Consider the following 218,366-nt stretch of genomic DNA (forward strand, 5'->3'; position numbering starts at 1 on the left):
GCGTTTCGGTCGTCGGCGATCTGATCTCGCATGCGAGCAGGGTAGTGAAGATCACAGTGATGTCCCTGTGATTCTCGATAGCATGACTGTTATTGAGGGGGCTTGCATGGGCCAAGTTCTCGTTCTCAACGCCTCCTACGAGCCACTGAACATCACGACTTGGCGGAGAGCCATGGTGATGTTGATGAAAGGTAAAGCGGAAGGACTGGAGCATGACCAAAACAAGTTGATCCGACAAGGCACGCATCTTCCGACCGTGATCCGTCTTGTTCAGTTCGTCAGGGTGCCTTTTCGCCAGCTCCCCCTAACGCGTCGCAACGTATTTCAGCGGGATAATCATTGCTGTCAGTACTGTGGCTCGCGCACTGAACAGCTCTCCATCGATCACGTCATGCCCCGCAGTCGGGGTGGCGGCGACAGTTGGGACAACATCACGACTGCTTGCTTGAGCTGCAATGTACGGAAGGGAAGCCGTACGCCTGAGGAGGCTGGGATGCCCTTAAATCGTGTGCCACGGCGTCCGCACAGCAGTCTCAGTTTTGAGGCTGTACGCCAGATCGATTCTGGTCGCTATTTGGAATGGGCCAAGTATGTGATCGGCGCTTAGTCGACCTCTGTCAATCAGCCTGCTCGCTGAGATCGGCCAGTTTGCCTCGTTGTTCTTCAGCGATACAGGCATCGATGACATCATCCATTTGCCCCTCCAGAACGGGATCAAGGCTGAAGTTGCGGCCGAGGCGGTGATCTGTCATCCGGTTGTCTTTGGCGTTGTAGGTGCGGATTTTTTCGCTGCGATCCCCCGTGCCTACTTGGGCTCGTCGAGCTGATCGTTCGCTTGCATTCGCCTCAGCGAGTTGGCGCTCATAGAGCTTGGCGCGGAGAATTTCAAGGGCGCGTTCGCGGTTTTGCATTTGCGAGCGCTCTTGGGTGCAAAACACCCTGATCCCGGTTGGTTTGTGCATGAGGTCAACCGCCGTCTCGACTTTGTTGACGTTCTGGCCACCGGCACCGCCCGACCTGGCGGTGCTGATGTCCAGGTCGCGGGGGTCGATCTGCACTTCAACCGGATCAGCCTCTGGCATCACGGCCACCGTGGCCGTTGAAGTGTGAACGCGCCCTTGGGATTCTGTAGAGGGCACCCGTTGCACCCGATGGACTCCAGCTTCAAATTTCAGCTCGCTGAAGACGGCATCCCCTTTGACCGAAAGAATCAATTCTTTGTAGCCACCTAAATCAGCTTCGCTAGCACTGACCGGTTTCACATCCCATCCCCGTCGGCTGCTGAAGCGTTCATACATTCGCGCTAAGTCTCCAGCCCAAAGACAGGCTTCATCCCCCCCGGCACCAGCTCTGATTTCCAGCATCACGCTGCGTTCGTCTCTGGGGTCTTTTGGCAACAAAGCCAAGGTGATCCTTTGAATCAGATCGGCATGGTGGCGATCGAGTTCTTCAAGTTCCTGTTGGGCTAACTCCTCCATGGCGGCATCGCCACGGCTTTCTTTGAGCAGATTTTTGGCTTGCACCTGCTCTGCTTCTACTTTTTGAAGGCTGGCGTAATCGAGGACCAGAGGTTCAAGGCGTGATCGCTCTCGGGCAATTTTTTCCAGGCGCTGTGGATCAGCTGCCACATCTGGATCTGCTAACTGTTGCTCCAAATTGTGGAAGCTGCTGCTGGCCGCTTCCAGGCGACTGATCAGAGTAGTTGTGTCCATCCCCTCAGGGAGCAGTAATTAAAAAACCTCCAAGCGCAGACAAAATCCGCGAGAGGAGGTTTGGGCTCCCGGATTCCGGGAGCTTATGGGCGCTTCAATCAATCAGGACTCTTTGGAGGTCTCGTCTTTCGCTGCCTTCGTGTCAGACGAGGCAGTGTCAACACTTCCCATGCCGTACTTACGCATGAAACGATCTACGCGACCTTCGGTGTCGAGGATCTTCTGCGTGCCAGTGAAGAAGGGATGGTTCCCACTCCAGACATCGACATTGATTTCAGGCTGAGTGGAGCCAGTGGTCATCACAACTTCGCCGTTGCAAATGACCTTCGCGTCCGGATACCAGGTTGGGTGAATGTCAGGTTTAGGCATGGCTCACAGAAAAGTGGGTGATGAGGTGAAAATCAGCGCTTGGAGAACTGAGGCGCTTTACGTGCCTTCTTGAGTCCGTATTTGCGACGTTCCTTTGCACGGGGATCTCTGCTGAGATGACCTTCGGTTTTGAGTGGCTTGCGGTTATCAACAGAAAGTTCGCAGAGCGCGCGAGCAGCACCTTGCTTGATCGCATCAGCTTGACCGGTGAGGCCACCACCACGCACGTTGACGAGGACGTCATATTCGGTGCTGAGCCCCAGAGTCTGTAGAGGCGCTTTTACCGCAGCTAAGTAGGCAGGGTTGTAATTCAGATAGTTATCGCCAGGACGTCCATTAATGGTGATCGTGCCATTGCCGGGAACTAAGCGAACACGAGCAACCGAGGTCTTACGGCGACCTGTGCCCCAATAAACGACAGTGTTGTTTGAGCTACTCATTGTGCGGAAGCGGCAGGGTCAAGCTGGAGGGTCGTGGGTTGCTGTGCGGCATGGGGATGCTCGGTGCCCTTATAAACCTTAAGTTTGCGGAACAACTGCCGGCCCAAGGCATTGTGAGGAAGCATCCCTTTGATGGCTTTCTCAACGATGCGTTCTGGGAGACGTTCCTGGAGATGCTCGAAGGTTTCAACCTTCATGCCACCTGGACGCCCTGAGTGACGGCGATACAGCTTCTGCTGAGGCTTCTTGCCTGAAACTCGGATCTTGTCGGCGTTCACCACAATCACAAAATCGCCAGTGTCGAGATGTGGAGTGAAGCTGGCTTTGTTTTTTCCACGAAGCACGGAAGCCACTTCGGTCGCTAAGCGACCGAGGGTTTGATTCTCTGCGTCTACCAGGTACCACTGGCGGTCGATCGAATCAATGGAGGGAACGGAGGTCTTGTTCATCGCGCCGGCATGCCGGTTCTCGTATACCCCGTCGCAAGCGGCGGAGCTGGTCAGGGAGCATCAGACCACCTTGGTGATCTGATCAAAAGCTCAAAGATCGAGTTTACCTTGTCACTGGTCTTGGCTTTTGATTCCTAAACCAGGGAGCGGGCTCACTCAGACAATGGGCTTATTGGTGTTGCGGCCAAGGCGGTGGATCCGGAGGGGGATCACACGTCGCCAAAGCAAACCGCGGTTGGCAATCGTACCAGCCACCTTTGCTGAATAGATCCTCCGGGTATCCTGCTCTGAGAAGGCAAAGCCCATGGGGTGGGGCGGCCTCTCTCACCTCATCTCGACGACGTTCTTGCCAGCGTTGTTCAAATCTTTGCGGGGTGAGGCGATGTTCTCCGACAGCAATGAGCTGCCCTATCAAGAGCCGAACCATTCCATACAAAAAGCCACTGGCTTGAATCTCTACGCTTAAGAGATCTCCATCACGTTCGATATTGACATCTTGGATCGTTGTTCTGGAGTGGGAGCGGCGACTGCCTGCGCGTTGAAAGGCCGCGAAATCATGTTCTCCCATTAATGCTGAGAGGGCTTGCGCCATCGCTTGTTCATCGAGTCGCTTGTGGTACCGATGCCAACTCCAGGGAGCCAGAAATAAATTGGGACGGCGGCCGTTGTAAATCGTGTATCGGTATCGCCGATAGCTTGCTGAATAGCAGGCATGCCAGCTCAGGGGACGTTCGATCGCTTCTCTTACGCGAATGCTTGCAGGAAGGCGCCCGTTGAGCGCTGGTGCCCATCGACTTGCCGGTATCGGCCCGCTGCAGTCAAAGTGCACGACTTGTCCTGACGCATGCACTCCAGAATCTGTTCTCCCAGCGGCGATTGCCTTGATGGGTCGGTGTGGATCGAGGGCCGCAATGGCCTTTTCCAGCACTGCTTGCACGCTCTGACCACGCCCCTGAGTCTGGCGCTGCCAACCACAAAAAAAAGATCCCTCGTACTGCAAGCTGATCGCAATTCTCTGAAGAATTGGGCGTTCAGCCTCAGACGAGGGATTTTGAACCACAGGCAACAAGGATGAATCTGTGCCGATTGGATGAATCAGACCAGTTCGATGATGGCCATCTCAGCATTGTCACCACGACGGGGAACCGTACGGGTAATGCGGGTGTATCCGCCGTTGCGATCTCCGTAGCGCGTTGGGGCCTTGTCAAAGAGGGCGTGGACCAGCTGCTTGTCGTAGACGTAGCCCAACACTCGGCGTCTAGAGGCGAGACTGCCGTTCTTGGCCAACGTGATCATCCGTTCGGCTTCATCACGCAGAGCTTTGGCTCGCGCTTTTGTTGTTGTCACCCTGCCTTCGCGGATGAGCTGTGTTGTGAGTCCGCGAAGCAACGCCTTGCGTTGGTCAGCCGGGCGGCCCAGCAATGGAACACGACATTGGTGGCGCATGGTTCTAAGAGAAGACTGAAGGACGTAAGGATCAGACGCTGGTGCGACTTTGGGGGATCGAAATGCCGATGCGCTCGAGAGCTTCGATCACTTCATCAGCTGACTTCGAGCCAAAGTTCTTGATCTCGAGAAGATCTTCGTAACTGAAACCCATCAGGTCAGAGACTGAATTCACCTGTGCGCGCTTAAGACAGTTGTAAGCCCGAACAGAAAGATTAAGCTCTTCGAGTGGAATTTGAGCTTCAGCAGAAGGCTCAGGTTCGATGCCTGGCTCTTCCACCATGGTCACGGTGGCTAAGGGCTGGAATAGCTCAATGAGCTGATTGGCAGCCTGTGCAATCGCGTCATCCGGGGTCATAGACCCATCGGTCACAACCTCCATGCGGAGTCGTTCGCGAGCTGATCCACCCTCCGCAACTGCTGTTTCATCCGTCGTGAAATTCACGCGGTGAACAGGCATAAACACTGCATCGATCTGCAGCAGATCAATGGCACTCGTGTCTTCGTTGTGGCGATCAACGGGGCGATAACCAACGCCGCGTTCAACATGGACTTCAAGCTCGAGGCTGTGACCCTCGCTAACAGTGGCAATCGGACGCTCACCATCCACCACTTGGACCTGTGATGAGAACTGGAGATCCTTGGCTTTGACCGTTGCAGGCCCAGAGACGATCAGACGACCGATTTCCAGCTCGTCTGTACGGCTGGTAACAGTGAGCTGCTTGCAGTTGAGAAGAATGTCAAGCACGTCTTCGCGCACACCTGGAATGGTGGCGTACTCGTGATTAACTCCAGCAATGCGGACAGCAGTGACGGCTGTTCCCTCGAGGTTGCCCATGAGCATCCTTCGGAGGGAATTCCCGAGAGTGGTTGCTTGACCACGCTCCAAGGGACCGATGAGAAAGACACCGGTCTGGGAGCGATCATCTGTGATCTGATGCTCGATACGATCGATCTGGTATTGCAACACGGGCTGAAGCGGAGAGAGTGAGGTGGGCCTGGACTAATTCGCTGAGATCTTCAGACACGACGCCGCTTAGAGCGGCGGCAACCGTTGTGGGGTAAGGGAGTGACGTCGCGGATCAAAGTGATCTCTAGGCCAGCAACTTGAAGAGCGCGAATGGCTGTTTCCCGTCCTGAGCCTGGACCACGAACAAGAACTTCAATTTGGCGCATGCCTTGCTCGAGAGCGCGGCGAGCGGCAGCTTCTGCAGCGGTTTGAGCAGCAAAAGGTGTGCCCTTACGAGCCCCTTTAAACCCACTGGCTCCAGCTGATGACCAGGAGATGACTTCTCCGGTGGTGTCGGTAATGGACACGATCGTGTTGTTGAACGTGCTTTGGATGTGGGCAACTCCGTTGGGGACGTTGCGTTTGGCCTTCTTGGGGCCTGATTTCTTTGCTGGCTTGGCCATGGGCTAGAGCCTGAGGGGGGTAGGGCTGTAATGAATGAAGAGTGAGACCGATGGAATCGGGCAGGCTTATTTCTTCTTGCCGGCCACGGTCTTCCTGGCGCCACGGCGGGTGCGGGCGTTGGTGCGGGTGCGTTGACCGCGCACAGGAAGGCTCATCCGATGACGACGCCCACGCAGGCAACCAATGTCTTGCAGACGCTTAAGGGCCATGCCCTCTTGCCGCCGCAGATCTCCCTCGATCGTGAAGGACTCAGTGGCGTTGCGCAATTTCTGGACATCGTTGTCCTCGAGATCCTTCACACGGATATCAGGGTTGACTCCGGCTTTGGTGAGGATGGTCTTGGCCCGAGTTGAGCCGATTCCGTAGATGTAAGTAAGTGCGACTTCGATCCGCTTGTCGCGGGGAATGTCAACACCAGCAATCCTTGCCACTGAGCAAATAATCGAGGGGGGACAGTTGCCGCCAATAGGGCGGCGAATGATGCGGTCAGAGTGTGGAGCCGGGGATCATCCCTGGCGCTGCTTGTGCTTAGGGTTTGGGCAGATCACCATGACCCGGCCGTGGCGACGAATCACCCGGCACTTTTCACACATTTTCTTGACCGAGGCGCGCACCTTCATGGGGTGTGGCTCTCCAAAATTCCAAACAGCGAATTTACCACAGCGAGCTAAGCCAGAACAGCTTCAATGCGCTCGGTAATGGCTTCGATGCTGCCATGGGCTTCCACCGATTGCAGCAGACCGCGCTGCCGGTAATGCTCAATCAAGGGCTCTGTTTTGTCTGCATAGACCACCAGCCGATTTCGGATCACGGCTTCGTTATCGTCTTCACGCCCTCTGGATAGCAAGCGTTCGATGAGGACGGCGTCATCCAGCTCAAGAAGCACCACGGCTTCGATGGGTTGGTTGAGCTCCTGCAGCAGTGGATCGAGAGCCTCAGCCTGGGCAACATTCCGGGGGAATCCATCCAATAGCCACCCTTGGCCATTCAGGGCTCCGAGCTGCGCTTTTACGATGGCCAGCACGAGTGAATCACTGACCAGCTCTCCACGATTCATCACGCTTTCGGCTTCTTTGCCAAGGTCGCTTCCAGCAGAGACTTCAGCGCGTAAGAGGTCCCCTGTGGAGAGGTGACGTAAGCCATGACGATCACATAACAGTGCCGCTTGGGTCCCCTTACCAGCACCGGGTGGGCCTAAAAAAAGCAGTCGTTGTTTCATGGAAATTGGGTTGACTGGTTGTCGTGCCTTATTGGCGAACAAGTCCTTCGTAGCGCTGGGAAATCACGTAGGTCTGAACTTGTTTGGCGGTGTCGATCGCGACACCCACCAGGATCAGGAGTGAGGTGGCTCCTAGCCCTTGGAAGGTTGTCACTCCTGTGGCTCTCTCAACGGCTGAGGGGATAATGGCCACAGCTCCAAGGAACAGTCCGCCAAGAAGAGTCAATCTATTTTTGACTCCCTCCAGATAGGCGGCTGTTGCACTACCGGGTCGGACTCCTGGTATGGCCACTCCGCCTCGTTTCAGGTTGGTGGCCATGTCACTCGGGTTGAGGGAAAGCGATGAATAGAAATAGGCGAACCCCAAAATGAGGGAGAAAAATAAAATTGCGTAAGGCCATGGATTGGCTGCACTCGGATTCAAGGCACTCGCCGCTCGAATCAGGATTGGGTTATTCGTGACGTTCGCGATTGTGATCGGCAAAAAGATCAGGGCTGACGCGAAAATGATCGGCATCACTCCACCAGCATTGAGCTTTAGGGGGAGATAGCTCTGACGACTTGGTAGGAGCGCTGTCCCTCCGACCTGGCGCTTGGCGCTGACAATTGGTAGGCGTCTCGCACCCTCCTGAACAAAGATGATTCCAACAATGGTGATCAGGAAAACCAAGACCAGGACAATGATGCCAACGACATCTCCACGGTCTCCTGTCTGAGCCTTCTCAATCGTTGAACCCAGAGCCTTTGGAAGTGTGGCCACGATATTCAAAAAGATCACAAGGGATGCCCCCTGTCCGATGCCTCGCTCTGTGATGACTTCGCTGAGCCACATCACAATCATCGATCCAGTCACCAAGGCCAGCGCCGTTTGGACGACAAAGACGACGTCGCTCAATCCATCAACGGCATATTGGCGGAGAATCATCGCAAAAATGACGCTTTGCACCGTTCCCCATCCGAGCGCCACATAGCGGGTGATTTGGGCGAGTTTTCGACGACCTGCTTCCCCTTCGTTTTTCTGTAAGTCCTCGAGCTGGGGGAGCGACGCTGTGAGCAATTGAATGATGATTGAGGCGTTAATGAAAGGCAGGATGCCCAGTGCAAAAACGCCCAGAGTGGAGATTCCGCCCCCGGTAAAAATGTCAAGGAACCCAATCAGTGTTCCGCCCTGCTCAATAAATTGCTCAAAAGCGACGCGATCGATCCCAGGCATGGGGATATAGATCCCCAGCCGGACCAACATGAGCAGCCCCAACGTTGTGAGAACCCGGCCGCGCAGCTCAGGGTTCTGCACCAACTGGGTAATCACTTCAGTGGCACTGGGGTTACGTCCCCGACTGACAAGCATGGAGAAGGAAGAAAAGAATGGGGCTGATGCAGCAAAGCCGTCCCCGGACCGGAATCCAGTGGGACGGCTCAGACCTTAGATCTGCACGGAACAGATCGTATTGGTGAGATCAGTCGAGAACCTCACAGGTCCCACCGGCGGCTTCGATTTTGGCGCGAGCAGAGGCAGTAAAGGCAGCAGCCTGAACGGTGAGCTTTGCTTTCAGTTCACCGTTGCCAAGAATCTTGAGGGGACTCTTAGGGCTGGTGATAATGCCATCTTTGACAAGAGAGTCGAGATTGACGGTACTACCGGCCTTGATCTCGTTCAGTGCACTCACGTTGAGAACGGTGAATGACTTCGGATTGACCAGGGTGAAGTGCTTGAGCTTTGGCACCCGGCGATACAGGGGCATCTGACCGCCCTCAAATCCAGGACGGGTGGGACGGCCTGAGCGAGACTTTTGCCCGCGCATGCCGAAACCGCAGCTAGCACCTTGACCTGCTGCAATGCCACGCCCCTTACGCAATTTGCGCCGACGAGCACCTTTGTTGGGTTTAAGAGAGTCGAGTCTGAGAGTCATGGGGGAAATCAGGAGTAGATCTGCTCGAGGGAGATCCCCCGTTCCTTGGCTGTCTCCTTGTGAGTGCGGAGCAGTTGTAGGGCCACCATGGCAGCCCGAGCGTTATTAAGAGGAGTTTTGCTTCCCAGGCGTTTCGCCAAGACATTTTTAATGCCTGCGAGCTCGAGCACCGTACGAATGGATCCACCGGCAATTACACCGGTACCAGGAGCGGCTGGACGGATGAGAACACTCGCTGCGCCGTCACGACCATTCGACAGAGTCGGGATCGAGTTGTGGCGGGTTAGAGGGACTTTTACCAGGTGCTTTTTGCCATCAGCGACGCCCTTGCGTACGGCACCGATGACATCGCCGGCCTTGCCGACACCAACGCCGACCTGACCGCGCTCATTGCCGACAACAACGATGGCGCGAAAGCTCATCTTTTTGCCGCCTTTGACGGTTTTGGAGACCCTACGGATCTGTACAACGCGCTCCTGCCATTCGGAATCACGTTCTTGGCCGCGGCGACGGTCGCCACGACCTCCGCGACGGTCACCGCGGCCGCCACCGCGGCGTTGCTCCTGTTGTTGGCCTTGACCTTCAGCTGCTGCCGGAACGTCAGAAGCCGATGGCACGTCGTTGGAGGTGGTCTGGTTGTTGGGTTCGGTCGTCATAGTGAGAGCAGGATCAGAACTGAAGGCCCGCTTCCCGGGCGGCATCGGCAAGAGCTTTCACTCGGCCGTGGTACAGGTTGCCGCCTCGATCGAAGACAACTTGTTGAATGCCTTTGGCAATGGCACGTTTGGCCACTAAGTCGCCAACGGCAACGGACGCATCACAGCTGCAGCCATTCGCTTTGAGGCTGGATCGCAGGTCTTTGTCGAGGGTGGAAGCAGAACACAGAGTGTTCTGAGCTTCGTCGTCGATCAACTGAGCGTAGATGTGACTGTTGGAGCGAAACACGGCCAGTCTGGGACGATCGGCAGTGCCACTGAGATGGCGACGCAGACGCCTGTGGCGTTTCTGGGTCTGCTGTTTGCGGGAGAGGGTCGACATGGTTGGTAAAGCTGAAGGGTGTCTGGCAGGGAATTACTTCTTGCCCGACTTGCCTGCCTTACGCAGGATGCGCTCGCCCGCATACTTAATTCCTTTGCCTTTGTAGGGCTCGGGAGGACGGATGGCGCGGATCTTGGCGGCTTCATTGCCAACCAATTCCTTGTCGGTGCCTGAGACGGTGACGTTGGTGTTGTTCTCGACCGTGAAAGTGATGCCTTCAGGGGGCACCACCTCCACTGGATGGCTGTAGCCAGCACTTACGACGAGGGTTTTGCCTTTGACCTGGGCTCGAGAGCCCACGCCAACGATCTCCAGCTTTTTGGAGTAGCCCTGACTCACTCCAATCACCATATTGGCGACGAGAGTTCTGCATAGGCCGTGACGTTCACGGGAACTGCGTTTTGTACTGGTGGGTTCGACCACGATGGAGTTATCCACCTGGTTGACACTCACACCAATAGGAAGGGTGCGTTTGAGCTCACCCTTGGGTCCCTTCACAGTGACGGCAAGACCGTTGAGTGTGACATTCACCTTGTCGGGAATGGGGACTGGGTTTTTACCAATACGTGACATGGTTCAGGTTCCGGGTCAATAGACGTAGCAGAGCACTTCGCCGCCCACGCCTTGCTTGCGGGCGTCGCGGTCGCTCATCACACCCTTAGAAGTGGAGATGATGGCTACCCCTAGTCCTCCGAGGACCTTGGGCAGGCCGCGCGTGTTTTTGTAAATGCGCAGGCCAGGCTTGCTGACCCGTTGCATGGAGCGAATGGTGGGTTGGCGGTGTTTGCCGCTGTACTTGAGTCCCAGCACTAATTCGGTGCTGACACCCTCGCCTTGCTCGCTGATTTCAGCGATAAAGCCCTCTTGTTGCAGCACTTTGGCAATGCTGCGGGACATGCGAGAGGCTGGAACTTTTGTGGACTCGTGACGTTTTTCACTCGCATTGCGGATGCGAGTGAGCATGTCGGAAATTGGGTCGTGATTAGCCATAGTGGTTTCCGAGGGGGGCTCAGTTGCTGCGGAATGGCATTCCCATCTCGCGGAGGAGGGCCCGGCCCTCTTCATCCGTGCGGGCTGACGTCACAATTGTGATGTCCATGCCTCTGATGGCGTCGATCTTGTCGAAAGAGATCTCTGGGAAGATGATTTGCTCCCTAACTCCCACTGTGTAATTCCCACGGCCATCGAAACTTTTCGGGCTGACGCCTCGAAAATCGCGAATGCGGGGCAGCGCCAAGTTGATGAAGCGTTCTAAAAACGCATACATGCGATCACCCCGGAGGGTGACGGCACATCCAATCGGCATTCCCTGGCGGATTTTGAAAGCTGCAATCGCTTTCTTGGCTCTGGTGATAACAACTTTTTGGCCAGTGATTTGGGCCAATTCGTTCACCGAAGCCTCGAGGGACTTTGCATTGGTGGCTGCTTCGCCGAGTCCGCGATTAACGGTGACTTTCAGCACCTTGGGAACTTCATGAATGTTGGAGAGACTCAAATCTTTCAGCAATTTTGGCTGAATGGTCTCCCGATAGCGCTGTTTTAGTGACATGGCTGGGGGAAAGGACTTCTGGGCTTGGTCAGAAGAGCAATTGAGGTGATCAGTCGATCACTTCGCCTGTTTTCTTAAGGCGGCGCTTTTTGCTGCCGTCTTTTTCGGTAATCAGTTCAATACGACTGGCAACCTTTTTGGCGGTGGAATAGAACATCACGTTGGAAGCATGCAGTGATGCTTCTTCAGTGACAATTCGTCCAGTTTCACCTTCCTGTGTGGGCTTGACGTGACGAGTTCTCATATTGAGTCCCTCCACGATCACTCGGTTTTCGTTAGGCAAGGTGCGCAGGACTTCTCCTGTTTTGCCTTTGTCTTTACCTGCAATCACCTGAACGGTGTCACCTTTACGAAGACGCATCTTGATGCGCTCAGCTGGGGCAGATTTGGATGTTGCGGTAGCCATTTCAGATCACCTCCGGAGCGAGGGACACGATTTTGGTGAAACTGCGTTCACGCAATTCACGGGCAACAGGTCCAAAGACCCGAGTGCCTTTGGGATTTTTGTCGTCGTTGATGATCACGGCTGCGTTGTCATCAAAACGAATGGAGTTCCCAGTATCTCGACGCATGGTGGCTTTGGTTCGAACCACAACGGCCTTGACGATGTCCGACTTTTTGACCCCCATGTTTGGCATCGCATCTTTGACGGTGGCAACGATCACGTCACCAACGTGTGCATAGCGGCGATTGGTGCCGAGAACACGAATGCATTGGATGCGTTTGGCGCCACTGTTGTCAGCAACAGTGAGGAATGTTTCCTGCTGAATCATTTAGACACCTCCTCAGCTTTGGGGCTTTGACTGAGGACTTCAGCAATCGCCCAGCGCTTGTGGCGGCTGAGTGGACGCGTTTCGGTAATCCGGACACGGTCACCAACACAGCAAGCGTTGTCTTCGTCGTGGGCTTTGTAGCGGGTGGTGCGGCTGACCGTCTTTTGATAGATGGGGTGGGGGAAGCGGTTCTCCACCGCCACAACCACCGTTTTGTCCATCTTGTCGCTGACGACGGTGCCGACCCTTTCTTTGAGTGCCATGGAAGGTTCTCCTTAAGGATCAGGAAGCAGCGGAGCGCTTGCGCTCCGATTGCACCGTCAGCAACTGAGCCAGTTTGAGACGGCTCTCCTTGAAGCGGTGCGTGTTGCCCAGCTGGCGGGTGGCCTGCTGGAATCTGAGTTCGAACAATTCGCGGCGGAGGCCGTCGATTTGATCAGTGATATCTGCGTCAGACAATTGGCGCAGATCTGTAGCAGTAGGACGTGCCATGGTCAGGACTCCACGGTTGAAGAGGCAGCAGCATTAGTGCCGGCTGGCTGTTCCTGTTCATCGAGAGTGATGAACTTGGTTTTTAGCGGGAGCTTGTATTGCGCAAGGCGCATTGCTTCCTTCGCAATCGCAGGGGTGATTTCATCACCGCCCATTTCGAACAGAATCCTGCCGGGCTTGATCACAGCAACCCAGAATTCTGGGTTGCCCTTACCTGAACCCATTCGGGTTTCGGCGGGGCGCATGGTGACGGGCTTGTCAGGAAAAATTCGAATCCAGATTTTTCCGCCACGTTTGACGTAGCGGGTCATGGCACGGCGGCTGGCTTCGATTTGACGCGAAGTGATCCAGCCGCATTCTTGGGCTTGCAACGCAAACTGACCAAAGGCAATGGTGTTGCCTCTAGTGGCGACGCCGCGCATGCGACCTCGCTGTTGTTTGCGGAATTTGACTCTTTTGGGACTCAGCATGATTTAGGCCTCCGGTTCAACCCTCGTTTGAGCGGTCTTCGAACTGTTGGGGCCTCCGACCGGCCCGACGGCGGGGATTCGCTCCCACCGGGATCTGCTGCTGGGAGTCGTCGCTCAAAACCTCTCCCTTGAAGACCCAAACCTTGATGCCCAGAACGCCATAGGTCGTGCTGGCCACTTTGGTGGCGTAATCAATTTCGGCGCGAAGGGTGTGCAAGGGCACACGTCCTTCACGAGTCCATTCAGTACGTGCGATTTCAGCACCATTCAGGCGTCCGCTGACTTGGATTTTCAGGCCAAGGACGCCGGCGCGTTGAGCGCGCTGTACGGCCATGCGGATGGTGCGGCGGAATGCCACGCGTTTCTCGAGTTGCTGAGCGATGTACTCAGCCAGAAGGAATGCGTCAGCATCCACACGCTCCACTTCAACCACGTTGATCCGGACCTGACGGCTCGAATCACCAACGGTTTTTTGGATGCCGCTGCGAAGATCTTCAATTCCGCTGCCTTGACGACCAACCAGCACACCGGGGCGCGCTGTTTTGAGCTCAACCTCAAGTTGATCAGCTTTGCGGGCGATCAGCACATCGCTGATGCCGGCTGAGCCGTACTTCTTGTGGATGAACTTGCGAATTCGATCGTCCTCTTGCAGGAGGGCGGGATAACTTTTGCTGGATGCGTACCAGCGTGACCGGTGCTCCTGGGTGATCCCCAGGCGTAAGCCGGTTGGATGGATTTTGTGTCCCATTCAGACGGTGTGCTCGGGGGGTCAGGAGTCGGTCTGAGCTGCCACAGCAATGCTGATGTGGCAGGTCTGTTTTTTGATCGCGAAGGCGCGACCTTGAGCGCGGGGCCGGTACCGCTTCATGGATGGACCCATGTCAGCGCTGGCCTGGGAAATGACCAAGGTTGCTGGGTCAAGTCCAAGGTTGTGCTCGGCATTGGCTACGGCGGAGCGAAGCACTTTCGTGATCGGACCGGTTGAGCGGTAGGGCATGAACTCGAGCATGATCAGCGCGTCGCGGTAGGTGCGGCCACGGATTTGATCGAGTACACGACGCACCTTGGAAACGGAGCCGCGAATGAAGCGGCCGTGCGCTTGGGCAGTGGTTGCCGTTGGGGATGACGTTGTCATGGTCTCAGCGGCCTCCTTTCTTGTCTTTGATGTGGCCCTTAAAGGTGCGTGTGGGTGCGAATTCACCCAATTTGTGCCCCACCATTTGCTCAGTCACGAAGACTGGTACGTGGGTTCTGCCGTTGTGAACGGCAATGGTATGGCCGATCATCATCGGCAAAATTGTGGAGGCCCTGGACCACGTCTTGATGACTGACTTGTCGTCAGCCGCGTTTTGCTTTTCAACCTTGCGAAGAAGGCTGTCAGCAATAAATGGGCCTTTTTTGAGAGAACGTCCCATGGCGGATTAAGCGAACTGCAAAGCGGTGAGTGACATCAGGAATCGCGTCCGCCACGGCTCCGCTTGGACGTCTTGCGACGTTTCCGGAGGACGAACTTGTTGCTGGGCTTGTTCCGCTTGCGGGTTTTGAGGCCCAAAGCGGGTTTGCCCCAAGGGGTGACAGGTCCCGAGCGCCCAATGGGTGCACGGCCTTCACCACCACCATGAGGGTGATCGCAAGGGTTCATCACGCTGCCTCGGACCTGAGGACGACGCCCCAGCCAACGGCGGCGACCAGCTTTGCCCAAGCTGGTGTTGCGAATTTCAGCGTTGCCCACTTCGCCAAGAGTGGCGAAGCACTCACGCCTCACGAGGCGCACCTCAGTGGAGGGGAGTTTGAGGGCGACGTAATCGCCCTCTTTGGCCATGACCTGAGCACTTGCTCCTGCGGTTCGAACCATCTGACCACCGCGTCCGGCATAAAGCTCAACGCAATGAACGCTTGAACCGAGTGGGATGGCTGAGAGCGGCATGGCATTGCCGATCTCGATCGGCACCTCAGTGCCTGACACCACTGTTTGGCCGATGCTGATCCCAGCCGGAGCAAGGATGTAACGCTTTTCGCCATCAGCGTAAAAAAGCAGGGCCAACCGCGCATTGCGGTGTGGGTCGTAGTGGATCGCAGCCACCTTGGCGGTGACGCCATGCTTGTTGCGACGGAAGTCGACCAAGCGGTATTGGCGCTTATGACCACCTCCGCGATGACGGCAGGTGATCACACCACGATTGTTGCGTCCTTTGCGGCGGTGTTTCGACACCACCAAGGAGCGTTCCGGCTTGCGGCCGGTGACTTCACTGAAGTCTGTGACTACCCGGGTTCTGGTACCGGGGGTGTAGGGGCGGAAAGTACGAATTGCCATGACGATTCAGCCCCCTCAGGACTCAGGGAAGAGTTGGATGGAGTTGCCCTCGGCCAGGCGCACCACTGCTTTCTTCACTTGAGCGCGCTTACCGGCAAAACGGCCGATGCGACGACTCCTGCGTGGAGGATTCATGGTGCTAATGCCCGTGACCTTGACATCGAAGAGCTGTTCGACTGCAGCCTTGATGTCGGGCTTGGCGGCTCGATGGTCCACCTCAAACGTGTACTGGTTTTGTTCCAGAGCACGGGTGGCCTTTTCAGTGATCAGCGGGCGGCGGATCACATCGGCCAGACGTCCGGTGAAGCGCTCAGTCATCGCCGTAGACCTCCTGAATCTTTGCGAGTGCGTCCTCGCCCACAACCAGCTTGTTGGCGTGGAGCAGATCGAAGACGTTGAGTTGGTCGGCTGCGATCAACTTCACGGTTTCCAAGTTCCGAATAGAGCGGCGCACCGCTTCGGAGGGATTGGTGAGGATGATCAAAACCTTGCTCGTGGCGGAAACGTCAAGTCTCCCCAGAGCATCGATGATCTCTTTGGTCTTCGGAGTCGTCAGAGTGGTTGCGAAATCCTTCACCACCACTAAATCCTCAATACGCGCCATCAGCGCAGTACGAAGGGCTGAACGACGTTCCTTGCGGTTCATCGCAAGGTTGTAGGACCTGGGCTTGGGTCCAAAAATGATGCCGCCACCTGGACGCAGTGGAGTGCGGACGGAACCCTGACGCGCGCGGCCCGTACCTTTTTGCTTATAAGGCTTGCGTCCACCACCTCTCACCTCTGATCGAGTGAGGGTGCTTGCGGTGCCTTGACGGCTGTGGGCCTGCTGACGCAGCACTGCGCGATGCATCAGATCAAGGGCACTGGTTTCTTTCGCAACCTTTAAGTCAAGGCTTGCGTTGCCAGCTTCTTTCCCTTGCCAATCGCGAACGATGCAATTAGCCATCACTTACCTCCTTTAGCGGGCTTGGCGCCCACCCGGTTTGCGGGACGGATGTTCAGCAGTGAACCAGGTTTGCCCGGAACAGAACCTTTCACCACGAGAAGGTTGCGATCGCTGTCAATTTTCAGGATCGTCAAACCACGGGTTGTGATTTTTTTGCCGCCGTAGCGACCGGACATCCGTTTGCCTGGATAAATCCTGCCTGGCGTAGTGCCGGCACCGATTGAACCGGGTTGGCGATGATTTTTGGAGCCGTGCGTCATTGGCCCACGACTGAAACCATGGCGCTTTTGCAGACCAGCAAAGCCACGACCCATGGTGTCGCCACTGACGTCTACTTTCTGACCAGCCGCGAAGTCACCGACGGTGACGGCGCCACCTAACTGAATCCCATCGAGGTCGTCGACGCGATATTCACAGAGGTGACGAACGAGGTCCTCGCCAGATTTGGCGAGATGACCTTTCGCTGGTTTGTTGATCAGCTTTTCGCGAATCTCGCCAAAACCGATCTGTACGGCTTGGTAGCCGTCAGTTTCTGAACTTTTGAGCTGGGTGATGCGGCAAGGACCCGCTTCGATCAATGTGACCGGAACGGCTTTGCCTTGCTCGTCGAAGAATTGGGACATGCCCAACTTCTTCCCAAGAATGCCGATAGACATGGAGGTAAGAACGCCAGCGTGAACAACCGCTTATTCACTAAAGGAATGAAGAGGCCTGAGAGGGCGCTGATCGTATTAACGCAGTCATGACCGTCATCGTCTCGCTCGTGGCGAAGAAGAAGGCGGGTTGGAGCTAGCGAGCGAATCAGCTGGCTGAGACTTTCCGTGCAAAGGATTGCTCGGTGAGTTTCTCGGCAGTCACACCAACGAATTGATGAGACGGCGCTGGCCTGGGGATTCGGCGCATACGCCGAACCTGCTCTGCGATCTGGAGGCCCGGCTAGCGGACGGGCACAGTTCAACAGTGCAAACAAAGACACTACAGCATTGCGATCAAGTCCCTAACTGACGACGTTTAACTGCCAGAATCTCGTTATTCGATCCAATTTCATGCCGCTGCTGCTGTCTGGTCGTGGTTTCCGCCGTGAGCTGGAGTCGGCAGGTTGTATGGCAGTTTTTGCGCCCCTCGAGGGTGGTGCTGAAACGCGTTTGTTACGCCGATTGCGTGGTGCTGGCTACCGCACACAGCTTTCGTCTGCGCGCGGTTTGGGCGATCCAGAGGTGTTTTTGTTTCAAAAACATGGGATCCGCCCCCCCCATCTTGGACATCAAAGTGTTGGCCGTGGTGCCGCTGTGGGCGAGGTCCAGGAGGTGATGCCACTGCTCGGTGAGTTGATGTTGGGGGCTAAGCCTGTTGTCCTATGGCTTCTTGAAGGTCAGGTGTTATCCCGCTCCGAGTTGTCGGCACTGTGTGATCTTTGTCGCCGAGAGCCCCGTTTAAAAGTGGTTGTGGAAATGGGTGGCGCTCGAAGCCTTCGCTGGCAACCCATGAAGAAGCTTTTGAGCAACTGAATCTCACTGTGAAGGCTGCTCCTCAGAGAGCGGATGCCGGAGAGCAGGCTCTGGCGAACGGATCCTGGGTCAAGTTGATTTGTGGCGCCAGTAATCAAGACTTGGCGACCATCGGCGATCTTTGTGCGCTCTTTGCGGTTGCAGGAGTTCATTGCGTGGATGTGGCAGCTGATCTTGCTGTTGTGCGTGCTGCCCGCGAAGGACTCGATTGGGCCTGGGAGCGCATAGGGCGCCGCCCTTGGTTGATGGTGAGTGTGAGTGATGGACATGATGCCCATTTCCGTAAGGCAGTTTTCGATCCAGGCCTTTGCCCTCCCGATTGTTCGCGGCCTTGTGAGCGGGTCTGTCCAGCCGATGCCATCCGTGCCTCTGTGGGCGTTGATGAACAGCTTTGCTACGGGTGCGGTCGCTGTTGGCCTGCCTGCCCGCCCCAACTGATCCAATCCTTGGATCGTCGGGTGGGCCTGAATGATTTGGCTTCCCTGCTTCACGACTTACGTCCCGATGCTTTGGAAATACACACGGCCCCCGGTCGCCTGAATGCTTTTCAGGCCACTCTTGAACAGGTTCGTCTTGCCGATGTTCCCCTTCGGCGGCTGTCCGTGAGTTGTGGCCTTGAAGGCCATCAGGTCACGGTGGAGTCGCTTTCCAAGGAACTGTGGCAGCGCCATCAGGCCTTGCGTGCGTTTCAACAACGCCCGCTTTGGCAGCTTGATGGTCGGCCCATGAGTGGAGATCTTGGCGTTGGAACTGCCCGGGCAGCAGTTGGTCTGTGGGAGCGGCTCCATCGCTTGGCACCGCCCGGTCCATTGCAGTTGGCCGGTGGAACCAACACAGCAACACTTGGTTTGCTCTTCCAAGACGGCAGGGCGATGGGACCTGCTGGTGTTGCTTTTGGTGGGGTGGCCAGGACGCTCGTTCAACCCTTTTTTCAAGCGGCGCAAGACCGGGGATGTCGTTTGCGCGACTGGCCGGATGGCTGGGCTCAGTCACTTCGAGCTGCTCGCACGTTGATTGCGCCTTGGTTGCGTCGTAGCTGATCGGACACCGACCCAGTGTTCCTCTTGCTATGAATGTTTGCGGTCCGACTGCTGGCCGAGTGAGCCATGACGACCGAGCGCATTACCGACGACTTAAACCGACTCGTCTCTTTGCTTCCTGCAGAGCTCCAAGCCTCGTTGGCCTCAACGAAGTCAAGAGATCAACTTCTCGAGGTTGTGCTCGACCTTGGACGTGTCCCTGAAGCTCGTTATTCCGGTTGGTCCACCGCTCTCGGAAGCACCAGCGTGACCCATGCTGATCTGCAGGCCATGGTGGAACGTCTGGGCCAGTTTGGTTCCGACAACAGGGCGGGCATTGAGCGAACCTTGCATCGCATCAGTGCCATTCGTAATCGTCGAGGTGAGGTCGTGGGTCTGACCTGCCGAGTAGGGCGTGCTGTTTTTGGGACGGTGGCGATGGTGCGCGATCTTCTCGATAGTGGCGAATCGTTGCTGCTGATGGGCCGGCCCGGTGTCGGTAAAACCACGGCGTTACGCGAGATCGCTCGCGTTCTTGCTGATGACCTGGGAAAGCGGGTCGTTGTGATTGATACCAGCAATGAAATTGCGGGGGATGGTGATATTCCCCATCCCGCCATTGGTCGAGCGCGGCGCATGCAGGTGGCTCGGCCAGAGCTTCAGCATCAAGTGATGATTGAGGCAGTGGAAAACCATATGCCCGAGGTGATCGTTATTGACGAAATCGGCACCGAATTAGAAGCGCGTGCAGCCCGCACGATTGCTGAACGGGGGGTGACCTTGGTGGCGACAGCGCACGGAAATGCCCTGTCCAACCTCATTAAAAATCCAACCTTGTGCGACCTCATTGGTGGCATTGAATCCGTCACCCTTGGCGACGATGAGGCTCGCCGTCGACGCAGCCAGAAAACGGTGCTCGAACGGGCGGCTGAACCCACTTTTTCAATGGCCGTGGAGATGCACAGCCGCAGTCGCTGGGCTGTGTATCGAGAGGTGGGACGGGCGGTTGATGCATTGCTACGCGGCCAAGTGCCCAGTCCTGAAGAGCGGAAGATGGCTGCAGATGGACGCGTTCTTCGGGTTGAACCCCAGTTGTCTCCCTCGCTCCTAAGGCGCCCATCCGTGGCGCCGGTTCCGTTACCAAACCCCCTTGAGCCCACTTCATTGCAACCCGCAGCAATGGGTTCTGCGCAGTTAGAGCTGAAGCCGTCTCAGGCGCCTTCCAAGATGTTTCAGGTTCTTTGTTGTGGTCTGAGCGAGCAACGTCTTGATGAAGCGGTTCGACGTCATGACTGGTCTGTTCAGGCGGTGGATGATCTCGTGCAGGCCGATGTGGTGTTGAGCGTTCGCCAAGGACTCGGTCGTCAACCTGAACTCCGTCGTCAAGCGAGAGAAGCTGGCGTGCCGATTTTGGTGATTAAATCCGACACTCTTCCGCAAGTGGAGAGGGCATTGGAGCGTTTGTTGATGCGCCGAGATAGTGATTTGCCCCATCGAGACTCAGCGGACTCTGGTGATGGTGATCAGTCCGACGCCTCTGCCGCTCTGGAGGAATGCCGTCTGGCCATCGAGCAGGTGGTGGTTCCGCAAGGCCGTCCCGTGGAGCTTCTTCCTCGCACCGAAGACGTGCGCCAAATGCAAGCAGACCTTGTGACTCGCTACCGCCTTCGCAGCGATGTGTATGGCACGAGTGGCCAGCGGCGATTGAGAGTGTTTCCACCCTGAATCAGGGATTCGTTGTGAGAGGTGGATTGACGAAGGTCACTATGTTGTGGGTAACTATGTATGCGCTAGCAGGGATCACCAGTTTGGTGGTGCTGAGCTGGAGTCAATGGGCCGTCGCCAAGCGGTAAGGCAGCGGGTTTTGGTCTCGCCATTCCTAGGTTCGAATCCTAGCGGCCCAGTTTTTCCGGATTCCCGGTGTCGTTGCAACCCCTCCTCGTTTTCGATTTCGACGGGGTGATCCTCGACGGGATGGATGAATACTGGTCGAGTTCTCGAGCAGCTTGTCGATCCCTGCTTCAGGGGGTGTTATTGCCGGAGCAAACACCGACCAGTTTTCGTCACTTGCGCCCCTGGGTGCATCACGGCTGGGAGATGGTTCTGATCGCTGCATTGCTTCAAGAGTCAGACGGACCCTTGCAGCGTCTTGGTGTTGATGCTTTCGCCGCTGACTATGACCAACAGCTTCGAGCTGGTCTCGATCGGTTTGGATGGCACTCGTCGCAGCTACAAGACTCCCTTGAGCGGGTTCGTCGTCAGGCCGTGTCTGACGATCGTGCTGGCTGGGTGGCATTGCATCGGCCATTTGATGGGGTGCCTGAGCGTTTGTCGCGCTTGGAGGACGAGGGTGTGGCTTGGTCTGTGCTCACAACAAAAGGGCGTGATTTCACGGCTGAGTTGCTTGAGGCTTTTCAGCTTCGCCCCATGCGTCTTGATGGCAGAGAGTCCGGCCCAAAGCCTGAGGTCTTACTTCGCTTGTGCCGCGAATGGGCGCTGAAGGGTTTTGTGGAAGATCGTCGGGCGACTCTTGAAGCTGTGTTGGAGACACCTGGGCTTGAAGGGCTGAAGTGCTTTTTGGCCGATTGGGGTTATCTGCGTCCAGCGGACCGAGAGGGTTTGCCGGATGGACTTGATTTGCTCTCGACCAGCAAATTTGCATCCCCCTTGGCGATCTGGCTCTGATTCGATAACGTACATGTGTACTAGATGAGACAAGTGGCGCCGGCCGGGGCACTGGATGATCTGTCCAGTGTTGATTCGACTTCAGTTTGCGGAGCTCCCGCCGGCTGTATCGGCGACCTGCGGCACCTGTTTGCTCCTTAACTGTTCATTGCTATGCCAGCCGACGTGAAAGCCGCTCAATCCTCTGCAGGAGATTCCCGTCCGGGCGAGAGGGACAAGGCCTTAGACCTTGTGCTCGGTCAAATCGAGCGAAATTTTGGAAAGGGCTCGATCATGCGTTTGGGGGATGCCTCCCGAATGCGGGTGGAAACCATCTCTACGGGGGCCCTCACTCTTGATCTCGCCCTTGGCGGCGGGTATCCCAAGGGGCGAGTGGTTGAGGTCTACGGGCCTGAGAGTTCAGGTAAGACCACGCTCACCCTTCATGCCATCGCTGAGGTCCAAAAGCGTGGAGGAGTGGCGGCATTCGTTGATGCTGAGCATGCCCTTGATCCTGTTTATGCGGCCTCTCTCGGCGTCGATATCGAGAATCTGCTGGTCTCCCAGCCGGATACGGGTGAGATGGCGCTTGAGATCGTCGATCAGCTGGTTCGTTCTGCTGCGGTCGACATTGTGGTGGTCGACTCTGTTGCTGCGCTGACGCCAAGAGCGGAGATTGAGGGAGAGATGGGGGATTTGGCTGTTGGAGCCCAAGCTCGCTTGATGAGCCAGGCGATGCGCAAGATCACTGGCAACATTGGTAAGTCCGGTTGCACGGTGATTTTCCTGAACCAGCTTCGACTGAAGATCGGAGTGACCTATGGCAATCCGGAGACCACAACTGGCGGCAATGCGCTCAAGTTCTACGCCTCGGTACGGCTTGATATTCGTCGGATCCAAACCCTCAAGCGTGGCACTGAGGAGTACGGCATTAGGGCGAAGGTGAAAGTGGCGAAAAATAAGGTGGCACCTCCGTTTCGCATTGCTGAGTTCGACATTTTGTTTGGGCGTGGGATCAGCACACTCGGCTGTGTTCTCGACTTGGCCGAGGAAACCGGTGTGGTGACGCGCAAAGGGGCCTGGTACAGCTATGAGGGCGACAACATTGGCCAAGGCCGTGACAACACCATCGGTTGGCTCGAGCAAAACCCTGAGGCCAAGGACGCCATCGAAGTGCTGGTGCGTCAAAAGTTGACCGAAGGATCGGAGGTGACGTCGAATTCGATGCGCCCTTTGGCTGCTGCAGCCCGCTCAGCTGCTGCCAAGCCTTCGGCTAAAACTGCTGACACAGTTAAAAAGTCAGTCGCTGATGGAGCCGCTTAGCGGCTCGCAATTTCAGGGGTGCTGCCCGTTGCGGAGCGCTCCTGTATGGAGCTGGCGATTCGTTGAAGTTCTTGAATAGCTTCTGCACCCTCAAATTTCACGAGTTCTCGTCCATTGCGGGATTCGACCCAACTGATCCCGAAGTCGGACACTAGAAAACGCACGAGATGTTGATCGCCGAGTTCGGCTACGAACGATGCGGTGTTGCCGTCGCGGCCATCTCCCTCATCGCAGCTATAGCAGGTGGCAACGATCTCTTGTTTTTGCAGGCTTGAGGCAAGGGCATGAAGGCTCATGACCAAGTCTTGGACGACGGAGCGGTACTGATCGGCAAGGCGTGAAAACATCACGGACGCCCGGAAAACCTTTAGGGATCCTAAAGGTTTTGGCCTGTCCCAGGTCGAGCGGTTTGTTGATGTCCCTCTTTTGGCCTGATGGTTAAGGCGTGTCGGCCAGCGTCCACCAGCCGGCCGCGGGGCCAATGAAGCGCACCACGATCCAAAACACCACCAAGGCTCCGATGCCGATCCAGGCTCCACGGGTTGTTAAAGCAACGAATTGCTGGGATTGACTTCTGGTTAATGGCAGCCAAGCAACGATTCGCTCGCTGTCCTTTGGGTCTGGTTTGCGTTGCTTGGGGGGCAGTCCCTGGCTGTTGCGGCGTCGAGCTTCTCCCATCGAGGCAGACTGATTGGCTTCCATCAAGACTAGGGACGGTGTCAGTCCGGCAACAGTCGCTGGAGTGGAGACCAGGGCTCGAGGGCGCGTAGGACCTGCTTGCCCCAGCTTCGTCCGCGCACCCTTCCATCCAAAATGGCGAGCCGTCCGCCGCTCTGCCGTAGGGGAACGACCGCTGGCACCAGCTTCGCTAGAGCTTCCGGCAGAAGCAGATCGCGGAACCAATCTTTCCCCAGCTTTTTCAGCGACTCCACTCGAGCCGCGGTGAGCGGATCTTCCAAGCTGGACACAGGAAGTAAGGCGACGATGAGCTGATCTAGGGCCGGTAGCTGGTTCTGATGCTCCATCCACCACGACCAACTACAGCAGATCACTCCGTTGACTTCTGGAGCTGTGTCTTGATGAATCACCCTGCTACCAAATTCTCCGGCGAGTTCGGTGGTGAGTTTTTGCCTTAGCCCTCGATCGTCCAGCAACACAAGGGTCAGTCCACGACGGCCAAGAATCAGGCGTCGACATTGATCAAGCAGATGCTCCGCATAGATCGCTGTATTCGGCAAGGGTTGTCGCCTGGGTGCAAACAAGCGCAGCGGCTCCGTACGGATTCGATCGTGGAGCTGGATGTCAACCTTGGCCCCTGACTGCGTCGACCGTTCACCGGTGCGCCTGTTCCGCTCCAGGGATACGCCATCCGTTTGGAGAAGAATCCAGGGGTGTTGCTCCAGCAGACAATGAAGCTGTTGGAGTGGTTCCAAGGGTTGAAGAGTCCAGGTCCATTGCAGCAGGTTTTGGTCGAGGTGCGCCCAGCTGGCCCATTGCGAACTCTGAAGGGTTAGCAATTCAGCCCAGGGCTCAGGTGCCGGACCAAGCAGACCGATTAAGTCGCGCAGGCTCACCAACGCGCTGCTTGGCATTGGGAGGTCGTAAGTGGATCGGCTTGAGGCGGCGAACAATTGGCGGCTGAGGCGTTCGTGCAGATCGAGGAGAGCAGGACCTGCTGTTGGGTAGGCCTGACGCAACCGATCCCAATCCTGGGTTTCGATGCTGAGTTCCATCGCTTGACGCAGATGGTGCGCCAACGATTCCGCTTCGGGAATAATCAACTGATGCGAACGTTTGAAGCCGCGGCGGCGGTGAACGTTGACCAGTTCTGCGGGAGAGAGCAACCACAGTTGCGAGCCGGGAGGAGTAGTGCTGCCGCTCCAACAGGCAAGCCTTAACCCCCCTTGGCGAAGGCGAGGCAGTTCGACTTGAAGGAAGCGTTGCCGTTGGCGTTCATCAAGCACCAGCACGCAGTCTTGGGATTGCAGGCAAAGAGGAACAAGCAAGCCCAGCCACCAGCGATCCCGCTCTCCTGCAGATAATCGGATTCGGGTGCGGTCTTGTCTGCGCAAGCTGCGACCGATCAGGCGGCTGAGCGTTAGATGGTGCTCCCATGGCATCTCCTCGAGATGGAGAAGCTGCTTGAGTTGCTGATGGGCTTGGACTTCCAACATCAGAGGAGCCTAAGCAGGTCTCTGAACTGGTTTGGTTCAGGCGGATCGATCGATCAACATGGGCGAATGAGCGAAATCGATCCGATGGATCAGGGGCAAGGGCCGCAGCCGTGGTCGATCGATCGTGTTGGCGTGGTGGGCATGGGGTTGATCGGCGGTTCGATCGCTCTTGACCTCACCCAGCAAGGGGTTGAGGTGCATGGCCTGGTTCACCGTGAAGTCACCGCCCAAAGAGCCCGTAGTAGAGGGCTTGCTTCATTGATCAGTACGGATCCCAGCTGTCTTCAAGATTGTGATCTGGTCATCCTTGCCCTCCCATTGGAGTCATTGCTGACGCCAGCAGAGAGCCTGCTGAAGGCCCTTCCTGAGCAGGCGGTGGTCACTGACGTGGGCTCGGTTAAGGCAGAGGTTCTGGCGGTTTGGCGCGATCTTCATCCGCGTTTTGTGGGGAGTCATCCCATGGCGGGAACGGCTCAGGCAGGGGTTGATGCCGGCCTGACGGGACTTTTTCGTGACCGTCCCTGGGTGTCGACACCTGAGTCGACGACGGATTCTTCAGCGCTTGAAGTGATTCATCAACTGGCCGTGCGTCTCGGGAGCCATTGGCTGACAGCTGATGCGGCCCGTCATGATCAGGCTGTGGCGCTGATCTCCCATCTGCCCGTCATCGTCAGTGCTGCCCTGTTGCGAGCGGTAGGGGAAGAGCGTGATCCTGCCGTGCTCGATCTCGCGAGGACTTTGGCATCGAGTGGCTTTGCCGACACCAGCCGTGTGGGGGGCGGCAACCCGGCTCTCGGGACTGCAATGGCGTCACGCAACACGCAAGCGGTGCTCCGCTCATTAGCAGCGTATCGCTGGAGTTTGGAGCAGCTCGAGGAAGCGATTCTTGAGGGGCATTGGGCTCAGCTTGAGCAAGAGCTGGAAAAAACGCAGTTGCTACGACCCCAGTTCCTGTCGGATTAGCTGGGTGCTTCAACTGTGCAGCTGAAGGGTTTGGCCGCGTTGCGCTAGCAACTGTCTGCAGGCCATGAGGGCAGACAGAGTGACGCCAGCTGTTCCCTCACCTGGATGAATGGAATCTCCACAGAGCCAGAGCCCAGGCATGGGCGTGCGGCTCGCCAGCCCAAAGGGGCCGAAACGACTGGGAGATTGCCCCAAACCGCCGACAATGCCATTGGGCCGTCCGGTCCAGCGGAGAAAGCCCCGTGGTGTTGCTAACTCCTGATGTCGCCAGGTGTGGTCAGACAAGCTCAAGGCGGCTTCTACTTCCTTGCGAATTTTGGCTTGACAGGCTTTCTTTTTGCTTTGGTACTCGGGTTCTGAGCCTGAGAACCAACCCTTAGGGGTTGTAAACACACTGGCAATCACTGTGGCTTGCCCTTTCGGCGCCCTGCCATCTCCCTCACGGCTGATCGAGATAAACACTGAGCCAGGATCGCTTGCATCCCGTTGGCAATGGCCTGGACAATCGTCCGGTAGAGAGTCCCTGTCGATGGCGCCATAGAACACCAGGGCCCCACTGGGAGCCTCGAGCTCCCTGAGATGTTGGCGATAGGGCGCCGGCATGGGGTTCTGGTCAGCGCTGCCTTCAGGAGCCATGAGTTCAGGGAGGCACTGAGGAGGGAGCGAGCAGATGACATCGTCAGCTCGAAAGATCTGCTCCTTTCGGCCTGGTCCTTCAACGCGCAGTTGCCAGCCCGAACCATCGGAGTTGTGTTGCAGCTGCTGCACGCGGTGACCAAGAAGCAGGCTTCCTCCATCGCGCTTCAACCCAGACGCCAGCAGTTCACTCAGCACCTGCATCGATCCATGAAGATGCCAGAGGCCAAGAGGGGCTTGGGTCATTTGCAACACCGTCGCTCCATAAAGCGCTGCGGTTTGATCGGCGGGTTGTTGGGAGTAGAGCCTGAGCTGTAGATCGAGAAAGCGACGCAGGCGTTGATCACTGCCGCAGCCAGTCAGGGTTAAAAGGTCTGTGACTGTGCAGAGACTTAGAGGGGCGCTGAGCAGATTTCCTGGATTGATCGCAGCAAGCGTTTGCTGGAAATCCCAGCCATTGCGAATCGGTAAAACAGGGTCGGAAGCCGCAAATCGCCAATTGCTTCGGTGCAGAAAACTGCAGAGCTGCCAGAACCTTTCGCTGCCTGGAAATTGCTGTTGTCGTTCCTGCTGCCAGCGCAGGGGGGCGTGCCAAAGGCGCACTGGGGTGGTTCCATCGGCCAGGTCGACCACGCAGCCTGGATCAAGCAGCTCGGCCTCAGGTAAGGGCAGATCTAGATGTTGAAAGATGCGGGCGTGGCTGCCACCAGGCTCGAGGCCTGCCACTTGGGTGGCTCCGACATCAAAGGTGTAATCACCGCGACGGAAGGTCCCTGCACAACCACCCGGCTGAGAATGCGCCTCTAAAAGAGTGACTGAAACACCGTCGCGTGCCAGCAGGGCCGCTGCAGTGAGTCCAGCGATGCCCCCGCCGACCACGATTACGTCGTCGCGTTTTTGCATCGAGTCATGCTGACAGCTGAGTGAGGAGGATCGTGAATGCGAACGCAACTGCTTGAGGCGTTGCAGAACGATTGGGGTCCGCTGCAGGGCTGCCAGTGCAAGACCCTCGAGCCTGTTGGTAGTGCCTCGACTTGGCGTGCTGACTTGTCAGATGGGAGATCGTTATTTCTCAAGCTGGCATCGCCAGCCATGCTCAATGCTGAAGCCCGGGGGCTCCGCTCCTTACAGCAATGGGCTGACTCCACGCTTCTGTTGATCCCGGATCCGCTTGGGATTGTCCCGGTGGGAGAGCTTGCTGCTTTGATCTTGCCTTGGCTGGAGTCTGGGCGAGGGGATCAATACGACCTTGGTCGAGGCTTGGCCCTCCTTCATCGAAGGTCTGCGGACGCAGGGATCGATCGATTTGGTTGGGATGAAGAAGGATTTATCGGCTTAGGTCCGCAACCAGCTGGGTGGTTGACGTCTTGGGGTCACGCTTTTGTGACCTTGCGGCTCACCCCCCAACTTCAGCTGGCATCAACATGGGGCGTGGCTCTGGATCAACTCGAACCTTTGCTTGCTGCAACACAGGTTTGGTTGGATCAACATGAGCCCCATCCCTGTCTCGTTCATGGTGACCTGTGGGGAGGAAATGCCTCAGTGCTCGCAGATGGACGGGGAGTTTTGATTGATCCAGCCTGTTGGTGGGCTGACCGGGAGGTTGACTTGGCGATGACTCGCTTGTTTGGAGGATTCAGCGCCCGATTTTACGAGGGCTATCAACTGGAATGGCCCTTAAACCCTAGTTATAACGAGCGAATTGAGGTCTATAACCTCTATCACTTGCTGAATCATGCCAACATTTTTGGTGGTGCCTATAAACAACAATGCCTCACGGCATTGAATGCCATGAGGTCATTGTTGTTGTGACTGAGAGAGACAATGAAGCAGGCTTCAGCCGAGGTATTCACTGCGCATGGTTTGAACGCGATTCATTAATGCGGTTCTCTTTTCACTTGTGGTCAGATTTTCCCAGCTCCATTGGCCAACCACGACAACGCCGAGCAGCTCAAGTAGTCCTGGCACGACAGGAAGAAGAGCAATGGTATCGAGAATGCCCTTAATCAGAATTTGGGCAACGATGACCGCTGCAAAAATTCCAACGACTTTGCCGATAAGACTGGCTTTGCTCCAGTCCATCTTGCCTAAGGTCTCGTTGACTTTCCCGAGAATCTCGCTGTAGAACTCAGAGAAGTTAGTGGTTTCTGCGCTGTTGGATGGTTCGCTGAATGCCATGAGGTCAATGGTGTTGTGACTGAGAGAGGAAATGAAGCAGGCTTTAGCCGAGGTATTCACTACGCATGGTCTGAACGCGATTGACTAATGCGGTTCTCTTTTCACTTGTGGTCAGATTTTTCCAGCTCCATTGGCCAACCACTACAACGCCGAGCAGCTCAAGCAGTCCTGGTACGACAGGAAGAAGATTGATGGTGTCGAGAATGCCCTTAATCAGAATTTGAGCAACGATGACCGCTGCAAAAATTCCAACGACTTTGCCGATACGACCGGCTTTGCTCCAGTCCACCTTGTCTAGGGTCTCGTTGACTTTCCCGAGAATCTCGCTGTAGCGCTCAGAAAAGTTAGCGGTCTCTGCGCTGGTGGATGGTTCGCTGGTGTCAGCGGTCCAAGTTGAATCACTCGTCGGGGTGGTGGACTCCTCGCTCATGTAACTAATGCCTAAGGCAGATTTTGGCTGAGAGTATCGGTCTTTCTTCACAAGCGCCATCCCAGTTGCTCATTGGTGCGGAATGTCTGATGGTTCTCCGTCATGATCTTCTGGCGCAAGCACCTGCGGAAGGCTGTGCCTTGTTGCTCGGGCAACGCCATGACGCTCCCGATTCAGCTTCAGACGAATGGCGCGTGCAGTTGATCTGGCCTTGCCGAAACATGGTGGAGCAGCAAAACCATGATCGTTTTGAGCTGGATCCTCGCGAGCAAATTGCTGCGCAACGGTGGGCCCGCTCGCGCTCATTCAAAGTACTTGGCAGTGCCCATTCCCATCCAACAGCTTCCCTTGTTCCCAGTCGCAGAGATCGTCTCTGGGCTGTGAGTTCTGGACTGATGCTGATCATGGGAAATAACCATGAGGTAGCGGCTTGGTGGCTGGAGGTGGAGGCTCCCCGTTGCGCTCTCGCCGAGGTGCATCCACTGTCAATTCAGGTCATGGGTGAGACTCCTCTGAAGTCCTTCCCAGGAGAACTGGGGATTCGCCATGACGGAAGCGGGGGGTACTCCTCAGCTCAGTGGAGAGGAAAAGACCAGATATGCCCGCCACATCACGCTCCCAGAGGTGGGCGTTGAGGGACAGCAGCGTTTAAAAGCTGCCTCCGTGTTGTGTATTGGTGCAGGTGGGCTTGGGTCTCCACTTCTTCTTTATTTGGCGGCCGCTGGGGTTGGTCGCATTGGGGTTGTGGATGACGACATTGTTGAGCCCTCCAACCTGCAACGTCAGGTGATCCATGGCACTGGAACGGTGGGGCAGACCAAAACGTCATCAGCGCGCTCTCGAATTGAAGACCTCAATCCTTTGTGTCGGGTAGAGGACCATTGCGTTCGCTTGTCCGCGAACAATGCACTTGAGCTCTTTGCTGCGTATGACGTGGTGGTTGATGGAACGGATAATTTCGCCAGTCGGTATTTGATTAACGACGCCTGTGTCTTGACCAAGCGACCATTTGTTTATGGCTCAGTCCAGCGCTTTGAAGGACAGGTGAGTGTGTTCAATCTCGGGAGTCAGTCACCGGATTATCGAGACCTGGTGCCAGAGCCGCCGCCGCAAGGACTTGTGCCCTCCTGCGCTGACGGTGGAGTGATGGGCGTGATGCCTGGCTTGATTGGCCTGATTCAGGCCGCTGAGGTCATCAAGCTGATTGCTGGGATTGGAACTCCTCTGGATGGTCGGTTGCTGTTAGTGGATGGCTTATCGATGCGTTTTCGAGAGCTCACGTTGAAACGAAGGCCCAGTCGCGCCCCAATCGAAAAGCTGATTGACTACCAAGCGTTCTGCACGGCCGGATGCTCGATCTCCGGGGGGAATTCAAAGGTGATGACAAGTATTTCTGTGGTGGAGCTCAAGGCACTGCTTGATCAGGACCATGCTTTGGCTTTGATCGATGTCCGAAATCCAGCAGAAGCAGAGGTTGCTGTGATTGCTGGCTCTGAATTGATCCCCTTGGCCACTCTGGAGAGTGAGGAGGTGATCGAGCGAATCAAGGCCATCGCAGCGAGCAAAACGGTTTATGTGCACTGCAAACTTGGAGGACGTTCGGCCAAGGCCGTGGAACTTCTCGCAACCCACGGCATTGATGCAGTCAACGTGCAAGGTGGGATTGATGCCTGGTCAGAGCAGATTGACCCCTCCGTTCCGCGTTACTGAGCCCAACGATTAGTAGTCAACACCGCGCTTGAGATCAACGCCCTGCTCGGCGTAGTGCTTGTGGCACACCATCTCTGAATGGACGCTCGCAAGGTCGAAATAGGCTGGTTGATGTTTGCACCGGCCGGTAATGATCACCTCCGTCTCTGTTGGCTTACGGAGCAAGGCCTGAACGATGGGCTCCACCGGAAGAAGTTCGAGATCCACGGTGGGATTCAACTCATCGAGGATTACGGTTTTGTAGAGGCCACTCGCGATTGCAGCTCGCGCAATTTCCCAGGCTCGCTCTGCTTCCACGTAGTCGATGGGTTGTTGCTGTCCACGCCACACGATGGCATCACGTCCTGAGCGAAGGTGATCGACCAAGTGGGGATAACTTTCACGCAAGGCTGCGATCGCTGCGTCTTCGGTGTACCCACTGCCTCCTTTGAGCCATTGGAGGATCAGAACGCGATGGCTCTTGTCTTGGCTAATTCCTCTGCCGATCGCTTGAAGAGCTTTCCCGAGGGCACTGGTGGATTTCCCTTTCCCTTCACCGGTGTAAATCTCGATGCCGCCTGGCGTTAGAAACGACAGCGCGGCGTTGTTATCGACCTCCGGGCGTCGGTGAGCGCGCATCTCAGAATGAAGATCTGCGATCTCCACTAATGGGCGTGGAGCTCCTCGCCCGGTGACGATGATTTCCATGCCTTCAGGGCGGCTCTTCAGGGACCGGATCACGTCTTCGGTTTCTAGTAAGCCGAGATCCAGCACTGGATTGAGTTCATCGAGAACGACAACGGAATACAAAGCACTCGCAATGGCTCCTTTGGCGATATCCCAGCCCCGTTGAGCTTCCTGTCGGTCGAAGCGTTTCACCTCATCCACACTGAAATAGTCTCCCCTTCCTGTTCGAACCTGATCAATCAAGTGGGGGAAACCCTGCTGCAGCGCTTCGATCGCGGCATCTTCGTCGTACGCCCGTCCCGGACCTTTGAGGAATCGAAGCAACAGAACTCGGGTGCGTCTTTGCTCGCAGATCCCAAGCCCGATGGTGCGCAGTACAACACCTAGGGCTGCTTGGCTTTTGCCCTTGCCCTCTCCGTCATAAACATGAAGCTGACCAAGGCTGCGCTCGCGGCTGTCTGCAGCGGTGACGATTCCTACGCCGCGGTTGCTGCGTGCACGGTTGGTTTGTGATGTACCGGATGAGACTGCATCCATTGGCAGCAAAAGGATGAGTCTTCTTACGCTGGGAGCATACAGAGATTTGAAGCGAAGGCAGTGACCAACGTGATGTTCCGACAGCTCGAATCTTTGTCAGAGCTGGAACATGACGTCTTGGAGCGTTTGCGTGATTCCTTGGCGTCTCAGCAGCACGTGTGTGTGGCCTATTCGGGAGGTGTCGACAGCAGCCTCGTCGCAGCGATTGCTCATGAACAGCTTGGTGAGCAGGCCTTAGCGATTACGGGCGTTTCGCCCTCCCTAGCGCCCCATCTCCTCTTGGAAGCGCGCCAGCAGGCGGACTGGCTTGGGATGCGACATCAGGAGGTGTCTACCCTTGAGCTTGAGGATCCTGATTACTCCAGTAATCCTCGGGATCGTTGCTATGCCTGCAAGCGAGAGCTGCATCGCCATCTCGCTCCGATTGCTGCTGAAGCCAATGGCGCCCTTGTCCTTGATGGGGTTAATCAGGATGATCTTGGAGATCATCGCCCTGGGATTGCGGCAGCGAAGGAAGCTGGTGTTCGCTCTCCTCTAGCTGAACTTGGCATCACGAAGGCGACCGTTCGCCGTTTGTCTTGGGCGCTGGGTTTCCCTTGGTGGGATAAGCCTGCGCAGCCTTGCCTTGCCTCCCGCTTCCCCTACGGAGAATCAATCAGTCGTGAACGTCTACAGCGGGTTGGACAGGCAGAGGCCTGGTTGATTCAGCAGGGATTCGATCAGGTTCGGGTGCGTAGCCAAGGACTGGCCGCTCGGGTGGAGGTTCCAGAGGAGCGAATGACCGATCTTTTGCAGCCCTCGCTGCGGCGAGAGCTGGTGAAAACCCTTCTCAGTTTTGGTTTCACCTCGGTGAGTGTGGATGTGGAGGGCCTGGTGAGCGGCAAGCTCAATCGCGTGTAGTCGATCGATCAGTCGTTCACTTCGTTACGACTGTGGCGCTGGTTGCTCACTCTGAATAGTTTTTATCAAGACGAATACTGTTTTGTGGCACTGCATCAATCCCGTCATCATCTCCGTGACAGTGAGGAGCAGGCGATGGTTGATGCCATGCTCACCCCTCTGCCAAAGCATCATTTTCCTGGAGCAGGGCGCGAAGGGAATTCCACAGTGCAACTTTTGAAAGAGGAGTTGCTTCTTGATGGCAATAGTAAGCAGAACTTAGCCACGTTTTGTCAGACCTATCAAGCACAAAGTGCGATGGAGTTGATGACCATTGGGGTGGACAAGAATCTGATCGATAAAGATGAATATCCTCAGACGGCTGAGCTTGAGAGTCGTTGCGTCTCGATGATGGCCGACTTGTGGAATGCGCCTGGCGCCGCAGTTGGATGCTCCACGATTGGCAGCAGTGAAGCAGCCATGCTTGGCGGGATGGCCGCCAAATGGCGTTGGCGCAAACGTCGCGAGGCTGCAGGCTTGCCAACAGATAAGCCCAATATGGTGTGTGGAAGTGTGCAGATCTGCTGGAAGAAGTTTGCGCGTTATTGGGATATTGAAATGCGTGAATTAGAGATGCTTGCTGGTGAACTGTGCATCAGCCCTGAGCGCGTTCTTGAGGCTGTGGATGAGAACACGATTTTTGTTGTACCCACGCTTGGTGTGACCTATCACGGCCTCTATGAGGACATTGAGTCGATTAGCAAGGCGTTGGACGATCTTCAGGCACGTACGGGTCTTGATGTACCGATTCACGTGGATGCGGCAAGTGGTGGCTTTTTGGCTCCGTTCTGCGCACCGGATCTCCCCCTTTGGGATTTTCGCTTGGAACGCGTGAAATCCATTAATGCTTCAGGTCATAAGTTTGGGTTGGCGCCCCTTGGTGTTGGCTGGGTTCTCTGGCGCAGCAAGGAAGATCTGCCTGAAGAGCTTGTCTTTCATGTGACGTATCTGGGTGGGGACATGCCGACATTCCAGATCAATTTTTCAAGACCCGCTGGTCAGGTGATTGCTCAATATCACGAATTTGTGCGTTTAGGTCGAGAGGGCTATCGAATGCTGCACATGGCCAGTCATGCCAATGCGCAGTATTTCGCGGAACAATTAAAGGAGATTGATCTTTTCAGAATCATTCATGACGGTGCCCCAGACCAGGGTATTCCGACTGTGGTTTGGACTCTGGATGACAATCCGAAGCATGGGTTCAACTTGTATGACTTCGCTGATCGCTTGCGAATGCGGGGATGGCAGGTGCCTGCCTATCCCTTCACGGGCGAACTTGAATCAACCGCATTCCAGAGGATTTTGGTGAAGCGAGATTTCACTCGCGATATGGCAGACCTGCTGCTGGAAGACATTAGGCAAGCCATTCAACATTTCCAAAAACATCCGATTACGAGCAATCTTGCCGCCGCAGAGGGGGCTTCTTACAACCACCTCTGAACTCAGGTCAGGCACTTAGGCAGCGATCGGGATGGCCGGCATTCGCTCGGTAGTTCCTAGCGCTGCCGGTGTTTCCCGTAGGAAGCTGCGCAGTGCATGACGACCAGCCGATAGTTCTTCGGACAGCACTTCACAGGCTTTCTCCGGCATCGTGTGGTCTCCACAGGTGAAAACATCCACGGCTGCATATCCGTTTTCAGGCCAGGTGTGGATCGAGATGTGGGATTCAGCCAGAAGAGCCAGACCCGTGACCCCTTGGGGTTCGAAGCGGTGTGTGATCAGGTTGAGCAGAGTTGCACCAGCACGTTGGGCTGCTGTCGTGATGGTGTCTCTCAGAAAAGTTTCGTCGTCGAGCTTTGAGGGATCGCAGTCATAGAGCTCGAGAATGCAGTGTTTGCCAACCATGTCGGTTGCACTGGTGTCGGTTGCACCGCTTTGGGTCGCGCAGCTGTTCGCAGCAACAGAGCTGATGTTTGTCGTGCGCTCTGTAGTCGCCCATCCCGGGTTGGGGTGCAGGCTGGACAAGGACTGCTCCATCAAGATTCTTGATGCAAATGGCCCGCGACCCTACCGCGCCTCGGACTGTGATCTCAAGTTGTCGGCATTGAGAATCTGCGACTGCTCAAGCCAGCCACCCTCAAATGCGTCGAGATGCGTTGCACTGACTAGGCATTGATGGTTTTCTCCAACGGCCTCTAAGAGGGCCAGTTGCCGGGTGGGATCTAGTTCAGCCAAGACATCATCGAGCAGAAGAAGGGGCGGCTCGCCGCAGAGTTCATCGACCAGTTGTAATTCCGCCATTTTTAAGGCCAGGACCAGGGTGCGTTGTTGGCCAGCTGAGCCGAAGCGTCTTGCGGCTGTTCCATTAATCCGCATTTCGATTTCATCGCGATGAGGACCAACCCGGCAGCTCCCTAAACGCTCTTCTTCGCTGCGCTGTTCTCTGAGCTGTTGCTCAATCGCAAGTCGCCAGGCTTCCTCTTGCTCTTCTCCGATCAGTGCACTGCCGGGGGTGTAACAAAGCTGGAGATGTTCACGTCCCTCGCTCAACCTGTCTTGCCACACCGCTGCTAAGGGCTCTAATCGTGCAAGGGCTCTGAGACGCCTGCGATGAATGCGTGTGCTCACCAAAGCCATTTGGGTGTCAAAGCTTTCGAGGAGCGCCTGAGGTTCCATCCCGGAGGACAGACCTCCCCGACGCCAGAATTGTGCGCGTTGTCTCAGCAAGCGCCCGTAGCGACTGATGAGATCGGCGTAAACAGGCTCCAGTTGAAGGACGACACGATCGAGCCACTGGCGGCGCAGGGCTGGTTCGCCTCTCACGAGATGCAGGTCGAGAGCGCTAAAACCCACGCATCTCAGGGGACCAATTAAGTCCAGTTGTCGTTGGAGTGGTTTCCCATTGCGCTTGGCTTGGCGTCCGCCTCGGCGACGCAGTTCAAGCTCAAGGATCTGCTGGTCTGCGCACGTTGCCTTCAACAGTGCACGGCTGGCGTCCCAGTGGATAAGGTCCCCATCCTGGCTGGAGCGATGTGAGCGCAGGCTTCCGAGGAGCTCCACCGATTCCAGCAGGTTTGACTTGCCCACACCGTTGCTACCGATCACGAGAAGGCGTGGTGCTTCAATCTCCAGCTGCAGGTTGCTGTGGTTGCGAAAGCCCTGCATTTGAAGCTGGAGAAGCCGAATTGGTCCTAATGCGTCGTGTCGCTAAGGTACTTGGATCGGCTGGTTTTGCCGATCAATACCGGCAGCTGTTGCGGCAGCCGCAGGGGCATGTAGCTCAGTTGGATAGAGCATCAGATTCCGGTTCTGAGGGTCGGGGGTTCGAGTCCCTCCATGCTCGTCAAAGATCAGGCTCCAGCCTTCATCGGAGCCTCAAGCCCATGGCGCGAATCCCTCCAGGGTCAAGAATAAAACCTTGTTTTTTTAATCCCTGAAGCGCAATTGCGGGTGCGGAGATTGAAATGCTGCACCCTGGTAATTCTTTTTTCAAGCGTGCAAGCGAGTGATGCAGCAAGGCGTTCAATAGCAAGTCCTGATCGTCACCAGGACAGGCGGCGAGGTTCCAGAGATTGGCATTCAGTGCCAGGTCGCTTGTCGCTCGAATAAAACCAACAAGAGCTTGATCGCGCTCGTCGATGATGCTGAGCTGCCAGAGGCTGCGACTGAGAGCCAAGGACCAACGCTCCAGGGGATGGGCGGGTTCACCGCAGGAGATCAGCAGAGCATTAATCGCCTCACCGCTGGGATCGGGGGCGGTTTGTAGCCGGTAATGGGCAGGCAGTCGTGGTGCCGCGGCCTGCTGTCGGAATGGAAGCGGTGACACTCAGCCTGTATTGCGCATGCCTGCAGCAATTCCGTTAATGGTTAGAAGTGCACCGCGCAGAAGCTCGCTACGGCTGTAAGTGCGTCCATCTACATCGCTGCTGGGCGATTCACTCATGGGTGGTTGCCGGTTTTGATCTCTCAGTCGCCTCAACAGAGCGACTTGAAGAAAACCAAGCGGAACGATCGTGCGATTGCGTAGATCAACCGAGAGCTGCAGGGCTGGATCGGCATCTAGGAGTCTCTCCTGGCCTGTGATGGCCAAGACAAGCCCCTTGGTTCGGGCGTATTCCTCAGCCACCGTCGCGTAAATCTTCTCAAATGCCTCGTGGTGTTCAGCACTGCCCAAACTGGTCACGTAATGACGCGCCAGGTCGAGATCCACTTTGGAGAGGGTCATCTCCACTTTGGAGATCAGCATGCGGAAGAAAGGCCAGCGCTGATGCAAGATGCGCAACAACGTGAGTTGGTCTGGATCCGCCTCCAGCTCTTCACTTAGAGCCGAACCAACCCCAAACCAGCTGGGGAGTAAAAAGCGGCTCTGAGTCCAGCCGAACACCCAGGGAATGGCCCTCAGGCTGGAGAGGTCTCGAGTCCCTGTTTTCCTTCGTGCGGGGCGACTGGAAATCTGCAGTTTGCTGATTTCTTCGATGGGAGTGACCTGTTGGAAAAAGGCCACAAGATCAGGGTTGTCGTGCACCAAGGCTCGGTAATGGCGGCGTGAGCTCTTGGCGACCCGGGACATCAATTCATTCCAGCTGGGTGTCGCATCGAGTTGGTTGGTCACCAGGCTGTTTTGGACAACTGCGGTGGTCACTGTTTCCAGGTTGTACAAAGCCAGCTCAGGCAAGCTGTACTTCGAGGCCAGAACTTCGCCTTGCTCCGTAATTTTGATGCGTCCCTGCAGGGTGCCACTGGGCTGAGCCAAGATCGCTTGATAGGCCGGACCACCACCACGTCCGACAGAGCCACCACGCCCGTGAAAGAGACGCAGGGCAATGCCCTGACGAGAAGCCAAATCTTGCAAGGCAATTTGGGCTTGATGGATCTCCCAGTTGCTGGAGAGAAATCCTGAATCCTTATTGCTATCGGAGTACCCGAGCATGAGCTCTTGCAGCAGTAGCCCCTGGGTGCCGACCTGAGGCAGTAAATCTCGATAGAGCGGGGTCTCGAACAGTTGCTCCATCACCTCAGGCGCCCTTTGGAGGTCCTCTACGGTCTCGAATAGTGGGACGACAAGGAGGTCGGCATGGCGAGCCGAAGGATCCACCAATCCCGCTTCTTTTGCGAGTAGAAGCACCTCGAGTAGATCCGAGACGCTGTGACTCATCGAGATCACGTAGGTCCCGCAAATACGGCTGCCGAATTCATCCTGCAAACGGTGCAGCATCCGGAACACGTCTACCGTTTCCGCTGTGGCCGCAGACCAGCTCACAGCGGGAGGAATCAAAGGACGACGCGTTTGCAATTCCTCCATCAACCAGGCCACACGCTCGGCCTCGTCCATCTCTCCGTAGGCTCGATCTGGATTGATGTAGCGGCTTAGTTCGTCAAGTGCATCACTGTGTCGCGTGCTTTCTTGGCGGATGTCGAGACCTGCCAGTGAAAACCCGAAGATGTGCACCTGGGTGAGCAGGGTGTCGAGAGGTTCACAGCTCAGATCAGTGTTGACCAAACTGGTTCGGATTAGTTCAAGTTCGCTGCGGAACTCAGCGATCGAGCCGTAGTGGAGCGCATCACCTGGTGCGTTGCCTGGTGCACAGGACGGCAATCCTTCAGGAGGGGTTCGCCAGCCCGCATCTGCTAGTTGCTGGTTGCGCAACTGGGTGAGACGTAGGCGCTCAAGCACAAAGCTGAGCTTGAGGCGATAGGGCTCAAGCCGGTATCGGGTCGCGCGCTCCTCGTAGACATCTGGGAAGCGCAGGCGGTCCATTTCCAACGATTCGAGCAGTGGAGCACTCACCTGGCTCCATTGCATGGAAATGCTGAGTTGATTGCGAAGGTGTTGAACGGCACTGACGTACCGGTCGAGCATTAATTGGCGCTGATAACAGGCTGTACGCCAGGTGATCTCAGTGGTGACTGACGGGTTCCCATCCCTGTCGGATCCCACCCATGATCCAAATGTGCAAAACGATGAAGAGGGAACCTTGACGTCTGGATAGCTCGCAGCAAGGGAAGCGACGATCCTGCGCCGCAGCTGCGGCATGGCATTGAACAGAACCTGCTGGAAATAATGGAGGGCGTAGTCCACTTCATCCAGAACTGATGGCTTGAACTGATGGAGCTCATCGGTTCTCCACCAAAGTCGGATCTCTTCTTCAAGCTGAAGTCGCACGCTGTCAGTAGCCCCTGAGGGTGTCATTGGCTGCGTCTCAAGTTGCTGCAGGAGACTGGCAACGCGCCGCTGTTTATGGCGCACGGTATGTCGCACGATCTCCGTGGGGTGTGCCGTGAAGACCAAACGGATATCAAGTTCTTGGAGCAAAGACTCCAGCTGTGCTGGGGGAACGTTGAGACGTCTCAGGCGCTCAAATAATTCTCTAAACGTTGCCGGTTCGGTCTGGGTCGCCAGAGGCGGAGCAAATGGATCCACTTGCTCTGCTTGGTCCTGTGATCGATTAATACTCTCGAGATACGTGTCCTCTTCGATGCGTTGTTCCAGGATGTTGACAAGCTGGAAATACAACGAGAATGCTCTTGCTGCAGCGATGGCCTCGGCAAGATCCATCTCCTTGATGAGATCAATCAGTGCATCGGTTCCAGCGGGATGCTCGCCAGGAAGGACCGGATCACTGAGCTGCTTCATGAGCAGGAGTCTCTCGGCCTGCTCCGGTGGACATTCGCTGCGCAGAACGGTTTGCCAAAGGTCTTCAACAAGAGCAAGGCGTTGTTGCAGGAGCTGTCCATCGCCGGCTTCATTGCCATCAGCCCTGGGCTGTGTGCTCTCAGGAATCAGGGCTGAGGACGAAGGCATCGATGGGAAACCGCTATCAGATGGAGTCATGATCATCCCAAAGCATCAGCCAGGGATCTGTCGATCAGCTGTTCTTCCTGTTCCATCGCAAGAATTCCAGTGCGGAATTCATCTTCAAGGCTGCGTCCGCTCTCGATCCCTTTGAGCCAACGCATGGCTTGATTCCCTTCCGCAAGAACGGATTCGAGAGGGAGCAGGCAGGACGCCATTTCAAGCTCATGCGCTACGGGCATCACGGCATTGATCAGGTCCCTCAGCCAGTCGCGACATAAACGTTGGCGACCATCACGCCAATCCAGCAACTGCGCATCGAGGCTATGCCTAGCCGCAGCGGTGTCGTTGTTATCACTGAGCACCATGAGCTGATCCGCGCTCAGGTCACTTGCCTTGAAGGGGTCGAGTTGATCGGGCTTCCGCAGCAACATCAGCACTCGCAGTTCCATCAGGGCTGTTATCGCCAGCAGCAGATCTGGATTGGTGACTAAATCGCAGATTCGTAGCTCGAGCCGATTGAGGTCAAAGGGCCGTTTTGGACCATTGGGACGGACTGATGTCCAGAGATGGCGCACGTTGTGCATGCGCCCTTCCATCAGTTGAGTGTCAGTCCATTCCACGAAATGCTCTAGATCGCGAAACAGGGGAACGTGTTTGGGAGTGAGGGGGAATTGCAGCCAACGTTGTGAATGGACGCCAGTGATCTGGCCGTTGAGAAAGGGTGAACTGGCGCTCAGAGCCAGCAGAAGGGCGGCTTCACAACGCACAAGCCGAAGAGCTGCAAATAAATCGGCCGGTTCACTGATCCCCAGGTTGATATGAATGCTGGCCGTGACGACAGTGGTGCCGTAGGTGGCTTCGATGAGGTCGTGATAAGGGTCATTTGGATTGGATCGTTCAAATCGCGTGGCATCTCCCAACGTGAGAGTGCTGCCTGGGAGCAAGGTGAGATCTCGTTCTTCAAGCCATGTCCGTAGGCGCCGGCGCGGGGCCAGAAGGGCCTCTTTGAGTTTTCCGTAATCGGATTCAGGCTCTGTGATGTATTCCAGATTGCGGTGATCGGGTTCAACGCAAAATTCAGTCAGATCCTGCTTGACCAGCTCTGCTACACCAACATTTTCACCGGTTCTCCGACCGGTGAACAGCTCCACTTCAAACCCTTTGAGTCTGAGCTTTTGGATCATGTCCCTGAATCCTCAAGGCAAGCGAGAGCTGTGAGCATGGCGCGGGCCTTGTTCAGGGTTTCTTGATACTCAGACGCGGGGTCGGAATCGGCGACGACGCCAGCGCCGGCCTGTACTTGAATCTTCCATCCCCCTTCAGGGTGAGGACGGACCACCATCGTTCGAATTGTAATAGCCGTGTTGAGAGCGCCGGCTAGATCTACAGAACCGTAGACGCCAGAGTAAGGCCCTCGAGCATCGGGTTCGAGCTGATGAATGAGCTGCATGGCCCTGATTTTTGGTGCGCCGCTCACTGTTCCTGCCGGGAACGAGGCCATCAGTAAATCCCAGATGTCTCGACCTTGGGCCAATCGTCCTTCAACTTGGCTCACGATGTGCATGACATGGGAGTAGCGCTCGATCACCATCAGCTCCTTGACATCCACCGTGCCCGCAGTGCAAACCCTGCCTAAGTCATTGCGGCCAAGGTCAACCAACATCACGTGCTCAGCCCGTTCTTTGGGATCAGCAAGCAGATCGACTTCAAAATTTCGATCTTCTAACTCATTGCGCCCGCGAGGGCGTGTGCCGGCGATGGGTCTCAGGCTGGCACGAATACCCCCCTGGTCTGGTTCTGCTTTGACCATGACTTCAGGGCTTGAACCAATCAGGTACCAATCTCCGAAATCAAAGAAGGCCATGTAGGGAGATGGATTGACCATCCTCAAGCTTCGGTAGACCTCTAAGGGGGGATGAGAAACGCGTGTTTCCAGTCGTTGGCTGATGACGAGCTGGAAGGCATCTCCTGCGGCGATGTGTTCTTGGGCCGTGGCAACGGCTTGTTGATAGTTCTCAGGAGATCGATTGCTTTCAGTTTCTGGTGTGGGCCTTGCCGCAGGTTTCCAGCCCAGAGGACGGACCTGCGGCAGAGGCGAAGCCATGCGGTTCTCAAGCATCTGGATGCGACCCATGGCACCATCCCAGGCTTGATCTGCGGTCTTGGCCGCGGCCCTGGTGCTGCTCAAATCCCCGTAAGCGACTGCAGTGATCAGACGCTTCACTTGATCGATGATCAAGATGCTGTCCATCAACATCCAAACGCCGTCAGGTGGGGCGTTTTCGTCGGCTTGATGGACGGGAACGCTGGGTTCGATCCAACGGATGAGCTCATATCCCCACATCCCATACAACTGCCCTAGGGGTGGAAGCCCTGGGAGAGAGACGGGCTTATAGGCATTCGTGCATTCACGAAGAACCTCGAGTGGATTGCCTTGAAAGCTCTCTTCGTAGCCATCTCTCCAGCGGCGCGTCAGAACGTCCCCTCTGGCTGAGAGCGTCCACAAAGGATCACAGGCAATCACACTCCAGCGTCCAAGGTTCTCGCCACCTTCGACGGATTCGAGTAAGACCCCAGGCGGGTGGCCCTCACCGACCTTCAACCAGGTGGTGAGAGGGGTTTCTAGATCAGCGGGCCAGCTATGGGCTACGGGGATAAACGTTGCACCGCAGCGAGCTGCTTCAAAAAAGGCGGAGCGGTCGGGGCTGAGCATGAGGAGATTGTTGCAGCCGACCGCTGGGCATCATGGCCGAACGTTGGTCAGGAGTCGTAGGTGTTGCGACCGCTGAACTTGATATTGGCAGGATTGCCGTTCGCTCCGATACTTCTTGGGTTGTGTCCAACAATCGGACGTCCCTCGTTGACTTTCTCGGGGAAGACGCCATCCGCTGGATGCAGGAACTCGGTGTCGCCACCAGGGAAGATCCGATAGATCTTGAAGTCCTCGATCCGAGGCTTGAATTTGGTGCGGAGTTGGGTGCCCAAAGCCAAGCACTGTTCCTTACGTGCGAAATACATGATGTTTTCGCCAGAAGACATCATGGCGGCTCCACCTGTGGGGAGCTCGAAGGCTTGCTCGCTCGTGCTGGTCCAGGTGATCGCGTACTTCTCTTCAGTTTCCGCGGAGTTGAGCAGGCCGCCGGTGCTGCCGATGTACTGGGGAAGCTGACCGGTTAAGGCGGATGCTGTCATAGCTGACCTCGAAATTCGGCATGCCGTGATGTCCAGAAAATTAGCATTGGGCATCGGGCCTGATCGCCGTTCTGGCCTGGAATCTTCACACCCGTCAACAATGCGGGGCCAAAGGGAAAAACACGGTTAAACCCCGATCCCGTCGCTGGGTGAGCCGGCCACCCAGTCGGGCGAGTAAGCGCCGCGTCGCGGTCTGACTGAGCTGCAAACTTCCCGTGTCTGGATTCCAGCTCAGCACGGGACCAAGCTGGGCGATTGGTTCTGGACTGGCGAGCCCCTCTCCACGTTCTGCAGGATTTTGGCCGTGAAGTTGCAACTTGAGACGAGCTCCCGCGGGTTGAAGGGTGAGAACGAGCTGGCTTCCGCTGGGAAGACCTCGACTGCAGCGATCCACCAAGCCTCCCAGCATTGGTTCCAGGCGACTTGGATCGCTAAGAACGGATGGAAGATTGCTGGCGATTGCAAGGCTCAGTTCAATGCCCCGCCGCTGGAGCTGCTGTTCCCAGGAGGGCGTCAACAGGCCGATCATGCTGCCTAGATCAGTCTGAGCCAGAACAGAGGGACTTTCTGGCTGGCGCTGTAGTTCTGCCGCCTGAAAGATCAGGCCGAACCGGTCAATTTGTTCGCTGCATTCGGTGTCGATCATTTCAAGGCGCTTGATGGCGGTCTTGGGCAAGTCATTGCGCCGGAGCAAAGATCGGATCAGGGTGCGAATCGTTGAGAGAGGTGTGCGCACTTCATGGGCGATTGCCTCAAGCAAGGACAACTCTTCATCGGCCTTGCTCGCCGCCAATCCCTGTTCAATCGTCGTTTGTGGCTGCTGATGGCTCTGGGCGGGAGCTGATGTCGACGCCTGCAACGTCACGGTGGGTGCCATGCTCGCAAGTCTTACGGCCAGGCTTGGCCAAAACGTTTGCCCCAGGGCACTGCTGCTTTCCAGCGGGCCAAGCGCCTCGAGGGCTTGATGAAGAGCCAGGGCTTGATCGGGGGCATCCAGTTTCAGCCTCTGTTCAATGAGGCCAAGCACGCTGCCAAGGGTTTCAGGCTCACTGCGCATGAGCAGCTGACGTTGGCTTGGGCCTCCATGAAGGGCTAGGGCGATTTGCACTTTGGCCGTGATGACAACCAAGAGCGGGTCATGGCTGTCGTCTTCGTGGAGCGGTAGACGTCTGAAGGTCGATGCTTTCAACGACTGGGTTGCTCCTCCTTGGCTCTGGCGAGCTCTTAAGAGGTCTGGAGGGAGGAGGCTTGTGCTGGGTGATGTCAGCGCTCCGAGTGCCTGAGGTGCCCAGACCCACCCCTGCAGGCTGTTCAGAAGTTGGGGTGCATAGAGGGCCGGTAGGGGGGCCGCAAGCCACACTCCAGCTGGTGTTTCTTCGTTCAGTAGGAGCGTTTCCTGAAGCGTTTCCAACGCAGCCCACCACATGCGCCGAGCCGTCGAGTCATCGGAGCCTCCCGAGCTCACTCCCTGCGCCATCTGTTGGTGAATGGTTTGGAGCAACATCACTGGCTCATCGGTTTAGGGCCCGTTTGGAGCGCCTCGATACCGAAAGACATAGCCCCAGAGCTATGAAATTCACGACCATTGCACTTCGGCCGTAACTCATAAATGGAAGGGGAATACCCGTGACAGGACCCAGGCCAATGGTCATGAAGATGTTCACGACAACTTGAAACATCAGCATGGTGGCGACGCCAATCACCACGAGCGATTCGAAGTCAGAACGGCTTTGCCCAGCCACCTGAAGCAGGCGACCCATCAAGAGTGCAAATCCGATAACAACCAACATCGTGCCTAAGAATCCTGTTTCTTCTCCGAGAGCACTGAAGATGAAGTCTGTGTGCTGCTCAGGAATAAAGCGCAATTTCGTGAGTTGCCCTTGTAGGAGCCCCATCCCGAACAATCCTCCCGAGCCAATTCCAACGGTGCTTTGCAGCAGGTGGTAGCCGCCTCCCAGGGGATCTTTCGCTGGGTCGAGAAACAGCACGAGGCGATCACGTTGATAGTCCTGCAAGCCGTGCATCCACATCCATGGGGTGATGAGGGCCGCAGCAGATTGCACGATCATCACGAGTGCAAGTGCCACCCGTTTCCATGGCAACGATCGGTAGGAAATGATCATGGTTAACGGGATCCAGGCAGCCAGTCCCCAGGGGAACAGTCCAGCGAGCAAGGCCGTAGCCAAGGGTGAGAGCAGCAGCACGAGCCACTCAATCGGCATGCCAGACCAATAGAGCATCGTGAGCAGCAGCGCTCCAAAGACGAGCGATGTTCCGAGGTCGGGCTGGATAAACACCAGCAACCAAGGAATCGAGATGATCCCCAGTGGACGCAGCAGATCGACGGGCCTTTCGACAGGGTGCCGATCGAGTACCGCAGCCAGCAACAGAATGGCCGACAATTTTGCGAACTCCGACGGTTGCACGTGCACCCCGCCGATGCTGATCCAGCGTTGAGCGCCCAGAGCAGTGGTGCCGATCAGGCGAACGGCGACCAGGCTGATCACAGTGATGGCATAGATCGGAATCAGCAGTGGTTTTAGCCGCAGCAATGGCAGCCTCGCTGTTACGAGAGCGATCACAACGCCGACAGCGGCCGTGATCCAGTGGTGATACCAATCGGCGTAATCAGCTTGGCGCTGGGTGCTTGCGATTAAGAGACCCGCCACCATCACCATGGCGAGGGGGACACCCCACAACACCGGTTCCTTGAGTTGCCAGCCTTTGCGTCGCCGGTTGAGGGTGAACAGGCTGTGTTCACGACTCATCGGGCCAATTTTCATGCTCAGCTGATCGCTTGAAGGCTGTTGCCAACTGTCTCAGCCAACTCTTTGAAGGCTTGAGCACTGGCGGAGTCGGGATGGCTGATGCTGATGGGCTGGCCTTGATCGCCGCCCTCCTGCACTGACATTTCCATCGGAATCTGGGCCAAGAGAGGAACGTCGAAGGCGTCTGCCAAGGTCTTCCCTCCTCCCGATCCAAACAAGGCATAGCTCCTGTCGGGCTGATCTGGTGGGATGAAGGCACTCATGTTCTCGACGACGCCAAGAACCGGAACCCCCATCTGAAGGAACATGGCCAAGCCACGCCTGGCATCTTGTAAAGCCACCTTTTGTGGTGTGGTCACGATCACCACTCCGGCCATCGGCACGGCCTGGGCCAGGGACAGTTGGGCATCGCCAGTTCCGGGAGGAAGATCCACGATCAGGACATCGCGCTCGGTCCAGTCCACTTGGTAGAGAAATTGTCGAATAATCCCGTTCAGCATTGGTCCGCGCCAGATCACGGGTTGGTTTTCTTCGATCAATAACCCCATCGAGACCACGGCGACCCCGCAGCTTTCCAGTGGGATCATTCGCTGATCTTCACCAGAGCCACTGACCTCAGGGCTTTGATCGGCAACACCAAACATGATCGGGGCGTTGGGCCCGTAGATATCGGCATCGAGCAAGCCAACACGAAGTCCCTGTTTTGCTAGTGAGCAAGCAAGATTGACCGCCACTGTGCTTTTGCCGACCCCTCCTTTTCCACTGCTAACGGCAATCACCTGTTTGACACCAGGGATGGGCTGGCGTTCGGCTGGTTGGCCATGGCCGGCTTGACCAATGCCACCTTGAGACGGTGGGGTGCCAACTTCAATTTGAACGTCCTGAATGGCTTCAAGGGCTAGCAGGCGTTCCCGTGCTTCAGCGACGATGCGGTCCCGTTGACCTTGGGCAAAGCCAGGGAGATTGAGGCGGAGCACTGCCCGGGGTGGATCAATGCGTACGCGATCGAGCCAACCGAGATCCACAACAGACCGATTGCTGCCTGAATCCACAATCCCTTTCAGCAACTCAGCTGCCTGTTCTGCTGTGGCCATGCAACTGTTGCTTTGGTGTGGATCCTAGGGGCGCTGCCCATGACAGTCCTTCACACATGCTTGTCGGGACCTCTGTCAGGCTGAAAGGGTCGATTGATCGTTGATCGCCAGTTCATGGTTCGCTCCCTACTCAAGCGCCTCAAGGGCAAGATCTTGCTCTCCTCGGATGCCACGGGCGAGCGACCGCCGTCCGATTCCCGCACGCGAGCCCGCGCGCTGGTGCAAGGCCTCCAAAATGAAATTTGCGCTGGTCTGGAGCAACTGGATGGCAGCGCTCAATTCCAAGAAGAAAGTTGGGATCGTCCGGAAGGTGGTGGTGGGCGCTCGAGGGTGATGACCGAGGGACGGGTGTTTGAGCAGGGAGGGGTGAATTTTTCCGAGGTTCACGGCAAAGAATTGCCACCATCGATCCTCAAGCAGCGACCTGACGCGAAAGGTCATCCCTGGTTCGCAACGGGAACGTCGATGGTCTTGCATCCGCGCAATCCCTTCATCCCGACCGTTCATTTGAACTATCGCTACTTCGAGGCGGGCCCTGTTTGGTGGTTTGGAGGTGGTGCTGATCTCACGCCTTTTTATCCGTTTCTTGAGGACGCCCGACACTTCCATCGCGAGCACAAGCGGGCCTGTGATTCCATCGATCCCAAGCTTTACACCGTGTTTAAACCTTGGTGCGACGAATATTTTTTCCTGAAGCATCGCAAGGAGACAAGAGGCATCGGAGGGATTTTTTACGACTACCAAGATGGGAGTGGTCGCCTGTATCGGGGGCAGGATCCTGACGGACCTGCGGCGCGTCAAGCCGCTGAGATCGGCTCACTCCGCCTTGGCTGGGATCAGCTGCACGATCTCGCTCGCGCTTGTGGACAAGCCTTCTTGCCTGCCTATATACCGATTGTGGAGAAGCGCAATCCGCTTCCCTATGGAGAGAGAGAGCGTCAATTCCAGCTCTACCGACGTGGCCGCTATGTGGAATTCAATTTGGTCTGGGATCGGGGCACGATTTTTGGACTGCAGACCAATGGACGTACCGAATCGATCTTGATGTCTCTTCCGCCGATGGCACGTTGGCAGTACGGCTATCGAGCCCCAGAAGGATCCCGAGAAGAATTGCTGACAGATCTCTTTACCTGTCCGCAGGATTGGTTTGGGGATCCGACCCTTGAGGACCGTTGTCGCCCCCATCAGGCGATCGATTGACGCCCTGCTCCAAAGCATCCACAACGCGCAGCGCCAAACAATCGATCGTTTGGCGTTGGGTGTTGGGATTGCGGAGCTTCTGCTCGAGCGGTGGTTCCAGCATTCCAATTTCGAGAATGCCGATTCCCCGTCGGGGCCCGCCTAATCCACCTCGGAACAGTCTCGGGAAGCGCCCAAAGGCCTTTCCCAGACTTTCGTCAATCGTGTTGAGAGGTCTATTGATGGCTGGGATTAAGCCTGAGCCGAATCCATAGGGGCTATAGGCATCGAAATGAATTTCGAGGATGTATTCGCCTTTGGCTGAGCGCATCCTCGCTTGCGACCAGTTGGTCTTGGGGTGGTTGTCATTGCGGATCGTGAGAGCTGGTGGGTTGTAGGCGCTGATATTGAGAGATCGAGCTTTCCCAAGGCGAACGACCGCCTTTTGAACCTTCAAATTCCAGTACAGCTCGTCGCGCATTCGTGCATCCATCGGCGCTTGCTTTTTCACGCCAACGGCAAACCCAGGGGTGCCTGCACTGTCCATCCCTTGGGAGTCGGCATGACCTGCCATGACCACGATGGGAGAGTCTTTCGCCATAGGGGTGGTTCCCACCCAGCGGCCAGGCTTACGGGTCCTGGCTCCCAGTAATGGGTCAGGGTTGGCTGGAGCTGGGCAGACCGGTTGTTTAGGGAGAGTGCTGTCCGACTTTCCAGCGGCACTGGCTTGAATCGAGAGGCTGTGCTCTTTGGCCTGAGTGAGAACTAGGGCGACCATGGACAGCAGGGTGACGCTGATCGGGATGGTGCCCCGTTTGCGTTGCATCCAGGCCGGAATGAGAGGCATGGGTTTCAGTTTCAGATGGGGGAGGAGAGCAAGGAGCCATCGCTGGCAAGTTCAAGCGGTTCTCCTAGGGCAAGCTCAAGGGCGATCAATTCATCGCGGTGCGCCCGAAGCCTGAGGGTGCTCCCCTCTTGGGGTGCTGGTTCGATCAAACGGATTTGGATCCCCTCCTGACGGGCAGCCCGTTGGCTGTAAACCCATCCGGCGAGAGGTCCTAGGAGGACGATCGAGACCGGCCACCATCCAAGCGATGGGTTGAGCTCACGCAGCACAAGTCCAAGGCAACCTGCTCCAACCCCGCCGAGAAGAGAAAGCAGCACTGCTAAGGGGTTGCTAGAGGCCACACGCCCCCGATATTCGAGCAAACAGCGCTCTGCATCGCCGCCATCGCGAATCCAACCGCGACTCTCGAGCCACGTGCAGAGCCCTTCCATGACTTCGAGCGCTGGTTTAGGGGAGTGCACCTCCACCACTGTGGTGCGATCTTTGCTGGCAGCCCGTAGAAAAAAAACGAGTCCGATCGCCAACAGCAGAGTCAGCAACAATGTGGATGTCTGTGTGGTTGGCATCCGCCGCGTTTGGTTTTTTAGTCCACCTGTTCTAGGTGGTCACGGTTTCATGTTCGAGGAGCCAGCGATGCCATGGTTCCATCAACCGCTCAGCCTCGGCTCTGGCTTCTTCATGAAGATGGAGCATTCGGCGAGGACGGCCGCGGCTCGGGCAACGCTTGCTATAGCAATCGAGCAGTTCTTGCTGATTCAGGAAATCAACGGCTTGGTGCAGAACGGTTTCAGAGACGCGCAACTGAGGATGTTCCCGTTGAAGTCTCTGAAGCAGTCCAGAGGGGTAGCTGTCGTGTTGGAGCAGGCAGTCCACGATCCAGCACACCGCAAGTTCGAGATCTAAGAACAGTGGCGGTGGTTGCTGAAAATAATGCTCGATATCGGCCAGGCAGTTTTGAGTGGCGGTGCGACGGTGGAGCATAAAGCCGATCGATCTCAGATTGGTCTAGCTCGGTCTCGGTTTGATTTTCAAGCTGCGAATAGGAAAACATTCCGGGTGCGGACAAGCGGTCAAAGTGGAGAGCTGCGTCCAACCTCTCTGTTGCCATGACTGACATTTCCGCACAGCCTCGAGCGTTTGCTGTTTTTGATGGCGATCTTGATGCGGACTGGGCGGAGCGCTACAGCCATGCCACCGCTCTCGCTGTGGATACGGAAGCCATGGGCTTGATTCATGGACGGGATCGTCTCTGCCTGGTTCAAATTTGTGATGGTGAAGACCAGGTGTCCTGCGTTCGTATTGCGCTGGGGCAAACCGAGGCTCCACGCCTTAAAGAGTTGATGGAGCGGGCTTCCATTGAAAAAGTGTTTCATTTCGCCCGCTTTGATGTTGCGGCACTGGCCACCGGGCTGGGGATCAGGGTGAACCCCATTTTCTGCACGAAGGTGGGGAGCCGATTGGCGCGCACCTACAGCCCTCGACATGGACTCAAGGAGGTGGTGATGGAGTTGGTGGGTGTAGAGCTGGATAAACAGGCCCAAAGCAGTGATTGGGGGCGTGTGGATGAACTCAGCGAGACACAGCTCGCCTATGCGGCCAACGATGCCCGCTATCTATTACCCGCTAGAGACCGACTGAAGGAGATGTTGCAGCGTGAGGGGCGTTGGGACCTTGCCGAGCGTTGCTTTGCGTGCATTCCGGTGATGTCCGATCTCGATCGCTTCCGCTTCAACCAAACGTTTGAACATTGATGGCCTCAACGCTCTCGAGTTCTGTTGACCTGGACCTCAATCCTCCACCATGAATTTCTGATCCAGGGGCTCTGCTTCCAGTAAGTGGTCGAGGACTTGTCCCTGATCGTGCTCGCCCTTGGCTCGTTCGTTTTGTGCATCCGCTAGCAGGGTTGTGGCCACCTCTTTGCGTGACGTCAAATCTTTCGCGCCAATTTTGTTGGCGGCGAGTTCAACTCTGCGGCGTGCTGATGACTGGCTGATGCCCAGTTCTGTGGCCAGTTCCGCGCAGAGCCTGAGGTAGTCATGGTCCTGAATCGCGGGCATGGCTGAAGGACGATTGCCTTTCAGTATCCGTGGCCGAGCGGCAGTTGGATCAGAATGCGCTTAGCGATGGCTTCGCTACCGCCGGCAGGGCCCATGCGTTGGCGCCCTCTTCGACCCATTTGCAATCTCAGAGACGGATCCTCGAGAAGCTGTTTCAGGCGTGTGTTGAGCTCATGGCTGGATGGACATGGACGCACTGCTCCGCCGAGCAAGCGACTTTGGCGTTTTGCGAATCCTTGGGTGAACTGAGGCCCTTTCCCAGGAAGTGAGAGAGCGGGAATACCCAGGCCTACAAGTTGCTCGGTGGCTGTTCCTGCCGTTGCCACGCCCACTTCAGCCCATGGAGCCCAGTGTTCAAGCTGACCAGGTCCCAAGAGGACAAGGACATGTCCCTTGAGCCAGCAGGCTCCTGCCTGCAAGGCCTCACTCGGTGGCGGACTGGATCGAAACCCCTGGCGCTTGAGTTCTGCACCAAGGGCTGGAAGGCCTGGAGTGCTGCCAAGCGCGACCAGCACGGCAATTGGTCGGTCGCTGGGCAACGGTGTCAAACCAAGCAGCAAACGGCTGAAGTTCCGTTCTGCTTCAGGTATTCGGCTTCCGCATAGCAAGAGGATGCGCCTGCACCGACTCAGACTTGCAGGCGCGGTTGCGTTGCTCAGTCCATCCATCATCGGATTGCCAGGGGCTTCGGCACGGACCCCATGTCGTCGTAGCCCTCGAGCCGTTAAACGGTCACGGGTGACCACCAAATGGCAGCGTTTGTGGCGCATGAGCAGCCACTCCCATGGATCCCATTCGCTTCCCTTGAGGGCGTGATACTTGTCGCTGAGGTCGCGTCCAGGGCCGCTACGCCACGTGTAATCGCTTTTCGGGGTGCCGACGAAGCCGAAGGGCCGTCCCGAGCCCCAAGCCATCAACAGCGGGAGCAGGTCTCCCACCGCAAGGACAGCATCGACCTGAAACCGTTGCTTGCGCAGGCATCGCCATTGCTGCCAAGTCAGCAGGGGTAGCCCGGCGATGACATCCGCTAGGAGGCCCCGCAGACTTTGATTGCTAAAGCCGCCGCTTGGCAGCGGCGCGGAGGGTCCGATTTGTTGAACCCAGCCTTGTTCCGTGGCGGTCCTGAAGCTTCCCCCTTTCCCAACGAGCGGCAACACCTTCAGCGTTAGTTGCGGACGTTGGTTTCGAAGCGCCTCGATGATCTTCAAGGCGATGAGGTCTTCCCCGTGACCATTGCTGATGAGCAGCAAGGAACCAGAACCCTCGCTGATACGATCCGCTAGTGGAGTTAACGCTCCCTCAACGGCGGCATGGCCAAGTGGTAAGGCAGAGGATTGCAAATCCTTTATCCCCAGTTCGAATCTGGGTGCCGCCTTTGATCTCAACAGGCTCGAAAGAGCTTTTTTGATTGCTTTGCGTCTCCCCACGCTACGCAAAATCCTCAAATTCTTTGCTCAGAGTGTGTCTCATTTGAGATGAGTCGTGGTCTTGTTGTTGAAGGGCTTTTAAGGAGCTTGCGCTTGCTCTCCCCTTGAGGCATCTTCCCAGATCTCCGTTATCTGAGGGTTTTGATCATGCGATTGGTTTGTGTCTGAGAGAAGCCTGCGATTGAGGTCAGGAATGAGCGTTGCGTCTTGGAGGGCCGTTCTTCTGAATGTCCCGCTCAAGGTCAAGGGAGGTCAAGGGTGAAGTAAAAAAGCCCCAGGAGAGTTCGATCTCCTGGGGCCTGAGTGGTTCTCATGCGACTACGCCGTTCTACGTGAGCTCCTGGGTATTTGTGCTTACGGGATGCCGTCGGTTGAGGTTCGGTTGTCCATGGCCGCTTCTTTTCGCGCGCAGTGCGTCTGCGCTTGGGTGGCGATGAAGGGATTTTGGCATCAAGATAAATGCACTTTGATGGGTAGATTGGGTGAAAAATATTAGAAATAAGCTTCTTGTTTTGCTTGGGGAAGACCAAAGTGGTCGAAAAAGTACGTTTGTTGTTAAGGCTATTGGGGCTTTGATTGTCCTGTCAATTCTTTTGGCGATTCTTGCTACGGAGCCAGTGATTCGTGGGCCTCATCTTGATCTTTTGGCGAAACTAGATCTGGTTGTGGCGATCTTGTTCCTGGCAGAATATCTTTCTCGTTTATGGATTGCGCCCTTAAGGGTTGGAGCTCGTAAAGGAGTGCGAGGTGCTTTGGACTTCGCGATCACCCCCATGGCGATTCTTGATCTTGTTGCAATTGCGCCAACGATTCTTGGTTTTATTACTCCTGAGCTTTACCTCCTTCGAATTATTCGTCTTGCGCGAATTGGAAGAGTAGGCCGGTCTAAGCGTTTTCAGAAAAGCGTGAGGCATTTCAATCGTGCCATTACTTCGAAGAAGGAGGAGCTGCAAATTTCCGCAATTTATTCGGCTGTTGTTATTAGTATTAGCAGTGCTTTGATGTATTTAGTTGAAGGAGGTGTTCAGTCTGAGCAGTTTGGCTCCATTCCTAGATGTCTTTGGTGGGCGGTGATTACCGTCACAACTGTTGGCTACGGAGATGTGTCTCCGGAGACTGCGGCGGGAAAGATTGTTGCTGCTATGACAGCATTGTTTGGGATTGCTGTGATCGCTATTCCTATCGGGATTATTTCTTCTGGTTTTACTGATTCTCTTAGTTTAGAGAAAGCAGGCTTAGGCTCAAAGAATAGTTAATCTTTGGCTGTATTTTGGATAAGGATTCTCGATTGAGGCGTCTTCGGGAGGGCGCAATTGGATTGCTTGATGATGCAGGTTGTCGTTGTTTAATGCAGTCAAATAAATGAGTTTTTAAGTTTAGAGATAGGCCTCGGCTTTGTAAATCTCACCATTGAAGTGCAAAGCGCTGCAGCGTAGAACTCGGTTTTTCAAGCTACATTCTCCCTTTTTAGCGGCCCAAGCCTTGGGTAAGCCCATTGCAATTCCATTGGAGTTGAAGGATGCCTCGGCCACGCTTGAGACCGTGCTTTGCCAGGAAGCGGCGTCTAAGCGACAGGCTCCAGTGCTGCATTTCAGAGGCGATTCTCCTTGCTTTGTGAAGGTTACAAAGGTGAGTTGTCTACGGGAATTTTTGCTGGTTCCATGACCAATGAAACGCACGGCTGCGACGGATGGACTCCGCCCTTTCAGCTGCAAGGTGATGCAGGCAACGCTGTCTTGCGTGCTGTCGATGAAGGAACACCTCTTTGTATCGGTTTCGTAGCGGCCAATCTTGAGATTCGGATCGGCAGCCCCTTTCGTCTGAAAGATGAGCATGCTGCTCAGCAGGACCAAGCTGCTTAATCGCAGATAGGGAGAGCAATCCATGATCCGTTTAGTAATCGTTATCGGCTACGCAGATGCCCATGCACCGGATGCCGTTGGAGGCCGTACGACGGCAGTGGGGGCATAGGACCTTTTCGCTTTGGCCAGATGTCATGCCATCCCCTGCTCCATTGGACTCATCCACGGATCGTTTGCTCGTGCTGATGATGGATTCTGCGTTCGATGCCATGGCGAGCGCTGCTTTACGGCGATCATGGCGTGCAGAGTGAAAGGCCGGCGTGACGGGAATCGGATTTGGGACTTGGGCCTGGGGTAACCAACTGCTGTGGGGTTACCAGCCGGAGCGAGATGATCCCGATCTTGCGGCCACCCTAAGTGCAGCTGTTCAAGGCGGACTCTCTCTTGTGGATACCGCCGATTCCTACGGCACGGGGCGTCTCAATGGGCGTAGCGAGCTGTTGCTGGGTCAGTTTCTCCGCGCCATGGAGCCGGCTCAGTCCCAACAGCTCAAGGTGGCAACCAAGCTCGCTCCATTCCCTTGGCGGTTGGGGCGCGCTGGCTTTAAGCGTGCATTCGATGCCAGTAAACAGCGTTTGGGAGGGCATCTGGATCGCATCCAATTGCATTGGAGCACTGCTCGGTATGCCCCTTGGCAAGAATTGCCTTTGCTCGATGGGCTCGGTGACCTGGTCGAGCAAGGCTTGGTGCCAGAACTTGGCTTGTCCAATGTGGGACCGAAGCGTCTTCGCTTCCTTCATGGACATCTTTTGACCAGAGGAATCCGCCTTCAGAGCGTTCAAGTTCAGCTCTCTCTGCTCGCACCTGAACCGGTCCTCAATGGCCAGTTGGCGCAAGTGTGCCAGGAGCTCGGTGTTGAGTTGTTGGCCTACAGCCCCTTGGCCCTTGGAGTTTTGGCGATTCCTCCGGGACTGCAGGGCACCAGCTCAACGATGCTGCGTTCACGGTTGTTTCAGCGTTTGCTGCCAGCCAGTGAGGACTTGCGCTCAGTGATGGTTGAGATCGCAATCCAACGAAGTGCCTCGATGGCACAAGTTGCTTTGAATTGGTGCCGGGCCCATGGAGCTTGCCCGATTCCTGGACTCAGGCGCCCAATCCAAGCCCATGATGCGGCCAAGGCTTTGCGTTGGTCACTAAGTGCTACCGAAAGGCAAGCGTTGGATCAACTTAGTCAACGAACATCGGCGCGCATGCCCGCTAATCCATTTCAGAGTGCTTGATCAGCAGGATCGGGGTCTGGACTCACTACCACAGGCAAGGATGATGATTTGCCTTGAAATGGAATGACCTTGACCGGGGATGGATTGGAACTTTCTTCTTGAACCTTGGATTGTTCGCAGGCATTCAAAGCTTCTTGAAGCAGGGAATCGAACGTGGCCCCTGGTAAACGATGCCTGGCGATTTCGAGAAATGTTCTTGGTAGGGACTCTCCCGCTGCACTCAGGACTGCTGGGTTCTCACGGCGCTGCTGTTGCTCGTCCTCAATCGCACGAAGAAAGCGATGGGTCACATCCCGCTTGGTACAAGCTTTGATTAAAGTGTCACGATCGGCAATCGGCTGATCAGCAATCTCTTCAAGTTCAACAATCCTGCGCTCGAGGCTTTCAAGAACTTCGGTAGCTTCTTTTGTGATGTTTGCGAGTTGACCGTCCGATAGGAACGGCATATCTGCAACAAAAACTTTCCCGTGATCTTTGAGGGCTAAAAACGTAGGCCTGGGACCTTGGCGATGAGCTGAACCACGGTCATAATTTCCGCCTAGAGGACGACGTGGAGGCGTAGGACCAGCAGAAGATCGTCTACGAGTCGTTCTTTGAATTCTATCGAAAGCCATTTCTAGTTAAAGATTTAACGCTCTACTTGCGGCGAATGCCGAAGTGCCATACCAACACTAACGATTAAAACCCTAAAAAGGTTTCAGAGTCCAGCCAGTTTCAGGAGCTGACGCAATCCATGGAATAGGGAGCAGATCTCATGCTGGGAGTCCTAAGACAGACCCTTTCCCCACGTCGCCTGATGACTCCTCGATGCGTCCGATAGTCCAGGCCTGAATTCCCTCCGATTCGCATGCTTTCTCAGCGATTGATACCCCGTCTTCAGGGACGATCAGGCAGTAGCCAATCCCGAGATTAAACGTATGCCAGAGGTCCCGTTCTGGGATGTCGCCGTGGGACTGAAGCCAGTCATAGACAGCCGGGCGTGTCCAGCTGGAGGGGTCCACGATTGCTTGTAGGCCCTCTGGAAGGCAGCGAGGCAGGTTTTCAGGTAGCCCTCCTCCGGTGATGTGAGCCATTCCATGGGTGGGTGTACCTGCGTCGAGCACGGCTTTCACAAGGCGCCCATAGAGATGTGTGGGGGTGAGCAAGGACTCGATCAAAGGTTGATTGTCGGGGCCGAAGGTGGTTTCAGCATTGGCTCCAGCTTCTGTGAGCACCCTGCGCACCAGGCTGAAGCCATTGCTGTGAATGCCGCTGCTGGCAATGCCCAGAATGCGATCGTTCGCGCGGATTTGTCGACCGTCGATGAGTTGCTCCTCCTCGACAACGGCCACGCAGAAGCCGGCTAAGTCGTAACGCCCTGGTGGATAGAACCCGGGCATTTCAGCGGTTTCGCCACCCAATAGGGCGCATCCACTCATGCGACAGCCCTCGGCAATGCCCTCCACCACGGTGGCCATGGCCTCAGGGCTCAAGGCTCCCGTGGCCATGTAGTCGAGGAAAAAGAGAGGTTCAGCGCCACTGGTGATCACATCGTTGACACACATGGCCACGAGGTCGATCCCCACGTTGTGATGACCGCCATGGTCTTGAGCGAGTTCAAGCTTGGTGCCAACGCCATCGGTCCCTGATACCAATAGAGGTTTGTTCAGGCCTGCCGGAAGGCGCATCAGGCCGCCAAAGCCACCGAGTCCGCCCACGACCTCTGGTCGGTGTGTTGCTTCTACGCTCTTGCGGATTCTGTTGACGAAGGCGCGCCCCGCCTCCACATCGACCCCAGCGGTTTTGTAGTCCATTCAAGAATGCTTCAGTTCACTAATCCTCCTCTTTCGCGGCACGTGGTGTGCCTGGCATGGGACCGTCCAATGCTCTCATGAGTTTGGCTTGTTGGTGGGATCAGGTTTCCTGATGCGCTGTCCCTTCGATGGCCTCGCTTAGCCCTGTGCCGGTATGACATCTCAGGGTTGTGTCGTTGATCTCGGCCAAAGGAGCTGTCCAAAAGTGCCTCAACAAGATTGAAAAAGGTTTTTAGCTTGATGAAACCTTGAAACGAGAGATCATTCGGAGGAGACAACCAAGTCCGCTTTTCGGACATTGCTGGCTGTCTCGAGGCTGAATGATCGATTTGTATGCACCGATCTTTCCCTTTTGCGACTTGTGCCACCGGGCTTTTTGCTACGGGTTTTGCATTGTTTCCAGTTTTGGCGCGTGACGTAGCCACCACTGAGTTCTACGACCCTTTTGAGCCCTTGGCTCCCAAGACTGAACAGGCGGCTGCGCCAAAAGCTCCTGTGGTTGTTCCGCCCCCTGTCGTGGCTGAGCCAAAACCTGCAAAGACGTTGGTTGTCTCCACTTCAACGGGAGAAGCAAGTTGGTACGGACCTGGTTTTTTTGGCAATCGCACGGCCAATGGAGAGGTGTTTAGGCCTGGAACCATGACGGCAGCACACCGAACGTTGCCCTTCGGAACCAAGGTGAAAGTGACGAATCTCAGAAACGGTAAGGAAACGATTGTTCGTATCAACGACAGAGGACCATTCAGTGGCCATCGAGTGATTGATATTGCTCACGGTGCAGCTCATCACCTTGGATTGGTGTCCAGTGGAATTGCACAAGTTCGCCTCGAGGTGCTGCGCTGAGCATTCAGGTTCTTCGTTCTCTGCACGACCTTCAACGCTGGCGACACTCATCTGATGCCAGTGTGCATTTTGTTCCAACGATGGGTGGCCTCCATCACGGCCACGCAAGTTTGATCTCAGCCGCCTCCTGCCCTCAGTCAGGTGAGGCTGAGACGTTGGTCAGCGTGTTCGTCAATCCGCTGCAGTTTGGTCCGGATGAGGATTTTGCTCGCTATCCGCGCACCTTTGACGATGACTGTGAATTAGCAGAGTTGTCTGGAGCCTCTGCGATCTGGTGTCCGGACGAGTCGCAGATTTACCCCGGTGGCTCGGTTGAATCTTGGCGGATCCAGGCGCCGAAATCGTTGCAGTCGACATTGTGCGGATCCATGAGGCCGGGGCACTTTGATGGTGTGGTCACGGTGGTCTGCCGTCTTTTGGCGCTAGCCAAACCGCATCAATTGTTTCTGGGTGAAAAGGATTGGCAGCAACTCACCATTCTTCGCCGAATGGTGTTGGACCTTGGCTTGGCCGTCCGGGTACGCAGTGTTCCCACCGTGAGGGATGGTGATGGGCTGGCCAGCAGTTCACGAAACCGCTACCTCAATGCTCAGGAGAGGCAACAAGGGGTTCTGTTTGCCCAGGTTTTAAGCGATGCGAGGTCTGCTTGCTTGCATGGCGGTACAGCCTTGAATCCTGTTGAGGTGCGGCGTCGGCTGGAAGAGGTTGGCCTCAGTGTGGAGTACGTCGACGTTGTTGATCCCTGGTTGCTGCAGCCTTCCAAGTCCAATCAGTCATCACTTACCTTGCTCGCAGCTGCTGTTCGCTGTGGCAGCACCCGCCTGATTGACCATGCTTTTTTAATGACGCGTTCTCCCCTTGTTGCGATCGACGGTCCCGCTGGTGCTGGCAAAAGCACGGTGACCAGAGCCTTTGCTGAGCGGCTCGGGCTTGTGTATCTCGATACGGGAGCGATGTATCGGGCCGTGACGTGGTTGGTTCTGGAACAGGGGTTTGATCCTGCTGATTCTGAGGCTGTGGAAGGGGTGTTGAGCGATCTTGAGGTGCAGCTTGATCCCTTGCAGCAAGGTGTCCAAGCGGTGCGTGTGAATGGCCATGAGGTCACCGACGCGATTCGTGATCCGCGGGTGACGGCATCCGTATCTGCGGTCGCGGCCCATGGTTGCGTCCGTGCTGCCATGACGGCCCAGCAGCAGCGAATGGGCGAGGCGGGCGGTCTCGTCGCTGAGGGCCGTGATATTGGAACCGCTGTGTTCCCGGATGCAGAGCTCAAAGTGTTCCTGACGGCGACTCCGAAAGAGAGAGCCCGACGCCGTGCTCTCGATTTAGAAGCAAGAGGACACGAAGTGCCAGCTCTCCCCGAGCTGGAAGCACAGATTGTGGAACGCGATCGGCTTGATAGCACCCGTGAGGTGGCGCCTCTGCTTCAGGCGGATGATGCAATTGAGCTGATCAGTGATGGGATGAGCATCGACCAGGTGATTGATGCGCTTGAGGATCTGTTCCGGCGTCGCGTCGGCGAAGAGGTTTGGCCAACACCCTCTTCCCGCTAGCGCTTAGTACCTGAAGCCAAGAGGTCCTCAATCAGTCCTTCACAGGCATCTTCGAGAAGATCGAGTACATGCTCGAAGCCCTGATCCCCTCCGTAGTAGGGATCTGGAACTTCAAGCGTGTCCGCGCGACGCGCATGGCTGAGCATCAGGCGAATCTTTGCCGTACTACGGGGGCCCAATTCGTTGGCCATGCTGCTCACGTTGCGCAGGTTGTCCTGATCCATAACGAGGATGTAATCAAAACTCTCTAAATCGCCGAGTTCGATTTGGCGTGCTCGACTGGGTAGATGAATTCCGCGCCGTCTGGCGGCTGCTTGCATGCGCCGATCGGCTGGATTGCCCACGTGCCAGCCCCCTGTACCCGCGGAATCAACAAGGAACTGGTCCGTGAGTTGTCGTTGCTCGATGAGGTGAAGAAACACACCCTCTGCGGCGGGTGACCGGCAGATGTTGCCGAGACAGACAAACAACAACTTTGTCGTCATGAGGAAGCTAGGCGTTGTAAAGCCAGCTTGGCGCGTAAGCGAATCACCTTGATGGACTCAGAATCAGAGCTGAGTTGTTTTAAAGCCAAGATGCAATGATTTTTGTTGTTGGGATTATATCTACGCAAGTGCAGTTCAATCCCGAAGATGACGGCATAGCGCACAACCCACTCATCGTCTTTGATTGCGGCGAGCAGGGCTAATAGACATCGCTCTAGCTTTGAACGGTCCTCAGGGTAAATGAGATTTAGCTCTGCCAGCCCACGTGCGGCAGAGCGCCGCACACTCGGTGCAATATCTGTTGCTAAAGCGTGTTCAAGTAAGTCGAGACTTCTGGGGTCGCGAATCGAGGCAAGGGCTCGTACAACCCAGGCGCGAGAACCGTAATTCTTTTCATCAAGGCTGACTAAGAGTGAGGGCACAGCCTGACTGCCAAGTTCGATTAATCCACTTGTTGCAACTGATGCGACTGCTGGATTATTAAAACCTAGGCCCTCAATCAATATCGGAATGGCTTCAATCGTTCGAAGATCACATAGATTTTTGGTGGCTCGAATTAATTCAGGTGTTGTTTTGGCCGCTTGAAAATCAGCGATGGCTACCTCTAGTGGGGATAGGTTATTCACAACAGTGCGTCCATTGCATCAAGAACGGTTGTATCGTCGCTTTTTTCTGCAAGGCCACGTAAAGCTACGAGTTTGAGGCTATTTTCAACCGTTGCCGCCTTAATGGCAGGCAGAGCAGGCATCCAACCTGTTGCACCTAGATCCAGGAGAGCACCCCTACGAATCAGTGGATCATCATGCTGCAAAAGCTCAATTAAGGGAGGTGCCCATGCCTGCTCACCGGTGAGTAAAAGCAATGCTCGCAAAGCTGAAGCCCGTATGAGCGGACGAGAATGTTTGGTGAAAGGCTTGATTATGGTGATCACACTGCTTGACGCCACCCCAATCGATCCCAATGCCTCTAGTACAGATTCATAAGGCTCTTTGAGCTTGGCAGATCCTGATTGTGCTTGTTCTAACTCGTCTGGGGCTCCAGATAACAGCTCACAGAGATCTTGAACAGCAGCTTTTGCTTGAATCATTCCCAAACTTCTTGCTGACTCTTCACGGACTGAGTAGTCGTTGTTTTTCAGGAGGCTCCTGAGGTCTTCTTCTGCGCTTCTTGCCTGAAGGATTCCTAGAGCTCTGATTGCATTCAGTGCAACAGCGCGACGTTCATCATGAATAGGATTGTCATGGAGAGGAGCTAACGCTGCCAGTAACAGAGGTAATGATTCCGGATGACGGCTGCGCATCCTCCCGAGCCACCATGCTGCGTAATATTGATCAGAAAAGTCTTCTGTTTGGCGTAGATTCTCAATCACCTGCTCTTCTGTAAGAGGCGGCTGGGAGTTTTCAGCTGAAGGATTCTGCATTTTATAACCACGTTTCAGGTATGTTTTCGGCCCAGTGGCTGATGCGCTGAAAGTGGAATTTACCAGCAATCGATCCCCAGCATCGGTCATGTGTTTGGGGGTCATGTCCACGATCCAACGTGCTTAGTTCATCACCTTGGAGGTGAAAGCTGCTCACTAAATAGGTCTCTTTCCCGTCGCGACGAACGATGCAACGACATCCAGGTTCGAGTTCACCATGAAATCCATCGTCTAATTGACGTACTTGATAATGGCAATGATCGAGAAGAATGAGGTCTTCTTCTCGGATCTTTTCTCTGCAATCCTGATCAAATGTGGCGCTTGAAAAGCGGTCTGGCTCTTTAAATGTATGGTTCCATAGTTTGATGATTCCGGACGTCAATTCTTCGGCACGAATCACTCTAAGCCTGTAGGGATGCTTTGGATCGACTGCGTAGGTTTGTTCGAGAAGGATTGAGCCGGGTTGCAGATGCTCAATTGGCTTGTACCGTAAAAAAATATGTGCAAATAGCGGGGGGTTTTCAAATGCCTGTTTCTGGTTGCTGTATTCACCACAAAGATTTTGAAGAAAATGTCCAATCGTTGCTGTCATTGAGGCAGTTTTCTCCTTGTGACATTGAAAAAGCCCCCATTTTAAGGGGGCTTGGATGCGTTGACTAAACTGAGCCTTATTAGTGGATCAGGTCAGTGCATTAATTGCATAGTTGATGTAGCTATTTGCTTCGGTCGCAGCATCGCCGGATAGGCCATGGTTGCTCTGAATATGCTTAAGAGCTTCGACGTACCATGAAGGGGAAAGCTCAAACGTGCGGTTGATCTCGTCAAGACCAGCGATGAGGTAGTCATCCATGGGGCCTGTGCCACCAGCGACCAAGCAATAAGTAATCATTCTCAAGTAATAGCCGATATCACGAGAGCACTTTGCTTTGCCTTCAGAGGTGGCCGAGTAGTTCGGGCCTTCCATCTGTGTGGTGTAGGGGAACTTGGTATAAACAGCCTGGGTGGCACTGCTAACCAGAGAATCAGCCTTTGCTGTGAGACCTTTGGCAGCTTCTAGGCTGGCTTTGGCACGATTGAAGCGACCAGAAGCAGCCTGGACTTCAGTGTTGCTCAGGAAACGACCTTGTGAGTCGGCGGCTGCAACCGCTTCGGTAAGAGGGGTTTTCATTGGGAGAGGGAGAGATTAATGGACGTTGATTGAATGCGCCTGATCAGGCAACGGATGCAGCAGCACGATCAAAATAAGTGCCAATCTCACTGCTCAGGGAAGCGCAATCTCCATTGGAAATCCCAGCACGGTCATTGACGATGGACAGTGCAGCGTCCTTCATCAAGTTCACGCCAGCGGCAACCGAAGTGCCTGGTGTGCCTAAGGCGAGATAGGTCTCGCGAAGTCCATTCAAGCAACGATCTTCAAGGACAGATGCGTCACCAGTGAATGCTGAATAGGTGACATAACGGAGGATGATCTCCATGTCACGAAGGCAAGCTGCCATGCGACGGGAGGTATAAGCGTTTCCTCCGGGAGAGATCAGAGCAGGTTGTTGTGCGAAAAGCTCGCGAGCAGCAGATGCAACGATTGTGGAGGCGTTATTGGAAATCCGGCTGACGGCATCCAGTCGCTTGTTGCTGCCGGAAACCATGGCAGCCAGAGCATCAATTTCACTGGTACTGATGAACTGTCCCCTGGCGTCAGCCTGGGCGACAACCTTGGTGAAGGCGTCGAACATTTTTTACTCCTGCTTGCAATGACTGGTGAGGTGTCGAAGCACCTGAAAGCTCATCCTAGGGAAGACCTTTCGGGTTCCCGATAATTCTCGCCAAAGGTTGAGGGCTCCCCTGAAAGCGGTTCATAATGTGTAACCCCTGATCGGTTTTGGCGATTATTCAGGCTGGCAATCGACAAAAAATGGTTGCTTATAGATCAAAAAGCACAGTGTGGATGTATGCCTCGGTCCATTCGCTGCCATGAAAGCGAGTCAACATTCCGCGCGCAGGGTCTTTTTCGGCTCGATAATCTGTGTATTTTCTTTGCCCTTGTAGAAGGACCTCGCTGCGCTCATCGGTCACGCGCTCGGCTGAGGCAGCTAGTTCGAGGTAGAGGTCTAAATAATCATTGAACGCAGGTCGGACGATGGATTGAATCAACTCGTCGCCTTCCTCTCCAAGGGGCAGTCGAGTCCACAGGAATCCAGGGGAGAAAAAGGGCTGCGCCTCCTCTGGAATTGGCCCTCCATAAGGCAGTTGATCTCGCCAACGCTCAAAAATGGGAATGAGTCGATCCCAAACATGAGTGGTGTGGACCTCGTCTGTTTTGATGGCGGGTTGAAGGTCTAGTGCAAGCAAATGTCCTGCGGGGAGCGTTACCAAATCACCGCCAAAAAAAGGTAAGTCATAGGTGGACTTTGGATTGATCACAAAATTCAAAACAGATGCTGCTGATCCAGCACTGACGCAGGCAGCTCTGACTTGTCTGAATTTCTCTGTTTTGCAAGCCCAGGTTGCTGTCGTGACAGGAATTGATTTTGATTTTGATCCAGTTTGATCTTCGCGTTGTAAAAAACGATCGGGAACTGGGTATGGTTCAACATTTAAGCCTTCTAGGCGCTTGATGGCATCTTCAAGAAAGGGTTGCCATGACCATCCTTCGATGTTGACAGGGTCTGTGCTTTTGAATCTTTGATTTGTCATTTGTGAGAGGAGGAGGCGGGGAATAAAAACTCATGGAGGAACCGATTTGACCAGTCTTTCCCGAAATGGCTTGTAAAGAGTCCGTGTGCTGGATCCCGTTCGGCGCTGTAAATATCGTATTTGTCCTGCAGGTTCTTAACTTCTTCTGGAGGAATAGTTGAGGGAATGCTTTTGGCATTGTCATGTAAATCCCAGTATGCTTTTAAGAATGCACTAAAAGCCTTTGGTAGGGATAAATCAGCTTGTTCCGCACCTCCGCGACAGAACAGTAACCATGAAGAAAAATACTGATTTGGATCAAATGAACGCATCGTTTCCTCACTATTGAGATCTGGAAAGCGTTGATTCAGTTCCTTGAGACCAGAAAAATAGCGATCAAGATAGTCTTTGTCTTGGACCAAGGGCTGGAAATCGAGTACGGCAACAAGCTTCTGACGGGCCCCGAACCAGAGGAGATCAACTCCCATTAAGGGGTGATCATAGTTGTAATCAGGATATGCAACAGAATTGAAAACTTGCAGGCTGTCGCCTGCATCAAGTCGAGTGACCCTCCAGCGCCGAAAGCCAGGAACATCCCAAAGCCAGCTCTGAATGACACTGGATGATTTTGAAGATCTGCATTCTTCTAGACCTTCCGGTAAAGGAAGGGGAGATCCACCTCTCTTGGTGATATCTGAATGAAGCTCATTGAGAAATGAATCAAACATTGTTTAAATGTCCTTACAAAGGATTGGTCTGAGCGAATGTTTTGGCTTGGTTGGCAATCTGCTCAATATCGGCTTTGCTTGGGCATCGAAATTCCGTGCAGTAGGTGGTCATTGCAGCACCATTTAAAAACTGTACTGAACTCACTCGCATTCTGATTTGATCGTTGACGAACCAGCAGCGTTCTATTCCAAAATTTGTATCATATCTCGTTTTGATTGTGAGGACTCCGTCAGGAGTGAATTCGTAGGTGCTAAGAGCAGGCTTTTTCTCTACGTAACCAACATCTCTTAAAAGATATCCTTGGTCAGGATGCTCCGGCTTTGGTACATCGATCACAATCGCCGCGTAGTCGTCGTTGCGTTTTTCGGCCAGAAGGTTGCTTTCCCACCAAAATCTTGCTCCGCCATTGGCTTCTGAAGCTTCTATCCCAAAGACTTTGCAAACTTTTTCTACTGCTTCGTCAGATGCATTGAAGGGTTCAATCACTAGATTCGAGTCGGCCGCTTCATCGTCTTGGCTATCAAGATGGTGAACAACGCGTCTGATAAGCCAGAGTCCGCGGCTGGTCTCGAAAAAGTCCTCCATTGTGACTGGAGGATTGTCCATCACAGTCATGCTTGACTCTCTTGCGTATCCCGTTGAGCTTTTAATTGGGTGAGAATTGCATCAATTCGAGTGAGTTCAGGATGTTCTTTGATTGTTGCATCGATTTTCTTCTGGGATAAACGAAGCTTTTTGCCAAGGCCCACAACATCATCGTAAAGTCGTTCTCTATATGCAGTCAATTCTGTAATTGTTTCGATCAGCTCTTCAAGTGAAGGTGCCTGACTTGTTTGTTCCGTCATGTCGACCTGTGATTTGCAGCAAACACGCCTTGCAACCATACCTCCTGGAATCAATCGACCAATGTTGGATCCATGGTTTGTGAGTCCGTCCTGGTGTCGGCGTGAGTTTGTCTAAACAGATGGTCCAGAGCGGTTTGCCACGTTTGTCTTCTCGATCAAAAACCATCAAAGTGACGAACTCTTGCGTGATCAGCCGATACTCGGTCTCTCATCAGCAATTTACGCTTAGGTTTGATCAGTGCTTCACCTGAAAAGGCTAGTCCTGGAAACGGATTCCTCTCTTGAGGGGAATCTTCAGGCTTAGCCCTAACGGGAATCCAGAAGCCTCTTCCCTCCAAATTTGTCTGGCCCACATGCTCGACGCATTCTCACGTTCGGTCGTCAGTGCCGACGCCAAAACTGCTCCCGTTGGTGGTAGTGACCTCGCAGGTCTCCGCTCCTATGTTCGTGACGGCAATAAGCGTCTCGATGCTGTCAACGCCATCACCTCAAACGCCTCCTGCATCGTTTCAGATGCTGTGACAGGCATGATTTGTGAAAACACAGGTCTGATCCAGGCAGGTGGCAATTGCTACCCCAACCGTCGTATGGCAGCTTGCCTTCGCGACGGAGAGATCGTTCTTCGCTACATCAGCTATGCCCTTTTGGCTGGCGATGCATCCGTGCTTGATGATCGTTGCTTGAACGGACTCAAGGAAACCTACATTGCGCTGGGTGTTCCTACTCAGTCTGCAGGTCGCGCCGTTGCCATCATGAAGGCTTCCGCCACTGCTCACATCGGAGAAACCAACACTCCTGGTTTGGGTGGTAAGCGTTTCCGTAAAATGGAAACTACACAGGGTGACTGTGCCGCTCTGGTTGCAGAAGCAGGTGCTTATTTCGATCGCGTCATCGGCGCTATTTCCTGATCTGGAATAAAGACTTACTTTCTCCGCTCTCAGACACTATTCATCTTTAGGAATCCCCAATGAAGTCCGTCGTGACAACCGTCGTGACCGCTGCAGATGCAGCAGGTCGCTTCCTTTCTCAAAACGATCTTGAAGCCGTCCAGGGCAATATTCAGCGAGCTGCAGCTCGCCTTGAAGCTGCTGAAAAGCTAGCTGCTGGCCTAGACAAGGTGACTCGTGAAGCAGGTGATGCTTGCTTTAATAAGTATTCCTATCTCAAGCAGCCCGGTGAGGCAGGCGATAGCCAAGTGAAGGTTGACAAGTGCTACCGAGATCTTGGTCACTATCTGCGCCTGATCAACTATTGCTTGGTTGTGGGCGGCACTGGTCCTTTGGACGAGTGGGGTATTGCCGGAGCACGTGAGGTTTATCGCAGCCTTTCACTCCCTACTGGCCCATACGTCGAGGCTCTGACTTATACCCGCGACCGTGCTTGCGCCCCTCGCGATATGAGCCCTCAAGCTCTTAACGAGTTCAAGAGCTATCTTGATTATGTTATCAATGCTCTCTCTTGATAGCAAGATAACGATTCATTTTTAAGTTCATAAAGGATGGGGTTCACTACCCATCCTTTTTTATTGTTAAAAACTTAATCTGTTTGCCGGAGTTTTTGAATGGCAAGTTTGAGGACGTTGACTACAATTCTATCTTTTTCTTGAAGTTCAAGTTCCTCAAGTTTAGGTAGAGCCTCTTTTGCATTCAATTTCATTAGAGAGAGGACTGAGTTTTTTCGAACCCAACTATCTGGATCATCTAAATTAGAGATGAGCAGGAGTTTAGCCCAATCAGTATCCTCCATTGCTCCAAGTAATGTTGCAACTTCAGCACGGATCTCTGAATCATCATCGTTCGAAGCATTAGATAATAAGTCTTTGTTTTCATCGGCATTCAGTGTGTCAATTCTGCTTGTAAGGGCAGCAATCGCAGCTTTTCTAATTGTGCTGTTGCCTGAGCTTAAAGCGTTTCTTAAAGTCTTTGACCCACGATCGCCTATGAAAGCCAACGCCCAGTTTGCCAATCCTATCTGCATTTCTGTTGTCTCTGGATGTGACAACAGATTGAGGATAGGAGTTACAGCCTCTTCTCCTATGGCTGCCATTGCCCCCATTGCTGAACCTTGAACGACAGAGTCTTGATCATTGAGGAATGCAGATACAAGATCAGGCAGACTATTGGGATCCTCAATTAACGTCAGTGTCTTTGCTGCTGCCCTACGCACGGTTACTTGGTCGCTAGACAGCATGGCATTACAAAGAGCAGGAACAGCTGCTTGTCCAACGGAACCAAGACTATCTGCAAACCGTAGGCGAAGAAGTCCCCGAGGATCGCCGAGGCCCGCTATCATTTTATCGATAGATTTTTGATCTGAATCGAGAGGTATACCACTACTACGCTGTTCTTTTAAGTGCGCTGATAGCACCAAGGCCTCCTCTTCGCTTAATGTATTGACTTGTTGGGTCTGCGATGAATTCTTAATTTGATTGCTATCAGACATTGCAGGATACCTCACCCATCAGCACTTAAAATCATCCTCTCACTAGACCTTTACTGACTATAGTTGCTAATCATGCAATTTTTTGTTCTCTCCCATAACTTACAGATTCATTCAGAGTCCGTACCTTCTTTTACTCCTTCGGAACTCGCAGAAGGTCTCAGCCTTCATTCTGATCACATCAATACCAATGCTTTGAACCACCCTCATTGGATGGTTCTTGTTGAGTCTGATCTCTCACACCAAGAGTTAGCACGAGAAGTCGTTAATGCATGGAAAAAATTTCGGAACTCACTTGGCCATTCGATGAATCATTCCTTCATTGCTCTAGGCGGTAGAAAGGATTCTGAGGCTACGCCAGGTTCGCCGTTACAAGAAGGTTATTGGGGGGTTGACGTTGTTGAATGTGCCAACCCAGATTCTTTCCTAAAGAGCATCAATTGGGATGCTCTTAAAGCAAGTCGACCTGTAGATGGTGTTTTTGAGGTAAGAGATTAAATCTTTTCAGTAAGATTTAGTCTTTTTTCTTTCCTCTGCGATTGAACAATTTCTTCTCTTTTTTGGATGAGGTTTTTTCTTCATTCTTTGCCTGGCCTGCATTCTTTGGCTTCTGATTGTTAGGCATAGTCGCGATTTCGTCGCCGTCGATATTAGTAACAGCTGTAACCGTAATGCCTGACTGACGCATTGCTTGAATACCTTGACTCAGTCGGTTAAATGGAATTTGAATGCTTGTTGATGTTGTTGGCCTAGACCGCCCATAGGCAATTGTTTTGACGAGAAATGAACTGCCTGAAAAGGGTCCCATCGATTCAATCTTGACTGCTCCAAGAATATGATCTAACTATCATTGTGCAAGTCTTTTGAATATATAACTTTTTGATAAAAGGGGATTGGTAAAGCTTTATGAAGCAGTGCTAGCATTACTCTATTGTCTAAGTTCTTGTTTTGCATAATTCCGCAAGATTTGACAACATCCATCCCGGTCTGACCTGTGAGCATGCACGTCATTTGCTGATGAAGTCTGCAACTGAGCAAGATTCAGAAAGTGATTTTTACACAGCAGCAGCTCACTTAATTAATTGTCCTGGGATTGAAACCGAACAAACGTTGATTGAATTTTTGCAATATCGCGAATCTTCTTGCCAATCAATTAAAATTACTAAACGCAAGATCGTTGAAGTTTTAGCGCGTCTGGGATGTATTGATGCGGTTCCTGCGATCGGTAAGTGCCTATGGTCTGATGATGTCTATTTAGTTGAAAATAGTGTTTGGGCATTGCAAATTTTACAATGCCAAGATCAGATATTCATTGATCAAATGATTGATATTCTTCGAGTAGATACCACTAATCAGAGGATTAGCATACAGTGTCTGGCTACTTTGAATATTTCTAGAAGTGTAGATGTTATTCGTCCTTTCCAGGAAAGCTCTGTTCCTGGAATTAAAGGTGCTGCAATTTCCGCTATCGCGAAGCTAACTCGTAACTTCACAAGAGTTCCTGAGATATCTTTGAATTTATTATTGCCGAATCAAATGGATAGGCATTTTGCCATACAGGATTTGATTGATGTGGATGCCATAGACCAGCTTAATGAAATTTTTGCGGCTCCCGTTTCACCTGTTTTTAAAATGCGCGCTGTTCGTGAAATGTACGGTGAGAATTCAGCGAGTGTTGTTGATTTAAATTTGCTTTCATCGCTTGACTCTCTTTTTTCTTGTGATTTATCTGCAATCAATTGTGTCCACGAATATGACGAGTCGCCCTCTAGTGAGTTTCTGGTTCGGGATTTATATAATACTGACTTTAGCCGATGTTATTTAGCGCTTAAGTATTTGTCGTCTCGCTCGGCTTCTGAGATATTCCCGATGTTGAAGGAATCATGGGTTGAAGAGGCTCATAATGATTATGGAGCTCATTACTGCTTTATTTGTCTGTTTGGCTCTATTTTTGATTGGTCTGCGGAGTCTAAGCGTTGGATTTTCGAGGTGCTGCTTTCGTCGATTTCTAATTTGAGGCCACAATTTCAGAAGAGTAGAGCTGCGTCAATCTTAGCCCTTGCTAAGCTTAATCCTTCAATGCTTTGTGAGCTCATCCCAGAGATATTATCTTCTCGTGATTCCATGCCTTGGGATATGCGTTATTCATTGATTCAATCTATAGACAACTACGCAGAATTAGAAATTGCATTGAAAAACAAAATGATTTTTCAACTTTCTGATAATGATATCGATCAATTTGTTCAGGCTAGAGCTCGCATGGCGTTAGCTTCATAACCCATCACCTTTTATCAAGGACAGGTCATTGCTATAGCCTCCTGCTAAAGTCGGAGACAATTAACTTCTTTGATTGTGTCTTCAATAATATCTCTTGATGATCTGTTCCTGGACTTGTCTCATCCGAATCCCAATATTAGAATGGATGCATGTGTATCAATGTCTGAAAACTACTTTGATGAGGCATTGCCTCGTCTTCTTGCCCTGTTAAATGATCCTGACCCTACGATTTATCGAACGGCAGTTAAGGGTTTGGGTGTTTTTGGTCACGGGGTTTTGTTTCCTCTTCTTGATCTTTATGATAAGACCGATAATGGTACGGTTAAGGCATGCTGTATCAAAGCTTTTGTTCAAGTTGCTGTGAATTTTCCCGATGCTGTTTTTCCAGAGCAGGCCATTCAAGCATTAAAGTTGGCACTGGATGATATCAATCCTGTTGTGTCTCAATCTGCTTTGATGACTCTCGGATATTTCTCAAAGCAGGAGCACGAGAAAGAGCGTGTGATCCCTATTTTAATTCAAGTTTGCAACAGTACGAATATTGCCCATGTCCAATCTGCTGTGATGTCTCTTGCTGAGATCGACTCTACTGAGGTAGATCAGTGTTTCGAGAGGATGATCAATCATGATTCAACAGATGTGTTGATTAAGGAAATTCTTGAGGCAAGTATGTCTCGCCGCCAAAGCCTTTTTGGCAATTAATTTTTTATTTTAGTGCTTCATTAGTTGATTCCTCGCGACGATCATTACGCCTTTAACTTGCTCGTCAGATTCTTGACGAATTGCTCGATCGAGAAAGTCAATTGAAATAACTGCTTCCATTTTCATCAGCGAGAGTGCAGCATTTTTTCGAACCTGATCGTTTTTGTCTTTTAATAATTCGTGGAGTTGATGAGCTCCTTCTTCTTGATCCATTGATTTGCCTACAATGATTGCGGCTTCTGCACGCACTTCACTGTCTTGATCTTTTAATGCATTCAATATTAATGCTTGTACGTCTTTGTTTTCACTTTTTTGAGCTTGTTCGGCCAACGCATTTAGAGCCGCTATTCTTATCTCCGGATTTTTAGAGCTTATCGCTGAATTAAAGCCCATCGGACCTTTGGAGCCTATAAATCCTAATGCAAGATTGATTAACCCTATCTGAAAAGCTGTGCAGTTTGATTCAGTTAAAATTCTCAGCAATGGTTCAATTGCTGGTTCTCCGATTGTGGCCATTGCCCCGGCTGATGAACCTTGAACGACAGGATCTTCGTCGCTCTCAAATGCCTCAATTAGGTTTGGCAATGCTTTTTTGTTCCCAATAATATTTAGTGTTTTAGCTGAGGCTCTTCTAATGACGACGTTAGAGCTGTTTTTTAATGCCTCGCATAATATTGGAATGGCATCTTCACCAATTGAACCGAGGCTTTTTGCAAATGTTAATCTTAACTCTCCTCTGTTGTCTCCTAATCCAGCCACCATTTTGTTGATGGACTCGAGGTCTGAATTTGGCAGCTCTCCATGGCTCAATTTTTGTTTTAAGGCCGTTGCTAGTTCCAGTGCTTCTTCCTGCGTCAGAGTCTCGATTTTGATGTCTTCTTGTTGAGAATTTATTCCTGTCATTTCTAAGCGAGTACTTCACCATTGAATCTAGCCGATCGCTTGTGTGTTTCCTGATCTGATTCAATCTTTGATTAATGCCCTCCACTTAAGACGAACACTGCTCATAAAAAAGCCCCCATCATGGATGAGGGCTCATGCTATGGAATCCGAAACTTAGAATCTAGAAGAAGATTCCAAATGGACGGAATGGCACATAATCACTCATCGCTGGTACATTATGACCTGTGTACTGTTGCTGAGGCAGTTTGACAGGTATTTGGGTGACAGATACATAGGAGAAAGGCTGAGGCTTTGTGCTTTCTCTTGATGCACTGGCCAAAGCATTAACGGTTTTGCTTTGTCTGCCCTGTGCGTTATCGCTGATTGCTACTTTCATCCCTCCAAGATCCCTCATCAAATTGAAGGATCGGGTGTTCATACCTGCATATGAATCTTTTGTGCGGTCGTAAGGAACGATGTCTGCACCAAAGACTTCTGTGTATTCTGCAGAGTCAGTCAGAGTATCGATCAGTGCATCAAAGCCCTCTTCTGCCTGCAGTTTGATATGGTTTTGAACTTCTTGCTGGTTGAGTGGTGCCCGTCCTAGCAAATGTTTGAAGTTAAGCTCAATACCGCGTTGGGCGCCTACAGCATGGAAGAAGTTGTCCTTGTAGAAGTCAGACTTAGCAAGGCCATTTACGAAATCACGTACTGTGATTTCACCATTCATCAGACGTACTTCCAGTGAAGTTTCGCGCTGGTTATCAGTCGGGGGAAGATTTCCTAATACTTGACGGTAGGCGGCAACAATGACCCTCTCAAGGGCCGCACTACTGTCTGGAGAATACCGATCAAAAGTAACTGCGAAAGGACACTCTGAGAGCAGCCTTGGACCAATGCCGATACCCATTGCGGCACAGTGCTGGCGCTTGTATTCAGCAATGGCACCTGCAACTGTGCGGGGAACAGTGTTTTTACCAGCTTTGCTTTTTGTGGAGAAAGCAGCGGGACCTGTTCTGGTCGCCGAGGTGAGGGCTTGCAGGCTTGTTTCTGCTCCGAGCATGATGAAGATGGGGGGAGTGGTGGTTTGAATGCGCCTCTACATCTCAGGGCAAGAAATCAATTATGCCTTGAAATTGTATGGCGTAATATTGCCCAATGATGATTCGTCAACGAGTTAATCTAGCTTTTGGCAGAATAACGCAACGGCAACATCTTTCCTGATTTCCTATTCCTTAGGACGACTTTGCTATGGCAAAAGTAAATTCCTGAAAAAAAAGGGTGGGCATTGCCCACCCCGTTGTTCCATGCGGAATAAATCAGTTCCTGAGAAGTGATATCAACCCAGGGAGTTGATCACGTAGTCAAGAAGGGTGTTGTAAGCAGTGAGAGCTTGAGCGCTCATGTCGCGAGGTGAGCAACCGTCGTTGCGCATGTTGGAGAAGCCTGCAACATAGGTACCAGCGTCGATGCTGAGAGCCTTGTAAACTTCCTTCTGGCCGTTGATGGCGAGTTCGTCAAGAGGACCAGTGCCACCTGTAACCAGGCAGTAGTTGATCAGACGAAGGTAGTGAACGAAGTCACGCTTGCACTTCTCTTTGCCTTCAGTTGCACACTGGCGAGGCTGGCGGCCAGTAGCACCGTTTGGATACTGTGCGTACACAGCGTCAACAGCGCGCTGAGCAATTGCGTCGTAGTTAGCAGAAAGCTTTTCAGCAGCTTCAAGACGAGCAGCTGCACGTTGGATAGAACCCTGAACGGATTCCATGTCTGATGCTGAGGGGAAGCGTGAAGCGCTGTCGGCTGCGCCGACAACGGTGGTGATAACAGACTTCATGAGTTGGAAGTGAGTGGTGTTTGACGATTAAATGAGATCAGATTCAGCTGATTGCGCTGATCACTGCATCGAAGTAGCTACCTGCTTCACCAGCGAGGCTGGAGCAGTCACCCTGAGTTACAGCTGCCTTCTTAGGCTGGCTGTTGGTGTTGGTGATCAATGCTGCGGAGGCGGCCTTCATGATGGCCACTGCGCGTGCAGCAGATCCGGTAGGAACGCCAAGTGCGGCGTAGGTTTCGCGAAGTCCGTTAAGGCAACGATCCTGCAGTACAGATGCGTCGCCTGCCAGAAGGGCGTAGCTCACATAACGGAGAACGATTTCGCCATCACGGAGGCAAGCTGCCATTTTGCGGTTGGTGTACACACCACCATTAGGTGCAGTCAAGCCGGTGTTTTCACAGCAAATGCCAGCAACGGCGTCAGAGACGATGCAAGCAGCATTTGATGAGAGGGCGTTAACAGCGTCAAGGCGCTTGTTGCCGTCTGCAATGAATGACTTGAGAGAGGCAAGCTCGCCTCCGCCAATGAAGGCGCCGCTTGAATCGGCCGAGACGGCCTTCCTGGAGAATGCGTCGAGCATGAGGAGTTGGGAAGAGTTTTTTGGGGGGATGCGTATCCGCCAAAAGGACATTACTTCTCTTTTTTTGTCTCCTCCTCCTCCGGGCTACGTCAGGACAAAAAAGTTTGCAATCACCAATCCGAATAAAATATAAAGGTCAGCGTGCGCACCGACAGAGCCTTTCGTGGACAGACTTTTGAGCGCTTCGAGAAACATCATGAAAAATTATGAAGCACTTGCAGGCAGCTCCATCTCAGTGGCACCCACTGTGAGCTTGTGCTGATTTCCTTGAGGAGATCGAGCTGGTCGGTTAGATCCAGTTTCAGGCAGCCCCATGCTGCGGCAACTCTTGACTTTGCATACTGAGGAAGGGTCTCTGCCAGTGATGTTTTGATCAGCTCCTCTCTTTCATGGATGCAGGCAAGACCAATTAATGAAGTGAGCAGATAGTTTGCTCCGTAATCACTCCATAAACGTGCGCGAATGCCGTCAATGATTTCGATTTGTTGACTTTTGGGCATTTTTAGGAGGCTTAGTGCTGCTCCGTATTGTTTTCCCTCGTCTCGGTGTTGCAGGTTGTTCTCAATCTCTATTGGGTCTTGTTGACTCAACCACTCGTCGCGCATGGCAAGACTTCTAGGATCATCTTGAAGAAGTGTGGTGATTGTGTTGATGTGTTCTTCCGGTACCTCTGCTTTCTTTGTTGGATCAACGAGTTGAAAAGCACTCTTGGCTCGTAACGGCATTGATACAGCGCTCCTGATCAGATATTGCAACATGTTGATATCACCAGAATCTCCAAGGTCGATGACAGCAGAGCGGCGACGGCCTGCTTGAAGATCATGGAGTTGTGGAATCAGTGGTTTTAGTTGATCAAGATCGCCCTCGACACGAGCACAAAAAGCCCTTGCTGCTCCTGAAATCAATGGGTTTTCATCATGGATTAGCGTTTGAATGAATGATGTACCACTCTTAAGTCCTAGTCTGGTATGAGCCTGAATCACTGCTCTTTTTTGTGGATCACTCCCTTTCAAGGCTTTGAGCAGTGATTCACATTGACTGTCTGTAAGAGGAGCAGATATTTGTGTAATTGAATCGGCAGCATTGATCACGGACGGCTCATCATCAAATTCCAAAGCCTTAAACAGGCAATCTAAAGCTTGTGCATTTTTTCTCCGTCCCAATGCCTCGATCGCCTTCCGCCTTGTGATTCTGTTAAAGAGGTCCTCTGGATCCAGATCGACAGCGCTGATCAGCCCCTGCAATGACTCGTCACTTGAGCATGCTGCGAGTCGTGTTGCTGCCATATATTTATCAACAGGATTCGGCAGATCTCTTGGGTCCGATAAGAGGATTTTTAGAGATGACTCTTCTGACAGTCCCTCGAATAAGACATCGAATCGCTCTGCCATAATTCTTTTAATTCGTCGTGACTTCATTTAAGCGTCTTAAATCTACCACTTTGTATTGGGATGAGATCAATTGAGTCGGTTTGTGCCCCTTTCATTTTCAACCGCACCAATTTTGTAATTGCATCCCCCACTCACTGCATTGGTGTAGTATTGATCTGATTGATTCCGTTTAGAATGTCGGTCTCTGTTGAAGACGAAAAAGCGTTGCCCCGCTTTGTTGAGATGATTACTCAAAATATTGAACTACAGAATCGACTTAATTCTGTAACCGATATTAACTCACTTCGGAACTTGATTCAGTCAGTAGAGCCGTTACTGACTGGTGCGGCCTTGATTCCATTGGAACAAGCCACCAGACCACCTAAGATTTTGGTTGACTCTGGTCATACAAGCCAAAAAATCCCTTGGCGCCTTCTTCGCTGCACTGGAGGTCCTTTAGTTCTGCAGCTTATCTGTACGAACTCAAACTTTGCAATTTGGATTGAATCTTGTTAAATTCATCTTCCAGCCAAATCATCCAACAGTTTATTTACTCTGTAGTTCAAAGTCATGAGATTGCTACTGGACTAAAGACGCTTACCTCGCACGAACAAATTATTGATTATGCATATTCGAAGGGGTTCTCTTTTTCAAAGGCAGATTGGGATGAATTTGTTCGTTTGGATTCTGAGTGTTTGAGTTCTAAGGAAAAGCAATCATCTCAATTTTATGATATCAACCATTGGAGTTGGGCTTTTCGTCAGGTTTCATCTTGGAGAGCTATGCTGATGGAAGGAGCCGATCAGGTTTCTTCTTAAAATCTATAACTGCAGTTCACATCCATGAGTACCCCCCTTTCTGATTCCCAGAAGGATCAAATTCTTGAAGATTTTATTCGTCTTGCGCAGAGTGATAGTCAATTAAAAGAGGAGATTAAGTCGTCCCGAAATCAAGATGAAATTATTGCATTAGCTCAACAAAAGGGTTACCACTTTGATTCATTGACGTTGCTTCGTAAATGGAGTGAGCATACTGATTTCTCTCAACCAACGTGGATGGGTTGGTTTTCAGATTGATTCTATTACCTATGAATTTATTTCTGAATACCTTGTTTGCTTAGATCCTTTTTTTGCCCAATAAGTTACTAACTCTTCACCTCCAGGTCTTGGTACTGAAGCAATTGCTCGCAATATCTTAAACGATCGATTTGGTCCCATTGGCCAATTGCCTACAGCTTTGACTGCCCTTACACGACCTCCCAATGATTCCATAATCACTTCAAATTTTTCCAATTGTGTTTGATCAACAGTTTCAAAAATAAAATCCCCTCCCTCGCAAATCAAATGCTGAGACCGGATCCATGATTTAATTTGGGATTTACTATCTTTCATTGCTGATGTTTTTGTGCATCCAATCATTGGCAATAACTTCCCCAATATCTTTTATCTTTTTGAAGATTAATTGTCCGTGTTCAGATCCCCAAATTTGTTTATTGGTTTCTGGATCGTATCCGCGGTCTCTGCTTACCCAACTGTCTTCTGTGACTTCCACTTCACTAACTAAATATGTGAGTTGTCCATCTCTTGGGACCATGCATTTATTTCCGGGTTCTACTGAGCCTATATAGTGCCCATTCTTTTTGGTTTTGAAATGCATTGCACAACCACATCTTGATTTTAAGCTGTCTTTTTTCAAGGATTGAAGAAGTTCAGGATTTCTACCTGCTCCAGCTAATCTTTCTGGATTGGCAAATCCAAAGTTTTCCATGATAAACATATCTGATTCTTTTTTATGGGTGATTAATCTATGGATGCCTTGTCTATATGGTGACCATGGTGCGTAGTCATAGTGTTGTTCTGAATAAAATCCTGGTCCGTTGAAGATCGTCCAGGGCAAGGGTCTGAAGATGATATTAATGCGAGCAAAATCTTTGGGATTTTCTTGAGATTGGTCGAAATTATCGTATATGCCTGCAATTGTTTTGGCAAATTTGACTATAGATTCCATAGAAATGTTTGACTTTATGATTTGATTAATCGACGAACTTCAGATGAGAAGGACGTCTGTAGTATTCCGGAACCTTCTGACGTCTTAAGAACTGAGGATCGACAGCGTACGTTCTCGCTTACAAACCAAATTCTCTCTTCAGCAATTGATTGATCATATTTAGTTTTCAGGACAAACGTGCCATCATCTAGAAAATTATATTCTGATCTTGCTGCTATAGATTCTGCGTAACCAACACTTCTTAGCAGTGTTCCGGATTGTTCATTGTTTGGTATCGGCACGATAATACATTGGCCATTCGCCACATCATTAGGGTCTTCAGGCTCCCAGTCACTTTCAGCAGACCATTTCATCAAAAAAGGTGACTTAATATCAGACACACTTAAGTCACCTTCTTGTTTGAGTATTGCTTGCAAATCAGAATCTGTAGTGCTGATTTTTTCTACTGATATTTCACTTAGAACGTCTTCAAATTGCTGAAAGGCTAAAGAATGGGCCGAGCGCATCGACCTCCATTCACCCTCAGTTTGAGCAACAAACTGCTCAATATCCATATTAGTTAGCGAATGTATTTGGTTGTTCTTGATGTAGAGATGGACGTGTGTTCTGCATCATGTTGACAACTGAGTCAATCATCATGGACATTGCCATATGATTTTTCTCAACTGATCTCTCGAAATCTGTTTGTTCAGGTTTAATTTTTTGTGAATTTGGGCGGGTGATTGGCATGAGATTTGATTAATTTGGTTGATTATGGTTTGAATTATTCCTTTTGAGTAATTATGGCCTAGCCAGAAGAGTACTAGGCCATAACAACGATAAGCTTTAAGCCTTTGTAATACTAAGGATCTTGCCGCCTTGGGAGAGGATGCTTTTGATTGTTGAAGACATTGATGTCTGGTTAACAACTGACTTTTGAGCTACACGACGATTGGCTCCAACCTGCTTACGTGAACTCCAGCTTATGGTTAATGCGCCACCATTTCCAACTCCTTTCCTCTGACTGATATCAGGAATTGAACCTGTTGTGAGGCTCTGCAAAAGTGTTGAAGCTTTTTGGGCTCCATCGTATCCTGCATATCCAACTTCAAAGGCGTTGGTTCTGGTGTAATTGATTGTGCTTCCACCTTGCATCGTATTTGATCCACGACTATAAGGAACTTGATCGATCCCAAATGCAGTCAAATACTCTTCACTGTACGTGTAGCTTGCAATCTCGTTTTCGTAGCCTTCTTCGCTTAGGAGTTTTACATGCTCCATAATTTCACTTTGGTCGTGGGGTGCACGCCCTAGAAGATGCTTAAAATTCAGCTCAACAAATTTATAGGGACTATTGGTCTCAAGGAAGAGTTTTTTGTAGGTGTCTGACTGGGCCAGAGCTGTTACAAACCCCTGGACCGTTAAGTCTCCATTAATAAATAAAGCCTCCAATGATTTGTTGACGTCCAACTCCATCAAATGTCGATTGCCGAACACTTGCCTATAGATTCTTTTGATCACATCATTTGAGTGATCAAGATCAATATTTGCTTGGGTGGCAAGAGTGAGTGGTTGTGACATTGTTTTTTTGGAGATGGCTAATAATAATTTAGAGCCCTCAGTATTGAAGGCTCTGCTTATTGAAGGTTAATCTATTCTTACATTACTTCGGTAATTGATAGGATCTTGCCGCCACGTGAATGGATGTACTTCATTTGGCTTGACATGTCTTTCCCAGATACTAAATAAGTGTTGCCTGCCGTGCGCTGTCTACTGCGGGCAGCTTGAGCTGAGACAACGATTCTGAATCTCTTCTTGGTTGGATCTGCTGCGCCTGATTGTGTACCAGTGCGGTTGATTCGAGTGGTGGTCGAACTCCAACCACCTGGAACTGTATCAGTAGCAACAGAAGTAACGAGTGAAGAACCTGTCTGAACGGTGTCACTCGCTGCATATCCTTCAGCTAATTTCAGGTGACGATTAAAGGCAACCTGAGACCTTCCATTTTCCGAAAGAATACGAGCAAATGGTACGGTATCTTCGCCGAAGGTTGTTTGATATTCAACGCTGTCTACATAGCTACAAATCTCTGCTTCATAACCACTTTCAGCAAGGATTTTTGTATGCTCGCTGATCTCAGCTTGTGATTTTGGTGCCCTTCCTAAGAAGTGCTTAAAGTTTAATTCGATGAAGCGATAAGGAGCATTTGTTTCAAAGAAACGACGCTTGTATTCTGCAGATAACCCAAGCGCGCGTACAAATTCACGAGTACTCAGATAACCATCGATGTACTTGCTTTCAGCTGTGATTGCTCTTTCAAATTCCATCAGGTGTGGGTTGCCCATTACCTGTTTGTAGGAAGCTCTAATTAAGGCATTGAGCTGATCAGTTGAGTCACCAGGGCAGCGCTGGTATGTTTCTTGTTCCCGCTGACCAAGTCCAAAAAATACGTAGCTGTCACCACGCATTGGTGCGCCATCTTTACCACTTGTGACTCCAGGTGCTCTACTTGCAAAGCGACCTGCTGCATAGCTTGGAGTTGGTTTGACTCCGATGGATTCTGATGGCACATTGATTCTTGGTGCCAGGCCGCTTGCATAACTACTGATGAGGTTGCTACTTCCACCTCGGGCGCTATCACTACCCGCAAAGCTTTTTTGAATTGCTGCGAGTAAGGGGAAGGCAGAGGTTGCTAAATCTGCTGGTGATGACCAGGCCCTTGCATAAGGAACCACATCACTTCCGAACACTTCGAGATATTCGGCAGAATCAACAATGCTGTCGATGACAGCTTCTTGTCCATGTTCAGCTTGGAGTGCAATTTTCGCTGAAACCTCGGCCTGTGAATGTGGTGCTCTTCCAAGCAGGTGTTTGATATTTAAATCAATCCCTCTTTGGGGCCCAACAGCTGTGAAAAATCTTTGTTTGTAGAAACTTGACTTTGCAAGTCCACGAACAAAGTCACGAACTGTGAGTTCTCCATTACGGAGTTGGGCTTCGAGTTCTTTACAACGCTCGAAGTCCATGACATGTGCGTTGCCAAATACTTGGCGATATGCAGCGGCAATTACATCATCAAGCGAAGCGTTATCGTCTGGGCTATAGCATTCTGATGTGACTCTGTGGGGACAATCTGCATGGCTTCTTGGACCTACGCCAATTGCCATCTGATCACAGGAATTCTTGAGGAATTCCCCTATCGTTAATGCTGCTTTTTGGTTTGATGCTCCCTTCTTTTGAAAGCTGACGGGGTTATGCCACTTGGTCTCTGCGCCGAATCCGGATGATGTTTTGTTGGTTGACATGTTCAATTTCTTGGTTTGATGAGGTTGTTTGTTGATTTAAATGTTTTGGCCTTAGGTGACTGGTGTAATGCTTGAGATTTTACCTCCTTCTCTATGTATTCTTATAAACTGCTCAGATAACTTGTCGAAGGGCACGTAGAAAACACGATTTGATTTCGTGTACCGCGATATTCTTCGTACGTTGTTAGCGCTATATCCAGTCACTTCAACGCGATAGGTTGTTCCTTCTTGCCCTGCTCCAACACCAAGGCGTGTCGGTGCATCTTGAAGATTTTTGGCTCTTCGGAAGCTCCAGCCTTTTGCTTCATTCGAAGATGGCGGAACCACAGGAAGAGGCAAGTTTTGGTAAGCAGCTCCTCCGAGCTTGCTTGTAATTCCTGAAAGATCTCCCTTCAAGCTGCTACTGCTATTACCGCGAAGGAGTTGGAAACTCCATGTGAATTCTTGCAGTGTTGTACAACTGTCTGTTTTCCATCCCCTTTGAAAGGGCACGACCCATTCGCCATAGGTATTTTGATAGTCATCCGAATCTAAATAGCTATCGATATCGGCCTCATAGCCAAGACTGTCAAGGCGTTCCGCATGCCCTCGCATCTCTTCGAAATCAACTGGGGCTCTTCCCAAGAGATGACGGAAGGCCAGCTCGATATAGCGATAACGGGGGCACGATTCGAAAAATCGGCTTCGGTACAGATCGCTCTTGGCAATGCGACGGATCAGCTCACGAACGCTGATTTCGCCAAGTTTGAATTGCGACTCTGCGATCAATTGGCGCTCGCTCTCCATGACATAGGCATTGCCAAGCACCTGCTTGTAGATTGCGCTGATCAAAGCTTCCTTTTGGACGTCGTCGTCGCCTGGAAGCAGTTCGAGCGGAGCTTCACTCTCTGCGGAGAAACGCTCGACCCCTAGGAGCGAGGCAGGACCAAAGGGCATGAATTGCTCTCTCGTTTATCTCAGAACAATCTCTTCGAAATCCTCTGCCAGCGGACATCTTCTTTATAAAGCTCAATCAAGTGTTCCGTTTTGTTGCGTGAAACGACGAAATGATCCATCGCGGCGTCGAGCGCCGCCCATGGACCCGCTTTAATGTTAAGTTATGCCTCCAAAGACAAGGATTCGAGGCTTGCTCTTGTAGTGCTACGCGTGAGTGGATTCCAATGATCCAATTCGATGGCAGGCCTCTCAAGCAAGGTTTGAATATAAGGATCCATTCCTTTGCACATAGAGAAATCGCTACCTTGGATCGATTCCAACGTGTCTAGATTGGCTTCAGTGAGATCAGCACCTCTTAGGTCTGCCATCTTTAGTTCGCTTGTGCCAAATCGAGTTCCTCTGCACATGGCACCTCGTAAAATGGCATGTCGCAAATCTGCTCCTGCTAACGAAATATTGTCCAGTAATGCACCGCTTAAATCTGCACCGCTTAGATAAGCACCCATTAATGAGGCTTTGCGTAGATCGATTCCCCTCAAATCTGCATTGTTTAAAAAGGCTCCATTGAGTTGTGCTCCTGGGCCGATTGCCCCACTTGTTCGGATGTTGAATCCATCTGGTAGCGCAGTTTTGCTGTCGTATTTAGCAAGCCTCATGTCGGTGTTTTCCAATAGGCAACACGTTAAATTTGCGCCTCTTAAATCAGTTCTACAAAGATTTGCATTTTTTAAATCCAAAGTTCCAATATCTCGATTTCGCCAATCTGCACCTCTGGCATCGACTGGATACTCATTAATTTGATCGGGAGACGCCATTTCAGGCGGACTCCAATTTTCTATGTTTAAAAACATTTTATTAGCTTCGTACCATGGAGACGCCAATCGATAGTATCACCCGTGTAATTTCAAAGCCACCAATTGCAAATAGGATCAACCATGTCTTAATGAGCCATTCAGGTGGCTTGCCTACTAGTGATTTCATTGTGCTACTCACTCCACCTGTGGTGAATGTTTTATTCACGAATTCTCTTGCAATCAGCGAATTTTTCCATTCTTCACCATAACGAGGGAACCTTTGATAGATAGGCATGTCTCCCGTGGATCGCCCCGGTATCAATCTACCGCGCTGTGCTGGAGCCCCATCATATCCAAAGTTGGTCATGTATTCATCACTTTCTAGGATTTGATCCACAAAATATGTGAATCCTTTTTCTGCAATGACGATAGACCACGCTAACCTTTCAGACTCACCACTCACTGAGCGGCCTAGTACTCTACCTACAATTTGATCGACCATTCTGTAATTTGAGCTGCATTGATAATATCCCTGTTGAAATCTCTCTGAGAGCAGAAGTCCTCTCACGAAGTCGCGCATCGTGATGTACCCACTTCTTAATTGAGATTCGAGATATATATCCCTGTCGCAACTCATCGCATGGAAAAAGATTTGCTTGTATGTTTGTTCAATCAGGCTGTCCATATCTCTACGTGTTGACACTGAAGCGCCAGATACTTCACCTGTTACCTGATATTTTACGGAATCACTATTGCCAGCAAGGTTATTGACTCGACTGTTCTGGCTCTTCAGAGAATAGGTGCGAACAGGAATAGCCATGGAGTCTTGTTTCTGCCAGGTAGAGTTGGCAAACTTTAAGCGTTGAGGCTGTTGTCTTTATTTTTTGTTGCCAAAACTTAAAGTATCTAGGTTGCCTTTGTTAGGCCAAATATTATCATTTTGTACAATAGCAACTTTAATATGATGACCAAATCTTACTCGAGCTCTGTCTTTTTTGTGTTATCGGCTTCAAGCTTGTTGTGTTGCTATTTTAAAGGACGTTGTTGATCGTCATGCCAAGAAAAAATGGCAATTAGGTTTCCCTGCATTGCCATAATTTGCTATTGAATTGGTTTGTTTATGGTATAATGTTTACCCTTTATCCATGCCTTCTAAACTGAGTCTTATCTTTTTGCTGTTTGTGGCATAAACATTCTTTGGAATGCTCCTGATGATGGATCTCTAACGGCTTTCGAGTAAGTAAATCCTGAGACATCGAAACCACCTGTGGAGGTACTTAGATTTCTAGCATTGGCTAAAGACATCACAAGTTGACTTCTGCTTCCGGTTATTTTGTCTGAACTTGCGTTTCCTGTGCTGACTGAGCACATATTCACAAATGTGGAACAGTAAAAACCTGCTTCAGATGTCCATGCCCGATCGTAGGGAACTGTGTCTGAACCAAACACTTCAAGATATTCACCGGAAGAGGTTAATTTATTAATAAATGCATCATACCCCTGCTCGGCAATGAAACTAATAGATCCACCGATTTCACTTTGATTGATGGGTGGCCTGCCCAGTAAATGCTTGAAATTATGCTCAACACCTTTGATTGGTGATACTTTATGGTAATAGTTTTGTTTGTAGAAGTCGGACTTAGCTAGTCCATTTACAAAATCCCGTGTCGTGATTCTTCCATCCCTGAGTTGAGACTCTAGCTCATCACAACGTTGGTTATCAGTTGGTTTCGCATTGCCAAACACCTGTTTATATGCAGTGCTAATTGCTGTGTCTAATGCATTATTTCCAGTAGCTGCATATTCTTCAGCTGTCACTCCAAATGGACATTCCCCATGATGTCTTGGCCCAATACCAATGCCCATCGCCTTGCACTGGTTCTCTTTGAATTGTTCGACTGTTACTGCGGCTTTCGCTTTCGCCTTCTGATTCGTTGTTGTATATGAAGTACGCGCTTTATTGGTAAAATCACGTGTTGGTTTGATGGCGACCATAGCTCTTTTGATCAAATCTTGATTCGGTCGATACTAGTTCTTCTTCCCCTTTTTTTTGTTGTTTTTCCAGTTTCCGCAACAAAAATTTTAGGGCCCACCCTTCCTGTGTAGATCTGTGTTTATTTGCAGATGATATCTGTCTTCTTTCATTCCATTGGTTTTCTTTTGTTAGTCACTTTTGATTTGAGTGCCTTTTGCAACTGTTTTATTGCATTGCTTCCATTTTTTCGACTAGATGATTAAAGCAGCCATCAAGCAGTGAGAGGTCTTTTTGAGGATGATTAATTGTATAAGTTCTACTGCATTGTAATTGTAATTCTTTGAGGCAGATTACTAATGCATTGATCGGTACTTCTAGAATTGAATAGAGTTCTTCAACGACCTTTAGTCCTTGTTTGTCCGTAATGTTTGTATCTCCTGCAGCCGTTCCGTAGATGCTGATTCTGGCAAAGTGAAAGCAATCTCTCCAGCATGCCTCTGCTCTTTCTTTGGGATACAGTGATCCGCCTGGTTCTGTAATGTTAGGTATCCTTTTGAGGAGAATTCTTTTTGCTTCGTCAATTAATGCTGGTAACTTTGCTTGCAGCTCTTCCAGCTTATTCGCGTCGCTATGCGATCTGTTGCAGAGGACTTTTAATTCTTTAGCACTCAATAACCTTTTTTCTTGGTTTGCTGAAATTAGTATTTTCTGATGCTCTTCTGGTAGAAGAATATTTTTATGTAATCCGAAAAATTCTGCTTTTGCTGCAAGTTCTTTTGTTTTTTGAGTTTGATTGTGATTCACTCTTGACTATTCTCTTGCTTGTTAGTGTCCATGATTGGTGAAGCTGTTAGCCAGCCATGCCGTTCTAAATAAAACGCCCAGGTGATTTCTGATCCCAGTCCGGGACAGTGTTTGCTGGCTGCCTCTGCAATCTCATTGGGTATATCAAGAGATTCCAGTAGGTTTACAATGTCAATTGTTTTATCGATCTTGGTTGATCGTATTGCTGCTCCTACGATCCAGGTTAATTTTGTCTCAGATAATTCTACTTGGTTGCTTTCACATGCCAGAAGAACGTTTCCAGGATTAGAGATGTTCTTTAGTGTTTCTCCCCATAGTTTTATGTCCTCAGGTTTTAAATTTAGCCGAAAAATCCCGTTTCCGATATTGAAGTGAACTTCTTTTTCCTCAGAGCTATCCCTTAGCAGGGTTGACAGTGTCTGCTGGGCTGTGTTCTGCATTTTTAGGTTCTCCTCTCCCTTACGGCTTTCTGTACTTATTCATGTATTTTCTTCGTCGTCACCGGTTGATTACCGATAATTGCGGATTTCATCATCAATCTTTATAAATCCTCAACTTTTCAGGTTTGTCACTCCTTAGCGTGTTTGTTTGAATTTTTGCTCTTTCCCTTATCGTTAAGGTCTAAAGCAGGCTGTTCCGACTTTTGCCTTTTGCTGTTTCTGCAGCAGATTTTTTGTTTTCTGTTGACTTATGAACATGAGTCAACAGTCAATTGCATGATCGATCATTTTTGACATTTCTAATATTGGCACCTCTTTGGAGTCCTTTGGCGGGCTCCTCAATCCTTTCCATGACTGGCAGTTGTGCCTTCTTGTTGGGTTGAGCGTACAGCTGGTCAGGTTCTTTGCGTGAATTCTCGGTTCAGCATCGGATACCTTGTGATGTGTCTTCTTTTTGTATCTGTTTTGTTCTTGGCTTTTGGTTTTTAGCATTTCTACTCATTCCCCAACTCTATCCCCTGCCAAGGTGCAGATTACAGTGGACATTTTCACTGCAATCGATATCATCAGCTTTCGATTAGCACGGAGATCTCTCCCATGGCCATTTCTAGTCATGACATGATTCCCCAATTGAGTGGTCAACTTCACATGATCAGTGAGATTGCTGAATCTTTGACCCTCAGATTACTTGCGCTAGAAGAACGACATAACGAACTCTCCTCCCGTTTGGAGTCTGTTGAGCCAGATCAGGCCGAGGATTCTGATAGCTGCTTATTGCTCGCTGATAGCAGCGATCGTCTCGTACAACTACGCGGTTTGTTGAATGAGCGATCTGAAGACGAGGCACCTGTCGAGACACCTAGTCTTGGGCTTGTGAGCGATTCACATGACAATTTAGACACTGCTCAGGATGAATCCGAGGATTTTGATTTTGAGCAAACGGAGTACGTCAATGATTCACAGGAATCACCCTTAGAAACGTTGGATCTAGGACTCGATCAGAGCGACGAATTGCTTTCAGCCTGATGGGTTCGATCCATCCAGGTTGAGCAATCGAACTCTGAAGATGGCGATTTGACGAGCTTGTTCAGGTTCTGATTGCAAAAATGGATGTTCATCCATTTTTGCAATCACTGCATCGATTCGCTGTTCAATGGGTAGCTCTGCAAATTGCGCTGCTTTTGCTGATTGCTTCCATGTTCGGTCGAACACCATCGCAAATCCGTCGGGATTATTAAAGGTTCGATCATCATCGATAGGTACGCGAATCATTGGCTTTTGGTTTTAGATTTCAGAATCTAGTTTTGATCTGGGGCCATTCGACAATTGGCCACTTTAAGCATTCAAATTGGTCGATCAGTGTTGCCTTAAAGGGCTTTGAAGGCATTTTTGCCGATTTTGATTCAATGTGCCAAGTCTAAACGGCATGCTATCTGGGCGACCCAGCGCACCCTTCTTGGTCCCTTAGAACTCTATTCTCTAGCATCACCAAAGGCCTCGAGCACCCATATCTGGCCCCTTTTGAAGGAGCAGATGTCTGGTCATTCAGTGGACTGGCTTTTATCAGTCGTGTTGACGTATGAAGTTGTCGAAAAACCGTTTGTACCCCCCTGAATAGTCAGTCATGGAAAGAATTTCTGAGACGTTTTACTTGTTTGCTAAGCAATTCATGGTTGGGAAACCCATTTCTTAGGCTTTGATTCTTCCGAATTCGAGCTATTTCAATGTGTATGTGTCAGGATTTGATTGATTTCAAGAATTTATGGTCTCGTCTTCATCGTTTCATGTAAGCATTGGCGTACTGATCAATAAGACTGGCGTTGTAACGTCTGGAGGATAAGACCTCCGTTATTCGATGTGCCATGGCTCTAGATGTTGCGGAATATTGTTGTCCGAGTGGTTTCAGCTTTTTTCCTTTCTCTCTCAGTGTGGTGAGTTTGCCTGCTCGATATTGCTCTTCAGCTAGATCGATAACGTCTCCATGACTATTTTCAAGCCACCAGTGGTAATCATCAGTTTCTTCATGTTTGCGCGAACCTCTGACGCAGTCAAACTCTTTCCAGAAAAAGCGATGCAGCGTATGCATGGTGAACAAGTGCCATCCTCTCGTCTGATCAGGTGATCTAGGGAGAGATCCTTTCGAAATTTTCTCTTGTTTTTCTGTCGGGATTGCCACTTCAAGCTCTCTTTCGATCTCAAGAGTGGAATGCAACCATTTTTTCCCTTTCGGCCTCTGCTCTTGAAGCATGCCTATTGGATTGATAAAGAGATCTAGGAAGCACTGGGAAATCGTCAGGATATTTTGAACTGTTGAAGGGATTGAGAGGTCTCCATCACAGAATTGACCTGATGGAAAAATCCCATCCGTGTGTGGCTTTAAGACCCTCTTGCCATCGACACATAAATGCCCGGATCGACTAGAAAGAATAAAACCCATATGGGCAATGCAGACTTTTCCTGGACGATTCAATTAGTTTACTTTACCGCGGCATGAAGGACTCCTTCGGCTTTTAAGTACATCTTTATCTTTTATTCGTTGATCTAACATCACCAGCCTGTCCACGAAGGCCTGGATGCACTGCCAGCTTGAGTCGGCTCAGCAATGTTCACCTTGATCTCTTCTCTATGCACGTCCAGGATCTGGATTCAATCGAAATCTGATGGGCTTCATCCATTGTTGGAATTCTTTTCGGGTTCGGTGGTGTGATTCCATTTTTTGATGTTTCTGAGTTTTTTCAGCCAAATACCAGCACCATTTGTGCTCTCAATTGTGCCGTTGTGGGCTTTTCTTTGTCACATGCTGGGGGTCTTGTGGAACCATTGAATTCATAACCATTGCAAGAATATACAGTGCATTCTCACGGTGCTTCTGTTTTGTATTGTTGTACATTGAGACAGCGTTCTTGATGTGACTGAAGAACACTTTGCTCCCCTATTCCGTTGATAAGACTTGTTCTTTGTTTCGTCCGAGATCGGTGTAGAAAGCTCGTTATGACGTAATCCGTTGCTCATTCGACGATTGTGCCTGCTTGATTGCTTGCTGGATTGTTGAATTCACAGCCAAAGTTGTTTCTCGAATATTTCTTGACTCTGAGCCGCTTACGTTTTTGCTCATAAGCGGAAGATAGTCAGGCTGTTTGCTTCTGTAACGGTGTCTGCAATTCATGCACCGAGTGGCTGGCGGTTTTGCCGCTTAGGCAAGATGGCTGTTTCAGCGTTCGCTTTATGACATACGAGCAAGAGGTCATCATTAAGTGCGCCATCAAGGGCACCCTTGGTGGTCTTGACAGGAAAATGACGTCTGAGGAGCTTGATGAGCTGCTCAATGGGTCACAGGATTGGAGGAAGCACTTAGTGATTGAGGAGATCACCGAGGTGGCCACCATTCATGCGGGCCGTCGTCGTCCGGAAATTGAGGATTGATGAAGGCTCTGCCCAAGTGCAGATCAATCTCATGCAGCCAACTGTTCAAGCTTCGAGGTGATCAATCAGCAAGCTGTGGATCACAGCGTTGCTGTGTTGATCAAATGCAGTGAATGCCAGGACCCAGATTTGAACTGGGGACACGGCGATTTTCAGTCGCCTGCTCTACCAACTGAGCTATCCCGGCACGTCGTTTTCACGACACCGGAATCTTAAATCACGGGGTGCGTCCTAGGCAGATCAATCCGCTGACCTCCCACCCTGCGTTCTTTAACGTTTTTATGGCTTCTTGAGCCGTGGCCCCAGTGGTGAGGATGTCATCGACAATCCAAGTGGGTGTTGCAGAAACGCGCCTGGAGCGCTGATCTGGATGGATCGCGAAGGCTGCTTTCATATTGACCAGCCGCTGACGGCGACTGAGGTGGTGTTGGCCCACGGTGGGCCGACACCGTTTCAGTAGCGACTTGGTGGTGCGTCCAAGGCTCCGGCAGATCAATGCCGGTAGCGGATTGGCTCGCTTGTCCGCTTTCCAACTGGGGATTGGAACCAAGAGAGCCTTGGTCGGAAGGGTTTGCTGCAGAGCGAAGGTCAGCGCCTTCAACGCTGAAAAGTCGTGATTGTGCCTTAGCCGTAGGATTTCTCGGCGAATCTCTCCTTGATACCAACCAGCTGCGTGGAAGTGAACAGGGGTGATGCCCTGCAGTCCCAATGTCATGAGCCCCAGCTTTCGCCTGCACTCGCTGCAGGGTTGATCAGCGTTTTGATGGGTTGGGATCACCCTCTTGCAAATCGGGCAAGAAGGCACAACGAAGAGATCCTGCAGGCAATCGTGGAGTGCGGTTAGCAAGGCGACAGAACGACTGCCTTCAGGATTCCCCTTTGCTGCCGTTAGAGGGCATCGCTCTCAGCATCGCTACCATGGTGCGGTGGGCGTCCTCACTGTCAGTGAGTGTGTGATCAAACGGGATCCTGAGGGGTTTCCCATCGACTTCAAGGCTCATGGCATCAGTGCCTACGGCTGTCATGGTGGCAATGTTGGCAGCACTGACTCCTCCGTAATGGAGGGCGAACTGAAGCACTGCATCGCCATGGTCGTCATTCATGTGACGACAGATGCGTTCGCTAACAGCGGGGGTAAGCGGATCAGCGGTCATGGTTGGAAGGGGCGGAGGTGAGGGTGGTGAAGTGGCTTAGCTAAAGCGTTGCCAGAGCAGGATGGCGAGCCGAAACCCGCTGAATCCCACATATCCGGCAAGCACGATGAACAGGCCAATGGCAAGGCCATCTCGAAGTCGGTTGGGCAAGGGTTCGGTGATGCTCGTTTAATTCTCCCTTAGATGAATCGTCTTGTCTGGTGCTTTCACAGCCTGTAGAGCTAAACGAGCGACGCCTGCAGCTGGAGGTGTGTTGCAACTGCGGATTGGAACGCAGAGTTGGCGCTCGCGCAGACGACGCCATTGAGGATTGCGCGCTCCGCCTCCAAGGGTCACGATCTTTTTCGGAGGATCAGCACCAAGGCTTGTGAGGAGTTGCCATCCCGCTTGTTCGATGGTCGTTAAACCCTCTAAGAGGCCGTGTAGATAAAGGGAATCGCTCACAGGCCGGGGCGTGAGGATGGGTTCAAGGTTGGGGTCATCAACGGGAAACCGCTCTCCGCATCTGGGAAGTGGGCGCAGCTGTAAGCCGCTGATTTGATCAGGATCGATTTGACGGCTTAGTTCAGCGAGGTCGATATCAGGAAAGAGTTGTTTCAGCACTGCAGCTCCAGCATTGGAGGCTCCTCCGCATAACCAACGCCCCCCCACGCGATGGTTGGAGGTCCCTGGCCATGGAGCGAGGGGCTGATCGGTGAATCGTTTCAGCACCAAGGTGCTTCCCAGCACTGTGATGCCCTCGTCGTCTTCTGCATCAGCGGTGAGAACGGCCGCGTTGGAATCGGTTGTCCCGGCTACAACGAGTAGATCTTCTGGCAGGTCTAGATCTTTGGCCCGTTGCGGCGAAACGGGGCCAAACACTGAGCCACTGGCGCGAATCTCTGGAAGTGCCTCCCACCAGGGTTGCCTGATAAAGCTGTCGGGCCACGATTGTTTGTTCAGGTCCCATCCCAGTCGAAGGTTGTTGCCTTCCTCCCCATAGCTCCAATCGTCAAGAAGCCAGCCGCTGATCCAGTCGGCTTGATGGCGAAGCAGGAGAGGGGCTTGGTGTTGTTCGACTAGGTGCAGCGCCCTCGCAAGGCTTCCGCTAGCGCTGGAAGCTGGTCCACCCTGTGGACTTAAGTCTCGGAGCTGATCCAGGACATTGGGGCATGCCAATGAATAGGGCAAGGCCTCAGCAAGGGGGAGGCCCTGTTGATCGCAGGCCAGCAGCGTTCCTGAGGTGCCATCCGCTGCGATGGCTTTGAGGCGATGGCGATAGTCAGGTTTGAGGCGTCCGATCAATGCGCAACATCGGTCGCGCCAGTCGAAGGGGTTGACCAGGCCGATCTGATAAGGCGCGCTTTCGGTCTGGAGTAGGGCACAGTTGCTATCGATGACAGCAATGCGGACACCGCTGGTGCCTAGGTCAATGCCGAGCACCAGCGGATCTTGGCTCATGTGTTGCGCTTAGAGGCTGCTTCCGGTTTGGATGCGGTTCGCTTCTGCCTGCTTCAGGGCTGCAGCTTTGTCATTGACGTCTTCCCAGGGCAAGTTCAGATCTGGACGGCCAAAGTGCCCGTAGGCAGCTGTATCGCGGTAGAAGCGCCCACCGTTGAGGGAAGGCATTTCCCGCAGCTTGAACTGCTCGATGATGGCGCCAGGACGGAGGTCGAAGTGCTCTTGCACGAGGTCGGTGAGCTCCGCATTGGACACCTTGCCTGTACCGAATGACTCCACAAGGATGGACACCGGTTTGGCGACTCCGATGGCATAGCTCAGTTGAACTTCTGCACGATTCGCAAGGCCTGAAGCGACGAGTGCTTTCGCCACATAGCGCGCGGCGTAGGCAGCGGAGCGATCCACCTTGGTGGGATCTTTGCCGGAGAAAGCACCACCACCATGACGGGCATAGCCGCCATAGGTATCGACGATGATCTTCCGACCCGTGAGACCGGCATCACCCTGTGGACCGCCGACCACGAATTTGCCCGTGGGGTTGACCAGATAGCGGCAATTGGCGCTATCGGGTTTGAGGGGTAGGTCTGCTGTCGCTGGCAGCACAACGTGGGTCCAAAGGTCCTCACTGATGCGATTGCGAACCTCCTGTTCATCGGTTAAGCCAGTCACCTCGGCGGTGTGTTGGGTTGAGATCAGGATGGTGTCGATCTCAACTGGCTTGTCGTTTTCATAGACAACGCTCACCTGGGTCTTGCCGTCAGGGAGCAGGTAATCGAGTGTTCCGTTATGGCGGACTTCGGCCAGGCGCCTAGCAAGCCTGTGGGCAAGGCTGATGGGCAAAGGCATCAGCTCAGGCGTTTCATTGCAGGCGTAGCCAAACATGATGCCTTGATCACCGGCTCCGACCTTGTCGAGGGGATCGCCAGCGTGATCATCGGCTTCATCAACGCCCTGGGCAATATCAGGGGATTGTTGGTCAAGGGCAACGAGTACGGCACAGCTGGTGGCGTCAAAGCCACCGGCTCGCGCGCCGCTATAGCCGATATCTCGGATCACATCGCGTACGAGATGGATGAAATCCACCTGGGCTTTGGAGGTGACTTCACCTGTGATCATGCACAAACCGGTATTCACAACCGTTTCGCAGGCCACCCGGCTCGTGCTGTCTTGAGCTAGTAGAGCATCCAACACCGCATCACTGACTTGATCGCAGATTTTGTCGGGATGGCCTTCCGTGACGGATTCGGAAGTGAAAACGTATCGACTCATAAGTGTTTAGGGCGTGGAGGGATTTTACGGGTTGCCCCTAATCAGCTTGTTCAACCCTTAGCTCTTGCCAGTGATGGATCAAATATTGATGGGATGTCAGGTCGGGGGTTCGATGCCATCCCGCTACGTACCCAAGTGCATAACCAATGCCTGCGCGGCGTGCCATCAGCAGATCTGAGTCTGCATCCCCGATCAGTGCGCATTGCGATGGATTCAAATTCAGCTGTCTGCACAGACCATGCACGGCGCCGGGGTCTGGTTTGCACGGGGTGTCATCAGCGCTCCAGATTCCGGTGATCAAGTGGCTCAAGCCATGGTCTTGAAGAAACTGTTCGATTCCATGCTGGGTGTCATTGCTGATCACGGCACAGATCACACCGGCGCGATGTAGCTCGTTAAGCAATTCCTTTGAGTGGGGCAAAGGGGGCCTGGGGCTCAGGCTTGCTTTTGTGGAGTGTTGTTTGTGGATACGGTCCACGGTGTCAAAGATCTCTTCTGCAAGCACGAGTGCTTGAGGCCAGCTCAGATCAAATAAACAGAAAATGGTTGCCGTGCTCAACAGATTGTGTTGACGGGAAGCGACGGCCAACGGTCCATCTGGAATCAAGCCGGAGTCGCAGCGGCCCATCGCGCGCTTAAGCAACCCCTTCAGTTGGGCTTGCACGTCGGTTGATGCGCCACGGGATGCAAAAACGCGAATAATTTCCTCAATCCTGGCGTCGGCCAGCTCAATGAGATGGGGTTCGCTATGGGAAAGGGTGCCGTCCTTGTCGAACAGCACCCCATGGATTAAGCCAAGTGAATGGTTTCTAAGAGATAAATGAGCCATGGGCTCATGCCGCTCAGACCATCATCGAGCTCAACGGCTCTTCTCCTTCTTCCGCTTGCTCAAGAAGCATCTGCTTGTAGCGAGCAGCCATTTCCTCAGCCTTGTCAAAGACCTTTTGAGGGTCTGTGAGCATGTCACCGGGTTCTGGCTCCAGAGCCTTGGTAGACAGTGAGATCCGACCGCGCTCAGCATCGAGATCGATGATCATCACCTTCATTTGATCATTCACGTTCAGAACGGAATGGGGTGTTTCGATGTGCTCGTGACTGATTTCGGAAATGTGAAGCAAACCGCTCACCCCACCGATGTCGATAAACGCGCCGTAAGGCTTGATGCCACGAACGGTTCCGATCACCACTTCGCCGACCTCAAGGCGATTCATCTTGCGCTCGACCAAGGCGCGGCGATGGCTGAGAACCAGGCGATTGCGCTCTTCGTCGACTTCAAGGAATTTGAGAGGCAAGAAGTCTGCAACCAGCTCTTCTTTCGGTTTGCGCGTGCTGATGTGGGATCCAGGGATAAAGCCGCGAAGGCCTTCCACCCGAACGAGCGCACCACCACGGTTGGTGGCGAACACTTCTGAATAAATGGTGGCGTCTTCTTTTTGCAGCTGCCGAACCCGTTCCCAGGCACGCTGATACTCGATCCGGCGAACCGAGAGAGAGAGTTGGCCGTCTTCGTTTTCTTCACTCATGATGAAGAATTCCCGAATCTCACCGGGTTGCAACACGTCGCTGAGACCTTCCACCCTGTTGATGGAGACCTCTTGGAGTGGCATGAAAGCGGCGGTTTTGGCGCCGATATCAATCATCGCCCCCTTTGTCTCCAGAGCGAACACTGTGCCGTTAACAATGTCGCCTGGCTTGAAGTTGTAGTCGTACTTGCTAAGCAGTGAGGCGAAATCGTCAATCGTGAAGCCTGCCCCATCCAAATCCTTAGGGTTGGCACGACTGCTGGGATCATCCGCGGTAGGAATGTCTTCCGGGATACTGAGATCTTCGTCCGTTCCGAAATCGGCTTGGTCCGCTGTGGCTTCGACGGCAGTGCTCTCGTCGATGGGAGTGGTGGTGTTCACAGCGAGATCCTGAGCCGGATCGGTTGGGGTAACAGTCATGGATGGGTGGCGGTCTGCCCGAGGACAGTGCGATAAAAATTGACCCTGCGCCCGCCGACAAAGGATCAGTAATTTTTAATTTTACAGAACAGCCTTGCTTTTTAGACGAGTGCGGCGAGTTCAGCTTTGTCTGCGTTCATCCCTTCAAGCGTGGAGACGAAATCGCTGACGCTTCGGAAGTGTCGATACACCGAGGCAAAACGCACGTAGGCGACTTCGCTGAGCCCCTTGAGATGACTTAGAACCAATTCACCAATCTCTGAACTGGTGATCTCACGGCTACTGCTTTGCTGAAGACTGAGTTCGAGATTGTCAACGATCTCTTCGAGCTTGCTGGGCGTTAACTCAGTTTTTTCGCAGGCTCGGCTTAGGCCGTGAAGCAGTTTGCTGCGGTTAAAAATCTCACGATGACCATTGCGTTTGATCACGGTGATTGGAACCATCTCTACCCGCTCGTACGTTGTGAATCGGAATTCACAATTCAGGCATTCACGACGCCTGCGCACACTTCTTCCACCCTCGGCAGCTCTCGACTCGAGAACCCGGCTATCTGTGTTTTGGCAGGAGGGGCACTGCATGCCCTAATCAATGCAATTTGAATAGTTCATATTGTATAGAACATGTGGAACCTTGAAAAGTGTTGAAGAAATAAAAATCTGATCTGAGCAATAAAAAACCCCGCTTTTAGCGGGGTTAGATCTCCTGGATGGACTACTTACCGATCTTCGGTGGATCGCGAAATGCGATTGCGAAGAACAAGGTGGCAATCGCCAGGCCGAGGATGAGGATGTAAGCGAAGCTTTCCATCGAGAGTCTCCTTGAGAGCGATCAGCTGAGGGGTGTGGATCCCGTGGGAGGAACATATCCCTCGGGTAGGCGACGGGTGGATTTGTCGCCGAGTTTTTGGAAGAGGCCGAATTCAACCTGTTCGCCAAGATCTGGATCGATTCCTGCGAACACGTCACGGTAGAGGGTGCGAGCACCGTGCCAGATGTGACCGAAGAAGAAGAGCAGGGCGAAAGTGGCGTGCCCGAAAGTGAACCAGCCACGAGGTGAACTGCGGAACGTTCCGTCCGAGTTATAGGTTTCGCGATCGAATTCAAAACCTTCACCGAGTTGGGCCTTACGGGCCAGACGTTTCACGTCAGCAGGATCAGTGAAGACCTTGCCATCGAGAGAACCGCCATAAACGGTTGCTGTAACACCCTTCTGTTCGAAGGAATACTTGGCTTCGGCACGACGGAACGGAATGTCAGCGCGAACGATGCCATCGCTGTCTTCAAGAACAACTGGGAAGTTCTCGAAGAAGTTGGGAAGACGACGGACTTGAAGTTCACGTCCTTCTTTGTCGGTGAAGACAGGGTGACCAATCCATCCGGTGGCCAGACCGTCTCCATTCACCATTGGACCAACCCGGAACAGACCACCTTTGGCAGGACTGTTGCCGACATAGTCATAGAAGGCCAGTTTTTCAGGTATCGCAGCGTAGGCCTCGTCCATGGAGGCTCCTTCGTCAAGGGCCGTTTGAACGCGGCGATTGATTTCTGTCTTGAAGTAACTCTGATCCCACTGATATCGAGTAGGGCCAAACAGTTCGACAGGAGTGGCGGCGGCGCCGTACCACATGGTTCCAGCCACGATGAATGCAGCGAAGAACACCGCAGCGATGGCGCTCGCAAGCACAGTCTCAATGTTGCCCATCCGTAAGGCCTTATAGAGGCGCTCCGGCGGTCGAGTTGTGATGTGGAAGATACCGGCAATGATGCCCACGATGCCTGCGGCAATGTGGTGGGCCACAATCCCGCCTGGATTAAACGGGTTGAAGCCTTCTGGTCCCCACGACGGTTGTACCGCTTCTAAATGGCCTGTTAATGAATATGGATCAGAGATCCACATGCCAGGTCCGAAGACACCTGTGAGGTGAAAGGCACCAAATCCAAAGCAACCAAGTCCCGCGAGGAGAAGGTGGATGCCGAAAATTTTGGGAAGGTCAAGAGCTGGCTCTCCCGTACGGGGGTCTTGCCAAATCTCAAGATCCCAATAGGTCCAGTGCCAAATCGCAGCGAGCATCAAGAGACCGCTGAAGACGATATGAGCGGCTGCAACGCCTTCGAAACTCCAGAAGCCAGGATCGACTCCCGTTTCTCCGGTGATACTCCAACCTCCCCAGCTTCCGGTAACGCCAAGTCGCGACATGAAGGGCATGACAAACATGCCCTGGCGCCACATGGGGTTCAGGACTGGATCCGATGGATCAAAAATTGCGAGTTCGTAGAGGGCCATCGAGCCGGCCCAGCCGGCGACGAGGGCAGTGTGCATGAGGTGCACGGCCAAGAGTCGGCCGGGGTCGTTAATGACGACGGTGTGCACCCGATACCAGGGCAATCCCATGGGTCAGGTTCAGGTGGAACGGAGCTGCTGATGCAGACAGACCAAGCGATCGTAGGGGGTTCGCTCAATTGAGTGGGGTGTGTTGTCGCGAGCTGCAATGTCTTGTGTTGGGCCTAATTGACATCTTTCCCCTGCAGTCCTGTCAGTGCTTCCGTCCCTTGTCAGACGCATTTAGGTCTGGCTGAGGGGGTTACAAAACGCAACCTTGGGGCGCAAAGTGGGCGTTTATTGCTGGAGCGCTCCATGCCAGTCATTCGTTTTCTGCGTGAAGGACGTGATGTGGAGTGTTATCCAGGTGAAAATCTTCGCGAGGTCGCTCTGCGCGAAAACATCGAGCTTTACGGCTTGAAGGGTCAGCTCGGGAATTGTGGTGGATGCGGTCAGTGCATCACCTGTTTCGTCGATGTTGTGGGATCCGATGCCGACGCGCCCTTGACGGCCAGAACCGGTGTTGAAGACAACAAGCTCAGGCGACGTCCTGAGTCCTGGAGATTGGCTTGTCAGGCGCTGGTCGAGCAATCCGTGATCGTGCTGACACGCCCGCAAGTTCGACTGGCTGAACTCGATAAGAAAAAAGCTGCTGCTCTCGCGGAAGCCCTGCCAGCAGGGCCAACTGCATGGCCGGTTGTCGAGGGCGCTGACGACGCTGAAGAAGGGGCTGAACAGGAGACTGCTGCCGATTCGGCTGCTACGCCCAGTGACGAGGGGTGAGCTGAAGTTCATCGTGGCTGCCGAACGATGATACGTTCGGCCTTGCACCATTAATCCCCCATGGAAACCAACGATCTCGGCTTCGTTGCCAGCCTCATGTTCGTCCTGGTTCCGACGGTGTTTCTGATCGTCTTGTTCATCCAGACCAACAGCCGACAAGGTTCCTCATGATCAGCTGTTGGTTCGAGACTGGTCCGCTTCAGTTCTTTTCTGGCTCGCGGACCAGAAGAACCGGAGCAGGCGCGTGGACTCGGATGTAATCGCTGATCGAACCGCCAAGGAGCTTGTCTAGATCCACGAGGCCTCTGGCTACAAGGGGCCGCCTGTCTTGTGATGCGATCACGACGAGGTCGGCACCAATGTCTTCGGCTGCTTGGCAGACCCCTCGGCCGATGTCCGGATTCGCCATATGCATTGGTTTGAGTTCAACGCCCAGGCTGCGAGCGCGTTGAACCGCGGCAGCAAGCAATCCATCGGCTTTGTTGTCTCCGCCCCGGGAGGCCGATAGGTCTTGCCTCGCAATGTGAACTCCGGTGAGCTGTCCGCCTGGGATGTCGCGAACCATTTCACAGGCAATCCGAAGAGCATCGTCGCCAACTCCAGTTCCGTCAATCGTCACCATGAGGCGATTCACGTGGCGGACGTAGAGGTCGTCACGGACCAGCAACATGGGGCGTGTTGAAAGTTGGAACACGTATTGGCTGGTGCTGTTGGACAGGATCGACTGCAGGCGACCAAGGCCTCTTGATCCCATCACGATTAAGTCGGCATTGAGTTCTTCAGCCACCTTCAGAACGGTTTGCTTGGCATCCCCTTGGCGGATGATCGAATTCACTTCATTGGGGTCAAGCCCTAATTGGCTCACAGCTTTTGCAAGCAGGCTCCCAGCGGTTGTCCAATGATCTTCTGCGTTGACCTTGCCTTGCTCGGAGACGACGTGGAGCAGGTTGATGCGAGCAGTCCTGAATCCTGGAAGGTCCCGCAGCATCCTCACCATTTCTCCGACATGCCCTTTGCCGGAATCAGCAATCAGAAGATTTTTGAACACGATGAAGAGTTAGGTCTGCGTCAGCCTATGGCTGATGCACCAGACCGTGCTGATGGTGATTGAGAGCGTTACGCGTCTTCCTTGGCAATTACACAAGCGTGTGCTGCCACAGCACACAGATCATGGCGGTGTGATGTGGCACGGCGCCTATGTCGGTTGGTTGGAAGAGGCCCGTGTGGAAGCACTTGCGGCTGTGGGGCTTCCCTACCGATTGATGGCGCTTGAAGGGTTGGAGATGCCAGTGGTGCGCTTGGAGATGTCTTACAGGCGGGCCCTATTGCATGGTGATCAGGTTGTGCTTGAAAGTCATGCGCTTGCGCCTGAGGGCCCTCGCTGGCGTTGGCAGACGCGCCTGTTGGGGGCCGATGGTGATTGCGCTTTCGAGGCGCATGTGGAGTTGGTGTTGGTCCGTCTCGGCGGTGGACGACGCCAGGTTTTGCGCCGACCGCCGCCATCCGTTGCCACAGCGCTAGAGCGATTGACCCAGGGGCCAGGCCAATGACGTGGTAGTACTAATGTTCTTGCGGCGGGTTGTTGGGAGAGCGTGGCTGGTGGTGGTTATGGATCTCGTGCCCCGGACTGGGTGTTGCCAGGATTAGGGCGCTGAGGGCTGTTGCTAAAGCCCATCAGGCGACCTTGGCCGATCTGTGGTCATGGCCTCTTGTGCGTTTGCAAAAAGCGCTTTGCTGGCCCGACTCCTTGATGGCACGTGTCGAGTCTTATCGGCTGACCCAAGGGGCTCTCCCCAGCCTTTTGGTTCCAGACAATGCTCTGTTCCCCCTGGATTTGGACTGGCCGATCGCATTCGACTCGTTGCAGCGCCCTCCTCTTGCTGTGCACTGGTCGGGGCAGAAGCATTGCTGGCCTCTCTTATCAGCTCAAAAGGCTGTCGCTGTGGTGGGAACGCGCCGACCATCAGATCATGGCTGTCGGATGGCGCATGCTCTTGGTCAGTGCCTCGCCCGTGCTGGTTGGCCCGTGGTGAGTGGTCTTGCCGAAGGAATTGATGCCACCTCTCATCATGGGTGTCTTGCAGCGGGTGGACTTCCAGTTGGTGTGTTGGGTACGCCGTTGGATCGTGTGTATCCGCCTGAGCATGAGGCCCTGCAGGCTCAAGTCGAATCTGCTGGCTTGTTGTTGAGCGAATGTCCTCGCGGAGCGCGGGTGCAGAGATCCAATTTTGCTTTACGCAATCGTCTTCTCGTCAGTGTGTCTTGTGCCCTAGTGGTGGTTGAGTGCCCTGAGACAAGCGGCTCACTGCTATCAGCCCAGATTGCTCACACTCTGGATTGTCCTGTTTGGGTGGTTCCAGGGGATGCGCTGCGTTGGTCTTGTCAGGGCAGCAACGGTTTGTTGCAGAAGGGGGCAACACCCTTGCTATCGCCTGAATCCTTGGTTGAGGCCCTAGGTCCGGGACCGCTTGCGGCCGCGAGGACTGCGTCGATCACATTGGACCGATCCCCGTCTTCAGTTGATCGGAATCCCTTGCTTCTGCGTGGCGTTGATGAAGGGCTCACCCTTGAGCAGCTCTCTGCAGCACTCAGCTGCAATCCCAATCAATTGGCGCATGAGTTGTTGCAGCTCGAGCTCGCGGGTGTTGTCGAGCCCAAGCCTGGACTGCGTTGGCGGTCCGTTTAACCTTCTTCAATGGGCGTTATCCGCTGCAAGGGAACAGATCTACTGATGTGGAGGCGTGAGCTGATTCGTCAGGGTGGACGCCCTGTCGATTTGGATTGGCTGCTTTCGATGGCCGCAGATTGCTCGTGGAGTGATCTTCAAAAGCTACGAATTTGCCCAGATGTTGAGATCGAGCTGAGTTCCTCCTTGCAACAGCTCACCGATCTTTGGGTTCAACATCGCGATCAGCACATTCCTCTTCAGCACTTGGTTGGCATGTGTCCATGGCGAGATCTTGAGCTGGAGGTGTCGTCGGCTGCCTTGATTCCCCGCCAAGAAACTGAGCTGCTCATCGACTTCGCTTTGCAGTGTTTGCCGGAGGATGCGCGCGTTGGGGAAGGCGTCTGGGCCGACTTGGGAACAGGCTCGGGAGCTTTGGCCGCGGCTCTTGCCCGTGTTTTCCCTCGCTGGCAGGGCCATGCTGTGGACTCCAGTGACAGTGCGCTTGCTCTTGCTAAACGCAATCTGATTGCCCTAGCTGGAGAAAGTGGTTGGCAACTCCATCTCGGCAGCTGGTGGGAACCGCTCAAACCATGGTGGGGGCAGTTGGACCTGGTGCTCAGCAATCCGCCTTACATCCCAACGGCTGTGATGGATGAACTTGCGCCAGTTGTTAAAGACCATGAGCCTCATTTGGCTCTTTGTGGTGGTGAGGATGGACTCGACTGTTGCAGGCAGATCATCCGAGATGCAAGCAGAGCACTAGCTCCAGGCGGATGGATCCTCCTGGAGCATCACCATGACCAGAGTGCGATGGTGCTGAAGTTGCTCAGTGATGCAGGTCTTGAACGGCCAGAAGCCCGTGATGACCTTCAGGGCATCCCTCGCTTTGCTCTTGCGCAGCGGTCTTGCGAACCTGTCGTTTACGACCGACCAGCAGAGGGATGAATGATGACGATCAATCCCCTCAATCTGTTCGATCGCGATGGCATCGAAGCGCATTTGCGTGCTGGCGGCGCAGCCTTACTGCCAACAGACACCCTCCCGGCATTGGCTTCGATGCCAGAGCATGCGGCTCAAATTTGGAGATTGAAAAAACGGCCACAGGACAAGCCGTTGATCCTGATGGGTGCTGACGTTGATGCGTTGTTGTGTCATGTCTCCCCCGCTGCCCGAGCCGATGCCATTGCACTTGCGCAACTGCACTGGCCAGGGGCCCTCACCCTGGTCTTGCCAGCCTTTGGTCCCTGCGCAGAGACTCTCAACCCTGGATGCGCAACCCTTGGTTTGCGCATCCCAGCTTGTAAGCCCATGTTGGATCTTCTGCGTTGCAGCGGTCCGCTTGCCACGACCAGTGCCAATTTTTCGGGAGAGCCAGCCAGTCGAACCGAAACGGAGGCGGCTGACGCATTTCCAGACTTGCCGTTGCTGGCACCAATCCCTTGGCCAGCCCCTTCCTGTCAAGCGAGCTCGGTGATTGCTTGGCGAGGACCTCAAGACTGGCATTGCCTGCGCAGAGGCGCTGTGATGCCAGTAGGTGTGGTGAGCCTTCCCGAATGCTCTGGTTAATCGCTGCGTTGATTTTGCTCCAAACGGCCATGCACTGGCTGTATGAACCGGTGGTCCAACTGCTCACGCCATTGGTTGGTTTCAACCTGCTCCCATGGATGATTGTCTTCGTTGGGATCTGGATCTTTACAGGTCGTTCAATCCGATGACCCACCGTGCAGAAGAAGAGCTGATCGTGCCCTTACAGATCGTGTCTGAAGCCGGCTAACGGATTTGAACCGATGACCTTCGCTTTACAAAAGCGCTGCTCTACCACTGAGCTAAGCCGGCATTGTTGGGAGTTTAACGCTGCGCGTTCTTGTGGACTCTTCATGGGTTCTGAGCCACCACATTGAAAGCTCAAGTCTCGAACGGCAACCACTTTTATCGAGAGCGTTGCTGATGTGACTTTCCACAGTGCGGATGCTGACCACCAGTCTCGAAGCGATGGCCCGATTGCTAAGCCCCTCAAGGAGGAGTTGGACCACGGTGGTTTCTGCGGGGGTGAAGCCTTTCTCAGTCATAACGTCTGAAGATGCTTCTAGAACCATTCCCCGTTAATCAGATTTGGGAGGAGCTGAAGCAATAGGTCGACGAAACGGCAAGTTGGCAACTAGGGCCGTTACACGATCCTCGGTTTCCAGGCTCACATCCCCTTCCTCTAGGTCGATGTCGACGTATTTAGCCACCACTTCAAAAATTTCACGACGCATTTGGTCGAGAAGCTCAGGGCTTAGGTCGCTGCGGTCGTGGGCCAGAACAAGTTGAAGCCTGTCTCTGGCAGTACTGGCACTTGCTGGTTGACGCCCAAGCAATTTGTCGACAAGGTCACGGAGAGTCATCAGCTCAGAAGATCTTCGTTTGCATCAAGCGGCGCACTGTGGCCCGTAGGCCCGAACGCTCCTTGGAAGGATCCAGCAATGGAATGTCTTCGCCTTGAAGACGGCCAGCAATATTGCCGTAGGCCTTGGCTGCTGGTGATTTTGTTCCATTCAAGGTGAGAGGTTCGCCCCGATTAGTGCTCACGATCACCTGCTCATCTTCCAGCACTAGTCCGAGCAAGGGGAGGGCCAAGATGTCGGTGACGTCATCCACAGCGAGCATCTCTTGATTGGCCATCATTTTCGGCCTGACTCGGTTGAGGACGAGCTGGACTGGTGTCACCCCGTGGGTGTTGAGCAATCCGATCACGCGATCTGCATCTCGTACTGCCGACACTTCAGGCGTGGTGATCACAATGGCTTCCCGGGCAGCTGCAACGGCGTTTTTGAAGCCGTCTTCAATGCCTGCGGGGCAGTCGATCAACACGTAATCAAATCGTTTTTCCAGCATGGAGGCAATGGCCTGCATGTCTTCCGGTTTGAGCCACTCGAGCATTCGAGGGTTGCCAGCCGGTAGCAACGCCAGATTGGGGACTTGCTTGTGCTTTACGAGGGCCTGGTCCAAGCGACAGGTCTCGGCTAAAACCTCCTGTGCTGTGTAGACAATGCGATTCTCGAGTCCAAGCAACAGATCAAGGTTGCGCAAACCGAAGTCAGCATCCAGAACTACAGTGCTGGACCCAAGCTGGGCAAGGGCAATCCCCAAGTTGGCCGTCAGGGTGGTCTTCCCAACGCCCCCCTTGCCGGAGCAGATCAAGATCGTTCGCGAATTTGACGTCACGTTGTCGCGGTTGATGTGGCTAGGTTAAGTGTTAGTGCCCTTGTTTGTTCGAATCAGCTGAAAGCTTCTGCATCAGTAAGTCACTGCGGGGATCAGCAGGTTCGATTGCAATCTCTCCATCCACAATCCGCGCTTCCTCCGCTAGTCCAGGTTGAGGTTTTTCCTCTGGTCCTCTAGCGACTAGATCTGCGATTCGTAGCTGAAGCGGTCGGAGCTGTAATGCCGTAATGCGGGCGTTTAAATCACCCTGAACCCCCGCGTGGGCGCATCCACGGAGGCGTCCCCAGATCAGGACGTTCCCTCCTGCACTGATTTGAGCGCCTGGATTGACATCGCCAATGAGCAAAACGTGATGGCGTGCTTTGAGATGGTCACCCGATCGCAGGGTCGCTCGATGGATTAACAGGGCTGGAGCCTGCTGGTCTTCGCGACTTTCAGGATGTGGATCAGCGAGCTGCGGCGACATGAGCTGAGCTGGAATGCCAAGCGCATTGGCGCTGACCACAGTGTGTGGATTGCAGCTTTTGATCGACAGCAATCGACATTGACGGTCCTCAAGTTGAGCTTGCAAGGCAGAGAGCACTCGGCAATTCAGCAACCACTCCCCGCTATCCAATTCAAGATCCTTGCCCTCAAGACCATTGAGTTGGTCCGCCAAGGTGTCCTGCCAAGGGATGTGCCGGTTGGTGGGCAAAACCAGGCGATGGCATGCAGCTTGAGAGGTCTCTTGGGTCAAAGCCACCGACGTGATCAAGGGTGGAGGCTGACGTTAGAGGTGCGCCAGGTATTGGCCCACCTTTCGTTTCAGTTCCTGACTGATCTGTTTTGGATAGATCAGCCAGCTGGTGCTGGCCGGTTTGCTCAGGCTTCTAACGAGTTCTGAGCATTGCTCAAGCGCTTGAAGTTGCTGGCCATTCCAAAGTCTTAGGCCCCCGCGATAGGGGTGATAACCATGCAATTGTTGATGCCGTAGTCCGCAGCACAAACTCGGATCTAAACCTTCCGCTTCAGCTAATCCCCTGGCTAGGGCCAAGCATTCGAGCTGTTTCTCTTTTGAAAGACTGTCTACATCGAGGGCTTTCAGGAGTCGTCGGTTGAGAAACCGATCACACAGCTCAGCGAGTGGGCGAGGAGCTTCCTCTCGCCAGCGCAACAAGTGATAGCCAGTTCGCAGGTCATCGTTAGCAAGGTAGGACTCCAGGTCGAGCTCATGGGCAGACCAAAGCCAGCGCTGCATCGTTGAATCTGTCCAGACATCATCGGGACCAAGCTCACGGGCTAGACGGATCATTTGTTCCAGCAGCCAATTGCAGACCACATTGAGGCGGTGGTTGTAAACACTGCGGTACATCAGGTTTCGCACCACGAGGTAGTGCTCGACGGCCATTAGACCCTTGGGATGAATCGCGAGTTCCCCATCTGGCGCCAGGGTGAGTGCAGCCAGGATTCTCTCTAAATCAAGCTGGCCATAGCTCGTCCCTGTGCTGTAGCTATCGCGCAGCAAGTAATCGAGTCTGTCGCAGTCGAGTTGGCTGCTCACAAGGTCCTTAATCACCCTGCGTTCTGTGCTGCCGTGCTCTAGAAGTGCGGCCACGGCCTCTGAGCTTCCCGGTTGGAATCGTTCGAGTGGCTCCTGGATCGCCGGGTGCTCTCGAACAATGCGTGCGGACCAATGTTCATGGTGGGTGCCAAACATTTCCTCGCCGGTGTGGCTCAGGGGCGCATGACCCAAGTCATGGAGCAGGGCTGCTGCATAAAGCACGCCACGATGACGTTCCAGCGATGGATCCATGGCCAACAAGCCCTGAAAGGCCTGTCGTGCGATGTGGAACACGCCAAGAGAGTGGGTGAACCGGCTCGATTCAGCGCCGTGGAAGGTTAAAAATGCAGGCCCGAGCTGGCGAATGCGCCGCAGCCTTTGAAAGGGAGCTGCGTCAACGAGCTCGAGCACCAGCGCTTCTGCTGGGTCGTCTGTATTGAGCGCGATGCCGCCATGAAGAGGGTCGTGATAAGTGCGGCTACTCATGCCGTTGCTGCGATCTCCTCTTCATGGCTGAGCTCAGTTGTTGGGGGAGATTCCGCAGTCTGTCGATCGATGATGGCTTCCAACACTCGTGCGGCATCCGTCAGCCAGCGGTCTCCTTCTCCACCGGGATTCAGCGGCTCGGGCTGATCTAGCAAGCGATCTGGGGTAATTCCTTGCCCCTGAATGTCACGTCCGCTTGGGGTGACATAGCCGGCCACAGTGACGGCCAAACCACTGCCATCGCTCAGATTGGTGAGGGTCTGAATGAGTCCTTTGCCGAAGGTTTCACTGCCGAGTAGGAGTGATCGATCATTGTCCTGAAGAGCCCCCGCGAGGATCTCGCTGGCACTCGCGGTGCCAGCGTTGACCAAGGTCACCATCGGACCGTCGTACAACGTGATTGGGTTCGATTGGATGGGATCAGCAATTCCATCTCGATTGCGTGTTTCCACAATTGGCTCTTGGTCTAGGAAGGCGTCAGCAACAGCGAGTCCGCCGCTGACGAGCCCTCCAGAGTTGTTCCGAAGGTCAAGTACGACCCCTTCCACCCCTTTGTCGGTCAGTTCTTGCAAGGCTTCTTGCACTTGCTTTGGTACGCCTTCGCTGAATTGTGTGATTCGAAGATGGCCAAGGGTATGGGTGTCACTGCGAAGACGGCGTGTTCGCACTGGGCGCAGGTCAACATTGCGTCGTTCCAGTGTGAGTTCTTCCGTCTCTCCATGAGGGGGTTGCACAGTCAGCAAAACCTGTGTTCCTACATCCCCTCGCAAGCGTGCCGCTGTGGTTTCAAGTCCAAGCAGAGCGGTTGATTCTCCGTTCACTGCCAGCAGCGCCGCGCCGCTGACCACGCCAGCGTCAGCGGCGGGTGACCCCTCGAGTGCCGCGATCACAACGACTGAATCTTCATCGTTGTGATGGCCAAGTTGAAGCCCTACTCCACTCAGGCTTCCCGAGTTGCTGGATTTCATGACGGAGTAATCGTCAGGTCTCAACAGACGTGTGTAGGGATCATCGAGGGGCTCAAGCATGGCTTCGATGGCGCTGTAGGCCTGCTCGCTGGTTTCGATCTTCTGCTCGAGAGCCTTCTGACGCAGACGCTTCCAGTGAATTCGGTCGAAAGTCGAGGGGTCGACATAGCTCTGATTCACGAGGCGCCAGGTTTCAACCACCAACTGCTGGGCATCGTTGAGAGCCAGAGCAGGCGCTGGAATTAAGAGGCTGCAAAGCAAAAGGGAGGCCAAGCCAGAGGCCAGCTGCCGCAGGCCTTTTCTCATGTAATTAACAATCGGCAACATCAGCTTCATTCTGTCGCGTCGGCTGGAGCGTCATCGGTAGACTCTCGCAATCCAAACCGACCTTTGCATGGCGAACTCCTCACCTGTCTACGACTGGTTCCAGGAACGTCTTGAAATTCAGGACATCGCTGATGATTTCAGCACCAAGTACGTTCCGCCCCACGTCAATATTTTCTATTGCCTGGGCGGCATCACGCTTGTTTGCTTCCTGATTCAGTTCGCGACCGGGTTCGCGATGACCTTCTATTACAAGCCAACTGTGGCTGAGGCTTACAGCTCAGTTCAGTACCTGATGACCGACGTGAGCTTTGGCTGGCTCATTCGCTCCGTTCATCGATGGAGTGCCTCAATGATGGTGCTCATGCTGATTCTGCATGTCTTCCGTGTTTACCTCACAGGTGGCTTCAAGCGTCCCCGTGAACTCACCTGGGTAACCGGTGTGACCATGGCTGTGATCACGGTTTCCTTCGGAGTGACCGGCTACTCACTCCCTTGGGATCAAGTTGGTTACTGGGCCGTCAAGATCGTTTCGGGAGTCCCCGCTGCCATCCCGGTGGTTGGTGACTTCATGGTTGAGCTGTTGCGCGGTGGAGAAAGTGTTGGCCAGTCCACACTCACTCGCTTCTACAGCCTTCACACATTCGTGATGCCTTGGTTGCTTGCAGTCTTCATGCTCATGCACTTCTTGATGATCCGTAAGCAGGGCATTTCTGGTCCTTTGTGATCCATTTCAGTTGCTTTACGCACTGATTCAAGTTTCGGACTTTCCCATTTACCGTTCGTTCATTACTGCTTCGCACCATGCATATTCTCAAGAAGCCTGATCTCACCGACCCCAAGCTGCGGGCGAAGCTCGCTAAAGGCATGGGTCACAACTACTACGGTGAGCCTGCATGGCCCAATGATCTTCTCTACATCTTCCCTGTCGTTATCCTTGGCACCATTGCGTGCATCGTTGGTCTCTCTGTATTAGATCCAGCCATGCTGGGTGACAAAGCTGATCCGTTTGCCACACCGCTTGAAATCCTCCCTGAGTGGTATCTCTATCCGGTGTTCCAGATCCTTAGGGTTGTTCCTAACAAGCTTCTCGGTATTGCATTGCAAACCTTGGTTCCTCTTGGTTTGATGCTCATTCCATTCATTGAGAGCTTTAACAAGTTCCAGAACCCATTCCGCCGTCCTATCGCGATGGCAGTGTTCCTGTTCGGTACAGCTACCACCATCTATTTGGGAATCGGTGCTGCGATGCCTATCGACAAGTCACTAACCCTCGGTTTGTTCTAAACCAACCACTCTCAGACAAAACCCCTAGCCCATGGCTGGGGGTTTTATTTTGTGCTGTTTTTTTGAGCTGTTGTTTTATGAGCTCGGTCCGTCAAGGTCGAGCATGTCCACATCATCAGGCTTCACCCGAAGGAAGTGATGGAGCAGTAGAAATCCAACGATGGTCCAGGTTTGATAAGTGCGTGATTGCTGGCCCATCCAAGTGCCTGTGGGCCCATCGAAATATTCAGCCCATTGTTGTCTTGGCAGTTGGTTGAGCTGGCTCCAGTAACAATCTTCAAGCATCGCCTTCATCTGCCCCATCAGGAGGATGTCTGCATTGGGGTGACGGCGTTCATGGAGAAGAATCGAAGCTCCGAAATACCAAAGAAGGCTCGGCCAATGGCCACCATTGTGGTAACTCCACGGCCAGTTCTTAGGGTCGGATCCGGTCTTGTTTTGCCACTCCAGCGTTTCCATGGGTGGGTGGCAAATCCGCATTGGCATCTGTGCCATCAGATGATTGCGGTTGTGAAGCGTGAGCCGAAACAGTGCACGCTGTTGCGGTGCTGTGAGAAGTCCGAAAAGACAGCCCAGGGAATTGCCAAGACTGTAAAAGCGGAAATCGGGTCGGCCGGTACGGATGTTGCCGATCAAATAGCCACCGCGGTTCTCAAGCCAATCCTGCAGCCAATCAGGGATCACTTGTGGCTGCACGTTGAATTCGTTTTGGTGCTGATTGTCGCCGTATTGCTCCGTGGGCCTTCGTCTTAAAACTTGCATCGTTTTACTGGTCACCCAGTAGTGCTTCAGCAAAAATTTGCGGAGATCATGAATCCACTGGCGTGTGAGCACCAAACGTTGATCGAGCAGGCGACTGTTTTGATTCCGTAGGCCGAGCTCCATGAGCTGGGAGCAGCAACGAAGGGAGGCATAGAGGAGCACTTCGACTTCAAGGGGTGCACCCCATACGTCCATGGGGCGATCGATCATGAACGCACAATCCGGAACAAACAGCACCGGTGTGCCCTCAAACGTGGGGTGAAGAACGAGGTCCAACAACAGTTGGACCCCTCGCTGGACGCCTGGGGTGGATCCAAATTGTTCGTCCCCACTGGCTTTGACGTACATCCAGCAGAGGATTGGCCACCAGAGACTGGCGTCGACAGATGTGATCCGTCCGATTGAACGTTGGCCGTAATCGGCAATGAGCTCTCCGTTCTCCTCAACAAAACTTGTTGGGAATACACCACGGGTCTGATAGGTCGTGCTCTGCAGGTCGAGGCAGATCTGGAGAAACTGCTTGACGACTTTGAACCTTTTTTGCGTCAACAGGTAGACCATCACTGGCACGTTGTCGCGCAGGAAGATCTCCCCGTAATTGAGGGCCTCGTCATCACGAGGGTGTTGGAGAGCAGCAACGCTTCCTGCCAGGCTGCCAGCAATAGGAATCAGCGTGCGTTCGAAATGCTCTTTGGCCTTTTGAACGACCTGATCTTCTTTGGAGCTGGGACGGACCCTCTGGTTCTGTTGGCTGAAGCGTTCGGCCATGGTGCTTTTGCGACCATTGCTCAAAACTTAGTGATGGACTTTGCTCTGGCCAGTGGAAGCAAGTCTGGAGATGCTCTCAACCCCGAAAGGTTGCAATGAGGGTGCGCGGTGGGTTATGTTTTTGGACTGCGCGGGGGAGTCACACTCCGAGGCGCAGCCGAGGGACGCAAAGAGCGAAAGCTTGAAGTGTTCAGCGGGTGCTTACGAGGTTGGGGGAGAGATCCCACGATGTTGTAAGTTTCACAGGCGGTCGCGAGACCGCAGGCCGACCGTTTCTGAAAGGGAACGCAAAGCCAGAACCTGGACAATTGAAAAGTTTAGGAACTGACGCTTTTATCGCGTTTAGTTTGAGTTAAAGCCGCGAGGTTTTAATGGGAACTAAATGATATTGCGATAAAGGTGTGAGGTCCCGTCAACAACATTTTAGTTGCAGAGAAGCATTGTGCTTACAACTTGAAGGTTTTCACGAACCGTTGAGTTGTCGGTGTGCGCAATGTGGAGCAACGACCGGATCTGAGATCCTGGAAAGTCAAACGAGGAAGAGATTCTAAATTTGCACTCTTGTGAATCCTTCTGTCAGAGGAAGGGGGCGACAACTGCAACCAGTACGCCAGTGCTGAGATTGTGGGTGAAGCAAGTCAATCTGAGGTGAGAACCAAAAGGGATTGATCTACAACGGAGAGTTTGATCCTGGCTCAGGATGAACGCTGGCGGCGTGCTTAACACATGCAAGTCGAACGAACCTTCGGGTTAGTGGCGGACGGGTGAGTAACGCGTGGGAATCTGCCCTCAGGAGGGGGATAACGGTTGGAAACGGCCGCTAATACCCCATATGCCGAGAGGTGAAATGAATTTCGCCTGAGGATGAGCCCGCGTCTGATTAGCTAGTTGGTGAGGTAAGAGCTCACCAAGGCATCGATCAGTAGCTGGTCTGAGAGGATGATCAGCCACACTGGGACTGAGACACGGCCCAGACTCCTACGGGAGGCAGCAGTGGGGAATTTTCCGCAATGGGCGAAAGCCTGACGGAGCAACGCCGCGTGAGGGATGAAGGCCTCTGGGCTGTAAACCTCTTTTATCAAGGAAGAAGATCTGACGGTACTTGATGAATAAGCCACGGCTAATTCCGTGCCAGCAGCCGCGGTAATACGGGAGTGGCAAGCGTTATCCGGAATTATTGGGCGTAAAGCGTCCGCAGGCGGCCCTACAAGTCTGCTGTTAAAAAGTGGAGCTTAACTCCATCATGGCAGTGGAAACTGTTGGGCTTGAGTGTGGTAGGGGCAGAGGGAATTCCCGGTGTAGCGGTGAAATGCGTAGATATCGGGAAGAACACCAGTGGCGAAGGCGCTCTGCTGGGCCATCACTGACGCTCATGGACGAAAGCCAGGGGAGCGAAAGGGATTAGATACCCCTGTAGTCCTGGCCGTAAACGATGAACACTAGGTGTCGGGGGAATCGACCCCTCCGGTGTCGTAGCCAACGCGTTAAGTGTTCCGCCTGGGGAGTACGCACGCAAGTGTGAAACTCAAAGGAATTGACGGGGGCCCGCACAAGCGGTGGAGTATGTGGTTTAATTCGATGCAACGCGAAGAACCTTACCAGGGTTTGACATCCTGCGAATCTCTTGGAAACTTGAGAGTGCCTTCGGGAGCGCAGTGACAGGTGGTGCATGGCTGTCGTCAGCTCGTGTCGTGAGATGTTGGGTTAAGTCCCGCAACGAGCGCAACCCACGTCTTTAGTTGCCAGCATTTAGTTGGGCACTCTAGAGAGACCGCCGGTGATAAACCGGAGGAAGGTGTGGATGACGTCAAGTCATCATGCCCCTTACATCCTGGGCTACACACGTACTACAATGCTACGGACAAAGGGCAGCAAGTTCGCGAGGACAAGCAAATCCCATAAACCGTGGCTCAGTTCAGATCGTAGGCTGCAACTCGCCTACGTGAAGGAGGAATCGCTAGTAATCGCAGGTCAGCATACTGCGGTGAATACGTTCCCGGGCCTTGTACACACCGCCCGTCACACCATGGAAGTTGGCCACGCCCGAAGCCGTTACTCCAACCCTTGTGGAGGAGGACGTCGAAGGTGGGGCTGATGACTGGGGTGAAGTCGTAACAAGGTAGCCGTACCGGAAGGTGCGGCTGGATCACCTCCTAACAGGGAGACAAACAACGATTTTGATGTCTGAGTTCTTTATTCTTAGGCCAAAATCCTGTCACCTTAGGTCGATCGGTACCTCAACTTTGAAGCTAAGAGTTCCAGCAATGGATGACTGCTTAGTGGAGATTTTTAGTTCCTAAACTTTGTCTAGTTCACAACCCATTAGGGATGAGACTCCTGGGCCATTAGCTCAGGTGGTTAGAGCGCACCCCTGATAAGGGTGAGGTCCCTGGTTCAAGTCCAGGATGGCCCATTCGGTGTAGGGGGTTTAGCTCAGTTGGTAGAGCGCCTGCTTTGCAAGCAGGATGTCAGGAGTTCGAGTCTCCTAACCTCCACTGACTGCAATGAATCCCCATCTCCAAAACCTGGAGTATGAACTCGTATGGATTGTGATTTAGATGTGTCCGCTAGATGATCCTAGCTTCTTGTCATTTTAGGCATGGACATTGTTCCATGATTTGATTGATAGGATGCTGGGCTCGATGCAATGGATTGAGAGATCAATGCATTGTTTTGATGTCTGGCCGAACCTTGACAACTGCATAGTAAGTCTGGAAAGAATAAAGCATCTCATAGATGCATCATTCTTGAGTGTTGATTCACTTTAGGATGATGTTAATTCTAAGAGCAAGAGCCGAGACTCCAGCATGTTCTTTCAAATGTGTCGAGCATTTGAGAGTTTGATTTTAATTTCTACTTGTGGAAATTAGAAGAATCTGTTTCAACGACAGCAAGCGTGTTGGAGATACATTGGTCAAGCTACAAAGGGCTCACGGCGGATACCTTGGCACACAGAGGCGATGAAGGACGTGGTTACCTGCGATAAGTCTCGGGGAGCTGGAAACACGCTTTGATCCGGGAATTTCCGAATGGGGCAACCCCTAGAACGGCCAGCTGAATCTATAGGCTGGCGCGAGCCAACCCAGCGAACTGAAACATCTTAGTAGCTGGAGGAAAGGAAAGTAAAAACGACTCCCTAAGTAGCGGCGAGCGAACGGGGAAGAGCCTAAACCAATGGTTTCGACCATTGGGGTTGTGGGACAGCAATGTGGATCAGGAATGTTAGTGGAAGTGTTTGAAAGACACGCCACAGAGGGTGAAAGCCCCGTACACGAAAACTGAACTGACCTAGCTGTATCCCGAGTAGCACGGAGCACGTGGAATTCCGTGTGAATCAGCGAGGACCACCTCGTAAGGCTAAGTACTCCTGTGTGACCGATAGCGAAACAGTACCGCGAGGGAAAGGTGAAAAGAACCCCGGGAGGGGAGTGAAATAGAACATGAAACCGTGAGCCTACAAGCAATGGGAGCCCTACTTATAGGGTGACCGTGTGCCTGTTGAAGAATGAGCCGGCGACTTATAGGCACTGGCGGGTTAAACCGGAAATGGTGGAGCCATAGCGAAAGCGAGTCTGAATAGGGCGTTTGTCAGTGTTTATAGACCCGAACCCGGGTGATCTAACCATGGCCAGGATGAAGCTTGGGTGATACCAAGTGGAGGTCCGAACCGACTGATGTTGAAAAATCAGCGGATGAGCTGTGGTTAGGGGTGAAATGCCAATCGAACCCGGAGCTAGCTGGTTCTCCCCGAAATACGTTGAGGCGTAGCGTCTCGTGCTCCAGCAGGGGGGTAAAGCCACCATTTCGGTGCGGGCTGCGAGAGCGGTACCAAATCGAGATGAACTCTGAATACCCTGTGTGTAGCGAGGCAGTCAGACTGTGGGGGATAAGCTCCATGGTCGAGAGGGAAACAGCCCAGACCGCCAGCTAAGGTCCCCAAATCAACACTAAGTGATAAAGGAGGTGGGATTGCCCAGACAACCAGGAGGTTTGCCTAGAAGCAGCCATCCTCAAAGGAGTGCGTAATAGCTCACTGGTCGAGCGATCCTGCGCCGAAAATGAATGGGGCTAAGTGTTGTACCGAAGCTGCGGATTTATGGTAGGGGAGCGTTCTATGTGGGGCGAAGCGTTAGCGTGAGCGGGCGTGGACTGCATAGAAGTGAGAATGTCGGCTTGAGTAGCGAAAACATGGGTGAGAATCCCATGCACCGAAACCCTAAGGGTTCCTCCGGCAGGCTCGTCCGCGGAGGGTTAGTCTGGACCTAAGGCGAGGCCGAAAGGCGTAGTCGATGGATAACAGGTCAACATTCCTGTACCGGTTATGTTTTGGGAAGAGGGACGGAGAAGGCTAGCCAAGCCAGATGTTGGTTACTGGTTCAAGCGTTCGAGGCGTTGAGGATCGGCGAAAACGATCCGAGCTGAGGCGTGAGTACGAGCTGCTACGGCAGCGAAGTTGGTGATGTCATGCTTCCAAGAAAAGCTCTATACCCGTTAAGGCATAACTGCCAGTACCCGAAACCGACACAGGTGGGGTGGTAGAGAATACCGAGGTGCGCGAGGTAACTCTCTCTAAGGAACTCGGCAAAATGGCCCCGTAACTTCGGGAGAAGGGGTGCCACAGCAATGTGGTCGCAGTGAAGAGGCCCTGGCGACTGTTTACCAAAAACACAGGTCTCCGCTAAGTCGCAAGACGATGTATGGGGGCTGACGCCTGCCCAGTGCCGGAAGGTTAAGGAAGCCGGTCAGCGTAAGCGAAGCTGGCGACTGAAGCCCCGGTGAACGGCGGCCGTAACTATAACGGTCCTAAGGTAGCGAAATTCCTTGTCGGGTAAGTTCCGACCCGCACGAAAGGCGTAACGATCAGGGCGCTGTCTCGGAGAGAGGCTCGGCGAAATAGAATTGTCTGTGAAGATGCGGACTACATACACCCGGACAGAAAGACCCTATGAAGCTTTACTGTAGCTTGGTATTGTGCCCGGGCTCTGAATGCGCAGGATAGGTGGGAGACGTTGATCTAGTGCTCGTGGGTGCTAGGGAGTCAATGGTGAGATACCACTCTTTCAGAGCTAGGGTTCTAACGTTCACCCGTTATCCGGGGAGCGGACAGTATCAGGTGGGCAGTTTGACTGGGGCGGTCGCCTCCTAAAAGGTAACGGAGGCGCGCAAAGGTTTCCTCAGGCTGGTTGGAAATCAGCCGACGAGTGCAAAAGCAGAAGGAAGCTTGACTGTGAGACCTACAAGTCGAACAGGGACGAAAGTCGGCTTTAGTGATCCGACGGTTCTGAGTGGAAGGGCCGTCGCTCAACGGATAAAAGTTACTCTAGGGATAACAGGCTGATCTCCCCCAAGAGTTCACATCGACGGGGAGGTTTGGCACCTCGATGTCGGCTCATCGCAACCTGGGGCTGAAGTCGGTCCCAAGGGTTGGGCTGTTCGCCCATTAAAGCGGTACGCGAGCTGGGTTCAGAACGTCGTGAGACAGTTCGGTCCATATCCGGTGTATGCGTAGGAATATTGAGAGGATTTCTCCCTAGTACGAGAGGACCGGGAGGAACACACCTCTGGTGTACCAGTTATCGTGCCAACGGTAAACGCTGGGTAGCCATGTGTGGAGTGGATAACCGCTGAAAGCATCTAAGTGGGAAGCCCACCTCAAGATGAGTATTCCCATGGGGTAACCCAGTAAGGTCACGGGAAGAACACCCGTTGATAGGCTCTACGTCGAAGTTCAGTAATGGATGCAGCGGAGGAGTACTAATAGACCGAGGGCTTGACCAACACTTGGTTCTTGCCTTGAAACAACTTTATTGAATCCAGATTGCATCATCAAGACGAAAGTTGAGGTGATGACGCTATGCAGTTCTCAGGGATCAAACCTTGGGAATTTTCTATCCTGGTGTCCATAGCGCTGTGGAACCACTCCGATCCATCTCGAACTCGGTTGTGAAACGCAGCAGCGGCGACGATATTTGGGGGGTAGCCCCCTGAGAAAATAGCTCGATGCCAGGTAAAAACATTCCAAACGAAGAAAGCCATCCCTTGAAGGGGTGGCTTTTTTTGTGTCTTTTTTCGCGTTACTTTGTCAATTGCCTCAATACCTTCTCCTTCCTTTAAGTCAGGCCATTGTTTTTAATCGCTGCTCTCTGATCGCTGATTGGTTTTTCTTCTAATGAATCCGTAGAGCTGAGATGTGCTGACACCTACAATCACGCCCACGGCAAGGTTGTGTGGATGAGTCAGCATCGTCGCTAAAAATGTAGCGATCATTAGAAGAGTGTCGATCTTAGGTAATCTCCCTATCATCCTCAAACTGTCAGAGTCTGCAGTTGCAACTGCGATCGAAATCATGACTGCGGCGACTGCGGCTAAGGGGATTAATCCAAGAATTGATCTTGCGAAAATTAAAATGCTAAGTATAAATAGTCCCGTCGATAAGGTTGAAAGTCTTGATTTCGCCCCGTTCTTTACGTTCATAACCGATTCGCCTACGAGTGCACATCCAGCCATTCCGCCAAACAATGATGTAATGATATTTGCGATTCCTTGCCCGATGCCTTCCGATTTTTTATCCGCCGTTGTTTCTGTGAGTGTATCGATGTAATCGACCGTGAGAAAGGTTTCTAACAGGCCTACGAGCGAAATTGCAATTGCAATTGGCACTGTTGTCCATAGAAGATCAAGGCCAGCAATGTTCTGGGCTCCATTGATGAGGAATGGCATTTCCGGTAAGTGGATTCCCTGCGGCAGGCTCCCCAGGTTGCTGACTCTTGGCACATCTAATTGCATCGTCCATGCAAGTATGGTCACGACAGCAATGGAGATAAGTTGAGAGGGTATTTTTTTCGTGATGTTAGGAAATGAATAGATGATTAGTAGTCCTATTGTCGTCAATATCCATACGGTTGGTAGCTCGTTCGCTGTTGGTAGGTATGCTTCCTGATGTTTTTCAAGTCCTAGAAGTTGCTCAAAGCCAAGTTGTGGTAATTCTGCTTGCAAAATGAGTAATGCCAGTGCGTTAACGAATCCACTGACAACAGGTTTTGGGATGTACTTCATTAAAGCCGAAATGTTGCACAGGCTCCAGATGATCTGGAGACCCCCCGCAAGCATGCTTGCTGTTAGCACAAGAATGATTCCTTTGTTGTCTGAAAAGTTATTCCCTTGAGCGGCAAGCCCTGTCATCAGTACGGCAGTTGATCCTGATGCTGAGGTGATCATCGCGACTCGACTTCCTGTGAAGGCGATTGTGATCGTTAAAAAGATCGCGCCATAGAGGCCGAGCTCTGGAGGAAACCCAGCCACTCCAGCGAAGCCAATTGCTTCCGGAATAAGTACCAATGCCATCACCAGGCCAGCTAACAGATTTGGGACCGGTGCTATTGCTAACGAGTTTATTTTATGTTTGAGAGAAAGCATTTTAGAGTTATTTTTATCATGATAAGAGTCTCTTTGGTGATGAGCAAGATTGCCTTGGGTGAAACTTTGTTTATTGTTATTTATCTGGCATCATTCCTCTGGTGTTTGTTTTGCTGCTTTCTTGAGCTACTAGTTTCGCCTAGTGATTCCTGCCATTGGGATGGATTGCTTTTCCCTCGCGCCGTCTCCGTGTGGCGACTTTGTTATCACGTTTGGCAGCTGGAGCACCAGTGGGTGCTGCGTCCTGCCAGCTTGATTCGTTCGATTGCTTTCCCACATTTTGGACATGGTTGCCCGGTGCGTCTATAGACCGCTGCTTGTCCTCCGTAATTGCCATTCACTCCTTCGAGATCTCTGAAGTCACTAAAGGTGGTACCCCCTGCCCCAATACTTAGGTCTAAAATCTCGATCAAGCATTCCCTGAGTTTGTCTAATTGTTTGCGATTGAGTTGGCCTGCTGGAGTTTGAGGGCGAATCCCTGCAGCAAACAAACTTTCATCGGCATAGATGTTGCCGGTGCCTGCCACGATCGATTGATCCAGTAATGCCGCTTTGATTGAGCGTGTGGATCCTTTAAATCGCTCTTGCAAGTACTGCGTTTTGAAGTCTTGGCTAAAGGGTTCAGGGCCTAACTTTTTTAAGCCCGTGATGATGGAATCAACTGCGGTATCGGGTGGGACCCACCACATTTCTGCAAAACTTCTTAGGTCAACGAAGCGTAATTCTTGGCCCTTAGCATTCCAAAACCGCACACGAGTGTGTTTGCAGGGTGGAGTGTCGTCCTCAATCCAATGAAATTGGCCTGTCATTCGTAAATGAACACCCCAATAACCGGCGCTTTGTTCAGCGGCATCGGCATCGGTTGATCCAGGCCTATGAAGCTCCGCGTAAAGATACTTTCCTCTTCTCGTCCAATGACCAATGCGGCAATTGACGAGTCCGGACTCAAAGCACTCTGGTCCACCAGGACTTGCAATCGTCCTGTCCCGGCAGACTTCAAGATCGCTGACGACGAATTGATTGAGACGATTCGCTAAGCCACGACGAACCGTCTCAACTTCGGGGAGTTCGGGCAACGGCCTCAGGCCGGCTCGAGTTCCGCTTGAGCGAAATTATTCGTGTTGATTCCGCCTTCTGATCCTGAAATCCCGTTGTAATTCACCTTTTCGAAGCGAACGACCACCGGGTAACGAATGCCTGAGGTGTCGATGGAAGCCACCGTGCCGACATCGTTGTACCAATAGGACTCAGGGCGCTTAATGCGCACCTTGTCACCGCGGGAAATTGCCATCGCTGTGCAGAAACGTTGATGCAATCTGAGCGTATCGCTGAGTGGCCTCAAGATGGAGTGAGCGTCACAGAATGTCGTTCGACCTGTTGCCCAGTTCGCCGCATCGGCATGGCAGCATCCATCACCACACCCTCTGTCACCGCCTTTGACGAGCCTGAGTTCCGAAGCACCCGCGTTCAATCTCGATCTCCCAGACCCTGAACGGGATGACATCAGCACGATGGAATTCCTTGCGCGTCTCGAGCAGGCCTGGGACGTGTGCGACAAATTTGACTTGCAGACCGAAATTTGGCGTGGTCGCATCCTGAAATCGGTGCGGGACCGCGAAAAACGCGGTGGGGAAGGACGTGGTGCTGGCTTTTTGCAGTGGCTTCGTGAACGTGAAATCAGTAAGACCCGGGCGTATGGATTGATCCAACTGGCTGAATCAGAGCAAGGTTTGGTTGGTGAGGGCTTGCTTGAGCCATCGAGTGTGAACCAGTTTTCAAAACGCGCTTTTCTTGAGACCGCTCTGGCAGCTCCTGAAGTGCAAGTGATGATTGCTGAAGCCGCGAACGAAGGGCAGGAGATCACTCGCAAGCAGGTCCGCAGGCTCACCGACGATTTCACCTCCGCAACCAGTCCCTTGCTTCCGGATGAAATTCGTCAAAGGGCGCAAGAGAATTTGTTGCCATCCAAGGTTGTGGCTCCTCTGGTGCGCGAATTATCAAAGCTTCCAGAACTTCAGCAGGAAGACTTCCGCAAGGTGCTTCGCGATGAGCCGGAACTTGACCGGATCAAGGACGTGACCCATACGGCGCGATGGATCACGAAGGCCACGGAATCAGGTGTTGCTGTGCGTGCCTTTCAGCAGGGTGAACTTGACCTTGAGAAAGCGATGCAGGAGGCACAACGTCTCGATGCTCTGGGTTTGCTTGCCGATGCTGTTGGACAGGCTCAGGCGCTGGAGTCTGCGGTCCTTAAGCTGCACACCTCTTGGAGACGGTTAGGCGGTCTGCACGAACGGCTATGGGTGGAAAGCGGAAGTAGCACCCCCTATTTACGCGATGTTTTGACAGCGCTACAGACGTTGAGTGGTGCCACGATGCGGGTCTCCCTGGGCGAACTTGCTGGTGGCAAGAGGGTGAGACTCCAACTCGTTGAGGAGGCTCCTGATCAACTGGAGCCTCCGATAACCCTCTAGATCTGGTGTTCGTTAAAGTGAAGGCACTAGCTGTGGAGTGAGAGGGAGAGTTGGATTCACTCCTTGAGGCTCTCCACAGGCATTACGGCTGGGACTCCTTTCGTTCAGGACAACGTCCAGTTATCGAAGCGCTGCTGAGCGGTCGCGACTGTTTAGCAGTGCTCCCAACTGGAGGTGGAAAATCACTTTGTTTTCAGCTTCCTGCCTTGGTGCGGCAGGGGTTGGTGGTGGTGATTTCTCCGCTCGTTGCCCTGATGGATGATCAGGTTTTGCAACTGCAGCGGCGAGGCATTGCTGCTGCCTGTCTGCATCGCGGGATTCAACCTGAACAACGACGTTTGATTCAGACGCAGTTATCGGCTGGTAACTTGCGGCTTCTCTATCTCGCCCCAGAGCGCCTTCAAGGTGAGGCGGCAAGAGACATGCTCTCTGTGCATGCGAGGCAAGGGCAGTTGGTGGCTTTGGCCGTGGATGAGGCCCATTGCATCAGCGCTTGGGGCCATGATTTTCGGCCCGACTACAGGCGCCTTGGTCAGCTTCGCGCCCTGTGCCCTGGTGTTCCGCTCGTTGCATTGAGTGCAACCGCAGCCCCAAGGGTGCGGGCTGACATTCTCCGGTTGCTTGGGTTATGCAAACCGCTGATTCAAGTGTCGTCGGCGCAACGCACCAACCTTCGCTACACCATGCGGCGCCGTCCGAGCGATCCGCTCCCTGATGTCTTGGAGGCCCTGCAGCAGTCACGGGGTGCCAGTTTGATCTATGCCAGAACCCGTCGTTCGGTGGAGCTCTGGGCCGAACGGCTACAAGCCCAGGGCATTCCTGCGATCACTTATCACGCCGGGCTGGAGGCGGAGCGCCGTGATGAGGCTTTAAGGCATTTCCTAGGGGCTGATGCGCCTGTTTTGGTGGCCACCGTGGCGTTTGGGATGGGTGTTGACCGCCCGGACGTGGGGTTGGTGTTGCACTTGGATTTGCCTGCGACACCAGAGGGTTACCTCCAGGAGTCAGGTCGCGCTGGACGTGATGGAAGACCGGCTCATTGTCTTGTGCTCTTTTCCCCTGGAGACCGAACCAGCTTGGGCTGGGCGATGCAGTCCACGTTGCGCCGTTCTTCTGAAGGCAAGGCGTCTTCCGACGATGTTTGGCGCGTGGAGTTTTCTCAGCAGCAATTGAGGCGGATGGAGGCCGTCGCTGAGGGAGAGATTTGCCGAGAGCAGGCTCTGCTGCTTTCAGTGGGCGAGCTCACGACTCCTTGCGGCCGCTGTGATCGTTGCCTGGCTGATGTGAGGCTCAAGGATTGGTCAGATCGCGCCCAAGACTTGTTGGAGGTGATCGATGCCGGGCAGGGAGCAGACTTCCGCAGCCTGACTGAGCGATTGCGGGAGCTTGATGGCAGCGAAGAGCGTTGGGGTTGGCTTGCGCGCAGGCTCGTACAAGAGGAGCTCATTCGCGAGAGCAACGACGGTGCCCAACGCTTGTCGTTAAGGGATAGCGGCCGACAATTCCTGCATGACCCTTGGCCCCTGCATTACGCAGCTTGATCGAGGCCTTGGCAAGGCATCGGCTGGCTTAAACGGTTTTGTTACAGCGATCCTTCACCAAGTCCTTCTCGAAATTGGTTTGCGGAGCAATCCAGCTCTTCCATCCACCATCAGAACTGGTGACATTAATTTTGCGAGCGGAACAGTTCACGGCCACGTAAAGGGGCTTGCCTGCGCTGTTCAAGGTTGGCGCCACCATGCTGCCGCCCATGGATTGCCAGTTGCTCCAGTCCACTTGAAGCGGGCCGTAGGTTCGCCATGACGCTGGTTTGGCCTCCACTGATGGGGTGGTAGTGGTCTTGCTCGGAGTCGCTTTTTTGGGCGTCGTCTTCGTTGTCGCCGTTTTGGGCTGAATGGGTTTGGCTTGAACCGTCTTGGATGGTGCGCTGGCTGTTGCCGTGAGAACTGGTTTTGTTGCTGGCGTGGTGCTGGTTGGCACTGCTGTGCTGACCGATTCTGTGATTTCGGGGCGACGGGTATCCCGAAGCATCAACTTGGTTCCAATCGTCACCTTGTTGGGGTCATTGATGGTGTTGAGATCAATCAGCGAAGCAACCGGAACCTCATAGGCACGCGCGATCTGGGTGAGGGTTTGGCCTCGGGCCACGGTGTGGGATGTGGCGTTTGGATTGGCTTGAATCGGCGTCGGCTTGGCTTTTGCCACGGGCTTGGGTTTGGGAAGCACGGCCGATGTGGGCAGCTTCAGCGTTTGTCCTACCTCAACATGATCAGCGCTTTGAAGGCTGTTGATGGCGATCAGATCTCTTTCACTGACGCGATATCGAGCCGCAATGCCACCGAGGGTGTCTCCGCCTTTCACGGTGTGACGGCCTTGGCCAGCGCTGACAACGCCCCTGGCACCGCTGGGCAAACGCAACGTTTGCCCAACTTCCACATGGTTTGAATTGCGAATTCCATTCGCTCTCATCAAGCTTCCAACCGATACGCCATAGCGTTCAGCAAGACCTGAGATGGTGTCTCCTGGTTTGACAGTGATTGATGCCGCGCCCGCTTGGAGGGGCATCAATGCCGACAGGGTTAGGGCGGCGGCAACAATGCTTCGCATGCTTCTTTCTGTGCTGGGCGAAAGATAAGGTGTCTAGCCCAACTCGCCAGTCCCTCGCGCGGATTCATTGGTATTGAGTGATTTCGACTGCTGTTCAGCGTTGTTTAGCTCACAAAACGGCGAAATAACGCAGGATTCAAGGTGTAAGGCGGGTAGCGGAGACGAAGGTCAAGAAACCAGGGCCGGCTCAGCACCGAACGTTCGTGAGAGAAGGTTCGAAAGCCGGCTTCTGCTTGATAGCTGCCCATCCCACTGGGTCCCACTCCACCGAATGGCAATTCCGGAACACCTTTTTGCAACAGCACGTCGTTGAAGCAAACCCCACCTGAACTGGTGCGCTGCAGAACCTCGTTTTGGTCGTTGTGATCACCGCCAAAGAGATAGATCGCTAAGGGTTTGTCTTGCTGTTGGATGCGTGTGATGGCGCCATCCAAGGACTCCACCGTCAATATCGGCAATAACGGGCCGAAGATTTCCGCTGTCATTAAGGGATCCTGATCGCTGTGAACCTCAATCAGGGTGGGTGCGATCTTGCGGCGTTGTCGGTCGCATTCGCCCCCAAACAGGATTCGCCCCTCGTCTCGTGCTGTTGTGATCAGCCCTTCGAGATATTGAAAATGGCGATCATGGATTAAACAGCCGAGATCAGCGCAAGCGAGTGGATCCTCTCCATACAGATTGCGGCGCTCCTCTTTCAAGGCATTCAAAAGGTGTTCCCTGATGCTGGTCTGAACCAGGAGGTGATCAGGGGCGAGGCAGGTTTGTCCAGCATTCACCCCTTTGCCCCAAATCAAGCGGCGTGCTGTGACGGTCAGGTCTGCACTCTCGAGCACAACAGCAGGATTTTTACCCCCAAGCTCCAGCGTGACGGGGGTGAGATGACGGGCGGCGCCGGCCAGCACCTTGGCTCCTATCCCTCCGCCACCGGTAAAGAAAATGTGGTCAAACCCAAGGTCTACGAGAGCGGCTGCGCTGGATCCATCTCCATTCACCACCCTCACGACATCACTGGGGAATGCCTCCGTGATGAGGCGCGTGATCAGGGCTGCGGAGGCAGGAGCATGTTCTGAAGGTTTCAAAACAACGGTGTTTCCCGCCGCAAGGGCACTGATCAGGGGCTGGAGCGTGAGCATGAAGGGGTAGTTCCAGGGGCCGATCACGAGCACACAGCCCAGGGGTTCTCGGATGAGTTGGGCGCGCCCTGGCCGTTGTGCGATCGGCACGGCGATGCGGCGAGCTCGCATCCAAGCCTTAAGGCGCCGCCGCGTGACTTTTAATTCTTGAAGCAACGCCACGATTTCAAACATGCCCTCGAGCGCTGGCTTTGCCAGGTCGACACGCAGGGCGTGAAGGATGTCTGCTTCATGTCGATGAAGCAGGTCGCTTAACCGTTTTAATTGCTGTCGTCGCCAAGCTTCTGGTCGGGTCTGCCCCGAGACGACTGGAGAGCGCAGGGTCTTTAAATCAGCAGCTTGAAAGGCCTCGTTATTGCTGGAGCTGACCATCACAAGCCATGGGATCTGAGGTCATGCTCGCAGTCCTGATCGCTGGATCAAGAAAGAGGGGGTGACGTCGCGGCCGATCAGGGTTAGTACGAGATGGAATGGTGCCGGCGTGATGACTCAGCAGCAGCCGTGGTGGAACGGTGCCGTCATCTATCAGCTGATCGTGCGCAGCTATGCCGATGGCAATGGTGATGGGATCGGCGACCTGCAGGGTCTGGCTAATCGCCTGCCCTATCTCCGTTGGTTGGGTGTGGAAGCGATCTGGCTCACCCCGATTTATCCATCTCCCCTGCAGGACGGTGGATACGACATCACCGACTTCAAATCCATCCATCCAGAACTGGGGGATCTAGCGGCCTTTCATCGGGTCTTGATCGCTGCCCATTCCCACGGCATCAAGGTGATCATGGACCTAGTGCTGAATCACACCAGCACCCTCCATCCTTGGTTCCAGCGTGCCCGTTGGGCCCCAGAAGGGAGCCCTGAACGGGATGTATACGTGTGGAGTGATGACCCCAAGCGCTATGCCGATGCACCAGTGCTGTTTCGTCACTTCGAGTCTTCGAACTGGGAATGGGACGAGGTGGCGCAGCAGTACTACCTCCATCGCTTTTTGCGCCATCAACCCGACCTCAATTACGACAGCCCCGTCGTGCAGGAGGAGATGCTCGATGTGGTGGACTTTTGGATTGAACGAGGCGTGGATGGCTTCCGTCTCGATGCGGTTCCATTTCTCTGTGAAGCCGAGGGATCTCGCTGTGAAGGGTTGCCTGAAACCCACGAATTCCTTAAGCGCTTGCGGGCTCGGGTGGATCGCCATGGCAAGGATGTCTTGCTTCTTGCTGAAGCGATTCAACCGGTGGAGGAGGCTGCGCCTTACCTCGCCGATGACGAACTGCATGGAGCGTTTAACTTCGCCCTAACGGCTCACCTGTTCGCCTCGATCGCTAGTGGCACGGTGGAGGCCTTGCGCGAGTGTTTGCAGGCGGCTCAGAACGCGGTTGGTGGTTGTCGCTGGGCCTTGCCGTTACGCAATCACGATGAACTTTGGCTGGGGGATGGCCATCTGGTTCCAGAAGAGGTGATTCAAACGATCCGAGCCGGATTGCACCAGGGACAGGGCCATTGGCTGAACTGGGGCATCAATCGGCGTCTTGCGCCTTTGCTCAATGGTGATCCCGGTTCCAATCGGGTGATGCATGCTCTGCTGTATAGCCTTCCAGGTCTCCCATGCCTCTACTACGGCGATGAGCTGGGGATGGGGGATTGGCCGGGCTTGCGCGACCGCGATCCGAACCGTACACCGATGGCCTGGACGCCTGGACGGAATGGTGGATTTTCAACGGCTCCAGATCCACTGTTGGTGTTGCCGCCCATCACGGCTCCCGGCTACGACTATCGGGTTGTGAATGTTGAAGTTCAGAAGCAGCTCCCTGGATCGCTTCTGAATTGGCATCGGCGCATGCTCACCTGCCGCAAGCTGCTTCCAGCTCTGCGCAATGGCGATTTTGAGCTGTTGGATTGCGCCCATCCCGGCGTGATCGTGTACGTGCGCGCGAACGCCACGATGACGGTGCTGGTGGCGGCCAACCTCTCCGCCGCTGGGGCATCCTTTCGCCTGGATTTGAGCCGATGGTCTGGTGAACGCACCCGTGAGGTGCTGTGGGGATGTGACTACCCGCCTGCCGATGCTGAATGGTTTGTTTACCTCGCTGCGCACGGGTTCAGTTGGTGGTTGATTGGTGAGGTGGAGGAAACCGACAACAGCAGCGAGGAGGTTGAAGCTCAGCAGGACAAGTTGAGCTCCGGCGGCGTGTAAGGAGCGTCCACGCCCGCCTCTTCAAGAAGGGCTTGAACCTGCGGGAGCAGGCGCTCGGCTTCGTCTTGATCCACCATGGCCAAACGGCAGCGACGGGCGAGGACATCCGTTGCCGTGCAGGCGTGTTCAGCGCTGATGGCATGGCGAAATTCACCGCGGCACACAGGGATCACATCACTCAACGGCTCGCGATCACTTTCATTCCAGCTGGCCACGAGTGCAGCTGCTTCCAAGCCGAAACTGGCTTGCAGGTGGGCCCTTTGCTGATCACGAAGAGAGGTCTCGGGCAGCAGACGCTCCAGGGCGCTGACTTGCTCCTGCAGCAGTGTGGGAGTGCGTTTGGGGTCTTGATCTGTGCCGATCAGCGGCAGCGCAGCGGGATCTGGAAGGGGGCTCCCGAATTGCTCTTCCACCGCCTTGAGGGTGTCGATCGCCATCGGTCTGCAGGTGGTCCATTTCCCCCCCATCACGCTGATGAGGCCGCTGTTGAGCCTTTCAACCTCGTGCTCCCGCACGACCCTGCTGCTGTTCACTTCGGCACCGGCTGGCTTGAGCAGCGGTCGTCCGCCAGCCCAACAGCTCCCTACATCGGGTTGGCCCAGATCGGGGAACCAGCGCTTCACGTAATCGAGCAAATAGTTTTGCTCGTCTTCGGATGGAGCTGCTGCGCTCGCTTGGGTGCAGGGCGTGTCTGTGGTGCCAACCAGGGTGCGACCAAAGAACGGCAACATGAATAAAACGCGTCCGTCATCGGTGGATGGCAACAGCAAGCCGAGTCCCTCAGGGCAGAGGTTGTCTCGCAACACCAGATGCACCCCTCTGCTGGTGAGCATGCGCATGGAGCAGTTGGGGGCGGCCATCCGGCGGATGGCATCTGCATGGATGCCTGTGGCATTCACAATGGCCCTGGCTTCCCAGCGCTCTTGTTCTCCCTTGTGGTTTTCGCTGATGGCAGCACAGACCTGACCTTGGCTGTTGCGTTCCAGCTCGCGAACCTTGGTGCGGGTCCGCAGCACAGCACCGGCTCGTTCAGCCGTGAGAGCCAGCAGCACATTCAGGCGAGCATCATCGAATTGGCCATCGCTATAGGCCACTCCGCGTCGAACATCGGGACGCAGCAGAGGTAGGGCCTGTTTGAGTTGCTTGGACGAGAGCAAACGACTGCTTCCGATCCCAGCCCGACCGGATAAGGCGTCATAAAGCCCAAGGCCGATGCGGTAGTAGGCCTGGCCGAGGCGACAGTCGCTGGGCAGCGCCAGTTCAAGGCGTTGGGCTAAAAATGGGGCTTGATCCAGCCAGTGGCCTCTCTCGAGTAAGGCTTCTCGCACCAAGCGCAATTGGGCGAGGTCGGCTGTTTTGAAGGCAAGTTCGAGATAACGAACACCTCCATGCAGGAGCTTGGTGCTGCGGCAGCTCGTGCCACTGCCGAGGTCATGGCCCTCGAGCAGTGCAACCCGCAGGCCGCGGCGGACCGCTTCATAGGCCACGCTGCATCCACTGGCCCCGCCGCCGATGACGACGAGGTCAAAACGTTGATCAGCCATTCCAGTGCAGGCTCCTAGTCACAGCATCGTTCCAACGCTGGAGCCAGCATTGGCGCTGCTCCAGGGTTTGTAAGGGCTTAAACACCCTGGAGTCTTGGCTGCGATTCGGTACCAAGTCCTTGAGGTCTGCAATCGCGCCGGCTTGTAAGCCAGCTAACAGGGCCACCCCACGAGCGGTGCTTTCCAGGTGAACTGGGCGGCGCACGTTTAAACCAGTGCTGTCGGCTTGGGCTTGCAAGAGCAGATCGGAAGCAGCTGCTCCTCCATCCACAGCAAGCTCCCCGAGGCTTTGCTCCATGGCTTGCTCTGCCAACTCCACAAGACTGGCAACGGAGAGGGCGATTCCCTCCAGGGCGGCTCGGGCGATATGGCCTCGGCGGGTGTCGCGGGTGAGCCCGATCAAGAGACCACGGGCAGTGGGGTCCCAGTGGGGTGTGCCCCATCCGGTGAAGGCTGGAACAAGCATCACCCCGGCGGCGTTCTCCACCTCTTGCGCCAGGGGATTGACCTCCTCGGCACTGCGAATGATGCCAAGGCCGTCGCGCAGCCATTGCACCACCGTGCCCGCATTGAACAGGCTTCCCTCTAAGCAATAGGTGGGTGTCCCGTGCTCATCGGTCCAGCCCAGGGTGCTGAGTAGGCCAGCGTCGGAATGGCGGATGGTTGCACCGGTGTTCACGACGAGAAAGGCCCCGGTGCCATAGGTGCATTTGCCTTCGCCTGGTTGCAGGCAGAGTTGCCCCAGGGTGGCGGCCTGTTGGTCGCCAAGCAGGGCTTGAATGGGCACGCCAGAGAAGGGCAAGCCTGCTTGAATTACTCCGAAATCTCCACGGCAGGGCCTGAGATCTGGGAGGGCCTGCTTGGGTAAGCCAATTTCAGCGCAAGCATCATCGATCCATTGCCGCTGTTTCAGATCCATCAGCAGGGTGCGGCTGGCATTGCTCATGTCTGTGGCATGGACTGTTCCGCCACTGAGCTGCCATAGGAGCCAGCTGTCCACCGTTCCAAAGCAGAGATCACCCTGGGCCGCGGCTCTGCTTGCGGCGGACTCATGGTCGAGAAGCCAGCGAATTTTGCTCGCGCTGAAATAGGGGTCCAGCATCAGGCCGGTTTGGGCTCTCCAGCTCGTTTCAAGGCCGCTTGCCTTCCATTGCGCACAGAGATCGGCGGTGCGACCGTCCTGCCAAACCAGGGCTGGGCCGCAGGGGCTGCCATCGCTCCGTTTCCAGAGCGTGGTGGTTTCGCGCTGATTGGTAATTCCGCAGCTGATCACGGCTTTGCGCTGCTCTGGAGTGATCGCCTGCTCAAGGCGGCTCATCGCCAGGCGCTGGCTTTCCCAAATCGCCAAGGGACTTTGTTCCACCCAGCCATCGGCGGGATAGTGAATTTCAAGAGGGGCGGAAGCGCTAGCGACTGGGCGGCCATCCGTATCGAATAAAGCAGCGCGTGAGCTGCTGGTGCCTTGATCTAGTGCGAGCAGGAGGGGCGGTTCTGCCATAGCCATCTCTTTTCCTACTTGCTAGCGATGGGATCAGAGGCCTGCAAAGGAATGGCGGAGACCCCACGCATTGGCCAGTTCCCCGCTTGGGTTGCTGAGGCGGTGGTGTATCAAGTGTTTCCTGACCGTTTTCGCCGCAGCGGCCGGGTGGAAGCCCAGCAGGGTTTGTCGTTGCAGCCCTGGGGTACAGAGCCCTTAGAACATGGGTTTCAGGGGGGAGATCTGTATGGCGTGATCGAGGCTCTCGACCACCTTCAAGGGTTGGGAGTGACCTGCTTGTATCTCACGCCGGTGTTTAGTTCGGCGGCCAACCATCGCTATCACACCTACAACTATCTCGAGGTGGATCCTCTCCTGGGAGGTAATCAGGCCCTTGATGCCCTGATTGCTGCGGTGCATCAACGAGGCATGCGCCTGATCTTGGATGGGGTGTTCAACCATTGCGGGCGAGGCTTTTGGGCGTTTCATCATTTGCTGGAAAACGGTGACCGCTCCCCCTATCGCCAGTGGTTCCATGTGCATCAGTGGCCGCTGCGGCCCTATCCGCGCAGGGGCCAGGCCTGTGGCTACAGCTGCTGGTGGAATGATCCAGCGCTACCGAAGTTCAACCACGACCATGCCCCCGTCAAGGAGCACCTATTAGCTGTTGGGAAGTACTGGCTTGAACGGGGAATCGACGGTTGGCGTTTGGACGTTCCCGATGAGGTGCCAGCACAGTTTTGGATGGACTTTCGGCGCATGGTGAAGGCGGTGAACCCGGAGGCCTGGATCGTGGGTGAGATTTGGGGCGATGCCCGGCCCTGGCTGCAAGGGGAGCATTTCGATGGGGTGATGAATTACCGCTTGGGCTGGAGCAGCCTCTGCTGGGTGGCTGGCTCTCGCCTGCGGCGTCGTTATCACAATCCGATGTACCCGTTGCGCCCCCTCGATACGGAGGCATTGCTTGAGATCTGGTCTGAGACGCAGGGATGGTACGAGCCGGAGGTGAATCGGTGCCAGCTCAATCTTTTGGATAGTCACGATGTGCCCCGGGCCTTGCACAGCCTGAAAGGAGATGTGGCTGCGCTGTCTCTGGCGTTGCTGATGTTGATGCTTCAGCCCGGGGCCCCTTGCCTGTACTACGGAACGGAAGTGGGCCTGGAGGGTGGTTCCGAACCGGCCTGTCGCGAGGCGATGCCGTGGGAAGAGCCTTGGCCCCATGATTTGTGCACGATGATCAAGGCGTTAACCAAGATTCGCCAACAGGTTGAGGCGTTGAGTGAGCGTGGGCTTTTCTGGCAGGCTCACGCCAGTGATGGCCTCATAGGCCGTGCGCCTGGGGTGGTACTGGTTGTGAACCGCTCTCGACGGAAGGCTTTGCTCCTGGAGGCTCACGATGTTCAGCAAGTGGGCTGGAAGACTGATGGCGCGTTGATTGGCACCTACCAGGGTGGGCGCCATGCACTTGGTCCTCAATCAGCGGTCCTGTTTAAAGCTCTTGGATGAGTTTTACCTTCTGGACTCGCTCTGCTGGTTAAGCCTGCTTAAGCGTGTTGATGAGACCTAAGATTCTTTCTTGGTTGGCATGTTCTTGAAGCACGACAACACCAATCTTCTTGGATTTGATTTCAATGTTTTTCAGGACTTGATTCTCTATTGGAAGGTCGGTAATTGGGCATAGGTAAACATCGATAATGCGTTGTTGTAGGCACTCCAGGCTGTGGGGACTGGTGGTGTTTTTAGCTGAGGAGATAAGCCAGCCAGGTGGTGGTGGATTGAAAAGGGCACTGTCAAGCCATCGATTGGCATCAAGTCTCAAGCTTGATTTTCCTTGTAAGCGAGCCTCTTGATGAACTGTTCGCTCTAGCTGAAGCAAGAGAGAATCGCCTTGGGGCTGCCAAATACTGCTTGCTTTCTTGAGTTTAATGCCGAAGACCTGAGCACATTTTTTTTGATTCCGACTGATGGTTGTTTGGTGTTGCTGAAAGAGTGTGCCTACCTTCTTCCCGGACTGAAGCCATATCATTCCATCAAAACTAGAAAGTAAATCTTGGCTAACCATGATCCTGGTGTCTGGTAGAAAAAGCCGTCGAAAGAAGCCTCGTTGCCAATCGATAGAACGTTTCTTAATTATGGGGCTCGCCCAGGTTGTGGGAGGTAATGCATGGAAATCATGCACTTTTGGGACCATGAATCGGCTTAATTGTTATCCCTTGCCGCCATCGATATCAATTGAGTGAATGCAAGGGAAGCTCTTTTTCCGTTTGTTTTCATGCTTGCTTTGTCTTTTTTATGACTTCGCTAAAGCGGATGATTGGCAGGATAAAAGGAAATGCAACCTGATCTGTTTCTGAAGACAACACGCTGTTTGGCGTTCCCCTCGCGTGCAGGGTTTGCTGTTAATAAGACCTGGTTGGTTCAGTTTTGGTGGTTCAGCCATGCATGCAACTGAATCACAACCCTGTCTTGTGAAGGGCCTGCTACCAATCAAGGTGTGAGATTGAAGCCCTTGTCGAGACTTGAACTCGAGACCTCTCCCTTACCAAGGGAGTGCTCTACCGCTGAGCTACAAGGGCGTGTGGTGGATGGGCCGGGTTGGATTTGAACCAACGTAGGCAGAGCCAGTGGATTTACAGTCCACCCCCATTAACCACTCGGGCACCGACCCGAACCACACCCCCAGACATTACCAGCAAGGCTGTCGATACGATCAACCAATGTTTAAGAGTCGGGCCATGCACCTGTTGCTGCTCAACGGCCCCAACCTCAATCTGCTGGGCCAGAGGGAACCAGGCCTCTACGGTCGCCAAACCCTGGATCAGATCGAGACGGCACTCAGTGAACGGGCCAGCGCTGATGGCTTAGTGCTGGAGTGCTTCCAGAGCAATTTTGAAGGTGCCCTGGTGGACAGGATTCATCAGGCGATGGGGAAGGTGGATGGCATCCTCATCAATGCAGGGGCTTACACCCATACCTCGATTGCAATCCGTGATGCCCTGCTGGGGGTCGCCATCCCCTATGTGGAGCTGCACTTGAGCAACACCAATGCCCGTGAACCATTTCGGCATCGTTCATTTCTGGCCGACCATGCCGTTGGCGTGATTTGTGGTTTTGGCCCCGTCAGTTACGACTTGGCCTTGGATGGTTTGGTCCGCCACCTGCGAAACGTTGTGAGCGGAGCGGAGGGGTGATGGCTTCAACCTCTGTGGCCAGCATTCGTTGGTTGGCGGCACCTACCAGTGCGTCTTGGGTGCAGCAAGCGATTTCGAGACCGATGGAGGTCTTGATTGATCATGCGCATTGCGAGCGCAAAGCAGCGGGTTCTGCGGTGCAGCTGATGTTTCGTTATCTCTGCGAACCAGGCTTGGGGGAAGTGTTGAGTCCTTTGGCGCGTGAGGAGCTTGAGCATTTTGAACAGGTGCTTGCCTTGTTGCAGGCGCGAGGGCGCTATCTCGAGCCCTTGCCATCCCCGGGATATGGCGGCTTTCTAGCCAAGCACATTCGCAAAGAGGAGCCGCTGCGGATGCTGGATTCGTTTTTGGTGGCAGGTTTGATCGAAGCCCGCAGCCATGAACGAATGGCGTTGTTGGCGGAGCACAGCCCGGAGGACGATTTAAAGGACCTGTATGGAAGCTTGTTGTTGAGTGAGGCGCGCCATTTTGGTCTCTACTGGGTGATGTGTGAACAGCGTTGGGAGCGCTCGGTGATCGTGCCCCGCTTGGAGGAACTTGCACTGGTAGAACACCAGGCTCTGATTGGGGATTTGGAGAAGCCAGAAGACGTCAGGATGCACAGCTGCGGCGTGGAACCACTTTGATTGACTTCACACAATCGCTCCACATGTGGAACTGAGTGGCTGATGAATACAACGCAACTCAGGTCGTTGGTAGTGGGAGCCTCTACTCACGAAAGCCAGTGGGAGACCTGGTTTGGCAGTTTTTCCTGTGGGAAGAAGGCGAAGGCAGGATCCGTCGTTCCACAACAACCAGAGACCTCAAGGAAGCCATGCGTATCGCCGAGCGTTGGACGCTCGAAGCCCGATACGCTCAAGCCCAAGGTTTCCAAATCATCTTCACTTCTGTTGGGTTCGCATTAGAGAAATACGGCGAACACCAAGAGACCCGCGTATCCACAGGTCAGCTGAAAAGCGCAGAAAACATCCGCTACAACTACTGCTTTTTGATAAGGCTTTGTGCGCGAATAGTTGGCCTCGATCTACCAATTTCAATCCTCGCCCAATAGGACTAAGACAGGGTTCTGATGCTTCGTCTGGAGGATTGTGCGGCGTGGGAACCAGTTCGGCAGGAGCTTCTGCGTCATGGACGATTTAGGTGGAAAGAATGCTTATGCAACAGTGCTTTTTGATTCTGAATTTTAATACTTGCGTGCCATAGCTGACGCATCATTTGTTGTCAATTTTTTGCGTCTGATGCATTGCAGGGTCGGTGTTACTGATTGGATGAGGTGAGTTCTCGGTGGATTTAGATGTCTTTGTTTTTAAAAAAGAAACAACAGTAAATATTTTGTGGAGGCAGGCCTCGCTATTATTGAGCTGATGGTTGTTGTTGGGGTTTTTGGTGCTCTGATCGGGCAATCGCAAAAGATACTCAGCCAAGGGTAAAGCGGTAACAGCACATGTGCGGCAATTTTTGACAGAGTAAGAGGGTTTTAATTTTTGAATTATCCCGGTCCCTGGCTAGCGTCAATGAACATCTCTTCCCCTCGTTAGGGTTGAGGTATCTGTATATTTTGTGTGGCTTAAAAGATACACCTATGTTGAGACTTGATAAGTCGTGGCTGCCACCTGCTCTCAAGAGGTAGTTTGTGATTATCGATTTTCATCCTTGATGTTCGGCAGGATTGTTTCGTTATTGTCAGAGTTTGAACTATTCTCAGGCGAGCACAGGCTTCTAGCCCTGACATTAGGTCATCTTCAAATCAGCAATATAGGTGCTGTTGTTTTAATTATTTCTTCTTTGGTATTTCTTGGCAGTTTCATTTTTGTTTCGCTCAACAGCGACAATCAAGGAATGATGGCATGGATATTTGCCAAGAAGGAAGATTGAATTCAAGAGCTCCTTCCATGGCTTTGATTCCACAAGTAATGCTTGTGAATCAATAGTTCAGCTACTACTGGCTCTGCGTTCACTCTTGTCTATATCCTCAGGCACAGGCGTCTCCGGTGATACCGCTTTAAGTATTGAGCCAAACACGATCAATGCTATGAAGCCGATGCCTAGTGTTTTGAATGCGCGACTCAACGTCTTTGAAGATGAGCTGACAGAGCAGGGCATGCAGAAATGACTCTCGTTGTTACGTGAGCTTATTCACTTTGGTGTGTTGTGATCGCGAGCTCAATGCCAGCTCCCCAAGCCGGATCCACCGGTTGCCATCCTTGTTTGCGTAGGTCCTTCCAACGCTGTTCAGCAATGCGGGCGCACTGTTTGGCATCGGTCTGCTGCTATCGATCAACACCTTTGGGTAGAGACCCCATGAGCGCTCATCCCTGTGAAACAGTTTGTGCCAATCAAATGCCAATGCGAATTTGATACGGGCTACAAAAAAGACGGCGAGACTCGTGGGGTTTGGTTTCAGAGAAAGTTCTGTCGCTGGAGGCGAATAAAGACACCGCAACAGCGGGTGAAAGAGCACAGAGATACCGGAGATGTGGTCACCCTTGGAGTCATCTCAAAGGAGAAGTGAGTGAGTCATCAACTATTGATGGAACCTAGTATTTTTTTGGCGTTTTATCCCTTTGTATCTTTTTGATCAAGTTGCCCTTGATTAGCTCCCATCTTGTTGGAATCACGTGTCCATACCGGCCAAGATGCTGCAGTCTGAAATTCTGAAAATTCTTTCCAGGATCTCTTTTGGCAAAAAACTTTTGAATCTCTTCTTTCGGCGGCATAGCAAGCCACTGAAGCAGTTTAAGGGTGATTCCTCCACACACCCCTGTGACGACCCCTTTCCAAAACCAATCAGGCATCTGCAGCGCTGCTTGATGTGACAAACATTACTCGTGGCGGCGTTCTACCTGCTGAGATGCTTCTGATTCTTGATGTGCTTTGTTAAGTCTCTTCGTCTCAGTTCTTCGAATACACTCCTTCGAATTCATGAACGAAGCTTGAATTGATGTTTTGATTGGCAAAGTCTGTTGTTATAGGAATTCTGTTGTGAATTATCTTTTTGAGATAAGCATATAGGTTGCTGATGCGGCGGCAACTGCTGAGCTGGTGTATGCGAGGGCTTCAAGGACGAGGGATTCACGTATCACACCTTTCTGATCGATCAATCTCGGGCTTGCCTCTAATCCAATCCATGCTGCGACGGTGAAGCCAGCTGTAAAGGCGCAGATAGTACGGATCATGAGTTCTTCTCGATTGCTTTAGCGATGCCTTGTGCTGACTTCCTCCAGCGTTCTCTCAGCATGGATCCGCTACGAGCCGTTGCCAAAAGACTATTGCCTATGGGGACCCATAGATGATCACGCTCAAGGAAAGGACGCCCAAATCCACCAGATGCCTTCTCTTGTCATCCCAAGGCCAATCAAGCCCATGAAGATGGAGAAGCCCCTGATCACAGTCTTGGCTTGCTCCAGCTTCTGAGCATCAGACTTCTCACCAAACTTTGTCCGATTACCCGCCCACTCCTCTCTCAGACGTTGTCCCTCGGCTGTTTTCTTGCGTTGCTCGGATTGCGAGCAGCGTTGGGATCGTTCGCTGATCGTGCTGCGCTTGGAGGATCTTGCGCAGGTTGAAGTTCAGGCTCTGAATGGAGTTTTAGAAAACCAGAAGACATCAGGATGCATCGTTGTGGTGTTGATAGTCATTGAGATCAATAGTGGCTTAAGGACAACACGCAGAAGCAAGCTTGATCTCCTTGTTTTTTGCTTTTAGAAGGATGGCATTGGGTGAATGCTCAAAGAAGAATGAGCTGTGATTAGACAATGAACAGCTCGATGGCGTCGAGCGTATCGGATTGTGCTTTCGCTTCCTTCGCAAACTTACGAACGAATGATTGGGCGCGCTAAAATCATTCTGATGAGTACTTGAAGGGGCTAGCTTAAAGATCGTTTGATTCTGCTTATAGCTCCTCAGCCATCAGGAATTTGTCTTGATTCGAGCTGATGCTGAGATTGCTGGTGAAGATAACGGCTTGGAAGATTTTGGGCTCTCTAGGCGTTCACGGCCAGATGGATGGAATGGTCTTTGCTCCGATGATTGCGGCTTTAAATGTGTGCTTCAACCAAGCCATGCGTTAATGCAAAGACTGCTGCTTGTGTCCTGTCTCTGACTCCAAGCTTGTGAATCGCTGTGCTGACATGACTTTTAACTGTTTCAGCGGAAACTAGCAATGTGTCGGCGATTTCAGTGTTCTTCATTCCTAAAATAATGCATTGAATAACTTCTAGCTCTCTTTCTGATAATGGCTCCACAAGAATTGGTGCTGGTTTGACTTTTGCTGTTGCTGCTTCAAGCACAGCCCTTGGATAGTAAATACCTCCTTTGTTGGTTGTTCTTAAGGCGTTGATGAAGTCACCGTCTCCTGTGCCGATGGAAGAGACGAACATCACTCCATCTGCTCCAGCCTCCATCGCTTCTTGAACCACCTCTGGGCTTTCACGTGATAAGAAAATGAGAGCTTTGAGGTCTGGGGATTGCCTTTTCGCTTTTTCTACCAGTCTGATCCCGTAGCCCCTTTCTAGATCTTCACTGGTAATCAAGAGGTCTGGATTGCTCTCCAGTTGTATCTGCAGTGCCTCGTCTTCCGTTGTAGTGCCACCTACCAAGGATTGCAGGATTGGCTCAGCAAGGGTGACTGCGGTGAGCGTAAGGCGGTTTTTAGAGCAAACCAAGATTTTTTTGTTAGCCAGCATCTGCTTGCAGGCATCAACTGCCTTCTTTAATGAGCCCTCAGATGGGTTAATCCTCAACTGTTTTTGTCTGTAAGTAGATGATTAATGCTACCTGCGCCTTGCCCTTCTGCCCATCATGATCATTGAATATTCATGCGTCGTCTGCTTCGTTTTTGTCTGCGACGAATACTTCTGTGATTATGGTTTGAGGAAGTCTCGTATTCGTAGGGCTTTGATGGTGTTTTAGGAGCTTGAGGTTGTTGCGCTCAGGGTTGTTGGCGTTATTGATCAAATCGCCGAGGGGTGGTGCTTAATCGCAACTTTCTGCTGATTTCTCCTGCTCTTTCGATGTTTGGATTTTCTCTTGGCATGGGGGCTTGCTTCATTCAGTTGTGATCGATCCTTGTTGATCGTTGCAACTGTGCGTTGATGCAGTGATGTCTTGTTTGGCGACCCTTTCGTTGAGTACGGGCAGGCTTCAGTTCTGGTTTTCTGGTTGTCAGGCGAGCTGTTCTGGGGATTCGACTGTGATTCCTCGGGGCCGTGAGCTTTGCGTCTGTCAGTGCGGTGATCTCTCCTTAATGCTCCTGTTTGAGATCACTGCAAAAAAAAGCTGCTCCGGTCAGAGAGCAGCTCTGGACATGCGCCTAAGCTATCCAAACCAAGAGCATGAGCTGCAAACAGCATCTCGAAGCGCAGTGCAAGATGCCGTCAAATAAGCACTCTTTCGAAGTTCACTTGTTGGTTGATGGCGTCACCAATGATGGGTCTTATGTGACGGCTCATTAACTTGCCCCCTTTAGTGATTGATTATTTTTTGTCAGTCAATGACTTGGACATTGCAGCTGCAAGAGCAACGCAACCAGCGACGATCAGATAGCCCATGAGATTTGTTTGAAGACCTGATCATCATTTGATTTGGAGGTGCCTGCTGACTGTCTCCGATGAGACCGAATCCTCAATCCATCAGTCTTGGATTGGCTGTTTTCTGGCTTAAGTAAGGCCTGGATAGTGATCGGCGATCGGATCATGGGTGAAAGACGCTGCCCACCCTCCTGAGTTTTTAAAAAAACGAATCACGCAATAGTTCGGGTCGACGCCCATGTCGAACCAGTGCCGGGTTCCAGCTGGAATTGCGATCCAATCATTGGCTTCGCAGATCACTTGAAGCACCTCATCCTTGATGTGAAGTGCAAAGAGCCCGCAACCCTCCACAAAAAAGCGCACTTCATCCTCTGCATGCTGGTGCTCTTGCAGAAATGTTTGGCGCAACGTTGAGCCGCTGAGCTGATCGCCCCCAACGCGCATCACATCCACAGTTTGGTAGCCCTCGTTTTTTTGGACGGATGCAATCAGCGATGCATAGGCCTCCAAAATCTGCTCTTGCATGGCTCCTGGCTCAAGCTCTGGCTTGCTTGGCCAACGCTGAAACTTGATGCCTCGCGTTTTGAGTGCTGAGCTGATCAGTTCAGCGTTGCTGGTGCTGAGGAGTGCCTCTGGTGCTGCAGCAACGCCCGCGACTCGCGCTGCGTAAATCTTCAGCTCCGTCATCAGCGTGGCGTTGTTTGAACCTCACCTCTCTAGCCCTGATGGGTCTGTGCCGTGGGGCTTGCTCCACCAGAGGCTGTCATTGTTGAACCGTTGGTCGTGGATCCTGTGCCTCATGCGCTGCAATTGATCGGAGTGGGCCCTGGTGATCCAGAGCTTCTCACCATTGCTGCTGTTCGCGCGATTGAAACCGCCGATGTAGTGGCCTACCCCGTCGCACGTGCCGATGCCGATGGAATGGCTTGGACCATTGCTTCTCGCTGGACGCGATCTAGTCAGCGGCGACTGCCTCTGGTTTTTCCGATGGTGGCGGAAGCCGAGCCACGGTTGAAGGCTTGGCGGCATGCTGCCGATTCGTTGGCGTCCGAGCTGCGCCGAGGTTTGTCGGTGGTTTTGCTCTGTGAAGGTGATGCTTCTCTGTTTGCTACGAGTAGCTATGTGCAGCTGGCGCTGCGCAAGCAGCACCCTGATCTCACGCTCAAGTTGATTCCAGGTATTCCGGCGGTTTGTGCCGCAGCCGCTGCGAGTGCAGAGATGGCGATGGATTGGCCCCTTGCCTTGCAGCAAGACGGGGTGTTGATTCGTCCTTGCCCAGACCGTGAATCAGATCTGGAGCGATTGCTTGACTCAGCTGGGTCCAACTCCATGGTGTTGGCCTTGATCAAGTTGGGTCAGCGATGGCCATGGGTTCGGGCCTGCCTCGAGAGGCGTCAGCTGCTTGAGGGCTCCCTGTTCGCGCAACGGGTGGGGTGGCCTGATCAGGTCTTGGCACGTGCCAACGAGATTCCCGCTGAGTCGAGACCCTATTTTTCACTGCTTCTCATTCGGCAGACTTGGCCTGGGGTATTGCCTTGACAGAAAGCGCTTCGTTTCTCACGTCCTTGAATTGGCTCGGGTTGGTTCACCCCGTCTTGATGATTTTGTTTGTCTATCCGGTGGTGGGTGCCACGATTCGGTTGGGGATTTTGGCGCGCGAGCGGCGGCTGGATCTCAATCCGATTGCACCAACGGTTCCGGTGGAACATGCCGATCACGGGCGTTGGGTCACCGGGGGCATGGTCTTGGCGGTGTTGGTGGCGTTGTTTCACAACGCACTGGCTGGAGGGATGCAGTCTGATCAGATGCTGGGTTTTTTGCTGGCTGTAATTGGTGCTGCAGCGGCTTACGTGGCGTTGTTAGGTGCCAAAGGAGTCATCGCAAAGATGTTGTGGGCAGCAGCCTGTTGGTTCACCCTGATCCTGATTGCCTCACAGCCTGCCTTGCTCCAGTGGCGTCAGGCCTACCCAACAGCGGTTTGGCAGTCGCATCTTTGGGGTGGTTCAGCTCTCATCGCCCTCATGTTGGCTGCCGTGGTGATGCAGAAGCAGATTGCTGGTCGGCTCTGGATGCGACGGCTGCATGTGTCGATGAATGTTGTTGTTGCTTTGTTGCTAGCCACGCAGGCAATCACGGGGACGCGGGATCTTTTCATGCGCTGAGGTTTGGAGTGTGGAAGAGTGCTGCGGGATCAGGCTCGGGTTGAAGGGGCTGCTCTTTGGTGGTGCGATCAGTCGCCGGACTAGGGCCAGCAAGGCACGGCCTTCCTGAGGTGCCTGCCGATCAACCCAGCATCCCGGCCGGCAAAACAGCCAGCGGATCAGGGCATAGTGCTCTTGCCGCGGCAAGTGTCCCCAGTGGAGAAGGGCTTCTGTCTCTGTTGTGTGCATCAAGTTCACTGGTAAAGCCGGCAGCTCTTGGCACCAGCGCAGCCTGGAACTAAGGGCTAACGACGTCGATGGCTAAAAGGCTTGGCTAACCCTTGGCATCGATGAGCTTGGAAGGGATGTAGCTGGTGAGGTTGAGTCCGAGTGGATGGTGCCGTTATTGGTTGAGGAAGAGAGAGACAGGCTGATGGCTTGGCAGCTAGGCGTGAGCCTCTAGCCCGATTGGGGGATAGGTCAGCACGAAGACAACGAGAAGGTTGCCCTGAGTCCGATTGAGGCGGCATAAAACCCAGTGTTTGCAGTGCTTGTCGCGTTTCACCAGAAATTCACCAGAACGTCTCCAGCTTTCCACCAGGAGATCACCAGGGAATCACCAAGAGCGCAGTCATCTTCAAGTTGTCGGGGGTTCAACCCCATCTCACTTCTCGCTCTTTACTTTCAAGACCATGACGGATTTCTTCCACGGTCCCGCTCCTGTTGATGCACTTCCCGCACCAATCGACGGTCCTGACTTCAACGCTCCTGTTGATGCACTTCCCGCACCAATCGTCGGTCCTGACTTCAACGCTCCTGTTGATGCACTTCCCGCACCAATCGTCGGTCCTGACTTCAACGCTCCTGTTGATGCACTTCCCGCACCAATCGTCGGTCCTGACTTCAACGCTCCTGTTGATGCACTTCCCGCACCAATCGACGGTCCTGACTTCAACGCTCCTGTTGATGCACTTCCCGCACCAATCGTCGGTCCTGACTTCAACGCTCCTGTTGATGCACTTCCCGCACCAATCGTCGGTCCTGACTTCAACGCTCCTGTTGATGCACTTCCCGCACCAATCGACGGTCCTGACTTCAACGCTCCTGTTGATGCACTTCCCGCACCAATCGTCGGTCCTGACTTCAACGCTCCTGTTGATGCACTTCCCGCACCAATCGACGGTCCTGACTTCAACGCTCCTGTTGATGCACTTCCCGCACCAATCGACGGTCCTGACTTCAACGCTCCTGTTGATGCACTTCCCGCACCAATCGTCGGTCCTGACTTCAACGCTCCTGTTGATGCACTTCCCGCACCAATCGACGGTCCTGACTTCAACGCTCCTGTTGATGCACTTCCCGCACCAATCGTCGGTCCTGACTTCAACGCTCCTGTTGATGCGCTGCCTTCACCTGGATTCAGAACATTTGATTCTCTAACCAATGTTGAGTTTGCTGATGATAAGTTGACCAATTTTCAAACAAATGCAGTCCGTCGCACCCCTCAAATAAAAAGTGGCACTGAAGGCGATGACATCATTACAGCCGAAGGGGGGTATAACATGTTCTTCGGAGATGGTGGCAATGACATAATCATAGGTGGATGGAGTGATGACTACATATCAGGTGGAAAGGGACATGATCAGATCACGGGGGGAGAAGGCAGAGATACTTTTGTTATCGAATCAGGCTCTGGCTTTGACATGATTATGGACTTTGTCGATGGTGAAGATCAATTGGTTTTCTTTGACAGCAACGGATCACAAATTACAGAACTAGAGATCACAAATGTAGGAAATACTGCGATGATTTACCATGACGATGAAATACTGGCTGTAGTCAACGGTGCTGCTGCGGGAATGCTGGAAGCTCAGTCTTATCAGCACATCCTGGCCTGACCGAAATCCTGGATCAACAATTCACACCAACCAAGCCCCGCCACGAGCGGGGTTTTGATTGTCTTGGAGCTCTCGGCAAGATGTGTCTCACCAGGCCAGCATTGATCCTGCGAATCACGCGGAGGCCTTATCAGCGATCTGAAAACGGTTGTGGGTTTGCTGGGCGCGGGTTGCAGCGCCTCATAAAGAGCGGCTTGGAAGTATGAGTTCCAATCAAGAATGACGAATTATTGGTCGTTCATTCGAAGCACAAAGCCCACACCCCTAACGGTTTGAATCACCCGTTCCGACCCTGTTTCTTCAAGCTTCTTGCGCAGGTAGCGCACGAATACATCCACTACATTTTCGTCTCCGAAGTAGTCGTCACCCCAGACATGCTGAATTAATTGCCCTCTGGAGAGAGCCTGCCGAGGGTGTCTCATAAAGCAATCGAGTAGGTCGAATTCCCGTACGGTGAGGATTAATGCAGTGCCGTTGATCGTGCAGGTGCGTTCGGCCCTATTTAGAACTAATGAGCCCACCTCAATCAAATCCGAACTTAATTCATTGGAGAAGGCCCCTTTGGTCAAGGTGGATCGGCGAATCAGAGCCTTGACCCTGGCTAACACTTCGCGCACGTTGAAAGGCTTGGAGATGAAGTCATCGGCGCCGGTCTCTAGCGCGGCAATGCGGTCATCGATTTCATCTCTTGCGGTCAGGATGATCACTGGTAATGAAACGCCTGTTTCTCTTAGGCGCCGGCAGATCTCCAGCCCACTGATCCCACCCATGTTCCAGTCGAGAAGAGCCAGATCGGGAAGGGTGGCTGTGTCGCGTAGTTTTTTAAGGGCTGAAATTCCGTCGGTGGCAGTCACCACAGTGAAACCTTCCGCCTGGAGCTCCATCTCGAGCAGTGTCACGATGTTGGCTTCATCGTCGGCAAGAAACACCGTTGGAGTGGTCACAGGCATCAACAGTGTGAAATTGCAAAAATGTTAATAAGAAGCATATGATTTGCCAACTGCTCTGGACATTGATTCATAATAGATTGTGTAATATATTTATTGATCTTTGTCGTAGTCGATTGTAAAGGCTTTGGGCCGGCCGCCAGCACGGATAAAGGATTTTTACATGTTCGGAGATTGGATCAGTTCATCAAGATCGCACTGGTCACTCAGCCGTCGCCTTCTTTGGATCACGCTTGCTGTAGTGCTCGGGCAGTCTTTGATCAGCCTGGCGATTAATCACAGTCTGCGCCAGCACCTGATCGATGATGTTCTGCGAGGAACGATGCATCGGCAGGGGCTCTTGATTCTGGATGAAATCAAAGAGGAATTTAATCAACTTACGCCTGCGCAGAAGAGAGGGTGCTGCTCCCTCAGCGACTACCAACGCTTGCTTAGAAACTTGAATCTTAGCGACGGCAAGGTTGCGTTGATTGTTGGTGATAATGGGATGGTGACTAGCCGCTCAAGCCGCACGCTATTTGATGAGAACCAGTTGAGGAAGTTTGCTGAGAGGGCCATGCAAACTGAAGATGGATTCACTGTGCTCGACATCAGCTCGAGAGAAGCTGTAGCTGTGCAGGAGGTGAAACTACCTGGAGGACCAGAAACAGGCAATTTCGTCTACATCCGACCTGTTTACGGAATGCCGCTCTTGAAATCTCAGCGCATGATGAAGCTGGGATCTGAGCTGATCTTGATCTTTTTAACAGGTGCGGTGCTGATCCTGAGCGCCCGCCGCCCCCTTCGCGCAATCAAACAGGATCTGTCAACGGTTGAGCTGAGTAACCTAAAAGGTGCAATGATTCCGACAGATAAGGCTCCACTAGAGCTACTCCCGATCATTGAGGAGTTCAACGAGATGGTGGGACGATTGCGCCACTCTTCCTCCAATCAAAAACAGTTTGCTGCAACGATTAGCCACGAATTCCGCACCCCGCTGACTGTGATTTCCGGCTTTATCCAATCGGTGCTGAATCGTGGAGAGGAGCATCTGCTTGATCACCATAAACAAGCTTTGGGGATTGCCGATACAGAAGTCCTACGGCTAAACCGCATGCTGAGCGACCTTCTCGACCTCAGCCGAGCGGATAATCAGCAGCTCTCGATTCGTCGCGAAGCCTTTGAGCTGATCCCCAATCTGGAGCAAGTTCTCAAGTTGGCTAAGGCCGCCTACGGCAATCCAATCACCGACAACCTCAAGGAACTTCCCTATTTAGAGGTAGTTGGTGATCCAGACAGACTGGTGCAGTGCATCGGTAACCTGATTGGTAACGCGGTGAAGTACTCGGAAAAAGGCTCGCCGATCGATTTGCACGTGAGTTCTGATGATTCAAAGGTCACGGTCTGCGTAAGCGATCATGGCCAGGGGATTCCCGCCGACCAACTCGACACTATCTTTGAACGTTTCACCCGAGCCGAGGGGGTTGTCTTGCCTAAGGGCGAAAGCAGCACGGGGCTCGGGCTCTCAATTGTGAAGATGCTGATGGAAGCGATGGGAGGCACTGTCAGTGTTCGCTCAACAGTTGATGAAGGAAGCCTCTTTAGTCTTCAGCTGCCGCTATCTGATCAGCCCTGATATCTAGGAATCACTTTTGTGCCCGACTAAAATGAATGTCCTAAGCGGCTAAAAGTATTCTGTTTCCTGAGCGGGCGTTGGTGGTAATCCCAGCTTTGGTTCGGATTGACGAAGCGACCCCTTGACGATGGATGGTATCTGAAGTTGATGGCCTTTGAAATGTCGAATTGCGAACTGATTGTGGAAATCTTTAAAGCCTATGGAGATCGCAATCTCCCTTTTGTCTTCAGTTCTTATTAGTGTCTTTGTTAATGTGATTGTGATGAGATGCGCTCGTTGTTCTTGCTTGATTTTAAAGGCTTGATGACTATCTCTTTGGCTGCATGTATTGATGGATGTTGTTGCTTCGTTGCTAGCGACCTACAAAATCACGGGGACACGTGATTGAGTGTTGCGGGATCAGGCTCGGGTTGAAGGGGCTGCTCTTTGGTGGTGCGATCAGTCGCCGGACTAGGGCCAGCAAGGCACGGCCTTCCTGAGGTGCCTGCCGATCAACCCAGCATCCCGGCCGGCAAAACAGCCAGCGGATCAGGGCATAGCGCTCTTGCCGCGGCAAGTGTCCCCAGTGGAGAAGGGCTTCTGTCTCTGTTGTGTGCATCAAGTTCACTGGTAAAGCCGGCAGCTCTTGGCACCAGCGCAGCCTGGAACTGGCAACCCATGGCAAGGGCGAACGGGAGTAGGTGATCCTGGCGCCGCTTTCGCTTAAGGCCGTAATGCGGCAGGGGTAACGGTGCCCCCCGTCGTCTTCGATCCAGGCTTCTGTTTTGAGCTTTTGCCACGGGGAGAGGTCCTGTGCGGCAGGGTCCCAGCAGGCACGAATCGCCACGATCAAACTGAGCAGATTGATCACGCCCCACACCAAGCCGACCGGACGGCCGGCGAGCACCTGAGCTGGCAGATCGCTGGCGTTGGAGAGCAGCCCGTAGAGGTTCACCAGATTGAACAGGACTAGGGCCAACAGTGGTAGCAGCAGCTCCGCGCTGTAGCTTCCGCGATCACGGCGCTGATGCTTGGGGGTCACCCGAAATCCACCGATGCGTCCAATCAGGTTGGCCAGCACGGTCACGGTGAGCGGAACGGTGAGCACCCAGCCAGTGAGTTCGCTCAAAAAAGCTGTCCGTGACCCACGGTTTAACCAGCCGAGGCTCAACACTTGCAAACTCCAAAGCGGTAGGAGCAAGGTCAATGCGGCTTGGCTGTTGAGCAAGATCGGGATGATGCCCAGAAGGCCGTAGCTGAGTGGCATCAGCATCAGCACTAGCCTTGGCACGTTGTTGAACCAATGCATCACGCCCTCGAGGTAAGCGATGCGTTGCCCAAGCGATAACCCTTGACGACGCAAGGGGCCGCTGCTGAGTCTGAGGCTTTGCAACGTGCCAGAGGCCCAGCGTTGGCGCTGGTGCACGAAATCAGCCATCGTTTCCGCTGCCAAGCCAGCGCTGAGCTTTTCCTGCAGATAAAGCAGTCGCCAGTGCTGACGGGTCAGGCTGATGCCGGTCACGAAATCCTCAGAGATGGCTTGTTCCACGAAGCCACCGATTTGGTCGAGTGCTTTCCGTTTCACCACAAACGATGTGCCTGCACACACCACAGCCCCCCAGCCATCCCGGACCGGTTGAATCCAGCGGTAGAAACTTTCTTCATCAGATAAAAGCCAGTTTTCCATCCCCAGATTGCGCATCACCGGGTCGGCGTTGATGAAGGTTTGAGGGGTCTGAATGAGCGCAACCTCAGGTTCGAGAAGGAATCCAATGCTGCGATCAAGAAAGGTGCGTTGGGGAATGAAGTCGGCGTCGAAGACGGCAACCAGCTCTCCTCGGCAGTGGCGCAAACCATGGTTGAGATTGCCGGCCTTGGCATTGACGCGCTCCGCTCGGTGCAAGTAACGACACCCGAGCTCGGTAGCGAGCTCTTTCACCTCTTGACGACCGCTGTCGTCGAGAACCCACACCTTGGTGTGGGGATAGGACAAGTTTGTGCAGCCAATCAGGGCTCGTTCGAGCACCTTGATGGGCTCGCCATAGGTGGGAACCAAGATGTCCACGTGTGGTTCCCAGCCGCTCTCAGCCCAGCGCTTTTGTCGGTCATTGATCTCCAAGCGGCGATCGGGGAACCTTCTCCAAGCCAGCCAGAGCGGTACCAATCCAACGAGCAGCAACCAGGCCTCAGCGAGCAGGAGCAGCACGCTGAGGGTGATCGATAAGCGACTTTCGAAATTGAGGCTGGAGGTCACTCTCCAGATCAAATAGCGAAAGGTGAACAGACTGATCAGCAGGATCAAGCTGCGGCGTCCCCAGATCGGGGTGTCTTGTTCGGGGCGACGGATCAGCCAGAGCGGCCAGAGCAGCAGCAGAAGCAACAACGCATTCATTCCATTCGCTGCATCTGTTGATCGAGCAAATCAAGGGCCGTGGCGGGCGTGGGCGCGCGCATCAGCTGTTGCCGAAACTGGGATGCGCCCTGGAAGCCAGTGCAGGTCCAGCTCATGTGTTTCCGGGCAATCAAGAGGCCGTGATCTCCACGAGCCTCGATCAGCGCCAGGAGTTGCTCCTTGGCGAGGGCTAAGCGCGCCATCGGTGCGGGTGTGGCTGGAATCGGTCGATCACTGAGTGCTGCATCGATTTGGCCCAAAAGCCAAGGGGCACCCATGCTTCCGCGACCCACCATCACGCCATCGGCGCCGGTGATGCGCAAACAATGCAGTGCTTTCTCAGGGCTGTTGACATCCCCATTGGCGATCACGGGAATGCTGAGGGCTGCTTTGACAGCGGCAATGGCGTTCCAATCCGCAGTGCCGCTGAAGCGTTGCTCTCTCGTGCGCCCGTGGAGCGTCAGCATTCGCGCCCCTGCCTCCTCCAAGCGTCGGCACCAGTTCACGGCGGCCTCAGCCCCTACAGCGTTGTGTTCACCACACCAGCCGAGACGGGTTTTCACCGTGACCGGAAGTCCCACTGCGGCCACTACGGTGTCGACAATTCTGCAAGCCAGATCCGGGTCACGAATCAGACCGCTGCCACCGCCTTTTCGGGCGATTTTGCGTACAGGACAGCCCATATTGATGTCGATCAGAAAGGCCCCGGCATCGGCCGCACGACGGGCTGCATCGGCCATGGCGTCGGGATGGTGATCAAACAGCTGTACCCCGATGGGCCCTGTTTCGTCCTGCAGACCGTCCATCTTGAGTTGTCCGTGGCCCAATTCAAGGCTGGTGGCATTCACCATTTCGGTAAATAGCAATGCATCGGGAGCCCAGCGGCGCACCAGTTGCCTAAAAATCCGATCGCTGACGCCAGCGAGAGGGGATTGCAGTGCGCGGCATCTGAGTTGTCGCTCTAAAAGTCGACCCTGAATCTTCAGCGGCATGGCCAGAGGCCGAAGACCTATCCATTCTGCTGGTCAGGCTGTTGGTCTGAGAGTTGATCTGACGTTTGGACTTGTCAAGGCAAGACGATGGGGCGAAGGATGGATGTCTTCGGTCTGCTCGCATGCCCCCTACCCCTTGGCCGCTTAGCCGCTTGTTGTTGGATCGAATCCTGGACGACCGAGTGAGTGATCGCTTTGTGGCAGAGCGGGTTTGGGAGCGCTTGGGGTACCAGCCGGATGGGGAGGGACTGATCTGGCTGGCTGGGCCTGAGACACCCTCGGCGTGGCGAGAGGCGTTCCCCCAGGCCCCGGAAGTGATCAGTATTCGCCCCGCCTCCGTGCAACTCACCCGCTCGATTCCACGCGAGCACAAACAGCTATTGAAAGAGCAGTTGAAGTTTGCCGGGTATCGAATCGGGGAGCTTTACCCACGGCGAACGCGTCGGGCTACTGCCGTGAATTGGCTTCTGGCTTGGCTGGCATCCCATGAGCAAGTGCTGGAGGAGGAGGGACCCTTGCCATTGCTGCTCGATCCGCCGCTCAACCCAGTGAGCGGTCATCCCGGTGATCTCCCTGTGCGTTGAGGCTTAGGTCTCGAGGCTTTTGAATGCCTGACCAACGGAACAGCCTTGCCCCCGCATGGGCTTCATGACAAGGAGGCCTAGTCGAATGGCCTTGTGCGTATTGATCCATCCGCATCACGATGCGGGCATAAAAAAAGAACAGTCGTCCTCTGCTGACTGTTCTCTTCGGCGATCACGGGGGTGCTTCGCCTCATGATCAACATGGCTGCAGAGAAGGCAGGTGTCCGTAGAGACAAGTGCTTATTTCCCCTTGGGCACAAAAAAGGAGGGTTTCTAACCCCTCCCGTCAGGATCTCCGTTCCACCGAAGCTCCTCTTCGCAAGTTGTAAGACATACGGTTCTTGCGTTGAAGGGCGGTTCTCCTCCCCGTTGGTGAGTCAAGCGTTGAGCGTCAGCTCATCGAAGGACCTGACGACATGCGTGACTTCATCCGCGTTGACCCAGAGGATGGAGCCGTCATCCACGTTGGCGATCTGGAACATCGTGTTCACTCTTGGGTCTCTAGCGCCCCCTTCGCAGAAGACGACTTGTCCCATCCACCAATTGGCATCGGGTTCCAAGGCGACCCGTTGCTCTGCCTGGATGATCACGTAGTCACCAGGCTTGACGTTCAGGAACGCTGGAACCTTCGCTTCAGCCATTGAGTTGCTCATTGGTACATATGAGCTATTTGCCTGGTTCTAGGTCACGCGCATGCGTCGGTCAAGCGCTTCAAGGTGTGCCGATTCCGGTTGTCCCTTTCAGTTGCCGCCAGAGGTGGGGAGGCCTGAAAGGGTTGATTCTTGGAGTCGTTGCTATGGCTGAGTTTCTTCAGTCGGATTGATGGGATTGATCTTCAGGCCTGGATGATGACCTTGGTGCCTTTGGGTGTGTTTTCGAACAGCCAGCGAGCCTGTTGAGTCGGCATGCGCACGCAACCGTGGCTCCTGGGCACGCCAAAGGACTGGCCAGCGTCTTCTTGCCAGGGAGCAGCGTGCATGCAAATGGCCTCGTTGGCAGTGATGCACATGGCGTAGGGCACGTCGGGAGAGATATAGGTGCGCCCCCGCATCGTCACCGAGCGGTACTTCGTGAGCACGGAGGCATGGCCCGTGGGAGTGGGGGACGAGGCTTTGCCCGTGCTCACGGGAATCACTCGGACGGTTTGCGCTTGCTCGTTAAGCACTGTGAGGGTCTGATCGGAGAGATCGACCACGAGCGTTGCAATGAGCTCAAGCATGATTGTGCCGCTGGCGTCGCTGTCACAGACCTAGCTGTGTCGCATGCGTCTCATTCGTCTCGTTCTGAATGATTTCGCATTTCTGTGATGGGTCACCTCTGTACTGTCAAGAAAGTTTTTCTTGGCTCCTGTCTTGGCACGTCCGGTCGTCGCAATCATTGGGCGTCCCAACGTCGGCAAGTCCACCTTGGTGAACCGTCTCTGTCGAAGTCGTGAGGCCATCGTTCACGACCAGCCAGGTGTGACGCGAGATCGCACCTATCAAGACGGGTATTGGGGCGATCGAGAATTCAAGGTGGTGGACACCGGAGGCTTGGTGTTCGATGACGACAGTGAGTTTCTTCCTGAGATCCGGGAGCAGGCCAGCCTTGCTCTCGCTGAAGCCAGCGTGGCTTTAGTGATTGTGGATGGTCAGCAGGGACTCACAGCTGCCGATGAATCGATCGCGGAATGGCTGCGTACGCAGCGCTGCAAGACGCTGTTAGCAGTCAATAAGTGTGAGTCTCCCGAGCAGGGATTAGGCATGGCCGCCGAGTTTTGGCGGCTCGGTCTTGGTGAACCCCATCCGATTTCGGCGATCCATGGTGCTGGCACCGCTGAGCTGCTCGATCAGGTGCTCACCTTTCTTCCTCCCAAGGATGAGGAGAGTGATGAAGAGGAGCCAATTCAGCTCTCGATCATTGGCCGTCCCAACGTGGGCAAGTCCAGCTTGCTGAACTCCATCTGTGGTGAGACGCGGGCCATTGTGAGTCCGATTCGTGGCACCACTCGCGACACCATTGATACGCGCATTGAACGGGAAAATCGTCGCTGGCGATTGATTGACACTGCAGGCATTCGCCGGCGTCGCAGCGTGAATTACGGCCCAGAATTTTTTGGGATCAATCGCAGTTTTAAAGCGATCGAACGCAGTGATGTCTGCGTTTTAGTGATCGATGCTCTCGATGGTGTGACCGAGCAGGATCAACGCTTGGCGGGACGGATCGAAGAGGACGGCCGCGCTTGCGTGGTTGTGGTGAACAAGTGGGATGCGGTGGAAAAAGACAGCCATACGATGACCGCGATGGAAAAGGAGCTGCGCGCCAAGCTCTACTTTCTCGATTGGGCTCCAATGGTGTTCACCTCTGCGCTCACGGGGCAGCGGGTCGACAGCATTTTCGCCTTGGCGGCTCTTGCTGTGGAGCAGCACCGCCGCAGGGTGAGCACATCAGTTGTGAACGAAGTGCTCAAGGAAGCACTCAGCTGGCGGAGTCCCCCCACCACCCGTGGTGGCCGGCAGGGCCGCTTGTATTACGGCACTCAGGTTGCAAGTCGTCCGCCCAGTTTCACCTTGTTTGTGAATGAGCCCAAGCTGTTTGGCGATACCTATCGCCGCTACGTGGAACGTCAAATCCGTGAAGGTCTCGGCTTTGATGGAACTCCGTTGAAGCTGTTCTGGCGCGGCAAGCAACAGAGGGATGCGGAAAAGGAGCTGGTCCGCCAGCAGAACCGCCAAGGCTGATCCCCTATGGACTGGTTGCGACAGATTCCAATCGGGCAATATGTCGATGGCAGTGCTGGTTGGCTGCGTCTGATCGACCCTCGTTTGAAGCTGGGATGGGTTGTGATGTTTTTATTGACCCCCGTGCTGGCGGGTCCGTTGTGGCGTCTCGGGCTCGTTCTGGCCTTGATGGTGATCACCGCTCTGAGTGGCTTGCCGATCAGGTTGTGGTGGCGCTCCCTGCTCTTGGTGCTCTGTCTGGGGATTGGCTTTGGCCTCCTGGCGATGTTTTTGCCAACGGGAGATCCAGCCGCCACGCTGGCCGTTCGGCCTGTCCAGGAGTTGCAGGGTTTGTCTCTGCAAACCCCCAGCTGGGAGTTGTTTCGCCTTGGTCCTGTCCAACTTGGGCCACTCAACCTGGGCCCACTGTCCGTGGATCGGCGATCGGCTGAGCTCGGTCTCAACAGCGCAACGTTGCTTGTCACCGTGGTGCACAGCGTGAATCTCATGCTGTTGTCCACGCCAAGCGAGGATCTGATGTGGGCCCTGAATTGGTTTTTGTTCCCCCTAACCAAGCTTGGTTTGCCAGTGGATCGTCTTTGCTTTCAGCTGCTGTTGGCGCTTCGTTTTCTACCTTTGGTGCAAGAGGAACTGCAGAATCTGGTGCGTTCAGTCGCGAGTCGAGCGGTCAATCTCCGTCAGTTGGGATTCAAGGCTTCCTTCGGATTGCTCCTGTCGGTGGGAGAACGCCTTCTCGCCAATATTTTGTTGCGCGCTGAGCAAGGCGCTGATGCCTTGATTGCTAGGGGAGGGCGGTGGCTTCCTGCGGATTGCTTCCGCCCTGTTCAAAGCACCTCTCCCTTGGCTCGTGGTTTGAACCTGCTGTCATTTGTGATCCTTCTCGTGGTCGTTGGATTGCGAGGCAGGTACGGTGCTCTCTAAATCTTGACGGACTGAGTTGTGGGAGCGGAGCGTTATCTCAATCACCCCACCTTCGGAATGCTGTATCAGGTGTCGACCGCTGGCGAGGGTCGGGATCTGTACGCCACTCTCTACGCCCAGCGCATGTTTTTCTTGGTGACGCTGCAACCGAGAGGTGCGCAGTTTGAGGTGATTCCTTATCAGGACGCCCGGCATCATGCAGAGCTTCATCTGGCGCGCTGCCGTCGTGATCGCGTTGCCGATTTCGCGGATTGGAAGCAGCTGTTCGATCAAACCTTCATTTGATGGTGTCCAGCAGCTCAGACTCTGAGACGGTTCAGTCCCGCTGGAAGGCGATTCAGGCTGAGTGTCCAGATGCCACTCATTTGCTTGCTGTCAGCAAAGGCCACCCTGCCGATGTGGTGCGTGAACTGGCCGCTTTGGGACAAGTTGATTTTGGCGAGAGCAGGGTGCAGGAAGCACTCCCGAAACAACAGGCCTTGGAAGATCTCAGTGGCTTGCGTTGGCATTTCATAGGACGCCTGCAGGCCAACAAAGTTCGGGCTGTCGTGCGAGCCTTTCCCGTGATTCATTCGATCGATTCTCAGGGACTCGCAGAGCGCACATCAAGGATTGCACTGGAGGAAAACCAGAATCCGGAGGTGTTTTTTCAGGTCAAGCTTCGAGACGACCCGGCGAAGGGTGGCTGGGAGCCGGATGCTTTGCGTGAGGTTTGGCCACAGTTGCAGTTACTCCCAGGCTTGAAGCCCATTGGGCTGATGACCATGGCCCCACTTGGCTTAGGGCCGGAAGAGCGTCAGAGCCTTTTTCATGACTGCAGAACCCTCGCGGATGAGCTCGCTTTGTCCGATTGCTCGATGGGCATGAGCGGAGACTGGAAGCAGGCGGCACAGGCTGGTGCTACCTGGATTCGCGTGGGATCTGGATTGTTTGGACCGAGACCTGAACACTTGGTTTGACCCCCCATTCAGCAGGATGGTCGGTTGTGAAGATGATCAAATCGCCTAGTCACTCTTGCTCACAACTCCGTAGAGCGCTATTCAGGGTCCAGGTTTGATTCATTTCCGGTGTCACTGATTTCTCGTCTTCGTGCTGTCGTTGCGGGTGATGATTACCTTGATGGTGATTATGACGATCTCGATTACGACACTGGCGAGCAGGACGAAGTCGAGGAAGGTCCGTCCCACTCCATGTCGAGTGCTTTGGCAACTCTTGAGTCGGGCAATCCCTTTGACAGTGAGCCATCTTTTACTGGCTCCAATGTGATTGGGATGCCTGGTATCAGCACCGGAACGGCTGAGGTTTCCTTGATGGAACCCCGCAGTTTTGATGAAATGCCTGGAGCGATCCAAGCCCTGCGTGAGCGTAAAACGGTGATCCTTAATCTCACGATGATGGAGCCGGATCAAGCCCAGCGCGCAGTCGACTTTGTTGCAGGTGGAACCTTTGCCATTGATGGTCATCAAGAGCGTGTTGGCGAAAGCATTTTTCTGTTCGCGCCCAGCTGCGTGACCGTGACCAACGCCACCCAGGACGAAGCCTCCGTTCCGACTCACGTTTCAAAGGACGTTGAGCAAGCGTCCGCCGAGGCCAGCATCGCTCCGACTCCCGCCTGGAGTGCCACAAGCGCCACCGCACTTTGATCCATCAGTGCCGATTGCATTAGGTGTGATTGGTCTGGGCCGGATGGCTCAGGCCCTCGTGATTCCCTTGATTGAGCAGGAACTGATTCCTGCTGATCAGGTGATTGCAGTTGTGGGCCGACAGGACTCTGTTGCAAGGGTGTCTGCGCGAGTGCCCTCTGGCCTGAAAGTAGTAGCTGCCAGTGATTCCGCGGCACAACACGCTTGGGCTGCGTCGGTTCAACTCTTGGCCGTTAAGCCTCAGATGCTCGATGGGGTCGCTGCCTCGGCGCCACCCCCATTAGAAACGCCTGCATCGGGATCAAGCCTTTTGCTGTCCGTGCTGGCTGGGGTTCCCCTGGTGCGGCTCCAAGCTTTATTCCCTGGCCGTCTTTGTGTGCGTGCTGTGCCGAATACTCCCTGCTTGGTGGGTCAGGGACTCACGGGTCTGGCTTGGGGGGATGGCATCTCTGATTCACAGAAGCAGCAAGTGCGCTCCTTCTTTGAGCCCGTGAGTGAGGTTCTCGAGCTTCCCGAGGAACGGCTCGATACTTTTCTGGCGCTCACTTCGTCCGGTCCTGCCTACGTGGCCTTAATCGCGGAAGCGATGGCCGATGGTGCTGTTGCCATGGGAATGCCTCGGTCTCAGGCCCATCATTTGGCGCATCGAACTCTCGCTGGGACCGCCGCCTTATTGCAGGAGCAGGAGCTGCATCCTGGCGAACTTAAAGATATGGTCGCGTCTCCAGGTGGAACCACCATGGCGGCGTTGCGTCATCTCGAGAAATCGGGCTTGCGTTCGGCGTTGATTGAAGCCATCGTTGCCGCCACGCAACATGGACGGGGCATGGCGAATTAAGCCCTGGCTTCAGCGGCTAGTGGTTTCTGCTTGATCAGGGTGTCGTAAAGCGCTTCCAGAGCATCGATATTGGACACCATGCGGTAGCGCTCCATGACCCGCTCACGCGCTCGCCGCCCTAGCTCTTGCGTGAGCAGAGGTTGGTCACGGAGAACGGGCAGCAACGTGCGCAACTGGGTGGTGACCCCTTGCGTGCTGAGCACGATGCCGGCCCCACCTGCGAGGACTTCTCCATCAGCACCAGCATCTGTGGCGATGCAGGCGCATTGGCAGGCCATGGCCTCGAGTAGGGCGATCGAGAGGCCCTCCACCAGTGAGGGCAGCACAAACACCTCAGCGCACTGGAGCAGGGCGATGCGCGTATGGAGATTGGCTTCATAGCCCCACCACAACAGGTCTCCGATCCCATTCCCATACACGTTTTGGAGCGTGCTTCGCAGGGGGCCGTCACCCACGATGACGAGCCGGCAGCCGGCTGGCTTCACCAGTCGCCAGGCTCGCAATAACGCTTCCACATTCTTCTCGGTTGCGATCCGCCCCATGTAGAGAAAAATGCGCTGATCACCAAGCCGTGAGCGCACGTCATGCAGCTCCTTGCTGATCGAGGCGGGATGGCTTGGAGCGGGAGACCAGCGGTCTGGATCCACGCCATTGGGGATGACGGCAAGGCGGCTTTCGTGAACTCCTAAACGGTTGAGGACTTCCGCCTGAAGATCGGAAAAGACGATCACTCGGTCGTAGCGGGAGAGAGCAGGCGCGTAGAGCTGGTAGCTGAGCTGTTGCGTGCCTGCTGTGAGGTTGCGCAATCCTGCATCAAACGGTGGATGAAAGGTTGCGACCAGGGGAATGCCCAACGGTTGGCAAAGCTCCGGCAGCCTGAAGTCGAGGGGAGAAAGGGTGAGGCTGGCATGCACGACATCGGGCTGCAGCCTCTCCAAGGACTCCCTCAATTCCCTCTGCGCCCTAGGGGAGGGAATGGTGTAAACCTGCGACTTCACCAGATAGGGAAGGCTGACGTCCGGATCGTGAGCCAGCAATGACGTGTTGCTGCTGGGAGCGCCAGGGTTATCGAAATGGATGAAGCTGGTTTGATGGCCGCGTTTCTTTAAGGCCTCAGTGGTGCTCAGCCCGTAGGTGACATTGCCGCAGAACGGAGTTTTTTTGCCGAGCCAGGCAATGTGGGCCACTGGCACCGTCTCGAAGCCGAGTCTGAAGTTAGCAGCGCTCCCAAGGCCGCTCCCAAAGAGCGGCCGTTAAAGAAAGTGCTGCAAGCACCCAGAGCACAGGGATCAAGCCAATGCTGCTCACCAGGGCACCGGCGAGAACAAGGGGCAGGCTGAGCGCAATGTTGATCAGGTTGTTCTGTAGTCCGAAGACCCGACCTCGCTGAGACTCTGGGGTGTCCTCCTGAATCGTGGTCTGAGCCGGAATCGCCACGAGAGCGGCCCCAATTCCGAGGACGCCGCACAAGGTCAAGGTGATGCTGAGATTTCCGCGCAGTTGCCCGAGCATGACCAAACACCAGGTGATCGTGCCCAGCCCGGCTGCGGCGAGGCGACGACGGCTAAAACGATGGCCCATTTGTGCCACCAGCACAGCGCCAACCGCCATCCCTAATCCGCTCATGGCCAGCAGGGTTCCGAAGCCTGTTGGCCCCAGCCCTTGGATTGCAGACGCCAGGCTGATCGCCAGCACATAAAGCGCGGCTAGCAGGCTGTAAAGAACCACGAGATGCACCATGGCTCCGCGGACCGATGTCTGCTCTCGAAGCACCTTGATCCCCGCCACGATTTCTTTCCAGACTGAATCGCGGCTGTCCTTTCTCGGTGGTTCGCGCATCTGGATGGTGCTCAGACTGATGGCCGCCATGCCGTAACAGAACGGCAGAAGCAGAAATTCGCCACCGTTGATGCCCACCGTTTGAAGCAGGTGGTTGAGTCCTCGCAGGATTGGATCGCCAAGGGCAAAGCCAACGATCGTGGCTCCCATGCTGGTGGCTTGATAAAGGGAGTTGGCGGCTAGCAGGTGTTCTCTCGGCACCAGCAGTGGGATGGTCGCCTGTTCAGCGGGGGCGAAAAACTGGGTCAGCACCGACTCAAGAAAGGTCATCAGCAGCAGAGCCCAATATCCCCAGCTCAGCCCGAACCAGTGGGGACCAGGGATCAGGAACAGAGGGGTGCACAGCACGAGCAGTGCCCTCAGTCCATTGGATGCCACCATCACTCTGCGTTTGGGCCAGCGGTCGACCCACACACCGGCAACAGAACCGAGCACCATCGCCGGGATGGTGTTGGCCACATAAATCCCGGTAGCCAGCAATGTGATCCGCTGGGCTCGCGTCTCGAAATCCATGCGAATCGCAGAGGCGATTTCAGCAAGCGCCCCATTGCTGTCCGGTGTATTGGTCACCCAGTATTGGGCGATCAGATACACCATCAACACGATGTAGAACTTGTCCGCGAGTTGGGAGAAGATCTGTCCGACCCACAGGCGACGGAAGCCATCGAGATGGATCACGGCCTGAAGGCCGCGGCGACCTTCAGGATTGGCGCTCGTGGGCAGGGCCGGGTCCGGGCTGTTTAGGGGGGGACCGCTCACAATGTGTTCATTCGCGGGATCATGATCGCCCACCACCGGCAATAACGTGAAAACCCCTTGAGTTGTTGGCTGGTTAAGCGCTACTGGCGACAGCCTCTCTCACCATGGCAAATGAGCGGACGGGCCTTGGCAGATGCACGCGACACCAGCTCTCCAAAAGTGTCAAAAGCCTGAGCCAAACGGGTCGGGGTCCCATCAATCCACCGTCTTGACGTTCCGGCAGTTCAAGCCGTGTTAATCGCTGGAGCAGGGCGAGTTCGGAGGGGTTGATCTGGATGGCTGCTCCAGCTTGAGAACCAATGGCCAGCCCTTCGTCGGCCAGGAGGCTGCAACGCCAGTCCCAATTTCCGATCGGTGGAGACAGGGCGGCTCCACTGCGGCAACAGGTTTGGAGAGGCAGGCCATAGCCGCCGAGAGCGAGCAGATGAACACAGGCCTGAACAAGCGTTGCCAGGGTTCGATCGACACGCTCCCCTTCCGAACGTTTCATTTCTGATTCACGCTGTTTCTGCGCCAGCAGCTCGAGCCGCTCAAGATGCATCAAGACCGCACTCAGCATTCCGGGTACAGGATCATCGCCAGCGACCAACGAGATCGAGAGCTCAGATAGGGCCTGGGCGGCTGCCAACGTTTCCAATCTCTGCCCCACGTTGCTGAAATTGTGTTGGACCCGAAGTTGGCGCACCCGAAGTAGGCCGCGGCGTCCTCCTACCTGCAGCTCCAGAGTGGTGAGAGGAACCGCCGCCGCCAGGCTGCTGCGGGGTTTACGGGCCCCTGGCACGGCTAGGCGAATCAGGCCAACCTCATCACTGAGCAGGGTCAGTAACCTGTCGTGCTCCCCAAGGGGACCCACCTTCAAAGCCAACCCTTTGATCCGCCGTTCCGGGCTCATTGAGGATGCCGGAGGGCCTGAATTAAAGCTGGGCCATGGCTGGTTCCCAGGGCCGTTGCGCCCTCTTCGACAAGGTCCAACGCCATGTCTAGCCGTTGAATCCCTCCGGCCGCCTTGATCGCGCAATTTCCCCTCGCAAGCTCTTTGAGCTTGCGCACCTGCACCGGAGTGGTGGCGGGTCCAAATCCGTTGCCGGCTTGCAAGCACGCAGCACCGGCATCGATGGCGGCTTCTACAGCCAAGCTCAGGCCCGCTGGCTGCAAGCGGTTCACATCCAAAATCACCGTCACGGGTAGGCCGAGATCGCAGATCTGCGCGAGTTCTTCTGCATAGGTTTCCGACCGCCCCGCGGTGATGGCAGCAAGATTGGGCACCACATCGAGGGCATCAGCCCCGCGGGCTGCGGCCCATTCCGCTTGCGCCCGTTTGAGCTCTGCTGGAATGGTTCCGAAGGGGAAGTCCACCACGGCAAACAAGCGAAGACGACCGCTTGGTCCGATGCGGTTTCGAACCGCCTCTAGGTGGCAGAGGCTGGTGCAAAGCCCCCCGAATCCGAGCAGCCTGCCCGCATCACAGAGGTTGTGCAGGGCCTCCTCTTCCAACAAAGGATCTAAGACGGCTTGATGGATTAAGGGCGGGAGCTCCGGAAGCTCCCGCCGACGCGGCGACGCGGTCATCGTTGTGGGGCAAGCACTGCCTTTAGTTCCGCGCTTGGATCACGCCAAAGCCACCGTGATTGCGGTGATAAATCACCTGAAGTTCACCGCTTTCTTTGTCTCGAAACAGATAGAAGTCGTGGTCGATCAGTTCCAGTTGATGGCGTGCCTCTTCGAGGCTCATCGCTGGCATGGCGAAATATTTGCGCCGAACGCCCGGGCTGGGGAGCTGCGCTTCTTTGCCTTCGAGCAGGGAGTCTTCTGTGGGCCGTTCCGTCAGGAGGACGTCATTCGCTGCTGTTGGGGTGGTCCGATGGCCATGGTCGCTGTGGCGTTCCTTGAACCGTCGCAGTTGGCGCGCCAGTTTGCTTGCGACCAGATCGATGCTGGCGTAAAGGTTTTCGCTTCTCTCTTGGGCGCGAATCACCGTGCCATTGGCGAACACCGTGACTTCGGCGGTTTGTTGCGGAACCCTTGGGTTGCGTGCAACTGACAGATGCACATCCGCTTCCTTAACGAGGTCGTCGAAGTGGTGGATGGCCCGTTCCAGTTTTGTTTCGGTGTATTCCCGGAGTGCGGGCGTCACATCCAAATTGCGACCATGGATCAGAAGCTTCATGGCGTTCCCCTTTGCCTGGTTCTACCGGCAACTTACTAACTGCCTCAGGCCCAGGAAAGCGGTCTGCGGCATTTCTTTTTGAGCCGGTTGCACCTGTGCCGTTCTCCCAGGCCTGGGAGTGGCAACGGGGATGGCAGAAGTGCTTACTGGCTGAGGACGGCTCAGACAGGGAAGCGGTTTGGCTTCTTCAGCATCCGTCTTGCTTCACCCTTGGTCGCGGAGCGACGGAAGATCACTTGCGCTTTGATCCCGAGAATGCGCCAGCTCCCCTGCATCGCATCGACCGGGGAGGGGAGGTCACCCACCACGCCCCCGGGCAGTTGGTGGCCTATCCGGTGTTGGACCTTCGCCGGCGTGAACCAGACCTTCATTGGTACATGCGCCAGCTCGAACAGGTGGTGATCGATGTGTTGGCGGCATTGGATTTGAAGGGCCAACGCATCCCAGGCCTGACGGGGGTTTGGCTGGAGGGGCGAAAAGTGGCGGCCATCGGGGTGGGATGTCGTCGTTGGATCACTCAGCACGGCCTTGCTCTCAACGTGTCGTGCGCCATGGACGGGTTTGCGCATGTTGTGCCATGTGGAATTTCTGATCGTCCTGTGGATCGTTTGCAGCGCTGGATTCCTGGGATCACGCCTGCGGTTGTGCAGCCACTCCTGCGGGATGCACTGGCCCAGCGCCTGTCAATCAGCTGGTGCGACCTTGCTGGTCTTGATTCTGGGTGGTACTCCTAGGCGCAAGCTGAAAACAACGTTGTGGGTTCGTGTGCACAGGCCAGCTGGCGACCAACGCTTTGGGAGTTGAAATCACTCGCCCGTCAGCAGCATGTGCAAGGTCTGGGGAGAGTGGATCAGCTCTGGCCCTGGCTTGAGCAACGTCATGGTGCTCTCATGGCTGTGGATGCTCCCCATGCGGCTCATCCGGAGCATTTCACCTATCAGGAGTTGTCGCAACGGATCACGACAGCGGCTGCAGGGTTCCGTTCCTTGGGGATTGGTGAAGGCGATGTGGTGGGACTGTTTGCAGAAAACAGTCCCCGCTGGCTGATGGCAGATCAAGGTTTGATGCGCACAGGTGCGGCCGATGCGGTGCGTGGCTCCTCAGCCCCCGTCGAGGAGCTGCGTTACATCCTTGAAGATTCCAAGGCTGTGGCCCTGGTGGTTCAAAACGCGGACCTTTGGCAACGGCTCCAATTGCCTGCGCAGCTGCGCAGCCAGCTGCGCTTTGTCCTGCAGCTTGAGGGTGATGCTGTGGATCCAGACGTGATCTCTTGGTCTGATCTTTTGGCGGCTGGCGCCGAGCAACAGGCTCCGGATCCAGATCTTGGTCGAGATGCGGCCAGCGCTGCTAGTACCACAGCCACCATCCTTTACACCTCAGGCACCACCGGTCAGCCGAAGGGCGTTCCCCTCAGCCACGCCAACCTGCTGCATCAGATGCGCAGCTTGAGTTGCGTTGCTCGGCCAGAACCTGGCGCACCCGTTCTCAGCGTGTTGCCGATCTGGCATGCCTATGAACGTAGTGCGGAGTATTACTTCTTTTCCTGCGCCTGTTCGCAGAGTTACACCACGATTAAACAGCTCAAACGTGATTTGCCCAGGGTGAAGCCTGTGGTGATGGTCACGGTGCCGCGCCTGTGGGAGGCGGTGCAAGCCGGGTTTGAAGATGTCCTGAAAACATTCCCTGCATCCAGGCAGAGCCTTTTGCGCGCGGCACTCGCGAATAGCAGTGCCTATTGCTTGGCAAGGCGTCAGCGTCGCAACCTGATGTTGATGCCCTTGGGTCGCCGTCAGCGCTTGATGGCAGGCCTGAAATCCGCCGGCCGCTGGCCCGCCCATGCCCTGGCGTCCAAGCTGATCTGGCCAAAGCTGAGGTTGCAACTCAGTGGGGGACAGCTGCGCTTCCCCATCAATGGAGGAGGAGCGATCGCACCTCATGTGGATTCCTTCTTTGAGGCGGTGGGGATCGAGTTGCTAGTGGGCTATGGCCTCACCGAAACTAGTCCGGTTGTGAGTTGCCGGCGTCCATGGCGCAACATTCGTGGAAGTTCAGGGCAGCCAATGCCTCAGACTGAATTCAGGATTGTGGATCCTGAATCCCGAGCTCCTCTCAGTTTTAGAGAACGTGGTTTGGTGCTTGTGCGTGGACCTCAGGTCATGCAGGGATACTTGGGGAAACCTGAAGCCACTGCAAAAGTTCTGGATGTTGATGGATGGTTCGACACCGGCGATTTGGGAATGCTTCTTCCAGATGGCTCTGTGGTGTTAACGGGCAGAGCGAAAGACACCATTGTTTTAAGCAGCGGTGAAAATATTGAGCCAGGGCCTCTGGAAGCACATCTGCTGATGAATCCAGTGGTTGAGCAGGTCTTATTTGTTGGCCAAGATAAGAAGCAACTTGCTGCTTTGGTAGTTCCGAATCAAAACGGTTTAATGCAGTTTGCGAAAGACAAAGGAGTAGAAGGTTTCGATTCTTGGTCCAGATTGCTGCCACAAGATCAAGCAAATTTGCTAGATCTTGTCAAGAAAGATTTTAATCTTGACCTTCAATCGCGCTCGGGATCCAGGCCCGACGAAAGGATTTGTGGTGTTGCATTTGTTGAGCCTTTTACGATTGAAAATGGTTTATTGACTCAAACCCTGAAGCAAAAAAGAAATGAGATTTGTATCAGAGATGCGAATGCTATTGAGAGTATGTATTGATTTTGCTATGTAAATGTAAACCGGATCCTTCCTGCCTTCTTGGGCAATCTAAATCTATGCATTGGATTTTAGAATTTTCCGCTGAACCCTGATCCTGTAGAAAATGATTGAGTATTGCTTGTGGAGCTGAATGCCTCACGCCGCTCTATCAATATTTCTTCTTCCATCATCTCTGTCATGTCATAATTTTGTTCGGTAATCGTTACTGTACCTGTTATCGAGAATTGATCACCCTCAACATATTTATTGCTCGACATTGAAATAGGATCGCCATCTTCATCCTCTGTATTATCTACAGCTGCTCTCTGCTCAAATGAATTTTGTCCCGAAATCTGTTTCTCAAGTTGTCTTTGCATGAATTCGTTGGTGGGCCCTTGGACTCCTTCGCTAGACGTTGAAAAAGTCACCGTTTGATTATCTGCCTGCCCATCTATCATTATTACCCGATTTATTTTTTCATTTATTACTTCCTCGCCATTCGACACGCGATTTTGGCCTGACATATTATTGCTTCGATAGGTCTGCATTTGAGCCAATGATGAATGTGGAGTCATTGCAATGATGGCAATGCTTAGGAAGAAAAGGTTTAGTGGCTTCATTTGGGTTGATAATGTGTCTTGGGATCTAGGATTAATTTGTCTGCAAGGCACCCCTCAGGGGATTTGACTGCTGATAATATTTAGGATGTAATCTTTCATGGTTTGATCGCTGCTCAGGGCTCGCAATTTAATTGATTTGTGCATATCTTTTGTGACCAGAAAAGAAATTCTTCTTTGAGTTGTGGAGCTGTCATTAGCTTGGAACATTGAATTTATGCGAAGAGTGTAAGTAGCTTGAGCTAATTTGATAGGATTAGTCTTATTAGTCCTGAGGTCTTCTTTAAGGTAATTTAGTGTTGAGATTTGAGTTTGATGTTGTTCCAATATTCCACATTGTTTTGCAATGGTTATAGAGGCCTGGCAATGTTGACTTTAAGCTTGTTAGTGATATCTCACCTTTAGAGGCAACTTGTTTAGCTTCAACACATTTTTTCAATATTCCTGTTTCAGTGGTCATCATCGTTTGTTTGGCCTGATTCTTCATTGCCGAAATGCAGCTGGAGACTTGTGGGCCAAAAGGCATTTGGAATCCAATCGTTCCTTGTGGCATCCAGTCTTTATCTCTAGTGTTGTCCCCAAATGTGCCAAAGTATTGATTGTCATAAGGTAAAACCCCAACGTTTGCGAAGAAGCTTGGGGATTGGCAGCTAATAGCTCTCGAGCCAACTGTCATTTCACCAAGTTCACCTTGTGCAGGGTTGATTTGATAGTTGTAGATGCCCCCTCCAATTGATTCAGAACGTGATTGGTTCTGTTGAGAATTCGTTGGCATCGCAACGGCACTGTTCGTGTTGTCTTGTTGCTGTGCTTGTGCGTATCCGCCTCCTGTAGTAGCTGCAGTAAAGAGCAGAAGTCCAACTAACGATGCGGTTCGATTCATGAGTGAAGCAGTGAATTTCATATCTTTAGTGTGCCCGCACCACTGCACTCAACACACTCTTTTGCAGGGAAGCGCCAATGCACATTGCTGCTAAAGAAGACCTTATTCTTGGCAATTAATTGACAACTTTTATTTAAGCATCAGGCTATTGCTGATTGCCTAAGGCTTTGCCGAATGTGTTTTCAAAACGGTAGAATGCGTGGTTTTGCTTGTTTTAATTTAGGATTTTGGTATGAGATGTTTTGTTAAGTAGTTTGCAAAATTCATAGATTACCATTCCATCCAGGTCTTTAAGACTTGTTTATTGCTTTTTCGTTTAAAACTCTCTGCAGGTGTTTGTCGGTTTCCTTGTTGGAGTTTGAAGTATTAATATCTTTTGTGTTTGAGTTATCAGAGGTACCTTATCCATTATTGAGTATGTTTGTCCAACAAGGCTGGTGAGTTCGTAGATCACGCCAGCCGAGTTGATTTAATAGATTATCGAGGCATGTTTTCTTCTAGATTGATTCTGCCACAAGGCCTAAGCTTGCATCATGTATATAAATAAAAAATCTCTGAGTTACTCACACTTGGCCGGCCGATATTTCAATAATTGCAGATAAATAAGCCAAAAGGGTTTGCTTCTGCGCCCCTTGCTTAGTGAATAATAGTTGAAGCTTGTATGAGGTTTTCTCTTGGCAAAATAGGCATAATGCGTGAAGCAAATGCTGGCTTAAGTTTAAAGAGCTCTGTATCATTAGTCAGATGATACAGAGCTCTTTAATAAGCTATTGGGTAAATGTTGTTAAGGACTTACTAATTTTAGGCATTAACTGTCAAATGAGCTGATGGTTCCGTTTTCCATCAAGAAGCTGTCTGTAAATGCCTCTACTTCGTAATTGTCTACGCGAATAATAGTTGTATCTTCTTCTGAGCTTGTACTCATTATAGCATCTTGCTCATTCGTTGACATTGTTGTTGTCATAGTGAAGCCGTCTGCATTATCTGTGCTAGTAAATATGCTATTTAATTCGCCACCTAGATTGGAATCTTCAGCAACTCCTAGTCTTAATTGTTCCATTGCTGCATTGCCTTGTGACTCCATTTGTTCAAAGCTTTGAAGCATAACTTCATTGGTTAGGCCCTCTACATTTTGCCCCGACATTGTTATAGATATTGTTTGAATAGATGAATCACCATCTGATAATGATGTCTTTTTGATATTTGAGGTGATTGTTTCTTGGCCTTTGGAAAATTTCATTGCTTCTGTTTTACTACCACTGGAAAATGTGGTATTTTTTAATTGTGCAAATGATGCAAGTGGAGTCGCAAAAACAAGTAAAGAGCAAAGAGAGAGAAGTTTGAAGTTGTTCATGATCTTAGAGAAATTAGTGTTTGTTTTTTGTAGAAGCAATTTTGGGTGGCTGATCATTCCTGTAATGCTTCCTGATTTACTTGGTTCATGATGAGACTGATGATGTAGTCTTTCATGCTTTGATCGGCATTTAAAGCATGTAATTTAATGCTTCTGTGAACCTCCTTTGTGACTAGGATTGATATTCTTTTTTGGTTATCATTGTTGCTGTAGGCTTCAGTCATGATTAATTCCGATGTGATGGTTTAATGAGTTGAGGATGTTTCCTTTGGCTCTGTTGGAGTTCAGATTTTGCTTAATTGTTTGGCAATATGGCATTAGTATTGGCGTTGGAGGTGGCCCCAATATTCCACATTGTTTTGCAATGGTTGTAGAGGCCTGGCAATGTTGACTTTAAGCTTGTTAGTGATATCTCACCTTTAGAGGCAACTTGTTTAGCTTCAACACATTTTTTCAATATTCCTGTTTCAGTGGTCATCATCGTTTGTTTGGCCTGATTCTTCATTGCCGAAATGCAGCTGGAGACTTGTGGGCCAAAAGGCATTTGGAATCCAATCGTTCCTTGTGGCATCCAGTCTTTATCTCTAGTGTTGTCCCCAAATGTGCCAAAGTATTGATTGTCATAAGGTAAAACCCCAACGTTTGCGAAGAAGCTTGGGGATTGGCAGCTAATAGCTCTCGAGCCAACTGTCATTTCACCAAGTTCACCTTGTGCAGGGTTGATTTGATAGTTGTAGATGCCCCCTCCAATTGATTCAGAACGTGATTGGTTCTGTTGAGAATTCGTTGGCATCGCAACGGCACTGTTCGTGTTGTCTTGTTGCTGTGCTTGTGCGTATCCGCCTCCTGTAGTAGCTGCAGTAAAGAGCAGAAGTCCAACTAACGATGCGGTTCGATTCATGAGTGAAGCAGTGAATTCCATGTCTTTAGTGTGTCGATGTCAGAGACGCTTGACGTACTCTTTCGCAGTGATGCGCCAATGCACAATGATGTTTTTAGTGGCTAACTTGTATCTTTTTGAGCAAAAAAAAACACCGTCTAGGTGTTTTTAAATCGATTATAAATTAATCGGCTCGGGTTTGTCTGCGCACCCTCTCATTGGATAATTTCTGGGTATGAAATATACTTTTCTATTAAGTGAGTAACAATTTCTGTGATGCTTTTGTCCTCGCTTAGAGCTTGAAGTTTTAAGTTCTTGTGTGTAACGTTTGAAAGCAGTACAGATAGTTTCTTTTGGTCTGTGATGGTGAGTTGGCTATCCATGGCTTTGTTTGATTGTTTTTGTTTGTTTGAAAATTAGCTGTGGTGGGTTTTTTTAAGTCAATCGATAGTTGTGAAACTCGTGAAAATGTCTTGGTTTGGGCTTTGATCTTATTTCAATTTTGTGCTCCGCCTCAAGAAAGTCTTGAAGGGCATTAATAACTAGAGAGACCATTGTCTCTTCCCTGTCATTCGCTAGCTGTTTGATCCTTTCATGAAGACTACGAGAGACTTCTAAGGATACTCTTTTTTTTGTTTTTAAGTCTTTCATTTTGTGTGAGAAACAACTTTTATTCATGATTTTTGCTTTTGGCTCACTGACTGAACCATTGCTTTCATCGCAATCGACTTGGAGTCGGTTTTGACGAATTCAGAAGCATCTCATGAACTACTCATTCACCATATAGACGCATCTAAGCTAAAAGCACGCGATGCGCTTTCGAGACAAAAACTGCCAATCGCCTAAGAGCACTTTATGCGTACAGAACTCTGCGTACCTAGTACAAATAGCTTGAATACTGAACAGGCCACTAGAGACGGTCTTTATAACCAAAAAGGGACACAGCTCCCCACCTCTTTAGATCATGTTTATTTTTTTTGTAATGTTTTTTGTCGTTGTCGAGTCATTCGATGGTTCAAAAACGCATGTGTACTTTGTTACTAATTGTCCCGCATGCCGAAGAAAAGGCAAGGGGGGATGTGGTTTGTTTTTTGTCCGCCATTCTCCGTGAGACTTCGCACTAGTTTTTCGTCTCGCTGCCTGCAGGTTCTTCACTTTCCTCCATTCCCTGACCGGAAGGGGGTTGTTGAACATTTCATTGAAACTCTTTTGCTTTGGTCGCACTATGAGCAGTTAACGATTGAAAACTGTTTTTTCAATAATTCTAGATGTCAGGCAGGCTTCATGGGTTATTGGATTTGTTCCTGATCGTTCCTGTGATCTGCAATTGATCTTGATTCATGATCTTAGTGGATATGCTATACATTAGGCCTGATTTCTAGGCACTTGAGTGTTTTTGCCTGCATTTTGAGCAGAAATATCCTTTTACATCTGGCATTCCTTTTCATTTGCTTCCTGAAACAGGCCTTTTCGACTTTGTTTGTTATAAATACCTCTCTTTATCTTTCTGGATGGACAAGCTCTGTATGTGTATTGGTTCTGTGTATTTCATTTGTCTAGGCATCCGCCATGCGTGAGACGTTCAACGATGCTTCCAGCTTTTATAGGCTTGTCCTGGTCGTATTGTCATTGTAGGAGGAGTTGGGTCTTTAAGGCATACTCTTTTGGAGAAGTGAATGGAGTTTGTTTGGCCTTACACTTATTTTGATGGTTTGCTTTAATTGTATAGTTGTATTTAGTGTTTACAATAAGCGTTTTCTTAGTTTTTCTGCTTTGATGTTTAATCTCTCTTCGTTCTCGAGGAATTGTTTTAATGCCTCTACCACAAGTGAATTCAATGTATCATCATTCTTGACCGCTACGGTTTTAAGTATCTTGTGCATCTCACCAGTGAGTTCAATTGATAAGCTTTTGGTACGTTTCGTCTTTTCAATTCTTGTTTTAGTTGCTTCAGTGTAGGTGCATTCAGTAGAGTCTAAGTTTGATGGGTTTTCTTTCGCTTTGCTAGGAACTGGCCTGTGTTCCGTCTCTTTTTTGCAAGCTCCGTCTCCAGCCATGTTTTTTGATTTGGTTCCCTTTAGAAGTTACATGCTCTGATGGGAATTGCAACCCCTTTGCTGATTTTTTGGATAAAGTTATGTGTGCTTCCGTGTTATTGAGATATAGCTTCTTGTTTTGATTGTTGGCTTTGCTGTGTAGATTTAGAGTTTATCCAATTATTTTTCAGAAAAAAAGGAGGCTTGCGCCTCCTATGATTTGAACTGGCTAAGTAACTATTAAGTACTTAGTTCCACTCGGTATTGTTGAAGTGGCCAGACTCGAAGCCATTCGAAGTGGCTACGGACACGGTGTCGGCCTCGACGTGGGTCTTAGTCCGTCCTTCCTCATACAAATCTCCTTTGTAGCCACCGCTGTACTTGTCGAAGCTTTCAGAGAAGGCTCCATTAATGAAATCAGCCTCCCCACCACTGATCAATGTCACAGAGGTCTGGGTATCCAAAGTTGCGGCGTAATCAGCACTGCCGTCCGCGCTGCCAGTGAATTCGCCGTCGGTATCGAGAACGTCGCGGGACTTACTCCGGTCTCTTTTGACAGTTTCCGTTTCTGAGCCACGGCTTGGACGGCCGCCTTTTCCGCCTTTAGATTTGCTGGTTTTGCAACCTTTGCCGCCACGGCATCCGTCACCACCAGATCCGCCTTCTTCGCTTACAGTCTTTCTGCTGAAGTCATTGGAGCGCTCTACATCTTTAACATAGATATCCCACTTTCCACGAGCGTGGAGATCATTGATATCTAGGTTAGCTGCACTTTGAGCAGTCAAGTCGTGTTCTGAGTACGAAAGGTCACCACCACCATTAACGTAGTCTTCAGCTGAGAAGCTAGTAGTTTTGCCTGAAGTTTTCCCCCAGACATGCATATCGTTTTTCTTATAAATATTGCTATCAACCGTCACAGTTTGATTTGCGTATGACGCTGCAGTAGTACGCAAAGCGTCAGTACCTGAACTGTTTCCGATGCTTCCGGCCATTGCGGCGGAAGGAATCAACAGGCCTGCTGCTCCTAGAAGTCCAATTAGTTTTTTCATGGTTTTGGAATTAGAGAGTGAGAGTCGTCTGAGTTCCAGACATTTCAGTTCTAATCTCGACATTGATGCTTGGGAACCTGTTTCACAGGACTGCGGTATTGGTAATATGCGCCTTTCGGCCTTTTTCCATTGTCTGGATAAGGTTTCATGTGCTTCCGTGTTATTGATATGGCTTCTTGTTTTGATTGTTGGCTTTGCTGTGTAGATTTAGATCTTGTCTATTCAGTGTTCAGAAAAAAAGGAGGCTTGCGCCTCCTATGATTTGAACTGGCTAAGTAACTATTAAGTACTTAGTTCCACTCGGTATTGTTGAAGTGGCCAGACTCGAAGCCATTCGAAGTGGCTACGGACACGGTGTCGGCCTCGACGTGGGTCTTAGTCCGTCCTTCCTCATACAAATCTCCTTTGTAGCCACCGCTGTACTTGTCGAAGCTTTCAGAGAAGGCTCCATTAATGAAATCAGCCTCCCCACCACTGATCAATGTCACAGAGGTCTGGGTATCCAAAGTTGCGGCGTAATCAGCACTGCCGTCCGCGTAGCCGTTGAACGAGCCGTAGCTATCGGCAGTGTGGGTGGAACCATGCCTGTCTGTTTTGACGACTTCCTTATCTGGGCCTCGGCCTTTTTTGCCGCCTTTTTCCTTAACTGTCTTGGTGCTCTTGTTTCTGGAGTGCTCTGTATCTTCAAGATGTATATCCCATGACCCACAAGCCTCGAGATCATTGATATCTAGGTTAGCTGCGCTTTGAGCAGTCAAGTCGAGTTCTAAGTACGAAAGGTCACCACCACCATTAACGTAGTCTTCAGCTGAGAAGCTAGTAGTTTTGCCTGAAGTTTTCCCCCAGACATGCATATCGTTTTTCCTATAAATATTGCTATCAACCGTCACAGTTTGATTTGCGTATGACGCTGCAGTAGTACGCAAAGCGTCAGTACCTGAACTGTTTCCGATGCTTCCGGCCATTGCGGCGGAAGGAATCAACAGGCCTGCTGCTCCTAGAAGTCCAATTAGTTTTTTCATGGTTTTGGAATTAGAGAGTGAGAGTCGTCTGTGTTCCAGACATTTTAGTTTTAAACGTGCCATTGAGACTGGTGAACCTTTTCACAGATCTGCGGCATTGGTAATAAGCACCTTTCGACCTTTTTCCATTGTCTGGATAAGGTTTCATGTGCTTCCGTGTTATTGATGTGGCCTTATGTTTTTGATTGGCTTGATGATTGTAGATTTTGAGCTTGTCTATTCAGTGTTCAGAAAAAAAGGAGGCTTGCGCCTCCTATGATTTGAACTGGCTAAGTAACTATTAAGTACTTAGTTCCACTCGGTATTGTTGAAGTGGCCAGACTCGAAGCCATTCGAAGTGGCTACGGACACGGTGTCGGCCTCGACGTGGGTCTTAGTCCGTCCTTCCTCATACAAATCTCCATTGTAGCCACCGCTGTACTTGTCGAAGCTTTCAGAGAAGGCTCCATTGGTGAACCCAGCACCACCATTGATCGTTGTCACAGAGGTCTGGGTATCCAATGTTGCGGCGTAATCAGCACTGCCGTCCGCGCTGCCAGTGAATTTGCCGTCGGTATCGAGAACGTCGCGGGTCATACTCCGGTCTCTTTTGACAGTTTCCGTTTCTGAGCCACGGCTTGGACGGCCGCCGCCGCCTTTTCCGCCTTTACCTTTGCTGGTTTTGCAACCTTTACGGCATCCGTCACCACCAGATCCGCCTTCTTCGCTTACAGTCTTTCTGCTGAAGTCATTGGAGCGCTCTACATCTTTAACATAGATATCCCACTTTCCACGAGCGTGGAGATCATTGATATCTAGGTTAGCTGCACTTTGAGCAGTCAAGTCGTGTTCTGAGTACGAAAGGCGACCACCACCATCAACGTAGTCTTCAGCTGAGTAGCTAGTAGTTTTACCTTCAGTTTTCCCCCAGACATGCATATCGTTTTCCCTATAAATATTGCTATCAACCGTCACAGTTTGATTTGCGTATGACGCTGCAGTAGTACGCAAAGCGTCAGTACCTGAACTGTTTCCGATGCTTCCGGCCATTGCGGCGGAAGGAATCAACAGGCCTGCTGCTCCTAGAAGTCCAATTAGTTTTTTCATGGTTTTGGAATTAGAGAGTGAGAGTCGTCTGAGTTCCAGACATTTCAGTTCTAATCTCGACATTGATGCTTGGGAACCTGTTTCACAGGACTGCGGCATTGGCAATGAACACCATTGAATCTTGGTGTTAAAGTCCATTTTGATTTTTTTGTAAGTGGCCTTGCTAGGTCCGAGTTCGCTCACTGCTGATAGCTATCTGTTTCGCCGTAAGCCTTTGCCATTATTGCTTTGGTCTCCATATCTCATGATTCTTATCTCCTGCCCCTTTGTGAATTGATCCCTACTCAGCTGCTGTCTCAGCTGTCCATTGTCATCTTGCAGTCATGCTGAGTATTCCTGAGCTTTCTTGTCCCCAATGGACAAAAGCATGTTGGTTTTTGGTTGAAAAGTTGTTTTACACCAATGCTTTTTGCCGCACCTCTATTAAAGAGTATGTGCGCATTGTTTGATTGGCGCCAATGCGGTAAGATTTGGAGGATGAATAGATTTTTTTAATACTTACAGTGAAAATTCAATCTTTACGCAATTTCCCATTCCCTTTTCTCGCTACTACTTCCCTTTGCTTCGCCCTTGCGATGGGCTCTTCAGTGCAAGCGCAATTTTCTAATACGAACAGAATTGTCTCTTCACGATCTGATTTTCGTCAAAATGTTTCGGTTCCAGGAGAGCTTTTGCGGCTGCCATCCTCGGCTCGTGTAGATGATTCTTTTCAGGAACTAGATACTGGAAGAGCAGGTACGTATACATTTATCAATGCGCCTAGTCGTTTTCGTTATCGCTTTAGTGGTCGTTATAACGGTTATGCAAATAGGCCTCGACCAATCCTCTATCAGTCATATACGCAACAACTCAATGTTGGTGATGCGAGAAAGCTCTGTCGGTCAGCCTCTAAACGGAATCTTCCAGGATTGAAGGGTGAGTTTCTGGAGTTAGGCTCTCAGGATGATCGTAGGCATAATTTGTTGGTTGGTTGCAGTCAGCGTTACCAACTTGTTGGATCGCCATCTTTTTTACAGGCTGAGACTTTCTCGTTTGTAAGTAGTGATGAATTTAACTTCACGACTGCCACGATGCTTCCAATTGACGAGGGAGAATTTGAAAATTTTGAATTACCTTGGGATGGCGATTTTGATGTTTATTATTGATGGCTGAGCCACTTGTTGATGGCTGAGCCACTTGATTTCTGTAGAGAGTTAGGTGCCTTTGCTTGAGGATTCATCCTCCTTGAATGAGGGACTTAGAAGTCATCATCTGAAAATGTTGAGTCTGCGACTTGTCCTTTGACGCATTCTCCAGTGCCAGCGCTACCGGCTCCGTCGCGTAAGTACCACTCTCTATGGATAATCAACGAGTTTAGATTAATTGTAAGTTTTTTTCCTGGTTGTCTGGGAGTGAGCGTTAGTCTGCTACCGCTTTGTAGTGAAGTGAAAAATACTGGGGCACCGTCATTGATTTGGCCAACGGCCAGGCTAGAACCTGGAGAAAACATAAGCGAAATCCATTTTCCTTGTCCGTATTGACAATCTAGGTATTGTTTACTATTGCCTTTCTTGTTGCCAAAGTTATCTTCTTCCTGATTTTGCGAGACTGCTTGATTGAAAACACTTGCGGTGAATAGCAACGTGCAAGTTAAAAGTAATTGGCTTAGTTTTGTAAGTGGCTTCATTTGTATTGGTTGCCCTGCTCTTGTCGTTTTAGCAATTGGCGATCCCAATGCTTGGAATTTGCATGTTGGCGCAATTGTGTCTTGTTTGCTTTGTGCTTGACATGTCCAGGATTTCGTGAATCGGGGCTGTTCGGTTTTCCAAAGAGAACTAAAAACGACGTCCTGCTTGTCTCCGATCTTTCTCTTGTGGAAGCTTGTGTCTGCTTGTGCAGGTCTCTTCTCTGATTTGGATTTGCAATGGCTATGGCTATGGCCAGGGCCTTGGTTTCGCCTTAGGGGTTTCGTCTTAGGTATTATTACTTGCAGTAAAGTTGAGATTTTTAGATGTCTGAAGATTCTTCACTCACGATCAAGCGTTCTATCACCATTCGTGCAGTGGTCACTCCTGCCTGGAAGGAGGAAGCTGAACGCGAATTGAGCAATGGAATCGCGACCACTGATCAGCAGCTTGCGCAGTTAGAGAAAGAGGGCCAGGAGGTGGTTGATCAAGTTCGTCGTCAGAGTGCAAATCCGCTTGATCCCCGGGTTCAGGATCAAGTGGCTCAGGTTCAGCAACAGGTTGCGGCGAAGCGATCTGAGTTAGAGGAACAAAAGCGAAACCTGTTGCAGCAACAGGCTCAAGTGCGTGAGCTTGAGATGGATCAGATTGTGGAACAGGGCCAACTCGATAGCTTTTGCGACATACAAGTCGGCGACAATTTAGTCAACAAGATGCAAGTTTCAGTCGTTGTGCGGGATGGCGTGATCGAGTCGATCGAACAGGGCTGATCCGAGCCGTAAAATTTGTTTGATTAGCTCGTCTGGAGACGGTTTTGGCAACCCACGACATTTTTATGCCTGCCCTCAGCTCCACCATGACGGAGGGCAAAATCGTGGAGTGGCTCAAGCAGCCTGGAGACAAGGTGGCTCGAGGCGAATCCGTTCTCGTTGTGGAGTCCGACAAAGCCGACATGGATGTGGAGTCCTTCCAGGAGGGGTACTTGGCTGCCGTGTTGATGCCTGCGGGTAGCACTGCACCTGTGGGTGAAACCATTGGCTTGATCGTTGAGACGGAAGCGGAGATCGCTGATGTGAAGGCCAAAGCTCCTTCTTCAGCTCCGGCCGCTCCAGCCGCTCCAGTCGCAGCCGCCCCCCCTGCTGCTCCAGCGCCCCCCACTCCCATCTCAGCTCCAGCTCCCGTCACAGCTCCGGTGGCTGCAGCTGTCAGCAACGGACGCTTGATCGTCAGTCCCCGCGCCCGCAAGCTTGCCTCCCAAATGGGGGTCGAGCTTGCGGGTCTGCGCGGCACGGGCCCCAATGGCCGGATTCAGGCGGAAGACGTTGAAAAGGCAGCCGGACGCCCTGTAACCCAACCACGAGTGGGTGAAGGGACTTCGGCCGCTGCCGTCGTTGGCGCGACAGTCGCGGCTTCACCGTCGGCTCCTTCCGGCAACAGTTTTGGCGCCCCAGGCGACACCGTGGCCTTCAACACGCTTCAGGCGGCGGTGAACCGCAACATGGAAGCCAGTCTTGCGGTGCCCTGTTTCCGCGTTGGATACACGATCACCACAGACAAGCTGGATGCGTTTTACAAGCAGGTCAAACCCAAAGGCGTCACCATGACGGCCCTTCTGGCCAAAGCCGTGGCCGTGACCTTGGCCCGACACCCCCAGGTGAATGCGGCCACCACGGCCTCTGGCATGAGCTATCCCGCTGAGGTGAATGTGGCTGTCGCTGTGGCGATGGAAGACGGAGGTTTGATTACACCGGTGTTGCGCAACGCCGATCGCACCGATTTGTATGAGTTATCGCGTCAGTGGGGGGATTTGGTGAAGCGTTCTCGCAGCAAGCAACTGCAGCCTGAGGAATACAGCACCGGCACCTTCACCCTCTCCAACCTTGGAATGTTCGGAGTGGATCGCTTTGATGCCATCCTTCCCCCAGGCACTGGCGCAATCCTGGCGGTTGCGGCGTCTCGTCCCACCGTGGTGGCAGGCAAAGACGGATCCATCTCCGTGAAGCGTCAGATGCAGGTGAACCTCACCGCTGATCACCGCGTGATTTACGGCGCCGATGGTGCTGCCTTCCTGAAGGATCTGGCGGAACTGATCGACACGCGTCCGGAAAGTTTGGCTGTGTAATTTGCGGCTGTCATGTCGCATTGATTTGGCCAGGCTGAATGACAACTGGCTTTGAGCCTTGTTTGCTGCTTCATTGTTTTCACGCGTGATCGGACGAGCATTGCCTCGGGCTGAAGCAGCCCGGGAGCGATTGCCCAACCTGCAGGCTCTGCCGATCCTGTCGTCGGATGCACTTTCCTCCGTGGCCTATGCCACAGAGGCATCCCTGGGTGTGTTGATCCTGGCGGGCAGTTCGGCCCTCAAGCAATCGCTTCCGATCACCCTGGCGATCATCGCGTTGATCGTGATTGTGGTGCTGTCCTATCGGCAGGCGATCTCCGCCTATCCCAATGGCGGCGGCTCCTATGTGGTGGCGCGTGAAAACTTGGGACGCAACGTCAGCCTGATAGCTGCGGCAGCCCTGTTGATCGACTACACCCTCACGGCTGCCGTGAGCTTGATGGCAGGAACTCAGGCCCTGTCGTCATTGCTGCCCTCATTGCTGCCCCATGAGCTGTCGTTGTCACTGCTGCTGTTGGCCCTGGTGGGTTGGGCCAACTTGCGCGGCATTCGTGAGGCGGGCCGGATTTTTGCGATTCCCACCTATGTCTTTGTGGTGATGATCGTGTTGCTCACCCTTGTTGGGCTAACTGATCTCAGCTTTCAACATGGCTGGACCCCTGAGCCACCTCCTTTAGAGGCCGCTTTGCAGCCCTTAGGGCTGTTTTTGATCTTGCGGGCCTTTAGTTCTGGCTGTTCGGCGATGACAGGCATTGAGGCCATTTCCACTGGCGTGCAGGTGTTTCGTGAACCCGCGGCGCGCAATGCTCGCGTGACCCTGCTCGTGATGGGTGGTTTGCTTGCGGCGATGCTCTTGGCCGTGACTGGCCTGGGGTTTATGTACGGCATTGCGCCAGATTCCCAAGTCACCGTTTTGGCTCAGATCGGCATTCGGGTGTTTGGCAGCGGCAGCATCTTGTTTTGGCTGCTGCAACTCTCCACCCTGCTGATTCTGGTGTTGGCCGCCAACACGGCCTTTGCTGGTTTTCCTTTATTAGCGGCGATGCTTGCCGAAGACCGTTGCCTGCCACCGCAGATGCGTTGGTTGGGAGATCGCTTGGTGTATCAGAACGGCATTGGCGTTTTGCTTGCGGTGTCGGCTCTGATCATTTGGATCTGCCACGGAGACACCACCGTGGCGGTCAATTTGTATGCGCTGGGTGTGTTTACGGCGTTCACGCTGTCTCAGCTGGGATTGGTGCTGCATTGGTTTCGGTTGCGTGGACCGGGTTGGCAGGGACGGATGGCGCTCAATGCCTTGGGTGCCCTCTCCACCTTCGTGGTGTTGTTGGTGATCATCGTGAGCAAGTTCACGGAAGGCGCCTGGACAGTCGTGATTGCTCTGCCTCTGGTGGTGTGGGGGCTCGCCATGATTCGTAGGCGCTATCGCGAGGTGCTGGCTTTACTGGCGCCTGACCCATGCATGGAGCCTCTTTTTTTAGAGCCGAAGGCTTTGTTGCCAAGCCATCACGCCATCGTTTGGCTTAATGATTTCAACCAGCCGTCCTTTGAAGCCGTGCGTTACGCCTGTTCCATCGCCGACAAGGTGACGGCTGTGATGGTGTTGGCGGATCAACAGGATGCTGATCAGATCGGTGCCGAATGGGATCGTTGCGCTGGAATGCAAACCGGCGCCCTGAACTTCCAATGTCTTGAGAGTCCGTTCAGCTCGCTTCTGCAGCCCTTTTGTGATTTTGTTGTTGAGCAGGAGCGGAATCATCCTGAGCTCTGTACGACGGTGGTGATGCCAGTGGTCGTGCCACGGGATCGATTGGATCAAACCCTTCTGAATCAGCGGGCCTTGAATTTGTTTACCGCTCTCTCTGCTGGTAAGAGTCGCGTCTTTTCGATTGTGCGCTTCTACATTTCGCCTGCCGGGACGAAAGACAACGCCGCCTTGGCAGCATGGCCTGATGTTGTGGTGGAGCCAGATAATGCCTGACTCACGCGATCTCCAGCTCAGTTCGTATGACTACGTTCTGCCCGAAGACAGAATTGCGCAGGCGCCGGTTGAGCCGCGGCACGATGCCCGTCTGCTGGTGGTGCCCCCTGCAGAGCGCTCCTTGTCTGAGCTGAGGCACCAACGCGTCTGGGACTGGCAGCAGGAGTTGCAACCCGGCGATCTTTTGGTGGTGAATGACACCCGCGTCCTGAAGGCGCGTCTGCGGGTGCGGCGCAGCGGCGGCGGTTTGGCTGAATTGCTCGTGCTCGAGCCCCGTGGGGAGGGGCGGTGGTTGTGTTTAGCGAGGCCTGCCAAACGCATGCAGCCTGGTGATCAGCTGTGGATCGAGGCTTTGGAGCAAGAACCGCTGCCCTTAGCCGTGCTGGCGAGCGATGCTGCCACTGGAGGCAGGGTCGTTCAGTTTCCTCCGGATTGTGTTGATGCTCTCGCGCTTGAGAAACTGTTGGATCGCTACGGAGAAGTTCCGCTTCCGCCTTACATCACACGCCATAACAGCTCGGATCAAGAGCGCTATCAAACCCGATACGCCGCACGCCCAGGAGCAGTCGCCGCTCCGACGGCGGGCCTTCATCTCAGCGATGCCTTGCTCGCAGCGATTGCGGAGCGGGGTGTCGCCTTGGCTCATGTCACCCTGCATGTTGGCTTGGGCACCTTTCGGCCCGTGGAAACAGAGGATCTGAGCGATCTCACCCTGCACAGTGAGTGGGTGGAGGTGCGTACGGAGGTGGTGGAGGCCGTTTTGGCCTGTAGAGCTCGAGGTGGGCGGGTGATTGCAGTGGGCACTACAAGCGTGCGAGCACTCGAGGCCGCCGCTGCTGCGGGCGGTGGGACTTTGCAGCCGTTGAAGGGGCCTGTGGATCTCGTGATTCAGCCCGGCTATCGCTTTCGGGTTGTGCAGGGCCTACTCACGAATTTTCACCTTCCCAAGAGTTCCCTGTTGCTCCTTGTGAGCGCACTGATTGGTCGCGATCAGTTGCTTCAGATCTACGACGCAGCGATCGAGGAGATGTATCGCTTCTATTCCTATGGCGATGCGATGTGGATTGCTCCCGAGGCTGTTTTGCTAGGGGCTAGACCCGAATAATTTTTTGATGGAGTGAAGATCACTAGTGAAAAAAATAATGTATTGGTTGATACGGTTATCTTTTTAGGTAATGACGGCTAACGCCTGTCTTCGGTGCGCATTTGATCGTTGGTTATTCCCTCAAAGTTGTTATGAAGACGAAGCTCAGATGCTTGTGATCGAATATTAATTGATTCTTCATTGCACATTGGTGCAAATTATCAATGCCTCATAACTGTAGATACCTAGTTCAGTGAGAATCACCTGTTTACAACGAAAGTGACTTATTCATTTGATTCATGAACTACTCTGCATACCCGGATCTCAAAGTCAGAGGTTTCCGCTTCACTCTTGCAACAGCTGCTTTGGTTGGGACATGTGCTTTGTCTGCAATCCCAGCGCAGGCACAAAACATGCAAGCCGTCGAAAGCTCTAGCATTGGTGCGCAGGTAGAATTTAATAACACTTGGGGACAGAGTTTTGAAGTTACTGGCCCTAATTTAGGTGGTGGTGATCAAGGAGTGATTGCACCATTTGCTACTTCTGGAGAAAAGTCTTCCTCAAGTTTGAAAGGTTTTGGTAAGCCAAAGCCAATTAAAATCTCTCCACTTCTTGTCCCAAACTCTGGTGTCGCAACATTCTCAGCATCTGTCACCAATCTGAGTCCTAAAGGTGGGAAGCTTACAGGGAGCGGTCAAATCATTCAAGGATCAACAAGTAATAACATTGTTTTAAATCAAAACTCTGAAGATGGAGTCCCAAGTATTACGGTTGATCCCTATCAAGATGAGAATGGAATCGCTAATGAAAGTACGATTGGTGCAAATATTTTAGGCACTAATATTGGTGCTAGTAGCCTGCAGGTCACTGGAACCAACAGCTATACGGTGATGAATGATATGTCTGCTTTCTGAATTGTTTAGTAAGGCAGCATTCATTATTATGTCGCAGATCAAAACATCATTGTTTGATGCTTGGCCTTCTGCTTTAGTTTCTATCGCATTATTAGCCTTGGCATCTGCGACTTTCCCTAAGGGTGCAGAGGCTCAACGCGCTTCTGTTTCCACAAGTACTACTAATTTAGCTTATTACAGCTTCGTGAATGGAGGGGGGGTTGAAATTGGCAGTAATGTGGGGCTTACTTATTCTGGCGACCTCAATACGATTGTTCAGACGGAGGCTGGTCCCATTCAGATGATGCTAAACAATAGTGTGATGATTAATGGTGTGCCAGAACGCATGAGAGAAATGAACAAAGATGGCACTGTTCATCAGCATCTTCTCTCCCCTGGTTTGTCTCGTAGCACCATTGATCTCAATGATAAAACCACCGTATCTGTCCGTATTGGTGGCACTTTGGCGGTTTATCGTGGCATGATGTATCAATCTCAAAATCGTACAAATCACTCTGCTTCGGGTCAATCGTTAAGTGTGTTTTCATCTCTCTTGCCAAGTGTTTTCAGCTCAAATGCAGGTCAATGACTTTTTTTACTAATAGATTTTGGCTATATTCTTGGATTTTAGCCATTCCTGCTTTGTTTGCTTTCACGACTTCGTCTCATGCACAGGTTAGTTTGGGCTATAGAAATCCTGTCGTGGCCAGTGGATCGATGGGGCGATCTTTGTTGCAAAGCACAATCCAAACCAATCAGTTTTTTGTAGATGGTGAAAATGTGGTTCCTAATAATAATTCTAGAGTTTTCAATCGATCAACCATTTGGATTATTAAAGATCAAGGCTTGCCATTTTCTTTGAAGACAGAAGATGCAAATCCGCTGATCGAATCCACCAGTGTTTTTGAAGAGACACGTTCGGCATCTGTCGTGAGAACAGAAATTCTGCCTGTTGTTGTCACCGGGCCAGCTGCAAATGCCCTACGTAGTGTTTTTCCAAGGGTGAGTGGTTTGATTGAATCTGAGTTTGTGACTCCAAGAGCATTAGGCTTTTAGGAATCTATTTGCGTAAAACTAACAACTTAGATTGCTAACGCAGTCACGACTCTTTCTTTCCAATGGAAAAAATCTCATCGCTGGAGAAGCATACATTCAATACAGTTTATTTGCAAAAAAAGGTGGCCTTGCGGCCACCTTGGATTCATTCTTCTTTAAGTCTTTGAATCATTGATCAAAGACCGTTAGTGAGTTCATGATATTCGATTGTGCACTGACTGAAGCAGATACTGCACTAGTTCCAGTCAGTGTCGAAGTGATCGAAGCAGCGTTTTGAGTGACGCTTGATCCAGCCGACTCTGTTGGTTCGAATGTTACAAATTGGATGCCTGGTAAGCCAGTTTTTGTGTCTTGATTTAACCGAATATTTGATGGAATATTCGTTAATGATGTGCCTCCAGCTAACATGTCACCACCGAAGGGAGTGATTCCTGCAAGCGCAGTAATTGATCCATCTCCAACTGCATTTTCAAGACCTTCGCCCATCCCACAAGTCCCCTCAGCGGGACATTGTTGGAAAGGAAGAAATCCATCGCGATCAAACGTCAAGGTCAGAGTGGCTTGCCCTACGTTGCCAATAGAGGCAGGATCAGCGCCTTGCTTACGTTTTCCCGTAATGGCGAATGAAGACCCCACCGTTGTTTCAAAAGGCTTGAAGACGTGGCCCCTTTGTGTGATTTGTGGTGAAGAAACATTAAACGATTCCCCGTATTCCAAGCCGTATGTTGCGCCGCCTTGAATGGTGATGATCTGGTTCGTACTCAGACTTTGAGCTTCTGCAGTTCTACCGGCTACAGACACCGCTAAAAGGGCTGCAGCGACCGATACCTTTGCGATGAGCTTGATGTGGTTAGTCAATGGAGAGTGAAGCGAGTGAACCTTCAAAACCCAAGAAAATATGAATTCTGAAGACATTGTTATAGCGTTTCGTCAGGCTTTCCTAAGTATCCGCTCAGGCTATTCCAAGGTTTTGGCGAGATTTCTGAATATTTCTTAGCAAAAAACGTCGTTTCGTATGAACTTAGTTGCCTTTATTCCTTTTGCGTTTTTGTGTTTTTGCGTTTTTGCGTTTTTACTCTTTTGCGCCAGAGTGATTGACCATGATTGAAGGCGGCTTTGCTGTGCGCCTAAGGAGGGTCATTGGTGGAAGCTGGAAAAAGCCTGTATTTCTTGAAATTCAAACATAACGATTGTTTTTTCGTTCTCGGACTAAAATCTTAAAAATTCAGGGCATAATGCGATCTTCAAGCTCCATATCTCTTCTCTTGGTTGGATTGGTTGGCCTTTCTGGTCCTCCAAATACGGCCTTTGCCCAGTCTTCCCCATCAGCCACATCAAGTTCTAGGGCTACGTCTGCCGGAACGACAGTGAATAATCAAAATAATTCTCAAATTAATACCAGCTCGTTTTATGGTTTTGGCCCAGGTATTAACTGCCCTACACCAACACTTTCGGTTGCTGGCTTTGGTGGCAGTGGATCAGGCCTCAGCGATGGAGATGTCATTGGTGCCAGGGTTAACAGTGATAACTATGGCGGGGTCGTTACAGTCACTTTCCCTATAGGTGGCGCCAATCATGATATCTGTAAAAAGATTGGTCAAGCACAAGTCTCCGCTTTGGAAAGTCAAGTTGCAAGAGCTCAAGCAGAGGCGAGAAAGACGCAGGCAGATATCAATCTTGTAACTGCTCTGAAGTGTGTTGAGCTTCTGAAGTTTGCAACACTTTCTGGTCAATTTGCTCAAATCTGTTCAGGTGTTAATCCAAATTTTAATTATCCGAGGGCGCGTGCGTCACAATCGCCTTAATGATTGTCAATCACCTCCTTTTTGAACTTTAAATGATTATGGCTCAATATACTTTCTTGGTGAAGTCGGTTGCGAAGCCTTTTGCTTTTCTCTTTTTGGCGATAATCGCTTCTCAGAATCCTGTTAAATCGAATAGTTTTGATGTTTACTGTACTTCGAATGGCGATCAAACGACTACATGCGTTGGATGGGAGGGAGATCAGGACCTAACTTGCGTTGCGAATGTAGGGGGCTCGCTGAGTTGTAAAGCCTCCTCGGGGCAAAGTTTTGTTTGTGTTAATAACTCTGGCACTACTTCTTGTACTAATCAAAACAGCGCTAATGTGCAAACTACTCAATGTACTTTTGATGGTGGAGGAACTTCCTCTTGTGCTCAACCTGAGCCACAATCTTCTCCATTGATTGAAGCTCCCTCGATTGCTGAACCATCGATTGAAATACCAGAAAATTTGATAACGCCTACGTTGAGCTCGCCCTCCGTTTTTTGATAATCTTGATGGCTTTTGTCTGCAGAAGAGGATACTATTTTTTCTTCTGAAAATGTCTCGTTTGTTTTTGTGGCTCTGATCGTTGCTGCGCTCTTGTAATCCAGATGTTTTGCGACTTGATCTTCAATGTGTCCAAGACCCGATGGCGCCTTGTTTTGATTCGATGTGTCCTTTGTGGTTGTGCGGGCAACGTGGGTATTGGCTAAAGTAACTGTATGATTCTTTGTCATAGATGTCTTTGTTTTTTTTGACCATTAATCACTTGAGGGGGGCTGATTAGTGTCTTCCCGGGAGATTCATTTGTCTAAGTTTTCATCTGTCTGTTTTTGCTCTTTTGCTGTAATATCACTGGTTTTTTCTTTTGCTTCTCTTCCTGGATCGACGCAAAGGGTCCCGCAAGTTACTGGATGGACATTTTCCCGATCCTATGGAAAAGGGGTTGGTAATTCCACCGCAACTACGGCAATCTCTGAAAGCAATGGAGCGGAATCGTTTTCTCGTGTGAATGTTTTGCCGATCTCGGAGCTTGATCCTGACGGAAACTTTTTAATTCAGGATCCTGATAGCCCCTTCTCTATTGGGGTAAGGGCACGTAAAGCGGAGGAAACTGTCAAGGTTCAACAGCTCAATTACTTCTCGCTGTCTGACTGGGGATATACAGTTTTTAGTTATTGATTGAAATCCATGGTGTATTGGATTTGAGAATTAATTCTTCTCGACGTTGGATCGTTCTGATGATCGCTTTATGTCGCTTGAATATGTTCGAATGAGTTGATGAATGTTGTTAACAGGCTCTGAGAATTCAATCAGAGCCTAGTTGTATCCTGAATCTTGATTGATCTTATTATTATGCTTTTACTGGCTCTTCGATGATTCCGGTGGGCACGTCCGCAAACATCACGGAAGACAAATAACGCTCAGCGAGGTCAGGCAGAACGACCACGATTGTTTTGCCAGCAAATTCATCCTGTTGGGCAAGGCGAATCGCTGCTGCGGTTGCTGCGCCGCAGGAAATTCCTACTAAGAGGCCTTCTTCCTGGGCCAGGCGCAGGGCCATTTCGATGGACTCCTCATTGGTGACCTGCTCAACGCGATCGACCACAGAGAGATCGAGGTTGTTAGGAATGAAGCCAGCACCGATGCCTTGAATTTTGTGTGGGCCGGGCTTGAGTGCTTCACCATTCATTGTTTGGGTGATCACAGGGCTGTGGCTTGGCTCAACGGCGACCGAGGTGATGGCCTTGCCTTTGTCCTGCTTGATGTAACGCGAGACCCCGGTAATGGTGCCACCGGTTCCAACGCCGGCTACGAGCACATCGATCGCCCCATCGCAGTCATCCCAGATCTCAGGGCCTGTGGTTTTTTCGTGGATCTCTGGATTGGCGGGATTGTCGAACTGTCCAGGCATGAAGTACTTGGACGAATCACTATCTGCAATCTCCTTGGCCTTAGCGATGGCACCAGGCATGCCCTTGGCGGCTTCCGTCAGGATCAGTTCAGCGCCAAGCACGGCCATCACCCGTCGACGTTCGATCGACATCGATTCCGGCATCGTGAGGATCAGCTTGTAACCACGAGCCGCGGCAGTGAAGGCCAGGGCAATGCCTGTATTGCCTGAGGTGGGCTCCACGATGGTTTTCCCTGCGGAGAGAACGCCACGCTTTTCAGCGTCCCAAATCATGTTGGCGCCGATTCTGCACTTCACGCTGTAGGCGGGGTTTCGGCCTTCGATTTTGGCCAAAACGGTGGCCTTGCAACCCTTGGTGACGTGGTTAAGGCGAACGAGCGGGGTGTTGCCGATGGCTTGGCTGTTATCGGCGTAGACGCGGGACATGAGGCTGGAATTATTTTCTAGAAATTTAATTGCCAGGATTGGCACTTCATTCCAGCTTCAGGCCTTATTAAGACTTCGATGTTTGTTGATGTGGTTTTGACTATGCCGACCCGATCATTTTTTGGCTTCCAATGAACACTTGCTACGCGTCCTTTTTGGCCTTCGCCTCGGTCGCTCTCTCATCGGTCGCTGTCTCGCCTGCTGCTGTTTTGGCAGAGTCTGAAGAGCAGGCGCGTGGCCCTTACCTCCGCTTGGGTGCAGGCGTGCAATGGCCGGAGACGAGTGCGCTAAAGGATCAAAGGTGTTCAAGTACCTCACCGCCAGCGTTGTTTGGATGTGGGCCAGGCGATGACGGACGAAGCCTTGGTGCCTATGGCGGTTTTGATCAGGCCCCCGTGGTGGATGCGGCGATCGGGTATCGCTGGACGTCATGGCTGCGGACGGAGGCCTTACTCAACTGGTCGCCCCAGCTCAACGTATCCGCGCAAAGTAATTTCCTCGGAGCAGGCTCGAATCAGCCTGTTAGTGCGTCTGGGAATGGGTTAGCTGGATTTGGAGTGCTGTACGTGGATGGACCTTCCCTGGCAACGGTCCGTCCTTTTATCGGTGCTGGTCTTGGTGCTGCTCGGACGTCTCTTTCTGATGTCACCTATCGATTCCCAGCGATTTCCAGTGATGCCGTCACGGTGACCTCTGGAGGGAGATCTACGTCATTCGCCTATTTGCTCACGGCTGGTGTGAGCATCCCTCTCAGCGAGAGGCTTGACCTTGACCTGGCCTATCGCTGGACCGATCTTGGAACGGTGAAAACCAATGCAGGATCCGCCAAACTTGTTCGGCCTGCAGGCCGATCCAAGCTCGCGATTGCAGGTACAGAGATTGATCTTCAAACTCAAGCCGCTGTAGCGAGTTTGCGTTTTCGCTTTTAGGGGCTCGACGCAGAGAGGGCGCGCTCAAACCGTTGCCAAAGCTCCTCGGGTTGTTCGAGCCCGACCGAGACACGTAGGAGGTGAGAGGGAACGCCGCAAGCCTGGGCCCAGGCCAGTTCGTCGTAGTGAGCCAAAAGCACATAGGGACACACCAAGCTGAACGGTGTGCCCAGGCTTGGCCCTTTGCAGACCGACAACCCGTCGTAAACAACTCGGGCTTGATCGCTACCGCCCTTGAGCTCGAAAGAGAGCAGGCAGCCATGTCCGGCGCCGGGGCGCATGAGGCTGCGGAAATTGGGGCATTGATCGGGGTAATACACACGCGCCACCGCCGGGTGACTGCTGAGCTTTTTGGCTAGGGCTTGGGCATGGCGATTCAGTTGAGGAACGCGTGCCTGGACATCGCGGCTTCCTTGTTCCAGGGCGATTGCATCGCCATCGTCAAGGCCGGTGAACCCTGCGGGTGAGTGTTGATTCTGAAAGGTTTGCTCCCAGCGGGAGTGCGGGCTCACAACCAGTGCTCCGGCCAACACATCCCCCCGACCGCCAAAACTTTTGGTGAGTGAACTGAAGATCAGGTCTGCATAAGGCAGGGGATCGATGTTCAAGCAAGATCCGATCGTGTCGTCTGCGATCACTGGAATCCCTCGGGCGTGAGCCAAACGGGCGAGAGTTGGGAGGTCCACGCATTGCAGAAGGGGATTGCTGGGTAGTTCCACAATCACCGCTGCTGGATCGATGCGATCAAGAGCGGCTTCCATGGCTGCGCTGCTGCTGTCGAGCAGTAGTTCGCTTCCGGCAAACACCACCTGAGGCAGCTTCAGCACATCGACGTAGGGGAAGCCGATTTGCAGGGTGGGGCGCCCTTGCCGCATGGTTGTGAGCCATTGCAGAGCCGTGTGTAGAGCCGCCATCCCGGAGGGGTGCAGGCTGAACTGCTGGGTGTCACATCCATAGATGGCGGCTAGTCGCTCGATCACGAGGGTCTTGGCCCGATGAGCGGCCCCCGCCGCTGGTGCTGCCTCCTTGTTCAAACTGATCGCGGCCCGTCGCGATGAGGCGCCTAAACCAGCGTGTTGCCAGAAAGCTTTGGCATGGGGGCTCGCTTCGGCGTTAGCAATCAAGACGGCGAGTCCGAGCTGATCCACGATTTGGGTGGAAGCACTCGGAGCCTGCCGACGGCAATGCTGTTGGGCGAGCTGGGCGGCAGCCCCGTTGGGGTAGGGCCAAGCACTGGATCCCGGGGAGTTCATCCCAGTGGGGAGCATCGCTAATGCTTGTTGAGCAACCTCTGCAACTAAAGGATGGAGAGCAAAGCGTGGATACAACGCTCGCAATTGCGACCGGCACTGCGGATCGTTGTCTTCGTAGGCGATGACATCGCGCCAGCGCGGTAGGGCAACGGACACGGCATGGGTGCTGTCCGGCAAGGGATGGCCAAGGTCCTCGCCTTGCCAGCATGGGTTGCGCAGGAGGTCGCGGGAACTCACGGGAGCAGGGTGAGCGCGTGATCAAGATCGATCAACAGGTCACGGATGTCTTCGCAGCCAAGGGATAGCCGAATCAGCCCGTCGCTGATGCCTAGGGCTGCTTTGATCTCGGAAGAAACGGCGGCGTGGGTCATGGTGGCTGGATGGCAGATCAAGCTCTCAACTCCGCCAAGGCTTTCGGCCATCGTGAACCAACGCAGGGCTTTGCACACGGCATAGGCCTGTTCACGACTCGCATTTAATCCAATCGTCACGATTGCTCCACCTCCGTTCATTTGGCGCAAGGCCACAGCCCTCTGAGGGTGATCGTTTCGTCCGGGATAGCGCACCCAAGACACAGCGGAATGGGATGCCAAGTGATCCGCCACCGCAGCCGCATTCGCCATCTGTTGGTTCAGGCGCAGGGGCAGCGTTTTGATGCCCCTGGTGATCAGCCAACAGTCGAAGGGTGAGGGCATCAGCCCCAATGCTTTTTGGGCAAACACCATCTTTTGATGCCAGCTGGGCTGATCGGTGCAAACCACACCACCGAGGGCATCCGAATGCCCGTTGATGTATTTCGTGGTGCTGGTGAGTGAGAGGGTGGCGCCGAGTGCCAAAGGACGTTGCACCAAAGCGGTGGCGAATGTGTTGTCGACCACAACGGGCACGCCTGCGGAGCGGGCCGCGCTGCAGACTGCATCGAGGTCAATCACCTTGAGCAGTGGGTTGGTGGGACTCTCCAGCCAGACCATCGCTGGCCGCTGTTCCTCGATGCGGGCCACAGAACTGGGATTGGTGAAATCAACCCATTCGGTGCGCAACCCGAACTTGGCAAACACCTGCTCGAACAAGCGCACGGTGCAGCCGTAGAGGTTTTCTTCGCAGAGCACCAGATCTCCCTGGCTCAGGGTGGAGACAATTGCGGTAATCGCGCTGACTCCCGAACCAAACACCGTGGCGTGGGTGCATGCCTCAACAGAGGCCAGAACGCCTTCAAGGATGCGGAAATTGGGGTTGCCCGAGCGGGTGTAATCGAATCCGCCTGGGTTGCCATGCTCAAAGGTGGATGTGGCGTAGATGGGTGGCATCACCGTGCCGGTTTCGCTGGCGAAGCTTTCGCCGTGGTGAATGGCCCGGGTGGCTGTCGCCGGTTCTGGGACAGGACGCTGCAAGGCGTTGATGCGATCTACCTGAAGGCTATTAAACGGTCTGTTGTTAAGCGTGTTTGTTGGCTTTCTAGGTGAGGATTCGCAGGGTTCAGGGCTCGCAATGGTTGTTTTGGTTTTGAAGATGTCAGTGATCGGTGTGTTTCTTGCTGACTTCGCTGCAGATCTCTGCGTGATTGATCGCTTCCCTGAGGAGTGATCAGCCCCAGCTTTGCGGGAACGCCGCTGACTCGAGTTTGTCTTTGAAAAATGCGGAGCCTCGGTCGTGCAATGTGGCTTACGTCGTCTTAGCGTTTAGACGATTTTGTGATCTGTCATGAAGGAAAGCCAGGTTCTGCAAAGCGATAAGGATGAATGGAGAGATCATGTTCTCCAAGAGATTGTTGGGTTTTTAAGTAAGAATAAAGAAGAGATCCATGGGCGTTACCTTGATCAACGACGTGGCCAGCTTTCACGAGATTTTATTGAAGAGAAGGGTTTGATGGATTTTGAATTGGCGATCACGTTTTTGGAAGATAAGCCCAAGGGTATGGGGTTGGGTCTTGGCTTTTTCAAGGCAACTCTGATTCGCTAAATGGAAGACGATCCTCCTGATGCCTTGGATTTATGCGGGGGGGGTCAAGTTTCTTGCTTGGCTTCGCATCCGATTGAGTGGCATACAGCGGATTTAAACTGGTAAAATTGATTCATGATGAGTTGCTCTTCGATCTCGTCGTCCGAAATCAATGGAATGGTATGAATGATGAGCAAAGGGACTGGTCTGGAAAAATCTTTGCTTCCGCATAAATACGTTTTTGCTCCGAGTAAAAGCTTGCTGATTCTATTGATAACAAGCTTGCAGCTGTTTCGATCTTCGAACAAGATTTGCGCTTTAAATTGAATGTCAATTTCGTATTCGTCTTGGTCGCTTTCGTGATTTTGGTTTCTCCACACTCCTTCGATCATCCACCACATTCCGCCGTTATGTATCCAAACTGTGGCTAACTCTGGCGGGCTTGCTTTAAAGATATTGAGTTGACAATTGAAGTTGTTGCTCTTGAAGATCTTGTAAATCTTCCTGCTTGTAAGCTCATTCGCTTGCACGAGATTGACCATCAACGCATGGGTATTATCATCAGCTCTAATCCCGTTAAGCGTTCTTGCGGATGAGGCATGAGCACGTTCATTTAATACTAGCTGACTGCAAATATTGTCTGTCTGTATAACTCGTCACGAGGCGTTGCTAGGAAGAGGGTGATTATCTAAAGTCGTCTATTCTGTTGTCAATGTGTCTTGGTTGCTTTGCCGATGTTTGTGCGGACGGGTGGTTGATTGATGGCTGGGGTTATTGGGCAATGCGCTTTCATCGAGATGAGCAATCTGATGCGAATGATCCTCGTGTTTTTGTGGATTATGGAAGGGGGATGCCAAACGGACAGTCCGCCTTGTTGAAGAGCAGAAAACATCTGCCACGAAAGGATGCAGAGACGCAATGGAATCGATTGATTGAAATCGGTTGGACGCAGGTTCCACCTGTTTGGGGGCAAGATGTTGAGCCATAAATCAGGTTTGTGTGATGACTGCCTAAAAGCCCAATCCGATGAATAGTTCTTGATGCACAACATAGGTGTAGTACAAGGTTGTGCCGGCATTGGGTGAAAGTTCGATGCCATCACTGTTAAAGGCGATATTGCAAATCAAGTTTCCCTTCCAGGCAATTTTGTCTTGACTTTGTTCTGCTGACCATCTCATTACAGCATTGAAATGATCAGGAATGACGGCTCCAATCTTCTCGCAGATGTCTGAAAGTCTGCAGAGGGCCGGGGGTTTAGCGGGTAGGGATAAGCCTTTCCTTAGCGTCAATTCGTCTATTACTCCTGTATATCTCACGAATTCGATGAAAGCTTCTTCCTCGGTGGTTAGTGAGGCATTAGATAACGCTTGATCAAAGAGAGCAGCTGTTAGGACTGGCCTGGATTGAATCATTCTGTTGTTGCAATGATTTGCTGATAGGTGCTGATTATAGTCATCGCTCTATGGAGTTTAAATATTGATTCTTTCGTCTTTAAACGACCTCCATTGGTCTATGGGCTTGATGATCTGATGAGTGAACCCAATCTATTGCTCCGTTCGTGGGTTCTACCTCGTTGTTCTGTGCAAAGGGTTGTGTGTTATTGATTGCACGACCAGCAATTTTTTGCCACAGTACTTGAAAAGGCTAAATTCCATGGGTCTGAGGAAATCACTCAAAAAAGCCGTGGTTTATTTGCTTGGTGTTGTCGACGAGTACTGGGCTATGCGAGAGCCTAGTCAATATGGCGATAAGGATCCAGAATGCTCGATCTCTACTGACAGTCAGGGTTGTGTGAGCAAAAGTGTCTCGCAGTCAAAGCATCCATGACGGATGAAAGAACAATGTTGTGGCAAGAATAATTGAGATTGTTGAAGGTCTTGTTGGGGAGCGTTATAGTGTGATTGTGTTGAGATTTTCTTTTGAATCAAGCTAGTATCCGCCGTTTTATATTTACTTTAATCACCGGTTATTTGGCGATTTTTGGCATTCAGCAGATTCCTTATGAATTTCCAAATCAATGGGCTGTGTTGATTCCGGTTTTAATTGTTGTTTATATCATCACTGTATGGCTGGACGGAGTCTTTTTTAAGGATAATGAACCCCCCGAAAAGCCTCCTGCTGCTATGAAAAAGTCCAAGAACAAGAAATCTTCGAAAAAACCGAATGGATTCGGGGATTCTTAGAACCTTTTCTTTCGTCTTTGCCTTGCTGAAGAAGCCTAATCATCGCTTGGTATAGCGTTCATGCTTCAACGATCTGATGGTCCTTGACTGCAAGTGTTGGCAAAAAAAACCTGCTGGCTTCGTGTCCAAGGCCAACAGGAATTGAAATGGAATGAGAACAGTCCCAGATCGAAATCCGGGATTGAACATCAGACCTTTCTTGAGTAGTACTCCACAACCAGGAGTTCGTTGATCTCAAGGGCTACCCATTCGCGTTCAGCGCGGCCAATCACTTTGGCGCTGAGCTTGGGTTTGTCGAGCTCAAGGTGAGGAGGCACGTTGGCCAGTCCTGGGAATTGAAGATTCGCTTCGGCAAGCAGTTTGCTGCACTTGCGTTCGCGAATAGCGATCACATCACCGGCCTTGCACTGATAACTGGCGATGTCGGTGACCCGTCCATTCACGGTGACGTGGCCATGGTTTACCAGCTGGCGGGCGCCGGGCACGGTTGGACCAAATCCAATGCGGAAGCAAACATTGTCGAGACGATTCTCGAGCAATTTGAGCAGGTTGGTTCCTGTTGAACCCTCCTGAGCACGCGCTTTCTTCACGTAGCGCACGAGTTGGCGTTCAGACACGCCGTAGTTGAAGCGAAGCTTTTGCTTTTCTTCTAAGCGGATCGCGTATTCGGAGCGCTTGCGACGGGCTTGGCCGTGCTGACCGGGTGGATAGGACCGTTTTGCGGCCTTCCGGGTGAGACCGGGTAGGTCTCCCAAGCGCCGCGTGATCCTCAGGCGAGGGCCGCGGTATCTGGACATAGGTCGATTGAGATCGGTAGTGGGTTGTTCGTGTCGACTCTGCCTGTGATCACCGAATGCAGACGGTGCGAGACGTTCGACAAGAACCACTTAATATACTCCTAGGCTTGCCTTGCCTCGAAAAGGCGTTTCTCTCAGGAGCCCATACACATTTTGGGTTCAATGAATGAATATTTTTCCTTGTGAAAACTAACCAATCCTCGTCAGTTCTTACTGGTTTTCTTCTCCGTTTTGTTGGGCTGCAGTTTGTTGCTTTTATTTTAGCAATTATTTTAATTGTCTCGGGGTATACCTTGGTTACGAGAACCTATGTTCGCTTTCAGGCCTCGCAGGTGATGGACGTGATGTTGGCTGTGCGTGAATATACATCTAGGAAAATTAATCCATTGATTGCTCCTATCAATGACTCTTCTGATGCGGCATTTATGCCTGAAGCTGTTCCAAGTTATTCTGCCACAAAGGTGTTCGAGTATCTAAGATTGAATCATGCGTATTCTGATTTCCAATATCGAGAAGCTGCACTCAATCCAACAAGTCCCTCGGATCGAGCGAGTGCTACTGAAGCGGAAATTATTGCTCGGTTTGAAGACAACCCTCGTTTAAGGGAGATTAGCGGTGTTCTAAATGATAATAGTGATCATAATCAATATTTTCTCGCGAAGCCCATTCGGCTCTCGAAAGAAAGTTGTTTGGCCTGTCACTCAACACCCGATAGGGCTCCTAAAAGCCAACTAATTGCCTATGGAGATAAGAATGGATTTGGATGGAAGCTGGGTGATGTTGTTGGTGCTCAGATCGTATCACTTCCGATTGACTCTGGTTTGCCGTCTCCAGCGCGTTTTGTCCTTCTGCTTGTCTTGGCTGTTGGACTGATGTCTTTGGCTGTGGTTGTGGTGGGTAAACGCTTCTTTGAAGCTCTTATCGCTCGTCCACTAAGACAAGTCTTGCGACTTGTGAGTGATCAGTCTTGCGAGGCCGATGACGATTCAAAGCATCTGCGTCAACGTCAAGATGAGTTTGGTGTGTTGTCTCGATGGATTTCTAGCCTTCGTGATTCCTTGAAGTGAGCCTCAAGATTCTTTGTAATGGATCAATTGCCTTCTGGCCTTTTTTAACTGAGGGCAATCCAAGCAAAAAGCCCTTGAGAGGCTAAGAAGGTCGCTGGAAGGAAGATTTCCATGATTCTTTCGAGTGTTGGAACGCGTTCTGCGCCTTCTTTCGCAATTGTTTGTGAGATGTAATAAGCGATGAAGACTTCTGAAACCATAAACACGAATAGGAAGATTGTATAAGTATCGCCTAGGGTTAGATAGGGGACTCTTGGTACTGAACTGGTAATAATGATTTGGTAAGCAAGAGTTGTAAATAGCAGTCCGGAAATAAATGCCAATCTGTCCGCAAATGCCTCTAAGGGGATGGCCAGGAAAAAGATACTTGTGAAGGTGAGAATCCCTAAGGGCAGGAATATCTTGTAAATAAAGTGGCCTGACCGCCTTGAGATTGTTATCGTCGCTGATAATCTTGAGAATTCATTGCTTCCTTGCTCGGGGTCGTCATGGTTGCGAATCACATACCCTAAATTTTTGATTTTCCATTCTGGAAGCTTGGAGTTTTTGCTTAGGCTTACGACATCTCCAAGTTCGACTAGCTTGAGAACAGTCTTGTCCCAGCTAAAGGATTGTACATATAAGTGCAGGAGTTGCTGGTCAAAAGGGAATTTTTCGAGTCTAAATTCTGAGCCAAGCCCTTCCTCAAAACGCGCTTTCCTTTCCACTGCTCCACTGCGATGCAGTGTGATGGTTTGAGTTTGGTAAAAGGCTTCGCTGACGCGATTTGTAAATTCAAGTTGAGGAACCCAATGGGATCCCATCCAGTCTTCTGCAGCGGAGTTGAACAGAACGAGTTTGTCTTCATTTTCTGGGAGATCGCTGATGATGCGTGGATCGCACCATGTGGAAGTCAGTAATCCATCAAGCTGAAATTTATTGTGTGTATCGGAGATTGAAGGCAATTCATTGATGTGGATGCTGACTCCCACAGGAATGGGTTTGAGCTTTGAGATTGGTTGCGGCGGTGCCAATGGATGAGTGGGTAACAGCTCTTTCTCTGGGCACCCGTATTCGGAAATATTGAGCTGAGATAAATCTTTGATTCTGTTCGCTTGTCCAGGGATATATTCAACTGCGCTTGAGGGCGAATAATGGCCTCCTATCCATAGGCAGAAGGCTAGTAATGCTGCAAAAAATGCACCAATCTGCTTTCTTCGTGCCACGTATAAAAAGCACTACAGGATGTTGAAACGATAATCCCTGATTGGTGATCAAAATATTTTGCGTTTAAGCACACTTCGTTAAGATGAAACCATCCATTTGGTCTGTTGGCCGTGATCGAGACATGGGTCAGCCGGTTGATGCTCGGCTTGATCGGCATCTATCGCACTTGGATTTCACCCTTGATCGGCCCTCGCTGTCGGTTTACCCCAACCTGTAGTGCTTACGGGATCGAGGCGATTCAGCGCCATGGCCCTTGGCGTGGTGGTTGGTTAACCCTGCGTCGTTTGCTGCGCTGCCATCCCTTTACCCCCTGCGGCTGTGACCCCGTCCCCGATTGATTCACGGCGATTATTGCTCTATAGCAGGGCTGGTTGTTGTCTCTGTGAGGGGCTCGAACAGCGTTTGCGAGATCTCAACCTTGAAGATGACATTCATCCCCTCACACTCGTTGTGGTGGATATTGACGCTCCCGACTGTGCAGCGTCATTGCGAGCCCGCTTTGACCTGGAAGTTCCCGTTTTAGTCCTAGGAGATACGGAACTTCCGCGCGTGTCTCCCAGACTGAGTGGGGATGGATTGCGCACTTGGTTGCAGCGGGTTTGCGCCCCTGCGGCAGGTTCGGATTAGAAAACCCATCTGTGGTGACCCAGCGATGACCCAGACACTCCACGCCTTGCTTCATTCGGTGGGTTTGCCTGTGCCCCAGGGGTTGTCCGATGCAGTGATCGAATCGATCACCTGTGATTCCCGTTGCGTGGGGCCTGGGAGTGTGTTTATCGGCCTTCCTGGCGGGCGTGTGGATGGCGGCAGCTTTTGGCCCAAGGCCCTTGCTGATGGGGCTTCCGCGGTCCTGATTGGCTCTGCGGCAGCAGCAACTCTGCCCCCTGAGCCAAGCGATGCGGTGGTGGTGGTGCCTGATCCGGTTGCTCGTTGGGCCGGTGAGCTGACGGCAGCTTTTTGGAAGCACCCCAGTGAGCGCATTGGTTTGATTGGGGTCACGGGCACCAATGGCAAAACCACCACCACCCATCTGATTGAACATTTGAGTTCGGCCTGTGGACGCCCCTCTGCTCTATTTGGAACCCTTCTCAATCGCTGGCCTGGTCACAGTGTGACGGCGACACACACCACAGCCGTCGCGGATCTGCTGCAAGCGCAACTCGCTGAGGCCTATGCCGCTGGAGCTCAGTTAACGGCCATGGAGGTGAGCTCCCATGCACTTGATCAGCATCGGGTGGCTGGATGCCGTTTTTCCGGCGCGGTGTTTACCAATCTCACGCAGGACCATCTCGATTACCACGAGACGATGGCGTCTTATTTCGAAGCCAAAGCTCGGCTGTTTGCACCACCTCTCATGGCTGGTCAGGGGGCTCAGGTTGTGGTCAATATCGATGACCCTTGGGGGAAACAATTAGCGGAGCGTTTGGGCGATCGCTGTTGGCGGAGTTCGTTAGCTGAGGGTTCAGCGCATGCAGAACTGACCATGTCTGATTTGGTGATGGGCTCTTCTGGTGTCGAAGGCCGCCTGTTGAGTCCTTTGGGTGAGGGCTCCTTCCAATCGCCTCTGCTCGGTCGCTTCAATGTGATGAACCTGTTGCAGGCGGTTGGAGTCTTGCTTCAGCAGGGGCTCCCTTTGGAGGCGCTTCTTGAAGCCATCAGTACATTCAAGGGCGTTCCTGGTCGGATGGAACGGGTGGTTGTGGACGGAAAGGGGGGAGAGCTGCCTACTGTCTTGGTGGATTATGCCCACACTCCAGATGGCTTAAGCAGCGCCCTCAACGCCTGTCGGCCCTTTGCAGACGGCAAGCTGATTTGTGTGTTTGGCTGTGGTGGTGATAGAGATCGCGGCAAGCGTCCTCAGATGGCTGCGATCGCTGCAGAGCTTGCTGATGCTGTGGTGGTGACCTCTGATAATCCACGCACAGAAGATCCCCAACAAATCCTGAATGATGTTGTTGAGGGAATTCCTAGCGACACTGCGTTAACGGTGATGCTCGATCGTGCTGAAGCCATTGCTGGTGCGATTAAGCATGCAGAAGCTCAAGATCTTGTTCTCATCGCCGGTAAGGGACATGAAGATTATCAAATTCTGGGGACTCAAAAAGTTCATTTCGATGACCGCGAACAAGCTCTAAAAGCCCTGCAACAGAAGCTGGCTTTTTAGGACTTAACTTGGATAGTAGTAAAAAGCTGCTCCAAAAATTGCGAACATTCCCAAAAGGAGAACTCCTTCAAGCCAATTGGATTTGGCATCCATATTGACGAGATTCACAATTAAAACACTGAATATAAGTGCGATGACTTCAAATGCTGTGAAGTCAAGATTCATCGGCTGGCCGATAAGAGCTCCGATAATAATCAGTGCTGGGGCGATGAGTAGGGCAACGAGCAAGCTGGAACCCATTGCCAGCGAAATAGGAAGATCCATTTGATCTTTCCAGGCTCCTTTCACGGCGGGAACATACTCGGAGAAGCCTCCAATGATTGGAATGATGATGATTCCGGTAAACAATGCGCTGAAGCCTAATTGTTCTGTTGCAGGCTCTAAAAAATGAACAAAACTTTCGGACTGATAAGCGAGAAGTGATGTGCAAAGAATTAACTGGAGGATCCAGGGCAGTAGATTTATGCTTTTTTCTGCTTCTTGCGAAGACTCGGGTTCATCATTTTGAATGTGTTGGGGATCAAAGAGATGGCTGTGTGTTGCGAGAGAAAAGATTAATGTTAAGAAGTAAATAACGATGAGAATCACTGCAACGGTCATTGATAAACCGTGAATTGCAATGGGATCGTCAATCCCTGATGTGCTGATGAGGGACGCAGGTAGGGCCATCGCCATGACCGCTAATGTCATGGCCGCACCGTTGGTGCGAACCATTGTTTCCTGAAAACTTTGTTCGCTATATTTCAATCCTCCAACAAGCATTGCCACTCCTGTAACAAGTAGAAGGTCCGAAAGAATTGCTCCTGTGATACTTGCTTTGACAACATCAATCAGGCCAAGTCTTAGGGCCGATAGGGCAATAATGAATTCCGCAAAATTCCCAAAAACGGCAGTGCAGATTGCTCCTATTGTTGGCCCACTATGCTCTGCAATTTCTTCAGTTGCATCACTTAGTAGCAGCGCAATTGGAATGATGCCTGTTGCGGAAACAATGAAACAAATGAGAGTGGGCCATTCCTGCATGGAGGCCAACTGTGTCAGCCCAAGCAAGGTGAGGGCTGGAATTGCTTTCCAACGCCCGGAGTGTATGAAGGAGGACGTGAGGTTTTTAGGTATGGGATCGTCGGTTTGATTAGCGTTTGAGTGCATGTATCGCTTGGAAGAATTGGGTTAAGGTTCTTGTTGGGATTAAATTTATGGCTCCCATTGCTGTGCTCCAAAAAATGTGAGCTCAACGTAGTCGCTTGCCTGCTTATTGTTGCTGGATAAGTCTAACTGAAATCCTCCTAAGTCTACTTTTTTGATCGACTTTAGGCTTTTGACGAGGCTTTCTTTTGTTAGTGGCCCTTGAACCTTCCTGATTCCTTCGGTGATTAATCGAGCAGCCATAAATCCTTCCAAGCTTGTGAAACCAAATCGGGCTGAAGAATTATTCACGCGCATGAGCCGTTGATAGTCTGCGACCACTGGAATCCATCGGTCCCAGGGAAAGGGAACCACTTGGCTCACCCCAATGCCATTGGCAAGCCCTACAGGTAATGATTTTTCCAGGGCTCTGGTGCCAACAAAAGACACATTCATGATCTGAGCTTTGACATCCCTTTTGAGTAACTCCCTGCTTAACGCTGCCGAGCTGACGTACGTTGAGATGATGATAATGGCGTTTGGTTCGCTGGATAACAACACTTGAAGTGCTGATTGGATTTTGGCAGAGTTTCTTTGAACGGTTGCGATCGCAACTGGCTTCAGACCATGCTTTTTCAAGGCCGATTCTGCAGATTTCAGGCCATCTTTCCCAAAGGCATCATCCTGATAAATGATTGCTATTTTTTGTCGTGCGTTACGAACAAGGCTATCAACAATTTTGTCTATTTCCATCTGATAGCTGGCTCTTAAGTTCACTACCATTTTTAATTTTTCATCGCGCAGGATTGAGGCACCTGTCAGGGGGGCGATGAGGGGAACTTTCCTTTCTTCAATGAATGGAAGTATTTCTTTCGTTGTGGGTGTGCCTACATAGCCAAAGAGAGCAAGAAGGTTCGGTTTTTCGAGCAGTGTTTTGGTATTGCTGATGGTCAGTTCAGGCTCATACTGGTCATCAAGGCTGATCAAACGTATTTTTTTCCCGTTGATTCCTCCCTGTCGATTCACCTCGTTAAACCATGCTTGGGCGCCGGCCTGATATTTTTTTCCTATTTGAGCCGAAGGTCCGCTCAGTGGTAAGGATTGGCCTAGGAGGATCGTATTCTTGCTATCAGAGGTGATTTGAGTGTCTTTTTGTTGGGCTGATGTGGCAGCTATCGATAGACTAAGTCCTAACGTTATGAGGGTACTTCGACGAAGAATTGTTGCTATCCGCTTAACTGGTAAAACGCTTTTGTGATTTGCTGCTCTTTTTTTCATGACGAAGGTTCGAAGACGGAGAAAGTGGAACATCTTGGCGATCGCGTCAGTGGTTCTGGCAGCCTTGCTTTCCATTATTGGAGTAACTAGTCTAAATGTTGATCAAGTGCCAGGCCGTGATTCCCTGCGACTTTCTTCAGCTTCTCGGGCATTAACCACATCCGTGGATCGCCTTCCTCGTGACGGTTGGAGTTCACAGAGAGGAGAGTCGTTAAGCGGAAGTGAAATTCAAGCTGACATTGAAGCACTCGATGATGCGAAATACCATGTGAAGATTGGAGTGTATTCAAATAGTACCTACGATCTTGATCTAAGTATTCCTAGCTTCTCCTCCAATGGTTACGTGTGGATGCGCTGGGAGCAGCCTCTTCAAGATTACTTAGAGGCCAATGATACAGATTTGCAAGAGCATATTTCATTGCTTAATGCGTTGTTGTCTGATGCGGAACCTGTGTTGAATCCTGTGCAGGATAAGCCAGCAGTCTTGTCTGATGGTACCTATTACCAGCTTTATACTTATGTTGGTCGATTTTATATTGATCGCGCAACCTTTAAGAAGTTCCCGTTCCTCACCATTAGTTTGCCGATCGCGATTGAAGCTGATGATGTGGCGGGAGGGCTTGGCTATACGAAGCTGCGTTTTGAGCCTGATATTCGCAATAGTGGGATGGGCCTTTATGCAGGAACAGGAATTATTGGTTGGTTGAATCGCGGTTGGTCGATTGCTGAGTATCGCCATAATTATGCAACCAATTTTGGTCTTGGTGGGTTGGATCGGGATTACAGTCTCATTGTCTATGACATCACCTTCGGAACTTCGTCTTGGTCCTCTTTTTGGCGCTTGATGTTGCCTTTGTTGGTTGTGATGGTGATGGTACTTCTCGTCTTCAAAATCCGCCCTGATGAGCAAGATGCTCGAGCAGGAATTCCTGTCACCGTGTTGTTGACATTGGTGTTCCTGCAGCAGGTGTATCGAGGTGAACTCCCTGACCTTCCTTTCCTTACCTTTCTCGATCTGGTTTATGTGATCGCTTACGTCATCACATTGTTTGCATTTGTTTTGTTGGTTTGGATTGGACGCCGTTATGCCGATATGGAGAGCATGCCCCTTGGAGAGGCGCGCGATAACCTCTCCAAACGACTGGAACTTCTTGATGAGGTTTGGCCTCTTTCAATGGTGTTGTTTTGTTCTGTTGCTGTTGTGACGGCTTGGGTCTTGATCCCTCCGGGCGCTTAATGATCGGTGGACATTCGTTGTTCAAGAGCATCCACGAGTCGGCTGATTTCGTTGGGTTTGGTGGTGATGTGCGTACAAGCTCTTAGGCAGATGGGCTCTTCTAGGTTGCGGATCCAGATCCCTTTGCTCCCAAGGATTTTGACGACTTCAGCAGGACTTCGTCCTGAAGCATCGTTGAGTTGGAAGCTCACCAAACCTGCTGGCGGTTCCCCCTTCAGCAAAGGAGTGGCTCCTGAAAGCTCCTTGAGTTGCCTCCACAGTTCGCCGCTTAGGGATTGGATGGTTTGGAGACGCTCTTGCTCATTGCCCTCGTTGGCGAACAAGCGCAACGATTGACGAAGCCCTGCCATCAGTGGCACGCAGCTCGTTGCAATCTCAAAGCGTCGGCTGTCGTGGTGAAACGGTTCTGGATCATTGATGTCGGCGCGCGTTTCATCGCGCAGGCTGCGCCAGCCAATGAGCGTTGGACTGGCTTGATTGAGGATTCTTTCTGATAAGGCCACGCCTCCTAATCCCTCGGGTCCGCAGGTCCATTTGTGCCCAGTAAAGGCATAAATATCAGCGGCCTGCGCAGCTGCTTCCACAGGAATTTGCCCCATGCTTTGGGCTGCATCCACGAGTAGAAATGGTTGCTGAGCATGCTGACGAAGATGGTCTGCTACCTCAGGGATTGGCATTAGCTGTCCAGTGTTCCAGAGCAGATGGGACAGCACCACGACTTTGGTACGTGGCCTTAAAGAGTCTTCTAAGGCTTGAAGGACGCCTGCGTCGGTTTCGTGTTGTGCCTCACGTCCTTGCCTGAATTGTTGGACAGGGAGGTTGTCGACTTCCAGCTGTTCCCGTCTGGCAAGTTCATGGCAAGCGGCGACGACTCCCGGGTGCTCGCAATCACCGATTAACAGGCGATCACCGGCTTTAAGGGGCAGTCCCCAAAGGGGAAGAACGCACCCGCTGGTGACGTTTTCGGTGAGTGCGAGGCGATGGGGTGCCACACCACACATGCGACTCAGTGACGCACGTGTTTTGTTTGTTTCTGCACTGATATACGGCCATACATCCGTGGTGAACGGTCCCAGTTCTTGGATGCGCTGCCAACTTGTGGTCATGGCCTCTAGCGAAGGCGTTGGCAACGGCCCTTGACCGCCGTAGTTGAAATAATGCTTATTCTGAAGTGCGGGACAGAGATTGCGGAGGGTGTTGCTGTTTGCGTGGGTCAAGGTGGTATTTCGAGAGGTTCCTGGTTACATCGTGAAGGCACGTGTCAGCGATCAACGGCAGCGTGATGTGCCTTGTGATTGTCAGTCTTACGTTGGCAAAAAAAGTGGAAAGGGTCAGGTTGTAAAACGCTGCTCCATCAAATCTTTGACACAACTTCACCATGGCAGTAATAGAAAGTTGGTTGATATTGTCTTGTTTCTTTCATCGCAATGTGATCCATCATCAGTTCAGACTGTTACTCACTGGTTTGAACTTTGACGACCATCTGCTTGCTCTTGGTTGGTGTTACTGGAACCAGGCATCACTCAATGAACAATGTCACGCCAAAATGACTGAGTAGCTCACTTCCTTTTCATTCCTGATGCCATCCAAGCCCCGGAACCGAGTTGGTGAGGTGTACGGAAAGCTCACGGTTGTTCGTGCCTCGGAGCGTCGTACCAAAAGCGGAAATGCTTACTGGTGGTGTCGATGCTCTTGTGGTCAGGATCGTGAGGTTCCAGGCGACAAGCTCTCTCACAACGCAGCTCGTAAAAAGCCAATAGTGACGGCCTGCTTGGATTGTTCTCGAGAATTTCAGGTTGAAGGTGTTTGCGCCAAAAATGATCGGGAAGAGCGTCAACGACGAATCGATGCCCAGGAGCGTCGATCTCTACTGAAAGGCGTTGTTCCCGATGGATGGCTCACTTTGCCCCTGACTGATGCTCATGCCAGGGAGCTGGGGCAGGTGTTGTTTTTTCGTGGCACGGTATGTCTGAGAGGGCACCTGGCGCCTTATCGAATTAATGGGGGGTGTCTGACCTGCTCTGGACAAAAGCCTTCTGCTCTGAATCATGCACCGATCGCCTCGGCTGAGGTTGCTAGTGATGCATGCACTCGTTAGCCACGAGCTGGAGACGGCAATCAAGTTCATGGTCCAGGCTCATCGCTATCAGCCCCTTAACGATTCGAATCGTCCAGAAGCCTCTGCATCACAGCTGTTAAATGCTGACAAGGGCTTCCGCAGCAAAAAGAATGCAGGATGTGGATGTGAGGACGATTGGAAGGCTCTTCGGTCACAGGCTTGTCGAGCAGTCCATCGTCCGTAGCGATGGCCACGTTGACTTAGGGCCATGAGGACGGTTCCAGACCATCTGGGCTGAAGGCATCAGCGCAGTCATTGATACAGGCAAGAGCCTGAGGCGTTACTAGAATGTTGAAAGGTAAATAGGTCCGTATGCAGGCATTGATGTTTCTGGCCCTAGCGTTGGTGAATCTTGCCTTGATTGTCCACCTGTCGGAAAAAGCTTTTGGCTTTTGGAAGAAGTGGAAAAACCACAAGCTTCTCGTTAACGACCACCCCGAGATGACTGCAGTGGACCCAGATCAGGGGCTCATGGCCTTTGAAAGCGATGACATAACCCGAGCCTTTGTATTGGATAATGATGAGCCAGGGGCCAGCGAGCCGTTCTTGGTCAGCGGTGATCCGGAATCAGAGGAGTAATCCTAATTACCGTCACAGTTGCAATGCTTGCGATCTTCTTCTTGATCAAACCGGTTCAGCCAATTTGAGCTCAAGCCCTCGATCTCAAAATGGTTTTATCTCGTGGTCTATGCACACTCTGGAAGTTGTTATCACTCGCGTGATCGTTAACTTTTGGAATTTTTTAGAGACTATTGTTTAATGCGGCACTGCTGATATTCCAATTGTTTGATCTAGACGCTGATCCATTCTCAACCTTTTGGGGGAAGGATTGGGCTCTAAAAGGCAACAATTATGAATCGCATCTTGGATGGCCTCCTCATTTTTCTCATCATGGCTACGTTTTGACTTGATGCTGACTTGGGCATGGCCGCCGTTGATTGGTTGTGGATCCTGCATCCTTTTCTTGCAGTGGTATTGGTCTATCCACTGATGGGAGTGGTGGTTCGCTTGGCAGTTCAGACGCGTGCACGTCGGCTCCAGAACCAGAAGCTCCCCATCACGGTGGGGCGTGATCACAGCGATCTAGGTCGTTGGCTCGCAGGCGCGGTGGTGGTGGTGGTTTTGATTGCACTCACGGTTGTGATTGGCACGAAGGCCCCGCTGGCTCAGTTCGAAGGAGGCCTTGCGCGTGCAATCCAGCTGTTGCTTGTGTTGTCTGGAACGGTCGTGAGCCTCCTCGCCCTTTGGCGTTGCAAGAGGCCCGGATTGAGGTTGGCTTTTTCACTCATTACTTGGGCCGGAGTGTTGGGGCTTGGTGCCCAACCGGAGGTTTGGAGGCTTTCGGATAATCCCTTGACGCCTGCGTTTTGGCAGTCCCATTACTGGGCGGGCGTTGGGGTGACGGGCTTGATGTTGTTTTCCCTGGGGGCTCGCGCCGAGATCCTGCGTGACATTCGCATTCGCCGTTTGCATGTCACAGCCAACGTGCTTGCCGCTTTGTTGTTTTTGACGCAAGGCCTCACAGGAACCCGAGACCTTCTTGAGATTCCCCTCAGTTGGCAGAAATCCACGATCTATGCCTGTGATTTCAGTGCCAAGACCTGCCCTTCATTAGATCCGAATGCATCGTCTTGACTGATCTCTCTGGCTCAAGAGAGAGGGTTGCGGCCTCGACCCATGGATTCTGCAGAGTTGAAGACACTGTTTTTACAACGTGTCAGCTTGGGGGGAAATGAAACGGGGCAACTGCGCTCACCTCAGGGCTCGATTCGCGCATCTTGCGTGCGATAGCGCTGTCCGTAGATCCTGATGCCTCGTCCATGAGCAAACCGGTCAAGTCTTTGACCGGAATAGGGCGGTCTCAGTGGCCAATTTGCTGCTGCAGGCTCTCAATCAAAGCCACGACAGCAGGCTCATTGGTGTGTTGCGCCAGAACGATCAGGGATTCGGTGTAGGTGTAGGGCTCGAAGTGTTCATACACCTTGTTGACGAGAGGCTGAGCGGCTCGCATTTCCGGTGTGAGATAAGCGATGAAAAAGCTTTCCCCTGCATGCCTTAATGGCCAAAGATCAGTGCTGTCCTGTCGGCTGGGATCGCTGATCATGAGCAACTGATCAAACCACTGTTGGGAGCGCTCGCAACAACTGGTAGGCAGGAAGGGCATCAGTTTCAACTCCAGATTGCCGTTCTCCAGGCTCCATCGGAAGCGATCTTCAAGGTCGCCTTGGCTCTCTTTTGTGTGATGCAGCAGCGTGAGGTCAATCGGGCGTTGGTGAAGCTCAAGGATGAACAGATCGTCGCGATCGTCAGGTATCTGCGTCGGTGTGGCCAGGCAGGCATCCAGAACGTGTTCTCTGACTAGCGTGACTGGATTTGTGCAGTTGAAGTCTGCTCGCGGTGAGTTCATTTTCCAGCCCTTGGGAAGAACGAGGCCAGGGCTTTGCTGAAGCCAGAAGGGAACCTGAAGGCGAAGGCATCGCTCGTGTTTGAGTCGGGCTATTTGGTGAACCTGCCGCTCCAGATCCAGAAGCAGGAGCTCACCCGATACCAAAAGTTCAGTATTGCTGCGTTTCAGATCGATCCCGAATCGTTTGAGGACTTTTTGGTTCCGTCGGGAAATGGTGCTTTGGTTGGAAAAATCAAAATCAGCCGCACGTTCGGTGGATCCAAGCCAAAGAGTCAGATCGAGGGCCGATAGTTGTTCCTCGGTGACCATTTACCAATTATGATTAATTTAATCTTACTTGTTGTTCATCAATTAACTGTCTAGTTCCTGGATGACTTCATCAAGCTTATCTATTATCCAACAACTATCTATTCATAGAACCTGAACGACTTCGCTCACCTCGGGAATCGATTCACGCATCTTGCGTTCGATCCCCATTTTTAAAGTCATCGTGCTGCTGGGGCAGCTTCCGCAAGCGCCTTGGAGGCGAACTTTCACAACCGGTCCATCGATCTCTACCACTTCCACGTTGCCCCCATCGGCCATCAGGAAGGGACGGAGTTCATCAAGCACCTTTTCCACGTTCTCGTTGGTGAGGGCCATGGTCTCGGTGCTCATCGCTCAATCTTCGAATTCACTCATTTTAGGCATTTCATTGTCGTTCGGCCTCATAGCCTGTCGACAGCAGATCTGTTCGCCCATTGGACCGCTACGACGTTGTGCTCGTGGGTGCTGGGATCATGAGTGCCACCCTGGCAACTCTCCTGCATGAACTCGACCCAGAGTTGCGGTTGTTGGTTGTTGAGCGTTTGGAGGCACCAGCTTTAGAAAGCAGCGCTGCGGGCAATAATGCTGGCACCGGCCACGCCGCCAATTGTGAGCTTAATTACACCCCTCTTCAGGCTGACGGCACGATTTCAACTGAAAAGCCGCTGGCCATTAATGCAAGTTTTGAAAGCAGTCTCGAGTTTTGGTCGACTCTGTGTGAGCGCGGTCGATTAGATCCGTCTTGTTTCATCCACCGCGTGCCACACATCAGTTTTGTGTGGGGTGAGCGGGATGTGGCCTACCTGCGCCAGCGCTATGAGCAGTTGAAGTCAATGCCTGCTTTTGCTGCCATGAATTGGAGCCGCGACGAGGCTGAGCTGGCGTCGTGGATTCCGCTCGTGATGGCCGGGCGTGATCCTCAAATGGCCGTTGCCGCTACCAGGATTGAACGCGGCACAGACGTGGATTTCGGGGCTTTGTCTCGTTCTTTGTTTGTTCCCTTGCAAGCGTCGGGGGCCCTTGATCTGATGTTCGGGACTTCGGTCTTTGATCTCAATCGCCAAGCAGAGGGGTGGGAGCTGCAATTGCGCGGCCCCTCTGGACGCCGCGTCGTGATGACGCCGTTTGTGTTCCTTGGAGCCGGTGGCGGTGCCCTACCCCTCCTTCAGCGTTCGGGGATTCCTGAAGCGGCTGCTTACGCCGGCTTTCCTGTGAGTGGTCAATGGCTGGTCTGCAATGACCCGGATCTATCGGAGCATCACTTCGCCAAGGTGTACGGCAAAGCCAAGGTGGGGGCTCCGCCGATGTCAGTGCCCCATCTCGACACCCGCTGGATTGATGGTCGGCGCTCCTTGTTGTTTGGGCCTTATGCCGGGTTTAGCAGCAAGTTTTTGAAGCAGGGGTCCTTGCTGGATCTTCCTCGTTCTGTGCGCTCCTCCAACGTCTTGCCCATGCTTCAAGTTGGGCTGAACAACATTCCTCTGGTTCGTTATCTCGTGAATCAACTGCGCCAGAGCAGTGAGGATCGAATGGAGGCGTTAAAAGCTTTCCTTCCCACCGCGCGCACGCAAGATTGGTCCTTGTCGGTGGCTGGTCAGCGCGTTCAGATCATCAAACGCACCCCTGTTGGAGGCCGATTGCAATTGGGGACCGAGGTGGTGTCAGCCGCTGATGGGTCGCTGGCTGCACTGCTTGGAGCGTCTCCGGGGGCCAGCACTTCCGTGACGATCATGTTGGAAATTCTGCAACGCTGTTTTTCTGATCGCTTGGCCTCGGAGGTGTGGCAGCAGCGCTTGCAAGCGTTATTGCCGAGCTATGGGCAAGATCTCAATGCGGATGCAGAGCTCCTTCAACGCAGCCGTGATCGTAGTGATGCACTGCTTGGGTTGCAGATTGCGCGCTAGTTAGGCGTCAGCGCGCCCTTGTTCGGCGGCCTTGAGAGCGCAGGCCATGGCATGGGAGCTGGGAGTACCTCTCCCGATAGCCAATGTGCGTGCAGACGTCAGCTCTCTTCTGGGTTTGGATTGGGTCGATCGAGTGCGTCACGGCAGCTTTTGGATTCGATCCAATCGCTTTGGCTGAGGCAATGGGCCGCCCACTGCTTCTTTGTCATGCATTGAGGTGCGATCGCCATGCAAACCATTCCTTTGTGATCCTCAGGAACGAATTGGGTGGTCTGTTCCTTGAGGGGTGACCCATCCTTCAGCGGCTGCGATTGGTGCAGCTCACAGGACCAAGTTGATGTCGCGAAAGGTGCCCCCATGGTCAGCGCTGCGGCCATGGTCAGGGCAGGTTTGATCCACCCAAGGGGGATGTGCAGGAGATCCATTGCTGTGTTCAGGGATGCTTGCCAGTGAGATTCACGATGATCACCCCAGCTGTGATTGTGGCGATTCCCACTAGCTGACCTGGGGAGGGCACTTGCTTGTAGGCAAGCAAGCCAACCAGCACGATGGCGATGATCCCGATTCCACTCCATAGGGCATAGGTGATGCCGAGAGGAATGGTCTGCACCACACGAGAAAGCAACAGCATCGCGATGGCGTAAGCGGCCAGCACAACAAGTGTGGGAATCGGCCTGCTGAAACCCTCAGAGAGTTTGAGGCAGGAGGTTCCAATCACTTCGGAAGCGATCGCCAGCAATAACAGAATCCAGGATGCGGGCATGAAGCGTTTCTCTCATCGAATTGGTGGCGGCTCCTTAGGATTGGCGTACTGCCTTCATCAGAAGCCCGAGCCGGGATTTCGCTAACCGCATGACCGACGCTCCCGTCAAAAGGATTCGCAACTTTTGCATCATTGCCCATATCGACCACGGCAAGTCGACGTTGGCTGACCGCTTGCTGCAAGACACCGGAACAGTGGCTAATCGGGACATGCAAGAGCAGTTCCTTGACAACATGGAGCTGGAGAGGGAACGGGGGATCACGATCAAGCTCCAGGCCGCACGCATGAAGTACAAGGCGGCGGATGGCGAGGAGTATGTGCTCAATCTCATCGACACACCCGGCCATGTGGACTTCTCCTACGAGGTGAGCCGCAGCCTTCAGGCCTGCGAAGGGGCCTTGCTTGTGGTGGATGCAAGCCAAGGGGTGGAGGCTCAGACCCTGGCCAACGTGTACATGGCACTGGAGAACGATCTCGAGATCATTCCGGTGCTTAACAAGATTGATTTGCCGGGTGCAGATCCTGATCGCATCAAGGAGGAGATTGAGGCGATCATCGGTTTGGATTGCTCGAATGCGATTCCTTGCTCTGCCAAAACAGGCCTGGGCGTTCCAGAGATTCTCCAATCCGTCGTGGACCGCGTTCCACCGCCCGCCGACACGGTGAAGGATGCCACTCAAGCTCTGATCTTTGATTCCTATTACGACCCTTACCGCGGAGTGATTGTTTACTTCCGTGTGATGAGCGGAAGCATTGGTCGCAAAGACAAAGTGTTGTTGATGGCGAGCAACAAAACCTATGAACTCGATGAGGTCGGGATCATGGCTCCGGATGAAATCAAGGTGGATGAGCTCCACGCCGGAGAGGTGGGGTATCTCGCGGCATCGATCAAGGCTGTGGCTGATGCTCGGGTGGGAGACACCATCACCTTGGTGAATGAGCCTGCTGATGCACCGCTTCCTGGATATGCGGAAGCCAAGCCGATGGTGTTTTGCGGCTTGTTTCCCACGGAAGCCGATCAATACCCGGATTTACGGGAAGCCCTGCATAAATTGCAGCTCTCTGATGCAGCTTTGAAGTTCGAACCTGAAACCAGCAGTGCGATGGGTTTTGGCTTCCGTTGTGGATTCCTCGGCCTGTTGCACATGGAGATTGTGCAAGAACGCTTGGAACGTGAATACAACTTGGATCTGATAGTTACCGCTCCATCGGTGATTTACAACGTGAATTTGACGAATGGGGAGCAAATTTTAGTGGATAATCCGGCCACGCTTCCGGATCCTCAGCAGCGTGAATCCATTGAGGAGCCCTATGTGCGCATGGAAATTTATGCGCCTAATGATTTTAATGGAGCGTTGATGGGCTTATGCCAAGAGCGCAGAGGTGAGTATCTCGATATGAAATACATCACGAAGGAACGTGTGACCTTGATTTATGAATTGCCCTTGGCGGAAGTGGTCACAGACTTCTTCGATCAAATGAAGACTCGTACCCAGGGCTATGCCTCGATGGAGTACCACCTGATTGGCTATCGCAAGAATGAACTTGTGCGCTTGGATGTGTTGATCAATGCCGAAAGAGCTGATCCCCTCACGACGATCGTGCACCGCGATAAGGCCTACAATGTGGGCAAGGGCTTAGTTGAAAAGCTTAAGGAATTGATTCCCCGCCAGCAATTTAAAATCCCCTTGCAGGCTTCCATCGGTAGCCGCATCATTGCGAGTACAAGCATTAGTGCGATTCGTAAGGATGTGTTAGCAAAGTGCTACGGCGGTGATATTTCGCGCAAGAAGAAACTTTTGAAGAAGCAGGCGAAGGGTAAGAAACGGATGAAGGCGATGGGCAAGGTGGATGTGCCGCAGGAGGCCTTCATGGCCGTGTTGAAATTAAATCAAACTCCTTAAGACTGTTATTGTTGGGCTACTGTGATGTAGTTCTTGTCAATCATCAAGTAGTCTCCTGTGCTGCGATTGGCTAAACCTTTCATCCAGTTTGAGTTTAAGCCAAGTGCGGTTGTATTGATCGTTATTTTTTTGTCGCGCTGATTGTTTTTGGAAATGTAGTAGTCAACGGTTGAGCTGAAATCATCGTTTGACCATTGACGGCCTTGATGGTTTGTATTCGGCTCTCCATCGGAGAGGAAATAAAGGGTGTCGGTTTCTTGATCCTTCAGTGCTGTATCTAATCCATCCCATGGAATGGTGCCGCCCCAGCGTGTAACGCTGCCATCGTTTAGTGAATGTACAAAAGAAATCGCTGATTGACGTGTTTCAGAATCGTCTAAGGAGATAAGGCCTTCGACAGAAGGCTTCCATCTCCTGTGGTTGAGATATCCTCTCGAGCTAAATGATTCAATGTTGATCTTGGTGTTATTAGGTAAGCCGTTGATGATCATGACTAATTCATTTTGAAGAGATTCCATCCGTGTTAGTGCACAGATTTTTCGAGTTGAGATATAGCGGTTGCCGTTCCAATATGTGCGTCGTTGGCCGCGGCCACTTCCCCAAAGAATGCAGGCACTCATGGATCCTGATCCATCGAGTAAAAAGCGCACACGCTCTGAACTAATGTTGCGGAAGAAGGCTCCATTGAGGAGTGCTCCTTGCTCGTTGGAGCTTGTATCTTCGATTTTAGATGCGCGAGAATACATCGCGAAATGAAGGTTATGTCGACTAACACTGCGCAAGCCATTTTTGATTTCTAAATAACTTGGATTTTGTTCTTCTTCTTCTTCGGTTCTGGGACTGACAATTTTTATGAGTTTGCGAGCAGAATCGGTTTCAATGGCGAAGGCGGGTTCCTTGGCAACTCGAGCTGGAGTACGTTCGCCGTGGTTGGCAATGACTGCAAAATCTAAATCCAGTTGTTTGACGATGTCATTCAGAGACTTTTCGGTTCCATCGGGATTCACTGGGGAATTGCAAGTGTCTGGGTTGCCCTGACATGGCATCACACCGATGTCTTGGAGAATCGGTGCGATATATGTCTCAGCTACTTCGCCGTAGCGTCCATCCATGGTGAGCGGTGCTCCACAGCGTTCAAGGGCGTAGCCGTTGCCACGGGCACTGGTGCTCAATCCATAAATCACTGGCCTGTCAAGCTCAGCCATGCGAATGCCGAAGGCAGGTTGGAAAGCGCGTTTCCTATCAATGGCAATCGCTTCACATTCCTGGATCGAGGACGAATATTGTTGATGATTTAAATCTGTATGGGCTAGCTCAGCTTTCGGCGTGTCTTTTGTCTTGATCAACAAGTGCAAGCCCCGTTGAACTTCTGATCCCAGCAAGCGCAAGCCACCTGAGGCGTTCTGACGAAGAGATGTTTTTTCTCCCGTGTGGCTGATGATGGACCCGGTTGTCGATAACGCAGCAGCTGAGGCGCTCACGAGAACAGCACTCGCACCAAGAGAGATCACGGCTTCGGCCATGCCAAATCCGTTTGGGCGTACACGAGCTTTTCGTGCTTCGGCCAATCTTTGGGCAAGGGGCTTGCGCGCAAGCATGAGATGAGTTATGCGCAAAGGCAACAATCCATTGATAGACGCATTGCACAAATGCGGCGATGTACATCCAGCTTTTTTGTGCCACTTTTGTGGCTGTCATCCTTGCTTGGGTCTGCGCGTCTGAGGCGTTAGCTCCCAATTGCCTCTATCAAGTAGCCATTGCGATTCATCTGTAGCCATTGCGCCAGGTGTCTTTGCTGGGAATCGCTTTGAGGCTTTGCTTGCAAGTTTGGAAGGATCTTCGGCTCTCTGCTATTGGGTTGTTGATGCTCTTATCCCACTGCTGACGGAGCTGCCGAATTGTTTCAAGTGATCCAGGGTTGTGCTGCCTGCTCTGTTGTGGTTACCCCCATTTGGGTTGGCATGTTTGCGTCGATTGGTTCCAGTTGCCTCGTATCAAGTAGCCATTGCCATTCATGTGTAGGCATCGCACCAACAGGTTTGGGTCAGAATCGCTTTGGATCGATTTCAGTAGAAGCGTGAGCGTCTGAGGAGTGGCACTTGTCCCCGGTGGACTGATGCAAAATTTCGATTCCAGAGATCGTGCTTGCACTGTTTTACTCACGCGACTTCCCTCTAAATTCATGACCCTCAGACGGCTAGAAGAATCTTCTTCGCTGCAATGATTCAGAGGTTCGGCTTGGCTGCCATCAGGTTGTTGCCGCTCTAATCCCATTGATGATGGAGGCGCCCAATTGTTTGCCTCAAAGCAAATGCAGTGTGAGAGGCGCTCTTCACGCAAGCGCGTGCGCAGATTAAAAAGGCCTACTTCGACGAGACGCGAGTACTGGTCAACTTCTCCCTGAAGACGTTGACGACGAAATGTCGGTAGCACCCAGCTTGCTGTGAGCGCTGCAATCGTCGCGATCACGAGAACCTCCAGCATTGTGAAGCCACCCGTCCTTATGCCTCTCATCGACAACGGGGAGCAAAGGTTGGATGAAGTTCAACCATTCTCTGTTCTGTGGAGATGGCTTGCTCTGGTGCTTGGAACTCATAAGCGACTTCAATGACATCCCACCCCTTTCCTAGAGAGGTGATCGTGAATGTGCGTTCGGCCATGGCTGGTCGTGGAACATGCTGAGTAGCGCCAGCCTGATTAATTCGGGAAATTAAATAGGCTTCTGGTGCCGAGCATGCTCGCTCTCGATCGAGGGGTGGGATGGATTCCAGGGTGAGACGACTATTCGCTTGCTGAATGAGTTGCATATTGCTGTTGATCTCTGCTTCGATACGACTTCGCTGTTGTTCGATGCTGGTTCTTGTGAGGGCTGAGATTGAGACTCTGCTGATGCCGATCATCACCCCTGCCAGGATTAGGGCTCCGATGAGCACCTCGAGGAGGGTAAATCCTTCGCAGGAGTTGCTGCATTGATTTCGCATGACTACCACTGACGGAATGTGTCGATGCCAGTGCCAAGAATGCCCCGGTTGATGGTGCGTCCAATGCCAGTGAAACCACTGTTCTTCCACTCCCATAGTTCACCTGCTTGCATGCTGAGGTGTTGATTGCTGCTTACGTCGGTTGTGGTGAGTTTGAGTTGATGTCCATTCGCACAGAATGCATGGGACCAGATCATTCCTCGTAGTTGAGTATCACCGGTTAGATGGACGCTTCCACGGGGTAGAGACACCATGGCGGAAGGAAGGCTCACTCCTTGTATCTTCAGTTGTTGCTGTGATGGTTGGCAGTTTTGAGGTGAATCTCCAGAGCTGGCTGTGATTACAAGGCGTTCAGGTCTGTTGTTACAGCTATCGTCGGATCCAGTATTAACCCCGCAAATTTGAGCGTTGTTTCCGAGCTGGATTCCTCCACTCATTCCGGATGGAGAGGGTGAAGCACCCTGGGGTAATTCCATGTGCAGTACCACTGGACGGCTGTCGTTTTCGATCAGCAATCGAGAGTTTTTTTGTAAGTTGATGTGCTCCACATAGACATGGCAGTCGCCACTGTGGCCAGGGCAAATCGCTGTTGCGGGAATGCGCACTGAATTGCCTTCCCGTATAACATCCATAGGTGCTCTCCGACGGCTGTCTGTTTTGTCTCTAATACAGATAGAGGAGCGATTCCTGCGTGGTCCGCATTGATTTTTCGTGTCATCAAAACTCCAAATATGCTCATCAATCTTGGGACTGATTGCATAAAGGTTGCTCGGCGGAAGAGTTCGATTCAAGACAGGCCAGATCCGTAATCCCAACTGGTTGTCATTATCGGTTTGTCCACGTGCTTCTGTGAGCAGTGTGTTGCTTGAGCATCCATCCGTACGGAGATAGGGCTGATTGGTTTGGACCAAATGAAGAATGCTTCCTGGTCCGTCGATTTGGGCTGGGCCCAAATCCAAATACTGGGCTGTTAAGACGCCCCAATCATTCTCATTTGAGACGCTTCCATTCACATAGAGGGAGCGGGTCAGGAGCGTACGAGCAAGCATCTGCTCTTCGCCAGAATTGTTGATGCGTTTGACGACGCCTTCTACCTCAAAGACACCTTCTCCCACCCCAGTTTTGCTTGGGCTTGAGTAGCCACGCATGCGATAAAAAGCCTGAATTTTCCCCTGTGAATCCTCCCGAAATATTTTACGATCACTCGTATGAAATGGTATTTCGTTGGTTGGCCAAGACCTTGATGCAATGGGATGATCGGGCATTCCTATACTGGTATCTGTGCAGATTTCCTCTAAATTAAGCTCAGGATTGTCTTGTAAATTCAACCAGGTGAATCCATTATTCGCGGCAGACGTATTTTCTTGATTGTCGATCGTAAAAAGGAACCCCCGATATTGATCTTTGTCTGGGTTGTTCAGCAGCGCCAATATCCTGTTAAATCCATTCAGTGCAGCAGCTTCTGATATTTGCTGATAGCTTTCTGAGCTGCTTAGCCTTTTTGCGTATAATTGATTAATCAATAAAGCGCTTGCTCCGGCGCTCAGCACCAATCCCAGCATGAGCGCCAGTAATATTGCAATCCCGCTTTCGTCCTTCCGACAATGTTTGGTTCTAGTGGTATTGATCTTCATCCGCTACTCCCTTGGCATTTTAATGAGTTAATATTTGCCGCCTCATCTTTGCGGCCAATGATTTGATCACTAGCGCCAGTTTGAAGATCAATGCAAGCAATGATGTTGAAATCCGACGCTGCTGTGTTAGTTGCTATAGCTTCAAATACGTAGTATTTGTCTGCATTCATGCTGTTGATTCGATTCAATTGATAGCGTTCACCAGGTAGGGTGATGGTCTTCGTTAATTCGCCGTCTTCTATCACGGCTGGACCTTGATTTGTCATCAAGGTTGTCATGGTGTTCAGGTCAACCCATCGCTTGGGTTGCGTTCCAAACTCATCAGAAAATGCAGCGACCGTTGCCATCATCTGTGCCATCGTCGCGTTCGCTTCAGCCTGGTGCGTTCTTTGGATTTGACGAAAATAATTGGGCAGGGCAATTGAGCTCAAAATGCCAACAATTCCCACAGTGATGATCACCTCTGTCAAGGTGAAGCCTTTGAGCCCTAGTGGCCTATAGCAATCACGTCTGTTGAGCCAGGTAGACACGAACTCTCATCTTTTCCTCAGCTAATATTAAGGAGGGATTCAAGGAAAAGCCAGAGGAGGCGCTAATTTTTTTAATTCAACAGGCTAGACATGGATGGGATTCAGCCGCTTCTGCTACGACTCCTGTCTTTCATGTTATGTCCCAATCATCATTGCTCTATAAGGTTTGGACTCCAGCTTTAAAATAAAGTGGCGATGACAGAGCTTGAAAATGAGTTTTGATGCCTGCTTAGTGCACTAAGATAGTGGATGGGAAATGATGTGGATACAATGGGTTCTTGGATAAAATACTTGGCTTGTTGTGTTTATACCTTTTTATTGGTTGATTGATGATTTGGTTCCAGATTTGTCGCAGTTTCTGATTTCGATAATGTGCAAATTACCTGAACATCTTGCTTTCTCACCGCTTGAGATGACCGATGCTTGTTATCAGCTTTTTTGAGACAGCGTTTAATTGCAATGTTATTGGCATAAAAAAATCATCAAGATCATCATTGAGATGGTCTTGATGATTTTTGACTTTAGATTTAGATTGAAACTGATTTAAGCGCTGCAGTCAAGTGCAGTGTCGTCTTTAAATGATTTTCTGATCTCGATTTTTCCTGTTGTGAGATTCACACACCCATCAAGGGCAGTTCCATCCGTCTCGGCAGTGACTAGGGTTGCGTCACCTCCATCAGCGCTTGGATTGGCTTCTGCAGTAACCGTTACTTGATCATCAGCAGCCCCTTCTTCCGCAGTGTATGTAAAATTATCGGAATCATTTTCCTCTGCTTGCTCTTCAGCAGCAGCTATAGCAGTTGCTATCTGTCCATCAAGTTGATATTCAGCGTGAGCATCTTTCAAGATCGCGGAAATTTTAGTCTTGGCTTCAGTTGCTTTTGCTTTGGTGGTGTTATTCAGGAAGTTAGGCAAAGCGATTGCGCTCAAAATCCCTACAATCACAATGACTATCATCAACTCCACTAACGTGAAGCCCTTCTGAACCAGACCAGGCTCCTTCTTTCTGCTGAGAATTGAAAGTTGAATGCGGCTGTTGAGGACGCTCATTGTTTTTTGGGGTATTAGTGGATTTGCACGGTCCGTGCTTGCTCAGGCAGATTTTACTTTTGATCAGCGAGCGCGCAAGGGTTTGGTGAAAGTTGCCTGAAAGTTGCCTGAAAGCGACGGCTACTTGCCTGCAATCCCAGTGCTGCCAATGAGTTTTGGTTGATCCAGGGGCCGAGTTTTTGTTCAGTGTTGGTGCTGGCTTCCCCATGTTGTTGCTGATCGACATCGTGTTGAAGGATTTTCTCCAGTCTGAAGCGCATTACGTCTGTCTTTTTATTGGCCGCTAATGGCCAGCTTTTTGGCCGTTTTCTTTCCGTAATATATGTTGTTTGCAACACTGCCAGCCTTTGCTCCACTTAATCCCTTTTTCTTCTTCTGTCATTTAAGCTAATTTGTAATTATTTTGCTGTTGTTTTTGGATCATTGACTCGTCAATGGTCTCGAGTTCGTGCTTGCAATTGGCTAATGAATAGAATTATTTTCTTTGATTTTTATTATGATTGATGCAGAGTTGCATTGTGTTGATGTACTGCGACTCTGCTTCATTGCACCTTCTGCTGTCACTCTAAACTCATATGGTCTTATCTAAGCTAACGCTTCCTTCTCTCTAAAATTGCTACCTTGGCCTTTTTGGGTTTGTCGTTAGCTGCTTTCTTGTATAGTTTCCTTGTTAATTTGATTGTAATAGCCTTGTGTCTTTTCTGATAGCATTTCCAACCACCTTGACTCAAGACCAAGCGATGTGGAGTTGACAATAAGAGCTCGATCTTCGCCATCATGGTTTCTATTATTGTTTTCATTTGCGTAGTAATCTGCTGTGGATTGATCTTGATCAAACGAGTTAGACCAGTCATCACCATTCCTGTTTTTGTTGGGTTGTCCATCAGACATGATATAGAGGGTATCTGTCTCCGTATCATCAAAGGCTTTCTGTATTGCTTCCCATGGGTAGGTACCACCCCATTCGTTTGCCCTTGAATCATCGAGAGTGTTTACAAAGGCAATCGCTGAATTTCTCTTGTCCTTGTCTCCAATCCTTACCAAGCCATCCTTGGATTCACTCCATTCCTTGTTGTTTTCCCTACCCTCTGAACTAAAGGATGTGATACCAATTTTGGTGTCAATTGGCAATTTATTAAGGATCATCGTCATTTCACTGATGAGTGCCTCCATTCGAGTGAGAGCACAAATTCGGTTGTTCCAGTAGTACCAACCTTGGTTGGGATTGAAGTAGAGACGCCATGAGCCATAGCCCTCACCCCACATCACACAGGCACTCATAGAGCCCGACCCATCCACTGCAAAGCGCACCTTGTTGCTGGTGATGGTCTGGAAGAATGCACCACTTATGGATCCTCCTTTCCCCTCATCTCCGAAATTATTGATGCGTTTGTCTGCTCTAGCAAATGCCGTGAAATAGAGAGGTTGAAAGGTGATTTTTTTCTCTCCTACTCCAAGTTTGTTGATGAAGCTCTGATTGATACTGTCTTCCGTTGATTGGGTAGGATCTATGAATTTTACCAGCTTGTAGTTCGTGTCTGTTTCGATTCTCAGTGCTGGTTGTCGCTCACTTCTGCTGGGCGTTTTACCACCAGTAAATGTAAAGTTTGTTTCTGTAAGTATCTGTGCCAGTGTAGACCCATTGTCCTCGCAGACTGTGGACAAACTTTCTCCTTCATTGAGCTCGCTTTCCTGGCGACAGGGAATAGCTCCAACGTGATCAATGACCCGTGATAAGAAGAGATCTTCCGTTTCTTTGTATTTGCCATCAGGATCGAGAGGTGCTCCACAGCGTTCGATGCTATAGCCGCCTGATCCAAGGCTTACACCGTAAAGTACTGGCTTACTTAATTCAACCATTTTGACGCCAAATATTGGCTTAAAGACGCTACTTCCTGCAAGAGCTGAGCATTCGCTGAGAAGAGAGCTATAGCGACTGTCGCTGAGGTTAATGTGATTTTTATCCTCAGAGGTGCTTTCAGTTTTGTTGAGTACCAGATGCATACTGCGCTCCACTTCTGATCGCATCAACCGCAAGCCATTGATTGAATTCTGTCGGAGAGTTGTTTTCTCTTCTGACTGTTTGATTAATGTGCCAGTGGATTGCAAAGCTGCGCCAGAAGCCATGATTAAGAGTGCTCCCGTCCCAGCTGCGATGACCAGTTCACTCATGCCAGCGAAACCATTCCTCTTCTGTCGCTTGCGTTGAATCGTGAGTAGAAATGCTTTAATTGTCATAACGTATGGACCACTTAATGCTCTTAGTATCGGCGATTATTTCCACCTGAATCTTTGTATGTGATGATGATGGACTGAGGTCTGTCTGAGGAATTTGAACCTATTGTTCACAACTTGATGTCACGTAATTCCAGCTTGCGCTCAATACCGTACCGGTGCCGGAAATTTGTAAGCAACGTGTGCGCAGCCGTTGTTCATCAGTTTTTGTTGAACGAATGAGAAAGATTAGATTGTCTGACATTGTGCTAGTGCCTGGTGGCGTTAATTCATAGGTTGCAGAATTAACAGAAACTTCTACCATCTTTGATTCAGTATTGCCTTCTCGGCCTAATAAGCGCAAAGACCGATCACGCTCTAATTTGCTTTTTTGTTGTGAATCAGTAATAGAGGATGCAAGTAAAGTTCCGATTTGGGGTCCATAAGTACAGCCACTTGGTTCTCCTGCTGCCCTGATATCGCTATTGCAACATTCAAGCCGTTCAGGATGCTTGCCCATCTCTACCAGATCTGCGGGAGGTACAAAATTGCTTAGACCCGAGTGATCAAATCTGAGCGTGCAACTTGTTTTTTGTTTGCCCAGCTTGGCACGAAGTGCGAAGAAGCCAGCTTCAATTTGCTGGGTGTAGCGATCGACTTCACCTTGTCGCATGTTGCGAATGTAGGTGGGGATTGACGTTGATAAGCCAATCGTGATGATCACGATTGCTACCATTAGTTCCAGTAACGAAAATCCTTCAAATTGGCGCTTCTTCATAGTGTTGTGTAGCACTGAGAAGCGAAATTTGGATTCATTTCAATAACTCTAAGTTCTTCTCCGATATTCTGTTCTGGCCCTTGAAAGCTATAAGCAATCTTTAAGATTCCTGGGGTTGTATTGGCATCAAAAGTGCGGGTGATCTCCTTTAGCCTTGGCTCTGGATCAACGGATTGGAGATGATCATTTAAGGTGCCGGCCGGACTTTTACAGGCCGTTTTGAAATCAATATTTGTATTGTCTTCGATCCATTCTCGTGTGAAATAGGAATCTTCTTTTTGCATGGTCTGAATGTTGTCATTGATTGCTGCTTCAATACTGGCTCTTGCGGATGAATGTGCACTAACACTGAGCGCCGCCACTGAAAGCCTGCCCACTGCTGCGAGGGCAGA

The 218,366-nt window shown here is 52.4% G+C and carries 248 protein-coding genes, 9 tRNA genes and 3 rRNA genes (2 of these 260 running past the window's edge); 91 read left to right on the forward strand and 169 right to left on the reverse strand.

What is annotated here, in order from left to right; all coding sequences use genetic code 11:
* Positions 1–32: the beginning of an alanine racemase gene (alr, locus tag SIC18_RS04835; protein ID WP_413430311.1), read on the reverse strand. The gene continues 1,150 nt to the left of window position 1, outside the view; the window shows 32 of its 1,182 coding nt (coding positions 1–32); the start codon lies at positions 30–32; the stop codon falls past the left edge of the window.
* A 74-nt stretch (positions 33–106) separates the two neighbouring features.
* Between alr and SIC18_RS04840 the strand changes: the two genes are divergently transcribed.
* The gene (locus SIC18_RS04840) at positions 107–607 is read left to right on the forward strand and encodes an HNH endonuclease (protein WP_048347891.1); all 501 of its coding nucleotides are present in this window, start codon (positions 107–109) and stop codon (positions 605–607) included.
* 10 nt (positions 608–617) lie between these two features.
* Here SIC18_RS04840 and prfA read toward each other — a convergent pair whose 3' ends face one another.
* The 30 genes from prfA to rplC all read right to left on the reverse strand — a co-directional run bounded on the left by prfA (position 618) and on the right by rplC (position 17,197).
* A complete protein-coding gene (prfA, locus tag SIC18_RS04845) occupies positions 618–1,712 on the reverse strand; it encodes a peptide chain release factor 1 (RefSeq protein ID WP_048347892.1) in 1,095 nt (364 codons plus the stop codon).
* A 102-nt stretch (positions 1,713–1,814) separates the two neighbouring features.
* Positions 1,815–2,081 (reverse strand): 50S ribosomal protein L31, encoded by a 267-nt coding sequence (gene rpmE, locus SIC18_RS04850; protein ID WP_048347893.1) that lies wholly within the window; start codon positions 2,079–2,081, stop codon positions 1,815–1,817.
* A 32-nt stretch (positions 2,082–2,113) separates the two neighbouring features.
* Entirely contained in the window at positions 2,114–2,521 is a 408-nt protein-coding gene (gene rpsI, locus SIC18_RS04855) for a 30S ribosomal protein S9 (RefSeq protein ID WP_011618378.1), read from the reverse strand.
* Positions 2,518–2,970 (reverse strand): 50S ribosomal protein L13, encoded by a 453-nt coding sequence (rplM, locus tag SIC18_RS04860; protein WP_048347894.1) that lies wholly within the window; start codon positions 2,968–2,970, stop codon positions 2,518–2,520. The genes rpsI and rplM overlap by 4 nt, the downstream gene beginning before the upstream one ends.
* Positions 2,971–3,139: 169 nt before the next feature.
* Positions 3,140–4,030, reverse strand: coding sequence for a tRNA pseudouridine(38-40) synthase TruA (gene truA / locus SIC18_RS04865; RefSeq protein ID WP_245407203.1), 891 nt, complete (start codon positions 4,028–4,030; stop codon positions 3,140–3,142).
* Positions 4,031–4,065: 35 nt separating this feature from the next.
* Positions 4,066–4,416: a 50S ribosomal protein L17 gene (gene rplQ, locus SIC18_RS04870; RefSeq protein ID WP_006854805.1), complete on the reverse strand. Its 351-nt coding sequence runs from the start codon at positions 4,414–4,416 to the stop codon at positions 4,066–4,068.
* Positions 4,417–4,447: 31 nt separating this feature from the next.
* Complete coding sequence (locus SIC18_RS04875; protein ID WP_048347896.1) at positions 4,448–5,386, reverse strand: DNA-directed RNA polymerase subunit alpha; 939 nt, start codon at positions 5,384–5,386, stop codon at positions 4,448–4,450.
* A gap of 50 nt (positions 5,387–5,436) precedes the next feature.
* Complete coding sequence (rpsK, locus tag SIC18_RS04880; RefSeq protein ID WP_006854807.1) at positions 5,437–5,829, reverse strand: 30S ribosomal protein S11; 393 nt, start codon at positions 5,827–5,829, stop codon at positions 5,437–5,439.
* Between the two features lie 66 nt (positions 5,830–5,895).
* Positions 5,896–6,261 (reverse strand): 30S ribosomal protein S13, encoded by a 366-nt coding sequence (gene rpsM / locus SIC18_RS04885; protein ID WP_006854808.1) that lies wholly within the window; start codon positions 6,259–6,261, stop codon positions 5,896–5,898.
* A gap of 75 nt (positions 6,262–6,336) precedes the next feature.
* Positions 6,337–6,450 (reverse strand): 50S ribosomal protein L36, encoded by a 114-nt coding sequence (gene rpmJ, locus SIC18_RS04890; RefSeq protein WP_011618382.1) that lies wholly within the window; start codon positions 6,448–6,450, stop codon positions 6,337–6,339.
* Between the two features lie 47 nt (positions 6,451–6,497).
* Positions 6,498–7,049 (reverse strand): adenylate kinase, encoded by a 552-nt coding sequence (locus tag SIC18_RS04895; RefSeq protein WP_048347897.1) that lies wholly within the window; start codon positions 7,047–7,049, stop codon positions 6,498–6,500.
* A gap of 28 nt (positions 7,050–7,077) precedes the next feature.
* Entirely contained in the window at positions 7,078–8,397 is a 1,320-nt protein-coding gene (gene secY, locus SIC18_RS04900) for a preprotein translocase subunit SecY (protein WP_048347898.1), read from the reverse strand.
* 109 nt (positions 8,398–8,506) lie between these two features.
* Positions 8,507–8,959 (reverse strand): 50S ribosomal protein L15, encoded by a 453-nt coding sequence (gene rplO, locus SIC18_RS04905; protein ID WP_048347899.1) that lies wholly within the window; start codon positions 8,957–8,959, stop codon positions 8,507–8,509.
* Positions 8,960–8,967: 8 nt separating this feature from the next.
* Positions 8,968–9,615, reverse strand: coding sequence for a 30S ribosomal protein S5 (rpsE, locus tag SIC18_RS04910; protein WP_041426318.1), 648 nt, complete (start codon positions 9,613–9,615; stop codon positions 8,968–8,970).
* A 13-nt stretch (positions 9,616–9,628) separates the two neighbouring features.
* Positions 9,629–9,997: a 50S ribosomal protein L18 gene (gene rplR / locus SIC18_RS04915; RefSeq protein ID WP_413430312.1), complete on the reverse strand. Its 369-nt coding sequence runs from the start codon at positions 9,995–9,997 to the stop codon at positions 9,629–9,631.
* Between the two features lie 33 nt (positions 9,998–10,030).
* Positions 10,031–10,570 carry a 50S ribosomal protein L6 gene (gene rplF, locus SIC18_RS04920; RefSeq protein ID WP_048347901.1) on the reverse strand — a complete coding sequence of 180 codons (540 nt, stop codon included), beginning with the start codon at positions 10,568–10,570 and terminating at the stop codon, positions 10,031–10,033.
* 15 nt (positions 10,571–10,585) lie between these two features.
* Positions 10,586–10,987, reverse strand: a complete 402-nt coding sequence (gene rpsH / locus SIC18_RS04925) for a 30S ribosomal protein S8 (RefSeq protein ID WP_048347902.1) — start codon at positions 10,985–10,987, stop codon at positions 10,586–10,588.
* A 19-nt stretch (positions 10,988–11,006) separates the two neighbouring features.
* Positions 11,007–11,546, reverse strand: coding sequence for a 50S ribosomal protein L5 (rplE, locus tag SIC18_RS04930; RefSeq protein WP_006854816.1), 540 nt, complete (start codon positions 11,544–11,546; stop codon positions 11,007–11,009).
* Positions 11,547–11,595: 49 nt separating this feature from the next.
* Entirely contained in the window at positions 11,596–11,952 is a 357-nt protein-coding gene (gene rplX, locus SIC18_RS04935) for a 50S ribosomal protein L24 (protein ID WP_048347903.1), read from the reverse strand.
* A 1-nt stretch (position 11,953) separates the two neighbouring features.
* On the reverse strand, positions 11,954–12,319 hold the full coding sequence (gene rplN, locus SIC18_RS04940) for a 50S ribosomal protein L14 (protein WP_006854818.1): 366 nt from the start codon (positions 12,317–12,319) through the stop codon (positions 11,954–11,956).
* Complete coding sequence (rpsQ, locus tag SIC18_RS04945; protein WP_048347904.1) at positions 12,316–12,582, reverse strand: 30S ribosomal protein S17; 267 nt, start codon at positions 12,580–12,582, stop codon at positions 12,316–12,318. Before rpsQ ends, rplN begins: the two co-directional genes overlap by 4 nt.
* A 19-nt stretch (positions 12,583–12,601) precedes the next feature.
* A complete protein-coding gene (rpmC, locus tag SIC18_RS04950; protein WP_048347905.1) occupies positions 12,602–12,811 on the reverse strand; it encodes a 50S ribosomal protein L29 in 210 nt (69 codons plus the stop codon).
* A gap of 2 nt (positions 12,812–12,813) precedes the next feature.
* Positions 12,814–13,281 (reverse strand): 50S ribosomal protein L16, encoded by a 468-nt coding sequence (gene rplP, locus SIC18_RS04955; RefSeq protein WP_048347906.1) that lies wholly within the window; start codon positions 13,279–13,281, stop codon positions 12,814–12,816.
* Between the two features lie 16 nt (positions 13,282–13,297).
* Positions 13,298–14,029: a 30S ribosomal protein S3 gene (rpsC, locus tag SIC18_RS04960; RefSeq protein ID WP_011618394.1), complete on the reverse strand. Its 732-nt coding sequence runs from the start codon at positions 14,027–14,029 to the stop codon at positions 13,298–13,300.
* Between the two features lie 21 nt (positions 14,030–14,050).
* Positions 14,051–14,416 carry a 50S ribosomal protein L22 gene (rplV, locus tag SIC18_RS04965; protein WP_048347907.1) on the reverse strand — a complete coding sequence of 122 codons (366 nt, stop codon included), beginning with the start codon at positions 14,414–14,416 and terminating at the stop codon, positions 14,051–14,053.
* 4 nt (positions 14,417–14,420) lie between these two features.
* The gene (gene rpsS / locus SIC18_RS04970; protein ID WP_006854824.1) at positions 14,421–14,696 is read right to left on the reverse strand and encodes a 30S ribosomal protein S19; all 276 of its coding nucleotides are present in this window, start codon (positions 14,694–14,696) and stop codon (positions 14,421–14,423) included.
* A gap of 35 nt (positions 14,697–14,731) precedes the next feature.
* Positions 14,732–15,595 carry a 50S ribosomal protein L2 gene (gene rplB, locus SIC18_RS04975; RefSeq protein ID WP_011618396.1) on the reverse strand — a complete coding sequence of 288 codons (864 nt, stop codon included), beginning with the start codon at positions 15,593–15,595 and terminating at the stop codon, positions 14,732–14,734.
* 15 nt (positions 15,596–15,610) lie between these two features.
* Positions 15,611–15,913, reverse strand: coding sequence for a 50S ribosomal protein L23 (locus SIC18_RS04980; RefSeq protein WP_011618397.1), 303 nt, complete (start codon positions 15,911–15,913; stop codon positions 15,611–15,613).
* Positions 15,906–16,541: a 50S ribosomal protein L4 gene (gene rplD, locus SIC18_RS04985; protein ID WP_413430313.1), complete on the reverse strand. Its 636-nt coding sequence runs from the start codon at positions 16,539–16,541 to the stop codon at positions 15,906–15,908. The genes SIC18_RS04980 and rplD overlap by 8 nt, the downstream gene beginning before the upstream one ends.
* Positions 16,541–17,197: a 50S ribosomal protein L3 gene (gene rplC, locus SIC18_RS04990; protein WP_048347909.1), complete on the reverse strand. Its 657-nt coding sequence runs from the start codon at positions 17,195–17,197 to the stop codon at positions 16,541–16,543. Before rplC ends, rplD begins: the two co-directional genes overlap by 1 nt.
* Positions 17,198–17,587: 390 nt before the next feature.
* Between rplC and SIC18_RS04995 the strand changes: the two genes are divergently transcribed.
* The 6 genes from SIC18_RS04995 (at position 17,588) to recA (ending at position 23,055) form a co-directional block, all read left to right on the forward strand.
* Positions 17,588–18,049, forward strand: a complete 462-nt coding sequence (locus tag SIC18_RS04995) for an NAD(P)H-quinone oxidoreductase subunit N (protein ID WP_048347910.1) — start codon at positions 17,588–17,590, stop codon at positions 18,047–18,049.
* A gap of 8 nt (positions 18,050–18,057) precedes the next feature.
* Positions 18,058–19,089: an LdpA C-terminal domain-containing domain gene (locus SIC18_RS05000; RefSeq protein ID WP_413430314.1), complete on the forward strand. Its 1,032-nt coding sequence runs from the start codon at positions 18,058–18,060 to the stop codon at positions 19,087–19,089.
* 66 nt (positions 19,090–19,155) lie between these two features.
* Positions 19,156–20,793 carry an AAA family ATPase gene (locus tag SIC18_RS05005; protein ID WP_413430315.1) on the forward strand — a complete coding sequence of 546 codons (1,638 nt, stop codon included), beginning with the start codon at positions 19,156–19,158 and terminating at the stop codon, positions 20,791–20,793.
* A gap of 107 nt (positions 20,794–20,900) precedes the next feature.
* Positions 20,901–20,972: transfer RNA gene (locus SIC18_RS05010), tRNA-Gln, on the forward strand.
* A gap of 16 nt (positions 20,973–20,988) precedes the next feature.
* The gene (locus SIC18_RS05015) at positions 20,989–21,753 is read left to right on the forward strand and encodes an HAD family hydrolase (protein ID WP_048347913.1); all 765 of its coding nucleotides are present in this window, start codon (positions 20,989–20,991) and stop codon (positions 21,751–21,753) included.
* A gap of 153 nt (positions 21,754–21,906) precedes the next feature.
* Entirely contained in the window at positions 21,907–23,055 is a 1,149-nt protein-coding gene (gene recA, locus SIC18_RS05020; protein WP_048347914.1) for a recombinase RecA, read from the forward strand.
* On the opposite strand, the gene SIC18_RS05025 is transcribed toward recA, so the two are convergent.
* The 3 genes from SIC18_RS05025 to SIC18_RS05035 all read right to left on the reverse strand — a co-directional run bounded on the left by SIC18_RS05025 (position 23,052) and on the right by SIC18_RS05035 (position 25,229).
* Positions 23,052–23,402, reverse strand: coding sequence for a DUF1815 family protein (locus SIC18_RS05025; RefSeq protein ID WP_413430316.1), 351 nt, complete (start codon positions 23,400–23,402; stop codon positions 23,052–23,054). The genes recA and SIC18_RS05025 overlap by 4 nt on opposite strands.
* A 91-nt stretch (positions 23,403–23,493) precedes the next feature.
* Positions 23,494–23,733, reverse strand: coding sequence for a DUF2839 domain-containing protein (locus SIC18_RS05030; protein WP_048348460.1), 240 nt, complete (start codon positions 23,731–23,733; stop codon positions 23,494–23,496).
* 41 nt (positions 23,734–23,774) lie between these two features.
* Positions 23,775–25,229 carry a helicase gene (locus SIC18_RS05035; protein ID WP_413430317.1) on the reverse strand — a complete coding sequence of 485 codons (1,455 nt, stop codon included), beginning with the start codon at positions 25,227–25,229 and terminating at the stop codon, positions 23,775–23,777.
* A gap of 84 nt (positions 25,230–25,313) precedes the next feature.
* Here SIC18_RS05035 and SIC18_RS05040 point away from each other — a divergent pair, with 84 nt between their 5' ends.
* Positions 25,314–26,192 carry a prephenate/arogenate dehydrogenase gene (locus tag SIC18_RS05040; protein ID WP_048348461.1) on the forward strand — a complete coding sequence of 293 codons (879 nt, stop codon included), beginning with the start codon at positions 25,314–25,316 and terminating at the stop codon, positions 26,190–26,192.
* A 9-nt stretch (positions 26,193–26,201) separates the two neighbouring features.
* Here the strand turns inward: SIC18_RS05040 and crtD are convergent, their stop codons facing one another.
* Positions 26,202–27,731, reverse strand: a complete 1,530-nt coding sequence (gene crtD, locus SIC18_RS05045) for a C-3',4' desaturase CrtD (RefSeq protein ID WP_413430318.1) — start codon at positions 27,729–27,731, stop codon at positions 26,202–26,204.
* A 36-nt stretch (positions 27,732–27,767) separates the two neighbouring features.
* On the opposite strand from crtD, the gene SIC18_RS05050 reads away from it, so the two are divergent.
* Entirely contained in the window at positions 27,768–28,640 is an 873-nt protein-coding gene (locus SIC18_RS05050) for a fructosamine kinase family protein (RefSeq protein ID WP_048347918.1), read from the forward strand.
* A gap of 24 nt (positions 28,641–28,664) precedes the next feature.
* Here the strand turns inward: SIC18_RS05050 and SIC18_RS05055 are convergent, their stop codons facing one another.
* Together SIC18_RS05055 and SIC18_RS05060 are read right to left on the reverse strand one after the other, a co-directional pair.
* Complete coding sequence (locus SIC18_RS05055; RefSeq protein WP_048347919.1) at positions 28,665–29,006, reverse strand: CAAD domain-containing protein; 342 nt, start codon at positions 29,004–29,006, stop codon at positions 28,665–28,667.
* A 43-nt stretch (positions 29,007–29,049) separates the two neighbouring features.
* Positions 29,050–29,436 (reverse strand): CAAD domain-containing protein, encoded by a 387-nt coding sequence (locus SIC18_RS05060; RefSeq protein WP_048347920.1) that lies wholly within the window; start codon positions 29,434–29,436, stop codon positions 29,050–29,052.
* Positions 29,437–29,525: 89 nt separating this feature from the next.
* On the opposite strand from SIC18_RS05060, the gene SIC18_RS05065 reads away from it, so the two are divergent.
* Together SIC18_RS05065 and moeB are read left to right on the forward strand one after the other, a co-directional pair.
* Positions 29,526–30,071 carry a M67 family metallopeptidase gene (locus tag SIC18_RS05065; protein WP_245407204.1) on the forward strand — a complete coding sequence of 182 codons (546 nt, stop codon included), beginning with the start codon at positions 29,526–29,528 and terminating at the stop codon, positions 30,069–30,071.
* Positions 29,983–31,146, forward strand: coding sequence for a molybdopterin-synthase adenylyltransferase MoeB (moeB, locus tag SIC18_RS05070; RefSeq protein ID WP_048347922.1), 1,164 nt, complete (start codon positions 29,983–29,985; stop codon positions 31,144–31,146). Before SIC18_RS05065 ends, moeB begins: the two co-directional genes overlap by 89 nt.
* Positions 31,147–31,155: 9 nt before the next feature.
* Here moeB and SIC18_RS05075 read toward each other — a convergent pair whose 3' ends face one another.
* Positions 31,156–32,349, reverse strand: a complete 1,194-nt coding sequence (locus tag SIC18_RS05075) for a cob(I)yrinic acid a,c-diamide adenosyltransferase (RefSeq protein WP_250394836.1) — start codon at positions 32,347–32,349, stop codon at positions 31,156–31,158.
* Positions 32,350–32,421: 72 nt separating this feature from the next.
* Between SIC18_RS05075 and larE the strand changes: the two genes are divergently transcribed.
* The gene (gene larE / locus SIC18_RS05080; RefSeq protein ID WP_413430319.1) at positions 32,422–33,249 is read left to right on the forward strand and encodes an ATP-dependent sacrificial sulfur transferase LarE; all 828 of its coding nucleotides are present in this window, start codon (positions 32,422–32,424) and stop codon (positions 33,247–33,249) included.
* Between the two features lie 84 nt (positions 33,250–33,333).
* Positions 33,334–34,728, forward strand: coding sequence for a glutamate decarboxylase (locus SIC18_RS05085; RefSeq protein ID WP_048347924.1), 1,395 nt, complete (start codon positions 33,334–33,336; stop codon positions 34,726–34,728).
* A 15-nt stretch (positions 34,729–34,743) separates the two neighbouring features.
* On the opposite strand, the gene speD is transcribed toward SIC18_RS05085, so the two are convergent.
* The gene (gene speD / locus SIC18_RS05090) at positions 34,744–35,265 is read right to left on the reverse strand and encodes an adenosylmethionine decarboxylase (RefSeq protein ID WP_048347925.1); all 522 of its coding nucleotides are present in this window, start codon (positions 35,263–35,265) and stop codon (positions 34,744–34,746) included.
* Positions 35,266–35,295: 30 nt separating this feature from the next.
* Complete coding sequence (gene recF / locus SIC18_RS05095) at positions 35,296–36,393, reverse strand: DNA replication/repair protein RecF (protein WP_250394833.1); 1,098 nt, start codon at positions 36,391–36,393, stop codon at positions 35,296–35,298.
* Positions 36,394–36,497: 104 nt separating this feature from the next.
* On the opposite strand from recF, the gene SIC18_RS05100 reads away from it, so the two are divergent.
* A tRNA-Arg gene (locus tag SIC18_RS05100) sits at positions 36,498–36,571 on the forward strand.
* 21 nt (positions 36,572–36,592) lie between these two features.
* Here SIC18_RS05100 and SIC18_RS05105 read toward each other — a convergent pair.
* The 8 genes from SIC18_RS05105 to SIC18_RS05140 all read right to left on the reverse strand — a co-directional run bounded on the left by SIC18_RS05105 (position 36,593) and on the right by SIC18_RS05140 (position 47,078).
* The gene (locus tag SIC18_RS05105; protein WP_048347927.1) at positions 36,593–37,054 is read right to left on the reverse strand and encodes a hypothetical protein; all 462 of its coding nucleotides are present in this window, start codon (positions 37,052–37,054) and stop codon (positions 36,593–36,595) included.
* Entirely contained in the window at positions 37,055–40,066 is a 3,012-nt protein-coding gene (gene ppc / locus SIC18_RS05110) for a phosphoenolpyruvate carboxylase (protein ID WP_250394832.1), read from the reverse strand. It abuts the gene before it with no gap.
* A complete protein-coding gene (gshA, locus tag SIC18_RS05115; protein WP_413430320.1) occupies positions 40,063–41,208 on the reverse strand; it encodes a glutamate--cysteine ligase in 1,146 nt (381 codons plus the stop codon). The genes ppc and gshA overlap by 4 nt, the downstream gene beginning before the upstream one ends.
* Positions 41,205–42,737, reverse strand: a complete 1,533-nt coding sequence (locus SIC18_RS05120; RefSeq protein ID WP_048347929.1) for an anthranilate synthase component I family protein — start codon at positions 42,735–42,737, stop codon at positions 41,205–41,207. Before SIC18_RS05120 ends, gshA begins: the two co-directional genes overlap by 4 nt.
* Before the next feature lie 47 nt (positions 42,738–42,784).
* Positions 42,785–43,216, reverse strand: coding sequence for a photosystem I reaction center subunit II PsaD (locus tag SIC18_RS05125; RefSeq protein ID WP_048347930.1), 432 nt, complete (start codon positions 43,214–43,216; stop codon positions 42,785–42,787).
* A gap of 94 nt (positions 43,217–43,310) precedes the next feature.
* The gene (locus tag SIC18_RS05130) at positions 43,311–44,720 is read right to left on the reverse strand and encodes a sensor histidine kinase (protein ID WP_048347931.1); all 1,410 of its coding nucleotides are present in this window, start codon (positions 44,718–44,720) and stop codon (positions 43,311–43,313) included.
* A gap of 7 nt (positions 44,721–44,727) precedes the next feature.
* Entirely contained in the window at positions 44,728–45,999 is a 1,272-nt protein-coding gene (gene rodA / locus SIC18_RS05135) for a rod shape-determining protein RodA (protein WP_048347932.1), read from the reverse strand.
* A 2-nt stretch (positions 46,000–46,001) separates the two neighbouring features.
* Positions 46,002–47,078: an Mrp/NBP35 family ATP-binding protein gene (locus SIC18_RS05140; RefSeq protein WP_048347933.1), complete on the reverse strand. Its 1,077-nt coding sequence runs from the start codon at positions 47,076–47,078 to the stop codon at positions 46,002–46,004.
* Between the two features lie 114 nt (positions 47,079–47,192).
* Between SIC18_RS05140 and hemF the strand changes: the two genes are divergently transcribed.
* Positions 47,193–48,278 (forward strand): oxygen-dependent coproporphyrinogen oxidase, encoded by a 1,086-nt coding sequence (gene hemF, locus SIC18_RS05145; RefSeq protein ID WP_048347934.1) that lies wholly within the window; start codon positions 47,193–47,195, stop codon positions 48,276–48,278.
* Here hemF and SIC18_RS05150 read toward each other — a convergent pair.
* The 3 genes from SIC18_RS05150 to SIC18_RS05160 are packed head-to-tail and all read right to left on the reverse strand — an operon-like array spanning position 48,205 to position 50,085.
* Positions 48,205–49,104 carry a hypothetical protein gene (locus SIC18_RS05150; RefSeq protein ID WP_048347935.1) on the reverse strand — a complete coding sequence of 300 codons (900 nt, stop codon included), beginning with the start codon at positions 49,102–49,104 and terminating at the stop codon, positions 48,205–48,207. The genes hemF and SIC18_RS05150 overlap by 74 nt on opposite strands.
* 11 nt (positions 49,105–49,115) lie before the next feature.
* Positions 49,116–49,670: a cofactor assembly of complex C subunit B gene (locus tag SIC18_RS05155; RefSeq protein WP_048347936.1), complete on the reverse strand. Its 555-nt coding sequence runs from the start codon at positions 49,668–49,670 to the stop codon at positions 49,116–49,118.
* A gap of 31 nt (positions 49,671–49,701) precedes the next feature.
* Complete coding sequence (locus SIC18_RS05160; protein WP_048347937.1) at positions 49,702–50,085, reverse strand: hypothetical protein; 384 nt, start codon at positions 50,083–50,085, stop codon at positions 49,702–49,704.
* A 125-nt stretch (positions 50,086–50,210) separates the two neighbouring features.
* Between SIC18_RS05160 and SIC18_RS05165 the strand changes: the two genes are divergently transcribed.
* Positions 50,211–50,855 (forward strand): ribonuclease D, encoded by a 645-nt coding sequence (locus tag SIC18_RS05165; protein WP_048347938.1) that lies wholly within the window; start codon positions 50,211–50,213, stop codon positions 50,853–50,855.
* Between the two features lie 36 nt (positions 50,856–50,891).
* On the opposite strand, the gene SIC18_RS05170 is transcribed toward SIC18_RS05165, so the two are convergent.
* Positions 50,892–51,161 (reverse strand): hypothetical protein, encoded by a 270-nt coding sequence (locus SIC18_RS05170; RefSeq protein WP_048347939.1) that lies wholly within the window; start codon positions 51,159–51,161, stop codon positions 50,892–50,894.
* A gap of 20 nt (positions 51,162–51,181) precedes the next feature.
* Positions 51,182–52,411, reverse strand: a complete 1,230-nt coding sequence (locus SIC18_RS05175; RefSeq protein WP_413430321.1) for a lipid-A-disaccharide synthase-related protein — start codon at positions 52,409–52,411, stop codon at positions 51,182–51,184.
* 54 nt (positions 52,412–52,465) lie between these two features.
* Here SIC18_RS05175 and SIC18_RS05180 point away from each other — a divergent pair.
* Positions 52,466–52,536: transfer RNA gene (locus tag SIC18_RS05180), tRNA-Cys, on the forward strand.
* A gap of 534 nt (positions 52,537–53,070) precedes the next feature.
* Entirely contained in the window at positions 53,071–53,844 is a 774-nt protein-coding gene (locus tag SIC18_RS05185) for an ion transporter (RefSeq protein ID WP_048347940.1), read from the forward strand.
* Between the two features lie 120 nt (positions 53,845–53,964).
* On the opposite strand, the gene SIC18_RS05190 is transcribed toward SIC18_RS05185, so the two are convergent.
* The gene (locus SIC18_RS05190; RefSeq protein ID WP_048347941.1) at positions 53,965–54,474 is read right to left on the reverse strand and encodes a hypothetical protein; all 510 of its coding nucleotides are present in this window, start codon (positions 54,472–54,474) and stop codon (positions 53,965–53,967) included.
* Positions 54,475–54,481: 7 nt separating this feature from the next.
* Positions 54,482–54,661, reverse strand: coding sequence for a hypothetical protein (locus tag SIC18_RS05195; protein ID WP_071841250.1), 180 nt, complete (start codon positions 54,659–54,661; stop codon positions 54,482–54,484).
* A gap of 49 nt (positions 54,662–54,710) precedes the next feature.
* On the opposite strand from SIC18_RS05195, the gene SIC18_RS05200 reads away from it, so the two are divergent.
* Positions 54,711–55,670, forward strand: a complete 960-nt coding sequence (locus SIC18_RS05200) for an aldo/keto reductase (RefSeq protein WP_048347942.1) — start codon at positions 54,711–54,713, stop codon at positions 55,668–55,670.
* Here the strand turns inward: SIC18_RS05200 and SIC18_RS05205 are convergent.
* Together SIC18_RS05205 and purM are read right to left on the reverse strand one after the other, a co-directional pair.
* A complete protein-coding gene (locus tag SIC18_RS05205) occupies positions 55,658–56,284 on the reverse strand; it encodes a hypothetical protein (protein ID WP_048347943.1) in 627 nt (208 codons plus the stop codon). The genes SIC18_RS05200 and SIC18_RS05205 overlap by 13 nt on opposite strands.
* A gap of 138 nt (positions 56,285–56,422) precedes the next feature.
* Positions 56,423–57,463 (reverse strand): phosphoribosylformylglycinamidine cyclo-ligase, encoded by a 1,041-nt coding sequence (purM, locus tag SIC18_RS05210; RefSeq protein ID WP_413430322.1) that lies wholly within the window; start codon positions 57,461–57,463, stop codon positions 56,423–56,425.
* A gap of 333 nt (positions 57,464–57,796) precedes the next feature.
* On the opposite strand from purM, the gene SIC18_RS05215 reads away from it, so the two are divergent.
* Both SIC18_RS05215 and SIC18_RS05220 read left to right on the forward strand, forming a co-directional pair.
* A complete protein-coding gene (locus SIC18_RS05215; RefSeq protein ID WP_048347946.1) occupies positions 57,797–58,306 on the forward strand; it encodes a septal ring lytic transglycosylase RlpA family protein in 510 nt (169 codons plus the stop codon).
* 62 nt (positions 58,307–58,368) lie between these two features.
* On the forward strand, positions 58,369–59,859 hold the full coding sequence (locus tag SIC18_RS05220) for a bifunctional pantoate--beta-alanine ligase/(d)CMP kinase (RefSeq protein WP_245407206.1): 1,491 nt from the start codon (positions 58,369–58,371) through the stop codon (positions 59,857–59,859).
* On the opposite strand, the gene SIC18_RS05225 is transcribed toward SIC18_RS05220, so the two are convergent.
* The 10 genes from SIC18_RS05225 to SIC18_RS05270 form a co-directional block, all read right to left on the reverse strand.
* The gene (locus tag SIC18_RS05225; RefSeq protein WP_048347948.1) at positions 59,856–60,344 is read right to left on the reverse strand and encodes a low molecular weight protein-tyrosine-phosphatase; all 489 of its coding nucleotides are present in this window, start codon (positions 60,342–60,344) and stop codon (positions 59,856–59,858) included. The genes SIC18_RS05220 and SIC18_RS05225 overlap by 4 nt on opposite strands.
* Positions 60,341–60,970, reverse strand: coding sequence for a HEAT repeat domain-containing protein (locus SIC18_RS05230; RefSeq protein WP_048347949.1), 630 nt, complete (start codon positions 60,968–60,970; stop codon positions 60,341–60,343). The genes SIC18_RS05225 and SIC18_RS05230 overlap by 4 nt, the downstream gene beginning before the upstream one ends.
* The gene (locus SIC18_RS05235) at positions 60,967–61,764 is read right to left on the reverse strand and encodes a HEAT repeat domain-containing protein (protein WP_048347950.1); all 798 of its coding nucleotides are present in this window, start codon (positions 61,762–61,764) and stop codon (positions 60,967–60,969) included. Before SIC18_RS05235 ends, SIC18_RS05230 begins: the two co-directional genes overlap by 4 nt.
* A 1-nt stretch (position 61,765) precedes the next feature.
* A complete protein-coding gene (locus tag SIC18_RS05240) occupies positions 61,766–62,356 on the reverse strand; it encodes a chromophore lyase CpcT/CpeT (protein WP_048347951.1) in 591 nt (196 codons plus the stop codon).
* Between the two features lie 87 nt (positions 62,357–62,443).
* Positions 62,444–62,932 carry a phycocyanin subunit alpha gene (gene cpcA, locus SIC18_RS05245; RefSeq protein ID WP_048347952.1) on the reverse strand — a complete coding sequence of 163 codons (489 nt, stop codon included), beginning with the start codon at positions 62,930–62,932 and terminating at the stop codon, positions 62,444–62,446.
* A 43-nt stretch (positions 62,933–62,975) separates the two neighbouring features.
* The gene (locus SIC18_RS05250) at positions 62,976–63,494 is read right to left on the reverse strand and encodes a phycocyanin subunit beta (protein ID WP_048347953.1); all 519 of its coding nucleotides are present in this window, start codon (positions 63,492–63,494) and stop codon (positions 62,976–62,978) included.
* A 187-nt stretch (positions 63,495–63,681) separates the two neighbouring features.
* A complete protein-coding gene (locus SIC18_RS05255; RefSeq protein WP_048347954.1) occupies positions 63,682–64,455 on the reverse strand; it encodes a phycoerythrobilin:ferredoxin oxidoreductase in 774 nt (257 codons plus the stop codon).
* Complete coding sequence (locus SIC18_RS05260; protein ID WP_413430323.1) at positions 64,452–65,162, reverse strand: 15,16-dihydrobiliverdin:ferredoxin oxidoreductase; 711 nt, start codon at positions 65,160–65,162, stop codon at positions 64,452–64,454. The genes SIC18_RS05255 and SIC18_RS05260 overlap by 4 nt, the downstream gene beginning before the upstream one ends.
* 13 nt (positions 65,163–65,175) lie before the next feature.
* A complete protein-coding gene (locus SIC18_RS05265; RefSeq protein ID WP_048347956.1) occupies positions 65,176–65,778 on the reverse strand; it encodes a phycobiliprotein lyase in 603 nt (200 codons plus the stop codon).
* Positions 65,775–66,008 (reverse strand): hypothetical protein, encoded by a 234-nt coding sequence (locus SIC18_RS05270; RefSeq protein ID WP_048348465.1) that lies wholly within the window; start codon positions 66,006–66,008, stop codon positions 65,775–65,777. The genes SIC18_RS05265 and SIC18_RS05270 overlap by 4 nt, the downstream gene beginning before the upstream one ends.
* 353 nt (positions 66,009–66,361) lie before the next feature.
* On the opposite strand from SIC18_RS05270, the gene cpeB reads away from it, so the two are divergent.
* Together cpeB and cpeA are read left to right on the forward strand one after the other, a co-directional pair.
* The gene (gene cpeB, locus SIC18_RS05275) at positions 66,362–66,916 is read left to right on the forward strand and encodes a class 1 C-phycoerythrin subunit beta (protein ID WP_048347957.1); all 555 of its coding nucleotides are present in this window, start codon (positions 66,362–66,364) and stop codon (positions 66,914–66,916) included.
* A 59-nt stretch (positions 66,917–66,975) separates the two neighbouring features.
* A complete protein-coding gene (gene cpeA, locus SIC18_RS05280) occupies positions 66,976–67,470 on the forward strand; it encodes a class 1 C-phycoerythrin subunit alpha (RefSeq protein WP_048347958.1) in 495 nt (164 codons plus the stop codon).
* Between the two features lie 74 nt (positions 67,471–67,544).
* Here cpeA and SIC18_RS05285 read toward each other — a convergent pair whose 3' ends face one another.
* Positions 67,545–68,450, reverse strand: coding sequence for a HEAT repeat domain-containing protein (locus SIC18_RS05285; protein WP_048347959.1), 906 nt, complete (start codon positions 68,448–68,450; stop codon positions 67,545–67,547).
* A 72-nt stretch (positions 68,451–68,522) separates the two neighbouring features.
* Between SIC18_RS05285 and SIC18_RS05290 the strand changes: the two genes are divergently transcribed.
* Positions 68,523–68,945: a DUF2656 family protein gene (locus SIC18_RS05290; protein ID WP_048347960.1), complete on the forward strand. Its 423-nt coding sequence runs from the start codon at positions 68,523–68,525 to the stop codon at positions 68,943–68,945.
* Between the two features lie 16 nt (positions 68,946–68,961).
* Here the strand turns inward: SIC18_RS05290 and SIC18_RS05295 are convergent, their stop codons facing one another.
* On the reverse strand, positions 68,962–69,255 hold the full coding sequence (locus tag SIC18_RS05295) for a hypothetical protein (RefSeq protein ID WP_157028652.1): 294 nt from the start codon (positions 69,253–69,255) through the stop codon (positions 68,962–68,964).
* 209 nt (positions 69,256–69,464) lie between these two features.
* Between SIC18_RS05295 and SIC18_RS05300 the strand changes: the two genes are divergently transcribed.
* Positions 69,465–70,724, forward strand: a complete 1,260-nt coding sequence (locus SIC18_RS05300) for a hypothetical protein (protein ID WP_053068587.1) — start codon at positions 69,465–69,467, stop codon at positions 70,722–70,724.
* 159 nt (positions 70,725–70,883) lie between these two features.
* Positions 70,884–71,426 carry a HEAT repeat domain-containing protein gene (locus SIC18_RS05305; protein WP_245407207.1) on the forward strand — a complete coding sequence of 181 codons (543 nt, stop codon included), beginning with the start codon at positions 70,884–70,886 and terminating at the stop codon, positions 71,424–71,426.
* Positions 71,427–71,435: 9 nt separating this feature from the next.
* Here SIC18_RS05305 and SIC18_RS05310 read toward each other — a convergent pair whose 3' ends face one another.
* From SIC18_RS05310 to SIC18_RS05330, 5 genes are all read right to left on the reverse strand, one after another.
* Positions 71,436–72,329 (reverse strand): HEAT repeat domain-containing protein, encoded by an 894-nt coding sequence (locus SIC18_RS05310; RefSeq protein WP_048347962.1) that lies wholly within the window; start codon positions 72,327–72,329, stop codon positions 71,436–71,438.
* Between the two features lie 160 nt (positions 72,330–72,489).
* Positions 72,490–73,371, reverse strand: a complete 882-nt coding sequence (locus tag SIC18_RS05315) for a phycobilisome rod-core linker polypeptide (RefSeq protein ID WP_048347963.1) — start codon at positions 73,369–73,371, stop codon at positions 72,490–72,492.
* Positions 73,372–73,647: 276 nt separating this feature from the next.
* Positions 73,648–74,145: a class 2 C-phycoerythrin subunit alpha gene (gene mpeA / locus SIC18_RS05320; protein WP_011618463.1), complete on the reverse strand. Its 498-nt coding sequence runs from the start codon at positions 74,143–74,145 to the stop codon at positions 73,648–73,650.
* A gap of 43 nt (positions 74,146–74,188) precedes the next feature.
* On the reverse strand, positions 74,189–74,725 hold the full coding sequence (locus tag SIC18_RS05325) for a bleomycin hydrolase (RefSeq protein WP_048347964.1): 537 nt from the start codon (positions 74,723–74,725) through the stop codon (positions 74,189–74,191).
* A 194-nt stretch (positions 74,726–74,919) separates the two neighbouring features.
* The gene (locus SIC18_RS05330; RefSeq protein WP_413430324.1) at positions 74,920–76,143 is read right to left on the reverse strand and encodes a HEAT repeat domain-containing protein; all 1,224 of its coding nucleotides are present in this window, start codon (positions 76,141–76,143) and stop codon (positions 74,920–74,922) included.
* A 147-nt stretch (positions 76,144–76,290) separates the two neighbouring features.
* Here SIC18_RS05330 and SIC18_RS05335 point away from each other — a divergent pair, with 147 nt between their 5' ends.
* Genes SIC18_RS05335 through SIC18_RS05345 form a run of 3 tightly spaced genes read left to right on the forward strand, consistent with a single transcriptional unit; the run spans position 76,291 to position 77,171 of the window.
* Positions 76,291–76,611 (forward strand): hypothetical protein, encoded by a 321-nt coding sequence (locus SIC18_RS05335; protein ID WP_048347966.1) that lies wholly within the window; start codon positions 76,291–76,293, stop codon positions 76,609–76,611.
* Entirely contained in the window at positions 76,605–76,913 is a 309-nt protein-coding gene (locus SIC18_RS05340; RefSeq protein WP_071841252.1) for a Nif11-like leader peptide family natural product precursor, read from the forward strand. Before SIC18_RS05335 ends, SIC18_RS05340 begins: the two co-directional genes overlap by 7 nt.
* 24 nt (positions 76,914–76,937) lie before the next feature.
* On the forward strand, positions 76,938–77,171 hold the full coding sequence (locus SIC18_RS05345; RefSeq protein ID WP_048347967.1) for a Nif11-like leader peptide family natural product precursor: 234 nt from the start codon (positions 76,938–76,940) through the stop codon (positions 77,169–77,171).
* Between the two features lie 9 nt (positions 77,172–77,180).
* Here the strand turns inward: SIC18_RS05345 and SIC18_RS05350 are convergent, their stop codons facing one another.
* From SIC18_RS05350 to SIC18_RS05400, 11 genes are all read right to left on the reverse strand, one after another.
* Positions 77,181–77,486, reverse strand: coding sequence for a CpeR family transcriptional regulator (locus tag SIC18_RS05350; RefSeq protein ID WP_071841253.1), 306 nt, complete (start codon positions 77,484–77,486; stop codon positions 77,181–77,183).
* Entirely contained in the window at positions 77,476–78,102 is a 627-nt protein-coding gene (locus SIC18_RS05355; protein WP_048347968.1) for a chromophore lyase CpcT/CpeT, read from the reverse strand. The genes SIC18_RS05350 and SIC18_RS05355 overlap by 11 nt, the downstream gene beginning before the upstream one ends.
* A gap of 14 nt (positions 78,103–78,116) precedes the next feature.
* Positions 78,117–78,656 (reverse strand): phycobiliprotein lyase, encoded by a 540-nt coding sequence (locus SIC18_RS05360; protein ID WP_048347969.1) that lies wholly within the window; start codon positions 78,654–78,656, stop codon positions 78,117–78,119.
* A gap of 271 nt (positions 78,657–78,927) precedes the next feature.
* Positions 78,928–79,662 (reverse strand): phycobilisome rod-core linker polypeptide, encoded by a 735-nt coding sequence (locus tag SIC18_RS05365; RefSeq protein ID WP_048347970.1) that lies wholly within the window; start codon positions 79,660–79,662, stop codon positions 78,928–78,930.
* 77 nt (positions 79,663–79,739) lie between these two features.
* The gene (locus SIC18_RS05370) at positions 79,740–81,386 is read right to left on the reverse strand and encodes a phycobilisome rod-core linker polypeptide (RefSeq protein ID WP_413430325.1); all 1,647 of its coding nucleotides are present in this window, start codon (positions 81,384–81,386) and stop codon (positions 79,740–79,742) included.
* 51 nt (positions 81,387–81,437) lie between these two features.
* On the reverse strand, positions 81,438–82,322 hold the full coding sequence (locus SIC18_RS05375) for a phycobilisome linker polypeptide (RefSeq protein WP_048347972.1): 885 nt from the start codon (positions 82,320–82,322) through the stop codon (positions 81,438–81,440).
* A gap of 161 nt (positions 82,323–82,483) precedes the next feature.
* Positions 82,484–83,173 carry a pentapeptide repeat-containing protein gene (locus SIC18_RS05380; protein ID WP_048347973.1) on the reverse strand — a complete coding sequence of 230 codons (690 nt, stop codon included), beginning with the start codon at positions 83,171–83,173 and terminating at the stop codon, positions 82,484–82,486.
* Positions 83,174–83,177: 4 nt separating this feature from the next.
* Entirely contained in the window at positions 83,178–83,936 is a 759-nt protein-coding gene (locus SIC18_RS05385; protein ID WP_048347974.1) for a phycobilisome rod-core linker polypeptide, read from the reverse strand.
* A 344-nt stretch (positions 83,937–84,280) separates the two neighbouring features.
* Complete coding sequence (locus tag SIC18_RS05390) at positions 84,281–85,111, reverse strand: phycobilisome rod-core linker polypeptide (protein ID WP_048347975.1); 831 nt, start codon at positions 85,109–85,111, stop codon at positions 84,281–84,283.
* Positions 85,112–85,316: 205 nt separating this feature from the next.
* Complete coding sequence (locus tag SIC18_RS05395) at positions 85,317–85,895, reverse strand: hypothetical protein (protein WP_413430326.1); 579 nt, start codon at positions 85,893–85,895, stop codon at positions 85,317–85,319.
* A complete protein-coding gene (locus tag SIC18_RS05400; protein ID WP_413430327.1) occupies positions 85,892–86,335 on the reverse strand; it encodes a hypothetical protein in 444 nt (147 codons plus the stop codon). The genes SIC18_RS05395 and SIC18_RS05400 overlap by 4 nt, the downstream gene beginning before the upstream one ends.
* Positions 86,336–86,932: 597 nt before the next feature.
* Between SIC18_RS05400 and SIC18_RS05405 the strand changes: the two genes are divergently transcribed.
* Positions 86,933–87,361: a hypothetical protein gene (locus SIC18_RS05405; protein ID WP_048347977.1), complete on the forward strand. Its 429-nt coding sequence runs from the start codon at positions 86,933–86,935 to the stop codon at positions 87,359–87,361.
* Here the strand turns inward: SIC18_RS05405 and SIC18_RS05410 are convergent.
* Positions 87,353–87,607: a hypothetical protein gene (locus SIC18_RS05410; protein WP_048347978.1), complete on the reverse strand. Its 255-nt coding sequence runs from the start codon at positions 87,605–87,607 to the stop codon at positions 87,353–87,355. The two genes, SIC18_RS05405 and SIC18_RS05410, sit on opposite strands and share 9 nt — an antisense overlap.
* Before the next feature lie 502 nt (positions 87,608–88,109).
* Positions 88,110–88,772: a hypothetical protein gene (locus SIC18_RS05415; protein ID WP_048347979.1), complete on the reverse strand. Its 663-nt coding sequence runs from the start codon at positions 88,770–88,772 to the stop codon at positions 88,110–88,112.
* Between the two features lie 788 nt (positions 88,773–89,560).
* Here SIC18_RS05415 and SIC18_RS05420 point away from each other — a divergent pair.
* Entirely contained in the window at positions 89,561–89,758 is a 198-nt protein-coding gene (locus SIC18_RS05420) for a hypothetical protein (protein WP_048347980.1), read from the forward strand.
* Between the two features lie 114 nt (positions 89,759–89,872).
* Here SIC18_RS05420 and SIC18_RS05425 read toward each other — a convergent pair.
* From SIC18_RS05425 to psbB, 10 genes are all read right to left on the reverse strand, one after another.
* A tRNA-Phe gene (locus tag SIC18_RS05425) sits at positions 89,873–89,945 on the reverse strand.
* Between the two features lie 30 nt (positions 89,946–89,975).
* On the reverse strand, positions 89,976–90,473 hold the full coding sequence (locus SIC18_RS05430) for a ComF family protein (RefSeq protein ID WP_413430328.1): 498 nt from the start codon (positions 90,471–90,473) through the stop codon (positions 89,976–89,978).
* A gap of 151 nt (positions 90,474–90,624) precedes the next feature.
* Complete coding sequence (locus SIC18_RS05435; RefSeq protein ID WP_048347982.1) at positions 90,625–90,912, reverse strand: DUF2470 domain-containing protein; 288 nt, start codon at positions 90,910–90,912, stop codon at positions 90,625–90,627.
* A 168-nt stretch (positions 90,913–91,080) separates the two neighbouring features.
* A complete protein-coding gene (locus tag SIC18_RS05440) occupies positions 91,081–92,352 on the reverse strand; it encodes an FGGY-family carbohydrate kinase (protein ID WP_413430329.1) in 1,272 nt (423 codons plus the stop codon).
* A 9-nt stretch (positions 92,353–92,361) separates the two neighbouring features.
* Positions 92,362–93,621 (reverse strand): methionine adenosyltransferase, encoded by a 1,260-nt coding sequence (gene metK / locus SIC18_RS05445; protein ID WP_413430330.1) that lies wholly within the window; start codon positions 93,619–93,621, stop codon positions 92,362–92,364.
* Positions 93,622–93,658: 37 nt separating this feature from the next.
* Positions 93,659–94,450, reverse strand: a complete 792-nt coding sequence (locus SIC18_RS05450; protein ID WP_048347985.1) for an HAD family hydrolase — start codon at positions 94,448–94,450, stop codon at positions 93,659–93,661.
* A gap of 13 nt (positions 94,451–94,463) precedes the next feature.
* Positions 94,464–95,564, reverse strand: coding sequence for a 30S ribosomal protein S1 (locus SIC18_RS05455; RefSeq protein ID WP_048347986.1), 1,101 nt, complete (start codon positions 95,562–95,564; stop codon positions 94,464–94,466).
* A 101-nt stretch (positions 95,565–95,665) separates the two neighbouring features.
* Positions 95,666–96,142: a transcriptional regulator NrdR gene (nrdR, locus tag SIC18_RS05460; RefSeq protein ID WP_048347987.1), complete on the reverse strand. Its 477-nt coding sequence runs from the start codon at positions 96,140–96,142 to the stop codon at positions 95,666–95,668.
* Between the two features lie 133 nt (positions 96,143–96,275).
* Positions 96,276–96,371 carry a photosystem II reaction center protein T gene (locus SIC18_RS05465; RefSeq protein WP_006854916.1) on the reverse strand — a complete coding sequence of 32 codons (96 nt, stop codon included), beginning with the start codon at positions 96,369–96,371 and terminating at the stop codon, positions 96,276–96,278.
* 21 nt (positions 96,372–96,392) lie between these two features.
* Positions 96,393–97,955 (reverse strand): photosystem II chlorophyll-binding protein CP47, encoded by a 1,563-nt coding sequence (gene psbB / locus SIC18_RS05470; RefSeq protein ID WP_048347988.1) that lies wholly within the window; start codon positions 97,953–97,955, stop codon positions 96,393–96,395.
* A gap of 243 nt (positions 97,956–98,198) precedes the next feature.
* Here psbB and SIC18_RS05475 point away from each other — a divergent pair, with 243 nt between their 5' ends.
* Complete coding sequence (locus SIC18_RS05475; protein WP_048347989.1) at positions 98,199–98,666, forward strand: 2Fe-2S iron-sulfur cluster-binding protein; 468 nt, start codon at positions 98,199–98,201, stop codon at positions 98,664–98,666.
* 60 nt (positions 98,667–98,726) lie between these two features.
* On the forward strand, positions 98,727–98,837 hold the full coding sequence (psbM, locus tag SIC18_RS05480) for a photosystem II reaction center protein PsbM (RefSeq protein WP_048347990.1): 111 nt from the start codon (positions 98,727–98,729) through the stop codon (positions 98,835–98,837).
* A 28-nt stretch (positions 98,838–98,865) separates the two neighbouring features.
* On the opposite strand, the gene SIC18_RS05485 is transcribed toward psbM, so the two are convergent.
* Positions 98,866–99,714 (reverse strand): universal stress protein, encoded by an 849-nt coding sequence (locus SIC18_RS05485; RefSeq protein ID WP_413430331.1) that lies wholly within the window; start codon positions 99,712–99,714, stop codon positions 98,866–98,868.
* Positions 99,715–99,766: 52 nt separating this feature from the next.
* Between SIC18_RS05485 and SIC18_RS05490 the strand changes: the two genes are divergently transcribed.
* The 4 genes from SIC18_RS05490 to SIC18_RS05505 are packed head-to-tail and all read left to right on the forward strand — an operon-like array spanning position 99,767 to position 102,900.
* On the forward strand, positions 99,767–100,216 hold the full coding sequence (locus SIC18_RS05490; RefSeq protein WP_413430513.1) for an acyl-CoA thioesterase: 450 nt from the start codon (positions 99,767–99,769) through the stop codon (positions 100,214–100,216).
* 29 nt (positions 100,217–100,245) lie between these two features.
* Positions 100,246–101,352 carry a DNA-processing protein DprA gene (locus SIC18_RS05495; protein WP_413430332.1) on the forward strand — a complete coding sequence of 369 codons (1,107 nt, stop codon included), beginning with the start codon at positions 100,246–100,248 and terminating at the stop codon, positions 101,350–101,352.
* A gap of 9 nt (positions 101,353–101,361) precedes the next feature.
* Entirely contained in the window at positions 101,362–102,279 is a 918-nt protein-coding gene (gene prmC / locus SIC18_RS05500) for a peptide chain release factor N(5)-glutamine methyltransferase (protein WP_413430333.1), read from the forward strand.
* Between the two features lie 3 nt (positions 102,280–102,282).
* Positions 102,283–102,900: a Sua5/YciO/YrdC/YwlC family protein gene (locus SIC18_RS05505; RefSeq protein WP_048347994.1), complete on the forward strand. Its 618-nt coding sequence runs from the start codon at positions 102,283–102,285 to the stop codon at positions 102,898–102,900.
* A 198-nt stretch (positions 102,901–103,098) separates the two neighbouring features.
* Here SIC18_RS05505 and SIC18_RS05510 read toward each other — a convergent pair.
* From SIC18_RS05510 to ctpZ, 7 genes are all read right to left on the reverse strand, one after another.
* A tRNA-Thr gene (locus SIC18_RS05510) sits at positions 103,099–103,170 on the reverse strand.
* Positions 103,161–103,430 (reverse strand): response regulator transcription factor, encoded by a 270-nt coding sequence (locus SIC18_RS05515; RefSeq protein WP_413430334.1) that lies wholly within the window; start codon positions 103,428–103,430, stop codon positions 103,161–103,163. Before SIC18_RS05515 ends, SIC18_RS05510 begins: the two co-directional genes overlap by 10 nt.
* Positions 103,431–103,436: 6 nt before the next feature.
* Positions 103,437–103,721, reverse strand: coding sequence for a cell division topological specificity factor MinE (minE, locus tag SIC18_RS05520; RefSeq protein WP_048347996.1), 285 nt, complete (start codon positions 103,719–103,721; stop codon positions 103,437–103,439).
* Between the two features lie 4 nt (positions 103,722–103,725).
* Positions 103,726–104,541, reverse strand: a complete 816-nt coding sequence (gene minD / locus SIC18_RS05525) for a septum site-determining protein MinD (protein ID WP_048347997.1) — start codon at positions 104,539–104,541, stop codon at positions 103,726–103,728.
* A 31-nt stretch (positions 104,542–104,572) separates the two neighbouring features.
* On the reverse strand, positions 104,573–105,283 hold the full coding sequence (gene minC / locus SIC18_RS05530) for a septum site-determining protein MinC (protein WP_413430335.1): 711 nt from the start codon (positions 105,281–105,283) through the stop codon (positions 104,573–104,575).
* A gap of 27 nt (positions 105,284–105,310) precedes the next feature.
* The gene (locus SIC18_RS05535) at positions 105,311–106,567 is read right to left on the reverse strand and encodes an HD domain-containing protein (protein ID WP_048347999.1); all 1,257 of its coding nucleotides are present in this window, start codon (positions 106,565–106,567) and stop codon (positions 105,311–105,313) included.
* The gene (gene ctpZ, locus SIC18_RS05540; protein WP_413430514.1) at positions 106,564–107,862 is read right to left on the reverse strand and encodes a carboxyl-terminal processing protease CtpZ; all 1,299 of its coding nucleotides are present in this window, start codon (positions 107,860–107,862) and stop codon (positions 106,564–106,566) included. The genes SIC18_RS05535 and ctpZ overlap by 4 nt, the downstream gene beginning before the upstream one ends.
* Before the next feature lie 67 nt (positions 107,863–107,929).
* Between ctpZ and petB the strand changes: the two genes are divergently transcribed.
* Together petB and petD are read left to right on the forward strand one after the other, a co-directional pair.
* A complete protein-coding gene (gene petB, locus SIC18_RS05545; RefSeq protein WP_006854932.1) occupies positions 107,930–108,586 on the forward strand; it encodes a cytochrome b6 in 657 nt (218 codons plus the stop codon).
* A 77-nt stretch (positions 108,587–108,663) separates the two neighbouring features.
* On the forward strand, positions 108,664–109,146 hold the full coding sequence (petD, locus tag SIC18_RS05550) for a cytochrome b6-f complex subunit IV (protein ID WP_006854933.1): 483 nt from the start codon (positions 108,664–108,666) through the stop codon (positions 109,144–109,146).
* 75 nt (positions 109,147–109,221) lie between these two features.
* Here the strand turns inward: petD and SIC18_RS05555 are convergent, their stop codons facing one another.
* The gene (locus tag SIC18_RS05555; protein ID WP_048348470.1) at positions 109,222–110,676 is read right to left on the reverse strand and encodes a glycoside hydrolase 100 family protein; all 1,455 of its coding nucleotides are present in this window, start codon (positions 110,674–110,676) and stop codon (positions 109,222–109,224) included.
* A 672-nt stretch (positions 110,677–111,348) separates the two neighbouring features.
* On the opposite strand from SIC18_RS05555, the gene SIC18_RS05560 reads away from it, so the two are divergent.
* The 5 genes from SIC18_RS05560 to rrf all read left to right on the forward strand — a co-directional run bounded on the left by SIC18_RS05560 (position 111,349) and on the right by rrf (position 116,685).
* Positions 111,349–112,833 (forward strand): 16S ribosomal RNA (locus SIC18_RS05560).
* A gap of 182 nt (positions 112,834–113,015) precedes the next feature.
* Positions 113,016–113,089: transfer RNA gene (locus SIC18_RS05565), tRNA-Ile, on the forward strand.
* A gap of 9 nt (positions 113,090–113,098) precedes the next feature.
* Positions 113,099–113,171 (forward strand) — tRNA-Ala (locus SIC18_RS05570).
* Positions 113,172–113,588: 417 nt separating this feature from the next.
* Positions 113,589–116,454 (forward strand): 23S ribosomal RNA (locus tag SIC18_RS05575).
* A gap of 114 nt (positions 116,455–116,568) precedes the next feature.
* Positions 116,569–116,685, forward strand: a 5S ribosomal RNA gene (gene rrf / locus SIC18_RS05580).
* Together the 16S, 23S and 5S rRNA genes with 2 tRNA genes alongside form the textbook arrangement of a ribosomal RNA operon.
* 120 nt (positions 116,686–116,805) lie before the next feature.
* On the opposite strand, the gene SIC18_RS05585 is transcribed toward rrf, so the two are convergent.
* From SIC18_RS05585 to SIC18_RS05595, 3 genes are all read right to left on the reverse strand, one after another.
* Positions 116,806–118,020, reverse strand: coding sequence for a SulP family inorganic anion transporter (locus SIC18_RS05585; RefSeq protein WP_413430336.1), 1,215 nt, complete (start codon positions 118,018–118,020; stop codon positions 116,806–116,808).
* A gap of 278 nt (positions 118,021–118,298) precedes the next feature.
* Complete coding sequence (locus SIC18_RS05590) at positions 118,299–119,168, reverse strand: DNA-formamidopyrimidine glycosylase (RefSeq protein ID WP_048345851.1); 870 nt, start codon at positions 119,166–119,168, stop codon at positions 118,299–118,301.
* A 5-nt stretch (positions 119,169–119,173) separates the two neighbouring features.
* Positions 119,174–119,383 (reverse strand): photosystem I reaction center subunit IV, encoded by a 210-nt coding sequence (locus SIC18_RS05595; RefSeq protein WP_006854760.1) that lies wholly within the window; start codon positions 119,381–119,383, stop codon positions 119,174–119,176.
* A 220-nt stretch (positions 119,384–119,603) separates the two neighbouring features.
* Between SIC18_RS05595 and SIC18_RS05600 the strand changes: the two genes are divergently transcribed.
* Both SIC18_RS05600 and SIC18_RS05605 read left to right on the forward strand, forming a co-directional pair.
* Positions 119,604–120,566 (forward strand): hypothetical protein, encoded by a 963-nt coding sequence (locus SIC18_RS05600; protein WP_245407387.1) that lies wholly within the window; start codon positions 119,604–119,606, stop codon positions 120,564–120,566.
* Positions 120,567–120,616: 50 nt separating this feature from the next.
* Positions 120,617–122,107: a RecQ family ATP-dependent DNA helicase gene (locus SIC18_RS05605; RefSeq protein WP_413430337.1), complete on the forward strand. Its 1,491-nt coding sequence runs from the start codon at positions 120,617–120,619 to the stop codon at positions 122,105–122,107.
* 28 nt (positions 122,108–122,135) lie between these two features.
* Here SIC18_RS05605 and SIC18_RS05610 read toward each other — a convergent pair whose 3' ends face one another.
* Both SIC18_RS05610 and SIC18_RS05615 read right to left on the reverse strand, forming a co-directional pair.
* A complete protein-coding gene (locus tag SIC18_RS05610; protein WP_413430338.1) occupies positions 122,136–123,173 on the reverse strand; it encodes a LysM peptidoglycan-binding domain-containing protein in 1,038 nt (345 codons plus the stop codon).
* Positions 123,174–123,277: 104 nt separating this feature from the next.
* Entirely contained in the window at positions 123,278–124,678 is a 1,401-nt protein-coding gene (locus tag SIC18_RS05615; protein WP_413430339.1) for an aldehyde dehydrogenase family protein, read from the reverse strand.
* A 112-nt stretch (positions 124,679–124,790) separates the two neighbouring features.
* Between SIC18_RS05615 and SIC18_RS05620 the strand changes: the two genes are divergently transcribed.
* Positions 124,791–126,497, forward strand: a complete 1,707-nt coding sequence (locus SIC18_RS05620) for an alpha-amylase family protein (RefSeq protein ID WP_048345856.1) — start codon at positions 124,791–124,793, stop codon at positions 126,495–126,497.
* Here SIC18_RS05620 and SIC18_RS05625 read toward each other — a convergent pair.
* Positions 126,464–128,041, reverse strand: a complete 1,578-nt coding sequence (locus tag SIC18_RS05625; protein WP_413430340.1) for an FAD-dependent oxidoreductase — start codon at positions 128,039–128,041, stop codon at positions 126,464–126,466. The two genes, SIC18_RS05620 and SIC18_RS05625, sit on opposite strands and share 34 nt — an antisense overlap.
* Positions 128,034–129,545 carry an FGGY family carbohydrate kinase gene (locus tag SIC18_RS05630; protein WP_413430341.1) on the reverse strand — a complete coding sequence of 504 codons (1,512 nt, stop codon included), beginning with the start codon at positions 129,543–129,545 and terminating at the stop codon, positions 128,034–128,036. Before SIC18_RS05630 ends, SIC18_RS05625 begins: the two co-directional genes overlap by 8 nt.
* Positions 129,546–129,566: 21 nt before the next feature.
* Between SIC18_RS05630 and SIC18_RS05635 the strand changes: the two genes are divergently transcribed.
* Positions 129,567–131,024, forward strand: a complete 1,458-nt coding sequence (locus tag SIC18_RS05635; RefSeq protein WP_413430342.1) for a glycoside hydrolase family 13 protein — start codon at positions 129,567–129,569, stop codon at positions 131,022–131,024.
* A gap of 28 nt (positions 131,025–131,052) precedes the next feature.
* On the opposite strand, the gene SIC18_RS05640 is transcribed toward SIC18_RS05635, so the two are convergent.
* The 3 genes from SIC18_RS05640 to SIC18_RS05650 all read right to left on the reverse strand — a co-directional run bounded on the left by SIC18_RS05640 (position 131,053) and on the right by SIC18_RS05650 (position 132,186).
* Positions 131,053–131,580, reverse strand: coding sequence for a hypothetical protein (locus SIC18_RS05640; RefSeq protein WP_413430343.1), 528 nt, complete (start codon positions 131,578–131,580; stop codon positions 131,053–131,055).
* A gap of 442 nt (positions 131,581–132,022) precedes the next feature.
* A tRNA-Thr gene (locus SIC18_RS05645) sits at positions 132,023–132,094 on the reverse strand.
* A 10-nt stretch (positions 132,095–132,104) separates the two neighbouring features.
* Positions 132,105–132,186: transfer RNA gene (locus SIC18_RS05650), tRNA-Tyr, on the reverse strand.
* A gap of 67 nt (positions 132,187–132,253) precedes the next feature.
* On the opposite strand from SIC18_RS05650, the gene aroQ reads away from it, so the two are divergent.
* From aroQ to SIC18_RS05670, 4 genes are all read left to right on the forward strand, one after another.
* A complete protein-coding gene (gene aroQ / locus SIC18_RS05655) occupies positions 132,254–132,709 on the forward strand; it encodes a type II 3-dehydroquinate dehydratase (protein ID WP_413430515.1) in 456 nt (151 codons plus the stop codon).
* Entirely contained in the window at positions 132,709–133,335 is a 627-nt protein-coding gene (locus SIC18_RS05660; protein WP_048345860.1) for a tRNA-(ms[2]io[6]A)-hydroxylase, read from the forward strand. Before aroQ ends, SIC18_RS05660 begins: the two co-directional genes overlap by 1 nt.
* 35 nt (positions 133,336–133,370) lie before the next feature.
* The gene (locus SIC18_RS05665; RefSeq protein WP_413430344.1) at positions 133,371–133,760 is read left to right on the forward strand and encodes a hypothetical protein; all 390 of its coding nucleotides are present in this window, start codon (positions 133,371–133,373) and stop codon (positions 133,758–133,760) included.
* A 551-nt stretch (positions 133,761–134,311) separates the two neighbouring features.
* The gene (locus SIC18_RS05670; protein ID WP_413430345.1) at positions 134,312–134,584 is read left to right on the forward strand and encodes a hypothetical protein; all 273 of its coding nucleotides are present in this window, start codon (positions 134,312–134,314) and stop codon (positions 134,582–134,584) included.
* Positions 134,585–134,831: 247 nt separating this feature from the next.
* Here the strand turns inward: SIC18_RS05670 and SIC18_RS05675 are convergent, their stop codons facing one another.
* The 3 genes from SIC18_RS05675 to SIC18_RS05685 form a co-directional block, all read right to left on the reverse strand.
* Positions 134,832–135,170: a DUF1651 domain-containing protein gene (locus tag SIC18_RS05675; RefSeq protein WP_413430346.1), complete on the reverse strand. Its 339-nt coding sequence runs from the start codon at positions 135,168–135,170 to the stop codon at positions 134,832–134,834.
* A 76-nt stretch (positions 135,171–135,246) separates the two neighbouring features.
* Complete coding sequence (locus tag SIC18_RS05680; protein ID WP_048345864.1) at positions 135,247–135,504, reverse strand: hypothetical protein; 258 nt, start codon at positions 135,502–135,504, stop codon at positions 135,247–135,249.
* Positions 135,505–135,696: 192 nt separating this feature from the next.
* Positions 135,697–135,885, reverse strand: coding sequence for a hypothetical protein (locus tag SIC18_RS05685; protein ID WP_245407214.1), 189 nt, complete (start codon positions 135,883–135,885; stop codon positions 135,697–135,699).
* Positions 135,886–136,198: 313 nt separating this feature from the next.
* Here SIC18_RS05685 and SIC18_RS05690 point away from each other — a divergent pair, with 313 nt between their 5' ends.
* Positions 136,199–136,414: a hypothetical protein gene (locus SIC18_RS05690; RefSeq protein ID WP_413430347.1), complete on the forward strand. Its 216-nt coding sequence runs from the start codon at positions 136,199–136,201 to the stop codon at positions 136,412–136,414.
* Positions 136,415–136,746: 332 nt separating this feature from the next.
* Here SIC18_RS05690 and SIC18_RS05695 read toward each other — a convergent pair whose 3' ends face one another.
* Together SIC18_RS05695 and SIC18_RS05700 are read right to left on the reverse strand one after the other, a co-directional pair.
* Entirely contained in the window at positions 136,747–137,394 is a 648-nt protein-coding gene (locus SIC18_RS05695) for a DNA-binding response regulator (protein ID WP_413430348.1), read from the reverse strand.
* A gap of 972 nt (positions 137,395–138,366) precedes the next feature.
* Positions 138,367–138,924, reverse strand: a complete 558-nt coding sequence (locus SIC18_RS05700) for a 1,2-dihydroxy-3-keto-5-methylthiopentene dioxygenase (protein ID WP_413430349.1) — start codon at positions 138,922–138,924, stop codon at positions 138,367–138,369.
* A gap of 105 nt (positions 138,925–139,029) precedes the next feature.
* Here SIC18_RS05700 and SIC18_RS05705 point away from each other — a divergent pair, with 105 nt between their 5' ends.
* The 4 genes from SIC18_RS05705 (at position 139,030) to SIC18_RS05720 (ending at position 142,276) form a co-directional block, all read left to right on the forward strand.
* Complete coding sequence (locus SIC18_RS05705; protein ID WP_413430516.1) at positions 139,030–139,776, forward strand: precorrin-2 C(20)-methyltransferase; 747 nt, start codon at positions 139,030–139,032, stop codon at positions 139,774–139,776.
* Positions 139,755–140,399, forward strand: coding sequence for a DUF4079 domain-containing protein (locus SIC18_RS05710; RefSeq protein WP_071840706.1), 645 nt, complete (start codon positions 139,755–139,757; stop codon positions 140,397–140,399). The genes SIC18_RS05705 and SIC18_RS05710 overlap by 22 nt, the downstream gene beginning before the upstream one ends.
* A 59-nt stretch (positions 140,400–140,458) precedes the next feature.
* The gene (locus SIC18_RS05715) at positions 140,459–140,680 is read left to right on the forward strand and encodes a hypothetical protein (RefSeq protein ID WP_413430350.1); all 222 of its coding nucleotides are present in this window, start codon (positions 140,459–140,461) and stop codon (positions 140,678–140,680) included.
* Between the two features lie 390 nt (positions 140,681–141,070).
* Positions 141,071–142,276: a hypothetical protein gene (locus tag SIC18_RS05720; RefSeq protein ID WP_413430351.1), complete on the forward strand. Its 1,206-nt coding sequence runs from the start codon at positions 141,071–141,073 to the stop codon at positions 142,274–142,276.
* A 227-nt stretch (positions 142,277–142,503) separates the two neighbouring features.
* Here SIC18_RS05720 and SIC18_RS05725 read toward each other — a convergent pair whose 3' ends face one another.
* Complete coding sequence (locus SIC18_RS05725; RefSeq protein ID WP_413430352.1) at positions 142,504–143,226, reverse strand: response regulator transcription factor; 723 nt, start codon at positions 143,224–143,226, stop codon at positions 142,504–142,506.
* A 199-nt stretch (positions 143,227–143,425) separates the two neighbouring features.
* The gene (locus SIC18_RS05730) at positions 143,426–143,551 is read right to left on the reverse strand and encodes a hypothetical protein (protein ID WP_413430353.1); all 126 of its coding nucleotides are present in this window, start codon (positions 143,549–143,551) and stop codon (positions 143,426–143,428) included.
* A gap of 228 nt (positions 143,552–143,779) precedes the next feature.
* Here SIC18_RS05730 and SIC18_RS05735 point away from each other — a divergent pair, with 228 nt between their 5' ends.
* Positions 143,780–144,838 (forward strand): sensor histidine kinase, encoded by a 1,059-nt coding sequence (locus SIC18_RS05735; RefSeq protein ID WP_413430354.1) that lies wholly within the window; start codon positions 143,780–143,782, stop codon positions 144,836–144,838.
* A gap of 352 nt (positions 144,839–145,190) precedes the next feature.
* Here SIC18_RS05735 and SIC18_RS05740 read toward each other — a convergent pair whose 3' ends face one another.
* Both SIC18_RS05740 and dusB read right to left on the reverse strand, forming a co-directional pair.
* Positions 145,191–147,209, reverse strand: a complete 2,019-nt coding sequence (locus SIC18_RS05740) for a glycosyltransferase (protein ID WP_413430355.1) — start codon at positions 147,207–147,209, stop codon at positions 145,191–145,193.
* Entirely contained in the window at positions 147,206–148,201 is a 996-nt protein-coding gene (gene dusB, locus SIC18_RS05745; RefSeq protein WP_413430356.1) for a tRNA dihydrouridine synthase DusB, read from the reverse strand. The genes SIC18_RS05740 and dusB overlap by 4 nt, the downstream gene beginning before the upstream one ends.
* A gap of 122 nt (positions 148,202–148,323) precedes the next feature.
* On the opposite strand from dusB, the gene SIC18_RS05750 reads away from it, so the two are divergent.
* A complete protein-coding gene (locus SIC18_RS05750) occupies positions 148,324–148,785 on the forward strand; it encodes a DUF1823 family protein (RefSeq protein WP_048348004.1) in 462 nt (153 codons plus the stop codon).
* Positions 148,786–149,162: 377 nt separating this feature from the next.
* On the opposite strand, the gene SIC18_RS05755 is transcribed toward SIC18_RS05750, so the two are convergent.
* Together SIC18_RS05755 and SIC18_RS05760 are read right to left on the reverse strand one after the other, a co-directional pair.
* A complete protein-coding gene (locus SIC18_RS05755) occupies positions 149,163–149,426 on the reverse strand; it encodes a DUF3104 domain-containing protein (protein ID WP_413430357.1) in 264 nt (87 codons plus the stop codon).
* Between the two features lie 194 nt (positions 149,427–149,620).
* Entirely contained in the window at positions 149,621–150,004 is a 384-nt protein-coding gene (locus SIC18_RS05760) for a L,D-transpeptidase (RefSeq protein ID WP_413430358.1), read from the reverse strand.
* A 133-nt stretch (positions 150,005–150,137) separates the two neighbouring features.
* Between SIC18_RS05760 and der the strand changes: the two genes are divergently transcribed.
* From der to proC, 6 genes are all read left to right on the forward strand, one after another.
* Positions 150,138–151,505, forward strand: a complete 1,368-nt coding sequence (der, locus tag SIC18_RS05765) for a ribosome biogenesis GTPase Der (protein WP_048348005.1) — start codon at positions 150,138–150,140, stop codon at positions 151,503–151,505.
* A gap of 6 nt (positions 151,506–151,511) precedes the next feature.
* The gene (locus SIC18_RS05770; protein ID WP_048345873.1) at positions 151,512–152,426 is read left to right on the forward strand and encodes an energy-coupling factor transporter transmembrane component T family protein; all 915 of its coding nucleotides are present in this window, start codon (positions 151,512–151,514) and stop codon (positions 152,424–152,426) included.
* An 18-nt stretch (positions 152,427–152,444) separates the two neighbouring features.
* A complete protein-coding gene (locus SIC18_RS05775) occupies positions 152,445–152,711 on the forward strand; it encodes a PipX family protein (RefSeq protein ID WP_048345874.1) in 267 nt (88 codons plus the stop codon).
* Positions 152,711–153,385, forward strand: coding sequence for a YggS family pyridoxal phosphate-dependent enzyme (locus SIC18_RS05780; RefSeq protein WP_413430359.1), 675 nt, complete (start codon positions 152,711–152,713; stop codon positions 153,383–153,385). Before SIC18_RS05775 ends, SIC18_RS05780 begins: the two co-directional genes overlap by 1 nt.
* A gap of 108 nt (positions 153,386–153,493) precedes the next feature.
* Complete coding sequence (locus tag SIC18_RS05785) at positions 153,494–154,069, forward strand: cell division protein SepF (RefSeq protein WP_048345876.1); 576 nt, start codon at positions 153,494–153,496, stop codon at positions 154,067–154,069.
* 43 nt (positions 154,070–154,112) lie between these two features.
* Positions 154,113–154,907, forward strand: coding sequence for a pyrroline-5-carboxylate reductase (proC, locus tag SIC18_RS05790; RefSeq protein WP_413430517.1), 795 nt, complete (start codon positions 154,113–154,115; stop codon positions 154,905–154,907).
* On the opposite strand, the gene SIC18_RS05795 is transcribed toward proC, so the two are convergent.
* Genes SIC18_RS05795 through hpf form a run of 5 tightly spaced genes read right to left on the reverse strand, consistent with a single transcriptional unit; the run spans position 154,904 to position 159,672 of the window.
* Positions 154,904–156,094: a glycosyltransferase family 4 protein gene (locus SIC18_RS05795; protein WP_413430360.1), complete on the reverse strand. Its 1,191-nt coding sequence runs from the start codon at positions 156,092–156,094 to the stop codon at positions 154,904–154,906. The two genes, proC and SIC18_RS05795, sit on opposite strands and share 4 nt — an antisense overlap.
* 28 nt (positions 156,095–156,122) lie before the next feature.
* Entirely contained in the window at positions 156,123–157,541 is a 1,419-nt protein-coding gene (locus SIC18_RS05800) for an MFS transporter (RefSeq protein ID WP_048348008.1), read from the reverse strand.
* Positions 157,542–157,578: 37 nt separating this feature from the next.
* Positions 157,579–158,397: a DNA repair protein RecO gene (recO, locus tag SIC18_RS05805; protein ID WP_413430361.1), complete on the reverse strand. Its 819-nt coding sequence runs from the start codon at positions 158,395–158,397 to the stop codon at positions 157,579–157,581.
* Positions 158,394–159,074 (reverse strand): deoxyribose-phosphate aldolase, encoded by a 681-nt coding sequence (locus tag SIC18_RS05810; RefSeq protein ID WP_048345878.1) that lies wholly within the window; start codon positions 159,072–159,074, stop codon positions 158,394–158,396. The genes recO and SIC18_RS05810 overlap by 4 nt, the downstream gene beginning before the upstream one ends.
* A gap of 22 nt (positions 159,075–159,096) precedes the next feature.
* Entirely contained in the window at positions 159,097–159,672 is a 576-nt protein-coding gene (gene hpf, locus SIC18_RS05815) for a ribosome hibernation-promoting factor, HPF/YfiA family (RefSeq protein ID WP_011618551.1), read from the reverse strand.
* A gap of 11 nt (positions 159,673–159,683) precedes the next feature.
* On the opposite strand from hpf, the gene lipB reads away from it, so the two are divergent.
* Together lipB and SIC18_RS05825 are read left to right on the forward strand one after the other, a co-directional pair.
* Entirely contained in the window at positions 159,684–160,406 is a 723-nt protein-coding gene (gene lipB / locus SIC18_RS05820) for a lipoyl(octanoyl) transferase LipB (protein ID WP_413430362.1), read from the forward strand.
* A 66-nt stretch (positions 160,407–160,472) separates the two neighbouring features.
* A complete protein-coding gene (locus tag SIC18_RS05825) occupies positions 160,473–162,374 on the forward strand; it encodes an AMP-binding protein (RefSeq protein ID WP_413430363.1) in 1,902 nt (633 codons plus the stop codon).
* A gap of 68 nt (positions 162,375–162,442) precedes the next feature.
* Here SIC18_RS05825 and SIC18_RS05830 read toward each other — a convergent pair whose 3' ends face one another.
* The 9 genes from SIC18_RS05830 to SIC18_RS05870 all read right to left on the reverse strand — a co-directional run bounded on the left by SIC18_RS05830 (position 162,443) and on the right by SIC18_RS05870 (position 171,463).
* Entirely contained in the window at positions 162,443–162,973 is a 531-nt protein-coding gene (locus SIC18_RS05830; protein WP_413430364.1) for a hypothetical protein, read from the reverse strand.
* A gap of 280 nt (positions 162,974–163,253) precedes the next feature.
* Complete coding sequence (locus SIC18_RS05835) at positions 163,254–163,853, reverse strand: hypothetical protein (protein ID WP_413430365.1); 600 nt, start codon at positions 163,851–163,853, stop codon at positions 163,254–163,256.
* An 808-nt stretch (positions 163,854–164,661) separates the two neighbouring features.
* On the reverse strand, positions 164,662–165,264 hold the full coding sequence (locus tag SIC18_RS05840) for a hypothetical protein (protein ID WP_413430366.1): 603 nt from the start codon (positions 165,262–165,264) through the stop codon (positions 164,662–164,664).
* Complete coding sequence (locus SIC18_RS05845) at positions 165,261–165,431, reverse strand: hypothetical protein (RefSeq protein ID WP_413430367.1); 171 nt, start codon at positions 165,429–165,431, stop codon at positions 165,261–165,263. The genes SIC18_RS05840 and SIC18_RS05845 overlap by 4 nt, the downstream gene beginning before the upstream one ends.
* A 71-nt stretch (positions 165,432–165,502) precedes the next feature.
* A complete protein-coding gene (locus SIC18_RS05850) occupies positions 165,503–166,108 on the reverse strand; it encodes a hypothetical protein (RefSeq protein WP_413430368.1) in 606 nt (201 codons plus the stop codon).
* Between the two features lie 1,721 nt (positions 166,109–167,829).
* Positions 167,830–168,144 (reverse strand): hypothetical protein, encoded by a 315-nt coding sequence (locus SIC18_RS05855; protein ID WP_413430369.1) that lies wholly within the window; start codon positions 168,142–168,144, stop codon positions 167,830–167,832.
* Positions 168,145–168,371: 227 nt separating this feature from the next.
* Positions 168,372–169,172, reverse strand: coding sequence for a hypothetical protein (locus tag SIC18_RS05860; RefSeq protein ID WP_413430370.1), 801 nt, complete (start codon positions 169,170–169,172; stop codon positions 168,372–168,374).
* Between the two features lie 290 nt (positions 169,173–169,462).
* Positions 169,463–170,194: a hypothetical protein gene (locus SIC18_RS05865; protein WP_413430371.1), complete on the reverse strand. Its 732-nt coding sequence runs from the start codon at positions 170,192–170,194 to the stop codon at positions 169,463–169,465.
* 288 nt (positions 170,195–170,482) lie between these two features.
* Entirely contained in the window at positions 170,483–171,463 is a 981-nt protein-coding gene (locus SIC18_RS05870; protein ID WP_413430372.1) for a hypothetical protein, read from the reverse strand.
* A 392-nt stretch (positions 171,464–171,855) separates the two neighbouring features.
* On the opposite strand from SIC18_RS05870, the gene SIC18_RS05875 reads away from it, so the two are divergent.
* Positions 171,856–172,425, forward strand: a complete 570-nt coding sequence (locus tag SIC18_RS05875; protein WP_413430373.1) for a hypothetical protein — start codon at positions 171,856–171,858, stop codon at positions 172,423–172,425.
* Between the two features lie 92 nt (positions 172,426–172,517).
* Here the strand turns inward: SIC18_RS05875 and SIC18_RS05880 are convergent, their stop codons facing one another.
* Positions 172,518–172,946 carry a hypothetical protein gene (locus SIC18_RS05880; protein WP_413430374.1) on the reverse strand — a complete coding sequence of 143 codons (429 nt, stop codon included), beginning with the start codon at positions 172,944–172,946 and terminating at the stop codon, positions 172,518–172,520.
* A gap of 324 nt (positions 172,947–173,270) precedes the next feature.
* Between SIC18_RS05880 and SIC18_RS05885 the strand changes: the two genes are divergently transcribed.
* The 7 genes from SIC18_RS05885 to SIC18_RS05915 all read left to right on the forward strand — a co-directional run bounded on the left by SIC18_RS05885 (position 173,271) and on the right by SIC18_RS05915 (position 180,080).
* Complete coding sequence (locus tag SIC18_RS05885) at positions 173,271–173,714, forward strand: YlqD family protein (RefSeq protein ID WP_413430375.1); 444 nt, start codon at positions 173,271–173,273, stop codon at positions 173,712–173,714.
* Positions 173,715–173,758: 44 nt separating this feature from the next.
* Positions 173,759–175,066 carry a dihydrolipoamide acetyltransferase family protein gene (locus SIC18_RS05890; protein WP_413430376.1) on the forward strand — a complete coding sequence of 436 codons (1,308 nt, stop codon included), beginning with the start codon at positions 173,759–173,761 and terminating at the stop codon, positions 175,064–175,066.
* Between the two features lie 58 nt (positions 175,067–175,124).
* Complete coding sequence (locus SIC18_RS05895; RefSeq protein ID WP_413430377.1) at positions 175,125–177,047, forward strand: APC family permease; 1,923 nt, start codon at positions 175,125–175,127, stop codon at positions 177,045–177,047.
* Positions 177,040–178,152: a tRNA preQ1(34) S-adenosylmethionine ribosyltransferase-isomerase QueA gene (gene queA, locus SIC18_RS05900; RefSeq protein ID WP_413430378.1), complete on the forward strand. Its 1,113-nt coding sequence runs from the start codon at positions 177,040–177,042 to the stop codon at positions 178,150–178,152. The genes SIC18_RS05895 and queA overlap by 8 nt, the downstream gene beginning before the upstream one ends.
* Positions 178,153–178,430: 278 nt before the next feature.
* Positions 178,431–179,045, forward strand: a complete 615-nt coding sequence (locus SIC18_RS05905) for a hypothetical protein (protein ID WP_250394799.1) — start codon at positions 178,431–178,433, stop codon at positions 179,043–179,045.
* A 28-nt stretch (positions 179,046–179,073) separates the two neighbouring features.
* Positions 179,074–179,613, forward strand: coding sequence for a hypothetical protein (locus SIC18_RS05910; RefSeq protein ID WP_413430379.1), 540 nt, complete (start codon positions 179,074–179,076; stop codon positions 179,611–179,613).
* Entirely contained in the window at positions 179,610–180,080 is a 471-nt protein-coding gene (locus SIC18_RS05915) for a hypothetical protein (RefSeq protein WP_413430380.1), read from the forward strand. The genes SIC18_RS05910 and SIC18_RS05915 overlap by 4 nt, the downstream gene beginning before the upstream one ends.
* Before the next feature lie 168 nt (positions 180,081–180,248).
* Here SIC18_RS05915 and SIC18_RS05920 read toward each other — a convergent pair whose 3' ends face one another.
* Positions 180,249–180,995 (reverse strand): hypothetical protein, encoded by a 747-nt coding sequence (locus SIC18_RS05920; protein ID WP_413430381.1) that lies wholly within the window; start codon positions 180,993–180,995, stop codon positions 180,249–180,251.
* Positions 180,996–181,447: 452 nt separating this feature from the next.
* Between SIC18_RS05920 and SIC18_RS05925 the strand changes: the two genes are divergently transcribed.
* Positions 181,448–181,885 carry a hypothetical protein gene (locus tag SIC18_RS05925; protein WP_413430382.1) on the forward strand — a complete coding sequence of 146 codons (438 nt, stop codon included), beginning with the start codon at positions 181,448–181,450 and terminating at the stop codon, positions 181,883–181,885.
* A 373-nt stretch (positions 181,886–182,258) separates the two neighbouring features.
* On the opposite strand, the gene SIC18_RS05930 is transcribed toward SIC18_RS05925, so the two are convergent.
* Entirely contained in the window at positions 182,259–182,603 is a 345-nt protein-coding gene (locus SIC18_RS05930; protein ID WP_413430383.1) for a hypothetical protein, read from the reverse strand.
* A 49-nt stretch (positions 182,604–182,652) separates the two neighbouring features.
* Here SIC18_RS05930 and SIC18_RS05935 point away from each other — a divergent pair, with 49 nt between their 5' ends.
* Positions 182,653–183,048, forward strand: a complete 396-nt coding sequence (locus tag SIC18_RS05935; RefSeq protein ID WP_250394793.1) for a hypothetical protein — start codon at positions 182,653–182,655, stop codon at positions 183,046–183,048.
* A gap of 172 nt (positions 183,049–183,220) precedes the next feature.
* On the opposite strand, the gene cysK is transcribed toward SIC18_RS05935, so the two are convergent.
* A complete protein-coding gene (cysK, locus tag SIC18_RS05940) occupies positions 183,221–184,207 on the reverse strand; it encodes a cysteine synthase A (protein WP_413430384.1) in 987 nt (328 codons plus the stop codon).
* A gap of 131 nt (positions 184,208–184,338) precedes the next feature.
* Here cysK and SIC18_RS05945 point away from each other — a divergent pair, with 131 nt between their 5' ends.
* The gene (locus SIC18_RS05945; protein WP_048345904.1) at positions 184,339–185,136 is read left to right on the forward strand and encodes an outer membrane protein; all 798 of its coding nucleotides are present in this window, start codon (positions 184,339–184,341) and stop codon (positions 185,134–185,136) included.
* On the opposite strand, the gene SIC18_RS05950 is transcribed toward SIC18_RS05945, so the two are convergent.
* Both SIC18_RS05950 and SIC18_RS05955 read right to left on the reverse strand, forming a co-directional pair.
* On the reverse strand, positions 185,133–186,626 hold the full coding sequence (locus tag SIC18_RS05950) for a PLP-dependent transferase (protein WP_413430385.1): 1,494 nt from the start codon (positions 186,624–186,626) through the stop codon (positions 185,133–185,135). The genes SIC18_RS05945 and SIC18_RS05950 overlap by 4 nt on opposite strands.
* Complete coding sequence (locus tag SIC18_RS05955; protein WP_413430386.1) at positions 186,623–187,780, reverse strand: trans-sulfuration enzyme family protein; 1,158 nt, start codon at positions 187,778–187,780, stop codon at positions 186,623–186,625. The genes SIC18_RS05950 and SIC18_RS05955 overlap by 4 nt, the downstream gene beginning before the upstream one ends.
* Positions 187,781–188,090: 310 nt before the next feature.
* Here SIC18_RS05955 and SIC18_RS05960 point away from each other — a divergent pair, with 310 nt between their 5' ends.
* Positions 188,091–188,348 carry a hypothetical protein gene (locus SIC18_RS05960; RefSeq protein WP_048345907.1) on the forward strand — a complete coding sequence of 86 codons (258 nt, stop codon included), beginning with the start codon at positions 188,091–188,093 and terminating at the stop codon, positions 188,346–188,348.
* Between the two features lie 44 nt (positions 188,349–188,392).
* Here SIC18_RS05960 and SIC18_RS05965 read toward each other — a convergent pair whose 3' ends face one another.
* On the reverse strand, positions 188,393–188,869 hold the full coding sequence (locus tag SIC18_RS05965; RefSeq protein WP_413430387.1) for a hypothetical protein: 477 nt from the start codon (positions 188,867–188,869) through the stop codon (positions 188,393–188,395).
* 239 nt (positions 188,870–189,108) lie between these two features.
* Between SIC18_RS05965 and SIC18_RS05970 the strand changes: the two genes are divergently transcribed.
* On the forward strand, positions 189,109–189,315 hold the full coding sequence (locus tag SIC18_RS05970) for a DUF1651 domain-containing protein (protein WP_413430518.1): 207 nt from the start codon (positions 189,109–189,111) through the stop codon (positions 189,313–189,315).
* A 22-nt stretch (positions 189,316–189,337) separates the two neighbouring features.
* Here SIC18_RS05970 and SIC18_RS05975 read toward each other — a convergent pair whose 3' ends face one another.
* Complete coding sequence (locus SIC18_RS05975; RefSeq protein WP_048345910.1) at positions 189,338–189,739, reverse strand: hypothetical protein; 402 nt, start codon at positions 189,737–189,739, stop codon at positions 189,338–189,340.
* Positions 189,740–190,246: 507 nt separating this feature from the next.
* Here SIC18_RS05975 and SIC18_RS05980 point away from each other — a divergent pair.
* Positions 190,247–190,510 carry a hypothetical protein gene (locus tag SIC18_RS05980; protein ID WP_048345911.1) on the forward strand — a complete coding sequence of 88 codons (264 nt, stop codon included), beginning with the start codon at positions 190,247–190,249 and terminating at the stop codon, positions 190,508–190,510.
* A 188-nt stretch (positions 190,511–190,698) separates the two neighbouring features.
* On the opposite strand, the gene rpsD is transcribed toward SIC18_RS05980, so the two are convergent.
* The gene (rpsD, locus tag SIC18_RS05985; RefSeq protein WP_011618574.1) at positions 190,699–191,307 is read right to left on the reverse strand and encodes a 30S ribosomal protein S4; all 609 of its coding nucleotides are present in this window, start codon (positions 191,305–191,307) and stop codon (positions 190,699–190,701) included.
* Positions 191,308–191,489: 182 nt separating this feature from the next.
* On the opposite strand from rpsD, the gene SIC18_RS05990 reads away from it, so the two are divergent.
* The gene (locus SIC18_RS05990; protein WP_048345912.1) at positions 191,490–192,374 is read left to right on the forward strand and encodes a DUF3365 domain-containing protein; all 885 of its coding nucleotides are present in this window, start codon (positions 191,490–191,492) and stop codon (positions 192,372–192,374) included.
* Positions 192,375–192,418: 44 nt separating this feature from the next.
* Here the strand turns inward: SIC18_RS05990 and SIC18_RS05995 are convergent, their stop codons facing one another.
* Positions 192,419–193,579: a hypothetical protein gene (locus SIC18_RS05995; protein WP_413430388.1), complete on the reverse strand. Its 1,161-nt coding sequence runs from the start codon at positions 193,577–193,579 to the stop codon at positions 192,419–192,421.
* A gap of 102 nt (positions 193,580–193,681) precedes the next feature.
* Here SIC18_RS05995 and yidD point away from each other — a divergent pair, with 102 nt between their 5' ends.
* Genes yidD through SIC18_RS06010 form a run of 3 tightly spaced genes read left to right on the forward strand, consistent with a single transcriptional unit; the run spans position 193,682 to position 195,744 of the window.
* Positions 193,682–193,918 (forward strand): membrane protein insertion efficiency factor YidD, encoded by a 237-nt coding sequence (gene yidD, locus SIC18_RS06000; protein ID WP_048345914.1) that lies wholly within the window; start codon positions 193,682–193,684, stop codon positions 193,916–193,918.
* Positions 193,899–194,207 (forward strand): glutaredoxin family protein, encoded by a 309-nt coding sequence (locus tag SIC18_RS06005; protein ID WP_048345915.1) that lies wholly within the window; start codon positions 193,899–193,901, stop codon positions 194,205–194,207. Before yidD ends, SIC18_RS06005 begins: the two co-directional genes overlap by 20 nt.
* Positions 194,208–194,232: 25 nt before the next feature.
* Positions 194,233–195,744: a UDP-N-acetylmuramoyl-L-alanyl-D-glutamate--2,6-diaminopimelate ligase gene (locus tag SIC18_RS06010; RefSeq protein ID WP_413430389.1), complete on the forward strand. Its 1,512-nt coding sequence runs from the start codon at positions 194,233–194,235 to the stop codon at positions 195,742–195,744.
* 3 nt (positions 195,745–195,747) lie between these two features.
* Here SIC18_RS06010 and cax read toward each other — a convergent pair whose 3' ends face one another.
* On the reverse strand, positions 195,748–196,893 hold the full coding sequence (cax, locus tag SIC18_RS06015) for a calcium/proton exchanger (RefSeq protein WP_413430390.1): 1,146 nt from the start codon (positions 196,891–196,893) through the stop codon (positions 195,748–195,750).
* A 45-nt stretch (positions 196,894–196,938) separates the two neighbouring features.
* Positions 196,939–198,222, reverse strand: a complete 1,284-nt coding sequence (locus tag SIC18_RS06020; RefSeq protein WP_053068495.1) for an ABC transporter substrate-binding protein — start codon at positions 198,220–198,222, stop codon at positions 196,939–196,941.
* Positions 198,223–198,310: 88 nt separating this feature from the next.
* On the opposite strand from SIC18_RS06020, the gene SIC18_RS06025 reads away from it, so the two are divergent.
* Positions 198,311–199,384 (forward strand): hypothetical protein, encoded by a 1,074-nt coding sequence (locus SIC18_RS06025; RefSeq protein WP_250395708.1) that lies wholly within the window; start codon positions 198,311–198,313, stop codon positions 199,382–199,384.
* Here the strand turns inward: SIC18_RS06025 and SIC18_RS06030 are convergent.
* Positions 199,381–200,601 (reverse strand): aminotransferase class V-fold PLP-dependent enzyme, encoded by a 1,221-nt coding sequence (locus tag SIC18_RS06030; protein ID WP_413430391.1) that lies wholly within the window; start codon positions 200,599–200,601, stop codon positions 199,381–199,383. The two genes, SIC18_RS06025 and SIC18_RS06030, sit on opposite strands and share 4 nt — an antisense overlap.
* Before the next feature lie 362 nt (positions 200,602–200,963).
* Here SIC18_RS06030 and SIC18_RS06035 point away from each other — a divergent pair, with 362 nt between their 5' ends.
* The gene (locus tag SIC18_RS06035; RefSeq protein ID WP_048345921.1) at positions 200,964–201,482 is read left to right on the forward strand and encodes a hypothetical protein; all 519 of its coding nucleotides are present in this window, start codon (positions 200,964–200,966) and stop codon (positions 201,480–201,482) included.
* 56 nt (positions 201,483–201,538) lie between these two features.
* Here SIC18_RS06035 and SIC18_RS06040 read toward each other — a convergent pair whose 3' ends face one another.
* On the reverse strand, positions 201,539–201,697 hold the full coding sequence (locus SIC18_RS06040) for a hypothetical protein (RefSeq protein ID WP_413430392.1): 159 nt from the start codon (positions 201,695–201,697) through the stop codon (positions 201,539–201,541).
* A 118-nt stretch (positions 201,698–201,815) separates the two neighbouring features.
* Here SIC18_RS06040 and SIC18_RS06045 point away from each other — a divergent pair, with 118 nt between their 5' ends.
* The gene (locus tag SIC18_RS06045) at positions 201,816–202,082 is read left to right on the forward strand and encodes a hypothetical protein (RefSeq protein ID WP_048345923.1); all 267 of its coding nucleotides are present in this window, start codon (positions 201,816–201,818) and stop codon (positions 202,080–202,082) included.
* 345 nt (positions 202,083–202,427) lie between these two features.
* Entirely contained in the window at positions 202,428–203,138 is a 711-nt protein-coding gene (locus SIC18_RS06050; RefSeq protein ID WP_413430393.1) for a DUF4079 domain-containing protein, read from the forward strand.
* 226 nt (positions 203,139–203,364) lie between these two features.
* On the opposite strand, the gene SIC18_RS06055 is transcribed toward SIC18_RS06050, so the two are convergent.
* Both SIC18_RS06055 and SIC18_RS06060 read right to left on the reverse strand, forming a co-directional pair.
* Entirely contained in the window at positions 203,365–204,219 is an 855-nt protein-coding gene (locus tag SIC18_RS06055; RefSeq protein WP_413430394.1) for a hypothetical protein, read from the reverse strand.
* A 102-nt stretch (positions 204,220–204,321) separates the two neighbouring features.
* Complete coding sequence (locus SIC18_RS06060) at positions 204,322–204,567, reverse strand: NifU family protein (protein ID WP_011618592.1); 246 nt, start codon at positions 204,565–204,567, stop codon at positions 204,322–204,324.
* An 83-nt stretch (positions 204,568–204,650) separates the two neighbouring features.
* Between SIC18_RS06060 and SIC18_RS06065 the strand changes: the two genes are divergently transcribed.
* Positions 204,651–206,120, forward strand: a complete 1,470-nt coding sequence (locus tag SIC18_RS06065) for a malate:quinone oxidoreductase (protein WP_413430395.1) — start codon at positions 204,651–204,653, stop codon at positions 206,118–206,120.
* Positions 206,121–206,218: 98 nt separating this feature from the next.
* On the opposite strand, the gene SIC18_RS06070 is transcribed toward SIC18_RS06065, so the two are convergent.
* Both SIC18_RS06070 and SIC18_RS06075 read right to left on the reverse strand, forming a co-directional pair.
* Complete coding sequence (locus SIC18_RS06070; protein WP_413430396.1) at positions 206,219–206,497, reverse strand: hypothetical protein; 279 nt, start codon at positions 206,495–206,497, stop codon at positions 206,219–206,221.
* Between the two features lie 56 nt (positions 206,498–206,553).
* On the reverse strand, positions 206,554–206,883 hold the full coding sequence (locus SIC18_RS06075; protein ID WP_413430397.1) for a DMT family transporter: 330 nt from the start codon (positions 206,881–206,883) through the stop codon (positions 206,554–206,556).
* An 89-nt stretch (positions 206,884–206,972) separates the two neighbouring features.
* On the opposite strand from SIC18_RS06075, the gene lepA reads away from it, so the two are divergent.
* Positions 206,973–208,787 (forward strand): translation elongation factor 4, encoded by a 1,815-nt coding sequence (gene lepA / locus SIC18_RS06080; RefSeq protein ID WP_413430398.1) that lies wholly within the window; start codon positions 206,973–206,975, stop codon positions 208,785–208,787.
* Positions 208,788–208,792: 5 nt separating this feature from the next.
* Here the strand turns inward: lepA and SIC18_RS06085 are convergent, their stop codons facing one another.
* The 10 genes from SIC18_RS06085 to SIC18_RS06130 form a co-directional block, all read right to left on the reverse strand.
* On the reverse strand, positions 208,793–210,142 hold the full coding sequence (locus SIC18_RS06085; protein WP_413430399.1) for a hypothetical protein: 1,350 nt from the start codon (positions 210,140–210,142) through the stop codon (positions 208,793–208,795).
* 586 nt (positions 210,143–210,728) lie between these two features.
* A complete protein-coding gene (locus SIC18_RS06090; RefSeq protein WP_413430400.1) occupies positions 210,729–211,271 on the reverse strand; it encodes a hypothetical protein in 543 nt (180 codons plus the stop codon).
* 26 nt (positions 211,272–211,297) lie between these two features.
* Positions 211,298–211,768, reverse strand: coding sequence for a type IV pilus modification PilV family protein (locus tag SIC18_RS06095; RefSeq protein ID WP_413430401.1), 471 nt, complete (start codon positions 211,766–211,768; stop codon positions 211,298–211,300).
* 2 nt (positions 211,769–211,770) lie between these two features.
* A complete protein-coding gene (locus SIC18_RS06100) occupies positions 211,771–212,916 on the reverse strand; it encodes a hypothetical protein (protein WP_413430402.1) in 1,146 nt (381 codons plus the stop codon).
* Between the two features lie 482 nt (positions 212,917–213,398).
* Positions 213,399–213,863 (reverse strand): type IV pilin protein, encoded by a 465-nt coding sequence (locus tag SIC18_RS06105; protein ID WP_413430403.1) that lies wholly within the window; start codon positions 213,861–213,863, stop codon positions 213,399–213,401.
* A 612-nt stretch (positions 213,864–214,475) separates the two neighbouring features.
* Positions 214,476–214,982 carry a type IV pilin protein gene (locus SIC18_RS06110; protein ID WP_413430404.1) on the reverse strand — a complete coding sequence of 169 codons (507 nt, stop codon included), beginning with the start codon at positions 214,980–214,982 and terminating at the stop codon, positions 214,476–214,478.
* A 53-nt stretch (positions 214,983–215,035) separates the two neighbouring features.
* Positions 215,036–215,338, reverse strand: a complete 303-nt coding sequence (locus tag SIC18_RS06115; RefSeq protein WP_413430405.1) for a hypothetical protein — start codon at positions 215,336–215,338, stop codon at positions 215,036–215,038.
* Positions 215,339–215,624: 286 nt separating this feature from the next.
* Positions 215,625–217,154 (reverse strand): VWA domain-containing protein, encoded by a 1,530-nt coding sequence (locus SIC18_RS06120; RefSeq protein ID WP_413430406.1) that lies wholly within the window; start codon positions 217,152–217,154, stop codon positions 215,625–215,627.
* A 166-nt stretch (positions 217,155–217,320) separates the two neighbouring features.
* Positions 217,321–217,974, reverse strand: a complete 654-nt coding sequence (locus SIC18_RS06125; RefSeq protein ID WP_413430407.1) for a type II secretion system protein — start codon at positions 217,972–217,974, stop codon at positions 217,321–217,323.
* Positions 217,971–218,366: the 3' portion of a hypothetical protein gene (locus tag SIC18_RS06130; RefSeq protein WP_413430408.1), read on the reverse strand. Its footprint extends 6 nt past the window's final position; 396 of the gene's 402 nt are visible here — the last part of the coding sequence; its start codon lies beyond the right edge, outside the window — the gene reads right to left on this strand; its stop codon occupies positions 217,971–217,973. Before SIC18_RS06130 ends, SIC18_RS06125 begins: the two co-directional genes overlap by 4 nt.

It is taken from the genome of Synechococcus sp. Cu2B8-bc1011 (genome assembly GCF_047302735.1).
Classification (GTDB): Bacteria; Cyanobacteriota; Cyanobacteriia; order PCC-6307; family Cyanobiaceae; genus Synechococcus_C.

What these genes read in the sequence shown, in the direction of transcription:
- SIC18_RS04840 (WP_048347891.1), top strand. Translation starts at nt 107, where the DNA reads ATGGGCCAAGTTCTCGTTCTCAACGCCTCCTACGAGCCACTGAACATC.
- prfA (WP_048347892.1), bottom strand. Translation starts at nt 1,712, where the DNA reads ATGGACACAACTACTCTGATCAGTCGCCTGGAAGCGGCCAGCAGCAGC.
- rpmE (WP_048347893.1), bottom strand. Translation starts at nt 2,081, where the DNA reads ATGCCTAAACCTGACATTCACCCAACCTGGTATCCGGACGCGAAGGTC.
- rpsI (WP_011618378.1), bottom strand. Translation starts at nt 2,521, where the DNA reads ATGAGTAGCTCAAACAACACTGTCGTTTATTGGGGCACAGGTCGCCGT.
- rplM (WP_048347894.1), bottom strand. Translation starts at nt 2,970, where the DNA reads ATGAACAAGACCTCCGTTCCCTCCATTGATTCGATCGACCGCCAGTGG.
- rplQ (WP_006854805.1), bottom strand. Translation starts at nt 4,416, where the DNA reads ATGCGCCACCAATGTCGTGTTCCATTGCTGGGCCGCCCGGCTGACCAA.
- rpsK (WP_006854807.1), bottom strand. Translation starts at nt 5,829, where the DNA reads ATGGCCAAGCCAGCAAAGAAATCAGGCCCCAAGAAGGCCAAACGCAAC.
- rpmJ (WP_011618382.1), bottom strand. Translation starts at nt 6,450, where the DNA reads ATGAAGGTGCGCGCCTCGGTCAAGAAAATGTGTGAAAAGTGCCGGGTG.
- SIC18_RS04895 (WP_048347897.1), bottom strand. Translation starts at nt 7,049, where the DNA reads ATGAAACAACGACTGCTTTTTTTAGGCCCACCCGGTGCTGGTAAGGGG.
- secY (WP_048347898.1), bottom strand. Translation starts at nt 8,397, where the DNA reads ATGCTTGTCAGTCGGGGACGTAACCCCAGTGCCACTGAAGTGATTACC.
- rplO (WP_048347899.1), bottom strand. Translation starts at nt 8,959, where the DNA reads ATGACTCTCAGACTCGACTCTCTTAAACCCAACAAAGGTGCTCGTCGG.
- rpsE (WP_041426318.1), bottom strand. Translation starts at nt 9,615, where the DNA reads ATGACGACCGAACCCAACAACCAGACCACCTCCAACGACGTGCCATCG.
- rplR (WP_413430312.1), bottom strand. Translation starts at nt 9,997, where the DNA reads ATGTCGACCCTCTCCCGCAAACAGCAGACCCAGAAACGCCACAGGCGT.
- rplF (WP_048347901.1), bottom strand. Translation starts at nt 10,570, where the DNA reads ATGTCACGTATTGGTAAAAACCCAGTCCCCATTCCCGACAAGGTGAAT.
- rpsH (WP_048347902.1), bottom strand. Translation starts at nt 10,987, where the DNA reads ATGGCTAATCACGACCCAATTTCCGACATGCTCACTCGCATCCGCAAT.
- rplE (WP_006854816.1), bottom strand. Translation starts at nt 11,546, where the DNA reads ATGTCACTAAAACAGCGCTATCGGGAGACCATTCAGCCAAAATTGCTG.
- rplX (WP_048347903.1), bottom strand. Translation starts at nt 11,952, where the DNA reads ATGGCTACCGCAACATCCAAATCTGCCCCAGCTGAGCGCATCAAGATG.
- rplN (WP_006854818.1), bottom strand. Translation starts at nt 12,319, where the DNA reads ATGATTCAGCAGGAAACATTCCTCACTGTTGCTGACAACAGTGGCGCC.
- rpsQ (WP_048347904.1), bottom strand. Translation starts at nt 12,582, where the DNA reads ATGGCACTCAAAGAAAGGGTCGGCACCGTCGTCAGCGACAAGATGGAC.
- rpmC (WP_048347905.1), bottom strand. Translation starts at nt 12,811, where the DNA reads ATGGCACGTCCTACTGCTACAGATCTGCGCCAATTGTCTGACGCAGAT.
- rplP (WP_048347906.1), bottom strand. Translation starts at nt 13,281, where the DNA reads ATGCTGAGTCCCAAAAGAGTCAAATTCCGCAAACAACAGCGAGGTCGC.
- rpsC (WP_011618394.1), bottom strand. Translation starts at nt 14,029, where the DNA reads ATGGGACACAAAATCCATCCAACCGGCTTACGCCTGGGGATCACCCAG.
- rplV (WP_048347907.1), bottom strand. Translation starts at nt 14,416, where the DNA reads ATGACAACGTCATCCCCAACGGCAACCACTGCCCAAGCGCACGGCCGC.
- rpsS (WP_006854824.1), bottom strand. Translation starts at nt 14,696, where the DNA reads ATGGGACGTTCTCTCAAAAAAGGCCCATTTATTGCTGACAGCCTTCTT.
- rplB (WP_011618396.1), bottom strand. Translation starts at nt 15,595, where the DNA reads ATGGCAATTCGTACTTTCCGCCCCTACACCCCCGGTACCAGAACCCGG.
- SIC18_RS04980 (WP_011618397.1), bottom strand. Translation starts at nt 15,913, where the DNA reads ATGACTGAGCGCTTCACCGGACGTCTGGCCGATGTGATCCGCCGCCCG.
- rplD (WP_413430313.1), bottom strand. Translation starts at nt 16,541, where the DNA reads ATGGCTAATTGCATCGTTCGCGATTGGCAAGGGAAAGAAGCTGGCAAC.
- rplC (WP_048347909.1), bottom strand. Translation starts at nt 17,197, where the DNA reads ATGTCTATCGGCATTCTTGGGAAGAAGTTGGGCATGTCCCAATTCTTC.
- SIC18_RS04995 (WP_048347910.1), top strand. Translation starts at nt 17,588, where the DNA reads ATGCCGCTGCTGCTGTCTGGTCGTGGTTTCCGCCGTGAGCTGGAGTCG.
- SIC18_RS05005 (WP_413430315.1), top strand. Translation starts at nt 19,156, where the DNA reads ATGACGACCGAGCGCATTACCGACGACTTAAACCGACTCGTCTCTTTG.
- recA (WP_048347914.1), top strand. Translation starts at nt 21,907, where the DNA reads ATGCCAGCCGACGTGAAAGCCGCTCAATCCTCTGCAGGAGATTCCCGT.
- SIC18_RS05025 (WP_413430316.1), bottom strand. Translation starts at nt 23,402, where the DNA reads ATGTTTTCACGCCTTGCCGATCAGTACCGCTCCGTCGTCCAAGACTTG.
- SIC18_RS05030 (WP_048348460.1), bottom strand. Translation starts at nt 23,733, where the DNA reads ATGGGAGAAGCTCGACGCCGCAACAGCCAGGGACTGCCCCCCAAGCAA.
- SIC18_RS05035 (WP_413430317.1), bottom strand. Translation starts at nt 25,229, where the DNA reads ATGTTGGAAGTCCAAGCCCATCAGCAACTCAAGCAGCTTCTCCATCTC.
- SIC18_RS05040 (WP_048348461.1), top strand. Translation starts at nt 25,314, where the DNA reads ATGGATCAGGGGCAAGGGCCGCAGCCGTGGTCGATCGATCGTGTTGGC.
- crtD (WP_413430318.1), bottom strand. Translation starts at nt 27,731, where the DNA reads ATGCAAAAACGCGACGACGTAATCGTGGTCGGCGGGGGCATCGCTGGA.
- SIC18_RS05050 (WP_048347918.1), top strand. Translation starts at nt 27,768, where the DNA reads ATGCGAACGCAACTGCTTGAGGCGTTGCAGAACGATTGGGGTCCGCTG.
- SIC18_RS05055 (WP_048347919.1), bottom strand. Translation starts at nt 29,006, where the DNA reads ATGGCATTCAGCGAACCATCCAACAGCGCAGAAACCACTAACTTCTCT.
- SIC18_RS05060 (WP_048347920.1), bottom strand. Translation starts at nt 29,436, where the DNA reads ATGAGCGAGGAGTCCACCACCCCGACGAGTGATTCAACTTGGACCGCT.
- SIC18_RS05065 (WP_245407204.1), top strand. Translation starts at nt 29,526, where the DNA reads ATGGTTCTCCGTCATGATCTTCTGGCGCAAGCACCTGCGGAAGGCTGT.
- moeB (WP_048347922.1), top strand. Translation starts at nt 29,983, where the DNA reads ATGACGGAAGCGGGGGGTACTCCTCAGCTCAGTGGAGAGGAAAAGACC.
- SIC18_RS05075 (WP_250394836.1), bottom strand. Translation starts at nt 32,349, where the DNA reads ATGGATGCAGTCTCATCCGGTACATCACAAACCAACCGTGCACGCAGC.
- larE (WP_413430319.1), top strand. Translation starts at nt 32,422, where the DNA reads ATGTTCCGACAGCTCGAATCTTTGTCAGAGCTGGAACATGACGTCTTG.
- speD (WP_048347925.1), bottom strand. Translation starts at nt 35,265, where the DNA reads ATGGAGCAGTCCTTGTCCAGCCTGCACCCCAACCCGGGATGGGCGACT.
- recF (WP_250394833.1), bottom strand. Translation starts at nt 36,393, where the DNA reads ATGCAGGGCTTTCGCAACCACAGCAACCTGCAGCTGGAGATTGAAGCA.
- ppc (WP_250394832.1), bottom strand. Translation starts at nt 40,066, where the DNA reads ATGATCATGACTCCATCTGATAGCGGTTTCCCATCGATGCCTTCGTCC.
- gshA (WP_413430320.1), bottom strand. Translation starts at nt 41,208, where the DNA reads ATGATCCAAAAGCTCAGACTCAAAGGGTTTGAAGTGGAGCTGTTCACC.
- SIC18_RS05120 (WP_048347929.1), bottom strand. Translation starts at nt 42,737, where the DNA reads ATGCTCAGCCCCGACCGCTCCGCCTTTTTTGAAGCAGCTCGCTGCGGT.
- SIC18_RS05125 (WP_048347930.1), bottom strand. Translation starts at nt 43,216, where the DNA reads ATGACAGCATCCGCCTTAACCGGTCAGCTTCCCCAGTACATCGGCAGC.
- SIC18_RS05130 (WP_048347931.1), bottom strand. Translation starts at nt 44,720, where the DNA reads ATGTTGCTCCAAACCATTCACCAACAGATGGCGCAGGGAGTGAGCTCG.
- rodA (WP_048347932.1), bottom strand. Translation starts at nt 45,999, where the DNA reads ATGAAAATTGGCCCGATGAGTCGTGAACACAGCCTGTTCACCCTCAAC.
- SIC18_RS05140 (WP_048347933.1), bottom strand. Translation starts at nt 47,078, where the DNA reads ATGGCCACAGCAGAACAGGCAGCTGAGTTGCTGAAAGGGATTGTGGAT.
- hemF (WP_048347934.1), top strand. Translation starts at nt 47,193, where the DNA reads ATGGTTCGCTCCCTACTCAAGCGCCTCAAGGGCAAGATCTTGCTCTCC.
- SIC18_RS05150 (WP_048347935.1), bottom strand. Translation starts at nt 49,104, where the DNA reads ATGCCTCTCATTCCGGCCTGGATGCAACGCAAACGGGGCACCATCCCG.
- SIC18_RS05155 (WP_048347936.1), bottom strand. Translation starts at nt 49,670, where the DNA reads ATGCCAACCACACAGACATCCACATTGTTGCTGACTCTGCTGTTGGCG.
- SIC18_RS05160 (WP_048347937.1), bottom strand. Translation starts at nt 50,085, where the DNA reads ATGCTCCACCGTCGCACCGCCACTCAAAACTGCCTGGCCGATATCGAG.
- SIC18_RS05165 (WP_048347938.1), top strand. Translation starts at nt 50,211, where the DNA reads ATGACTGACATTTCCGCACAGCCTCGAGCGTTTGCTGTTTTTGATGGC.
- SIC18_RS05170 (WP_048347939.1), bottom strand. Translation starts at nt 51,161, where the DNA reads ATGCCCGCGATTCAGGACCATGACTACCTCAGGCTCTGCGCGGAACTG.
- SIC18_RS05190 (WP_048347941.1), bottom strand. Translation starts at nt 54,474, where the DNA reads ATGGATTGCTCTCCCTATCTGCGATTAAGCAGCTTGGTCCTGCTGAGC.
- SIC18_RS05195 (WP_071841250.1), bottom strand. Translation starts at nt 54,661, where the DNA reads ATGGCATCGAACGCAGAATCCATCATCAGCACGAGCAAACGATCCGTG.
- SIC18_RS05205 (WP_048347943.1), bottom strand. Translation starts at nt 56,284, where the DNA reads ATGGCTTTCGATAGAATTCAAAGAACGACTCGTAGACGATCTTCTGCT.
- purM (WP_413430322.1), bottom strand. Translation starts at nt 57,463, where the DNA reads ATGGACTACAAAACCGCTGGGGTCGATGTGGAGGCGGGGCGCGCCTTC.
- SIC18_RS05215 (WP_048347946.1), top strand. Translation starts at nt 57,797, where the DNA reads ATGCACCGATCTTTCCCTTTTGCGACTTGTGCCACCGGGCTTTTTGCT.
- SIC18_RS05225 (WP_048347948.1), bottom strand. Translation starts at nt 60,344, where the DNA reads ATGACGACAAAGTTGTTGTTTGTCTGTCTCGGCAACATCTGCCGGTCA.
- SIC18_RS05235 (WP_048347950.1), bottom strand. Translation starts at nt 61,764, where the DNA reads ATGCAGAATCCTTCAGCTGAAAACTCCCAGCCGCCTCTTACAGAAGAG.
- SIC18_RS05240 (WP_048347951.1), bottom strand. Translation starts at nt 62,356, where the DNA reads ATGACAGCAACGATTGGACATTTTCTTCAAAATCTTTGTGGTGAATAC.
- cpcA (WP_048347952.1), bottom strand. Translation starts at nt 62,932, where the DNA reads ATGAAAACCCCTCTTACCGAAGCGGTTGCAGCCGCCGACTCACAAGGT.
- SIC18_RS05250 (WP_048347953.1), bottom strand. Translation starts at nt 63,494, where the DNA reads ATGTTCGACGCCTTCACCAAGGTTGTCGCCCAGGCTGACGCCAGGGGA.
- SIC18_RS05255 (WP_048347954.1), bottom strand. Translation starts at nt 64,455, where the DNA reads ATGACAAATCAAAGATTCAAAAGCACAGACCCTGTCAACATCGAAGGA.
- SIC18_RS05260 (WP_413430323.1), bottom strand. Translation starts at nt 65,162, where the DNA reads ATGTTTGATTCATTTCTCAATGAGCTTCATTCAGATATCACCAAGAGA.
- SIC18_RS05265 (WP_048347956.1), bottom strand. Translation starts at nt 65,778, where the DNA reads ATGACTGTGATGGACAATCCTCCAGTCACAATGGAGGACTTTTTCGAG.
- SIC18_RS05270 (WP_048348465.1), bottom strand. Translation starts at nt 66,008, where the DNA reads ATGACGGAACAAACAAGTCAGGCACCTTCACTTGAAGAGCTGATCGAA.
- cpeB (WP_048347957.1), top strand. Translation starts at nt 66,362, where the DNA reads ATGCTCGACGCATTCTCACGTTCGGTCGTCAGTGCCGACGCCAAAACT.
- cpeA (WP_048347958.1), top strand. Translation starts at nt 66,976, where the DNA reads ATGAAGTCCGTCGTGACAACCGTCGTGACCGCTGCAGATGCAGCAGGT.
- SIC18_RS05285 (WP_048347959.1), bottom strand. Translation starts at nt 68,450, where the DNA reads ATGTCTGATAGCAATCAAATTAAGAATTCATCGCAGACCCAACAAGTC.
- SIC18_RS05290 (WP_048347960.1), top strand. Translation starts at nt 68,523, where the DNA reads ATGCAATTTTTTGTTCTCTCCCATAACTTACAGATTCATTCAGAGTCC.
- SIC18_RS05295 (WP_157028652.1), bottom strand. Translation starts at nt 69,255, where the DNA reads ATGGGACCCTTTTCAGGCAGTTCATTTCTCGTCAAAACAATTGCCTAT.
- SIC18_RS05300 (WP_053068587.1), top strand. Translation starts at nt 69,465, where the DNA reads ATGAAGTCTGCAACTGAGCAAGATTCAGAAAGTGATTTTTACACAGCA.
- SIC18_RS05305 (WP_245407207.1), top strand. Translation starts at nt 70,884, where the DNA reads ATGTCTGAAAACTACTTTGATGAGGCATTGCCTCGTCTTCTTGCCCTG.
- SIC18_RS05310 (WP_048347962.1), bottom strand. Translation starts at nt 72,329, where the DNA reads ATGACAGGAATAAATTCTCAACAAGAAGACATCAAAATCGAGACTCTG.
- SIC18_RS05315 (WP_048347963.1), bottom strand. Translation starts at nt 73,371, where the DNA reads ATGCTCGGAGCAGAAACAAGCCTGCAAGCCCTCACCTCGGCGACCAGA.
- mpeA (WP_011618463.1), bottom strand. Translation starts at nt 74,145, where the DNA reads ATGAAGTCTGTTATCACCACCGTTGTCGGCGCAGCCGACAGCGCTTCA.
- SIC18_RS05325 (WP_048347964.1), bottom strand. Translation starts at nt 74,725, where the DNA reads ATGCTCGACGCATTCTCCAGGAAGGCCGTCTCGGCCGATTCAAGCGGC.
- SIC18_RS05330 (WP_413430324.1), bottom strand. Translation starts at nt 76,143, where the DNA reads ATGAAGTCACGACGAATTAAAAGAATTATGGCAGAGCGATTCGATGTC.
- SIC18_RS05335 (WP_048347966.1), top strand. Translation starts at nt 76,291, where the DNA reads ATGTCGGTCTCTGTTGAAGACGAAAAAGCGTTGCCCCGCTTTGTTGAG.
- SIC18_RS05345 (WP_048347967.1), top strand. Translation starts at nt 76,938, where the DNA reads ATGAGTACCCCCCTTTCTGATTCCCAGAAGGATCAAATTCTTGAAGAT.
- SIC18_RS05350 (WP_071841253.1), bottom strand. Translation starts at nt 77,486, where the DNA reads ATGAAAGATAGTAAATCCCAAATTAAATCATGGATCCGGTCTCAGCAT.
- SIC18_RS05355 (WP_048347968.1), bottom strand. Translation starts at nt 78,102, where the DNA reads ATGGAATCTATAGTCAAATTTGCCAAAACAATTGCAGGCATATACGAT.
- SIC18_RS05360 (WP_048347969.1), bottom strand. Translation starts at nt 78,656, where the DNA reads ATGGATATTGAGCAGTTTGTTGCTCAAACTGAGGGTGAATGGAGGTCG.
- SIC18_RS05365 (WP_048347970.1), bottom strand. Translation starts at nt 79,662, where the DNA reads ATGTCACAACCACTCACTCTTGCCACCCAAGCAAATATTGATCTTGAT.
- SIC18_RS05370 (WP_413430325.1), bottom strand. Translation starts at nt 81,386, where the DNA reads ATGTCAACCAACAAAACATCATCCGGATTCGGCGCAGAGACCAAGTGG.
- SIC18_RS05375 (WP_048347972.1), bottom strand. Translation starts at nt 82,322, where the DNA reads ATGCCCTTTGGTCCTGCCTCGCTCCTAGGGGTCGAGCGTTTCTCCGCA.
- SIC18_RS05380 (WP_048347973.1), bottom strand. Translation starts at nt 83,173, where the DNA reads ATGTTTTTAAACATAGAAAATTGGAGTCCGCCTGAAATGGCGTCTCCC.
- SIC18_RS05385 (WP_048347974.1), bottom strand. Translation starts at nt 83,936, where the DNA reads ATGGCTATTCCTGTTCGCACCTATTCTCTGAAGAGCCAGAACAGTCGA.
- SIC18_RS05390 (WP_048347975.1), bottom strand. Translation starts at nt 85,111, where the DNA reads ATGGTCGCCATCAAACCAACACGTGATTTTACCAATAAAGCGCGTACT.
- SIC18_RS05400 (WP_413430327.1), bottom strand. Translation starts at nt 86,335, where the DNA reads ATGCAGAACACAGCCCAGCAGACACTGTCAACCCTGCTAAGGGATAGC.
- SIC18_RS05405 (WP_048347977.1), top strand. Translation starts at nt 86,933, where the DNA reads ATGGCCATTTCTAGTCATGACATGATTCCCCAATTGAGTGGTCAACTT.
- SIC18_RS05410 (WP_048347978.1), bottom strand. Translation starts at nt 87,607, where the DNA reads ATGATTCGCGTACCTATCGATGATGATCGAACCTTTAATAATCCCGAC.
- SIC18_RS05415 (WP_048347979.1), bottom strand. Translation starts at nt 88,772, where the DNA reads ATGGGTTTTATTCTTTCTAGTCGATCCGGGCATTTATGTGTCGATGGC.
- SIC18_RS05420 (WP_048347980.1), top strand. Translation starts at nt 89,561, where the DNA reads ATGACATACGAGCAAGAGGTCATCATTAAGTGCGCCATCAAGGGCACC.
- SIC18_RS05430 (WP_413430328.1), bottom strand. Translation starts at nt 90,473, where the DNA reads ATGACATTGGGACTGCAGGGCATCACCCCTGTTCACTTCCACGCAGCT.
- SIC18_RS05435 (WP_048347982.1), bottom strand. Translation starts at nt 90,912, where the DNA reads ATGACCGCTGATCCGCTTACCCCCGCTGTTAGCGAACGCATCTGTCGT.
- SIC18_RS05440 (WP_413430329.1), bottom strand. Translation starts at nt 92,352, where the DNA reads ATGAGCCAAGATCCGCTGGTGCTCGGCATTGACCTAGGCACCAGCGGT.
- metK (WP_413430330.1), bottom strand. Translation starts at nt 93,621, where the DNA reads ATGAGTCGATACGTTTTCACTTCCGAATCCGTCACGGAAGGCCATCCC.
- SIC18_RS05450 (WP_048347985.1), bottom strand. Translation starts at nt 94,450, where the DNA reads ATGGCTCATTTATCTCTTAGAAACCATTCACTTGGCTTAATCCATGGG.
- SIC18_RS05455 (WP_048347986.1), bottom strand. Translation starts at nt 95,564, where the DNA reads ATGACTGTTACCCCAACCGATCCGGCTCAGGATCTCGCTGTGAACACC.
- nrdR (WP_048347987.1), bottom strand. Translation starts at nt 96,142, where the DNA reads ATGCAGTGCCCCTCCTGCCAAAACACAGATAGCCGGGTTCTCGAGTCG.
- SIC18_RS05465 (WP_006854916.1), bottom strand. Translation starts at nt 96,371, where the DNA reads ATGGAAAGCTTCGCTTACATCCTCATCCTCGGCCTGGCGATTGCCACC.
- psbB (WP_048347988.1), bottom strand. Translation starts at nt 97,955, where the DNA reads ATGGGATTGCCCTGGTATCGGGTGCACACCGTCGTCATTAACGACCCC.
- SIC18_RS05475 (WP_048347989.1), top strand. Translation starts at nt 98,199, where the DNA reads ATGCCAGTCATTCGTTTTCTGCGTGAAGGACGTGATGTGGAGTGTTAT.
- psbM (WP_048347990.1), top strand. Translation starts at nt 98,727, where the DNA reads ATGGAAACCAACGATCTCGGCTTCGTTGCCAGCCTCATGTTCGTCCTG.
- SIC18_RS05490 (WP_413430513.1), top strand. Translation starts at nt 99,767, where the DNA reads ATGGTGATTGAGAGCGTTACGCGTCTTCCTTGGCAATTACACAAGCGT.
- prmC (WP_413430333.1), top strand. Translation starts at nt 101,362, where the DNA reads ATGGGCGTTATCCGCTGCAAGGGAACAGATCTACTGATGTGGAGGCGT.
- SIC18_RS05505 (WP_048347994.1), top strand. Translation starts at nt 102,283, where the DNA reads ATGACGATCAATCCCCTCAATCTGTTCGATCGCGATGGCATCGAAGCG.
- SIC18_RS05515 (WP_413430334.1), bottom strand. Translation starts at nt 103,430, where the DNA reads ATGGTTCTAGAAGCATCTTCAGACGTTATGACTGAGAAAGGCTTCACC.
- minE (WP_048347996.1), bottom strand. Translation starts at nt 103,721, where the DNA reads ATGACTCTCCGTGACCTTGTCGACAAATTGCTTGGGCGTCAACCAGCA.
- SIC18_RS05535 (WP_048347999.1), bottom strand. Translation starts at nt 106,567, where the DNA reads ATGAGTAGCCGCACTTATCACGACCCTCTTCATGGCGGCATCGCGCTC.
- ctpZ (WP_413430514.1), bottom strand. Translation starts at nt 107,862, where the DNA reads ATGTTGCCGATTGTTAATTACATGAGAAAAGGCCTGCGGCAGCTGGCC.
- petB (WP_006854932.1), top strand. Translation starts at nt 107,930, where the DNA reads ATGGCGAACTCCTCACCTGTCTACGACTGGTTCCAGGAACGTCTTGAA.
- petD (WP_006854933.1), top strand. Translation starts at nt 108,664, where the DNA reads ATGCATATTCTCAAGAAGCCTGATCTCACCGACCCCAAGCTGCGGGCG.
- SIC18_RS05555 (WP_048348470.1), bottom strand. Translation starts at nt 110,676, where the DNA reads ATGGCCGAACGCTTCAGCCAACAGAACCAGAGGGTCCGTCCCAGCTCC.
- SIC18_RS05585 (WP_413430336.1), bottom strand. Translation starts at nt 118,020, where the DNA reads ATGGCATTGGTACTTATTCCGGAAGCAATTGGCTTCGCTGGAGTGGCT.
- SIC18_RS05595 (WP_006854760.1), bottom strand. Translation starts at nt 119,383, where the DNA reads ATGGCAATTTCCCGCGGTGACAAGGTGCGCATTAAGCGCCCTGAGTCC.
- SIC18_RS05600 (WP_245407387.1), top strand. Translation starts at nt 119,604, where the DNA reads ATGGAATTCCTTGCGCGTCTCGAGCAGGCCTGGGACGTGTGCGACAAA.
- SIC18_RS05610 (WP_413430338.1), bottom strand. Translation starts at nt 123,173, where the DNA reads ATGCGAAGCATTGTTGCCGCCGCCCTAACCCTGTCGGCATTGATGCCC.
- SIC18_RS05615 (WP_413430339.1), bottom strand. Translation starts at nt 124,678, where the DNA reads ATGGTCAGCTCCAGCAATAACGAGGCCTTTCAAGCTGCTGATTTAAAG.
- SIC18_RS05620 (WP_048345856.1), top strand. Translation starts at nt 124,791, where the DNA reads ATGACTCAGCAGCAGCCGTGGTGGAACGGTGCCGTCATCTATCAGCTG.
- SIC18_RS05625 (WP_413430340.1), bottom strand. Translation starts at nt 128,041, where the DNA reads ATGGCTGATCAACGTTTTGACCTCGTCGTCATCGGCGGCGGGGCCAGT.
- SIC18_RS05630 (WP_413430341.1), bottom strand. Translation starts at nt 129,545, where the DNA reads ATGGCTATGGCAGAACCGCCCCTCCTGCTCGCACTAGATCAAGGCACC.
- SIC18_RS05635 (WP_413430342.1), top strand. Translation starts at nt 129,567, where the DNA reads ATGGGATCAGAGGCCTGCAAAGGAATGGCGGAGACCCCACGCATTGGC.
- SIC18_RS05640 (WP_413430343.1), bottom strand. Translation starts at nt 131,580, where the DNA reads ATGGTTAGCCAAGATTTACTTTCTAGTTTTGATGGAATGATATGGCTT.
- aroQ (WP_413430515.1), top strand. Translation starts at nt 132,254, where the DNA reads ATGCACCTGTTGCTGCTCAACGGCCCCAACCTCAATCTGCTGGGCCAG.
- SIC18_RS05660 (WP_048345860.1), top strand. Translation starts at nt 132,709, where the DNA reads ATGGCTTCAACCTCTGTGGCCAGCATTCGTTGGTTGGCGGCACCTACC.
- SIC18_RS05680 (WP_048345864.1), bottom strand. Translation starts at nt 135,504, where the DNA reads ATGCCTGATTGGTTTTGGAAAGGGGTCGTCACAGGGGTGTGTGGAGGA.
- SIC18_RS05685 (WP_245407214.1), bottom strand. Translation starts at nt 135,885, where the DNA reads ATGATCCGTACTATCTGCGCCTTTACAGCTGGCTTCACCGTCGCAGCA.
- SIC18_RS05695 (WP_413430348.1), bottom strand. Translation starts at nt 137,394, where the DNA reads ATGCTGGCTAACAAAAAAATCTTGGTTTGCTCTAAAAACCGCCTTACG.
- SIC18_RS05700 (WP_413430349.1), bottom strand. Translation starts at nt 138,924, where the DNA reads ATGACGGAGCTGAAGATTTACGCAGCGCGAGTCGCGGGCGTTGCTGCA.
- SIC18_RS05720 (WP_413430351.1), top strand. Translation starts at nt 141,071, where the DNA reads ATGACGGATTTCTTCCACGGTCCCGCTCCTGTTGATGCACTTCCCGCA.
- SIC18_RS05725 (WP_413430352.1), bottom strand. Translation starts at nt 143,226, where the DNA reads ATGCCTGTGACCACTCCAACGGTGTTTCTTGCCGACGATGAAGCCAAC.
- SIC18_RS05730 (WP_413430353.1), bottom strand. Translation starts at nt 143,551, where the DNA reads ATGCATCGTTCCTCGCAGAACATCATCGATCAGGTGCTGGCGCAGACT.
- SIC18_RS05735 (WP_413430354.1), top strand. Translation starts at nt 143,780, where the DNA reads ATGCAAACTGAAGATGGATTCACTGTGCTCGACATCAGCTCGAGAGAA.
- SIC18_RS05740 (WP_413430355.1), bottom strand. Translation starts at nt 147,209, where the DNA reads ATGAATGCGTTGTTGCTTCTGCTGCTGCTCTGGCCGCTCTGGCTGATC.
- dusB (WP_413430356.1), bottom strand. Translation starts at nt 148,201, where the DNA reads ATGCCGCTGAAGATTCAGGGTCGACTTTTAGAGCGACAACTCAGATGC.
- SIC18_RS05750 (WP_048348004.1), top strand. Translation starts at nt 148,324, where the DNA reads ATGCCCCCTACCCCTTGGCCGCTTAGCCGCTTGTTGTTGGATCGAATC.
- SIC18_RS05755 (WP_413430357.1), bottom strand. Translation starts at nt 149,426, where the DNA reads ATGGCTGAAGCGAAGGTTCCAGCGTTCCTGAACGTCAAGCCTGGTGAC.
- SIC18_RS05760 (WP_413430358.1), bottom strand. Translation starts at nt 150,004, where the DNA reads ATGCTTGAGCTCATTGCAACGCTCGTGGTCGATCTCTCCGATCAGACC.
- SIC18_RS05770 (WP_048345873.1), top strand. Translation starts at nt 151,512, where the DNA reads ATGGACTGGTTGCGACAGATTCCAATCGGGCAATATGTCGATGGCAGT.
- SIC18_RS05780 (WP_413430359.1), top strand. Translation starts at nt 152,711, where the DNA reads ATGGTGTCCAGCAGCTCAGACTCTGAGACGGTTCAGTCCCGCTGGAAG.
- proC (WP_413430517.1), top strand. Translation starts at nt 154,113, where the DNA reads ATGGCTCAGGCCCTCGTGATTCCCTTGATTGAGCAGGAACTGATTCCT.
- recO (WP_413430361.1), bottom strand. Translation starts at nt 158,397, where the DNA reads ATGAGCCCGGAACGGCGGATCAAAGGGTTGGCTTTGAAGGTGGGTCCC.
- SIC18_RS05810 (WP_048345878.1), bottom strand. Translation starts at nt 159,074, where the DNA reads ATGACCGCGTCGCCGCGTCGGCGGGAGCTTCCGGAGCTCCCGCCCTTA.
- hpf (WP_011618551.1), bottom strand. Translation starts at nt 159,672, where the DNA reads ATGAAGCTTCTGATCCATGGTCGCAATTTGGATGTGACGCCCGCACTC.
- SIC18_RS05830 (WP_413430364.1), bottom strand. Translation starts at nt 162,973, where the DNA reads ATGAAGCCACTAAACCTTTTCTTCCTAAGCATTGCCATCATTGCAATG.
- SIC18_RS05835 (WP_413430365.1), bottom strand. Translation starts at nt 163,853, where the DNA reads ATGAATCGAACCGCATCGTTAGTTGGACTTCTGCTCTTTACTGCAGCT.
- SIC18_RS05840 (WP_413430366.1), bottom strand. Translation starts at nt 165,264, where the DNA reads ATGATCAGCCACCCAAAATTGCTTCTACAAAAAACAAACACTAATTTC.
- SIC18_RS05845 (WP_413430367.1), bottom strand. Translation starts at nt 165,431, where the DNA reads ATGACTGAAGCCTACAGCAACAATGATAACCAAAAAAGAATATCAATC.
- SIC18_RS05850 (WP_413430368.1), bottom strand. Translation starts at nt 166,108, where the DNA reads ATGAATCGAACCGCATCGTTAGTTGGACTTCTGCTCTTTACTGCAGCT.
- SIC18_RS05855 (WP_413430369.1), bottom strand. Translation starts at nt 168,144, where the DNA reads ATGGCTGGAGACGGAGCTTGCAAAAAAGAGACGGAACACAGGCCAGTT.
- SIC18_RS05860 (WP_413430370.1), bottom strand. Translation starts at nt 169,172, where the DNA reads ATGAAAAAACTAATTGGACTTCTAGGAGCAGCAGGCCTGTTGATTCCT.
- SIC18_RS05865 (WP_413430371.1), bottom strand. Translation starts at nt 170,194, where the DNA reads ATGAAAAAACTAATTGGACTTCTAGGAGCAGCAGGCCTGTTGATTCCT.
- SIC18_RS05875 (WP_413430373.1), top strand. Translation starts at nt 171,856, where the DNA reads ATGGGCTCTTCAGTGCAAGCGCAATTTTCTAATACGAACAGAATTGTC.
- SIC18_RS05880 (WP_413430374.1), bottom strand. Translation starts at nt 172,946, where the DNA reads ATGAAGCCACTTACAAAACTAAGCCAATTACTTTTAACTTGCACGTTG.
- SIC18_RS05885 (WP_413430375.1), top strand. Translation starts at nt 173,271, where the DNA reads ATGTCTGAAGATTCTTCACTCACGATCAAGCGTTCTATCACCATTCGT.
- queA (WP_413430378.1), top strand. Translation starts at nt 177,040, where the DNA reads ATGCCTGACTCACGCGATCTCCAGCTCAGTTCGTATGACTACGTTCTG.
- SIC18_RS05905 (WP_250394799.1), top strand. Translation starts at nt 178,431, where the DNA reads ATGAACTACTCTGCATACCCGGATCTCAAAGTCAGAGGTTTCCGCTTC.
- SIC18_RS05910 (WP_413430379.1), top strand. Translation starts at nt 179,074, where the DNA reads ATGTCGCAGATCAAAACATCATTGTTTGATGCTTGGCCTTCTGCTTTA.
- SIC18_RS05915 (WP_413430380.1), top strand. Translation starts at nt 179,610, where the DNA reads ATGACTTTTTTTACTAATAGATTTTGGCTATATTCTTGGATTTTAGCC.
- SIC18_RS05920 (WP_413430381.1), bottom strand. Translation starts at nt 180,995, where the DNA reads ATGTCTTCAGAATTCATATTTTCTTGGGTTTTGAAGGTTCACTCGCTT.
- SIC18_RS05930 (WP_413430383.1), bottom strand. Translation starts at nt 182,603, where the DNA reads ATGACAAAGAATCATACAGTTACTTTAGCCAATACCCACGTTGCCCGC.
- cysK (WP_413430384.1), bottom strand. Translation starts at nt 184,207, where the DNA reads ATGTCCCGCGTCTACGCCGATAACAGCCAAGCCATCGGCAACACCCCG.
- SIC18_RS05945 (WP_048345904.1), top strand. Translation starts at nt 184,339, where the DNA reads ATGAACACTTGCTACGCGTCCTTTTTGGCCTTCGCCTCGGTCGCTCTC.
- SIC18_RS05960 (WP_048345907.1), top strand. Translation starts at nt 188,091, where the DNA reads ATGAAGGAAAGCCAGGTTCTGCAAAGCGATAAGGATGAATGGAGAGAT.
- SIC18_RS05965 (WP_413430387.1), bottom strand. Translation starts at nt 188,869, where the DNA reads ATGGTCAATCTCGTGCAAGCGAATGAGCTTACAAGCAGGAAGATTTAC.
- SIC18_RS05970 (WP_413430518.1), top strand. Translation starts at nt 189,109, where the DNA reads ATGCGCTTTCATCGAGATGAGCAATCTGATGCGAATGATCCTCGTGTT.
- SIC18_RS05975 (WP_048345910.1), bottom strand. Translation starts at nt 189,739, where the DNA reads ATGATTCAATCCAGGCCAGTCCTAACAGCTGCTCTCTTTGATCAAGCG.
- rpsD (WP_011618574.1), bottom strand. Translation starts at nt 191,307, where the DNA reads ATGTCCAGATACCGCGGCCCTCGCCTGAGGATCACGCGGCGCTTGGGA.
- SIC18_RS06010 (WP_413430389.1), top strand. Translation starts at nt 194,233, where the DNA reads ATGACCCAGACACTCCACGCCTTGCTTCATTCGGTGGGTTTGCCTGTG.
- cax (WP_413430390.1), bottom strand. Translation starts at nt 196,893, where the DNA reads ATGCACTCAAACGCTAATCAAACCGACGATCCCATACCTAAAAACCTC.
- SIC18_RS06020 (WP_053068495.1), bottom strand. Translation starts at nt 198,222, where the DNA reads ATGGAAAGCAAGGCTGCCAGAACCACTGACGCGATCGCCAAGATGTTC.
- SIC18_RS06035 (WP_048345921.1), top strand. Translation starts at nt 200,964, where the DNA reads ATGCCATCCAAGCCCCGGAACCGAGTTGGTGAGGTGTACGGAAAGCTC.
- SIC18_RS06045 (WP_048345923.1), top strand. Translation starts at nt 201,816, where the DNA reads ATGCAGGCATTGATGTTTCTGGCCCTAGCGTTGGTGAATCTTGCCTTG.
- SIC18_RS06050 (WP_413430393.1), top strand. Translation starts at nt 202,428, where the DNA reads ATGGCCGCCGTTGATTGGTTGTGGATCCTGCATCCTTTTCTTGCAGTG.
- SIC18_RS06055 (WP_413430394.1), bottom strand. Translation starts at nt 204,219, where the DNA reads ATGGTCACCGAGGAACAACTATCGGCCCTCGATCTGACTCTTTGGCTT.
- SIC18_RS06060 (WP_011618592.1), bottom strand. Translation starts at nt 204,567, where the DNA reads ATGAGCACCGAGACCATGGCCCTCACCAACGAGAACGTGGAAAAGGTG.
- SIC18_RS06070 (WP_413430396.1), bottom strand. Translation starts at nt 206,497, where the DNA reads ATGGCCGCAGCGCTGACCATGGGGGCACCTTTCGCGACATCAACTTGG.
- SIC18_RS06075 (WP_413430397.1), bottom strand. Translation starts at nt 206,883, where the DNA reads ATGCCCGCATCCTGGATTCTGTTATTGCTGGCGATCGCTTCCGAAGTG.
- lepA (WP_413430398.1), top strand. Translation starts at nt 206,973, where the DNA reads ATGACCGACGCTCCCGTCAAAAGGATTCGCAACTTTTGCATCATTGCC.
- SIC18_RS06090 (WP_413430400.1), bottom strand. Translation starts at nt 211,271, where the DNA reads ATGCTGGAGGTTCTCGTGATCGCGACGATTGCAGCGCTCACAGCAAGC.
- SIC18_RS06095 (WP_413430401.1), bottom strand. Translation starts at nt 211,768, where the DNA reads ATGCGAAATCAATGCAGCAACTCCTGCGAAGGATTTACCCTCCTCGAG.
- SIC18_RS06100 (WP_413430402.1), bottom strand. Translation starts at nt 212,916, where the DNA reads ATGCGTGGCTACTCAAGCCCAAGCAAAACTGGGGTGGGAGAAGGTGTC.
- SIC18_RS06110 (WP_413430404.1), bottom strand. Translation starts at nt 214,982, where the DNA reads ATGAGCGTCCTCAACAGCCGCATTCAACTTTCAATTCTCAGCAGAAAG.
- SIC18_RS06120 (WP_413430406.1), bottom strand. Translation starts at nt 217,154, where the DNA reads ATGAGTGAACTGGTCATCGCAGCTGGGACGGGAGCACTCTTAATCATG.
- SIC18_RS06125 (WP_413430407.1), bottom strand. Translation starts at nt 217,974, where the DNA reads ATGAAGAAGCGCCAATTTGAAGGATTTTCGTTACTGGAACTAATGGTA.